Source organism: Shewanella canadensis, from assembly GCF_003966225.1.
GTDB classification, from domain to species: Bacteria; Pseudomonadota; Gammaproteobacteria; order Enterobacterales; family Shewanellaceae; genus Shewanella; species Shewanella canadensis.
Window position 1 is genome coordinate 115343 of sequence record NZ_RXNU01000004.1, and the last position, 230686, is coordinate 346028.

Annotated in this window: 172 protein-coding genes, 5 tRNA genes and 4 pseudogenes (2 of these 181 cut by a window edge); 96 read left to right on the forward strand and 85 right to left on the reverse strand. The window is 45.7% G+C overall.

Features of this window, described 5'->3' with window-relative positions; genetic code table 11:
• Positions 1-360 carry the 5' portion of a ribosome hibernation-promoting factor, HPF/YfiA family gene (hpf, locus tag EKG38_RS09000; protein ID WP_126519934.1) on the reverse strand. 3 nt of this gene lie to the left of the window's left edge, so the window shows 360 of its 363 coding nt (coding positions 1-360); its start codon is at positions 358-360; its stop codon lies off the left edge, out of view.
• Between the two features lie 290 nt (positions 361-650).
• On the opposite strand from hpf, the gene EKG38_RS09005 reads away from it, so the two are divergent.
• A complete protein-coding gene (locus EKG38_RS09005) occupies positions 651-1319 on the forward strand; it encodes a cytochrome b/b6 domain-containing protein (protein WP_126519935.1) in 669 nt (222 codons plus the stop codon).
• A 69-nt stretch (positions 1320-1388) separates the two neighbouring features.
• Here the strand turns inward: EKG38_RS09005 and EKG38_RS09010 are convergent, their stop codons facing one another.
• On the reverse strand, positions 1389-1850 hold the full coding sequence (locus EKG38_RS09010) for a c-type cytochrome (protein WP_126519936.1): 462 nt from the start codon (positions 1848-1850) through the stop codon (positions 1389-1391).
• Between the two features lie 239 nt (positions 1851-2089).
• Here EKG38_RS09010 and trpR point away from each other — a divergent pair, with 239 nt between their 5' ends.
• Entirely contained in the window at positions 2090-2368 is a 279-nt protein-coding gene (trpR, locus tag EKG38_RS09015) for a trp operon repressor (RefSeq protein WP_126519937.1), read from the forward strand.
• An 8-nt stretch (positions 2369-2376) separates the two neighbouring features.
• Here the strand turns inward: trpR and EKG38_RS09020 are convergent, their stop codons facing one another.
• On the reverse strand, positions 2377-2763 hold the full coding sequence (locus EKG38_RS09020; protein ID WP_126519938.1) for a hypothetical protein: 387 nt from the start codon (positions 2761-2763) through the stop codon (positions 2377-2379).
• Between the two features lie 183 nt (positions 2764-2946).
• Positions 2947-3576, reverse strand: a complete 630-nt coding sequence (gene slyD, locus EKG38_RS09025) for a peptidylprolyl isomerase (protein ID WP_126519939.1) — start codon at positions 3574-3576, stop codon at positions 2947-2949.
• A 724-nt stretch (positions 3577-4300) separates the two neighbouring features.
• Here slyD and thrA point away from each other — a divergent pair.
• The 4 genes from thrA to EKG38_RS09045 all read left to right on the forward strand — a co-directional run bounded on the left by thrA (position 4301) and on the right by EKG38_RS09045 (position 9907).
• Positions 4301-6766 (forward strand): bifunctional aspartate kinase/homoserine dehydrogenase I, encoded by a 2466-nt coding sequence (thrA, locus tag EKG38_RS09030; RefSeq protein ID WP_126519940.1) that lies wholly within the window; start codon positions 4301-4303, stop codon positions 6764-6766.
• Positions 6763-7701: a homoserine kinase gene (thrB, locus tag EKG38_RS09035; RefSeq protein WP_126519941.1), complete on the forward strand. Its 939-nt coding sequence runs from the start codon at positions 6763-6765 to the stop codon at positions 7699-7701. Before thrA ends, thrB begins: the two co-directional genes overlap by 4 nt.
• Positions 7702-7779: 78 nt before the next feature.
• Positions 7780-9060 carry a threonine synthase gene (gene thrC / locus EKG38_RS09040; protein WP_126519942.1) on the forward strand — a complete coding sequence of 427 codons (1281 nt, stop codon included), beginning with the start codon at positions 7780-7782 and terminating at the stop codon, positions 9058-9060.
• A 553-nt stretch (positions 9061-9613) separates the two neighbouring features.
• Positions 9614-9907, forward strand: a complete 294-nt coding sequence (locus tag EKG38_RS09045) for a hypothetical protein (RefSeq protein WP_126519943.1) — start codon at positions 9614-9616, stop codon at positions 9905-9907.
• Between the two features lie 83 nt (positions 9908-9990).
• Here EKG38_RS09045 and nfo read toward each other — a convergent pair whose 3' ends face one another.
• A complete protein-coding gene (gene nfo, locus EKG38_RS09050) occupies positions 9991-10848 on the reverse strand; it encodes a deoxyribonuclease IV (protein WP_126519944.1) in 858 nt (285 codons plus the stop codon).
• Between the two features lie 118 nt (positions 10849-10966).
• Between nfo and EKG38_RS09055 the strand changes: the two genes are divergently transcribed.
• The 3 genes from EKG38_RS09055 (at position 10967) to EKG38_RS09065 (ending at position 14903) form a co-directional block, all read left to right on the forward strand.
• Positions 10967-13045, forward strand: coding sequence for an ATP-binding protein (locus EKG38_RS09055; protein ID WP_126519945.1), 2079 nt, complete (start codon positions 10967-10969; stop codon positions 13043-13045).
• A gap of 81 nt (positions 13046-13126) precedes the next feature.
• Positions 13127-14221, forward strand: coding sequence for a response regulator transcription factor (locus EKG38_RS09060; protein WP_126519946.1), 1095 nt, complete (start codon positions 13127-13129; stop codon positions 14219-14221).
• Between the two features lie 136 nt (positions 14222-14357).
• Positions 14358-14903, forward strand: coding sequence for a hemerythrin domain-containing protein (locus EKG38_RS09065; protein ID WP_126519947.1), 546 nt, complete (start codon positions 14358-14360; stop codon positions 14901-14903).
• A gap of 331 nt (positions 14904-15234) precedes the next feature.
• Here the strand turns inward: EKG38_RS09065 and EKG38_RS09070 are convergent, their stop codons facing one another.
• The 4 genes from EKG38_RS09070 to EKG38_RS09085 form a co-directional block, all read right to left on the reverse strand.
• Entirely contained in the window at positions 15235-15420 is a 186-nt protein-coding gene (locus EKG38_RS09070; protein WP_126519948.1) for a DUF3545 family protein, read from the reverse strand.
• A gap of 226 nt (positions 15421-15646) precedes the next feature.
• Positions 15647-17284, reverse strand: a complete 1638-nt coding sequence (gene pgi / locus EKG38_RS09075) for a glucose-6-phosphate isomerase (RefSeq protein WP_126519949.1) — start codon at positions 17282-17284, stop codon at positions 15647-15649.
• A gap of 13 nt (positions 17285-17297) precedes the next feature.
• Positions 17298-18254, reverse strand: a complete 957-nt coding sequence (gene tal, locus EKG38_RS09080; RefSeq protein WP_126519950.1) for a transaldolase — start codon at positions 18252-18254, stop codon at positions 17298-17300.
• A gap of 563 nt (positions 18255-18817) precedes the next feature.
• Positions 18818-21184, reverse strand: coding sequence for a phosphoketolase family protein (locus EKG38_RS09085; protein ID WP_126519951.1), 2367 nt, complete (start codon positions 21182-21184; stop codon positions 18818-18820).
• Positions 21185-21614: 430 nt separating this feature from the next.
• On the opposite strand from EKG38_RS09085, the gene EKG38_RS09090 reads away from it, so the two are divergent.
• The gene (locus EKG38_RS09090) at positions 21615-23072 is read left to right on the forward strand and encodes an alanine/glycine:cation symporter family protein (protein ID WP_126519952.1); all 1458 of its coding nucleotides are present in this window, start codon (positions 21615-21617) and stop codon (positions 23070-23072) included.
• A 129-nt stretch (positions 23073-23201) separates the two neighbouring features.
• Complete coding sequence (yaaA, locus tag EKG38_RS09095; RefSeq protein WP_126519953.1) at positions 23202-23975, forward strand: peroxide stress protein YaaA; 774 nt, start codon at positions 23202-23204, stop codon at positions 23973-23975.
• Positions 23976-24081: 106 nt separating this feature from the next.
• Here yaaA and EKG38_RS09100 read toward each other — a convergent pair whose 3' ends face one another.
• On the reverse strand, positions 24082-25515 hold the full coding sequence (locus EKG38_RS09100; RefSeq protein ID WP_126519954.1) for a M20/M25/M40 family metallo-hydrolase: 1434 nt from the start codon (positions 25513-25515) through the stop codon (positions 24082-24084).
• A 135-nt stretch (positions 25516-25650) separates the two neighbouring features.
• On the opposite strand from EKG38_RS09100, the gene EKG38_RS09105 reads away from it, so the two are divergent.
• A complete protein-coding gene (locus EKG38_RS09105; RefSeq protein WP_012141537.1) occupies positions 25651-25947 on the forward strand; it encodes an ArsR/SmtB family transcription factor in 297 nt (98 codons plus the stop codon).
• 139 nt (positions 25948-26086) lie between these two features.
• Here the strand turns inward: EKG38_RS09105 and rpsT are convergent, their stop codons facing one another.
• The gene (gene rpsT, locus EKG38_RS09110) at positions 26087-26353 is read right to left on the reverse strand and encodes a 30S ribosomal protein S20 (RefSeq protein ID WP_012141538.1); all 267 of its coding nucleotides are present in this window, start codon (positions 26351-26353) and stop codon (positions 26087-26089) included.
• A gap of 247 nt (positions 26354-26600) precedes the next feature.
• Here rpsT and murJ point away from each other — a divergent pair, with 247 nt between their 5' ends.
• From murJ to EKG38_RS09170, 12 genes are all read left to right on the forward strand, one after another.
• The gene (gene murJ, locus EKG38_RS09115; protein ID WP_126519955.1) at positions 26601-28160 is read left to right on the forward strand and encodes a murein biosynthesis integral membrane protein MurJ; all 1560 of its coding nucleotides are present in this window, start codon (positions 26601-26603) and stop codon (positions 28158-28160) included.
• Between the two features lie 97 nt (positions 28161-28257).
• The gene (gene ribF, locus EKG38_RS09120; protein ID WP_126519956.1) at positions 28258-29193 is read left to right on the forward strand and encodes a bifunctional riboflavin kinase/FAD synthetase; all 936 of its coding nucleotides are present in this window, start codon (positions 28258-28260) and stop codon (positions 29191-29193) included.
• 31 nt (positions 29194-29224) lie between these two features.
• Entirely contained in the window at positions 29225-32047 is a 2823-nt protein-coding gene (ileS, locus tag EKG38_RS09125; RefSeq protein WP_126519957.1) for an isoleucine--tRNA ligase, read from the forward strand.
• A gap of 135 nt (positions 32048-32182) precedes the next feature.
• A complete protein-coding gene (gene lspA / locus EKG38_RS09130; RefSeq protein ID WP_126519958.1) occupies positions 32183-32713 on the forward strand; it encodes a signal peptidase II in 531 nt (176 codons plus the stop codon).
• 5 nt (positions 32714-32718) lie between these two features.
• Positions 32719-33141 carry an FKBP-type peptidyl-prolyl cis-trans isomerase gene (gene fkpB, locus EKG38_RS09135; protein ID WP_126519959.1) on the forward strand — a complete coding sequence of 141 codons (423 nt, stop codon included), beginning with the start codon at positions 32719-32721 and terminating at the stop codon, positions 33139-33141.
• Positions 33142-33144: 3 nt separating this feature from the next.
• Positions 33145-34092, forward strand: coding sequence for a 4-hydroxy-3-methylbut-2-enyl diphosphate reductase (ispH, locus tag EKG38_RS09140; RefSeq protein ID WP_126519960.1), 948 nt, complete (start codon positions 33145-33147; stop codon positions 34090-34092).
• Positions 34093-34332: 240 nt separating this feature from the next.
• Positions 34333-34854 carry a type IV pilus modification protein PilV gene (pilV, locus tag EKG38_RS09145; protein WP_126519961.1) on the forward strand — a complete coding sequence of 174 codons (522 nt, stop codon included), beginning with the start codon at positions 34333-34335 and terminating at the stop codon, positions 34852-34854.
• Positions 34855-34875: 21 nt separating this feature from the next.
• Entirely contained in the window at positions 34876-35838 is a 963-nt protein-coding gene (locus EKG38_RS09150; RefSeq protein ID WP_246033122.1) for a PilW family protein, read from the forward strand.
• A gap of 12 nt (positions 35839-35850) precedes the next feature.
• Positions 35851-36285 carry a pilus assembly PilX family protein gene (locus tag EKG38_RS09155; RefSeq protein ID WP_126519963.1) on the forward strand — a complete coding sequence of 145 codons (435 nt, stop codon included), beginning with the start codon at positions 35851-35853 and terminating at the stop codon, positions 36283-36285.
• 4 nt (positions 36286-36289) lie between these two features.
• The gene (locus tag EKG38_RS09160) at positions 36290-39865 is read left to right on the forward strand and encodes a pilus assembly protein (protein ID WP_126519964.1); all 3576 of its coding nucleotides are present in this window, start codon (positions 36290-36292) and stop codon (positions 39863-39865) included.
• Complete coding sequence (locus EKG38_RS09165) at positions 39865-40257, forward strand: type IV pilin protein (RefSeq protein WP_126519965.1); 393 nt, start codon at positions 39865-39867, stop codon at positions 40255-40257. Before EKG38_RS09160 ends, EKG38_RS09165 begins: the two co-directional genes overlap by 1 nt.
• Positions 40254-40556 carry a TapY2 family type IVa secretion system protein gene (locus tag EKG38_RS09170; RefSeq protein ID WP_126519966.1) on the forward strand — a complete coding sequence of 101 codons (303 nt, stop codon included), beginning with the start codon at positions 40254-40256 and terminating at the stop codon, positions 40554-40556. The genes EKG38_RS09165 and EKG38_RS09170 overlap by 4 nt, the downstream gene beginning before the upstream one ends.
• Before the next feature lie 74 nt (positions 40557-40630).
• Here EKG38_RS09170 and EKG38_RS09175 read toward each other — a convergent pair whose 3' ends face one another.
• Positions 40631-41116: a GspH/FimT family pseudopilin gene (locus tag EKG38_RS09175; RefSeq protein ID WP_126519967.1), complete on the reverse strand. Its 486-nt coding sequence runs from the start codon at positions 41114-41116 to the stop codon at positions 40631-40633.
• Positions 41117-41258: 142 nt separating this feature from the next.
• Positions 41259-41768, reverse strand: a complete 510-nt coding sequence (locus EKG38_RS09180) for a GspH/FimT family pseudopilin (RefSeq protein ID WP_126519968.1) — start codon at positions 41766-41768, stop codon at positions 41259-41261.
• 249 nt (positions 41769-42017) lie between these two features.
• Between EKG38_RS09180 and glnB the strand changes: the two genes are divergently transcribed.
• Positions 42018-42356, forward strand: a complete 339-nt coding sequence (glnB, locus tag EKG38_RS09185) for a nitrogen regulatory protein P-II (RefSeq protein WP_012141553.1) — start codon at positions 42018-42020, stop codon at positions 42354-42356.
• Between the two features lie 80 nt (positions 42357-42436).
• Here glnB and EKG38_RS09190 read toward each other — a convergent pair whose 3' ends face one another.
• Entirely contained in the window at positions 42437-43456 is a 1020-nt protein-coding gene (locus tag EKG38_RS09190; protein ID WP_126519969.1) for a LacI family DNA-binding transcriptional regulator, read from the reverse strand.
• Positions 43457-43893: 437 nt separating this feature from the next.
• Here EKG38_RS09190 and EKG38_RS09195 point away from each other — a divergent pair, with 437 nt between their 5' ends.
• From EKG38_RS09195 to nagP, 6 genes are all read left to right on the forward strand, one after another.
• Positions 43894-46575, forward strand: a complete 2682-nt coding sequence (locus EKG38_RS09195) for a TonB-dependent receptor (RefSeq protein WP_126519970.1) — start codon at positions 43894-43896, stop codon at positions 46573-46575.
• A 589-nt stretch (positions 46576-47164) separates the two neighbouring features.
• Positions 47165-49816: a beta-N-acetylhexosaminidase gene (locus tag EKG38_RS09200; RefSeq protein WP_126520232.1), complete on the forward strand. Its 2652-nt coding sequence runs from the start codon at positions 47165-47167 to the stop codon at positions 49814-49816.
• A gap of 272 nt (positions 49817-50088) precedes the next feature.
• The gene (gene nagK / locus EKG38_RS09205; protein ID WP_126519971.1) at positions 50089-50985 is read left to right on the forward strand and encodes an N-acetylglucosamine kinase; all 897 of its coding nucleotides are present in this window, start codon (positions 50089-50091) and stop codon (positions 50983-50985) included.
• A gap of 27 nt (positions 50986-51012) precedes the next feature.
• Entirely contained in the window at positions 51013-52140 is a 1128-nt protein-coding gene (gene nagA, locus EKG38_RS09210) for an N-acetylglucosamine-6-phosphate deacetylase (RefSeq protein WP_126519972.1), read from the forward strand.
• A 91-nt stretch (positions 52141-52231) separates the two neighbouring features.
• Positions 52232-53368, forward strand: a complete 1137-nt coding sequence (gene nagX, locus EKG38_RS09215) for a transmembrane glucosamine N-acetyltransferase NagX (protein WP_126519973.1) — start codon at positions 52232-52234, stop codon at positions 53366-53368.
• 244 nt (positions 53369-53612) lie between these two features.
• The gene (gene nagP, locus EKG38_RS09220) at positions 53613-54917 is read left to right on the forward strand and encodes an N-acetylglucosamine MFS transporter NagP (RefSeq protein ID WP_439332648.1); all 1305 of its coding nucleotides are present in this window, start codon (positions 53613-53615) and stop codon (positions 54915-54917) included.
• Between the two features lie 320 nt (positions 54918-55237).
• Here nagP and EKG38_RS24925 read toward each other — a convergent pair.
• From EKG38_RS24925 to EKG38_RS09240, 5 genes are all read right to left on the reverse strand, one after another.
• Positions 55238-55334, reverse strand: a tRNA-OTHER gene (locus tag EKG38_RS24925).
• A 64-nt stretch (positions 55335-55398) separates the two neighbouring features.
• A tRNA-Thr gene (locus EKG38_RS09225) sits at positions 55399-55474 on the reverse strand.
• 7 nt (positions 55475-55481) lie between these two features.
• Positions 55482-55557, reverse strand: a tRNA-Phe gene (locus tag EKG38_RS09230).
• Positions 55558-56292: 735 nt separating this feature from the next.
• Positions 56293-56368: transfer RNA gene (locus EKG38_RS09235), tRNA-Thr, on the reverse strand.
• Between the two features lie 85 nt (positions 56369-56453).
• Positions 56454-56529, reverse strand: a tRNA-Phe gene (locus EKG38_RS09240).
• Positions 56530-56923: 394 nt separating this feature from the next.
• Between EKG38_RS09240 and EKG38_RS09245 the strand changes: the two genes are divergently transcribed.
• Together EKG38_RS09245 and EKG38_RS09250 are read left to right on the forward strand one after the other, a co-directional pair.
• The gene (locus EKG38_RS09245) at positions 56924-57475 is read left to right on the forward strand and encodes a cytochrome b (RefSeq protein ID WP_126519974.1); all 552 of its coding nucleotides are present in this window, start codon (positions 56924-56926) and stop codon (positions 57473-57475) included.
• Between the two features lie 84 nt (positions 57476-57559).
• Positions 57560-58135: a YceI family protein gene (locus EKG38_RS09250; RefSeq protein WP_126519975.1), complete on the forward strand. Its 576-nt coding sequence runs from the start codon at positions 57560-57562 to the stop codon at positions 58133-58135.
• 141 nt (positions 58136-58276) lie between these two features.
• Here EKG38_RS09250 and EKG38_RS09255 read toward each other — a convergent pair whose 3' ends face one another.
• Both EKG38_RS09255 and mutY read right to left on the reverse strand, forming a co-directional pair.
• Positions 58277-58555, reverse strand: a complete 279-nt coding sequence (locus tag EKG38_RS09255) for an oxidative damage protection protein (RefSeq protein WP_126504003.1) — start codon at positions 58553-58555, stop codon at positions 58277-58279.
• A 2-nt stretch (positions 58556-58557) separates the two neighbouring features.
• Complete coding sequence (gene mutY / locus EKG38_RS09260) at positions 58558-59670, reverse strand: A/G-specific adenine glycosylase (protein WP_439332649.1); 1113 nt, start codon at positions 59668-59670, stop codon at positions 58558-58560.
• 216 nt (positions 59671-59886) lie between these two features.
• On the opposite strand from mutY, the gene trmB reads away from it, so the two are divergent.
• The 5 genes from trmB (at position 59887) to EKG38_RS09285 (ending at position 64434) form a co-directional block, all read left to right on the forward strand.
• Positions 59887-60603, forward strand: coding sequence for a tRNA (guanosine(46)-N7)-methyltransferase TrmB (trmB, locus tag EKG38_RS09265; RefSeq protein ID WP_126519976.1), 717 nt, complete (start codon positions 59887-59889; stop codon positions 60601-60603).
• A gap of 118 nt (positions 60604-60721) precedes the next feature.
• Positions 60722-61045 (forward strand): YggL family protein, encoded by a 324-nt coding sequence (locus EKG38_RS09270; RefSeq protein ID WP_126519977.1) that lies wholly within the window; start codon positions 60722-60724, stop codon positions 61043-61045.
• Positions 61045-61959 carry a glutaminase B gene (gene glsB, locus EKG38_RS09275; protein ID WP_126519978.1) on the forward strand — a complete coding sequence of 305 codons (915 nt, stop codon included), beginning with the start codon at positions 61045-61047 and terminating at the stop codon, positions 61957-61959. Before EKG38_RS09270 ends, glsB begins: the two co-directional genes overlap by 1 nt.
• Before the next feature lie 251 nt (positions 61960-62210).
• A complete protein-coding gene (locus tag EKG38_RS09280) occupies positions 62211-63044 on the forward strand; it encodes a YggN family protein (RefSeq protein WP_126519979.1) in 834 nt (277 codons plus the stop codon).
• A 448-nt stretch (positions 63045-63492) separates the two neighbouring features.
• Positions 63493-64434 (forward strand): LysR family transcriptional regulator, encoded by a 942-nt coding sequence (locus EKG38_RS09285; RefSeq protein ID WP_126519980.1) that lies wholly within the window; start codon positions 63493-63495, stop codon positions 64432-64434.
• Between the two features lie 726 nt (positions 64435-65160).
• Here EKG38_RS09285 and EKG38_RS09290 read toward each other — a convergent pair.
• The 8 genes from EKG38_RS09290 to EKG38_RS09325 form a co-directional block, all read right to left on the reverse strand.
• Positions 65161-67002: a DUF885 domain-containing protein gene (locus EKG38_RS09290; RefSeq protein ID WP_126519981.1), complete on the reverse strand. Its 1842-nt coding sequence runs from the start codon at positions 67000-67002 to the stop codon at positions 65161-65163.
• A gap of 144 nt (positions 67003-67146) precedes the next feature.
• A complete protein-coding gene (gene hemW, locus EKG38_RS09295; RefSeq protein WP_126519982.1) occupies positions 67147-68283 on the reverse strand; it encodes a radical SAM family heme chaperone HemW in 1137 nt (378 codons plus the stop codon).
• Positions 68284-68425: 142 nt separating this feature from the next.
• Positions 68426-69028 (reverse strand): RdgB/HAM1 family non-canonical purine NTP pyrophosphatase, encoded by a 603-nt coding sequence (gene rdgB / locus EKG38_RS09300; protein ID WP_126519983.1) that lies wholly within the window; start codon positions 69026-69028, stop codon positions 68426-68428.
• A 200-nt stretch (positions 69029-69228) separates the two neighbouring features.
• Positions 69229-69663: a DUF4426 domain-containing protein gene (locus tag EKG38_RS09305; RefSeq protein ID WP_126519984.1), complete on the reverse strand. Its 435-nt coding sequence runs from the start codon at positions 69661-69663 to the stop codon at positions 69229-69231.
• 101 nt (positions 69664-69764) lie between these two features.
• Positions 69765-70052: a DUF167 family protein YggU gene (gene yggU / locus EKG38_RS09310; protein ID WP_126519985.1), complete on the reverse strand. Its 288-nt coding sequence runs from the start codon at positions 70050-70052 to the stop codon at positions 69765-69767.
• Positions 70052-70600, reverse strand: coding sequence for a YggT family protein (locus tag EKG38_RS09315; protein WP_126519986.1), 549 nt, complete (start codon positions 70598-70600; stop codon positions 70052-70054). Before EKG38_RS09315 ends, yggU begins: the two co-directional genes overlap by 1 nt.
• Before the next feature lie 44 nt (positions 70601-70644).
• Positions 70645-71463 (reverse strand): pyrroline-5-carboxylate reductase, encoded by an 819-nt coding sequence (gene proC / locus EKG38_RS09320; protein WP_126519987.1) that lies wholly within the window; start codon positions 71461-71463, stop codon positions 70645-70647.
• A 110-nt stretch (positions 71464-71573) separates the two neighbouring features.
• Positions 71574-72278 carry a YggS family pyridoxal phosphate-dependent enzyme gene (locus tag EKG38_RS09325; protein WP_126519988.1) on the reverse strand — a complete coding sequence of 235 codons (705 nt, stop codon included), beginning with the start codon at positions 72276-72278 and terminating at the stop codon, positions 71574-71576.
• Between the two features lie 36 nt (positions 72279-72314).
• On the opposite strand from EKG38_RS09325, the gene EKG38_RS09330 reads away from it, so the two are divergent.
• Positions 72315-73349, forward strand: coding sequence for a type IV pilus twitching motility protein PilT (locus EKG38_RS09330; RefSeq protein WP_126519989.1), 1035 nt, complete (start codon positions 72315-72317; stop codon positions 73347-73349).
• A 26-nt stretch (positions 73350-73375) separates the two neighbouring features.
• A complete protein-coding gene (locus EKG38_RS09335; protein ID WP_126519990.1) occupies positions 73376-74488 on the forward strand; it encodes a PilT/PilU family type 4a pilus ATPase in 1113 nt (370 codons plus the stop codon).
• 81 nt (positions 74489-74569) lie between these two features.
• Here the strand turns inward: EKG38_RS09335 and ruvX are convergent, their stop codons facing one another.
• From ruvX to EKG38_RS09355, 4 genes are all read right to left on the reverse strand, one after another.
• Entirely contained in the window at positions 74570-74989 is a 420-nt protein-coding gene (gene ruvX / locus EKG38_RS09340; protein WP_126519991.1) for a Holliday junction resolvase RuvX, read from the reverse strand.
• A gap of 83 nt (positions 74990-75072) precedes the next feature.
• Positions 75073-75633, reverse strand: coding sequence for a YqgE/AlgH family protein (locus EKG38_RS09345; protein ID WP_126519992.1), 561 nt, complete (start codon positions 75631-75633; stop codon positions 75073-75075).
• A 46-nt stretch (positions 75634-75679) separates the two neighbouring features.
• The gene (gene yciH, locus EKG38_RS09350) at positions 75680-76009 is read right to left on the reverse strand and encodes a stress response translation initiation inhibitor YciH (RefSeq protein WP_126519993.1); all 330 of its coding nucleotides are present in this window, start codon (positions 76007-76009) and stop codon (positions 75680-75682) included.
• Between the two features lie 216 nt (positions 76010-76225).
• Positions 76226-76543 (reverse strand): hypothetical protein, encoded by a 318-nt coding sequence (locus EKG38_RS09355; protein WP_126519994.1) that lies wholly within the window; start codon positions 76541-76543, stop codon positions 76226-76228.
• A 171-nt stretch (positions 76544-76714) separates the two neighbouring features.
• On the opposite strand from EKG38_RS09355, the gene EKG38_RS09360 reads away from it, so the two are divergent.
• Complete coding sequence (locus tag EKG38_RS09360) at positions 76715-77275, forward strand: DUF4136 domain-containing protein (RefSeq protein WP_126519995.1); 561 nt, start codon at positions 76715-76717, stop codon at positions 77273-77275.
• 343 nt (positions 77276-77618) lie between these two features.
• On the opposite strand, the gene EKG38_RS09365 is transcribed toward EKG38_RS09360, so the two are convergent.
• Positions 77619-79040: an RsmB/NOP family class I SAM-dependent RNA methyltransferase gene (locus tag EKG38_RS09365; protein ID WP_126519996.1), complete on the reverse strand. Its 1422-nt coding sequence runs from the start codon at positions 79038-79040 to the stop codon at positions 77619-77621.
• A gap of 886 nt (positions 79041-79926) precedes the next feature.
• On the opposite strand from EKG38_RS09365, the gene EKG38_RS09370 reads away from it, so the two are divergent.
• Positions 79927-80133: a cold-shock protein gene (locus EKG38_RS09370; protein ID WP_126519997.1), complete on the forward strand. Its 207-nt coding sequence runs from the start codon at positions 79927-79929 to the stop codon at positions 80131-80133.
• Between the two features lie 444 nt (positions 80134-80577).
• Here EKG38_RS09370 and EKG38_RS09375 read toward each other — a convergent pair whose 3' ends face one another.
• From EKG38_RS09375 to EKG38_RS09385, 3 genes are all read right to left on the reverse strand, one after another.
• Complete coding sequence (locus EKG38_RS09375; RefSeq protein ID WP_126519998.1) at positions 80578-81369, reverse strand: substrate-binding periplasmic protein; 792 nt, start codon at positions 81367-81369, stop codon at positions 80578-80580.
• A gap of 339 nt (positions 81370-81708) precedes the next feature.
• Entirely contained in the window at positions 81709-82377 is a 669-nt protein-coding gene (locus EKG38_RS09380; protein ID WP_126519999.1) for a glutathione S-transferase family protein, read from the reverse strand.
• Positions 82378-82437: 60 nt separating this feature from the next.
• A complete protein-coding gene (locus EKG38_RS09385; protein ID WP_126520000.1) occupies positions 82438-83070 on the reverse strand; it encodes a glutathione S-transferase in 633 nt (210 codons plus the stop codon).
• A gap of 136 nt (positions 83071-83206) precedes the next feature.
• Here EKG38_RS09385 and EKG38_RS09390 point away from each other — a divergent pair, with 136 nt between their 5' ends.
• Positions 83207-83800, forward strand: a complete 594-nt coding sequence (locus EKG38_RS09390) for a TetR/AcrR family transcriptional regulator (RefSeq protein ID WP_126520001.1) — start codon at positions 83207-83209, stop codon at positions 83798-83800.
• 57 nt (positions 83801-83857) lie between these two features.
• Here the strand turns inward: EKG38_RS09390 and EKG38_RS09395 are convergent, their stop codons facing one another.
• Positions 83858-84529, reverse strand: a complete 672-nt coding sequence (locus tag EKG38_RS09395; RefSeq protein WP_126520002.1) for a DUF2461 domain-containing protein — start codon at positions 84527-84529, stop codon at positions 83858-83860.
• A gap of 302 nt (positions 84530-84831) precedes the next feature.
• Here EKG38_RS09395 and EKG38_RS09400 point away from each other — a divergent pair, with 302 nt between their 5' ends.
• Positions 84832-86658, forward strand: coding sequence for a S8 family serine peptidase (locus EKG38_RS09400; RefSeq protein WP_126520003.1), 1827 nt, complete (start codon positions 84832-84834; stop codon positions 86656-86658).
• A 153-nt stretch (positions 86659-86811) separates the two neighbouring features.
• Here the strand turns inward: EKG38_RS09400 and EKG38_RS09405 are convergent, their stop codons facing one another.
• The 4 genes from EKG38_RS09405 to EKG38_RS09420 form a co-directional block, all read right to left on the reverse strand.
• Positions 86812-89799 (reverse strand): PKD domain-containing protein, encoded by a 2988-nt coding sequence (locus tag EKG38_RS09405; RefSeq protein ID WP_126520004.1) that lies wholly within the window; start codon positions 89797-89799, stop codon positions 86812-86814.
• A 230-nt stretch (positions 89800-90029) separates the two neighbouring features.
• The gene (locus EKG38_RS09410; RefSeq protein ID WP_126520005.1) at positions 90030-90410 is read right to left on the reverse strand and encodes a hypothetical protein; all 381 of its coding nucleotides are present in this window, start codon (positions 90408-90410) and stop codon (positions 90030-90032) included.
• Between the two features lie 31 nt (positions 90411-90441).
• Positions 90442-91998: a S41 family peptidase gene (locus tag EKG38_RS09415; RefSeq protein ID WP_126520006.1), complete on the reverse strand. Its 1557-nt coding sequence runs from the start codon at positions 91996-91998 to the stop codon at positions 90442-90444.
• 247 nt (positions 91999-92245) lie between these two features.
• The gene (locus tag EKG38_RS09420) at positions 92246-94390 is read right to left on the reverse strand and encodes an OmcA/MtrC family decaheme c-type cytochrome (RefSeq protein ID WP_185826821.1); all 2145 of its coding nucleotides are present in this window, start codon (positions 94388-94390) and stop codon (positions 92246-92248) included.
• A gap of 751 nt (positions 94391-95141) precedes the next feature.
• On the opposite strand from EKG38_RS09420, the gene EKG38_RS09425 reads away from it, so the two are divergent.
• The gene (locus EKG38_RS09425) at positions 95142-95876 is read left to right on the forward strand and encodes a DUF599 domain-containing protein (protein ID WP_126520008.1); all 735 of its coding nucleotides are present in this window, start codon (positions 95142-95144) and stop codon (positions 95874-95876) included.
• Between the two features lie 140 nt (positions 95877-96016).
• Positions 96017-97090 (forward strand): DUF6765 family protein, encoded by a 1074-nt coding sequence (locus EKG38_RS09430; RefSeq protein WP_126520009.1) that lies wholly within the window; start codon positions 96017-96019, stop codon positions 97088-97090.
• Positions 97091-97168: 78 nt separating this feature from the next.
• On the opposite strand, the gene EKG38_RS09435 is transcribed toward EKG38_RS09430, so the two are convergent.
• A complete protein-coding gene (locus EKG38_RS09435; protein ID WP_126520010.1) occupies positions 97169-99124 on the reverse strand; it encodes a sensor domain-containing phosphodiesterase in 1956 nt (651 codons plus the stop codon).
• Between the two features lie 263 nt (positions 99125-99387).
• A complete protein-coding gene (locus tag EKG38_RS09440; protein ID WP_126520011.1) occupies positions 99388-100677 on the reverse strand; it encodes an O-acetylhomoserine aminocarboxypropyltransferase/cysteine synthase family protein in 1290 nt (429 codons plus the stop codon).
• Positions 100678-100891: 214 nt separating this feature from the next.
• Between EKG38_RS09440 and EKG38_RS09445 the strand changes: the two genes are divergently transcribed.
• Positions 100892-101359 carry a hypothetical protein gene (locus EKG38_RS09445; RefSeq protein ID WP_126520012.1) on the forward strand — a complete coding sequence of 156 codons (468 nt, stop codon included), beginning with the start codon at positions 100892-100894 and terminating at the stop codon, positions 101357-101359.
• A 302-nt stretch (positions 101360-101661) separates the two neighbouring features.
• Positions 101662-102519, forward strand: a complete 858-nt coding sequence (locus tag EKG38_RS09450; RefSeq protein ID WP_126520013.1) for a DUF3465 domain-containing protein — start codon at positions 101662-101664, stop codon at positions 102517-102519.
• Between the two features lie 58 nt (positions 102520-102577).
• Here EKG38_RS09450 and EKG38_RS09455 read toward each other — a convergent pair whose 3' ends face one another.
• Positions 102578-103735, reverse strand: coding sequence for an MFS transporter (locus EKG38_RS09455; RefSeq protein WP_126520014.1), 1158 nt, complete (start codon positions 103733-103735; stop codon positions 102578-102580).
• A gap of 101 nt (positions 103736-103836) precedes the next feature.
• On the opposite strand from EKG38_RS09455, the gene EKG38_RS09460 reads away from it, so the two are divergent.
• Complete coding sequence (locus EKG38_RS09460; RefSeq protein WP_126520015.1) at positions 103837-104619, forward strand: AraC family transcriptional regulator; 783 nt, start codon at positions 103837-103839, stop codon at positions 104617-104619.
• Between the two features lie 174 nt (positions 104620-104793).
• Here the strand turns inward: EKG38_RS09460 and EKG38_RS09465 are convergent, their stop codons facing one another.
• Positions 104794-105657 carry a nuclear transport factor 2 family protein gene (locus EKG38_RS09465; protein WP_126520016.1) on the reverse strand — a complete coding sequence of 288 codons (864 nt, stop codon included), beginning with the start codon at positions 105655-105657 and terminating at the stop codon, positions 104794-104796.
• 314 nt (positions 105658-105971) lie between these two features.
• On the opposite strand from EKG38_RS09465, the gene EKG38_RS09470 reads away from it, so the two are divergent.
• Positions 105972-106643: a Crp/Fnr family transcriptional regulator gene (locus tag EKG38_RS09470; protein WP_126520017.1), complete on the forward strand. Its 672-nt coding sequence runs from the start codon at positions 105972-105974 to the stop codon at positions 106641-106643.
• Between the two features lie 331 nt (positions 106644-106974).
• Here EKG38_RS09470 and tsgA read toward each other — a convergent pair whose 3' ends face one another.
• The gene (tsgA, locus tag EKG38_RS09475; protein WP_126520235.1) at positions 106975-108153 is read right to left on the reverse strand and encodes an MFS transporter TsgA; all 1179 of its coding nucleotides are present in this window, start codon (positions 108151-108153) and stop codon (positions 106975-106977) included.
• 128 nt (positions 108154-108281) lie between these two features.
• Positions 108282-108986, reverse strand: coding sequence for a purine-nucleoside phosphorylase (gene deoD, locus EKG38_RS09480; RefSeq protein ID WP_126520018.1), 705 nt, complete (start codon positions 108984-108986; stop codon positions 108282-108284).
• A 290-nt stretch (positions 108987-109276) separates the two neighbouring features.
• On the opposite strand from deoD, the gene EKG38_RS09485 reads away from it, so the two are divergent.
• The gene (locus EKG38_RS09485) at positions 109277-109819 is read left to right on the forward strand and encodes a hypothetical protein (RefSeq protein WP_126520019.1); all 543 of its coding nucleotides are present in this window, start codon (positions 109277-109279) and stop codon (positions 109817-109819) included.
• 98 nt (positions 109820-109917) lie between these two features.
• Here the strand turns inward: EKG38_RS09485 and EKG38_RS09490 are convergent, their stop codons facing one another.
• The 4 genes from EKG38_RS09490 to fdxA form a co-directional block, all read right to left on the reverse strand.
• Positions 109918-112020, reverse strand: coding sequence for a TonB-dependent siderophore receptor (locus EKG38_RS09490; RefSeq protein WP_126520020.1), 2103 nt, complete (start codon positions 112018-112020; stop codon positions 109918-109920).
• A gap of 338 nt (positions 112021-112358) precedes the next feature.
• Positions 112359-114146, reverse strand: coding sequence for an HD domain-containing phosphohydrolase (locus EKG38_RS09495; protein ID WP_126520021.1), 1788 nt, complete (start codon positions 114144-114146; stop codon positions 112359-112361).
• Positions 114147-114502: 356 nt separating this feature from the next.
• The gene (locus EKG38_RS09500) at positions 114503-114865 is read right to left on the reverse strand and encodes a putative quinol monooxygenase (protein ID WP_012143602.1); all 363 of its coding nucleotides are present in this window, start codon (positions 114863-114865) and stop codon (positions 114503-114505) included.
• Between the two features lie 523 nt (positions 114866-115388).
• On the reverse strand, positions 115389-115712 hold the full coding sequence (fdxA, locus tag EKG38_RS09510; RefSeq protein WP_012143601.1) for a ferredoxin FdxA: 324 nt from the start codon (positions 115710-115712) through the stop codon (positions 115389-115391).
• A gap of 268 nt (positions 115713-115980) precedes the next feature.
• On the opposite strand from fdxA, the gene EKG38_RS09515 reads away from it, so the two are divergent.
• Both EKG38_RS09515 and EKG38_RS09520 read left to right on the forward strand, forming a co-directional pair.
• The gene (locus EKG38_RS09515) at positions 115981-117600 is read left to right on the forward strand and encodes an NAD(P)/FAD-dependent oxidoreductase (RefSeq protein WP_126520022.1); all 1620 of its coding nucleotides are present in this window, start codon (positions 115981-115983) and stop codon (positions 117598-117600) included.
• Between the two features lie 114 nt (positions 117601-117714).
• Positions 117715-118401, forward strand: a complete 687-nt coding sequence (locus tag EKG38_RS09520; RefSeq protein ID WP_126520023.1) for a pseudouridine synthase — start codon at positions 117715-117717, stop codon at positions 118399-118401.
• An 18-nt stretch (positions 118402-118419) separates the two neighbouring features.
• On the opposite strand, the gene EKG38_RS09525 is transcribed toward EKG38_RS09520, so the two are convergent.
• Together EKG38_RS09525 and EKG38_RS09530 are read right to left on the reverse strand one after the other, a co-directional pair.
• Complete coding sequence (locus EKG38_RS09525; RefSeq protein WP_126520024.1) at positions 118420-119901, reverse strand: FMN-binding glutamate synthase family protein; 1482 nt, start codon at positions 119899-119901, stop codon at positions 118420-118422.
• 277 nt (positions 119902-120178) lie between these two features.
• Positions 120179-121849, reverse strand: coding sequence for a phosphoethanolamine transferase (locus EKG38_RS09530; RefSeq protein WP_126520025.1), 1671 nt, complete (start codon positions 121847-121849; stop codon positions 120179-120181).
• 214 nt (positions 121850-122063) lie between these two features.
• Between EKG38_RS09530 and EKG38_RS09535 the strand changes: the two genes are divergently transcribed.
• The 8 genes from EKG38_RS09535 to EKG38_RS09570 all read left to right on the forward strand — a co-directional run bounded on the left by EKG38_RS09535 (position 122064) and on the right by EKG38_RS09570 (position 134049).
• On the forward strand, positions 122064-122504 hold the full coding sequence (locus EKG38_RS09535; RefSeq protein ID WP_246033123.1) for a hypothetical protein: 441 nt from the start codon (positions 122064-122066) through the stop codon (positions 122502-122504).
• Positions 122505-122675: 171 nt separating this feature from the next.
• Complete coding sequence (locus tag EKG38_RS09540) at positions 122676-124037, forward strand: multiheme c-type cytochrome (RefSeq protein ID WP_126520026.1); 1362 nt, start codon at positions 122676-122678, stop codon at positions 124035-124037.
• On the forward strand, positions 124030-126120 hold the full coding sequence (locus tag EKG38_RS09545) for a putative bifunctional diguanylate cyclase/phosphodiesterase (RefSeq protein WP_185826822.1): 2091 nt from the start codon (positions 124030-124032) through the stop codon (positions 126118-126120). The genes EKG38_RS09540 and EKG38_RS09545 overlap by 8 nt, the downstream gene beginning before the upstream one ends.
• The gene (locus EKG38_RS09550; protein WP_126520028.1) at positions 126120-127004 is read left to right on the forward strand and encodes an AraC family transcriptional regulator; all 885 of its coding nucleotides are present in this window, start codon (positions 126120-126122) and stop codon (positions 127002-127004) included. The genes EKG38_RS09545 and EKG38_RS09550 overlap by 1 nt, the downstream gene beginning before the upstream one ends.
• A 561-nt stretch (positions 127005-127565) precedes the next feature.
• The gene (locus EKG38_RS09555; RefSeq protein ID WP_126520029.1) at positions 127566-129176 is read left to right on the forward strand and encodes an Ig-like domain-containing protein; all 1611 of its coding nucleotides are present in this window, start codon (positions 127566-127568) and stop codon (positions 129174-129176) included.
• A 326-nt stretch (positions 129177-129502) separates the two neighbouring features.
• A complete protein-coding gene (locus tag EKG38_RS09560) occupies positions 129503-131149 on the forward strand; it encodes an amidohydrolase (protein ID WP_126520030.1) in 1647 nt (548 codons plus the stop codon).
• A gap of 298 nt (positions 131150-131447) precedes the next feature.
• Positions 131448-132344 carry a type IV pili methyl-accepting chemotaxis transducer N-terminal domain-containing protein gene (locus tag EKG38_RS09565; RefSeq protein WP_126520031.1) on the forward strand — a complete coding sequence of 299 codons (897 nt, stop codon included), beginning with the start codon at positions 131448-131450 and terminating at the stop codon, positions 132342-132344.
• Between the two features lie 28 nt (positions 132345-132372).
• Positions 132373-134049, forward strand: coding sequence for a methyl-accepting chemotaxis protein (locus tag EKG38_RS09570; protein ID WP_126520032.1), 1677 nt, complete (start codon positions 132373-132375; stop codon positions 134047-134049).
• 114 nt (positions 134050-134163) lie between these two features.
• On the opposite strand, the gene EKG38_RS09575 is transcribed toward EKG38_RS09570, so the two are convergent.
• Positions 134164-134670, reverse strand: a complete 507-nt coding sequence (locus EKG38_RS09575) for a GNAT family N-acetyltransferase (RefSeq protein ID WP_126520033.1) — start codon at positions 134668-134670, stop codon at positions 134164-134166.
• Positions 134671-135191: 521 nt separating this feature from the next.
• Positions 135192-136445, reverse strand: a complete 1254-nt coding sequence (locus EKG38_RS09585) for a YeeE/YedE family protein (RefSeq protein WP_126520034.1) — start codon at positions 136443-136445, stop codon at positions 135192-135194.
• A gap of 430 nt (positions 136446-136875) precedes the next feature.
• Here EKG38_RS09585 and EKG38_RS09590 point away from each other — a divergent pair, with 430 nt between their 5' ends.
• The 3 genes from EKG38_RS09590 to EKG38_RS09600 all read left to right on the forward strand — a co-directional run bounded on the left by EKG38_RS09590 (position 136876) and on the right by EKG38_RS09600 (position 139068).
• Entirely contained in the window at positions 136876-137772 is an 897-nt protein-coding gene (locus EKG38_RS09590; protein WP_126520035.1) for a type 2 periplasmic-binding domain-containing protein, read from the forward strand.
• Between the two features lie 122 nt (positions 137773-137894).
• Positions 137895-138464: a Crp/Fnr family transcriptional regulator gene (locus EKG38_RS09595; RefSeq protein WP_126520036.1), complete on the forward strand. Its 570-nt coding sequence runs from the start codon at positions 137895-137897 to the stop codon at positions 138462-138464.
• Positions 138465-138555: 91 nt separating this feature from the next.
• Complete coding sequence (locus tag EKG38_RS09600) at positions 138556-139068, forward strand: YgjV family protein (RefSeq protein ID WP_126520037.1); 513 nt, start codon at positions 138556-138558, stop codon at positions 139066-139068.
• Positions 139069-139205: 137 nt separating this feature from the next.
• On the opposite strand, the gene EKG38_RS09605 is transcribed toward EKG38_RS09600, so the two are convergent.
• The 4 genes from EKG38_RS09605 to EKG38_RS09620 form a co-directional block, all read right to left on the reverse strand.
• Positions 139206-140597, reverse strand: coding sequence for a DUF3300 domain-containing protein (locus EKG38_RS09605; RefSeq protein WP_126520038.1), 1392 nt, complete (start codon positions 140595-140597; stop codon positions 139206-139208).
• Between the two features lie 168 nt (positions 140598-140765).
• Positions 140766-142184, reverse strand: coding sequence for an ATP-binding protein (locus EKG38_RS09610; RefSeq protein ID WP_126520039.1), 1419 nt, complete (start codon positions 142182-142184; stop codon positions 140766-140768).
• Entirely contained in the window at positions 142177-142872 is a 696-nt protein-coding gene (locus EKG38_RS09615; RefSeq protein WP_126520040.1) for a response regulator transcription factor, read from the reverse strand. Before EKG38_RS09615 ends, EKG38_RS09610 begins: the two co-directional genes overlap by 8 nt.
• A 53-nt stretch (positions 142873-142925) precedes the next feature.
• On the reverse strand, positions 142926-143252 hold the full coding sequence (locus EKG38_RS09620; RefSeq protein ID WP_126520041.1) for a PepSY domain-containing protein: 327 nt from the start codon (positions 143250-143252) through the stop codon (positions 142926-142928).
• A 291-nt stretch (positions 143253-143543) separates the two neighbouring features.
• Between EKG38_RS09620 and EKG38_RS09625 the strand changes: the two genes are divergently transcribed.
• Both EKG38_RS09625 and EKG38_RS09630 read left to right on the forward strand, forming a co-directional pair.
• Positions 143544-144530: a choice-of-anchor H family protein gene (locus EKG38_RS09625; protein ID WP_126520042.1), complete on the forward strand. Its 987-nt coding sequence runs from the start codon at positions 143544-143546 to the stop codon at positions 144528-144530.
• 357 nt (positions 144531-144887) lie between these two features.
• Positions 144888-147299 (forward strand): TonB-dependent receptor, encoded by a 2412-nt coding sequence (locus tag EKG38_RS09630; RefSeq protein WP_126520043.1) that lies wholly within the window; start codon positions 144888-144890, stop codon positions 147297-147299.
• 160 nt (positions 147300-147459) lie between these two features.
• Here EKG38_RS09630 and EKG38_RS09635 read toward each other — a convergent pair whose 3' ends face one another.
• Positions 147460-147894: a carboxymuconolactone decarboxylase family protein gene (locus EKG38_RS09635; protein WP_126520044.1), complete on the reverse strand. Its 435-nt coding sequence runs from the start codon at positions 147892-147894 to the stop codon at positions 147460-147462.
• 167 nt (positions 147895-148061) lie between these two features.
• On the opposite strand from EKG38_RS09635, the gene EKG38_RS09640 reads away from it, so the two are divergent.
• Positions 148062-148958, forward strand: a complete 897-nt coding sequence (locus EKG38_RS09640) for a LysR family transcriptional regulator (RefSeq protein WP_126520045.1) — start codon at positions 148062-148064, stop codon at positions 148956-148958.
• A gap of 81 nt (positions 148959-149039) precedes the next feature.
• On the opposite strand, the gene EKG38_RS09645 is transcribed toward EKG38_RS09640, so the two are convergent.
• Positions 149040-149291 carry a hypothetical protein gene (locus EKG38_RS09645; RefSeq protein ID WP_126520046.1) on the reverse strand — a complete coding sequence of 84 codons (252 nt, stop codon included), beginning with the start codon at positions 149289-149291 and terminating at the stop codon, positions 149040-149042.
• 186 nt (positions 149292-149477) lie between these two features.
• Between EKG38_RS09645 and EKG38_RS09650 the strand changes: the two genes are divergently transcribed.
• On the forward strand, positions 149478-149744 hold the full coding sequence (locus EKG38_RS09650; protein WP_185826823.1) for a hypothetical protein: 267 nt from the start codon (positions 149478-149480) through the stop codon (positions 149742-149744).
• 155 nt (positions 149745-149899) lie between these two features.
• Here the strand turns inward: EKG38_RS09650 and EKG38_RS09655 are convergent, their stop codons facing one another.
• From EKG38_RS09655 to EKG38_RS09685, 7 genes are all read right to left on the reverse strand, one after another.
• Positions 149900-151534, reverse strand: coding sequence for a methyl-accepting chemotaxis protein (locus tag EKG38_RS09655; protein WP_126520047.1), 1635 nt, complete (start codon positions 151532-151534; stop codon positions 149900-149902).
• Positions 151535-151704: 170 nt separating this feature from the next.
• Positions 151705-152841 (reverse strand): hypothetical protein, encoded by a 1137-nt coding sequence (locus tag EKG38_RS09660; protein ID WP_126520048.1) that lies wholly within the window; start codon positions 152839-152841, stop codon positions 151705-151707.
• Positions 152842-153208: 367 nt separating this feature from the next.
• Positions 153209-154546 carry an MFS transporter gene (locus EKG38_RS09665; RefSeq protein ID WP_126520049.1) on the reverse strand — a complete coding sequence of 446 codons (1338 nt, stop codon included), beginning with the start codon at positions 154544-154546 and terminating at the stop codon, positions 153209-153211.
• Between the two features lie 499 nt (positions 154547-155045).
• The gene (locus tag EKG38_RS09670) at positions 155046-155333 is read right to left on the reverse strand and encodes a ferredoxin family protein (protein ID WP_126520050.1); all 288 of its coding nucleotides are present in this window, start codon (positions 155331-155333) and stop codon (positions 155046-155048) included.
• Positions 155330-156622 (reverse strand): FAD-dependent oxidoreductase, encoded by a 1293-nt coding sequence (locus EKG38_RS09675; RefSeq protein WP_126520051.1) that lies wholly within the window; start codon positions 156620-156622, stop codon positions 155330-155332. Before EKG38_RS09675 ends, EKG38_RS09670 begins: the two co-directional genes overlap by 4 nt.
• 91 nt (positions 156623-156713) lie before the next feature.
• Positions 156714-157658, reverse strand: a complete 945-nt coding sequence (locus EKG38_RS09680) for an FAD-binding protein (RefSeq protein WP_246033124.1) — start codon at positions 157656-157658, stop codon at positions 156714-156716.
• Between the two features lie 8 nt (positions 157659-157666).
• On the reverse strand, positions 157667-158440 hold the full coding sequence (locus tag EKG38_RS09685) for an electron transfer flavoprotein (protein WP_126520052.1): 774 nt from the start codon (positions 158438-158440) through the stop codon (positions 157667-157669).
• Between the two features lie 1115 nt (positions 158441-159555).
• On the opposite strand from EKG38_RS09685, the gene caiT reads away from it, so the two are divergent.
• The 16 genes and pseudogenes from caiT to trpB all read left to right on the forward strand — a co-directional run bounded on the left by caiT (position 159556) and on the right by trpB (position 183715).
• Complete coding sequence (gene caiT, locus EKG38_RS09690) at positions 159556-161100, forward strand: L-carnitine/gamma-butyrobetaine antiporter (protein ID WP_126520053.1); 1545 nt, start codon at positions 159556-159558, stop codon at positions 161098-161100.
• Positions 161101-161156: 56 nt separating this feature from the next.
• The gene (caiA, locus tag EKG38_RS09695; protein WP_126520054.1) at positions 161157-162293 is read left to right on the forward strand and encodes a crotonobetainyl-CoA dehydrogenase; all 1137 of its coding nucleotides are present in this window, start codon (positions 161157-161159) and stop codon (positions 162291-162293) included.
• Between the two features lie 211 nt (positions 162294-162504).
• The gene (gene caiB, locus EKG38_RS09700) at positions 162505-163731 is read left to right on the forward strand and encodes an L-carnitine CoA-transferase (RefSeq protein WP_126520055.1); all 1227 of its coding nucleotides are present in this window, start codon (positions 162505-162507) and stop codon (positions 163729-163731) included.
• A 10-nt stretch (positions 163732-163741) separates the two neighbouring features.
• The gene (gene caiC, locus EKG38_RS09705; RefSeq protein ID WP_126520056.1) at positions 163742-165295 is read left to right on the forward strand and encodes a crotonobetaine/carnitine-CoA ligase; all 1554 of its coding nucleotides are present in this window, start codon (positions 163742-163744) and stop codon (positions 165293-165295) included.
• A gap of 71 nt (positions 165296-165366) precedes the next feature.
• Entirely contained in the window at positions 165367-166152 is a 786-nt protein-coding gene (gene caiD / locus EKG38_RS09710) for a crotonobetainyl-CoA hydratase (protein ID WP_126520057.1), read from the forward strand.
• 182 nt (positions 166153-166334) lie between these two features.
• Positions 166335-167186: a MaoC/PaaZ C-terminal domain-containing protein gene (locus tag EKG38_RS09715; RefSeq protein ID WP_126520058.1), complete on the forward strand. Its 852-nt coding sequence runs from the start codon at positions 166335-166337 to the stop codon at positions 167184-167186.
• A gap of 329 nt (positions 167187-167515) precedes the next feature.
• On the forward strand, positions 167516-168106 hold the full coding sequence (gene caiE / locus EKG38_RS09720; RefSeq protein ID WP_126520059.1) for a carnitine operon protein CaiE: 591 nt from the start codon (positions 167516-167518) through the stop codon (positions 168104-168106).
• Between the two features lie 336 nt (positions 168107-168442).
• Positions 168443-169393: a LipP1 family hormone-sensitive lipase gene (lipP1, locus tag EKG38_RS09725; protein ID WP_126520060.1), complete on the forward strand. Its 951-nt coding sequence runs from the start codon at positions 168443-168445 to the stop codon at positions 169391-169393.
• A gap of 464 nt (positions 169394-169857) precedes the next feature.
• On the forward strand, positions 169858-170754 hold the full coding sequence (locus tag EKG38_RS09730; protein WP_126520061.1) for a LysR substrate-binding domain-containing protein: 897 nt from the start codon (positions 169858-169860) through the stop codon (positions 170752-170754).
• A 413-nt stretch (positions 170755-171167) separates the two neighbouring features.
• A complete protein-coding gene (locus tag EKG38_RS09735) occupies positions 171168-173474 on the forward strand; it encodes a penicillin acylase family protein (RefSeq protein ID WP_126520062.1) in 2307 nt (768 codons plus the stop codon).
• 324 nt (positions 173475-173798) lie between these two features.
• Complete coding sequence (locus EKG38_RS09740) at positions 173799-174341, forward strand: hypothetical protein (protein WP_126520063.1); 543 nt, start codon at positions 173799-173801, stop codon at positions 174339-174341.
• A gap of 390 nt (positions 174342-174731) precedes the next feature.
• Positions 174732-177278, forward strand: a complete 2547-nt coding sequence (locus EKG38_RS09745; protein ID WP_439332650.1) for a TonB-dependent receptor plug domain-containing protein — start codon at positions 174732-174734, stop codon at positions 177276-177278.
• Between the two features lie 503 nt (positions 177279-177781).
• Positions 177782-180640, forward strand: coding sequence for a sensor domain-containing protein (locus EKG38_RS09750; protein ID WP_126520064.1), 2859 nt, complete (start codon positions 177782-177784; stop codon positions 180638-180640).
• A gap of 47 nt (positions 180641-180687) precedes the next feature.
• Positions 180688-181077, forward strand: a pseudogene (locus tag EKG38_RS09755) (TonB-dependent receptor plug domain-containing protein); the annotation flags it as partial.
• A 444-nt stretch (positions 181078-181521) separates the two neighbouring features.
• Positions 181522-182166 (forward strand): outer membrane beta-barrel protein, encoded by a 645-nt coding sequence (locus EKG38_RS09760; protein WP_126520065.1) that lies wholly within the window; start codon positions 181522-181524, stop codon positions 182164-182166.
• Between the two features lie 346 nt (positions 182167-182512).
• The gene (gene trpB / locus EKG38_RS09765; protein WP_126520066.1) at positions 182513-183715 is read left to right on the forward strand and encodes a tryptophan synthase subunit beta; all 1203 of its coding nucleotides are present in this window, start codon (positions 182513-182515) and stop codon (positions 183713-183715) included.
• 229 nt (positions 183716-183944) lie between these two features.
• On the opposite strand, the gene EKG38_RS09770 is transcribed toward trpB, so the two are convergent.
• Both EKG38_RS09770 and EKG38_RS09775 read right to left on the reverse strand, forming a co-directional pair.
• Positions 183945-184211, reverse strand: a complete 267-nt coding sequence (locus tag EKG38_RS09770; RefSeq protein WP_126520067.1) for a type 2 periplasmic-binding domain-containing protein — start codon at positions 184209-184211, stop codon at positions 183945-183947.
• Positions 184212-184939: 728 nt separating this feature from the next.
• Positions 184940-185761, reverse strand: a complete 822-nt coding sequence (locus EKG38_RS09775) for a hypothetical protein (RefSeq protein ID WP_126520068.1) — start codon at positions 185759-185761, stop codon at positions 184940-184942.
• 956 nt (positions 185762-186717) lie between these two features.
• Between EKG38_RS09775 and EKG38_RS09780 the strand changes: the two genes are divergently transcribed.
• The 3 genes from EKG38_RS09780 to EKG38_RS09790 all read left to right on the forward strand — a co-directional run bounded on the left by EKG38_RS09780 (position 186718) and on the right by EKG38_RS09790 (position 190477).
• Positions 186718-188904 (forward strand): OsmC domain/YcaO domain-containing protein, encoded by a 2187-nt coding sequence (locus EKG38_RS09780; protein WP_126520069.1) that lies wholly within the window; start codon positions 186718-186720, stop codon positions 188902-188904.
• 277 nt (positions 188905-189181) lie between these two features.
• Positions 189182-189451: a hypothetical protein gene (locus EKG38_RS09785; RefSeq protein WP_126520070.1), complete on the forward strand. Its 270-nt coding sequence runs from the start codon at positions 189182-189184 to the stop codon at positions 189449-189451.
• A gap of 216 nt (positions 189452-189667) precedes the next feature.
• Positions 189668-190477, forward strand: a complete 810-nt coding sequence (locus tag EKG38_RS09790) for a RecX family transcriptional regulator (RefSeq protein ID WP_126520071.1) — start codon at positions 189668-189670, stop codon at positions 190475-190477.
• 40 nt (positions 190478-190517) lie between these two features.
• Here EKG38_RS09790 and EKG38_RS09795 read toward each other — a convergent pair whose 3' ends face one another.
• From EKG38_RS09795 to EKG38_RS09825, 8 genes and pseudogenes are all read right to left on the reverse strand, one after another.
• Positions 190518-190991, reverse strand: coding sequence for a response regulator (locus EKG38_RS09795; protein ID WP_126520072.1), 474 nt, complete (start codon positions 190989-190991; stop codon positions 190518-190520).
• Positions 190978-192333, reverse strand: a complete 1356-nt coding sequence (locus EKG38_RS09800; protein WP_126520073.1) for an ATP-binding protein — start codon at positions 192331-192333, stop codon at positions 190978-190980. The genes EKG38_RS09795 and EKG38_RS09800 overlap by 14 nt, the downstream gene beginning before the upstream one ends.
• Before the next feature lie 98 nt (positions 192334-192431).
• Positions 192432-193856 carry an SLC13 family permease gene (locus tag EKG38_RS09805; RefSeq protein WP_126520074.1) on the reverse strand — a complete coding sequence of 475 codons (1425 nt, stop codon included), beginning with the start codon at positions 193854-193856 and terminating at the stop codon, positions 192432-192434.
• 362 nt (positions 193857-194218) lie between these two features.
• Positions 194219-194434, reverse strand: coding sequence for a hypothetical protein (locus tag EKG38_RS09810; protein ID WP_126520075.1), 216 nt, complete (start codon positions 194432-194434; stop codon positions 194219-194221).
• Positions 194435-194704: 270 nt separating this feature from the next.
• Positions 194705-194836: pseudogene (locus EKG38_RS25390) on the reverse strand (hypothetical protein); the annotation flags it as partial.
• 182 nt (positions 194837-195018) lie between these two features.
• Complete coding sequence (locus tag EKG38_RS09815) at positions 195019-195954, reverse strand: LysR family transcriptional regulator (protein WP_126520076.1); 936 nt, start codon at positions 195952-195954, stop codon at positions 195019-195021.
• Positions 195955-196350: 396 nt separating this feature from the next.
• Positions 196351-196632 carry a VcrB family reductive dehalogenase putative membrane anchor gene (locus tag EKG38_RS09820; protein ID WP_185826824.1) on the reverse strand — a complete coding sequence of 94 codons (282 nt, stop codon included), beginning with the start codon at positions 196630-196632 and terminating at the stop codon, positions 196351-196353.
• Between the two features lie 23 nt (positions 196633-196655).
• Complete coding sequence (locus EKG38_RS09825; RefSeq protein WP_246033125.1) at positions 196656-198152, reverse strand: reductive dehalogenase; 1497 nt, start codon at positions 198150-198152, stop codon at positions 196656-196658.
• 747 nt (positions 198153-198899) lie between these two features.
• Between EKG38_RS09825 and EKG38_RS09830 the strand changes: the two genes are divergently transcribed.
• From EKG38_RS09830 to EKG38_RS09845, 4 genes are all read left to right on the forward strand, one after another.
• Positions 198900-200477, forward strand: a complete 1578-nt coding sequence (locus EKG38_RS09830) for a reductive dehalogenase (protein ID WP_246033126.1) — start codon at positions 198900-198902, stop codon at positions 200475-200477.
• 14 nt (positions 200478-200491) lie between these two features.
• Positions 200492-200773, forward strand: a complete 282-nt coding sequence (locus EKG38_RS09835) for a VcrB family reductive dehalogenase putative membrane anchor (RefSeq protein WP_126520077.1) — start codon at positions 200492-200494, stop codon at positions 200771-200773.
• 86 nt (positions 200774-200859) lie between these two features.
• Positions 200860-201594 carry a hypothetical protein gene (locus tag EKG38_RS09840; RefSeq protein WP_126520078.1) on the forward strand — a complete coding sequence of 245 codons (735 nt, stop codon included), beginning with the start codon at positions 200860-200862 and terminating at the stop codon, positions 201592-201594.
• Positions 201584-203578 carry a methyl-accepting chemotaxis protein gene (locus EKG38_RS09845; RefSeq protein ID WP_126520079.1) on the forward strand — a complete coding sequence of 665 codons (1995 nt, stop codon included), beginning with the start codon at positions 201584-201586 and terminating at the stop codon, positions 203576-203578. The genes EKG38_RS09840 and EKG38_RS09845 overlap by 11 nt, the downstream gene beginning before the upstream one ends.
• Positions 203579-203777: 199 nt before the next feature.
• Here the strand turns inward: EKG38_RS09845 and EKG38_RS09850 are convergent, their stop codons facing one another.
• The 6 genes and pseudogenes from EKG38_RS09850 to EKG38_RS09875 form a co-directional block, all read right to left on the reverse strand.
• Positions 203778-204710 (reverse strand): LysR family transcriptional regulator, encoded by a 933-nt coding sequence (locus EKG38_RS09850; protein ID WP_126520080.1) that lies wholly within the window; start codon positions 204708-204710, stop codon positions 203778-203780.
• A gap of 545 nt (positions 204711-205255) precedes the next feature.
• Positions 205256-206896 (reverse strand): eicosapentaenoate synthase subunit PfaD, encoded by a 1641-nt coding sequence (gene pfaD, locus EKG38_RS09855; protein ID WP_126520081.1) that lies wholly within the window; start codon positions 206894-206896, stop codon positions 205256-205258.
• Between the two features lie 107 nt (positions 206897-207003).
• On the reverse strand, positions 207004-212886 hold the full coding sequence (locus EKG38_RS09860) for a hotdog fold thioesterase (RefSeq protein ID WP_126520082.1): 5883 nt from the start codon (positions 212884-212886) through the stop codon (positions 207004-207006).
• On the reverse strand, positions 212886-215222 hold the full coding sequence (locus EKG38_RS09865) for a PfaB family protein (protein ID WP_126520083.1): 2337 nt from the start codon (positions 215220-215222) through the stop codon (positions 212886-212888). Before EKG38_RS09865 ends, EKG38_RS09860 begins: the two co-directional genes overlap by 1 nt.
• Positions 215222-223377: pseudogene (locus EKG38_RS09870) on the reverse strand (phosphopantetheine-binding protein). Before EKG38_RS09870 ends, EKG38_RS09865 begins: the two are co-directional and overlap by 1 nt.
• Positions 223377-224218, reverse strand: a pseudogene (locus tag EKG38_RS09875) (transposase family protein). The pseudogenes EKG38_RS09870 and EKG38_RS09875 overlap by 1 nt, the downstream one beginning before the upstream one ends.
• Positions 224219-224641: 423 nt before the next feature.
• Here EKG38_RS09875 and fusA point away from each other — a divergent pair.
• The 5 genes from fusA to EKG38_RS09900 form a co-directional block, all read left to right on the forward strand.
• Positions 224642-226690 (forward strand): elongation factor G, encoded by a 2049-nt coding sequence (gene fusA, locus EKG38_RS09880; RefSeq protein ID WP_126520084.1) that lies wholly within the window; start codon positions 224642-224644, stop codon positions 226688-226690.
• Positions 226691-226880: 190 nt separating this feature from the next.
• The gene (locus EKG38_RS09885; RefSeq protein WP_126520085.1) at positions 226881-227270 is read left to right on the forward strand and encodes a hypothetical protein; all 390 of its coding nucleotides are present in this window, start codon (positions 226881-226883) and stop codon (positions 227268-227270) included.
• 317 nt (positions 227271-227587) lie between these two features.
• Positions 227588-228364 carry an outer membrane lipoprotein-sorting protein gene (locus tag EKG38_RS09890; RefSeq protein WP_221767752.1) on the forward strand — a complete coding sequence of 259 codons (777 nt, stop codon included), beginning with the start codon at positions 227588-227590 and terminating at the stop codon, positions 228362-228364.
• 57 nt (positions 228365-228421) lie between these two features.
• Complete coding sequence (locus EKG38_RS09895) at positions 228422-229705, forward strand: ABC transporter permease (protein WP_126520086.1); 1284 nt, start codon at positions 228422-228424, stop codon at positions 229703-229705.
• A protein-coding gene (locus EKG38_RS09900; protein ID WP_126520087.1) for an ABC transporter permease crosses the window boundary here: on the forward strand, positions 229695-230686 show its 5' portion. Its footprint extends 241 nt past the window's final position; the window shows 992 of its 1233 coding nt (coding positions 1-992); the start codon lies at positions 229695-229697; its stop codon lies off the right edge, out of view. The genes EKG38_RS09895 and EKG38_RS09900 overlap by 11 nt, the downstream gene beginning before the upstream one ends.

Consider the following 230686-nt stretch of genomic DNA (forward strand, 5'->3'; position numbering starts at 1 on the left):
AGCTGCATATTCCTCTTCTAAATCCAGTTCAGAATCCTTTTCTGGCGCTTCCTCTTGTCGTTTGAGAGAGGCATTTCGTTGCGCTTCTGGCTTATGGGTGAGTTTGTTCAACTGTTTCTCTAGCTTTTGCCCCATCGCGTTAATTGCGCTATAAAGATCTTCATTTTTTGCTTGAGCAAAAAGCGTGCTATTCGGGATGCCGACGGAAGCTTCAATTTTAAAGAGTTGTTTCTCTTGAGTTATGATTACATGAGGATTAATCAACTGCACATCATGTCTGGAAAGCTTCTCTAGACGGGCTTCTATGCGTTCGCGGATAAGGGCAGTGACTTCAAGGTGTTTGCTTGTAATCTTTGTCATATGTCGAACCTTTTGTTGTTTCCTTGAATTCAGACTACCAATATCCTCCATGAAAGTCGTGATCTAAATCACGTTTTATCGCCTGTTTTATGCCGTTCGTCTTTTATTTGATCACTTAAGCAAATTTCTAAAATAACTGCGATAAAACGCTTGAAAAGGAACTTAAACAGGCTCATATTCGAATAGATAAGTTTAGTTACTTTTTTTATTTGCCTCATAAAACTGCTTCAAATATCATCAGCCACATAATTCACAAACGTCGTTCATTGAGTTTCAATTCGGGTCAGCAAATGCAAACAAAGATAAAAGTCTGGGATCTTCCTGTCAGGATTTTTCACTGGGGAATGATAGCCCTGTTAGGTGGCCTTTGGTGGACAGCCGATGCCGGGGAGATGGAGTGGCATCAGGTGTTGGCCTATTGCCTTATGGTTTTCATTATTTTTCGTTTGGTGTGGGGCGTTGTTGGCAGCGATACTGCTAGATTTAGTCAATTTATAAAACACCCTAAAACCGTCATAGGTTATGTAAAGCATACTAAGCAGGAGGGGGTATCGGCTAGCATAGGACATAACCCATTGGGCGGATATATGGTACTGGCTTTGATTGCTTTAGTGACGTTGCAACTCTCAACCGGTCTATTTTCTACCGATGAGATTTTCACAGAAGGGCCTTTGTACTCTTTTGTTTCTAGTGAAATCGGCGCCTCGATGAGTTGGCTACATAAAAAAATATTTTATGTCATGCTTGGTTTTGCGGCAGTTCATCTCTTAGCGGTGATTTTCCATGGTGTGAAAGGGGATAAACTTGTACGCCCTATGCTTAGTGGTTATAAGCAGGTGTCTGGGGAGCCGAATGTAGAGTTAACGTTTAAACCATTATTTATGGCTTTGGTGTTGTTGCTAGCCGTAGGTGGCGTGGTAACGAACTATTTAATCTGGCCGATAATCGATATGCTTTAAGTTGGATATACTAGCAACGAGCTACTTACTCGTTGCTTCGCTCTATTTTGAGCAGACTTTAACTCGAGTTTAGTCCTTCTTATACACGTCGTGACAGCCTTTACAGTTTTTAGCTGTTTTCATAAAGGCTTGTTTCAGTGCTTTTCTGTCGTCCGACTTCGAGGCAATGGCGAGAGCGGCTGAATCTTCCTGAAGTTGCTTCATCTTGGCATCAAAGTCAGACTTTTCAGCCCAGATCTTAGGTAGAGCCCCCGTTTCCCCTTTATCGGAACCTGCAATGAATCCCTCTAAGGGAAGCTTAGACAATGCAGCTACATTTTCGGCGCGCAGGCTGAAGACTTGAGCATCGAATGGCTTCTTTCCTTTTAACATGGCCCCCATGTCACCAAAGTTATATGCCAACATACTAAATGCAGATTGACGATAGTGAATAGCGTCATCGGTTTCTTTGAAATTGTTTGCTTGTGCTGTAGTCGCTAAAACAGAGCCTGTAATACAGGCGAGAATGGCTATTTTTAGGTTCTTTTTCATTTTATCGTTCTCACGTTTTCTTATGGTTATGTGACATTGCTCCGCCATTGTATTCTTTTTCTATATCGATATACCACCCAAATTTTCAAGCGTTTACATGTAAAGATGCAACAAATTATGACAGTTCCTCAGTCAGGATTTTGCTTCAGTAATCGAGAAGAATATCGGTAAATGGTTTGGCTTTTCTTTGATACTTGGTAAACTACACGTACTGTTGTGCCAGTACGTCCGGAGGGTAAATGAGAGCTGAATGGGGACTTGTGTTAGAGAAAGTGGTGAATCACCATGATCACAACGCATTGTTGGAACTGTTTGAATTATTGCTGACAGAAGATGAACGCAGCGCTATAGCGGGTCGACTTAAGGTTTTTCAAGCATTACTTAAAGGAGAGATGAGCCAGCGTCAGATCGCTTGTGAATTTCAAATTAGTATTGCGACCATTACGCGCTGCTCAAATTATCTTAAACATATGTCAGTTGAGCAGCGAGAAAAAATTAAGCATTTGATATTAGAGTAGGTTAATCGTTAAATGTTGGGATAAGTTTGTGAGTCGCGAAGACTATGACGTCTGTTTGATGAGCGTTGAATTAAAATGTAGAGGGAGTAAACCATTAAGCCTGTTCCGATCACTACTCCAAGCTTAGTCGGATATAGTTTAAATATCACTGTCGCTGCGAATAGATAGATAAAGGGAACAAAATTATAGACCGAGGTGGGGAGTTTGCCTGATTTTCGTTTTCTAACGGGATCCGTACGCCTGTTTTGTGAACGCATATTATAGATTTTTGAACCTAGTGCAAATACGATCATGGCAAAAAAGATTGCCGCTTTCTGTTCCAGCATCAAGATACAGGCAGTGCCTATGGAAATATAGGCAAAGGGTAAAATTTCATAAACTGACTTGGCGATCATAAACATTCCTTTGTTTGAATCACAGCGATCCATCGCGAATAAACATGAGTGCGTTATATAAGCACTAGCGCATTATAGATGAAAAAAAGCCCATATCACTATTTTTAGTGTTATGGGCTTAGAATTATTTAATATGAGTTGGTGCTAAATAATAACCCTCTCATCTAAATCTTGTGCGACAAACTAGTGTCTGCAGCCGCAACCGCCATTACCGTCACAGCCTTCTTTAGCTGGCTCATCCTGCTTGTCGCTGCAACAACCACCTTCATGACTGTGTTCATGGTCAGAACCGCCACAACAACCGCCTTCATGGCCGTGTTCGTGACCACCTTCTGATCCGCAACCGCCTTGAGCATGGATATGACCATGGGCGATCTCTTCAGCCGTAGCTTCACGAACATCAAGAACTTCAACGTTAAAGGTTAGAGCTTGACCGGCTAACGGATGATTACCATCGACAATGACAATATCATCTTTCACTTCTTTAACTTGAACCGGGCGTTGGCCCATTTCAGTTTCTGCGATAAAGCGCATACCAGGAACGATATCCTCAATATCACCGAACGCACTCAATGGCACTTCTTGTTTTAAACCATCATGATATGGGCCATAGCCATTTTCAGCGCTAACAGATACCTCAAGTTTATCACCGGCAACCTTGCCTTCGAGTTGAGACTCAAGGCCTGGGATCATATTCTCCGCCCCATGCAGGTAGAGCATTGGCTCGCCTTCAAAAGAGTCTTCGACCAATTCGCCTTTGGCGTTTGATAAACGGTAATGAATGCTTACAGCACTGTGTTGAGTGATTTTCATGTCGCCTCCAATTCAGAATGTGCGCGCATTCTATCTTGCTTTTTAATTGTTGGCGATGATTTGCATCAGCTTATGCGGTCGAGTTCACCTTAGCGCACTCATTATATATTGCATTGGAAAGAAGAGGCTTTCCAATTCGCAGAACTTGCAAGTGAGCTAATTGATTTTTTAATCAATATTAACGCAATAAAATTCACTTGCTCTTGTTGTACAGTAATGGGATAAAACGTCTATTTTACTCTGTTGGCAAGTACATCGTTGTTAACTCAGGTTTGTATCACCTTATTACGATTTTTTTATTTCAGTTTCAGGGTAAGTGCTTACTTAACAGCTTGTTGCGCCTTGCGTTTACGTTTACGTAATGGGTTGAATCGTCAAGCTAACTTATTCAATATCAGTGATATTGCTTTCTAATAATTTCTCACCTGTAAATAAGGTGCTGTGATGATGCGAACTGAGTTTTTTTTAAAGAGTTGCTAATAAGGGGTTGACATCAGCCCAAGAAAAAAGCAATTCTGTATCCATCGAACTTTAAACTCTTTTGGATTAAGTGATTTTCAAATGCATTGCCTGAATACCGTTGTAACCACCATTATTACAACCACCACGATTATTTTCGTGGGGGCAGGCTGAACACACTCTGAAAGAATGTAAATAATAGCCCGCTCCCATAACAAGGAGCGGGCTTTTTTGTTTCTTAGGTAGCGTGGTACAAGGAGAAAGTATGAAAGTTATGAAATTTGGTGGTACCTCGCTGGCAAATTGGCAACGATTTAATGCGGCTGCAGATATTGTGGTCGATACCGCTAAGAGTGAACCGGTTGCCGTTGTTTTGTCGGCGCCGGCGACGGTAACCAATGGTCTGCTTGAGATGGTCGATGTTGCAGTTAGTGGTGATGACTTTAAAGCTGTGTTATCTGGGGTTGAGCAAGTCTTCAGTTCGCTGTATCAGAATGCTTCCTCAGTATTGCAACCTCAACAGCTGGCCCCTTTAATGGAGCGTTTATCTCAGCAACTGAGTCTCTGGGAAAACAAATTACTTGGTGTCAGTCTTTTAAAGGAGTGTCCTGATTTTGTCCGCGCCGAAATTCTGGTTGGCGGAGAAAAGCTTTCTGCAGCCCTTATGGTGCAATTAATGGTTGCTAAAGGCCTCAGCTCTAACGCTTTTGAGCCACAATATCTATTTCTTGCATCGGGCGACCCATTAGAATCTTTGGTCGATATCGAGTCGAGCAAAGCACGCTTCAATCGAGTATCACTAGATGAATATCGTGTATGGGTGATGCCGGGCTTTACCGCCGGAGATAAAGAAGGTCGCACTGTCACGCTGGGAAGGAATGGTTCCGATTACTCTGCTGCGGTTTTAGCTGCATGCTTAGATGCCAGTTGTTGTGAAATTTGGACCGATGTTGATGGCGTCTATAATACCGATCCCCGAGTCGTTACAGATGCGAAATTACTTTCTCAGTTAAGCTACCAAGAAGCGATGGAGCTTTCCTATTTTGGTGCCAAGGTATTGCATCCAAAAACAATCTCTCCTATCGCTCAATACCATATTCCATGCTATATCAGAAATACCTTTAATCCAAAGGCCCCCGGAACACTCGTTTCTAATGAAGCCGATGAAAGTGGCTTGAATGTAAAGGCTATCTCAAATTTAGATCAGCAGACCATGTTTGATATTTCGGGACCCGGAATGAAAGGCATGGTGGGCATGGCAAGTCGTACTCTCGGCGCTATCTCACGCTCGGGGATCTCCATCTCTCTAATTACTCAAAGCTCCTCTGAATATAGCATCAGCTTTTGTGTGGCGACTCAAGATGCCGCTAAGGCAAAAGAGTCTCTGGAGCTTGAGTTTGAACTGGAATTAAAGAGTGAAATACTGGAACCAATAGAGATGAGACATGAGTTAGCCATCGTCTCGTTAATTGGGGATGGGATGCGGACTCATAAAGGGGTGGCGGGTAAGTTTTTCCAGGCATTGGCTCAAGCGACAGTTAATATAATCGCTATCGCTCAGGGCTCCTCCGAGCGTTCAATATCAACGGTTATCGAACAACGCAAAACCAAGCATGCGATATCGGCCTGTCATCAAAGCTTTTTCGATGTTCAACATTACCTCGATGTGTTCTTAGTTGGCTGCGGTAATGTTGGTGCCGGTTTACTCGAGCAGATAAAGCAGCAGGCTGAAATGTTGAAACAGCAACACATCACTATTCGTGTGTGTGGTATTGCAAACTCCAGGCATATGTTACTCGATGCCAAAGGTGTAGACCTCAGTGGTTGGCAGAATCTGCTGTCTGATTGTCAAACTGAGTGCGATCTGGATCTGATGCTTAAGTGGGCCAAAGAGCAGCAACTACTTAATCCAGTGTTGGTCGATTGTACCTCCAGTGAGTATGTGTCAGATAAATATCTGGATGTGATGAATGCCGGCTTGCATGTGGTCACACCCAATAAAAAAGCGAATACCCGGGATATCGAGTATTACCGCGCATTACGCGCAACGGCATTGAAACAGCGTAGACAGTTCCTTTATGAAACAACTGTGGGTGCTGGCTTACCAGTGATAGATAACTTGAAAAAGTTATTGTTTGCCGGGGATAAATTGCTCAAGTTTAATGGCATCTTATCAGGCTCACTCTCCTATATATTCGGCATGCTCGATGAGGGAATGACACTTTCGGAGGCGACAGGTATTGCCAGAGACAAGTGTTTTACTGAGCCCGATCCGCGTGATGACTTAAGTGGGATGGATGTGGCGAGAAAGGTGCTTATTTTAGCCCGTGAAGTAGGCTTAGATTTAGAGCTAAAAGATATTAACATCGAATCTGTTTTACCTGACTCTTTTGATGCCGATGGCGATGTTGAGACTTTCATGAGTAACCTGCCAAAGCTTGATCAGCAGATTGCACTCTGGGTAGAGAAAGCCCGCAGTGAAGGTAAAGTTCTTAGGTATGTGGGGCAGATCGATGATGATGGTTGCCGGGTTAAAATAGCCGAAGTCGATGCAAGCGATCCTCTTTATAGTGTCAAAGGCGGAGAGAATGCACTGGCATTCTATAGCCGTTACTATCAGCCTATTCCTTTTGTGTTGCGAGGCTATGGTGCAGGGACTGACGTTACCGCAGCTGGGGCATTTGCCGATCTTCTGAGAACATTAAACTGGACAAGGGAGATGAGCTCATGAGTCTGACTGTATATGCACCGGCCTCTATGGGAAATGTTGGCGTTGGGTTCGATCTGCTTGGTGCTGCACTGGCTCCAATAGATGGCAGTCTGCTCGGAGATAGAGTCAGTATCTCATCAATCGATAAAGGCATTCATTTGTCTCTCGCCGGTCGTTGGGCTGATAAGCTACCACAAGATCCGAAAGAGAATATTGTTTATCAATGTGCGGAGTTCTTTCTCGAACAGCTGGGTAAAAAGGAGGGCCTTTTACTCACATTAGAAAAAAATCTTCCTGTAGGCAGTGGCTTGGGTTCGAGTGCGAGCTCCGTCGTAGCGGCTCTGTATGCGTTAAATGAATATTTCTCTCACCCTTATAATGAACAAGATTTATTGAGGTTGATGGGGAAGTTTGAGGGCAAGATTAGCGGCTCTGTTCATTATGATAATGTTGCGCCATGTTTCTTAGGTGGGATGCAATTGATGTTAGATACCCCTGAGAAAGTGTGTGATGATATTCCGACATTTGAGAACTGGTATTGGGTTGTTGCATACCCTGGGATCTCACTATCAACCGCCAAAATGCGTGAGTTATTACCGAGTCAATACGATAAGTCTGTGGCAATCGATTTTGGCCGTTATCTTAGCGCATTTGTTCATGCTTCATACCGTCAAGACCCCACTATGGCTATTTCGGTGTTGAAAGATGTATTGGCCGAACCCTACAGAGCATCGGCTATCCCCGGTTATGAAGAGTCAAGAGTGGCACTCGCGGAGATTGGCATGCTAACGACCGGAATTTCTGGTAGTGGACCGACTCTGTTTTCGGTCACGGATTGCTTAGACACGGCAAACAAAGCGCAAGCATGGCTTGAACAAAATTACCTAGAGCAAGGGGGATTTTCTCATATCTGCCGAATAGATGCTCAAGGTGCCCGTTCAACGGAAGATATCTAGCTAATAGAAGGTATCTATGTCGGCCAAATGTGTTGCTCGCTGAATTAACGATTAAAATTTTTAAAAGGTATTAGAATCATGGAACTGTATAACCTAAAGCACCCGCAGCAGGTGGTGAGTTTTACCCAGGCCCTGAAGTTAGGTCTGGGAAAAGACAGAGGACTGTTTTTTCCGAAGCAGATCCCGGTTTTGGATGACGTAGAAGCACTTTTAGCATTGCCTTTTGTTGAACGCTGCAAAAAAGTACTCGGTGCCTGGTTATCATCTGAGATTGGTCAGGACAGGGTGGATAGCTTAGTTGAGAAAGCCTTTAACTTTGAGCTCTCTCTCGCTAAAGCCGACGACAAACGATACTGCCTCGAGCTGTTTCATGGTCCAACATTAGCATTTAAAGACTTTGGCGCCCGATTTATGGCGCAGTGTCTGAACGAGCTGGCCTCAAATGAAAAAATTAATATTTTAACTGCAACCTCCGGTGATACCGGGGCGGCCGTTGCCGATGCATTTTTTGGTTTGGATAATATACAAGTTGTTGTTCTGTATCCAAAAGGCAAGATTAGTTTACTGCAGGAAAAGATGTTTACCACGCTGGGTGGCAACATACACACAGTATCGGTCGAGTCAGACTTTGATGCTTGTCAGGACTTAGTTAAGCGATCGTTCGAAGATAGCGATGTTCGGGACGGCCTGCATCTGAACTCGGCTAACTCCATCAATATTAGTCGTCTGCTTGCCCAGATCTGTTATTACTTTGAAGCCGTTGCTCAATTTAAACGTGAGCATAAGCAAGATCCTGTGATTGCTGTGCCCAGTGGTAACTTTGGTAACTTAACGGCGGGATTGTTTGCCAAGGCGATGGGATTGCCTGTTAAACGCTTTGTTGCCGCGACGAACAGCAATGACACAGTGCCACGTTATTTAGACCAAGGTGATTGGCTTCCTCATGCAACCGTTGCAACTATGTCTAATGCAATGGATGTCGCAGAGCCAAGTAACTGGCCAAGAGTGGAAGCGATAGTCGATGCCATGGGGTGGTCGCTATCGGATATATCTGGTGTTGCTTTATCTGAGTCAGATACCTCTGGGGCTCTCAAAGAGTTAAATCGTGCAGGCTATCTTTCTGAGCCTCATGCAGCCATTGCGGCCCAAGCCTTAACCTTAACGATGTCCGATGATGAGAAAGGCATATTCTTGGGTACGGCTCACCCCGCTAAATTTAAAGAGGTGGTTGAGAGTGAACTAGGCATTGAGGTGCCACTTCCTCCGGCTTTAGCCGCTGTCGCTGACAAAGACATTTTGTCAGCAACATTAGAGGCTAATTTTACATCGTTGAAATCTCATCTGTTTAAGGTGCTGTAGCTTTTCACGGGACGATGCTTTTACGGGGCGACATAAAGAGAATTAGCCTCTTTTTCGTCCCGTATACCCAAACGACCTGGAAATGCTCGTTTCAGAGGCCTTGCGCGAGTTCATTTCTAGGCGCATTGGCGTAGGAATGGTCATCCCATTTTAAGCTAATGCAACAACGAAGTGGGCTTGTGCAAAGCCTTCGTTGATGGGTTTTAATGCGATTTATTCTGCGTTATTGATTTTGCTAAGGGAACAACCATTACCTGCAATCAATGCCTTGCCTAAAACGCATTAAATTCCCACTGAATCCTGCATTTCCAAGTGGCTTGGGTATATAACAAGTTGTAAGCGCTGAAATAAGTGTTGATTAATGTGTTGGGTTTTGTCGAAGGTTTACGGTTGTTGTTAACAAAGCTGGTAAGCTGTCTCGCGTGCTAACCCCCTCTATAATCTCTGTATCTGAATGTAATTCGCAATTGGCCCTCGCTGTGATCTTTCTCACAATTTTGAATTGTTAATTTTTATATCTTTTCCCCCGGTTTTTCAGACAGGTTCCAAAAGGGTGTTAAGATTTTTAATTGCTTTACTTTGTTGCTGTACGCTAAGTGCTTGCGTATCGAGCGATGAGACTCAACTTTACCATCGAATAAATGAAGCCTATGATTTTGAAGTGACTCATTGTGACAGCTTTGCCATGGTGACAGGCATTGGCAGGGGGGAGTTTGCATTGCGAGATGCTAAGAACAATGCAAAGAAACATGGTGAAGAGCTTAACGGAACACATATCGTCTGGTCGCAAATCGATCATGGAGATCCGACTAAGGTCGTCGCCGTTATCTATAAATGTTTGCTATAGAGCGACTCAAAAATAATAAAGATACCGTCGCATATTCTTGGTTGTTTAAAGCACTGTAATGGCTACAGTGCTTTAGCTTATGTTTAGCGTTCTTCGCTCAAACTACGTAGCCAGTTTATCTCATCTTCCCAAATATCTGAGTTGATAGTCTCTAATACCATAGGGATATTTTTTGTTGCCTCAAGATTCATTAAGAAGCTAAATGCCTCTCTGCCTATATGGCCAAGCCCAAGAGATTCATGCCTGTCTACCCGGCTATTTAACGGGGTTTTACTGTCGTTTAAATGCATGGCTTTGAGGTATTGATTGCCCACTATGTTGTCAAATAAATCAAAGCTCTCCTGACAGGCAGCTTCTGTTGTTAAGTCATATCCAGCTGCAAACATGTGGCAGGTATCTATACATATACCAACACGAGACTTATCCTCTACGCCATCAATAATCTGGGCCAGTTGCTCGAAGCTATGACCTAAATTAGAACCTTGTCCCGCCGTATTTTCAATGACTGCAGTCACGCTTGTCGAACGCTCTAAAGCCATATTTATCGACTGGCTGATCCTTGATAAGCACTCATCTATCTCTATTTTTCTCAGATGACTACCGGGGTGAAAATTGAGTAACGTTAAGCCCAACTGTTCACAGCGTTCTATCTCATCGAAAAACGCCAGTCTTGATTTCTCCAGCTGAGTTTCATCCGGATGACCTAGGTTTATCAGATAGCTGTCGTGGGGCAATATTGCACTGCCGGGAATATTAGCCTGTCTACAGTTATCCTTAAATTGTTCAATATTTGCCTGTGCCAGTGGGGCGGCTTGCCAGCGGCGCTGATTTTTAGTGAAAAGTGCGAATGCATTCGCCCCTATCTTCTTTGCATTGATAGGGGCATTCTCGATTCCACCGGCGGCACTGACATGTGCACCTATCCATCTGCAAGAGTTCATCTTCTATATTCCTGTTTAAAAATTTAGTTACAAGCTTTATGTCGAATAATGTCGCGAAATAGCCAAGCTTAACTATGCTATTAACAACCACTTAATTTGGATGATTGGTGAATAATCAATGGACACAAGGACAACTGGAACGGACTCTACAGTGTTTAATGAATTCTCTCAAACTGATTTCAACACCTTTTGGCCCCGTCTACTCGCTGAGCTTGGTAAGTTGCAAGCCAGCTTTATCAACGGTGAAGATATTCTATTACCACTATGCAGAATATTGGCCGATGTCAGTCAATCTCAAGCGGTATTAATTGTACCTAAGGATTGTCTCGATTTTGACGATATGCCTGCTTCATCAACCTGTTGGTGTCGTGATCCTGTTCGATACCTCACATTATGGAAAGAGGCAAAAGATTGGCCATTTGCAAACCAGGATCCCATCGTTCATCGTTGGCAATCATTTATCGTGTGGCCAGCGAAGGATGTCAACATTCAGGTCTTCTTCCACTCGTCGAGTGAACTATGGTTGTCATTCCTTATCGATTCAAGTGATCTCTTGTCCGATATTATTATGGGCATGCTTGTTCAGCAAACTGTTGACTGGCAGGAGAGGGCCAAGAGTCGGGTCGTGCAATCGATAGACAGTGAAATGTTTCAATCCATAGTGAGTAATAGTGAAGACCTTATCCTTGTCGCCAGCCGCTCCCCATTCGGTGTCCCCAGCATTATGTACGCTAACGCTGCGGCCACAAGTATCAGCCATTACCCTCGAACTCAACTTATTGGCAAGCCCATAACCCTGCTTTTTCAAAATCAAGTTTTCAAGGATGGTATGTCGAGCGGATATGATGAGAGCGAACTGCTACAGGCGATCAACACGAGAACAGAGTTCGATGGAGAGCTGGTATGCACTAAGGCTGATAAAGAAACTGCCTTACTACACATGCACCTTGTTGCGCTTGAAGAGCGCAGTGAACATGGCAGTTTATTCGCACTCGTTGGACGAGACATCACAGAACAAAAGCAGTTGCAGCAGTTGATGGCGAGAACGCAGAAGATGCAGGCAATGGGGCAGCTGGTTGGTGGTATTGCTCATGATTTTAATAACATTCTGGGGGTATTGAAAGGCAACCTTGAATTGATGTCACTGAAGAGCAGCGATGAGAAGGTGGAACGTTATCTGGGAACAGCATTTAAAGCGTGTCAGAGGGGAACGGATCTTACCCGGCGTCTATTGCAGTTTTCAAGACAGGAGCAGTTTAGTGCGCAGCCTTGTGACGTAAATGATGTAATTGAAGGGCTGGAGGAGCTACTCGGGAAGTCGTTGACGACACAGATTGAACTGGTTACCGAGGTGAAATCCAATCTTGGTAATATCTATGTCGATAGGGGGGATCTGGAGGATGCTCTGATTAATTTGGTGCTTAATGCCAAGGACTCAATGTCAGGAGAGGGGCTGATCACCATCAGAACCGATAAGTCATACCTCAGCGGTCTCTTACCTGGCATTACCGGCAGGCCACTGGTGGAATCGGGAGAGTATATTACTATCTCTGTCATCGACCATGGCAGTGGTATCCAGGCAACATTGCTGGAGAAGGTCTTCGAGCCATTTTTCACGACTAAGGATAAGAGTAAAGGTACCGGGTTAGGCCTCTCTATGGTCTATGGGTTCGTGAAACGTTCTAAAGGTTATATGAGTGTCATTAAATCGGACTCGCAAGGGACAGAGTTCAGGCTTTGGTTTCCTGTGGCTAAGAAGCTGGCTCGTCAGGAAATACAGTCAGATGAAAGGGGGGGGATACCGAGAGTCGCAAATAAGTTAAAAGTGCTCATCGTTGATGATGAAGAGGAGTTATTAACCGTTCTGACTGATTATTGTGAGTTACTTGGAATGGATGTTGAAGCCTATTCAGATCCGGTTGCTGTGAGAGAAAAGTATAAAGAAGATTTAAATGGTATTGAGCTTCTTATTACCGATGTGTTGATGCCTGGTGGAATAAATGGCTATGAGCTAGCCAATGAATTGTCATCGAAGGAGCCTATTCCCGTATTATTAATCTCAGGTTTTATCGGCGATATCGGTATCACTAATAATGCACAGATGCCTTATAAAGTACTACATAAGCCATTTGAGTTAGACGGACTGGTTACTGCACTGCAACAGGTCGGGATTAGCTTCACGCCGAGAGATGTTTAGTTAGACTTTAACCATTTACAGCTGTTTAAACAGAGTGATTACACAGGGTATGGGCCGTATTTTTGCAAGGAGAAATCTAGCATGGAAGAGATATTAGTTTGGGTTGTAGATGATGACGAGGACTATTGCGATCTTATTAAAGAGGTGATCATTGATGATTACCGGGTTCAAGTATTTAATGACGCCTACTCATATCGCGAAGCTTTAGAATCGGCTACACCAGATCTTATATTGATGGATATTAACCTACCCGATATAAGCGGGATCGAACTCTGTAAGGAGCTGACCGCTTCGGGTAAAGATACGGCGGTAATATTTGTGTCTGGCATGAATACTCTCGAAGAGCGTCTCAGGGCCTACGATGTGAGTGCAGTGGATTTCATTGCTAAACCTTTTGAGCTAAAGGAACTGGTGGCTAAAGTTCAGGCTGTTGCATCATATCAGATAAAAAAGCGTTCTTTGATGCAGGCTGAAACAATGTCAAGAAATATGGCATTTCAATCGATGACAGAGTCGTCACAATATGGTGCGGTCTTGCAGTTTTTCAGACAGTGCTTCCTATGTCATGATTATCAGAGTCTGGCGGATGCCTTCTTTGATTTGATGCAGCAACTTAACTTAAATACCTGTTTGGAGATCAGAGACGCCGAAGTGCATTATTTTGCGCCATCACATGGGGAGATCAGCCCCATCGAGGCCAACATTCTTGAACTTCTGGATAAACACGGACGTTTGTATGATTTTGGTAGCAGGACTATCTGTAATGACAAGCATGTCTCTTTCTTGATAAAGAATATGCCATTGGATGATGAGGTCTTATATGGCAGGTTAAGGGACATTATTGCGGTTATTGTAGAAGGGCTGGAGGCACGGGTGTTGGATATTGGACGGCAGCAGACTTTGAAACATGTCTTTATGGAGATCCAAGGGCTACTGGGGAGTATTAGTGGCGCAATTTTAGAGCATGACGAAAAATTCAGTGCTGCCCTGACAGGGATGACTGCGGAGATCCGTACCAGTTTTCATGTTTTAGATATGACAGAGGAGCAGGAGGATTACTTTGCATCTATGGTTGAAAGAAACTTAAAAGAGGCTAATTCGGCCGGTGAGGCTTTTTATCGCCTCCAGGGTTCATTGAATACGGTCAAAAATGTTGTTGAGTCCAGCGTTTCTTAAGGGCTGTTTTATTGATTTAGTTTTATTTCAGTTGATCTTAGTCACATCCATTTAACAATAGTCTTTGATATATTGGGTATTATTTCATCTATTTACTAATATTGTATATAACGATGTTCTTGATATGGAGATAACTATGCTTGCAAGGCTGAACAGTGATCATAAGCACATTGCCATTTTGCTAAATGTTCTAAAGGTTAAATATAAGAAGTTAGCCGAAGGTGAGGCTGTCAACTTTAATCTCATCAGGGATGTCGTTGAGTATATGCAAAGCTATGCAGAGCATAGTCATCATCCTTTAGAAGATATTATTTATAACTACTATCTGAAAAAAGTTTCGCAAGAGGATAACCCTAACAAATTGGCCGAAGAACATCATCAATTGATCGATGCTTCGGCCTCTCTGATGGCGACGCTGAACTTAATTTTAAGTGATGTGGTCGTGTCCAGAGAGCAATTAGTGGTCGATCTTAAAGAGTATGTTGCATTGCAAGAGCAACATATGAATTATGAAGATACTATAATCTTTCCGCTGTTGGCTAAGGAGATGGATAAAAAAGATTGGGGAAATGTTCAGGATCTTTGTTCATTGAAGCTTATCGATGATCCTCTGTTTAGCGATAATGATAACGTACTGTTTGAAGAGCTTAGAGATTATATTAAGGATGATGAGATCTTCTAAAAGTCGCTGTTTTTAAAACATATAACTCTTTGTTACAAGAAGTCCAGACACAAAGTAAATTTCTATCCATGACCTCCAGGGTCTGACGCGTTCCATTCGCTTCGAAGACATTTCCCATATCCATATGGGTCAGATGGAGGAAATGTCAGGAAGATGTCTGGAGCATCTCTGACCCATGGACTCTTTGTATATAAAGAGAGACATAACTCTTTATTACTAGAAGTCCAGACACAACGAAAATTTTAATCCGTCCATGGAACATTTACATAAGTGTTCCCGACACAAAAAAGAGCGCATAAAGCGCTCTTTTTTTGTGTGAATTCTTACTTATTTACATCAGGAGGTTATCGAGCTCGCAATTGAAATTGGTATCTATGTCTTGAAGTTCCTTAAGTAAGCGATGCTTCTCCTTCAACGCTTCAATCTCACGCCATTTACGCTTCTTGTTAGAGCTTCTTGAGCGACTCGGTCTTTCTACGACGGTATCTAGCGCACTACCATAATCTAATCGATTCATGGCAACCTCCTGTTGTTTTATTTTTTGTTCAACAATTTAATACCACACTTTTAAAATAGTGTGCAAGAAGAATGTTTCGAAAATGTTAAACTGGAATGAAGGTTTTGTGGCGATAAATATATAATTTTAGAGCTAACTATAAAGAAAAGTTGAAAATTTGGAGTTATGGGCTAGCGAATAAAAAAAAGCCAGTGAAAACTGGCTTTATATACGGTAGAGATTAGGGCTAGATTTTTTTCTGTCTGAACATGTTGATCAAGCCATTGCTTGAACAGTCCAGTTCAGTTGCGTCATTTTCTGCACTGAGTCTATCCAGGACATCATTACCTAATGTCTTACCAAGCTCGACTCCCCACTGATCGAATGAGTTTATCTGCCAGATTGCACCCTGAACAAAAGTTCGGTGCTCATATAAGGCGATTAACGCACCGAGTGTCTGTGGAGTTAACTTATCCATTAAAATGGTGTTGCTGGGCTTATTACCCTGCATCACCTTATGCTTTGCTATTACGCTTTTTTCATCAGCGGCTAGTTTGCTATCGGCGAGCTCTTTGAGTGCTTCTTCATATGAGCGACCTTGCATCAGTGCCTGGGTTTGACCAAAACAATTTGAGGCAAGCTGCACATGATGCTCTCCAAGAGGGTTATGGCTCTGAAGTGGCATAATAAAGTCAGCAGGGATTAGAGCCGTTCCTTGATGCAATAACTGATGGTATGCATGCTGGCCGTTTGTACCTTCTCCGCCCCAGATAACCGGTCCAGTGCTGTGATCGACCTCTGTGCCATCTAAGGTCACAGATTTACCATTACTCTCCATGTCCAGCTGCTGGAAGTACGCAGGTAAGCCTCTCAAGTAATGATCATAAGTTAAGACCACATGAGACTGAGCGTCATGGAAATTGCCATATAACAATGAGAATAGGCCCATGATCACCGGCATATTCTCAGAAAGTGGCGTATTAGCAAAATGCTGATCCATCTCATTTGCGCCACTCAGTAAGGCTCTGAAGTTATCCATCCCGATCAATAAAGCTATCGGGAGACCGATGGCTGACCAAAGAGAGTAACGACCGCCAACCCAATCCCACATAGGGAAGATATTGTCTGCATCGATACCAAATTCAGTGGCTTTTGCTACATTGGATGTAACAGCGACAAAATGCTTAGCAACGTCAGCTTGAGAGCCACCTTGTTCGATAAACCAGTCTTTTGCACTTAAGGTATTAGTTAGTGTCTCTTGGGTTCCAAAAGATTTAGAGGACATGATGAATAGTGTGGTTTCAGCATTGAGAGGCTTTAATTTCTCAACAATAGAACTCGCATCAACATTAGCAACAAAATGGCAATTTAGCTGCTTGCTCCAATAGGGTCTGAGTGCCTGTGAAACTATCTTTGGTCCCAGGAAGGAGCCGCCAATTCCGATACTGACAATATCGGTGATCTTCTTGCCCGTGTAACCTTTCCAGTTACCTGAGCTTACAGCATCGACGAACAGTTCCATCTGCTGCTGTGTCTCTTGAACCTCTTGAACAATATTAACACCATTAAGCATTATTTCTTGCTCAGGCTTAGCACGAAGTGCCGTATGTAGCACGGCCCGTTTCTCTGTCGTGTTGATCATTTCGCCATTGAACATGGCTTTGATTTTCGACTCGAGCTGAGCATCTTCTGCAACACTGAACAGGAGAGACATCGTCTCCTTGTCTGCCCTGTTTTTGGAGTAATCTAAAAACAAGCCACAGGCTGAGGTAGACATATGGTCGAAACGTTGAGTATCACTTTCAAAAAGTGTTCTCATATGAGCTAAGCCTTCAGTATGAGCCTTTAATGTTTTCCAGGCTGTACCTTGAGTCAGTTCGGTCATCTTAATCATCTCCCTAGCAGGCCAATTTCTCTTTCAGCATGACTTCGAGTTTACCTTGGTCGATAGCGAAGTTTCTGATCCCTTCGGCTAGTTTCTCGACTGCCATTGGGTCTTCGTTGAACTCCCAACGGAATTGAGCTTCAGTCAGCGGTTCTGCTGCATCAACAACTGTGTCTGTTGGAATGAGCTTACGTACGACTTCTGTTTGCGAATTTGCTAACTCTTCGAGTAGTGCCGGGCCAATAGTCAGACGGTCACAACCTGCAAGTTCGATGATCTCACCTGTGTTACGGAAGCTTGCGCCCATAACGACGGTGTTGAAGCCGTGGCGCTTATAGTAGTTGTAGATCTCTGTTACCGAAACGACCCCAGGATCTTCTACAGAAGAATACTCAAGGCCTGTGTCTTTCTTGTACCAATCGAGAATACGGCCAACGAAAGGAGAGATAAGGTAAACCCCAGCTTCTGCACATGCGCGAGCTTGAGCGAAACTGAATAGCAAGGTTAGATTACAGTTAATGCCTTCTTGCTCTAACTCTTTGGCGGCGCAAATACCTTCCCAGGTAGAGGCAAGCTTGATGAGGATACGAGATTTATCAATACCAGCTTCTTTGTAAAGCTTGATGAGTTTGTGAGCTTTAGTGATTGAACCTGCTTTATCGAAAGAGAGCCTTGCATCGACTTCTGTTGAGATCCTGCCAGGAACAATTTTTAAGATTTCTACACCAATATTGACCGCAAGCTTATCACCTGCATCTTCAACCTGTTGCTCGATGGAGTCACTTTGCGATTTCGCCCACTCGTTAGCATTGTCGATAAGGTGAGCATAATCTGGGATCTGAGCTGCTTTTAATATTAAAGATGGGTTGGTCGTTGCATCTTCCGGTTGGTAACGCTTGATGGCTTCAATGTCGCCGGTATCGGCAACAATAGTCGTAATTGATTTGAATTGTTCGAGTGTATTAGGCATAAAAATAACATCCTTCTTAAGAAGCAGCTTAAGGTTTGTGATTTGCAACAGGTATTAGAAGCGATCTTGATGATATTTCCAACCATAAATGAAAAAAAATTACAGGAAAGTTGTAAAATATCAGTAAAAAGGGTTTTTAAACGTAAGATTGCTAAATAATACTAGCCATAAATGAGTATTTGAAAGTATAGCGCTTAGGTTGCAATGGATACAGATAAAAAAACGCCACACAGAAGTAGCGATTTCTTATATAAATGTGAGCTCCGTTATTTTATCTGCGCTTCTTTTTTTACGCCTGTCACGTAATACGTCGATTGGCTTTGTTGGCATCGGCGCTGCGACCCTGAATAACGGGCTTGGTTATACCAAAACTTGAGTCGATGGAGTCTCGGGACACTGATCAAGCGAATCCATTACGCCATCATGATCAGGGGCGATAACGGCTCCGGGTACAGATGCAATCACGGTTGGAGCTGGTTTGCCGCAGAGTTTTTCAGGCAAAAAAAAGTGCACTCTAAAAGAGTGCACTGACTGTTATCAACTTATGACTTCTGGTTGGTTCTCTATCGAGTCCATACCCAGTTATCAAGGCTGATTGGGTCGACGCCGTTGGCCTTGATGTAGTTTCTATGGTCAACTAAGCGCTGTAGCATATCGGTTGTAATTGCAACATGCTGAGTTTCATCGATCACACCTTGTTGGAATAGCTTGTAAGCCATATCAATAACTAAGTGGTAACGAGAAGTACCGTTACGAACGCCCATATCGAATGGAGTGGTCGTTGAACCTTCCTCTTCATAGCCCTTGATTCTGAAGCGATCACTACCCTTATAATCGAATACCAGTTTCTTGATGGTGTTCGGGTAACCGTGGTAGTTGAATACAACGCCCTTATCGGCGGTAAATACTTCGTCCATTAACCATGGCTTGCTTTGGAAGTCGAGGCTACCTAGACCGCTGCTGGTTAATTCAGTCACACTGACGAAACGGATACGAACGCGTGGTAGTATCTCTCTGATTAATACCAGAGCTGCCATCGCTTCTTGAGTGACATAATCACCACAACCAACAAGAACAACATCAGGGTTTTCATCGGAAGCGAAGTCCCAAACCATGACACCATCTTTAGTCTGTTGACGGGCTTCATCAAGTGATAACCATTGTGGCAAGTCTTTCTTACCGGCAACGATGATGTTTAGCTTATCGCGATCGGCATAGGCACGCTCAGTGTAAACCAGTGTGCTGTTACCATCTGCAGGTAGGTAAGCAGAGATAATCTTAGGATGTTTCTCAAGCATAGCGCCCAGGAATGATGGGTTCTGATGTGAGTAACCGTTATGATCCTGACGCTCTAACAGTGACGAGAGAACCACGTTGCATGATGGTACCGGCTTACGGAAGTGTACGCCTTGGCTCGCATAGACATACTTACAGTATTGGTCAGCCATAGAGGAGACAACTTGTGAGAAAGCCTCATAAGTTGGGAACATGGCGTGACGACCTGTCACTGTATAACCGTGCATCATACCGAAAAGCAAGTTTTCAGATAGCAGCTCGATGACGCGACCATCGCGGGCCATGTCTTCATCCCACTCTTCAATAGGCCACTGCCACGCACGGTCTGTCTCTTCAAATACGGCTTGAAGCTGGTTCGAATAAGTTTCATCCGGGCTGAAGATACGAAGGTTACGTTGGTCACGGTTGAGTTTCATTGCATCACGCATCCACTCACCCATCTTGTACATAGATACGCCACGGGTACCACGAGGCGTTTCCGCACCGTAAGCAAGTTTAGACAGGTCTGGGTTGGCAAGTGCACGAACCACTTCACCACCGTAGCTTAGGTGTTGCTGACCACAAGTTAGCTGCTTAGGTGGAAGTAGGCTCTGGATCTCTTTATCGAAGATTAGCTCGCCTTTATCGTTAATTGTATAAAGTTCATCGAACTTATAGCTTGATAACCAAGTGTTTAGCGCTTCTAGATGACCTTTATCGGTAGCACACTTGTTGACGATAACCTGGTGAGATTCACAGTTACCTTCAAGCTTCTTGCCATTGTACTCAGAAGTACCCGTCCAACCTTTAGCGGTACGCATTAAGATGACAGGCCAGCGTGGCTTAACAATATCTTCACCGCTGCGTGCGCGTTTCTGGATATCGTTGATCATCTCATATGACGTGTCCATGGCATTTGCCATTTGAACGTAGACGTCTTCTTCGAGCTCATCGTCAACGATAATTGGGTGGTAACCTAGACCACGGAATTCAAGATCCAGTTCTTCGTGGCTCATACGACCCATACGAGTTGGACCAGAGATCTTATAACCGTTGATATGAACGATTGGCAGTACCGCACCGTTAGTGGCAGGGTCTACTAAACGGTTTGCATACCAAGAAGCGGCAAGAGGACCCGTTTCTGACTCACCATCACCAATCAGACAAGCTGCAATCAGGTCAGGGTTATCTAATACTGCACCCCAGGCAACTGAAAGTGAATAACCGAGTTCGCCACCTTCTAAAATTTGTCCAGGTGCTTCCGGGTTAGCGTGTGAAGGGTAACCATAAGCTGCAGAGAACTTCTGACAGATATCTGTGATACCTTCTTCATTGTATGGAATGATATCTGGGTAATAATGGCTAAGAGAGCCTTCCATGAAAAGGTTAGCTTGTACTGCAGGGAAACCGTGACCGGGGCCTACAAGGTAGACGAATGAGCGGTTGTTTTTAACAATTAGACGGTTGATGTTAGCGTAGACAAAGTTGATACCAGGGCAAGTACCCCAGTGACCTAATAGTCTAGGCTTGATATCTGTGTGTGCAAGTGCACGCTTATGCAGTACGTTCTTCTTTAGATAAATTTGAGATGTCGCTAGAAAGTTTGTAGCTCTTACAAATTTCTTTAACGCGCTGATCTCTTGCTGTTGTGACATAAATAACCCCATTTATAGTAAGCAAAAAGTTAACCAAAGCTCATGTTCAGTACTATATTTGTAATTTTATTACAAAAATGTGTTCTACATCTTATTTCGATAAAGTTATTAAATTTCTTAAATGTTGCCAGAAAGCGAGTAAATCCTTTGTTGAATCAGTTACAACAGTAACTTAGTATTGTTTATTCATGTGATTCTAGTGTTATTCAAATGCTTAACTGTGATCTGTGTCACATGGTATATTTTTTGTGGTGTGCTATTTTGCTGCATCGAATTCGGTGAGCATGATTTTGCAAAATCATGAAAGGACAATTCTAAAAGATAAATTCACCGACATTCTTTGATCAAAATGGGAAGGAAATTTTATAGTCAAACCCGGTCTAGGTAATCATTACCAGTCCGCTTTTGTCATGGGGATAAGAAATTAATTATGTTTGAGACTCTGATTAACGCTATTGAGACTGCAGTAAATGCCATTAACGGCTTACTGTGGGGTAGCGTACTTATATATGTACTGGTTGCTGCCGGTATACTCTTTACAGTTCGCCTTGGGTTTATTCAGTTCCGCATGTTTGGTCACGGTGCCAAATTAGTGATTCAAGGGCGCAATAAAACAGATGGGATCTCCTCTTTTCAGGTATTTTGTACCTCGATGGCTGCACGCGTCGGTACAGGAAATATGGCGGGTGTTGCCGTTGCTATTACTGTTGGTGGTGCGGGGGCGATTTTCTGGATGTGGTTGATTGCACTTTTAGGTATGGCGACGGCATTTATCGAGTCGACCTTAGCTCAGGTGTATAAAGTTAAAGATAGTGAAGGTCAATATCGCGGTGGCCCAGCTTACTACATGGAGCGTGGTCTTGGTAAACGTTGGATGGGAAGTATCTTCTCCATTCTACTTATCATAGCTTTTGGTTTTGCATTTAATGCGGCGCAGGCCAATACCATGACCGATGCGCTTAATAATGCTTTTGGTTTTGATAAAACTATAGTTGGCATAGTTATTATGCTTGCCTCTGCATACATCATTTGCGGTGGTTTAAAGAAAGTCGCCAGAGCATCAGAGCTGATTGTTCCCGTTATGGCCGTGGCTTATCTTGCCATCGCCCTTGTGGTGCTTGTCATCAATATCGATCAGGTTCCGGCGGCAATCTCACTAATCGTTAAGAGTGCGTTCGGGTGGGAAGAGGCTGCCGGTGGTGCAATGGGAGCAATGATGGCCGGTATTGCTCGCGGTCTGTTTTCAAACGAAGCGGGTATGGGCAGCGCGGCCAATATTGCAGCCTCAGCTACACCTAACCCAAATCATCCTGCATCCCAGGGTTTTGTTCAGATGATTGGTGTATTTGTCGATACTTTGGTGATCTGTACAGCTTCTGCCGCAATTATCTTGTTATCCGGAGTATTAAATAATCCAGATGGTCAGCAAGGAATTGGCCTTTTACAATTGGCCTTAACCAATGAGTTGGGTAGTTGGTCGGCTTACTTCATTGCCTTCGCGATTATCCTGTTTTGCTTCTCTTCGATTATTGCTAACTATAGTTATGCCGAAAGCAATGTTATGTTCTTGACTCAAAGTAAGAAGGTACTGTTTGTTTTCCGTGGCTTGGTGCTTGCGATGGTGATGGCGGGTTCTGTTGCTTCATTAAGTCTGGTTTGGAATTTTGCCGACGTGTCTATGGGGCTTATGGCCCTAGTTAATATTGTCGCGATTGTCATGTTATCTAAAGTCGCTTTTGCGGTGATTAAAGATTACGAGCGTCAGGTTAAAGCGGGCTTAACTCCGACTTTTGACAGCAGTCAGTTCCCTGAAATTGATGAGCTGGAGGAGGGGATATGGGTAATGAAGGAAAACAGCTCCGCTGAATCTTCTACCGAGAGAAACTGAGTATAATATTATTGAGCTGATGTTCGGCTGAATGGATTAGCACAATCTAAAAAACCACGCGAATTAGCGTGGTTTTTTTATGTTTGCATCAGTATGATAGCAAGCATTAAAGGCTTGTAAGGATTAGCGATGTTAGTTTTAGTTTCACCAGCGAAAACATTAGATTATGAAAATGAAGCAGGCACAAGCGAGCATACTTTACCTAAACTGGTTCAATATAGTGAACAGCTTATCGAAGAGTGCCGTAAGCTCGCGCCATCTGATATAGCATCACTAATGAAGGTAAGCGATAAAATTGCCGGTTTAAATGCGGCTAGATTTACAAGCTGGAGCCGGGATTTTTCTACTGAAAATGCCAAACAAGCACTTTATGCATTTCGTGGTGATGTCTATACCGGCCTGGATGCCGACACGCTATCTCAGCAGAGTATTGAGCGTGCACAGAAACACCTCAGAATTCTCTCCGGTTTATATGGCTTGCTAAGGCCATTAGATTTGATGCAGCCATACCGCCTCGAGATGGGGACCCGGCTAGCCAATACCAAAGGGACTAATCTGTATCAGTTCTGGGGCGATGTGATAACCGACGAAGTTAATCTGGCTTTATCGGAGCAGGGTGACCAGATTGTGGTGAACTTGGCGTCTAACGAGTATTTTAAGGCTGTTAAACCTAAACAGTTAAAAGGTTCTCTGATCACTCCGGTATTTAAAGATAAGAAAAATGGTCAATATAAGGTGATCAGTTTCTTTGCTAAACGTGCCAGAGGCATGATGGTGAGATACATACTGGATAATAATATTAAAACTTTCTCAGGGCTAACAGAGTTTGATTCCGCAGGTTATTATTACTGTGAAGCCGATTCGACTTCTCTGGCGCCTGTTTTCAAGCGTGAGGAGCAGTAAGTAAAGGGGGCTGTAGGGACTGGTTAGCAAATATATAGCCGGTTATTATTAGTCGGGAATAAAAAAGCAGCCAAAGGCTGCTTTTTTATGAGAGAAATTCCCCGGTTTATTTTGCTTCAATAATAACTGGCTTGAGGTTAGCACCGGTTGTAATTGGCCTGAGTTCAACTTCAGATTGTGCCATCAGGTAGGCAAATTGTGCGTAGGCTGCGACGTTTTGCTGCAGTGCCATCGGATCTATTTTGTCTAAAGTATCGTTTGGCGTATGGTGGTAATCAAAATAATCATGGCCATCTTGTCTGAGTGAGGCTACAGGGACTCCTTGTTTTGGTAGCATGGAGACATCAGGCCCTCCTGAAGCTGTATTACTACCTAACTTAACCCCATTACCAACCATAGGACTACTGACCGCGTGTATCGCTTCCAAAGCACTCTCGTTTACCCTGTAATCTATCTGATATATCCGCCCCGCACCAAAGTCTGACTCAGCAGCAATGTAATGTTTCTCCAGCTCATTTTTGTGGGCTTTGGCATAAGCTTTACCGCCTACAAGGCCGACCTCTTCGGCAGCAAAAAGTACCACTCGAACGGTGCGAGCTGGCTTTTGAGGGAGGTCTTGAATTAACTTGCCCGCCGCCGTTACTATGGCAACACCGGCTCCGTCATCGATTGCGCCTGTTCCTTCATCCCATGAGTCTAAGTGGGCACCGATTAACACTATCTCATCAGGCTTGCTGTTGCCGGTAACCTCTGCAATAACATTGTAAGAGGTCGCAAAACCATGGCTTTGTGATGACATGAAGAGATCGAGTACCACATTAGGATCTCGCTTTAGTATCAGATTAATAAGATCGGCATCCGGATTCGACATCGCCGCTGCAGGAATCTTTGCAACGCCATCCTTATACCTCATCATTCCTGTATGCGCCATTCTGTCATGGTCGGTTCCAATGGAGCGGATGACGATGGCTTTGGCCCCTTTCTGTGATGCGCTAATGGCTCCTCGGGAGCGTCCGCCAACCGTTTTACCGTAACCTTTACCGGTTTTGTGGCGCTCGGTGATATGGTCGATAAAGACAATTTTTCCTTCAACATCGCTTCTGTTAGCCCGCTTTAATGACTCTAATGTGTCAAATCTTATGATAGGGGCCCTTAAACCCTCTTTAGGTGTCGCTATGCTTCCCCCTAGTGCGGTTATTACTAATGGCTGAGAGAAGGGGGAGATCACTTCGGCTCGAGCCTCTCCTCGGGACCATACGGGAACTTGAACGGCTTCTTTGTATACCTTATCGAAACCCAGTTTAATTAATTTGTTCTCAGCCCACCGAACGGCGAGAAGGTCTTTATTGCTGCCCGCAAGCCTTGGGCCAACTTCAACTGTGAGAGATTCAACCAGATCATAAGCGAGAGGAGAGGCTAATGCGCTTTGCTGTAACTGTTTAGTTATTTTTATATTTGGTTCTTCTAATTGGATGCTTTGGCAACCCACTAACCCAGTGAAAAATAGGCTGATGAGCAGAGTACGACGATAGATTTTCATAAGTTTCCTTTGTTTTTATTACTTATGTCCCACTTTTGAAAACAATCTAGCAAAAAGTGTGCTTTATGTCCCGACTATATCTGTAAGGCAACGCTATATTAGTTCCGGGGATTGTTTTAGGAGAATTTGCGAGTAATGAATATTGAATTAATGCAGCAACGGGCAGATCATGCCGTTGTGATGTTGAAAGCTTTGGCGAATGAACGCCGTCTCTTTATCCTATGTTACCTTCTTAGTGAAGGAGAGATGTGTGTAGGTGAAATGAACAAGAAATTGGGATTAAGCCAGTCAGCTTTATCTCAACATTTAGCCTGGTTGCGTAAAGATAATTTGGTCGAGACCCGTAAGGAAGCTCAAACCGTATTTTACTCTTTGAAGAGTAAAGAGGTGTCGGAAATTATTAAGCTGCTGAATAATATCTATTGCCATTAGGCATGTTATTCATCTTCAACTGACAAAGTTTACTGATTTTGTCAGTTTTTTTATGCCTGAATTTTGATAATTAAGCTAATGGCAAAAAAAAGATATAAAAAAACCGGCCTAAGCCGGTTTTTTAAACGCTAATCTAAAATTAAGCAGCAAGTGCTTTGATCTTAGTGTTTAGACGAGACTTCTGACGAGCAGCTTTATTCTTGTGAATAAGGCCTTTAGTCGCCATACGGTCAACAATTGGTTGTGCAGCATTAAATGCTTCAGTAGCCGCTTTGTGATCGCCAGCATTAATTGCAGCGATAACTTTCTTTACGTATGAACGTAACATTGAACGACGGCTAGCGTTATGCTGACGACGTTTTTCAGATTGAAGCGCGCGCTTCTTTGCAGACTTGCTATTAGCCAAGGTGCAACTCCTAAATAGGGTTAGAGATTTTAAAGGTCGGGAATATGCCCTATTTTTGTCATTTTGTCAATGACAACGATTGAATCTTTATCTTAAAGATAAATTAATCCAATCAACTTGGCTATCTTCAACCTTACTCGTGTAATATGATGCGCAATTCTAACAGCTATTGTTGGAAGGTGACAGGGGGAAAATCAACTTTTTGAGACTACTCGCCTGAAGTTTTCAGCTCTATTCAGGGGGTTTTTTGAGTAAAAAATTGATTAAGTCGGGCATTATTGTCAGTGCAATGACCTTAGTTTCTCGTGTCTTAGGTTTAGTCAGAGATGTTGTGATTGCGAACCTAATGGGAGCGGGCAGCGGTGCCGATGTGTTTATCCTGGCGAATAAAATTCCGAATTTTTTAAGACGTCTGTTTGCCGAAGGTGCATTTGCACAGGCATTTGTACCAGTATTCACCGAGTATCAGCAGAAACAATCCGATGAAGAGGTGCGTCTGCTCATTGCTAAAGTTACCGGGACATTAGGGGTACTGGTCAGTATTGTCACTTTAGTCGGTGTTCTTGCTTCACCAGTGTTAATTGCACTGTTTGGTAATGGTTGGTTTGTCGCCTGGATTAATGATGAACCCAGCGGTGCTAAGTTTGAACTTGCCTCTTTATTGTTAAAAATCACCTTCCCCTACCTGTGGTTTATCACCTTCACGGCGCTGGCTGGCTCTATCCTCAATACTCGAGGCCGATTTGCCGTTTCAGCGTTTACACCCGTCTTCTTAAACATTGCGATCATCTGCGCGGCGCTGTTTGTTGCACCTGAACTTGAACAGCCTGAAATCGGTCTGGCATTGGGGGTATTTTTTGGTGGGTTAATACAGTTTCTGTTTCAATTGCCTTTTTTACTTAAAGAGAAGGCCCTTGTTAAACCATCTTGGGGATGGGATCATCCTGGAGTCACCAAAATAAGAACCTTGATGCTTCCCGCTATTTTTGGGGTGTCGGTTTCTCAAATCAATCTATTGTTTGATACCTTTATTGCCAGTTACCTGATGACCGGATCTATCAGTTGGCTATATTACTCAGATCGCCTACTCGAATTCCCCTTAGGCTTGTTTGGTATCGCTATTGCTACTGTGATCTTACCCGCATTATCTAAAAAGCATGTCAATGATGAAGGTAAAGGCTTTGAAACGACCATGAACTGGGGAGTGAAAGCGATACTATTACTTGGCATGCCTGCCATGTGTGGCTTGATAATCCTGGCCAAGCCAATGTTAATGGTTCTGTTTATGCGTGGAGCATTCACTTTCGATGATGTAGAGATGGCATCCTATAGCTTAATGGCTTACGGCAGTGGTTTGTTGAGTTTCATGCTGATCAAAGTGCTGGCCCCCGGTTATTATTCACGGCAAGACACTAAAACGCCGGTTCGGTATGGCATCATTGCTATGGTGAGCAATATGGTGTTTAACGTCATTTTTGCTATTCCATATGGGTATGTCGGCTTAGCTATTGCGACCTCTCTGTCGGCATTGCTGAACGCAGGTTTACTCTATCGCGGCCTGCATAAAGCTAACGTTTACCGGGTAAACAGGCAAACCGGGCTGTTCTTCTTTAAAACTTTATTGTCTTGTTTAGTGATGACGCTTGTCTTAATACAGTTTTTACCCGGTCAGGATATCTGGCTACAACAGGTGTTTTCACAAAGAGCAATATCACTCTTAGGCCTGATTGGCTTAGGGGCTGCAAGCTATTTATTGAGCATGATTTTGCTGGGAATTCGTCCCTGGAAGATAAAAACGGGACTATAAATAGCGGTTCAATGTAAGAGCGAGCAAGATCATTGCTGATTATCCATGTCAGCTGGTATATAATCCGCCCACTTAAGCTAGCTAGTTATTTAATGTAATGGAACTAATTCGCGGTATACATAATATTTTACCAGCACATCATGGTTGCGTTCTCACTATTGGCAATTTTGATGGGGTCCATCGTGGACATGCTGAAGTTATTTCGAAGCTAGTAAAGAAGGCTCGCCAATTGAAAGTTCCGGCGACATTGATGACCTTTGAGCCTCAACCACAAGAGATGTTTAGGGGCGAAAGTGCACCTGCCAGACTGAGTATTCTCAGAGATAAGATCTTCTTACTCGAAGAACTGGGTATTGACAGGTTAGTGTGCATTAACTTTAATGCAAAGTTCGCTAACTTACCTGCTGAAGACTTTATCGATAAACTATTGGTCGAATCTCTTGGGGTGAAGTATCTGGTTGTCGGTGACGATTTCTGTTTTGGTAAGCAGCGCAAGGGCAATTTTAATATGCTCAAGTCTGCCGGTGAACAGCACAGCTTTGCTGTGGTTAGTACCCAGAGTTTTCTTCTTGGTGATAAAAGAGTTAGCTCGACAGAGATCAGAGACTTGCTTGCCAAAGGCAAGATGGAGCAAGCCAGACGCTTACTCGGTCACCCATTTACCCTTTGTGGCAAAGTAGCGCACGGTGAGAAAATTGGACGAACATTAGGTTTTCCAACTGCCAATATTGCTTTGAAACGTCAAGTTTCTCCCGTTCGAGGAGTGTTTGCCGTTAAGTTGTATTGGGATAACAGCGATACTTATGAAGGCGTTGCGAATATAGGTTTTAGACCTACAGTCAATGGCCAAGTATGCCAATTAGAAGTACACATTTTTGATTTCGACGGTGACCTGTACGGGCGAACTGTCGAAGTCGAATTGGTAGCAAAGATTCGAGATGAGCAGCCATTCCAATCACTGGAAGCGCTGAAGAGACAAATTAACAATGACGCTGACAAAGCCAAAGCTCTGCTTGGCTGCGATGCAGGCTAAGCCCCTTGGCTAAATTAACGGTATAGGATCAATGAGCGACTATAAATCTACTTTGAATTTGCCGGAAACTGAGTTTCCGATGCGTGGTAATCTGGCTAATCGTGAGCCAGTGATGTTGAAGTCCTGGACAGAAGATGGGCTGTATCAACAGATCCGTGATAGCCGTATTGGCCGTAAGCCTTTTATCTTACATGATGGCCCTCCATATGCGAACGGCAGTATTCATATAGGCCATTCCGTCAATAAGATCCTAAAAGACATTATTGTAAAATCTAAGACACTATCTGGTTTCGATGCACCTTACATCCCTGGTTGGGATTGTCATGGTTTGCCTATCGAGCTAAAGGTCGAGCAGAAAGTCGGCAAGCCGGGACATAAAGTTACTGCTGCACAGTTTCGTGAAAAGTGTCGTGAGTATGCGGCTAAGCAGGTCGATGGTCAGCGTGAAGACTTCATCCGCTTAGGTGTCTTTGCTGATTGGTATAACCCCTATTTGACCATGGACTTCGGTACTGAAGCGAATATCGTTCGTTCATTGGCTAAAGTGATCGATAGTGGTCACTTGCATAAAGGTGTTAAGCCTGTTCATTGGTGTACCGATTGTGGTTCAGCTCTGGCTGAGGCCGAAGTTGAATACGAAGATAAGAAGTCTCCGGCTATCGATGTCGCTTTTGCTGCTACGGATAAAGCTGCGTTATTGGCTAAATTTGATGTGCAGGACTGTACCGGTCCAGCATCTATGGTTATCTGGACGACGACACCGTGGACATTGCCGGCAAACAGAGCCCTATCTGTTTCGCCTGAGCTTGATTATGTTCTCGTTGAGTTTGTAAAAGATGGCGCTACCTCGACAGTTATCCTTGCCGATGAGCTGGCCGAGTCTTGCATGGAGCGTTATGGCGTCGAGTCTCATAAGGTACTAGGAAAAGCTAAAGGGCAAGAGCTTGAGCTGTTGCGTTTTAACCACCCTTTCTATGATTTTGATGTGCCTGTGATCTTAGGCGATCACGTTACTGTTGATTCGGGTACCGGTGTAGTACACACAGCCCCAGGTCACGGTCAGGATGACTTTGTTGTCGGACAGAAGTACGGTCTGGAAGTGGCCAACCCTGTCGGTGATAATGGTGTTTATAAGGCAGATACAGAGATATTTGCAGGTCAGCACGTATTTAAGGCAAACGACAATGTCGTTGCGCTTCTTGAAGAGAAAGGCGCCTTAATCAAGCATGAAAAAATCCTTCATAGTTACCCACATTGCTGGCGTCATAAGACTCCAATCATCTTTAGAGCTACACCACAATGGTTTATCTCTATGGATCAAAAAGGGCTAAGAAAGCAAGCGCTTGGTGAGATTGAGAAGACTCAGTGGATCCCGGATTGGGGCCAGAGCCGAATTGAAAAGATGGTTGAGAACCGCCCGGATTGGTGTATCTCTCGCCAACGTACCTGGGGCGTGCCAATTACCCTATTTGTTCACCGTGAAACTGAAGAGTTACACCCGGATAGCACCTCTTTGATGGAGCGTGTTGCCAACAAGATCGAACGGGAAGGTATTCAAGCCTGGTGGGATCTAGATGCATCAGAGCTTCTTGGTGATGAAGCCGATCAGTACCGTAAAGTGACCGACACATTGGATGTCTGGTACGACTCAGGGTCTTCTTTCTCGTCGGTTGTTGCCTCTCGTCCTGAGTTTCAGGGTCATGAGATCGATCTTTATCTGGAAGGTAGCGATCAGCATCGTGGCTGGTTTATGTCCTCATTGATGATTTCGACTGCTATGAATGGCAAAGCGCCATATAAGCAAGTGCTTACTCACGGGTTTACCGTGGATGGTAACGGTCGTAAGATGTCAAAATCTATCGGTAATGTTATTGCGCCACAAACTGTGACGAATAAGTTAGGTGCCGATATCCTGCGTCTATGGGTCGCTGCGACCGATTACAGCGGTGAGATGACGGTATCTGATGAGATCTTAAAGCGTAGCGCCGATGCCTATCGTCGTATACGTAATACTGCACGATTCCTGCTTGCCAACATCAATGGCTTCGATCCTGTTAAAGATCTCGTGGCCGTCGAAGATATGGTTGCTCTGGATCGCTGGGTAGTGCGCCGCGCAGCTGCACTGCAAGATGAGCTGATGGAAGCTTACGAGCAGTATAACTTCCACGTGGTAACACAGAAGTTAATGCAGTTCTGTTCAGTTGAGCTCGGTAGCTTCTATCTCGATATTATTAAAGACAGACAGTACACCGCTAAAGGCGACAGCGTCGCTCGTCGCAGTTGTCAGAGTGCGCTTTACTTGATCTCTGAAGCTATGGTGCGCTGGATAGCGCCAATCTTAAGTTTCACCGCCGATGAAATTTGGCAGCTACTACCGGGTGAGCGTGATAAATATGTCTTCACTCAAGAGTGGTACCAAGGGCTTGAGTCGGTGACACTTGAGTCAGACTTGAGTGATGAGTATTGGGAGCAGTTGCTATCTGTCCGTGGTGAAGTCAACAGAGTGATTGAACAAGCTCGACGTGAGAAGCAGATTGGTGGTTCTCTGGAAGCTGAAATTACTTTATATGCGGACGATGCTTTGTCACAAGCATTAGCGACATTAGGAGATGAGCTCAGATTCGTTCTATTGACCTCAAAAACTGAGATTGTTGCACTATCATCTGCTCCTGCCGATGCTATCGAAACCGAAATGGTATCGTTAAAGCTAGGATTGCATAAAACAGAATATGAGAAGTGTGAACGTTGCTGGCATCACAGAGAAGACGTTGGTCAAGTGGAAGCGCATTCAACGCTCTGTACTCGTTGTGTGACCAATATTGAAGGTGACGGTGAAGTTCGTCAGTTTGCTTAAAGAGAAGTGTTAATACAAACGAAGTCGGAAGCGAAAGCTTCCGACTTTCGTTAGTAAACTCGCTATTTTTTCACTATTATCAGAGCCTATTTGATATGGCGAGGTGCCAAAGTATGCATAGAAGGAAACATTTTAATGCCAACTAACTGGAAAGAAAGTGGTTTGCGTTGGTATTGGATAGTTGTATTGGTGTTTATCGCCGATCAGGTATCGAAGCAATGGGTCTTAACCAACTTTGAACTGCATGAATCGGTGAACTTATTACCTTTCTTCAACTTTACCTATGTACGTAATTATGGCGCTGCATTTAGCTTTTTAAGTGATGCCGGTGGGTGGCAAAAATGGTTATTTACCTTTATTGCTGTCGCATTTAGCACCATATTAACTATCTGGCTCAGAAAGCAACCGACTAAGATGTGGAGACTAAATTTAGCCTATACCTTAGTGATTGGCGGGGCCTTAGGAAATCTGATTGATCGCCTGCAGCATGGCTATGTTGTAGACTTCTTAGACTTTTTCTGGAATACAAGCCATTTTGCAGCTTTTAATATTGCCGACTCGGCTATCTGTGTTGGTGCTGGTCTGATCATTCTTGACTCATTTATCGGTGATGATAAAGAGAAGAGTCAGAATGGGCAAAATGATAATAAAGCAGCGAAGGAGTAATACACTTGTCTGATCTACGTTCTATTTTATGTCATATGAATATAGTGCTTGAAGATGGCTCTACAGCCGACAGCACTAAGGCTTCTGGTAAGCCCGCTAGATTGAATATCGGTGACGATACCCTGAGTCCGGCTTTTGAGTCTCAGATAGCAAAATTGGTTGAAGGTGATAAGCACACCTTTACCCTCGAGGCAGGTGATGCTTTTGGTGAATCTAACCCAGATGCGATTCATCATATGGACAGAAATAAGTTTCCGGCAGATATGTCGCTCGAGCCTGGTGTTATCGTCAGTTTTGGCGGACCTGGTGGAAGTGAGATCCCCGGTATCGTTCGCGAACTGGCTGGAGATTCGGTTACCGTCGATCTGAACCATCCTTTAGCGGGTCGAACAGTAACATTTGAACTTGAAGTCGTACAGGTGCTTTAGAGTATGCAAGAAGCTAAGAGTCTGCAGATAAAACTGGCAAACCCCCGTGGTTTTTGTGCCGGTGTCGATAGAGCGATCAGCATTGTTGAACGTGCGTTAGAACTTTTCTCACCCCCTATTTATGTTCGACATGAAGTCGTTCATAACCGTTATGTGGTGCAGAACCTTAAAGATCGAGGCGCAGTGTTTGTTGAAGAGCTTAATCAGGTTCCCGATGACAGTATCGTGATTTTTAGTGCTCATGGTGTATCACAAGCCGTGAGAGCCGAAGCAAAACACCGTGGATTAAAGGTATTTGATGCGACTTGTCCTTTGGTGACTAAGGTTCATCTGCAGGTGACTCGTGCCAGTCGTAAAGGCATCGAGTGTATTCTGATTGGCCATGCTGGCCATCCGGAGGTTGAGGGCACTATGGGGCAGTATAATAACCCCAATGGTGGTGTGCTCCTGGTTGAGTCTCCGGCTGATGTAGAGTCCTTAGTGGTCAAAGATAAGGAAAACTTATGCTTTGTGACTCAAACGACTCTATCGATGGATGATACTAAGGATGTCATTGAGGCTTTACAGAAACGTTTCCCGGCGATTCAAGGGCCTCGAAAGGATGACATCTGCTATGCTACTCAAAACAGGCAAGATGCCGTGCGTAATGTCGCGGATGATGTTGACCTGTTTCTTGTGGTGGGTTCGAAGAACAGTTCTAATTCAAATCGACTGCGCGAGTTAGCCCAGAAGAGAGGCACGCAAGCTTATCTGGTTGATAGTTCAGATGATATTGATGCCGCTTGGTTCGATGGAGTCACCAAAGTTGCTGTGACAGCCGGAGCCTCGGCTCCAGAAGTGCTTGTTAAACAAGTCATAGACGCTGTCGCCAAACTTGCACCCAGCGTTATCACTGAGGTGGAAGGGCGTAAAGAGGATACCGTTTTTGCCGTGCCGGCAGAACTGAGATAATTTTTACTTAAGTAAATAGTATTGTTAACAAAAAGGAGGCTTAGGCCTCCTTTTTTGTTGCCTGAATTTCATACTGGATCTAATGGAGAGGATTTTTAGACACTAATATTACTAGCGCCTAACATTCGACTCATCTATGATTAACTAATGTTCTGGTTTTTTGCCTAACTTTAGGATTTTAAAAGGGTAAATTGATTATTTTTCGTCAAAAATATGACGAAATCGGGAGGTTTGACGATAATGCAGAATGAAGAGAGAGGCTTTTCTTTAATTGAGGTCATGGTTGCACTTGTGATCTTAGTTGTTGGGCTGGTTGGTGTATTCAATCTTCATATTGTCGCTAAGCGAGGTAGTTTCGAGTCCTTTCAGCAGACTCAAGCCTCATATTATGCCAGTGATATTATCAACCGAATGAAACTTAATCGAGACCAACTTGCCAACTATGCAGGGAACTATACAGGCGTTCCTGCTACCCCCTCAAAAGCTTGTACAGGAGCTGCTATATGTAGCACAAGCCAAACAGTAACGTGGGACCTCTATGAATGGAGAGCTTCCTTTGTAGGGCAAGCCGAGAAGGTCGGAACGACTAACGTTGGTGGATTGGACACTCCGACTGGTTGTGTCACTATCAATGGCAATACCGTCACTGTGGTTATGGCTTGGAAAGGAATTCGTTCTATTTCGGATGCTGGTGAAGCGGGTAGTTGTGGAAGCTCAAGTGATAGACGTCGACTCTTTACATTGCAAACAGTGATCATTTAAATGAAGAGATTAGCAACTAGTATGACAAGATTTCATAAAGGGATGTCACTCGTAGAGTTGATGGTTGCCATGGTCATCAGTCTTTTTTTATCGGCTGGCATCTTTACCATGTTTCTTATGTCTTCATCTAATGTGACGACAACAGGCCAATTTAATCAGATTCAGGAAAGTGGCCGTATCGCATTTGCTATTATGGAGCGAGATATAAGCCAGTTGGGGTTTATGGGAGACCTTACCGGTACGGACTTTATCGTGGGCGTGAATACCACCGTCGATGCCCCTATAGCTGCTACAGACTGTATTGGAGCAGGCTTAAATAATGCCAGTTTACCGAATAATCAACCCGCTCATTTTAGGCGTCTCTGGGGATATGAAAACGGTGTAAGCACTCAAAGTTTGGCATGTTTACTTAATGGCGTAAGAGATAAAACCGACGTTTTACAGATTAAACGCTTTATTGGACCGAGTGTTGCTGCTGGTGATTCAAATGGATACTACGTATCAGCGACTTCCAGTCAGGCTATATTTTTTAATAATGGTACACCTTCAGCTAATTTAACAAATGCCCGAATTTGGGAGTATCAACACCATGTGTACTTCATCGATAATGATGCTAATGGTATCCCGGTTCTAAGCCGTAAAACCCTTACCGAAAATGGTATGGGAAATGATGAGCAGCTCGTTGAGGGTATCGAAAACATGAGAATTCTCTATGGTTTTGATAACGACGGTGATAGCACTCCCGATAGCTATATGCCTGCAGATAGTGTGACCTCTTTGATGTGGGACAATGAAGGTTTTCAGCGTCTAGTCGCATTAAAAATGTATTTATTGATACGTTCGGTTCAACCGGATAATAGCTATACCAATGATGTTCAATATCAACTTGGGGACAAGGTTATCAATGCCCCTAACGATAATTTTAGGCGCAAAGTGATGTCGACGACAATTGTCTTAGAAAACCCAGTACTGATAAGAAGCTAATAGAGGTTGTGGATGAATAAACAGAAAGGTATTGCTCTATTTTTTTCTTTGATTGTACTTGTCATCATGACCGTGATTGGTGTTGCTTTAGCCGTAAACTCTAATCAATCGATGAGAATGGCTGGCGCAGGTTCAGAAAGGCTTGAAGCGAAGGCGGTTGCCGATGGTGGGCTCACTCAGGTAATTTTTGATAATACGGGAGCTTCTTTCGCCAGCCTTGCAGTTGAAACTACCGCGACTGCTTTTGGCAGCAATCAAGTGATCACTCCATTGCCGGAGACTGGCGTAAGAGATGTGGGTTGTCAGAGAACATCGAATGCAACAGGGGCTAATTTGGTTAGCTGTAGGCGAGTGCAAATAACGAGTACAGTGGCATTTGGTCGAGATGATTTGGGTTCGCTTACCGTTGCTTCTGGTGTAGAGCAGCAAGTGCTGACAGGGAATTAATGATATGTTTTATAAGAACTGTTTATGTGGTGTATTTACCGTTTTACTGATTTTGTCGGCAGGCACTTTTGCCGACGATACTGAACTCTATCTGATTGACTCTTCTCCTAAAACAGGTAAACGTCCACAGGTGTTATTTGTTTTTGATAACTCCGGGAGTATGTCGACGGAGGATCAAAATGCAGTGAGTTCTTATTGTTCGGCAGCTGAGAAAGCAAGTGAGACATGTGATTATGCCGATGGATTTGGTGATTATTTAGAGGGCTACTCTGGATATATCAATAATAAGGGAATTTATTGGAATGCTGGCGGAATTGATAATACCACTAGTATGCCTGTACCGGAGGACCCCAACGAAAGTCGTCGTTTTGAGGTGTCGAATAACAATTGTAATAGTGCAGTTATAGCACTGAATGAGCGTGGCAGATACACAGGTTATATTAGAGAGTTTAAGTCCAGCGGTAATACAGGGGCGTGGTTCTCATTAGCTGAGAACAACGGTCTGAATAAGGCGGCTTTGGTTGACTGCCATGAAGACATTCTTAAACCTGATCCTAAAAACCCTGGGAGTATCGTTAAGGGGAAGAATGTAACGAAGTTCGACGATGGTTATCCGATAGATCACAAAGATATGTATACCTCAAGTGCCACGGAAGCTGATCGTTTATTTAGTGAGGCTAATACAGATTTTGGTAAAGGCTCACCAGTTACTTTATATACACCGCATTATTTAGTTTGGTATCAGTGGGTAACAAAAACTGAAGAGGGGCAAAGTAGTGGTGGCACTGGGACAAGGTTGGAAGTTGCAAAGGATGCGTTGAAGACAGCTTTGACCGGTTTATCTATCCCTATCGATGCGGGGTTAGCAGTGTTTAATCTGAACTACCCACAAGAGTATGAGATTGATGGCGGAAGGATCGTTTCAGGTATTAAAGAGATGACGCCGACCAATGAAAGTACTCTTATCTCCTTGATAAATGGTATGCCTGCACAAACCAATACACCGTTATGTGAAACGTTATATGAAGCCCACCAATACTTTAGTGGTGGGGCTGTGACCTTCGGTAATAAAGACCGCAATGGACAAGGCTGGTATAAGATAGATGGTTATGTGCCAAATACCCCGCCAAGTATTATCAGTTCGGGTAGCTATACCACACCTTTTAAAAAGTGCCCTGATACCGCTTATATCATCTACATTACCGACGGTGCCCCAACGTTAGATAGGGCTGCAGACAGTGCTATCGCCGGATTAACAGCCTCAGCGACCAATGCTGGCAACTATGAGCCTTTTACCTTCACGAATTCAAGAGGTGATGAAGAGACAAGTTATATGCCCGCTCTAGCGGCTTATATGTATAACAATGATTTGGTGAAAGGTGTGAAAGATGCAACAGGAGTCGACAATCAGCAAAACGTACAATTATTCACCATCGGCTTTTCCGATGGTGCTGAAGATGCGGCGGCTTTACTTGAGGAGGCGGCATTTCGAGGTGGAAACCCCAGAGAGAATGATATATCGAAAGGCTATTACGTTGCTAAAAATGGTCTGGATTTACTCGAAGCTGTGGATGATGCCTTAAAGTCAATTTTGTCTATTGACTCATCTTTTACATCGCCCAGCATCGCCAGTAATAACTTTGATAAAACGCAAACCTACAACTCAGCCTATTTTGCTATGTTCCTGCCCGGACAAGGCCCTCGCTGGAGTGGAAATCTTAAAAAGCTAAAGGTGAATGGTTCGGGTGATATTGTCGGTCCCGGCGGTACGGCTAATGCGATCGATTCTAATGGTAATATTGCTTCCACCACGTGCACGTTTTGGAATACCTGTTCGGGGGCAAATAAAGATGGTAATAAAGTCACTGCCGGTGGTGTATTACCCGCATTGAGAACGGCGCTTAAAAATAGAAAAATATTAACTAATAGAGGTACCAGTTTAGTCGATATTGATAATGTATCGACCTCGACTATGTATTCACTACTGGGTAGCCCGATTACGGACTCTCAATCGACCGTCGTTCGAGAGCATCTCGACTGGCTCTATGGTGTGGATGTCGATGATGATGATAATAATGGCAGCTTCTCCGATGCCAGAGAAGATGTGATGGGAGACCCTCTGCACTCTAAGCCTCTGGCAATCAACTTTGGCCCCTCAACTTCAAGCTTAGATGTTCGGATCCTTGTTGGTACCAACCAGGGATTAGTGCATATGTTTAAAGACTCTGACAAAGGAAGTGGAGATTACTCAGTTGGAACCGTTACAGAGTCTTGGGCATTTGCGCCTGCTGAGCTGCTTAATCATATTCCAGCCCTAAGAGAAAACTTACCAACTGGCACTCATAGTGAGTACGGGATGGACTTATCACCTGTTGCCTATACTGAAACGGATTCTAGTGGCAAAGTTAATAAGGCGTGGGTTTACTTGGGAATGCGCCGAGGTGGTGTTTCCTATTATTCGTTAAATATTACTAACCCTGATAGTCCCACGTTCAAGTGGAAGATAGACTCAAATACGAGTGGTTTAGAGGACCTAGGGCAAACTTGGTCAGAGCCAGTAGTTACATTTATTCCGGGGGTAGAGGGACCGGTGCTCATATTTGGTGGCGGTATGGCTTCATCAGATGGGAGCGGTGAAACTGTGTATGTTGTTAATGCTGATACTGGTGAGTTTATCCATAAGTTTGCAGCTGCCGGAATGTATAGTGTCCCGAACAAGGTGGCGGTGTTAGACAGTAACAATGATGGTATAACTGACAGAGTATATGCAACAGACATCGGCGGTAATGTGTGGCGTATGGATCTACCTTCAGCGGATAAAACTAGTTGGTCAATATTTAAATTTGCAGAAATTGGTTCGGGAACTGCACCCAATGATAGGATGTTTTTTGCAGAGCCCACGGTGGCTCAGACACAAATCAATAATATTCATAGTGAGAATGGAGTCTTGTCTTACCAAAACCTTCCATATGATGCTGTTACGGTTGGTACGGGGAATCGTACTCATCCGTTAGATACTGTTACTAACGACATGTTTTATGTATTTCAAGATAGAGATGTTGTGAGCAAGACATTTTCTAGTGCCGATACCCCAGCAGCTTTGACACTTACAGATTTATATAATGTGACCTTATCGGCTCCATCATCTGAAAGTGATAATCTTGCCTTCGGTACAAGGAAGGGCTGGTATTATAATTTTGCAGGTTCGGGTGAAAAGAGCCTTTCTGCATCATTAATTTTCGATGGGAAAGTTTATTTTACCTCCTTCCTGCCACCAGTTGATAAAGAGGTTGACTTGGATGCGGGAGTTTGTGGCTTCTCTGGTCAAGGTAGGCTTTACGTATTTGACTTACATAAAGGAACGAGGACATCCAGTGAGCTTTACTATGAAATTGGTGAGCGGGTTCCTGATACTCCACAGATTGTCATCCCAGAGCCTGAAGAGGGTGAAGACTCTATAGCTTACATTATTGGGGTTGGTAAGGGGGAGTGTGAAAATGGTGAATGTAAAGGAACTGTAGAGTTAGGAAGTGGACTAACGACTAACCGAATCTATTATCATCTAGATGAGAGTAAGTAATGGAAAATATAAAAGGATTTACCTTAATTGAAGTTATGATCACCGTGGCGATTGTTGGGATTTTAGCGGCTATTGCCTATCCCTCTTATATTGATTATGTCATTAAAAGTGGTCGTTCAGAAGGGGTTGCTGCCGTGCTTCGTGTTGCAAACCTACAAGAGCAGTACTATATGGACAATAGAGCCTATGCGACGGATATGACAAAACTGGGGTTAGGTGCAACAGCTTATAAATCTGAACATGGATACTATGAAGTGACATCTAGTGGTACGAGTTCTTTCACCATCACCGCGAAGGCAATAGGAACACAAGCTAGTCGTGACTCAACATGCAAAACAATTACCTTAACCGATACTGGAGTTAAGGGCCCCAATACGGAGTGCTGGAAATGATGAGAAATATTGGATATCTCGGTAGTTTATTAGTAGTGGCACTTTCTATTGCTCCCGCCGAAGCTGCTTACCAAGAATATAAATGCCATGTGTCCAGTACAAAGAAAGGAGAACAAATAGTGTTCTACCGTTGGAAAGTTAAGGATCAGCAACTAAAAGTGGCTAGTTTACCTGGTAAGCAGTTAACAGATCATCAAGGTAAAAAATATTTTATAAGAGAAGTATTTGAGTGTGTCTCATTGGCAGAGGACTTTTCTAGTGAGAAAGCTAAGCGCCTTGATGAGAGAACATTAAGGTAGTGTGCGCTAAGTTGTTCTAATTGATATGTATATTCGTTAACCTGCTAAGTTAATAGCGTAAACTGCTCACGAGCTTAGCAGCTTTTTCCATCTTCACCGTATGATACTAGCCCACTAACGCTTACCGAAACACTTTTTGATAGGCTACTTTTCCCACCTGGACAGTAAATTAGAGTTGCACTGCTTGATAGACCATCAGGGGAAAATGAAAAGGTAGAACTTGATCCTTTTAGTCTATCATTGGGGTTAAAGTTATCGATTACGCGTAACTCTTTTTCACTGCTATCGGCTCTCGTTATATATACCCTTATTCCATTTCCCCAGTCGGTACCACATGAGGTAGCAGAGGCGAATGCACAAACATTTACCGTTGTACCATAGCTTATAGCTTGGTTTCTTGCGAATAGGAAAATATTGTTGATTTTTTCTATATTATTATTTACTCGTACACCTTCATACACTGAAATCAAAGATGGTACACCTATACCAAGTAAAATAGCCGCTACAGCTATTGTCACCATTACTTCAATGAGTGTGAAACCTTTTGATAATCGCAGCATGAGCTCTTCCTTTCAATTCTCTGTTAAGTATATGTGAGAACCAAGTAGTTTTCAGCATCAAATAGCAATTAATTACAGCCAAAATATTGGCTGTAAAGGAAATTTTGACAGAGGATAGAGGATAGAGGATTTTAAGGCTAGTTTAATTACATCGGATATTACTGTCTTTAGAAAAGCGTATTTTACCGGCTTGATTAATTATTACCGCCTTTGAATGCTCGCTAGATACTGAGCCTGGACAATAGCGAAGTGTCCCGTTGGTACCGGAAGCTAATCCATCGGGTTGAAATCGAACTGCTGAGCGATTGTAAGTGACATTATCACCTTGATGGAAGCGGTCTGTTGTCAGTAAAACTTGATCTGAGCCATCTATAGTATTGGGATCTCCTCTATCGATAAATATCGTGATCCCTATTCTCCAGTCTTGTGTACAGGCTCCCTCCAGCAGTGGGCAAGCTGTAACTCTAGATCCATAACTAATAGCGCTGTTTCTGGCTAGTTGTAATGTGCTTCGTATTGTTCGTATGGCACTATCTGCGCGGTAGGCCTGATATAGAGATGATAGTGATGGTATTGCTATGCTGATAAGTGTCGTTGATACAACGAGTGTTGTCATTAGCTCTATTAATGTAAATCCGGCATGAGTTTTCATGGTTTCCTCCCTGGAAAATTAAGGTGTATGCATCCGGCAATCACCGTTGAGCTACTTTAGAATCGGTAACTCAATACCTGAGTATAGCCGCTGATATGGGCCATGTTAGGAGTTATTTATATTGTTCTGAACTAAGAAAAATGCTTCTTTATTGTAAATAATATAATCGACTACAGTGTCCATGCCAGTCATGCTAAGCTTAAGGATTGAGAGATAAAACCCATTGAAGCAAGTATAAAGGAGTGTTTGATGAAGAAGGTCGAAGCCATTATTAAGCCATTTAAGTTAGATGATGTGCGAGAGGCGCTTGCTGAGATAGGGATCACCGGAATGACGGTCTCGGAAGTCAAAGGCTTTGGACGGCAGAAAGGTCACACTGAGCTTTACCGTGGTGCTGAGTATATGGTGGATTTTTTACCTAAAGTAAAAATTGAACTGGTTATTCAAGATGAGTTATTAGATCAGTCCATTGAGGTTATCGTAGATACAGCTCGAACAGGAAAAATCGGCGATGGTAAGATCTTTGTCACCGAAGTCGAACGTGTGATACGTATCCGTACCGGTGAAGAAAACGAAGAAGCTGTTTAGTCGACTCTTTTTCTGTTTTAGAAATACTAAGTACCGCAGAAACTTCTCTGCGGTATTATTATTTCTAATCCTTGAATCGTTTATTTTACAGCCGGATGGGACGAGGAGTCTCTTATCACTGGTTCCGGTATAAATATTTTTGCATCTTCAGAAGTTTGGGCACGTCTATTGGCGATTAGCAGCTCGGTTGCCATCTGAGCAATCTTCTGGTTTGGCTGATGTACGGTTGTCAGTTTTGGCCATGTCTGCCTCGAGAAAGGGCTGTCTTCGAAGCCAACAATAGATATGTCGTTAGGAATATCCATTCCTTCAAGTCTGGCCGCAAATAGCGCTCCGGCTGCAATTTCATCGTTACAGGCGACTATGGCAGTAGGTCTATCATCTCTTTTCAACAGCTCTTTAGCGCCTTTTACACCGGACTCGAATGAATATTCACCTTCAATAATATTATCTTTTTTGATGGCAATATTATTCACCTCCATCGCTTGAGTAAAGCCGGCCAGTCGCTCTTTGGTTGATTCATGGTGCTGATCGCCACTCAGAAAAGCGATATTTTTATGACCGAGTTCAATCAAATGTTGAGTGATAGAAACGGCACCATGCTTATCGTTCACCAGCACTGCCAGACCAGTCTTTGCATCGATTTTAGCGCCAGCTATAATACGTACATAATTTGCATCTATCTTATCTAATGCTTCTAATATTTTAGGGTCTTCAGATAGTGGTGGCGTCAACACTAAACCAGCTAGCCTTGCATGCTTTACCATCTTAGTTAACTCTTCACAGATGTTATCTGCTTTAGCGTTACATGGATGGATCAATAACTCATAGCCCAGCTCTTTGCACGAAGATAGAATTCCATTTTGCATATCAATGACATAATAAGCATTTGGGTTATCGTAGATAAAGCCGATGACATATGACTTTGTGCCCGCCAAATTTCTTGCTGCTAAATTTGGTTGGTAATTTAGTGCTTCGATGGCTTCATTGACCTTATCAATGGTAGCCTGCTTTACAGATGGTTCATTATTGGTGACTCGGGAAACCGTCTTTATTGAGACGCCTGCATATTTTGCTACATCGTTTATTGTGACTTTCATTCAGCTAAACACTCTTTATATCAGTGTATTACGCATTTCAAACTTAGGTGCTACAAGGTTCATAATTGAATGTAGACCTCAGCTTTACGAAAAACTAACTCTCAACTTGTTACTGGCTATAGTGCGAACTTTTACTCTGATTAGCAAACAAGAAATTTAAATCGTATATCCCTTATATAAAAATTTCTCTTTTGAAATGAATGCCAGACAGCTCTGAACCCCTTTGTAACACTCAGTTCTCAACTCGGGAGCAAACCTTCACGAGTGTAAAAAAAAATGTGCGGATCAATAGCTGCTTCTCGCTTTAAGTTATTTTGTTGTGGCGCAGTGGTTAATTTTTGTGTAATGTTTGTACCGAACATGACAGCGTTGTCATTCCATTAGGGAATGGTTATGGAAATTAAAAAAATAAAATAAAGTTATGGAAGGGAAATGAGATGCGACCATCTAATTTTAAGAAAACTGTACTAGCTACAAATATCGCCCTACTGCTTGGTACTGCAATGTCTATGTCAGCTGTTGCGGCTGACGCAGAAACAGCCGGTTCTGCAGCAGACGATGAAAATATTGAGAAGATCGAAGTGCGTGGTATCCGCGCTTCACGTAAAGCCGATATAAATAATAAACGATTTGCTAACGCTGTTGTTGATACCATCACCGCTGAAGATATTGGTAAATTTCCGGATAAGAACGTTGCAGAATCACTCTCTCGTATCACCGGCGTTGGTGTGAGTCGTGAATTCGGTGAAGGTGAGAAGATCACTATTCGTGGTTCAGGTCCAACGAAGAACCGCACCTTACTTAACGGTCAGAATGTCGCTACAGCTGATTGGTTTATTCTGGATAACCCTTCCCGTGGTTTTAACTTTACTCTGTTACCCTCTTCATTAGTGAAAACTCTAGAAGTTTATAAGTCATCTACTGCTGATATGGATGAAGGTTCTATCGGTGGTTCGGTCGTTATGCGTACCCGTAAACCACTAGAGCTGGATGCAAACTCAATTAATTTGAACTTGCAAGGACAGTATTCAGATACGTCTGGCGAAACAGACCCTCAGATCGATGCACTGTATTCATGGAAAAATGAATCTGAAACTTTCGGTGTGTTAGTTTCTGCGACTAAGCAAGATAGAAGTGTTCAGCGAGAGGGTCTTGAAGTATTAGGTTGGACGCCAGCTGATGAAAATGGCATGAGCGCGCCTAAAGATATTGGTAACCCGATATTTAAGCAAGACAGAGAGCGTCAAACACTGTTTGCTAGTCTTCAGTATGCTCCAACTGATTCACTCGATTTTACATTAAATGTCCTTGATTCGCAGATGGATGCGAACAACATCAATAGTAACTTGCTTATTCGTCCGCAAAATAACCTGGACTCACTGACAGATACTGCTGCAAACGGCTCTAATATTTATAAAGGTACGGTAGCCAGTGGTGGTTCATACGAATGGGATTTCATTAACAGGGAATCGAGCACTGAAACCTCTTCAATAGATTTAGAAATTAACTATGCTGCAGATTCATTTAGTGTGCATGCACAGCTAGGTAAGACAGAAGCTGAAGGTGGAACCTACAACGAAACATCTTGGAGTTTTGTTCCTAACGTAGACCCAGCGAACTCGGGATACTCTTTTGACCTTTCAGGTAAGCCATCGGTAAACATTGGTGTAGATCCTACTGATGGTTCTAAGTGGAGTCAAAATTGGACTTGGGGTGGTAATAAACCTACTACCGATGAAGAGACATATGGCCAGATTGATTTTGAAATCCCTGTAGAATTCGGCGCGTTTAGCTCTATTGAGACAGGTTTAAAGTATCGAGATCATGATAGAACACAGGGGCGTCAGGCATATAGTTGGCACTGGCAAAAAGCCGATGGTTCAACGCCTTATATGTGGGATATCTTTGAGCAATGCCCGACCTTGGATACTTGTGGTCAAACGAATGGTACACAGTCTGTTGCTGGTAATGTTGTCGATGGCAATGTCGTTGAACAGCTAGAGGGGGATCGTGACGCATTCATGAACCTTGGATTCGGTGAAGGAGCTGAATATGCAGTGCATAACAATTTAGCGGAGATCTGGGAGCTTAATGAGAAAATACTCGGTGGTTATATTAAGGGGAATTTTGATGGTGAAGGGTTCCGCGGTAACTTAGGTGTTCGAATTGTCCAAACGAAGCAGACAGCTTCCAGCTATAACTTTAGTGGCGATTCCTGGGGATTAGAAACCGTCGGTAGTGGTGAGTGGGAGACATATTTAACCCCTGCTTATAAAGAGTGGGTAACAGAAAAGCGTGATTATACTGAGATCCTCCCAAGCTTTAACATTGCATTCGATGTTGCCGATGAGCAAATTGTTCGATTTGCCGCGGCGCGCGTGATGGCTCGTCCTAACTACTCTGATTTAGCGCCAATCGTGTCAATTGGTGACCTAAATGGAGAGTTTCCGGTAGGTACAGCGGGTAATCCAAACTTAGATCCAGAAATTGCGGACCAGTTTGATATATCCTGGGAGTGGTACTTCGGTGATGCATCTATACTGTCGGCAACATACTTCTTTAAAGACATTAAGAGTTATCGTACTACCGGAACCTATGTAGACCAGTTTTATCATGAACAAGAAGATGAGATGGTAGATGTGACAATCAGTCGTCCGGAGAATGGTCTTGGCGGAACAACCGATGGTATCGAGCTTGGTTACCAACAGGAATTTGGTGATTTCGGTATTGCTGCAAACTATACCTATACCAATGCAGAGAGTGATCAAGACCGCGTTGATGGGCAGTTAGGCTCGGGCTTGGTCGAAGGTGTGTCTGAGCATATGGCTAATACACAGGTATATTATGAGAATGATACATTCGGTGCTCGCTTCATGTATAACTACAGGACTGATTGGTACAAGGGCGTTAGCTGGACTGGTGCCGAACTGTACAATGACGATTATGGTCAGCTCGACTTCAGCTCTAGTTACAACATAACCGAAAACTTCAAACTAACATTTGAGGCGGTTAACTTAACTGATGAGCAAGTGATGGAATATGATCAGACGGAGAACAGACTTATGTCTGTATACCAAAATGGTCGCCGTTATGTTCTCGGTTTAAATATGAATTTTTAAACTGTTTGTTATAGGTTGATTTCCCCTTCTAAAAACCAGTCTTCTGACTGGTTTTTTTATGGAAACTAAAACCTAACGCTCTTATTAAAACAAGTGACTACCTATTATTTTTGGAGACCTCTTAGGTTAGTGAGAAAAAGTTTACGATGAATGTAAGGTAAATGTAGATATTCTGTGTCACTTTGTGTACATTAACAAATGACAGCGTTGTCATCTGCTTGTGTGATAACGTGTCTGTAAGGTCTGCATGAGAAGGAAGAGGTCTCCTGATTCATGTTTTGGCAGATGTTTTAGGGCTTAATTTTCTATACATCTGTGTTTGTACTTTTAGTCTCTCCCCAGAAACTAGCATTAGCTAGGTGTTACACTCATTTGAGAATGTGCACCTAGCTTTTTTTCTGAGTCATGGTGATAGGGGATGTAATTGACCTTGCTTTACTACCGATGTTACTAGCGAAATAAATATAAAACCGAACACTCTTATCCTGACTCATATTTGAATATGGGAGGAATAAAAAAGGACTGCGATAATTAAGTTAGCTCATTCTGTTAATGAGAATGAGGGAATATTGACATTAAGAGGAAGATGATGAAATTTAAACTTATCGCGACGGCAATAACTTTACTGCTCACCACCGGTGCATGTAGCCAGAAGGTAACCCAGCCCACTGATGCCGAGACACTGATTAATGACAGTATGACTCAGCGAGCACTCAACCGACTCGGTGACGTTTTAGATATTAAGTATCGTTTAATCACTAATTATCCCGATGGCTGCTTAACTTCCGGGGTCGATGGACGCTGTTTTAGCGCCCAGATCGATCTCACTTCCCCCCTTGATATCCAGAGTAAAGACTGGGCGATATACTTTAGCCAGATGAGACCCGTTAAGTCGGTGAACAGTGAAGAGTTTACCATTACCAGGGTTAAGGGTGACCTTCACAAAATTGAGCCGACAGATGCCTTCAAAGGGCTGAGTAAAGGGGTCACTAAAACCATCGACTTTCGTGGTGAGCTTTGGCAGCTATCGGAAACGGATGCGATGCCAAATTACTACCTAGTATCGGGTGAGCTAACGCCTGCAGTGATTAAAAGCACTCAAGTCACTACCGATGCTGAGACTGGCATGGAGATCAGGCCATATAATCTGGCGTTCACCGATGCAGACACACAATATAAGCGAAGCGATACAGATAAGGTGAAGTGGGCGACACCTGAGGTGTTGTTTCTGGCAAACCAAGGGGTAGAGTCGCAGCCAGAATCGGCCGTGAACACTATTATTCCTACACCATTAAACATTGAGGTTACATCGACTGATAGACCTGTTTCTCTCGCTCTAGGCATACAGTTAAAGCTAAATTCAGTTGATGTTAGCGTAATTACAGCTGCACTGGAGCGATTAGCGCGTATCGGTGTGGGTCAGAGTGAGGAGGGGGTAGAGGTAAACTTTGAAAAAGTAACTGATGGGCTGGTAAGTGGAAGCTACCGGTTAAATATCGCAAAAGATAACATCAAGATCTCCGCCTCAGATGATGCTGGTTTCTCCTATGCGCTCGCGTCTTTGACAAGTCTTATCGACACAGACAAGCTATCTGTTAATACCATGAACATTCGAGATGAGCCCAGATATGACTTTCGTGGTATGCATATCGATGTGTCCAGAAACTTTCATAGTAAGCAGTTGATCTTAGATATGTTAGATCAGATGGCGGCATATAAATTAAATAAGTTACACCTTCATATGGCTGACGATGAGGGTTGGCGATTAGAGATAGATGGGTTGCCGGAGTTGACCGATATAGGCAGTAAACGTTGCCATGATCTGACCGAGACGAGCTGTCTATTGCCTCAACTCGGCAGTGGCCCCTCTGCGGACACCGCAGTCAACGGTTACTACTCAAAATCGGATTATATAGAGATCTTAAAGTATGCCTCAGCCAGGCAAATTCAGGTCATTCCATCTATGGATATGCCGGGGCACTCCCGGGCAGCCATTAAGTCTATGGAGGCACGCTATAAGAAGTTAATGACACTGGGTAAGGAGCAAGCCGCGAAGGAGTATCTATTGGTCGACTTCGATGACAAGACGGTTTACTCATCGATTCAATATTATGACGACAATACCCTAAACGTGTGTATGGAATCGACGTTCCACTTTGTTTCTAAGGTTATCGATGAAATAGCTAAATTGCACCTGCAAGCGGGTCAGCCACTCTCAATTTATCATATCGGTGCCGATGAAACGGCTGGCGCCTGGCTCGAGTCTCCAGTCTGTGAGGCATTTCTTGCAGACAATAATCAGGGGGTTAAATCGAGTGACGAGTTTGGCGCATATTTTGTCGAGCGAGTCTCAAATATACTGAGTAAGAAAGGCATCGAACCTGCAGGCTGGAGTGATGGTATGAGTCATACTCGCCACGAAAATATGCCTAAGCAGTCACAGAGTAACGTTTGGGATGTGATCTCCCATGGTGGCTATAAGCGGGCACATCAGCAGGTTAACCTAGGTTGGGATGCCATTTTGGGTATGCCTGAAATGCTCTATTTCGATTTCCCATACGAAGCGGATCCGAAAGAGCATGGTTATTACTGGGCCAGCCGAAATACCAATGAACGAAAGTTGTATGGCTTTATGCCTGATAATCTTCCTGCAAACGCCGAGCAATGGACTGATATCCAGGGGCAGGCTTTTGAAGCGGATGATACTGAGAAATTAGATGAAAATGGTAAGCGTGTCAGTGGACCAATCAAAGAAGGCATGGGCTTTGGTGGTATACAGGGACAGATCTGGAGTGAGACCTTAAGAAGTGATGCCGTCGTCGAGTATATGACCTTCCCAAGGTTATTAATCTTAGCCGAGAAGGCATGGCATAAGGCCGATTGGGAAGTGCCATATCAATATGAGGGGGCGGTTTATAATCAAGATTCTGCTTTCTTTACCCAAGAGATGCGTACCCGCCAATTGGCTCAATGGTCAATAATCGCAAATACACTCGGCCATAAAGAGTTATCAAAACTTGATAGGGCGGGTATCGAATACCGTGTTCCTACCGTCGGCGCTCATATTCATGAGGGTAAGCTTTTCACTAATCTGATCTACCCAGGGCTCGTTATAGAATATCGACTCGCTGGTGGGCAGTGGCAAGAATATCACTCTCCTGTAGCGGTCGAGGGGCAAGTTGAAGTGAGGGCCGTTGGCGCTGACGGGAAACGAAGAGGCCGCTCCCTAGTCGTAATGTAATATTAGTCGTCTTGTAACATTAGCCGTCATGTAATACCAGTAGCCACACAACAAAGAGTTAACAGGTGTGGCTTTGATAAAATAACAATCCTAGCCACGCTTAACTCCCTATCAGTAAGGTGTTCAGAGGAAAGTCGTATACAGATGCAATTAGGTTAAAAAAGTAAATGACAACGCTGTCATTTGTGTTGTAACATGAAGTTAACTTAATCGGTGACGGAACGTGATGAGAGTCTTTTACGTTCCGGATGAAAACTGTGAATGAGGTCTGTATGAGTGTGAACCAGACGACGGGGAAACCCTTGTTTATCGGTATTGATGGTGGTGGCAGTAAATGCCGGGCAACGATCTACTCTAGTGAAGATGCTGTAGTTGGTACCGGTGTCGCGGGGCGCGCAAATCCACTTCATGGTTTATCTAAAACATTTGAGTCGATTCAGGCATCTACTGAGCTCGCATTGAGAGATGCTGGGATGAACTTGATTGACAGCAAAACCTTAGTCGCAGGTATTGGTCTTGCGGGCGTTAATGTTCCCAGACTTTATAATGATATTGTTAACTGGGAGCATCCATTTGCCCATATGTATGTGACCACAGATCTGCACACTGCGTGTATCGGAGCGCACAAAGGTGGAGATGGTGCTGTTATCATTACCGGCACAGGTTCATGTGGCTACGCCAATGTTAACGGTAAAGAGTTATGCCTGGGCGGACATGGTTTTGCCTTAGGTGATAAAGGAAGTGGCGCCTGGCTAGGTTTACAAGTTGCAGAGCAGGTTTTACTTTATCTCGATGGTTTCGCTAAAGAGACGGCGTTGACCGAGCGAGTTTTGAGTTATTTTAACACTAAAGATGCGATGGGAATTGTTGAGCAGCTGGCAGGGCAGTCATCCGGCACCTACGCAAAGCTTGCTCGTATCGTTCTTGAGTGTGCCCATGCTAATGATGAGGTCGCGCTTGGCATAGTCAAAGAGGGCGCGGCTTATATCAGCGAGTTGGCGCGCAAGTTATTTGAAATTGAACCTCCTCGTTTTTCTATGATTGGCGGTCTTGCGGAGCCCTTAGCTCCATGGCTGGGTAAAGATGTGATTGCTAAGCTTTCACCCACACTGGCGCCACCGGAATTCGGAGCCGCCTATTATGCCCGTCAGCAGTTTCAGAAAAAATGATTTAAGTAGACTCAGGATCTAAATGAGATGAAGCAGACTTTTATTGCACAGCAAGTATTCGATGGTGAGACTTTTCATAGTGAATGCCCAGTTACTATTGAAGATGGGCATATTTTGGCATTTGATACCGTTTCCGGTGCAAAGGAAGTTAAATTAGATGGGACGCTCGCTCCCGGATTCATCGATGTTCAGGTTAATGGCGGTGGCGGGGCATTACTAAATGCAGACACCTCGGTCGAGTGCATCGAGACGATAGGCTCTGCACACGCTAAGTTTGGTACCACAGCTTTCCTGCCGACACTTATTACCGATGATATCGATGTGATGTGCAGAGCAGCCGATGCCGTCGCAGCTTCATTAATTAAAGGTAGTGCCGGTGTGTTAGGTGTGCACTTTGAGGGGCCACACCTCTCTATTCCCAAAAAAGGGGTGCACCCTCAATCTCATATACGGCGTATATCAGACGCTGAACTCGAACTCTTTTACCGGGATGACTTAGGCATAAAGCTGGTGACTTTGGCGCCTGAAAATGTCTCCGTTGAGGTGATTAAGGCGCTCGTTGACGCCGATGTCAAGGTCTGCCTCGGTCATTCAAATGCCGATTATGAAACGGTTGTTGCCGCCCTTGAAGCTGGCGCAACCGGGTTTACTCATCTGTTTAATGCTATGTCACCATTGGGTTCGAGAGAGCCGGGTATGGTGGGGGCCGCTATCGAAAGCCGCGATGCATGGTGCGGCTTAATTGTCGATGGACACCATGTTCATTCGGCGGCGGCTAAGGTGGCTATCTACGCAAAGCCCAGAGGCAAGGTGATGCTGGTTACCGATGCTATGCCTCCCGTTGGGCTGGACAGTGAAGCGAGTTTCGAGCTCTTTGGTACTCAGGTTATACGTCAAGGCGATCGATTAAATGCGCTCACTGGTGAGCTAGCCGGTTGTGTACTCGACATGGCTGGTGCGGTGCGCAATACCGTCAATATGTTGGGAATTGATTTAGACGAAGCCATAAGAATGGGATCTCTCTATCCATCGCAATTTTTAAATATTGATAAGCGCCAAGGCCAGCTATCTGTAGGCAGTCGAGCAGACTTGACCTTACTCAACCGTAACATCAAAGTTGAACAAACCTATATTGGTGGCGAACGTGTGTTTTAGTTCTAGCCATTCGTTGTTGAATTAGTTTAAGCCCCGGCAGCTATGCTGTCGGGGCTTTTTGTTATACAAAGCTAAAGAATAGGAAGAAGTAATGGAAGTTGCTCAAGCTAAGGTCTCCAAACGTCGATTAATGTCTCTCGATGCGCTTAGGGGCTTCGACATGTTTTGGATTTTGGGTGGTGAAGCCCTATTTGCAGGCTTGTTGGCCTGGACCGGTTGGCAAGGCTGGCAATGGTTTGACGCCCAGATGCATCACAGTGAGTGGCACGGATTTACCTTTTACGATCTCATCTTTCCACTATTCATTTTTCTATCGGGAGTGGCATTAGGATTATCGCCAAAGCGATTAGATAAGTTACCTATCGCCCAGAGAATGCCGCTGTATAAACACGCTGTTAAGCGTTTATTACTGCTACTTTTCTTCGGTATTCTTTACAACCATGGTTGGGGGACGGGAGTCCCGGTTGTACTCGATGAAGTTAGATATGCCAGTGTGCTAGGTCGAATCGCTTTTGCCTGGTTTTTTGCCGCTATCTTGGTATGGCATACCTGTTTGCGTACGCAAATAATCACCATGGTTGGGATTGTGATTGGCTATGCACTCCTGCAGTTATTTTTCCCGGTGCCTGGATATGGAGCAGGGAGTTTCACACCTGAAGGCTCTATTAATGCGTTTATCGACACTCATCTTCTTCCTGGGATCACATACCAGAACCGACCATTAGATCCTGAGGGGATATTATCAACTATCCCCGCCGTAGCGAATGCTTTAGCTGGCGTGTTTGTCGGACATTTTATCATTAAGCCTCATCCTAAAGGTGAATGGTTTAAAGTGGTTTATATGTTAGTCGCGGGTGCTGCCTTCTTGGGACTCGGTTGGCTGCTTGATTTCATTGTGCCGGTAAATAAGGAGCTATGGACCAGCTCATTTACCTTGGTAACCATAGGCTGGAGTTTAATTCTGCTCACTGTCTTCTATGCTATTGTCGATCTACTTAAGTGGCAGACACTGGCTTTCCCCTTTGTTGTTATCGGGTGCAACGCCATTATCATCTATCTTGCCTCTAGCCTTATTAATTGGAAATACATCGCACAAGGTCTCTTTGGCGGGGTCATCAATGTCACCCCCGCAGCGGGCCAACAACTGGTCGCCGTTATTTCACTGCTGTTAGTACAGTGGTGGTTGCTGTTTTGGATGTTTAGGCGAAATATTTTCATTAAGGTTTAAGTCTGTAGGGTTAGAGTTTGTTACTGATTTGACGCATTAAAATGAATGGGTATCCGTTATGATGTTAAAAGAATGAAATGACAGCGTTGTCTTTTTTGTGTTTCTGTTTTAACATCAGTGAAACAAAGCTGTTTGAATTAACCCGTGAATAGCGTTATTTGGTAGAGTTTAGCCACAGGTTTATATGAGTAAGTGAGATTAACCGTACCGTATTCCACAATTAAATATTATAAGAAGCAGGCTTATGGAAATGACATTAAATAGTGATAAGAAGCGCAGTAGCGTTATCCCGATGACGATAGTCGCAGTGCTCTTTTTTGTGCTGGGGTTTGCAACCTGGCTCAATGGCTCATTGATGCCGTATCTGAAACAGATCCTTCAATTAACTCCGCTACAAGCCTCATTAATTTTATTTTCATTTTATATTGCAGTGACCTTTACCGCGCTACCTTCAGCCTGGTTAATACGAAAAGTGGGTTATAAAAACGGTATGGCGCTGGGGATGGGCGTCATGATGATAGCGGGTTTACTGTTTATTCCCGCTGCTAAGACTCAGATTTTCGGCTTGTTCCTTTTTGCACAGTTAGTAATGGGAGCGGGTCAGACTCTACTTCAAACCGCTGTGAACCCCTATGTCGTTCGTATTGGTCCTGAAGAGTCTGCTGCTGCACGTGTAAGCGTGATGGGAATATTGAATAAGGGTGCCGGAGTTATAGCACCAATGGTATTTACGGCTCTTATCTTAGACAGTTTTAAAGATAGAGTGGGGACAGAGCTTACTCAGCTTCAAATAGATGAGATGGCCAATGGCTTAGTGATTCCATATCTGGGAATGGCCCTGTTTATCGGTTTATTAGCATTAGTCGTCAAGAAGTCACCTCTGCCTGAATTGTCTAAAGAAGATGACGACAGCGATGCCAACAGCAAAGGCCATATAAGAGAAGCACTGTCTCATCCTAACCTGGCACTTGGTGTGGCGGCGCTGTTTTTCTACGTTGCCGTCGAGGTGATAGCGGGTGATACCATAGGTACATTTGCCCTCTCTTTAGGTGTTGAAAGTTATGGTGTGATGACCTCATATACTATGATCTGTATGGTGCTTGGTTATACATTAGGGATATTGACCATTCCCCGTTTTATCTCTCAACCAAAAGCCCTGATGATCTCAGCCATACTGGGGTTACTGCTAACCTTAGGTATCGTACTTGGTGACAACGAATCTTACGCCATTGCAAACATCCTCTTAGTGCCATTTGGTGGCGCACAGCTACCTGATACCTTGCTCATGATTGCTTTTCTTGGCTTGGCTAACGCGATAGTCTGGCCGGCAGTCTGGCCATTGGCGCTATCGGGCATGGGGAAGTTAACCAGTACAGGTTCTGCATTACTGGTAATGGGTATTGCAGGTGGAGCATTTGGCCCACTATTTTGGGGGCTGACAAGTTCTGTCTCATCTCTGGGGCAGCAGGGCGGTTATATGGTGATGTTACCCTGTTACCTGTTTATCCTATTTTATGCCGTCAAAGGCTATAAGATGAAAAGTTGGTAGTTATTAGCGTTAGTGACTAACGTTAGTTTAGCAACAGTTATTAGCGATAGCCGTTAGTAAACAGTGAGTAGTAAACCGTGATTAGTAAACACAGTTAAACTGAGGAGCCTTTAGGGCTCCTTTTTTATGCCTTTGAATTACCCCGTCCTGAAATCTGTTGTATTAAGTGAGATGAGGCTGACGTGAGGAAGCATCTGGGATCTTTTTTGAAGCTGGCTGAATATAGCGGTAATGCTTGTGGAAGGAGGGCTGGCAATGAGCTCTCATCAGCCTTGGAAAGTGTAGATGAAACTGAGCAGTGTTGGTTGTTACGATTCAGGTGCCGGCACCAAGAGTCGGTTCTTTATAACAAAAGGGGACCTACTGCTGCTCTTAGAATGAGTAAGTCAATTGCTCTACCAACTGAGCTATGCCGGCTTGATCTTAAATAGAAAAGTATCCGATACAAAAAAGCCACTCAAAAGAGTGGCTTTATCGTATATGGTGCCGGCACCAAGAGTCGAACTCGGGACCTACTGATTACAAGTCAGTTGCTCTACCAACTGAGCTATGCCGGCTAAATATTGGTGCCCGAACCCGGAATCGAACCAGGGACACGAGGATTTTCAATCCTCTGCTCTACCGACTGAGCTATTCGGGCAACTAAACTAAGTGTTAGTCATCTACTCTAAGCGAGAGTATTAATCAGGTTGTTTATGACCCGTCTCGTTTGGAGTGCGCGTATAATATAGCGATGCTCTGGAGCGTGCAAGTAGTTTTTTATCAAAGATGTTCAACTTGTCAAAATCTGAACGATCACGCGATATTTGTACTAATAGCGAGCTAATGCTGGTGTATAACTGACCTATGAGTCGGTCTTATCTGTCTGGTTGTGCATATACGTCGTGGACAACGGGTAAAGCTGGTGATAAAACAACCTGCTTTACCCTTCGTTTGATCGGGCACAGCTTGAGTTACTCTGAAGGGAGAGGTTGGTTGAGCGATAATGTAATCGATTGAGGATGAAAAATGAATATGATCTCTTTCATTTTAATTTTGCTCAGCTCACTAGTCGAGCAATGACAAGTCCATTTTGCTTTAGCTTCTCAACTAATACTTATCAGATAAAGGTCATATGAATCACCTGTCTTATCTCATACCTCATACAAGGAGAATGAATTTCTGGGTGCTAGCGATTTCATATTTAAGATACAAGTAAGCTGATAAAGAGTGTGGCTTATTGCACTTCGCTCTTCACTTTTAACAAAGAGAACGAATATGGTGCCGGCACCAAGAGTCGAAGCTCTTGTGGGGGAGACCTACTGATAGTTAGTATTGAACATCTGAATTTTAGACATAGAAAAGCCCCGAACAATGTCGAGGCTTTTCTATTGTATGGTGCCGGCACCAAGAGTCGAACTCGGGACCTACTGATTACAAGTCAGTTGCTCTACCAACTGAGCTATGCCGGCATATTACTTTTAAACAGATTAACTCGGGAGTAATCTGTTTGATTACCAGTCGCAACTCAAAACAACTAAGTGTACCAGTGAATATTGGTGCCCGAACCCGGAATCGAACCAGGGACACGAGGATTTTCAATCCTCTGCTCTACCGACTGAGCTATTCGGGCAACTAAACTAAGTGTTAGTCATCTACTCTAAACGAAAGTATTAATCAGGTTGTTTATGACCCGTCTTGTTTGGAGTGCGCGTATCTTATAGCGATGTAATTTTTCCTGCAAGTGCTTTTTTGTAATCCAGCAACTGTTCGGTTAGTTAGTGTTCAAACTCGAGTCGATACCCAGATAATGGCTGCTTTATTCGTCTGCGAAGCCCCTGTTTGGGCTGAAAATGACTCACCTTACTGTAATAACACTTCATTGATTAATCGATATAAATAATGCCTGTAGTGTTACAAAATCATCAACGTTCTAAAAAATAGAACTTACAAGCCAATTTTTCGACATTTTAGAGTTTAAAAATAGAACGTATGATGAAGTGAATGATTTATCAATGAGGTTGGTTATGTTTCGCAACACAGCAAATTCCTATGGAAAGATCGCAATATTAATCCATTGGGTTTCAGCATTGGCAGTGATAGGGCTTTTTGTGGTGGGCTTTTGGATGGTCGATCTGACCTATTACAGCACCTGGTATAAAACCGCACCTCATCTACATAAGAGTTTTGGTGTGTTGCTGTTTATGCTTACGCTCTTCAGGTTAGTTTGGCGTCAGCTTAACCCTACACCCGCCAGTGACCTGGACCATAAAGCGTGGGAGAAGAGGGCGGGGAAGTTGGCACACTCAGCTATTTACCTGCTGTTATTGCTCATCATGTTTAGCGGTTACCTTATTTCGACGGCCGATAGCCGTGGCATTTGGGTATTTGAATGGTTTGAACTGCCCGGATTTGGTGCATTTATCGATGATCAGGCCGATATCGCCGGCTTAGTTCATCAGTACGCTGCCTATAGTCTGGTGGGTTTGGCACTGATACACGCTCTTGGGGCGTTAAAGCACCACTTTATCGATAAAGATTCAACGCTACTTAGAATGGTGAAAGTCGAGAGAGGTTAGAGACTCAATGGTTTCGACCTTAGCTTAGTTAGATAAAAGTTAAAGATAGTGAAAATTAAATATATTAATTGAAGGATAGATACAATGAAAAAAGGTTTATTAGCAACAGCATTAACAGCTTCTCTGTTACTGAGTGGCTCGGCAGCGGCAGCGGATTATGCGATTGATACTGAAGGTGCCCACGCTTCAATTCAGTTTAAGGTAAGTCATTTAGGCTACAGCTTTGTCGCAGGTCGCTTTAATGATTTTAAGGGTGACTTCAGTTTTGATGCCGATAAGATATCAGACGCTAAGGTCAATGTTACTATTAATACCAGCAGCGTTGATTCCAACCATGCTGAGCGTGATAAGCATCTTCGTAGTCCTGACTTTTTAAATACAGGAAAATTTCCTCAAGCGACATTTACCTCTACTTCGGTTGTTGACCAGGGTAATGGTGCATTCGTGCTTAATGGAGACTTCACTCTTAATGGAGTCACTAAGGCGATAGCGATAAAGGCAAATTCTATTGGTGAGGGTCAAGACCCTTGGGGGGGATATCGTGCCGGTTTCACCGGAAGCACTGAATTTGCGTTAAAAGATTATGATATCAAGATGGATCTAGGGCCTGCTTCTTCTCATGTTACCTTAGACTTGGTAGTTGAAGGAATTAAGAAATAAGTTTCCATACTTTGTCACCAGTCTTATCTCCAGTTTCCCCTAATAAAAAAGCGCCATTCGGCGCTTTTTTGTGTCAGGAACACTTATGTGAATTTCCCATGGATGGGTAGAAATTAACTCTGTGTCTGGACTTTCTATTAGTTACTCATCATCTTTTTGAGGGACGTAGCCTTCGATCTCTACCTCTTTTCCTTCAAAGAGGAAGTTGATCATCTGCTCTTCAAGAAACTTTCTATCATCCACATTCATCATGTTGAGTTTCTTCTCATTGATAAGCATGGTCTGCTTCGATTGCCAAAGAGCCCAGGCTTCTTTGCTGACGTTATCGAAAATGCGCTTACCCAGCTCACCCGGATAAAGTTGAAACCCGAGGCCTTCAGATTCTTTTTTCAGATAGACGCAGTTAACAGTGCGAGCCATGATTACTCCTTAATTAATACAGAACCTAAGCTGGCTAAAATTCGCTCTGTTGCAGCGGCTAAACCAACTTTAGGGGGATTGGGTAAGTTATACCAGAGTGACGGCTTATCTTCCATGATCTGGTTATCTCTCCAGCCGTCGACATGAATATAAATTGGAGTGATATCCAGATGAAAATGGCTGAAAGTATGCCTAAAGCCTGGTAAGTTTTCCATTTCAGCGGAGTCTAACCCATTTTCGACCAGATAAAGCTCTAATTCCTGGCGGCTTGGAAACTCAGGGAAGCACCATAAACCTCCCCATATCCCCGCAGGGGGACGTTTCTCTAGCAGAGTGTCACTACCTTTTGATAAGACCAACATGAAGGCAGTTCTTTCAGGCGAAATTTTCTTAGGTTTTTTACCCGGATATTCGGTTTGTCTTCCAGATAATTGAGCCTGACAATCTATTGCTACCGGGCACTGGGAACAAGCGGGTTTAGAACGAGAGCAGATCGAGGCGCCAATATCCATCATGGCCTGGTTATATTTCTGAACATTTCGTTGTGGAGTTAATCTGTCGGTTAACTCCCAAAGCCTGTTTTCGACTGTTTTCTTTCCAGGCCAACCTTCGATAGCGCCGTGACGGGCTAGTACGCGTTTTACGTTGCCATCGAGTATCGGATGATGCTGCGCCAATGAGAGTGAGAGTACCGCTCCGGCAGTCGAGCGACCTATGCCGGGAAGCGCCAGCACCTGTTCAAAGTCGGTTGGGAAGCTACCGGCGTGTTCATCGCGGATCGTCTGAGCCGACTTATGCAGATTTCGGGCGCGAGCGTAATAGCCAAGCCCGGTCCAGTGGTGCAGTACTTCATCTTGTGGTGCATCTGCAAGTGATTGAATGTCCGGAAAACGTTCCATAAACTTCAGATAGTAAGGGATCACCGTGCTAACTTGGGTTTGTTGCAGCATGATCTCCGATACCCATACTTTGTAAGGTGTCTTGTCTATCTGCCAAGGCAGGTGTTTGCGGCCAAATTTATCGTACCAGTCGACGATGCGGCTAGAGAAAGATCTGTTGCTGGAAGAGTTGGAGTTGTTTGACGGCATATTAGGAACATTTAAACTTGTCATCATTATATGACGCGAAGTCTATCTATCATGGCTAATAGAGACAAGCTATGTTTTTAACTGTAACGGCGAAATAGGGGCGTGCCGTTCGCACTGTTTGTGAAACTTGGTATACTTTGGTCACTTATTTACGAACAGTTAAGTATATTGGGCTTGCACTGATTGATGATCTTTGGATAATGCCCTAGTTTTCTATTAACCATGCCAAGATCGAGGGCGATAATGAGCGACGTGACAACTGCGGAGTTTAATGAAGAAGGTAAGTACCTTCGCAAAGTAAGAAGCTTTGTATTAAGAGAAGGCCGATTAACTAAAGGTCAAGCCGCCGCTATGGAGCAACATTGGCCAGCGATGGGTCTTGATTACTCTCCTGAACCATTAGATTTGAAAGAAATTTTTGGTAGAGATGCCGATACAGTGCTAGAGATTGGCTTTGGTATGGGAGCTTCTCTTGTTGAAATGGCGAAAGCCTCTCCTGAACTGAACTTTATCGGTATTGAAGTTCATAAACCTGGTGTGGGAGCTTGTCTGAGCGTTGCCGGAGAAGCTGGAGTGACTAACTTACGTGTCTTCCATCATGATGCTATCGAAGTACTGGAAAATAGTATTGTGAAGGGATCGCTTGCTCGAGTGCAGCTTTTCTTCCCAGATCCTTGGCACAAGAAGCGCCACCATAAGCGTCGTATTGTTCAACCAGAATTTGCGCAATTAATTCGCAGTACCTTAAAGCTCGGTGGTGTTTTCCATCTTGCTACGGACTGGGAAAATTATAGCGAGCACATGCTGGAAGTCATGGACGCTGCAGAAGGCTATAAGAATCAGTCGCTGACAGGGGATGTTGTAGAACGTCCGGGCCATAGACCACTAACTAAGTTTGAGGCCAGAGGTCACAGACTCGGCCATGGTGTATGGGACATAATGTTTGAGCGTATCGACTGAGTTCGTCGTTGACTCTATTTTTACGAATATTTATTAGTTATACCCAAACGAGCATTTTGAAGTGGCTTGGGTATAGTACTCTTTTTAAAAAATCATGTTAATTAAGGTGGGAATTACAATGGCAACACGTAGCCGTCGTTTGCGTAAAAAATTGCGAGTAGATGAGTTTCAAGAGTTTGGTTTCGATATCAACTGGACATTTGATGAGTCAGTTTCTGAAGAGCAGATCGATTCAGTGGTCGATCAATTTATTGATGAAGTGATTGAGCCGCGTGATTTAGGTTTCCATGGAGGCGGTCATAAGCAGTGGGAAGGTATTATCGCTACTCAGGATATTGGTAAATGTACCGAAGATGACCGTGCTACTGCGATTGCATTTTGGGAAGGACAGAAAGTTTCTGATGTCGTCGTTAGTGACCTATACGATATCTGGTGGAGCTAATGCCTGAACAGGCCTTGTTAGAGCAGGTGGTCGATAAGGTTCGGCCTCTGCTTGGACAGGGAAAAGTTGCAGACTATATTCCGGCCCTTGCGAGTGTCGATCCAAACAAGATAGGAATAGCAGTTACAACTATAGATGGAACTACGATAGGGGCTGGAGATTATCTCGAGCCCTTCTCGATTCAGAGTATTTCAAAAGTATTTAGCCTTACAATGGCTTTAACTTTATATGAAGAGAATGAAATTTGGTCTCGGGTAGGTAAAGAACCATCGGGTCAGTCGTTTAACTCTCTGGTTCAGGTGGAGTTAGAGCGTGGGCTGCCGAGAAACCCTTTTATTAATGCCGGTGCCTTAGTCATTTCTGATCTCATACAATCCAGACTAGGGGCCCCGAAGCACCGAATGCTTGAGAGTATTCGTCACCTCAGTGGTAACCAGAAGCTTATCTCAGATAAGGTTGTGGCTAATTCCGAATATGAACACAGCGCAAGAAATGCGGCAATTGCTTATCTGATGAAGTCATTCGGTAATTTTAACAATGATGTTGATACCGTATTACGAAGTTATTTTCATTCATGCGCTATTCGCATGAGCTGTGCGGATCTATCTAAGGCTATGTTATATCTAGCTAACCGTGGCAAAAATCTGACCGGTAAGCAGCTAATCTCTCCTGTACAAACACGTCAAATGAACGCTTTATTAGCCACTTCCGGTTTGTATGATGGTGCCGGCGAATTTGCCTATCGAGTCGGTATGCCAGGTAAAAGTGGCGTCGGTGGCGGAATTATTGCCGTGATCCCGGGTGACATGTCTGTATGTGTTTGGTCTCCGGAGTTAGATTTAAATGGTAACTCACTAGCCGGAACTGCTGCACTCGAAGAGTTCTGTCAACGCCTCGGACGTTCAATCTTCTAGTTTATCTTTCATTTTTCGGATTGTTTGGGGAGCTTTCGAGCTTAGTAAATTGGCCAAAAATTGGTTTTATTTACTAATATCTAACAGGCTGTCTTCTTAAAATTATAAGTAAATCCCTTTGTAATCAGCTTATTACCAATTTGGCACGCCTTGTGCTATATCCTTATATATATGAGATTTTGAGTTGGTGAGTGAATGTTTACCTCACTCATCAAAACTCTTCTGGAATAATAAATTTAAGGAAAAATTCGATGAGAAAATTAGCGACTTCTATGGGGATCTCTGCAGTTCTTTTTGCGGCTAGTACCATGACCTCTGTATCGGCTCATGAGGAGCATTCGTCAAACTCATATCAAAACCATAATAAGCAATGTGAGGTTGCACTAAATTATGACGTCGCCGTTGAACCTCAAATGGTCACGGTAAGTGAAGGTAGCTCAGAGGTATATCGAATTGAGTTAGATAAACTTTATGTCGATGGCAAAGAGGTTTCGCTAAATAGTAAGCAGAAGGCATTATTGACTCAATATTCAGATGAGGTCTCAACTCAGCTTCCAGAGGTTATCGCACTGGTGCACGATGCCGTCGGCATTGCCTCATCGGCAGCGAGTATGGCGTTAACACCATTACTTGGAGATTCCGCAGGCGCTAAACTGGATGAGATGATGGACGGTTTAGAGGAGCGAGTCGAGCAGGTTGCCTACCAACATGGTGATAAATTTTATCTTGGATCGACGCAATCCTCACTGGAAGATACCTTTGGTGAAGAGTTTGAAAAGGAGATGGAAGAGCTGGTTAGAAGCTCAGTGGGAACTATGATGGTTAGCTTAGGCAGTGAGATGCTTTCGGGAGATGGAGATTCTTTCGAGCAGAAAATGGAGTCTTTTTCTAAGAAAATGGAAAATGTAGGCCAAGATATTGAGATGCAGATGGAAGCGCAGACCAAAGATCTCGAAAAAAGAGCCGATAAAATGTGTGATAACTTTCAATACCTGATCGCCCTGGAGCAAAACTTAAGAGCAGAAGTCCCGGAGCTGAGCCAATATCGTTTAATTGACGCTCCTGCCAGAAAATTGCTTGAGTAACATCTTGATAAAAACCTGGACTATTTGTTGCCTCCCACCAATTATTGCAACAGGCCCGTATTCTCGAATACGGGTTTTTTTCGTTTTGTTTTTGATGGTATATGGTGCTATTTATCAGATTGATATTTGAGCTGAGCCTGCATAATCCTGCCTTCACACCTTGGTTGTTTTGACTAAGTTTGGACTGATCGCCTAGCATTGTCTGATGTAAAACTTAAGACAAAAAAAATAGGTATTAGAATCAAAGCACAAATCTTTGGTATACTTAGAAAAAATAAGAAAACTGACCTTTTTGCTAGTGAACTCGGTCAGGCGTCTGACTCTACTCTAGTGTGCTTTTATGAAATAAGTGACTGTTTTAAAAGGATTGTGTTTGATTCTTTTTGATTCGGTTTCCCTTACTTAATGTAAGTATTGTTAGTGTCGTAAACACCTTAAGGCGATTTACATGTTAGAACTATTGGAACCTATCGCAATTTTTACTCATGTTGCCCGTGCCGGCAGCTTTAGTTCCGCAGCAAGAAAATTGGGGATTTCTAAGTCCAAGGTGAGTACTCAAGTTGCCGATCTGGAACATAAATTGGGTGTTCAGCTTATACAGCGTACTACGCGAAGCTTGAGCTTGACCGAAGCCGGACAGCTATTATATACCCAAGGTGAAGAGTTACTCCGAGATGCCGAACAGGCCATTGCCAGTGTTCATAATCTTAATGATGCAACTCGTGGGGTACTCAAGGTGGGGATCTCTCAGTCCTTTGGTACTATGCATATAATTCCTGCTTTACCTGAGTTCATGACGACGCACCCAGAGTTGGAACTACAGGTGAGTCTGCTGGATCATAAAGTCGATGTTGTCAGTGAAGGCTTGGACCTACTACTCACCATGTCGGAGCAATTACCATTAGGTATGGTTGCCAGACCTTTGATGAAGTGTCAGTTTTTACTCGCTGCATCTCCTGAATATATCAAGTTGCATGGTCAACCGGATCGTCCCGAGCAGTTAGTCGATCATAACTGTCTTGTTTATCAAGGTGAATGGCATGAGCATAGTGTCTGGCAGTTTAAACAGGGTGACGATTATTGCGAAATTGGTGTATCCGGTAACTTCAGAGTCGATAATGCACCCGCATTAAAGTCTGCTGCAGTCAGTGGCTTAGGCGTGGTTTATCTGGCAAGTTATCTGCTTGAAGATGAAGTCGCAAAAGGGACCTTAGTTCCCTTGCTGCAAGATTGCCAGTTAACTCATCACCTGCCTCTACAGGCGGTGTACCCAAGAAGAAAGCATTTAGCTCCTAAAGTCAGCGCTTTCATTGACTTTATTAAAGGACATATCGGTTCTCCTCCTTATTGGGATGAGCCCTATGCCGAATTATATGCAAAACGAAAGTAGCCTCCTATTTAAATGAAAAGAGCTAAATGAAAGGTGTTAAATGTAAGCCGCTGATTGGGTAATAACTTATCCATCAATAGAATCAGTTTACAGCATTTATAGGAAACATTGTTTCCTATAAAGGATGATAAGCCTTACCCGCTAATTGGGTGAGGCTTTTTTACAGCTAAAACATAGGCTTGTGACTGGCCTGGATTGGTTATATATCACCAGCTTATTAAGGTGTTGCTAATGATTTGCGGGGATTTGTCTTGCGCTTTGTTCTTAAACTCATACAATTGTAACTAGTTGATTTGGGAAGATCTGACCCCCGTAAGTTTGTTAAGAATGACCCCTCTTGATTCATTTATGCAGATTAGCGATTAACGCAGCCCAAATCGATGCTGGCAGAGGTTTAAGAACTAAAACAGTGTCAGCCTTGAAACCATCATCCTAGTTTTGGTTTTACCCCGGTTTATACCGGGGTATTTTTCTTTAAGTGAAAAATTTGTCTTTCTGTATCCTACATTAGAGTTATTTACTAAGAATAAGTAAGATCACTAAATACGTTAAGATAGATCATTTGAAGAGTCAGCTTGATTTTGTACTTTTTAACGTCTTATTAAGTTTCAAAATTTATTAACTGTTTTTATTTAGCCAGTTGGAATTTCCAACTGGCTTTTTTATTTTCAGTTTCAGCCCTGAATTCTGATTCGGTTATCCTGGATTAACAGATACAGGTCGCTATTAACCCTCTCGGGAAACCCACTGATCTATCTGCTCTTCGAGTACGTCTAATGGCAGAGGCCCGTTTTGCAACACGAGAGTATGGAAATCTCTGATATCAAACTTGTTACCTAGGGCGTGTTTAGCCTTTTCCCTCAATTCGAGTATTTTTAGCATGCCGATTTTATAGGCCGTGGCTTGTGATGGCATGACTACATGGCGTTCAACCATCTTAATCGCATCAGACTCTGCGTTAGGTGTATTTTCAACATAATAATTGATCGACTCTTCACGGGTCCATCTCTTGGTATGCATACCCGTATCGACAACTAATCGGCAAGAGCGCCATAGCTCCATCGCGAGTCGGCCGAAATCAGAGTAGGGATCGGAATAGAGTCCCATCTCCTTAGGGAAAAACTCACTGTATAGCCCCCAACCTTCAATATAGGCCGTATAACCCCCAAATTTTCTGAATTTGGGTACTCCCTCAAGCTCTTGTGCAATGGCTATCTGCATATGATGCCCAGGTGTGCCCTCATGATAGGCTAATGCTTCCATTTGATACTTAGGCATGGCATCCATATCATAGAGGTTCGCATAGTAAGTGCCGGGTCTGCTGCCATCTGGAGTGGGTTGATTATAAAAAGCCTTACCCGCCGACTTTTCTCTGAATGCTTCAACGCGTTTGACAATCATAGGTGCTTGAGGTTTAACGTTAAAAACCTCGTCTAATCGCGAAGAGATGGTATCTATAAGCGTGATCGCCTGGTTTAAATAGGCATCACGTCCTTCATCCGTTGCGGGGTAATAGAACTGTTTATCTTCTCGCATGAATTCAAAGAAGGCGGGCAGATCGCCTTCGAAATTCACTTTCTTCATGATCTCGCGCATCTCGTTATGAATACGAGCGACCTCCTTCAGACCCAGTTCGTGGATCTGCTCGGCTGTCATATCGGTTGTCGTGGTACGTGCCAATGCGTTGTTATAGTACTGTTCACCTTGGGGAAATTTCCAAACTCCGTCACGGCTATCGGCCTTGGTTGCAAGTTCAGCGATATAGGAAATTAACTTCTCATAAGCAGGCTCAACTTGAGTTAACAGGGCTTGCTTGGCTTCAGTTAATAGCCGCTTCTTATCACTACTTTCTATATTCAACTTCTCAACTTTACGCTTGAAATCGGCCCAGATAGCGCTGTCTTCGCCGGAGTCGAATGGTGCACCTTCGATGATATTCTTGCTGCCGGATAGGACATGGGGAAATACGAATCGTGGGGCAATAATGCCTTTCTCCGCCCGGATCACCAGTGCTCTTTCCAGTTGGTTAAGGTATTCGGGTACTCCCTGGAGTCGGCTAATGTAGGCTTGGGCATCTGAGATATTGTCGATCTGGTGCTGATTAATTAAAAAAGAGGCGATCATCGTGTGGCCACCATACATCTGGTTGACCGGATAATTATGAAAGCGCCATTGATAGTCTTTAACTTCTTGCTTCAGTTTTTGATTGAGGAGATTAAAGCTGAGGCGCGTTTGCTCATCCAGCTTGGTGACATCAATCTGCTCAAGCTGTGTGAGATGACGTTTGGTGCGCGCCAATGATTTAGAGTCGGCTTCCTCACCTCTATCATCCCACTTGTCGTAGTCATTCTTGATACCTAAGCGAGTCTGATATATCGGACTCTGCATCACATTTTCCATGAAGATGGTTTCAAACAGTGCGTTGGCCTTCTCTGACTCATTTTCAGCTTTTTGAGTTATGGGTTCACCGGGGCTTAAAGGAGGTTGCGAAGGGGCGGCAATGGCAGGGCCGCCGATAATGGTGGTTAAAGCTAGGGCGAGTATGCTGTTTTTTGTTCTTATAGGCATAATTAGGATCTGTCTTAGTCTTATTGTTATTAAAAACTGAAGGCTAATCCTAATGAAGCTTTTCGTTAAAGTTTTGATCTAAGTGTTAGCAGATGTTTCTTAAGGAGCTAAATGTGCTTTTAGTTCCCTCAAAATGGTGGGACGTTAGCAAAATTGTGACAGCAGCTCGTTGACAAATAACTGACCCTTTGATGTTAATTCCCAATATTCTTCATTCTCAACTAGCAAGGATTTTGCCTTTGCTTTCGCAATGCCCTCTTTGATAACGGTACGAGATAGGCCGGTTCTTTGTTCAAACTCACTCTTAGGGATTGGAGAGATGAGGCGAAAACGGTTCATCAGGTACTCGAGCGCTCTCTCATCTTCGGGGACCTCAGTGGCATCGAAGGTATAGTTTTGTGCAGCCAAATATCCTTTTGGGTGTTTAATTTTGACTGTCCGGATTATTTTATTGGAATCCAAAAGCGTCACCTTTCCATGAGCGCCACATCCTATGCCGAGGTAGTCACCAAATTGCCAATAGTTGATGTTGTGTTGGCACTGGTAGCCGGGTTTGGCATAGGCGGAGATCTCATACTGCTCATAACCTAAGCTTGCCAGTTTTTTCTGGCCTTGTTCATAGATCTTCCATAGCGCTTCATCATCCGGCAATTGAGGCGGCTTAGAGTGAAACAGGGTATTTTGTTCTATGGTCAACTGGTACCAGGATAGGTGTGGTGGATTAAGTGCGGCTGCAGTCTCAATATCGGCCATAGCCTCATCAAAGCTCTGATTGGGGAGTCCATGCATAAGATCCAGATTAAAGCTGTTATAGCCAGCCTCAGAAGCTTTACGAGCGGCGACCCTAGCTTCATCTTTATCATGTATTCGTCCCAGTAAATTTAACTTGTCACTGGAGAAGCTCTGTACACCGATCGATAATCGTGTCACACCGGCCTGATAGTAGGCTTTAAAATCATCATGCTCTAATGTACCCGGGTTGGCTTCCATGCTTATCTCTATCTGCTCGCTGAAGGGGATAAGTAGAGATATCTGAGTCAGTAATCTTGCTATTTGAGCTGCATCAAAAAGTGAAGGAGTGCCACCACCGATGAAAATCGAGTGTAATTTTCGTCCCTGAACATATTGAATATCGTTTTTCAAATCAGCGATAAGAGCATCGATGTACGCTTGTTGTGGTAACTCTCCATGCTGACCATGGGAGTTAAAGTCGCAATAAGGGCACTTCTGCACACACCAGGGAATGTGAACGTATAGGCTGAGTGGAGGGAGAGTTAACATATAAGTGTGCCTTGCTGTTGCGTCGATATATTCATGTTTCGAAAACCCATAGAACAGGCTGGAGCCGTCGGAAGCCAATTAGGGAGGTGTTCAATTTCATGCTCCCTAAGAAGATCAAGGTTTAGTGGTGGCTTGGCTTGCATTAAATGAGTATGCCTTGCTTTTGCATTGCATCAATTAACTTTGACATCGCCTTTCCGCGATGGCTGAGGCGGTTTTTCTCATCACTGGAAAGCTCAGCTGCTGTGCACTGCTGCTCATTGGGAATGAATATCGGATCGTAGCCATGGCCATTTGCACCTTTGACTTCGAAGCCTATCCTACCTTCCCAGGAGGCTTGGCAGATGATGGGAGTCGGGTCTTTTGCATGGCGCATGTAGACAAGGATGCATTGAAATCTCGCCGTTCTGCCTTCTTGATTCTCTTTCAGGGCTTCCAACAATTTTTCATAGTTATCGGTTGCACTGGCTTCTTCTCCGGCATATCGGGCCGAATATATCCCAGGTTGCCCATCTAGCAGGTCAACTTCGAGTCCTGAGTCATCGGCAATCGCCGCAAGCCCGGTTACTTCTGCTGCATGACGGGCCTTAATAATGGCATTTTCGACGAAAGTAGTGCCTGTCTCCGGAACCTCTTCGACATTAAACTGGCTTTGAGGAAGGACCTCTACACCATACTGAGCAAATATTTCTGAAAATTCTTTAAGCTTGCCTTTGTTACCACTGGCGAGGACAAATTTATCCATGAGATACCTTTAAAAGACTGGAGTTCAATAGTTGGGCGCAATGATAACTAAGCAGAGAGGGAAACGGTAGTCATGATCACGTGAAATCGCTGAAACGACAGTCCGTGAAGGGGGGGAGATAAAGAATAACCTCCCGAAGGAGGTTATTGAAAACAGTAATCGGTCAAATCTAAAGTGGCAGAGCTAGCCAGAAACAAGATTTATTCTACGTAGAACTTCTGTTTGAACTTCAACTGTGTATTGAGTTTATTCTGATATTTGATTGCGATTTTAAAGTTGATCACCTGATCATCACGGTAGGGGACTTCTGCGACATAGTAGATAGCATCAGCTTCACGGATCTCCCTGAACTCTAGATTGATACGCGCATCCAGAAGGTTATTAGCAATGCCTGAAATTTCAACCGCAACAGGAGGATTCCCCTCTTGGCTGGTGTCGAGCACAGATACATTGATGATCCCCGTATAACTACTGCGTTTAATGCCGTACGACTTAGCAATAGTGGGAGTGAGAAATGTGCTGCCAAAGGCGACGTAGTGAATATCGAAGTTACCTACCTTCTGCTTCTGTTCTGCTGAAACGTTGCCGACGAAGGCGAGAGTGAGAATTAGTGCTGATAAAATAGCTCTGAACATGACTGGCTCCTGTGTTATCCGTTCTATCTACGTGGATGACTAAAGTATAGGTGTTTACATCATTAAACGCTGTTATACCACTCATTGTGTTACAAAAACATCTATAACAGGGCGTTGATAATCTGAGGGATAAGCCTGGGTGAAAGTATTTTTATCTGTTTATGCCTGCCTAATTGCCCTTTGAGGATCATGATATCCCCCTTAGGCACCTTAAAGGCTTTCGACAGGTATTTGATGAGGTGAGCGTTCGCCTTACCATCGACCGGAGGGGCTGTGATGGCTATTTTAAGCTCCTCTCCATGAACCCCTACAATCTGGTCCCGACTGGCTTTGGGTTGAATATAGAGATTAAGCAGCAGGTCATCCTGCTGCTTAGAGACGGGAAGCACTATACGTTTGCCCAGAAAGGTACATATTGCGCTAGCAAGATATTGACGAAGTTAAGGATGATCATCATTACGAGTAATGACAGGTCTAACCCGCCCATAGAAGGGAGCATGCGACGTATTGGCGACAGGAAAGGTTCGGTTAACTGTCCCATGACCATCTCAATAGGGTTATGACCTTGGCTGACCCAGCTTAATATGGCTCGAATGATCAGCATCCAGAAGAGCAATACTCCAGCCTCTTTAAAGACAGATACGACGGCAACTAACAAAATTGTTAGAATATCGATGGCTGCGCCGACGATGAGACTAAGGATAACAAATTTAGCCACGACGACCATAAGGGCAAGTAATACCGATGCCGTATCAAACCCACCTATGGAGGGGAGAACACGGCGCATAGGCGCGACAATCGGATGGGTAGCTTTTACAATAAACTGACTGAATGGATTGTAAAAATCGGCCTTAGCGAGTTGAAGCCAAATTCGGAGAATCACAACCATCAGGTAAAGATCAAAAACGGTACTGATTAAAAAACTTAATGCATTCATAAGTATGCTCTATTCTATAATGTTGAAAGTTAGTACTATCGAAATTAATATTGCTCAGCCATCTCTTGAGCGCGGGCGACACAGTCATCCATCGCTTTGCTCACCAGTCCTCTGATATTACCAGATTCAAAGGCGGCAATCGCCTGAGCCGTTGTCCCGCCTTTAGAGGTGACATTTTCCCTGAGTTGCGCGGCGGAAAGCTCCGGGTTTTGAATCACCATTTCGGCAGCACCAAGCGCGGCTTGCTGAACTAAGGCTCTGGCCTTGAGCTCATCCATTCCAGAGTTGGTTGCGTTAGCTATCATGGCTTCCATAAACAGAAAGAAATATGCAGGAGAGCTGCCTGCCAGGGCAATAACCTGATTTAGCTCCTCCTCCTTCTCTACCCAGACGATTTTGCCACCACTTAACATCAGTTGTTCACAGAACCGTTTTTGCTGTTCTGAAATATTGTCGCCAGCATATAACCCCGTCATACCGACACCAATTTGAGTTGGGGTATTGGGCATTGTACGGATAAGTTTGATCTCTTGTCCGAAATAATCGTTATAACGATTAGCGGTAATACCTGCGGCTATTGTAATAACGAGCTTTTTTGATAGGTCGAGCGTACTGAGCTGCTCGCAGACGGCCTGCATAAAATGGGGCTTTACACTCAAGACGATGACATCGGCCTCTTTGGCCGCTGCAAGGTTATCATGGGAAACCTGAATATTGAGGTCCCGCTTGAGATCGTTTAATTTACCGACGCTTGGGTTAGTCGCGTGAATGAGTGACGGAGTATAGCCGCTTTTTACTAGCCCGCTGGTAATGCTGCGGGTCATGTTTCCTGCCCCGATAAAACACAACTTCTTCTCAACCATGTGACATCTCTTATTATCTCTTCGAATTTCTTTAATAAATATTTGGGCTCGAACTCAATAAAACAAGCCCGGTAGGCTAATGAAAGCTAAAAGCCCGCAGGGATTGCGGCTCAAGCATTCAAGCTCTTCTCTCTTTCACCAAATATCGCACTGCCAATTCTAACCATCGTTGAGCCATGCTCTACGGCTTGTTCCAAATCGTTACTCATCCCCATAGAGAGAGTATCAAGGTCTGGGTAGATGGCTTTTAACTCCAGGAATAAACTCTGCAGTTGTTGGAACTCATCTTTTTGCTTGCGTTTATCATCTGTTGCCGTTGGAATCGCCATCAATCCACGCAGCATCAACTTTGGAAGGGCATCGATAGTGTTGGCCAGTACCATAAGCTCAGAAGGGACGATTCCTGACTTACTCGCCTCACCACTAATGTTAACCTGAATACAGATATTGAGTGGTTTTAGCGCATCGGGACGTTGGTCATTCAGACGCACAGCAATTTTATCCCGACAAAGGGTATGCATCCAATCGAAAAGGCCCGCAACGACCTTTGTCTTATTGGATTGCAGGGGACCGATGAAGTGCCATTGGATTTCAGGACAGATAGATTTCAGCTCGTTTACCTTAGACTCTCCCTCCTGGACATAGTTTTCTCCGAAAAGTCTCTGACCAGCAGCATAGGCCGCTATAATATCTGTAATAGGTTTAGTTTTACTCACCGCGAGTAACTGAATTTCATCGGCATTTCTTGATGAAAACTTTGCTGCGTGGGTAATTCGTTGCTGGGCGTTAGCCAGCCTGTCTGCTATTGTTGTCATGATGTAAGTTTTTTGATTGAATGGATATCCCATACTATGGAAATCACAGAGTTACTTGCCTTTAGTGTAAAGCACAAAGCGTCAGATCTACACCTTTCAGCGGGCGTATCTCCTATGATACGTGTTGATGGCGAAGTCAGAAAGATCAATCTTCCGGCTTTAGATCATCAAGGTGTTCATGGACTCGTCTATGACATCATGAATGATAAGCAGCGTAAAGATTATGAAGAACATTTAGAGATAGATTTTTCGTTCGAAGTGCCAAACTTAGCGCGTTTCCGTGTCAATGCCTTCAATCAGGCACGAGGCGCCGCCGCCGTATTTCGTACTATCCCCAGTGACATCTTAAGCCTAGAGCAACTCGGCGCGCCGGAGATCTTTAAGAAGATCTCCAGTTTTCCCCGTGGGCTGGTGTTGGTAACCGGACCAACAGGTTCGGGTAAGAGTACCACCTTAGCAGCCATGATCGATTATATAAATGATGCTCGTCACGAGCATATTCTGACCATCGAAGACCCGATAGAATTCGTTCACCAAAATAAGCAATGTCTGATTAACCAGCGTGAGGTTCACCGCCATACTCACAGCTTTAATGCAGCCTTGCGTAGTGCACTTCGTGAAGATCCCGATGTGATCCTGGTGGGTGAGATGCGAGATCTCGAAACCATTCGACTTGCGATGACTGCGGCCGAAACGGGTCACTTGGTTTTCGGCACTCTGCACACCACATCGGCGGCAAAAACCATTGACCGTATAGTCGATGTATTCCCCGAAGGAGAAAAGGGCATGGTTAGAACCATGTTGTCCGAGTCTCTACAGGCGGTAATCTCTCAGACCCTGATTAAGAAGGTGGGTGGCGGCCGTGTCGCAGCACATGAAATTATGATGGGAACCCCGGCGATTCGTAACCTTATTCGAGAAGACAAAGTCGCTCAAATGTATTCAGCGATTCAAACGGGTATGTCTCACGGTATGCAGACCTTAGATCAATGTCTGCAGAATCTGGTTAATCGTGGTCAAATTACTCGTGAAGATGCACAGCATAAGAGTGCAACCAAGCAAACTTTTTAATATCACCTGGATTTTAAGGCTTTATTATGGATGTTCGTCCCTTCTTAAAAATAATGGTGGAGCGTAAAGCATCTGATCTATTTATCACTGCAGGCTTTCCACCCAGTGCAAAAATTGATGGTGAGTTGAGACCCTTAAGTGAGAGCTCATTTAACCCCGCACAGGCACTGGATTTTGTTGAGTCTCTGATGACTGATGTACAGAAAACTGAGTTTCATGAGAGTCGGGAGTGTAACTTTGCTTTTGCCGCAAAAGAGCTGGGACGTTTTCGTGTCAGTGCCTTCTGGCAAAGAGAGGCGCCGGGCTGTGTCATGCGCAGGATTGAAACTAAAATCCCGGAAGTGGACGATCTGAAGCTTCCACCCATTTTAAAAGATCTCGTGATGAGTAAGCGCGGGCTTATCATTATGGTTGGTGGTACGGGAACGGGTAAATCGACCTCGTTGGCGGCGCTGGTGGGTTATCGTAATGCAAACTCTCGGGGTCATATCCTGACGATTGAGGATCCCGTCGAGTTTGTTCACGATCACCGCAAGAGTATCGTTACTCAGCGAGAAGTTGGTATCGATACCGAGTCATTCGATGCCGCCCTTAAAAGTTCGCTTCGTCAGGCTCCGGATGTGATCCTAATCGGTGAGATCCGAAGCCAGGAGACGATGGAGTTTGCGCTCTCATTTGCTGAAACCGGTCACCTGTGTATGGCCACTTTGCACGCAAACAATGCAAACCAAGCACTGGACCGAATCATGCACTTAGTGCCTGAGAGTAAGCATCAACAGCTGTTATTCGACCTTTCTTTAAACTTACGAGGCATTGTCGCACAGCAGTTGGTTCCCAAAGCGGACGGCACCGGTCGACGTGCAGCCATTGAAATTTTGATTAACACGCCAAGGATCTCAAGTTTAATTGCCAAAAATGAGCTGCACTCACTTAAAGAGACAATGGCAAAGTCAAACGAGCAGGGGATGCAGACTTTCGACCAAGCGTTATTGAATCTCTATACCGAAGGAGAGATAAGTTACGCCGATGCGCTCCATCACGCCGATTCACCTAACGATCTTCGCTTGATGATTAAACTTCAAGGCTCAGACCCCTCCAGTTCAGGTTTTATGGAAGGTGTCACACTGGATATGGATTAATCCTTTCAGTGTGAGTCATGATTTCGGATATAACAAAGGGAGCCTAGGCTCCCTTTTATTTAGGTGGGTGTTACTCGCCGCTTAATATAAACTCTCGAAATAGCTTTCGATAATCAATACCGCCGACATCGCATCGACTTGTCCCTTAGTTAGCGCTTTATAGCCGCCCATCTCAAAGAGTCTGGCTTTAGCATCGGCGGTAGTGAGACGTTCATCTTGAGTGGCAATTTTCACCCCAAATCGGCCATTAATACGATTGGCAAACTTTTTGGCTCTCTGCGTCATCTCCTGCTCTGAGCCATCCATGTTTAGTGGCAAGCCTACAACGACCAAGTCGGGTTTCCACTCCTCTATCAGCATCCCAATCTCTTCCCACTTTGGGATCCCATCGACTGCCTTAATCGACAACAAGGGGTTAGCGCTACCGGTGAGCGATTGTCCTATGGCGACGCCAATACTCTTAGTACCGTAATCGAAGCCTAATACCGTTATTGAACTCATAAATAACTTCTTAATAAATTGTTGGAATATGACTTTTAGCGCATCTAATCCAAGTGAGACTAATTGCTCAAAGCCTTACTTGATTAAGCATGGCCGGTTTGGTTAGACAACTGCCATATATCGAAGCCCAAGGATTCGGTGGCACATTGCCAACGATCTTCATATTCGGTAGAAAATAGCAGTTCAGCAGTGGCAGGAATAGATAGCCAGGTATTCTCTGCCAGCTCCTGTTCGAGCTGATCTCGGCTCCAACCTGCATAACCCAGTGCGACAATGAACTGCTCCGGGGCGGTATCGCTTCCTAGTGCCGACAATACATCTCTCGATGTGGTCAGCATAAGTTCGTCAGTGAGTGACTGACTGTTGTTCCAGATTGATTGAGGTGTATGAAGTACAAATCCTCTTTCTGGGGTTACCGGGCCCCCTATGAGTACTTTTGAGCCTAAAGAGGTGATAAGTTCCGGCTCCTCTTTGAGTTGCATCTGAAGCAGGAGTTCATTGACTTCGATACCGATAGGGCGGTTTATCATTATTCCCATCGCACCTTTTTCGTCGTGTTCGCAGATATAGATCACCGAACGTTCAAAGAAGGTGTCTTTAAGTGAGGGCATAGCGATTAAAAAGTGATTTTGTAAACTTTCCATTTGAGCTCCACTAAAGGGATTAGGCTAACTATGTTGAATATGGGACTTAACCGCCCGCTAATTTAACCTTGTAATTGAGCTTCTCTAACAGCGTTTTTAACAGTTCCCTATTATCAGTTTGAACCTCAATATTGAACTCTTTTACAGTACCGCCACAACCGCACTGTTTTTTTAATTTTTGCGCTAAAGCTTTTAGTTCTTTCTCATTTAATCCAAGTCCCTTAATGATAGATACCCCTTTTCCTTTTCGGCCTTTACTGTCTTTGTGGATCCTAATGATTCCATCACCAACAGGCGCTTGAGGCGTTTCAATTTCAGGTGAGATCCTGCCGATATCTGTACTATAAACAAGAGATACATTTGAGTCTTTTTTCATGAGAGCGTCATTAATTAGCGATGGTAAGGTGAGTTTAACAAATTGAAGAATCTTGTGGGAACTTAAAATAAAACGTGGAAATAAAAATGACCACACATGGTGGTCAATGGACAATTATCTATTCATTTGCAGGGATATAGATAAGTTGGAGCTTCCTAGGTTGCCTCAAACTGACACAAGAGGAAGTGCAGTTGGCAATAAAAATGATAAAACGACTTAAATTGCCTGTGCGACTCCTATTAAGAGTGAGATCGCGGTAATGGCCGCACAGGGAAGGATAAACTTATGAAGTTTTGGCAGCGCTATCGAGCAGGCTGTCAACACAAAGCCTATTGATGCTGCGCCATAACTGTTGGTGTCACCGCTGAGTAGAGAAAACATCAGCCAAGCCAATACGCCGGCCGGTAATATCAATAAACTGAGGTGGCCAAAGTCGACCTTATCAGAGTCACTCTCTGTTTGGGCTGTGGCTTTAACGGGGGCGAACATGTAAACAGCGGCCGAAATAAGAAAGGCGGTTGCAAACCAAAACATAGATAACTCCAATGGTGCGTGACTGATAATCATTATCATTAAGGCTTGCGCTGAAGTCAAGCTGAACGATACAAGTTTTAATATAAAATTGAGTTGTAGATCATAAGATTGCTATGTAAGCTGATATTTAATTATGGATTGTGTGAATTTAGGATTTGACGGGGTTTTAATATGAAGAAAGTTATAGTTGTTTTGGCTGCAATGGCGTTGAGCGCCTGCAGTTCGATGAAGACAAGTTCAGATTATGATCCTGCGGCTAACTTTAGTGATGTGAAAACCTATGCCTGGGTTGAACAGAAAAGCCAGGATACCAGTTACCATTTAGATGGATTGATGGATCAACGTGTGCGAGCTGCCGTCGATAGCCAGCTTTCACTCAAGGGGGTAACACTCAGCGATCCTCAAACTGCAGATATTTTGGTGAATTACCTCACCAAGGTAGATAAGAAGATTAACGTAGATACCTTCAATACAAACTTTGGATATAACCCCTATTATGGTTCACGATGGGGCATGAGCGGCTCTATGCATACTCAAACCACGGTTCGTGAGTATGAGGTTGGAACCTTGATCTTAGATATGATTGATAGAGAAACCGGAAAGTTGATCTGGCGTGGCTCGGTGGCCGATACCATCAGAGATAAGAATACGCCGGAAGAGAGGGTTGAGGTTGTTAACAAGGCTATTTCCGAAATGCTGTTGAATTATCCCCCTAAGCCAGAAGCGAAATAGCCTAGAGTTAATCTGTAATACCAATCGGTATAATATAAAGGCGAGCATAGTTATTATGCTCGCCTTTTTTCTACTCTCTGACTCGTCTTCTTTCTTGATGAGTTTTAGCTACTACATCGTGGTCTATTGTGAGACCGATTAAAAGTGGATGGGTCAATCTCCTATCCGTAGGGGGAATAATAAAAACAACGTATGACAAGCGTATGATAAATTCAATGGCAAATCGATGACAGGCGGGTTCATCGGGCCAAGGGGGAATGGGAATGGGGAGAGGCAAGGGCGATTCTCAAGCAAAAGACGACCCGAGGTCGCCTTTTGCTTGATGCTTTACTAAGGATGGAGTTTAGCTTCGTCTCATTCGTGCCACAAACATACCGTCTGTATCGGCTTCGAACGGGAATACGGTTAGCATCTCTGTTTCGTTGCCGGTGAACGGGTGGGTACTCGACTCTATGGTGAATTCACTCTGCTCTGCTAAAAAGGCATTAACCACCTCTTCATTTTCAAGAGGAGAGAGTGAGCAGGTGGCATAGACTAAGGTGCCGCCACGTTTTACTGCCTGACTGCATCTGCGCAGAATATCGAGTTGCAACTCAGGTTTGTCCTGAACCGCTTCCACGGCATCTATCCAGCGCATATCTGGGTTTCGACGCCAGGTGCCGGTGCAGCTACAAGGCGCATCGACGAGTACGCCATCGAAATGGGCGTGGGGTACAGGCAGCTCATCGGATTTCCAAGGGGAAACGGATATCCCCTTGAAGCCGGCGCGCTTAGCTCGCTTGGCCAACTCCTCTAAGGGTTTGCGACGTATATCGGAAGCTATGATACTGCCAGTGGATTGAACGTTTTGCTTAAGCATCAGAGATCTGAGTTGTAAGCTTTTACCTCCGGCGCCGCTACAGGTGTCCCACCAAAGGTCACTCTCTTTGGGCGCACAGATATGGCCAATCACCTGAGAGCCAAGATCCTGGATCTCCAGCTTGCCCTCTTTATACAGAGGTAAGCCATTAAGATTAATGCTCTTATGGCCTAAGTTAATGGTGTCACTGAAATAGTCACTGGATTTCGCCGGAACATCGACCCGGTTCAGCTGCTCAATAGCGGTGTCGGTATCGATATTTTGCGCCCGGCTCCAGATAGGAGGACGCGATGACAGAGACTGGACCATGGCCAATCGCTGCGCCGCATCTTCGATAGGGCAAACTTGCCAGAACCACTCTGGCACCAGCTCATCGGTATCAAATTTCAGTGGTGAAAATTGCGCATTCATCCATTCACACTTGCTGCTCACGCAAGGGAATGCAGTCGATGGCGCATCCGGACCTGAGCCATCGCTTGAGCTAGATTTAGAACCAGAGCCAGACTTAGACAAGTCGAGACCTGAAAACTCGCCCCAGGCTTGAATAATGTCATGCCAAGCGTGTGACTCAATGGTAGCAGTCGCGGTGAGCATGGAGAACCAGGCTTGACTCGACTGTGCTTCGCTCAATTTGCTTAACCAGCCCCACCAACGGAACATGGCAAACAAACTCTCACGGATCACGCGTCGGTCTTTAGAACCATGCTTCTTATTGATCCTGAAATACTCTCCCACAACACGATCGGCAGGTTGCTGCTTATCCATAACCTGATGAAACAGCAGATATATGGTATTGGCGTAGCTCAGCGCCCGCTTCTGAGACGTGGTCTCAGCCTGTACGTCTGTGATTGAGAGTAGATCTTTTGGGGTGGAGTTACTTTGGCTTGAGTTTAAGGAGTCGCCCATGGGTAGTTGCCTAGCGCTGGTATTTATCTGGGTGCAAGTGTAACAGAAGTTGGGCTGCCTTAGAATGAAGGCTGGTGGCATTTTTGTTTGGGGTTTTGGGATTGGGTAGTGTGTTTAAAGGTTGTTCTTTCATTGCTATTTATCGCCTCCAGGGAGGGGATGTGCAGATACTTATATGAGTCGCCGCAAGCACTTCTGACCTCCAGGGGAGGAGGAAATGCCGAAAAATGTAGGGAACATTTTCGGTCTTGTGGGCTCTGCGATTTCAAATAACCTCCATGTTTAACGGCCAGCTCGACATCCAGTGTCTCGTTAGAAAGAGTATCACTTCGTGATACCTCACCCTGTCATCGAAGCTCACAGTCGCATCTACACTTGGTGATTTGAAAAGAAAGTACTCTCCTCGACTCTACTTTATATAACGTTATCTACCCATATTTTATTTGGTTATTTAGCCTGACAATTTTTAATTGTGAAGGTTTGGCTATTGAGATAATAGAAAAAGGAGAGTAAATTCAGATAACTAAATAAGTTTATGTCGACAGTGCAAGATGTAGTGCGCCAGATAAGAATAGCCATTCTTATGATTGCTTGCAGGTCTAAGGCTTGTAAAGCGAAGCTTCCCTCACGCCGCTGTGTGGGGGGGGGAGGCTTCAAGGGCATGACAAGGATATGGAAAGTAAACTCACGGATAGAGTAGCGACAACCTCCTCTCTCCGACATTAAATAGTAAAGAGTAAGAGCAAACTGTTCCATGAGACCTTTGGGTCATGAACAATGATCGTTATGTGCAAGGCACTAATATTCGTGTATTTCATGTTTGGCAGTTATAATGTAAATGCAAAATATTGCGATGAATTAATACAATTAAACTAAAGAGAATATTATGAGTAAAGGTACAGTAAAGTGGTTCAATGCAGATAAAGGTTTCGGATTCATTACACCAGAAGATGGTGGTAAAGATCTTTTTGTTCATCATTCAGAAATTCAAAGTGGCGGTGATTACGCAACGCTAAATGACGGTCAAGCTGTTGAATTTGAAGTTGGTCAAGGTCAAAAAGGACCTTGCGCTAATAAGGTTGTTCCTCTTTAGTAGTAAGCAGGTAACAATCCAATAAAGTAAGACGAAAAACAGTTGGCTGTTTCGCTTCACTGCACAATATAGCCAACTATTTTTAGCCCCTTCATTGGGGCATTATCACATCTCCGATTGCCATACTTTTTCCAATCAAAATCTCATGAGTTAGAGTCTAAGCCCTAACTTAATTTAGTCAAAAATGTCCTAGTGATTACTTTTAAACTCAAATTGAAGAGATGGCTGTCAGATATGCTTCACAGCGACTCACTGGAGTATCTTCACATCAAGTCGTTCTCACATCTGAGTCATAGGAATATGGGATAGCTATTCTAAAAACACGATAAAGACTCATGTTTTACTTGATTTTTGCCTTGCTAAACGAGGTTTAGTGGTCATACTGCCTCCCACCTCGTTCAGTTTTCAACTGACCTACGGAATATTTGTATTTTTGCAAACCTGTTACTGATTATTGCCGAACCATTTTTGTCTGATTTTGTCGAGTTCTCCACTTTCTATGAGCTGTTTTTTGCCTTGTTCAAAAGCTTTAAATAATGTGTCACGCCTGGGGTTACTCTTGAGGGATGCTAAGTACTCGTGAGTAGAGTCGAGGATGGCGAGCTTTCGATATTTATGTTTCCAACCTGTTTGTTTTAAAAAATAGTCCCAGCTGTATTCGTAACCAAGGAGGGCATCAATCCGGTTTGACGCTAACATTTTAAATCCTTGTTGACTGCCGTTGACGTCATACTTGACTATATCTGTGGTTGAGTTCCATTTATCCCCATAGTTGAAAGCTCTTTTAACACCAACTGTTAATCCTTCTAGCGAGCTTAAATCTCGCCACAGTATTGTGCTGCCTGCATTTACATAAAGCGCAAAATTAATCTCGCTGATGGGTTCCTCTGAGTAATCAAATACCTTTAGCCTCTCTACGCTCTTTCCTGCAGGGAATAGAATGTCAACTTTACCGCTCTGCAAGGAATGCAATGCTCTGGCCCATGGCGTAATGGATAAATGAATTGAGTACCCCATCCTATGGAAACTGGCTCTGAACACATCCCAGCTATATCCGCTAAAGCCCACCGCATCTTGACCAACAGGAATGAACTGATTACTTTTGCTATCTTCAGTCGCGATACAGAAGGGAGCGTAATCACTTAATGTTGCAACACGAATTAGTTTTTCATCGGCGGAGGTTGAGTGGCTGATTAAAACTAAAATCAGGGAGATTAAGAGATGTCTGTAGTGCATATTATCTCCAAATAACGTCTTTGTTAGCATAGTGACGAATATTTTTAAATATAGCATTTGTGTACTACATGATACTTTTTTCGCGTACAAAGCTAAGGTATTGGGTAATAGAGGTGCCCACGGAAAGTAACTCTGGATACTGATAGATGAAAAATCAGTACCCACTATATAGCCAGATGCAAAAGGCCAACTTGCATTGTACAGAAGCACTCCGTAGGCGTACTTACCTAGGGCGCATGTGATGTGCCAGGTAGAGCAGAACATTTCAACAAACACCAAGCTGAAGTAACAATAAACGAGAGTAGCGGTAACATTCACTCGCCACTCGCCACTCAAAGCCTACTCGGTCACCATCTTTCGGATCTCCTTTGCTCGCTCTTCATCGTTAAGATCCGATGAGGGTGGGGTGACGATACCTTTCAGAGAAGCGGGTCGCTGTGCTAGCTCCTCAATCCAGCGCTGCAGGTGGATTAGCCCTGTGATATCTACACCGCTCCATTCAAAGGTTCTCACCCAAGGCCAGGTGGCCATGTCGGCGATGGTGTATTCCTCGCCCGCTAAATAACGGTTGTCGGCGAGTTGGTTATTCATCACCTCGAACAGGCGACGGCTCTCATGTTGGTAGCGATCGATGGCCGCGGGTATTTTTTCCGGGAAGTAGCGGTAAAAGACATTGGCCTGTCCCATCATGGGGCCGACGCCACCCATCTGAAACATCAACCATTGAATGGCTTGTGAGCGCTTCTTAGGATTAGCGGGCAGGAATTTCCCTGTCTTCTCGGCGAGATAAAGCAAGATGGCACCAGACTCGAAGACGGCAAAATCATCGTTATCTCTGTCTATGATGGCTGGAATACGGCCATTGGGGTTGATGGCGAGAAACTCGGGCTTTTTCTGTTCCGCTGCCATCAAGTCGATATGGTTAACCCGATATTCCAACCCCATCTCCTCTAATGCGATTGAGATCTTATGTCCGTTCGGTGTTGCTGCTGTGTAGAGGTCTATCATAATGGCTCCCAAATTTATTCGCTGACTAACTTGATTAATAGGTTTGATGAACTGGCCCGATTAACTAATCGTTGCGGCATTGACCTTTTGAACCGACGGGCGTTGCGCTATCTGTTGCTGCCATCGCATCAGATGAACTTGCTCGGCACTGGGCGTGATATCCAGATGCTTGATAAAACTGAGCATGACATAGGCGGTGATGTCTGCGATGGAAAAAGTGTCACCGGCGATGTAATGGTGTTGGCTTAACTGAGCCTCCAACGTGGGCAGGAAGTCGATCACTCTCTGGCGTGACTCATGCCCCCAAGCTTCAACACAGTTCTCTCTATCTTCATAGATCTTAGTGATGTTTCTGAAAGCCTGAAAACCGACGAACAAGCCCTGGAGTTCACAGATACGTTGCCACATTTCTATCTGAGCCTTCTCGATAGGCGTATTTCCAAACAGAGAGTGCTCTGGTGTGTGCAGCTCATCGAAGTAGCGGCAGATGGCGATGGATTCGCATAGGTGCTCACCACTATCCAGAGCAAGGCAGGGAATTCGACCATTGACGCTTTTGGCTCTGAACTCCTCGGTCAGGTTCTCGCCGCCGCGAACATCGACGCTTACCCTTTCGATCTCTATCCCTAATTCGGCAAGGAATATATTCACTCGCCTGGCGCTGGGAGTCGGGGCTAGTTCATACAGTTTCATTATTGGCTCTTCTCATTAGTGTTGCTTATTAGTGAAAGTAAACACTTTAACGGAACGATTGGTTAGGTTAGAATCTAAACCATACCAGAACGTTCGGTCAAGAATAAATTTAAACTAAAGCAGAGTAAAAAGATCTATGGCAAGAAGTTGTAATTTTGATAGAGAAGAGAAATTGGTTATGGCCATGGAGCTGTTCTGGCAGCAGGGCTATGATGCGACTTCGGTGGCAGACTTGGTATCACACTTAGGTATCAATCGCTTTAGCCTCTATAACACCTATGGGGACAAGCTGAGTCTGTATCGTGAGTCGCTTAAATACTATTTAGATCAATACTCCCAGCCAAAATTGGCACCTTTAGCAGAAAATGAGGGGATCGATGGGCTGTTAATCTATATTGACCGCTTCGTGGCGATTCAAAGGGAGCAAAAATATGGCTGCTTCCTACAAAATGCGATACTCGAAAAGATCGTCTCGGATGAGGTGGTTAAAGAGCAATGTGATCGTTTGTTCGATGGGATGCAGGCGGCTTTCTGTCAGTCATTAGCGTATTCAAAGGCTCATGATGAGTTAATAGAGGGAGTCGAGCCCCTTAAGGTAAGCCGGTTTATAATAACGCAGCTTCAAGGGATAAGAGTATTAGGTAAAGCGTGTCAGTTTGAAGTGATACGCGATGCGGTGGAACTCTTAGTCGATTACCTTAATGGACTCAAGGTGGTTGACAGTGAATGATGCGCTGCAAAACAGCGCAGTTTTTACTTGTAACGCCTGGTCGTTAGCGAGTTCAGATCAGTAATCCAGATCCAATGCGAAGCAGAGATAGCCCATCAACTTCTGAGTCAGCTTAAATTCATTGGCGCACCAATTCACAAAATCTTTGTCATATACCTGTTCATTATCTATGTTCTTGATAGCGATGAAATCTTTTCGTTTAAGCTCATCGATCATGGGATGGTCTTTATCATAGCCCCGTGGTGGCCGCACTAAGCTATCTCCCTCCATCTCAAACCCTCCGGCTCTCAATTGCGCCAGCGCCTTCTTATAGGCATTAGGATTTTCATCGAGACAGGTGCGGATCCGATTCAGCGCCTTCGAATCAGGGTGCCAAATTCCGGCACCGAGAAAGCAGCCCTCGTTGGCGATATGTAGGTATAACCCCGGAGCGTGAACATCTTTGCCCTGAAAATGCCTGAACTGAATGCCGACATTGGTCTTGTAGGGGGTCTTATCTTTACTGAACCTGGCATCACGTTGTGGCCGCATCAAGCTGCCACCCACTTTTTTCGGTACGGCGGTCAGTCTGGGAGACAGAGACAGAATATGCGGCTGCATGGCTTCGATGAATTTTAGCGCCGGTGTGCGCACCTCATCTTCATATTGCGTCTGATGGGACTTGAACCATTCGCGCTCATTGTTACTGGCGAGCAGAGATAAAAATGAAAAACTTTCCTGACTAAACATAGGGATACGCTACCCGATAACGGACTGGAATTGATAATGCAAAAAATAACACAGGAAGGGGGTGATTGGGAAAAATTTGCTGCTTGCGATTTGATGAACCTAAATGTGACAAAAGATATTAGATTATACTTACATTTGTTAAATTCGTGTTGCTCTATTGTTATGCTTTGTGATGTCTGTTAGTTTCTAAATCGTAAAGCCAACGATAATGTCGAAAAAGGCACGCTTAACAGTGAAAAGTGTTGCGGCATTATTCAGTTGCAATAGTAACTCTATACTAAAAAATAAATCGGAGAGACTTTATGAAATTATCTAAAATTGCGGGTGCGATCATTGCCCTGACAGTGAGCGTATCGACTACCGCAAAAGCAGATGACGATCGTTATATTATTCAAGTGGACAATAACAATAAAGGCATCGTTAAGGCGTTAGCAAACAAGCTTGGTGCTCAAATACATGTAGATGGAAATGGTTTTATTTCGGCAACTTTTGCCGGTAAAGATCTTTCACAGGTTAAAGGGTTACTCAATAACCCACACATTAAACTGGTCGAAGCGGATCAACGTCGACACCTGATGTCTGTCTTCAGTGATGACGCGGGTAATCCAATGACTGAGCAGGTAACCCCTTATGCGGTTTATCAGTCTCAGGCCGATCAGCTTACCTTCAATGCCAATGCCGGCATGAAGGTATGTATTATCGACTCGGGTCTGGATAGCACCAATGGTGATTTCGAGTGGAACAATATTACCGGTGACAATGACTCGGGTACTGGGAATTGGAATGACCATGGTGGCCCACATGGCACACACGTTGCGGGTACCGTAGCTGCTGCAGATAATGGTTTTGGTGTTGTAGGTATGGCACCGGGCGCCGATCTGCATATCATCAAGGTATTTAATGAAGACGGATGGGGTTACTCATCAGATCTGGCAAAAGCAGCGGATCTCTGTAGTGCTGCTGGTGCTAACATCATCAGCATGAGTCTTGGTGGTGGTGGTTCAAACTCTACCGAATCCAATGCCTTTCAGGCATTTACCGATGCGGGTGGCTTGGTCGTAGCCGCTGCCGGTAACGACGGTAACAACGTACGCTCATATCCGGCGGGTTACCCCTCAGTGATGATGATTGGCGCGAACGATGCCGATAATAACATCGCCGATTTCTCTCAGTTCCCAAGCTGCCTGTCTGGTCGCGGCAAGCGTGCGAAGGATGATGAGACTATCTGTGTAGAAGTTACGGCAGGTGGTGTCGATACACTTTCGACCTATCCGGCGGGTATGGCGACGTCGGCAAACATGACTGCCGATGACGTGGCTTACGCCAGCTCTGCGATGGAAAACTCTGGCGCTGTCAACGGTGGCACTTACTACATGGGGACAGCCGAGGCGACCGACAGCGGTGCTAACGGCAATATCTGTGTGATCGACCGCGGAACTATCTCTTTCCACGATAAAGTGGCTAACTGTGAGGGCTCTGGCGGTGTTGGTGCAATCATCATCAACAATGAAGCGGGTATGCTTTATGCCACTTTGGGTGATACCAATACCACAACTATTCCGGCGGTTGGCGCAGCCTTCGAAGACCGAGCTGCGCTGCTCGCTGCCGGCAGTGCGAATATCGATATCGGTACCTCAGATTTTGGTTTTATGAGCGGAACCTCGATGGCGACGCCTGCAGTGTCTGGTCTTGCTGCACTGGTTTGGTCAAATCATAACGAGTGTACGGGTACCGAGATCCGTGAAGCTCTGAAAGCGACAGCCATGGACAGCGGCGCTCCGGGTAACGATGTTTACTTCGGTTATGGTATCGTCAAGGCGGCTGGGGCCGATGCTTACCTGACGGCTAATGGTTGTGCCGGTAACGGCGGTGGTACAGAGCCTGGTGGTGACTTCACTCTTTCTGCCAGCGGCTATAAGAGCAAAGGCGTGAAGAATGTCGACTTGAGCTTTAGCGGCGCGGCAGGCAGCAATGTCGATGTGTATCGTGATGGCAGCATGATTGCTACTACTTCTGCAAGTTCGACTTATACCGATTCAATCACATCTAAGGGTGGTGGTTCATACACCTATAAAGCCTGTGATGAAGGAACGTCGACCTGTACTGCTGAGCAGACGGTTAACTTTTAAGTGATTAGTCGCCTCGACAGTGTGTTAAACCGTGCTCGAAGCTACTGAGCTTAATTAAAGTAAAATAAAAACCGCAGCCTTCGCTGCGGTTTTTTATTGTGAAAAGCGTGCGTGGTGCAACTCTCTGCTGCTGGTTCCAAGAGAACCGTGATTTTAAAAGATCACAGTCACCACCTCCGAGCAGTCTCCGCCGCCGGCGTTACACACCTGAATCGTATGAGTGGCACCGCCTTTTAGTCCGGTATCAAAATCGTAACTATAGGGTTCATCACTTCCTCCGCTGGCAAAGATAGCATCATCGTTATCGAAGTAGATATCGACATCCTGATATTGATACCATTGCAGGTCGATATGTTTAACGCCCTTAACCTTCCTGCCTGTGGCAGTGAGATTAATGGGGCTTGCAGCTTCGGTGGTGGCCGAAACGGTATTGGACTCGACAGAGCTGCCATAACCATTAAATGCAGTGACGCGATAGTAATAGGTCGTATCGGCCGATAATCCGCTATCGCTGAAATCGGTAACATTTGCACCTACCGAACCTGCGGAACTCCAGCTGCTTTCATCGATTGATCGCTCGATATTAAAGCCCGATTCATCATTCGAGGCATCTGTCCAATTGATATCTATCTGACTCGATGATATCGGCGTCGCACTTTGCAGAGTTGGTGTTGCCGGTACATCACCACCGAGCAGTGTCTCACTACTGATATAGAGTTGCTGGATAGTGACGGTATCTAAGCTTCTGCGCCCAGGGGTGTGATCCGTGTCTTCGACGCGAATACGAACTTCACCACTGGTGCCCTGAGGCATCAAGAAAGATGCGAGTCCCACATCGACACTATTCTGAATCGATGTAAACTCGGTATAGGCTCCGCCATTTACTGAGTAGGAGAAGCGCATCTCATCGCTGTCTGAAGAGTTTGTCATCCAGGCATTCAGATGTAGGGTCACTGTGTTACCCGGTGTCACATTAAATAACCAGGTATGTTGCAGATAGCTATAGCGGCTGCTTTTTCTGCCGCCGGACTCCCGCTCCCTAATTGTCTGAGCCGAGCTGTTATCGAAGGTGTCTGTGTAATTCCCTCCTACCGTACCCGAACCTAATATCTCGCCTTGTGCATATTGGTCCAGATAAGCCGGTGGTGAGATACTGACATCAGATAGTGTGATGCTATCCTGATCGCCTAAGTTATCGGTGACGGTCAGACTCGGAGTATATGTACCTTGAGCCGCATAGAGATGGCTCGGATTGGCGGAAGTTGAACCGTTGCCGTCGCCGAATAGCCAGGCATAGGTAATGGTGCCCAAATCATCCTGATCTTTTGAGCCCGTACTATAGAATTGAATGCTATGGGGGGCGGTTCCCGAATAACTGTCGGCATTGGCGACCGCGATGGGGGGGTTATTAACCACAAAGATGGCTAGCGTGTCCGAGTCTGTGAGGTTGTCGGAATCGGTAACTGTCAGGGTCACCGTATATTCGCCCGGCGCTTGATATTCGTGAGATGGACTGACTCCGCTAGCTAAATTACCGTCACCGAAATCCCAGCTGTAGCCTGTGATCCCGATATCATCGGTGGAGGCTGAACCTTCGAAGAACGCGGTGATTGGTGCATATCCGGGCACATACCCCACCGATGCGGCGACGGCCGTCGGGGCTTGTAAGTTGCTATCATTTTGCACGCTGCCATTTATGGAATACCAGCCTAAGCTGCCGTAATCACTGTAACCGGTAGAGAGATCGCCTTTACCGATGCCATCCACCTTCAGGTAATATTCACCGCCATTGGCGAAACTGCCGCTGATCGCCGCGGGTAGTGAAGAGCTGGGGTTATTGCTGGCTATCAGAGTGCCTGAACTGTTATAGAGCTGAGCCAGAATATCCAGGTTTGGGCTTACAGCGGATGGCGAGATATTCAGAGTGAAACTTCCCGCGCCGGCAGTGAAGCTAAACATGTCCATATCATCACGGCGTCGTATCAGACCACTGCCTTCGAGTATGGTCGTGTCGCCGTTGGGAGATTCAATTAACGCAGTTGCATTAGCGATACTGTCGCCATGGTCATCTAGCATCAAAGGCGCGCCGTAATTCTGAATGACTTGAATATCATCTTGAAACTGATTGGCCTGAGGATACTCGCCCTTACTCCACTGCACCAAAGAGCGGTAGTAGCCCACTCCCATGATGGGTGCCCAGCCGGTGGCGCCGGAGCCGTGGCCTTGGTAGTAGCTGGACCCACCATTCTGTCCATCGTGGCTAAGCCCAAGGTTATGGCCGGCTTCATGGGAAATAGCTTCTCCTGCGCCGACAACACTGGTATTAAAGACGAAAGCGGGTTTATAGCGATCTCCGTAATAATCGAAGACCCCGACATAGGCGAAACCGCCACAACCACAATTAGCAAAATTATCCTGAGTCATTACTACTCGGGTTCCATAGTATGGATCGTTTGAATCGCTACGGGTGATGGTGCTCTGTGGAGGCTCTTGTGTGGTGATATCAACATCGAAGGGGGCATAATCTTCGGCAACCTGTTTCCACATCAGGTAGATATAATCGAGCTCATTTTGAGTAAAGCTATCGGAGCTTCCCTCGCGGTTGTAGGGTGGGGAGACTATCGTACCTGTGTTATAGGAGGTGTTCCATTGTCTGCCTTCGGTGATATGCCCGTCAAAATCCAGATGGATTACCCGACTGGCCCCCGGGCGACTATGTAACATAAAGGTCTGTGACTCACTTAACACCGTTTCGGGATCGGATCCCGGATCGGGTTCTGCAAGATCCGCCGGTGCTTCCACTTCAACGTAGAAAATACGCCCCTGATGATCCAGCCACACACTGCGGTCTTCTCGTATCATCTTGGCAAAATCTGCGGTGCTCATTTCGTATGCTGCTGCCATGGCAGGCAGTTTATCGCCCAATAGCCCTATGGCGTGTTCGCCATTGGCGGGTTCGGGTAGGTTGACGTCAGGGAAGGCTCGGTGTTGAGCTCCGGGATTAGAAGGTGTTTCAGAAATCGCTTTTGTATTGGTGTTAGTCGTTGGGTTGGCTGCAGCGGCATCTGATCCTGATAAACCTGCTGCAGATAAGGACAGGCTTAGTAGCGCGACCCTCATGATGTTAGCTTTGTAATCCATTACCGTTCCCCTTATTTAAGCGGCCGATAGTTATCTTAAGTCTAGCAGAGGCGCGGGTTTGAAGCGTTTTGTTACATGTTTTCAATTCAAGTTGCGAATATCTTTAAGAATATTTTTTAGGAAAAGGTGATTTTTACTGAAAATTAGCGGTGAATTGATAGGTGCTATCAGTCTTGGAAGAGATAAAAACAGGCCGCAATCTTTTACGGCCTGTATGGATCATTGATGAACTATTCAGCTATGCACTTCGATAGAGGTAAGGGGCGATGTTGGTCACTCTCTTCGTGATAGACGAAGCACTGCTCGCCCTGAATAAAAAGTTGAACCACATCGGGCATCTCAAAGTTTCGACCCATAATAAGTTGACCACTGGGATCGGTATGAGGGGCACGACTGAGTGATAAGCGGCTACTTTGCATAAATGCATCGTCTGCAATCAGTACCTCTTCGGCCTTCAGGAGGCTGGCGATGGCATGCTGGAGTTCGGCTTTGCTGTCAGTCGAACTATCACTCAATAGTGCCGGGCTAGCCTCGCTAACCCTTAGGTCTTGGGCTTGCAGGGAGCAACCCGCGAGCAGAAGTAGTATTCCAGGTAAGTAGTGAATTTTCATCTGAACCTCTATTTTTGGCTAGTACTCTGGCTTAGTACTGTGAGCTTTGGGTTAATATACGGTTATTTAGCAGCACATTCTGCGTTCGAGTATCTTCCAAAGTGAAACCGGGATCGATAAACTGAGTTCGAGGCTTGGCTTTAGCCACTCTGCTACCTATTGCCGGGCATCGGCCATTAGCGCGATAGTAAAGGGCGGCACTGAGCAAACGCTCACTGGTATCGCCTAAGGCATGGCTGAAGTCATCGCTCAGACTACATCCGGGAATTTCACTGTCCAGAGTCGGGCTGGTGCTCGGGACAAAACCATCGGAATAGTCACCGAAGCCTTTATCGTTCTCGCCCTTAAACTGCACCGTAAAAAATGTCGTGCCGCAGTTTGGCGTCGGGTAGAAGCCATAGGGCTTACCGCAAGTCGTATCCCCAATCTGGATAACCTCCACATCGATGCCGCGCAGGCTGTTCATCAGTGCTTCACTGGCTGAGCAGGTATTGGCTGTCGTGAGCACAAACAGACGTGACAGGTTAAGGCTTGGCAGAGACTGGCCGGCTCCGAGCAGTCCGGTATTAAAGCCCAGACTCTCACTAAAAAATGGCATAGGTGTTAAGGCCTGGCCCGTGACGGGATCGGTATCGGGGTGTTTGTCATTGAAGGTGCTGCGTTCAAATATTTTACCTTGGGTTGCCTGATTGCCGGCAATCATATAGCCCAGTTGACCAGCCATCGCTAGCAGGCCTCCACCGTTATATCTGAGATCCAGCACTAAGTCATCAACCCCCGCGTCGCTAAGGGTATTGACGGCATCAAACAGGCCGCGCTCGGCGGTAGCGATATGGGAGTTAAACTGTAGGTACCCCACTTTTCCTGTAGTGGTTACTATTGTCGTAGTGTTCTGAACCGGGGTCGAGACAATTGTCTGCGCCGTCAGGGTCATATCACTGAAGGTCGTTTTATCTAAGTGTTGGAATGTGAACTGGGTCTGTTGGCCGGCAGTTTCGGGAAACAGGCCTCGGCTGAGTATCGCTAAGCTGGCGCTATCGGCCGCATCTTTTACATTTACGCCATCGATCTCAATGACCACATAGCCGCGGGTAATTTCCACGTCCGATGCCGGCGAGTCAGGCTCGACATAGGTCACGGTTATTTTTCGATCCAGAGCACCTTCGGCCTGCTGAATGTAGAAATGAGCGCCATAGCCCACGGAGGCACCGGACTGGTTTAGCTGATCCCACTCGCTCGTCGGCATTGAGAAGTGGAACTTATCTTTGGTATTGCCGGTCGCCGACAGCTCTTGGGTCTTTAATTGTTCGAAATAGGGGAGCACACCGAAAGGGGCCGGGTCTATATCGGCAATTTCGTTATACCAGAGGTAAGTGTCGTTACTCCATGAGCGTAACCAGAGTTTTTCCGTTAGCTCTGAGCCAGTCTGATTGGCGGCGCATTGTCCGGCAAGTTCACTGTCGGGAGCAAATACCCCCGCTACCCACTGCGGCGTCCCAGAGTTATTATCGCCACCACCGCAACCCGTTAAGATTAGCAGGGTTGAAGAGAGGAGCAGTGTCAGTGTTTTGCCAGAGAAAAACGTCATAAATAATCCCTTATTAAACTCATGTTTCATTTGGATACGAAATGATAAGTCTGTTAATTGCTTGTGGTGTCTGTATTTTATACCACAACTTCCTTTTTGCGTATGCCGCACTTACACTTCTTTTTGATGGGAAAATAAAAAGGCCTGAATACTCAGGCCTTTTACTATTTTGCTACCGGTTAATCTAGCCGTAAAGTGCTCGACTAATTAATTAGGTTTCATCTAGGTTGCTACACCTCTTCGAATATCAGAAACGGTGCGACTCTGCTAACTTGTCACTGGAGTGACACACAGAGCAAGCCTCGCCCGATAGTGTTACATCGACCACGACATTACCGTCGAAAGTGGCATTCACACCGTCTTCAAGCTTCACTTCAAAATCAGCCCCATTTTGGATCATATGGTTCTTAAGTGAATCACCGCCATATGGACCATGGCAAGACCAACATGTTGCGGCTCCCGGGCTGGTGGCAAAGAAATCGGCGTCGACTTCATGGGTATTGCGTGTGATTAGTGCATTCGACTTCTCAATCTCTTTAAGGTTGGCACTACCATCGACATGACACTGAACACAATCGTTTAAGCGTGCAGGGTACTTAAATACACGGTTTGATGCTTCACCCATATTTTGTTCTTCTCGGTTTTGTGCATGTAAGGCATGAACAAAGGTGTTCCATGAGATATGGTCGAGTACCGGGTCGGCTGGTGCCTGCTCCAGTGCCATATGACCTTTATCCCACTCGGCATTGCCTAAGTTATGACAAGCGACACACTGCTGCTCTAAGTCATTACGACGTCCGTGGTAACCGTACGCTTGATCGCCATGGCAGGATGCACAAAGTGCATTATCAACAACTTGGCGACGGCTATTATCGGTGAGTCCATCTAAGGTAAAGAAGACTGATTTAGAGCGAATACGCTCGACTAAGGTGCCATCAGGAGTTGGAGCACCGGTTTTTTCATCGGCCTTAACTTGTCCCTCAATCGCTAAGATCCCCGTCTTGAGATCGGTACCGATAGGGATGATCACACCGGTTGAGTTCTTCGATTTATCATCATCAAGCTGACCGGAAATGATGTAGCTGTATTCACCGGTTGCAGGGTTAGATGAAACAGGGTCAATAGATTCAAACTTGAAGTTCACCGAGTGGTTGGCTAAGCGACCTAATTCACCCGAGTCTTTAGTTTCAGTGGTTAACATGCGGTAGCCCGCTTCCATATCCCATGAAACAGAGGCGCGAAGGGCATTGAATACCTTGGCTTCTTTTGGACTGCTGGCTAATGGCGTGCCTTCACTGTCCAGAATTTTTACGGTAAAGGTAATTTCAGCCGTGTTGTAGGTGTTGCCATCACGAACAGAGGTGCCTTGTAGGGTTGAAACTTGGGTTACATCGACACTATAAGCATCACGTGCCGCTTTTTTCGCGTCGACCTTAGTCAGGTGATATTGGGCTACATCATGACAAGTGGCACATGAGAATTGCATCTCTGGACCATGCTTAAGTTCTTCAGACGCGTGGCAGCTTAAACAGGCTTTATCATTCGTGGTGCTTGCCAACCATTCAGCGCCATTTGGAAGGGCGTCGGTGGCTTCGGTGACATGGCAACTCGTACAATCATATGAGCTAACGACAAGATCGCCATCGAGGCCGTTATGCCAGCGGTGTGCTCGCTCAACCATGCTGCCTTTAGAGTCTTTTTCACCTGTTGTATGACAGGTCGCACAGGCTTGTACATTATTTGCATAATGTGGAGAGCGATCGTAGCTGTCATAACGGGCGTAGGCGATATCTGTATGACAAGCATTACAACTTGCTGTGTCGACCATTGAGCGGGTGGTTGTCACCGCCGAACCGTCTACCATAAAGTCCACTTCAGGCATGATGTCTTGTACACTGCCAATGACCGGAATACCGCCATAGGTTTGTAGGCGAACCATGAAGCGGTGTGGAAGATCTGGGTTAAATGTATAGTCTTTTCCACTCAAATCAAGCTCGTTTACGGAGGTGGTGTTGATTACGGTATAAGATCCATCTTGATGATCCGTTAAGCAGTCTTCAGCTTCGCTGGTACAGGTGACATATCCTAGGCCCTGGCGCTCGGTATAGCCTTGTTCCGATGTGGCCAGTTGTGAGCTCAGGAAGCGAACCGAACCGATACCGACCACAGGCTGATTGAGTTCATTTGTGATCTTAAAGGTCGCAGAACGCATGCCGGCATCATCGATACCATACTCAAGATACTCCAGGTGTAAGCTTTCGGCTGATTTTGCGATAATGATGCCACTTCCACCGTCGGAACCATCGGTACCATCTTTACCATCGCTACAACCCGCTATCATTCCAGTCATGATAAGACTCAGAACGAAGCTCTTGTTTATTTGATTTTTCATCATTGCTCCAAATAGAACGTGTTTTTATTATGTTGTTATTTTTTGTGACTATTATTAATTTGCAGGGTTTAATAATATTTTTAAGTCATACCTTTTAGTTTCTTTTATACCTATTTCTTGGTACTTCTGTATAAAGCGCTTCAAATATTAAACAAACATTAATATGTTTGTTTTTTCCAGAATGATTTATGTAATGTGAAATAGATCTTTACTTTGTAAAGGGGTAAGTTATTTGTCACTTATAGTAATGAGTGTGTTTATCATTTCTGAAGTGGATATAGCGTCGATAGAGCGTTGCGCTTGCGCACTCTAAGCTAACATGCTGTTTACTAGTTGTTTTGTTGCCGTGACCAATGCGCGTCGAAGCTTTCTTGTTTACAATTATTTTACGTATGCTTTTAATTGCTCATTATTAAAGGCATCTTGTTATGTAGTGGTAGCTTAATTTATGTTTTTTATGAAAACAAACTTCGTTTACCGGGCGTCGTACGTTAACTTCTATAAGTTTAAGTTTGGTTTGTTTATTAATATCTGTTCGAGAGTGAGGTCTGGTATATGAAGGCATTAGTCGTTTTATCTCTTTAGTCATCTGTTTTTAGCTGAACTATTTACAGGTCATTCGAGAGCATTAAGCCTGCATGAATTATCCCCTATAGAATCACTACTACTTAGTGCGTTTATAACGGATCATGGCCAGCTAAGAATAAAACTGCTTTAATAGTGACTAGTGTTGAATTTTCTCAGGATTGTTATGGCTGTTACCGTTTTGGATCTTATCTCATTTGTCTGTTTTATCTGTTGCTGGGTCGGTTACACCTCCTTTGCACGTCGTAAAGCCAAGACCACCAATTGCATCGCGCGTTGTCTGCACCAACATCGAATTCATTGGATGAATGAGTTGATGACCCGTGAGGTGAGAGTCGGTGAAGCGGCACTACTGGCCAATCTTGAACGCAATATTACCTTCTTTGCCTCGACAACCATGCTGATCCTTGCCGGTGTGCTGACGCTCTTTGCTCAGGTTGAGCGGCTAGAGGCTGTTATCGCTTCAATCCCCTATACGGCGACTCCGAATGATGCCCTTATTCAACTGAAATTAAGTTTATTGACCTTTATCTTCGTGATGGCCTTTTTCCAGTTTACCTGGTCGATGCGGCAATATGGTTTTCTCAATGTCATGGTCGGCGCCGCACCGATCGACCCAACGGGCGGCGCGGATGACAGACTTCGCTGTTATGCAAAACAGATGGCGATAGTGCAAGATCAAGCGGCGCATTCATACAACTATGGACTCCGAGCCTATTATTTTGCTATGGCGGTCTTGAGCTGGTTTTTCCATCCGGCCCTGTTTATCGTAACCAGTCTGTTTGTGGTCTATACCTTGTATGCTCGGGAATTTAACTCTAAGGCGGTGGTGGCCATCACATCGGGGATGCTGGTGTTGGATGAGCAGGAAGAGAAGAAAAAAGCTTCCCGAGTCAAATGAATAGCGATTTAGACTAGCGATTAAGCCTAGCTGTTAAGACTGGCCGAAAGACGTTGAGAGTAGCACGGACACTGGCATGGAGTTATCGAGGTTTAACTGTTAGGTTATGAAGCTTGATCTAGGCTGATAAGGATATTGTTATGCAGATAGATGGACATCATGGATTAACTTACATAGCGGCAAGGTTGGCAGGTTTTACGGCAGCGGATGCACAGATCATCGCCTATAGTGCCCAGTATGTTGATGATGCGACAAACTCAGGCGTTATCCGGTTCGATAACGGAGCCATGTATTCGAGGATCTCGTCGGCCCATAAGATGCTGGATTATCGCAACTCCGAGAAGTTAGCGAATCACAGGGTGTGGGCATCGTTTCACTTCTTGCCGGGTAATGGCGGCCAGCCTGCCGGGCTCAACCCTGACGGGAGCTTTATCAATAAGCTGGTCTGTAAGCCTGACAGTTATGTGGCAAGAGACATGTTGCGTCTCGCGATACAGGACAGAGAAAAGCCCTATGGGCTTCACCGTCTCGGTGTCACTATGCATGTCTATGCCGATACATTTGCCCATCAGGGATTTTCAGGCAATATCCACGAAATCAACAAGGTCGAAGATCTCCAGAGCAGCGATCCCTCTCTCGACCAAAGCTTCTTCTCGAAAATTGCGAACTTTTTCGTCAGTAGCGCCTTTCCTCTCGGGCACGGGGCGGCGTTAAGTCATCCGGACAGGCCCTATATTTCATGGAAGTATGTCAACGGGCTAGGGCAAACTGTCGAACGTAATAATCAAACCATTTTTTTCGATGCTGTAGATATGATGTGCCGGGCGATGCGATGTTACCGCATGGGCGACACCGACGTCGATCTCGACAGTGTTGAAGGTATTCCTGAGCCCGATGCGCTGCGGATAAAGTCTATGGTCAATTCGATTCGTGATGAAGACGGCGAGGAGCGTCATAGCAAGTGGCTCGAAGCGATTGCACTGGGTGAGTTTTCCTTCGGGCCCGAACAGGTCAGTTACATCGCTAAGGGGGAGGGCTCCTGGAAGCATCAATCCATAGGGCAGCTGGAGGCGGTCGATGAAGAGGAGGATGAGTTTGTCTATTCTGCATCATTTTTAACGTCAGATTGGAAGATGTTCCATGATGCGCTTCAGGCTCATAGGTTCGATATCTTGCATGACGTGTTACCTAAATATGGTATCTGCGCCGCCTGATCCTGACAGGCTGATATGGCATGATTCCTCTCCCGGGTAAGAGACTGTAGTATGGTTACCCGGCTTATCCGTAATCAATTACTGGAATGAATATAGGTCCGCCAGATAGTTGGTTTCAAACTCATCGGCGCTGGTCGGTTTGCCGTAGAGGTAGCCCTGACCATAATCACAGTCTTCACTCTGGATGAATCTATCTTGCTCCTGTGTCTCTACCCCTTCGGCGATAACATGAAGGTTAAGCTTCTTACCCATGGCGATAATGGCCCGGGTGAGCTCTCTATCCTGCTCATTCTTCTCCAGATTGGTAATAAAGCAGCGGTCAATCTTCAGGGTATTAAATGAGTATTTCTGCAGATAGCTTAATGAGGAATACCCGGTACCGAAATCATCGAGAGAGATACGTATTCCCTGTGCTTGTAGCTTTTTGATTGAGTCATGGGCTAAGTGTTCATCCTGTAACAAGATACCCTCTGTGATCTCGAGCTCTAATGAGGTGGTGGGTAATTGGTACAGCGTGAGCAGATCGGCGATATGCTCTGCAAAGTTGGGCGCTCTGAACTGCAGTGGTGATATGTTGATGGCAATTCTAAAGTCACTTTGCTGTAAGGCTTGCCAGTGAGCGGCCTGTGCAAGCGCACTATGGAGTACGAAGTTACCTATCTCGATGATCTGACCATTATGCTCGGCTAAGTTAATAAACTTGTCGGGTGGCACCTGTCCCAAGACCGGATTATGCCATCTCAGCAGAGCCTCTGCGCCGAGTATTCTATGGGTCTTTAAGCAGACTAACGGTTGATAGTTCAGGTATAGCTCTTGATTATTGAGAGCATCGACCAGATGGCTCTCCAGTTGATAGCGCTGTTCTATACTGGACTGAGTATCTTGATTGAAAAAGCTATAACGGGCTCCTTCGGTTTTACTTATGCTCATCGCAGCGCTGGATTTTTGTAGCAACTCCTCTGCCGTTGTTGCGTCGGTGGGGAACTGGGCAACCCCCATACAGGAGGGAACGGTAATGGTGAACCCTGCAAGAGAGAAAGGGGCGTTACAGCAATCTAATATTTTTGTTATCAGCTCCAGATCATTACTCACGGTTTTCTTATGGGAGCGGGCGATGACAAATTCAGAACCGGCAATGCGGGCGATTAAGGTATCTTTATCTAAGTACTGTTTTAATCTTTGACTAAATTGAGAAAGAACCTGATCGCCGATGAGGTAACCATAACTGTCGTTAATCGATTTGAATTTACGCAGACCGAAATAGAGTACCGTGACTGTTTCGGTCGCTTTGCTCTGTTTTAGCATCTGAGTGAGAGAGTCTATCAAGCCGGAACGCATAGGAAGTCCCGTGAGTTCATCATAGTTTTTTGAGTATTCGAGGCTAAATTCTGCCGAGGTTCGACTCTCTATCTCCCGGATAAGTTTTGTGCTGAGTTCGGCCAGTTCATGGGTTCTGAGTTGCACCCTAGTTTCCAGGAGTTGATTCAGGTGTCGCAGCTTTTCTTGCTGGTATAGGGTAGCAAGGTTGGTGACTACCGCCTCTTGAAACCGGGCTAACAGGTGCCTGAATTTTTGGCTGTAACTGTGCTCCTTATTGTCGAGCATACATATGGTGCCGAAGGGGATGTTATCGGGCCAGAGTAGGGGTAAGCCACAGTAGGCTATCATGCCGAGTTTTAGATCCGGGTTATGATCCCAGTCGCTGTCTTTTAAGGCGTTGGGAATATGCAACTCACAATTTTGCGCGATAACCGTTTCGCAGTAGAGACCGTTGCCTAAGTTATCGTTGTCGTGGCGACGACGGTAGGGGTTTCCGGTGCTCTTGCTCGATGCAAACACCTCCATCTTGTTGTCATTTTTGTGTATTCGCATGATGAGCACGGCTGGGGTGTCTACAATCTCAGAGATCAGATCCAGTGTCTGTTGCCAGCTATTGAAGATATCTTCGGGCACGCATATCTCGGTGGTATTGACCGATATATCATCAAGCAGATGTTCGTCTTGTAAATGCCGTTCCGCGGCCTTATTCATCATCTTGCAACTGTCCTTTGCAATCGATTCCCATTAGTAAACTATAGCTGTTATATTGAATACTGATAAGGCCTTAGCTTATGCTTTTAAAGGCTATTTTTGACTATTCATCCAGTAGGTTATGCGTTATTCATCTAAATCTGAGATAAGCTTATCGGAGGCTGGTCGACCTGGCTGCTTGATAGCCTATTAAAGGGGGGACAAGCAGCTAATATGTAGGATCGTAATGGTATGGTTATAAATGGGCATACCATTACGGATTGGTGTTAACCCGCCTGTTCCAGTGCCTGCGAGACATCGGCGATGATGTCATCGATATGTTCGATACCGACAGAGATACGTATCAAATCCTCACTTACGCCAGCCTTAGCCAGCTCAGTTGCATCTAACTGTCTGTGGGTGGTTGAAGCCGGATGGCAGGCTAGAGACTTAGCATCACCGATATTAACCAGACGCAGTATCATCTTCAGGGCATCGATAAAGCGACCACCCGCCTCTTTACCACCACCGGTCTGGTTCGATTTTATGCCGAAGCTGATGATCCCGGAGGCTCTGCCGCCCGTGATCTTGTGGCAGTTATCCTGAAAGGGGCTATTGGGCAATGCTGCGTAATTGACCCAACTCACCTTTGGATGTTGCTGAAGATATTCGGCTAAGGCCAAAGCGTTGCTGCAGTGGCGCTCCATTCTAAGTGATAGGGTTTCAAGTCCCTGAAGTAATAAAAAGGCGCTTTGGGGAGCGAGTGCGGCACCGGTATTACGTAGTGGTACGACGCGACAACGTCCGATAAAGGCGGCGGGTCCGAAGGCCTGAGTATAGACAACACCGTGATAAGAGGGGTCGGGCTCATTCAGTAGTGCGAAACGCTGAGGGTGCGCGGCCCAGTCAAACTTGCCCGAGTCGATAATCACACCGCCGATGGTCGTGCCGTGGCCGCCGATATACTTAGTCAGTGAGTGAACAACGATATCGGCGCCATATTCAAATGGCTTACACAGCACTGGGGTCGCCACGGTATTATCGACAATCAGAGGTACGCCATGCTTATGGGCGATGTCGGCCAGACGTTCCAGATCGACAATATTACCCGCCGGGTTACCGATAGACTCACAAAACAGTGCCTTAGTATTATCATCAATTAAAGCTTCTAAACCATCGAAGTCATCGAAGCCTGCCATGCGTACTTCCACTCCCTGACGCGGCAAGGTGTGGGCAAACAGGTTGTAGGTGCCCCCGTAGAGTTGACTGGTACTGACAATATTGTCGCCTACCTGAGTCAATGCCTGAATGGCGTAGGTTATCGCCGCCATGCCCGATGCCAGCGCTAATGCACCAATTCCTCCTTCGATGGCGGCCAGTCGCTGCTCTAACACATCAGTGGTTGGGTTCATTATGCGGGTGTAGATATTACCCGGCACTTTGAGATCGAAGAGATCGGCGCCATGTTGGGTATCATCGAAGGTATAGGAGGTCGTCTGATAGATGGGCACGGCCGCCGCTTTAGTCGTCGCTTCAGATTCATATCCATGGTGAAGTGCCAATGATTCGAGTTTCATATTGTCTCTTCCTATTCCTTTGAGTGAAAGTTGAACATAACAAATGGACGTCTGGAAGTCTAAATATTTATTTTGTAACTCAATAAAACAGTATAAGCCGTGAAAAATGAGCAATTTCACAATTATTTACATTACTTACATAAGCTTACTTACCAAGTGGCCGATAACAATGATACAAATACGCATCTTGTGTTGCAGTCATTAAGGGAGCGCTATGAACGTGTCAGGAATGAATTTGAATAATCCATCTTCCAGCGGGGGGATTAGCCAAGCTAAGGTCGAGTCTTCCACAAAACCGCTTGCTGAATCGGGAAGTGAACTCTCGCCTGTAGCGGCTTCTGCACAAGGCGATACCCGCGTCTCTATCTCCAAGGAGGGAAGGGATGCACTGGCCTCAGACTCGGGCGGAAAGCTACATGCCCAAGCTTCTCAGATACAGGCTCAATCGGCGGAGTCTTCAGAGAAGCCTAAGAAAAAAATTGATGAGTTGATAGAAGCAGTGAAGGAGAAGCTCGAGAAGCTTAAAGAGGAGCTAAAACAGCTGGGAAATGATAAGAGCGAGGCTGGCGAGAAGAAACGTAAGGCACTGCAGTCAGAAATTTCCGTCCTCACGGCTCAACTCATGGATCTGACCAATCAGAAGCTTGAGCAGGAGAAAAAAGAGCAAGCGGGAACCGCTTAACCCATACTGGAACATTTCTTCATAGCGAGCTGAACTGGGTTTAACCGACAACTGAATCTGGCTCCGCCCAACTCGCTGCGACTCACGGTTAAGTGGCCATGCATTCGCCTCGTTACCGATACCAATATCATGCTCTGAACCCGATATAGATAAGGGAGACGCATCTAAGCGGCTTTACAGAGCGGCTTTTCTTGTTTGGTCCATCGAAGAGCCCTTATTTCAATTTTTCTATTTTGTTCGTGCATTTAGGAGTACATTTGACGGAATTATCCGTCACCTTGTGTATGAGAAAGAAGAACTAAATGCATAACCCAATTATAAAAGGCACCCTGGTTCGTTGGAAAGACGACAAAGGCTTCGGTTTCATTGAGCCTGAAACAGCTTCAGGTACTGACAGTCATACCGATGTCTTTATTCATGTATCTCAGCTCAGGCACATGAGCAGGCGGCCACTGGAAGGGGATACCATCTTCTTTCAAATTGAGCATAAACCCGGCGGCAAACTCAATGCTATTGAGGCGCGCATCGAAGGTGTCGAAGTCAAAGCCGATGCGAATGTTGAGGGTCAAACAAGGGGAAAAGCTAAGTCCAGGTCTAAATCGACCTCTAAACTTAAGCCTAAACATGGCACGCCAATCGGCCCCATTCTCTATCGCATAGGGATCATGATGGTGGTGCTGGCCATCGCAAGCTTTGCTTATAATCGTGTCATCGCCCCCTTCCTTGCCAGCTCTTCAGCATCGTTTTTTGAGCAGCGAGAGGCCGTTGCAGCTAATGACTCATTGCAACTGGCCCAAGGCTCTATACAAAGTGGCTCTGTGCAGAAAGGTACTTCACAGATAGCTGAGGCATTTAAAAATCGGCAAAGTGGCCTGCAGGTTAGCAGCAGCGGGACTATCAGTAAGATATTGAGCGATGATAACGAGGGCAGTCGTCATCAGCGATTTATTCTACGTTTATCCAATGGGCAAACCCTGTTGATTGCCCATAATATCGACTTAGCACCGCGGATAGCGGGCATAGGCGTCGGTGATAATGTGGCGTTTTATGGTCAGTATGAGTTCAATAACAAGGGGGGCGTTGTGCACTGGACCCATCGTGACCCTCAAGGAAGACACCCCGGTGGCTGGTTAAAACATAAAGGACAAACCTATCAATAATGGCGCTCTGTTTATCCGACCTGTTTTGATTTAGCGGCTATTTCCTTATCAGGACTATTTATGCTCCCTTCGTCGATAGAACCGGGGTTGTGCTCCTGATATTGAGCAGGCAAAGCACAGAACTCAGCCCCGCCGCGAGCACTAACACCAGCCCCAGATTCTGCAGCCATCCCGCCAGTGCCAACCCGGCACCCAGCATCAGGTAGTAGGCCAGACCGAACAGGCCGCCGGCGCTTCCCGCCACCTGCTTATAATCGACCAGTGCCTGACTGAGGATGTTGGGGATGGCGATGCCGAACGCCAGTACCACACACACCATGGGCAGCAGGAAAACCAGGCTAGATTGCAGTAGGTAGACACCAGCTGCCCCAAGCAGAGCGAGTATCGATGCCAGATTGATGAGTGTCACAGCTTGCCAACCTCTCGACAGCAGTCGTTTGTTAACCAGGCTGCCTATCAATGAACCGAGCCCCAGAGCGATGCCGCTATAGCCAAACGCTATCGAGCTCATGTTAAGGTCTGCGAAGATAAAGGGGGCCAACGCGTAGTAGCCGAAGAGCATCAGGTTAAACAGGGCAACTAAGGTTGCACTACGCATCACTTGTCCATTGCATATCATCTGCTTAGCCAGCGGCAATAATGGTACCGGCGTTAAGTGTTGCGGGCGTGTCTCCGACAAGAAGCACTGGCCTAGCAGTAATAAGGCCAGGCTCAGGCTTAGCAGAAAACTAAATACGCCTAAGTGTCCCAGGTTGTGTGCGATAGCACCGCCTAACATCAAGCCCAGCACGGGGCTGATTGAGATCCCCATTCCCATCACAGAAAATACCTTGCCAAGCTCAGGGCCTTCGAAGCTGTCGCGTAACATGGTTTGAGTGGCGATGGAACCTACGGCCGCGCCAAATGCCGAGATGATTCTGGCCAACAACAAGGTTTCGAAGTTTCCGGCCAATAGGGCGATTAACGCGCCTATACCATAGGTGATTAATCCATAAATCATCGCTTTTTTACGGCCTAAGGTGTCACATAATCGCCCCCAGACCACCACTCCTATAGCAAAGGCAATAAAGTAGACCGAAAGCGTTTGGGATGCGGTTTCAAAGCTAACCCCAAATGCCTGTGAAATATGGGGAAGTGATGGACTATAGATGGTTTCAACGACCTGAGGAAACATCAACAGGGTTACCATTAGCCAAATTGGGGGGGGATTTTTCATCGGTTTATACTCATTAATACGGCTTCAATGGCGGTGAGTATAGAGATGAGACGGGTGTCCGGTTACAATAATAGGAACAGAAAACATCAAAAGTTAGACAGATGGCGTTTATCAAGCAGGAGAATCGCTTCGATGTCGATACCCTGGATCTGCAGGTGCTCGGTATCGCCGCCGATGTGGGCCGGCATGACTCGGGGATGCACAGGCATGAAAAGGGTCAACTACTCTATGCGTCACTCGGCTGCATGAATTTCACCCTGGATAACACTCAGTGTATATTGCCCCCGACTAAGGCGGCATGGATCCCGGCGGGGGTCGAGCATTGTGTTCAAATGCGCAATGTCGTGGCCTATCGCTCCGTCTATTTCGATACCAGTGCATTCCCAAATTTACCACTAGGGGTGAAGATCATCTCGGTAAATGCCTTGCTGCAGGCATTAATCGAAAGGATGGCGATGTGGGAGTGGGATAAGCCGAACCGGGAGCAAGTCGCGGTCACGACTCTGTTTATCGAAGAGCTGGAGTCTGCCCCCCAGGAGTCTCTGTTATTAGCTCTGCCCAGTGATTCACGATTGAAGTCGTGGTTATCTGCACTGCAATCCGGGGATGAATTACCTTTATCCCTGAAAACGATGGCGAAGGGAATTGGCGCGAGTGAGAAGACGATATCCCGAATTTTCAGCAGGCAGACCGGTATGCCTTATCAGGCGTGGCGGCAGCAATGGCGATTACATGGTGCCATCGAGCGATTAGCTCTGGGGAGCTCGGTGTCAGAGGTGGCCTTCTCGTTAGGCTTCTCCAGCGATAGCGCTTTTATCAGCTTCTTTAAACAGCATCTGGGTAATACACCTAGCCAGTATATAAAAGCAAAAAATGCCGATTAAGCCCTTGGATTATCCAAACTGTAGACCAAGGATACTAATCCGCATTGGTATTAAGAAAGAGCCCGATATTCAATGTGAATATCGGGGATTCTTTTTAAATGCTAGTTTTAAAAGCTCATTTTAACAGCTTATTTTAGAAGCTTAGTTCAGAGGTTTAGCTTAGCGCGTTGGCGATTACAGGCCGCCAAACTTGCCGTTGTTGTTCTTCCACTCTGAAATAGGCGCGATAGTTTCAATGACATCCCAGTGTTCGGCAACTTTGCCATTTTCGATACGAAACAGGTCGTAAAATGAGGTCTCTGCACCGCCCAGTGTTCCCTCGCTGATACTCAACACGAAGTTACCTTGGCCGAGGACTTTATAGTTCTTGGTATAGATCATCTCTATCCCTTGTTGGGCCATGGCTTCGAGCGCCGCGCCCAGGCCCGACACACCATCACCGATTTGAGGGTTATGTTGCAGGTAGTTGTCGCCATCGAAGAAGTTGGCCAGTTTATCGAACTCACCTTTTACCAGTATGGTATCGACAAAATCGGTTACCAGAGCTTTGTTCTCTGCCGTTTTATCTAGGTCGGTTACCGTCGTTGAGCCATCTATCTGGCTATGGCCGCTCGGGTTGGGGAGCTCTGATGTAGCGATGAGATTATCCCAGTGCTCGACAATGACGCCATCTTCGAAGCGGAACAGGTCGAACCCTATCTTGGGGCCGAAGAAGTTATAATCGGTATGAGTAAAAACGAACTCCTCATCTTCGAATGCGCGGATCACATCGACCCTGGCGCTGCCTTCGGGTAACGCCTGTAGTACGGCGCCAAATCCTGCCAGGCCATCTCCGACAGCGAGGTTATGTTGGGTGTATTCCAGAGGGTTGATATAGGAGATCGCCTGCTCATCGCCGGTTTCTATGCTGTTGAGTACCGCAACGGCCTTGTCTTTATTAGATAGCGTCATACTTTCCTCATTTGAGTTCGAATCATCGTTACACGCTGTCAGTGAAACTAACGCCACTACCAGTGCGCTCGCTATGGTCTTTTTCATTGTTTTCCCTCATCTCGATGTTTGTTTTTCTTGATGGGATAAGCTTAAACTTCTGCTTAAAATTACTGCAGGTTAATCGCGGCGAATAAATGGTGAATATCGAACCTTTGCGCTCAGATGTGATTCACAGCCTATATCATCCCCGAATTGCTGCTGAGTTTGTCTGCCTAACTTTTGGTGTTTTAACGCCTTTAGCCGTTAATCGAACCGGGTGGTAAGGGGAGTTGTCTATCCAGCTTAATCTCGCATTCGTAATATGCTCGGGTATAATGAGCCCACAGGCCAATTCAGTTTTATTTACCAATGTATTTACTATGCAGTTAAAACCACTATCGAAAGGTCGTTTTCATACGCTATGGCAGCAGGAACATGGCGAGGTCGAGCGGATCATGCTCGATTGCATCAGTGAAACTAAAGTGGTGCCGGCTCATCAAAAACTGATGCAGCAGGGACAGAAGGTGAGCTCACTTATCTTAGTGAAACAGGGTCGTGTCTCTTTAGGGTACAGTGCCCGCAATGGTCGCAGCTTTCAGCTCGGCACCATGGATTGCGACTCACAGCTCTTTGGCGAGATGGAGTTTTTTAGTGACTACCTGTGTCAGCTCGACATTATTGCCGAAGAGGATGTCGAAGTTGAGGTGATTTGTGGCGAGAAACTGCAGCTGGCGTTAACGAACAAACCTATGTTTGCGCTTTTCTTTGCCAGTGCAATTGCTATCGATTATCAAGACACCATAGATATCCTGACTCGTCGTATGTTATATCCTATTGCCTATAACATCGCTTATGATCTGTATCATCAACATCTTAATGACCAACCCGTCGATGGCTTTACTAAGTGTTACCTGGAAGCTGAGCGTTTTGCGACAACCGATCGCGTGTATCGTCGCTCGGTAAAGAAATTAGAAGAGTTGGGGCTGATCCAAAGGGATAAGGAGGGCATCGTTATCTGCGATTTCGAGGGACTCAAAGCCTATATCGAATAGCCTGCGTATCTGCTTATTCTCTATTTCTATCAATATTAATGTAAAAATGAAAAGCCCTGCAAATTTTTGGTAAAACTTGCAGGGCTCAGATCGTTTTCAGTTTAAGCAATCTTAGATAAGGATAAGCTACGCTGTTTATCACTCTGTTGACTGGCGTTCATCATCAACAAACTCAGCCGCTTGGCACGTCTCATCCTTATTTTTCGCATTCTTGCCTTAACTCGAATCGTTCTCTTGTTTCGCATGTCAGTACTTTACTCAACCAGTCATTGTTTAAGATTGCAGTTGCAGCAATTATACCTATTTAAATCGGTATTTCATCATTAACAAGTTAAGCAGTCGCTAATCTGTTTTCTGCTGTTTTACGGCGAGAGATGATCAGCATACTTAAAATCATGGCGTAAATAACCGGGATAGCATACATCACGGTCTGCAGGCCAATAATGGTTTCAAACATGGAGCTTATCGCCGGGCTGAACATGGCGCCCGCACTGCCGCTGATTAAAATAAAGGAGACATTTTTACTGCTGGCCTGTTTCACAAATGAGACGCCGTAGGCGATAAAGGAGTTATAGAGCGCCGCACAGACAAAACCGTAGCCATAAGTGAGATATGACATCCACTCAAGTTTATCTGTGGTGACGATCACACTGGTGATGATTAAGGCCAGAGCCATCATCCCCATCAGGAAGTTTTGAATTTTTACACGAGATACAATTACAGTGGAGATCAGGGCGCCAACCAAGGCCGCCGACCAGTATTGTGTGATGATGTTGCCCGCTTCTTCAAAAGGAATATCGAACTTCTCTTTGACAAACATCGGAGCCCAGGTCAGGAAGGTATAGAGTGCCAACATGCCGAGGAACAGACCGAGACCGGCACTGATTATTGAGAAATTCCATTCAGATTTTTCCACCTGATTCTTGCCGGACTCCTTATCTCCTTGATTTTCGCACAGGTCGAAATTCGTCATCAAGGCCATGATTGCCGTACCTAAAGCCACTAAACCTACGGCCAAATAACTGTAGCTCCATGACAGTGCATTGCTCAGGGCGTACGTGGTGATGAGCGGAAATACCACTCCGGCGACATTAAAGGTAGCATCCTGTACCACTAACATGGTGCTTTGGATCTTCTCTTTCCATACCGATACCACTATGGTGCCTGCGATACACAGACCCACACCGCCACACAGCCCGATAAGTGTCATGGCCATCATGACAACACTCAAAGATGAGGCGAAGTGAAGCGCCGCGGCGCTCAGGGCGATAGTCAGGTAACTCATCAGGGTGATGCGCTTAACGCCTATCTTCTCAATCAAGAAGAAGGCCGCAACGGTACCCGCCAAGGCGCCGCCGTTGAGAAGGGAGAAAATTGAGGCGACTTCATTAACGTTAGCCGAAAATTTCTCGGCGATAGGTTCAATCAACATTCCGAACTGGGTGGCAAAGCCTGCCATGATAAAGTTGGCGAGAAAGCTCAACAGAGTGAGAGATATTTTGTTTTTCATCATCGTTCCTTAGTGTCTTTTATAAGGCTCGCAGTTGATCCATTATTTGTTTTTTTATTGGCGAGTCTTAAACTGCCATTAATGGTATCGATATACTGCGAGCGTGAACTGATAAGGCGTGCCTTGTATTAGCTACATGCTGTCTCTAAAGCCAACTCAATCATTTGGTTAAATGACAGCTGACGCTCTTCGGCTGACGTCTCCTCCCCGGTTAGGCAGTGATCGGACACGGTTAGAATTGCTAAGGATTCGATACCCTGCTGGTGGGCTAAACCATAGAGACCCGCTACTTCCATATCGATGCCGAGTACCCCGAAACGCTCCAGTGCCGGGATCATATCCTCATCGGGATCGTAATACATATCGCCACTGAAGATGTTACCCACCTTGACGCTGATATGTTTTTCAACCGCTGAGCTATAGGCTTTATGCAGTAGGTCGAAGGTGGCCGAGGTGGCCATCTGGTAGCCGCTGCTGCGCTTTGCATTGGTGGGAGAGTCAGTGCCTGCTGCTTGAGCTAAGATCACATCATGTAGTTTTACATCTTGTTGCGTCGCGCCCAAGCTGCCGACACGTATGATACGTTTCACACCGAAATCATTGATCAGCTCGTGAGCGTAAAGCACCATCGAGGGGATCCCCATACCGTGGCCCATGACGGAGATACGCTGGCTCTTGTAGAAACCGGTATAACCTAACATGTTACGTATGTTGGTGATCTCTACGGCATCATCGAGGAACGTCTCGGCGATGTACTTGGCCCTTAATGGGTCGCCTGGCATGATGATGGTTTCGGCAAAGTCGCCCATCTGGCCGTTAATGTGTGCAGTCATCGAAATTCTCTCTCTTAGGTAATCAGGCATAAGTCATAAATTGACTCGATACTACGACCGACAGTGATAAGGCTATTAGGACAAAAGTCCGCAAGCAGAAATTAAATTGAGAATTTTGAACCGATACTAAACAGCAAACCGTGAACAGGACGCTTGGGAAATGACTTCTGAGAGACGCAGTTTCATTGAGTGAAAGCTGGAATTCTCCTACGGGAACAATTGACTCACATCTAGGTATTTTATCCCCGCGGTGTAAAATGGTACGAAGGGTTTCAGTGTAATGGTAAAAGATGAAAAAGTTATATGATGGCAAGAGGGTTAAGAAACAGGCTCTTATAGGCTGGTTGATCGCCATGACGGGTATTCTTCTGCAGTTTGTACTGGAAAGCTTAGTGTGGGGAGAGAGTCGACCAGATATGGCGGCCTACATCGTTGGTGTCCCCTTTGCCATGGGCGGACTTATCTTTAGCCATGCACTTTTCACCATTCTCACGGGGGAGGAGCGTCATCCGTTGGATCGCCAGGATGAAAACTTCGTCGATATCTATCAAGCCAATATGATCCGAATACGAAAGCATTTTAAGGTTTGTGCCGTCATTGCGGTGGTTGGTGTCGGCTTGCTGGTCCTGTTTTTTACCACTCACGTCCCTATTTTTGGGGCGGGATTTCCGGTGGTTATGCTCGGTATCTTCTATTACGTTTTTGGATTATATCGTTGGGGGCGGTGTCCGGCATGTCATCATGTGGCAATCGATAGCAGTGGTCGCTCCGTACAGTTGAATTTGTGCCAATGTCCCCATTGTGGCGCCAAGCTTGGCAGTGCAAAGAGATAAGCTTTTTGATCTGAATAATTAATAAAATGGCCTGCAGTTGCAGGCCATTTTTAGTTTATTAATCGAGATTATAGCGACTGTTTTACCTAGGCGTTAGGCTAGATCTTGTAGCTAAGACCGAACTTGAGTGTTCTCGGCTTGCCGACATTCACCTCACCATTCTCACCACCACCCAGATAGTCGGTATCGAAGAGGTTCTCGACCTTGAGTCTTAACTGCAGATCGTTCCCTGCAACGGGTAGCACGTAGCTGATCCCCGTATCGACGCTAGTGTAGCCCGATTTTTCGAAGCTGTTATCGGCATCACCGAAGCGCGCACCCTCGTAGAAGGCACCTAAGTTAAGTGCGGCGCGATCGGTGAGTGAGTACTTAGCCCAGATAGAGGCGGTCCACTCGGGGACATCTTCGGGGCGGTTGCCTTCAAACTCGTCATGAACTTCATACTCGGCATCGAGATACATGAGCGAAGTGATGAGTGACAGATCGTCGTTGAACTGGCCGATTGCGCCCAGCTCAAGGCCTCTGTGACGCTGCACGCCGCCTTGAGTGGTAATAGGGTTATCGGAAGTGCCTTGATTCACTATGATGTTGCTTCGTTTGATATCGAACAGCGCAGCGTTGAGACGCAGCTTACCCGACAGCAGCTCCCACTTGGTGCCCAGCTCATACATCTCGCCCATGATGGGATCCAGCTCTTTACCAAAGTTAGCATCTTCATCGTCCAGTACACTCCCCTGTGGCTCGAAGCTCTCGCTGTAGTTGGCATAGATAGAGGCGTTGGCGACCGGATGGTAGATGATGCCCAGCTTAGGCAATACCGAGTTGTTGTCGGCATCGGTCTTTTCCTGCTTATCGTAACGCATACCGAGGAGCAGCTGCCACCGGTCGTTGAGGGTGACTAAGTCTTGGGCGAATACACCGTAATATTTGTAATCTTCGGTCTCAGATTTGCCATCGGCATAGTCGAGATCCGGTTGCGGCACTATGACGCCGGTGCCGATATTGCCCGAGTCCATCTTACCTTTGACTTTCAATGAACTGTATTCGTGTTTGAGATAGTTACCGCCGAACAGTAGATCGTGTTGCATGCCACCGAGTTCGACACTGCCGACGATGTCGAAGTAGAATGCGTGCTGCTGCCAATCTTCGAGTTTGTTGTAAGGCTTGTTCTTGTAGCTGCCATCTTCGGGATCGTAGCTGCCTGTCTGGGGCTTGCTCTCCCAACGTTCGCGCTCGTTATGCTGCTTGTTATAGCCAGCATCTATGTTCCAGTCGTCAGTTAACTGATAGCTGATGTCGGCGCCGTAGTTTTCGCTCTGGGCATCAATTTTAGTCCAGGGCATGTCCCAAATCATCTCATCACCGCCGATGACATCACCTTGGTCATCGATCAGAGAGCCGCTGTCCTGGCCTGCGACTTCATCGGATCTGTCATAGTGCAGCGACAGGGTAAGATCATCGCCGATGTCGAAGTCGGTCATCAGGCTGCCGACGAAGAAGTCACTCTCCTGCGCGCTGCCGTCTTGATATTCGCGCCAGTTCTTGTTGTCTTGCTTCTCTAAGATGGCGCGGTAACGGACAGTTTGCGCCTCGTTTAAGCTACCGCCGGTATCGATAGTGCCACGTACTGAACCATTATCATCGCCCTTAAGGCCGAGTTCTAAAAATGAATCGTAAGTGGGTTTCTTGGTGACTAAATTAACTAATCCGCCCGGAGTCGATTGTCCGTAAAGCAGACTCGATGGACCTTTTAACACCTCGATACTATCGACCAGCGCCATAGGCAAACGGTACTTGGAGAAATGCTGGTGGCCATTCTTGAGTAGGTTAGTGCTCTCATCCAGGCTAAAGCCACGCAGGCTAAACCTCTCTCTGTCCGTGGTCACGCGGCCAATCGATACACTGGCATCGTTTTTCAGTGCATCACCTAAGGTCAGAATTAACTGGTCGTCCATCACTTCTGTCGGGATAACCGTCACCGATTGAGGCGTGTCTAACAGGGAGACATCGGAGCGCATCGCCGCATGGGCCTGATCGGTTTTATAGTGCTGTTGATAGCCTGTCACAGTAATGACTTCGATATCGGATTGAGCTGCAACTTGAGATGAGGCACCGTTTGTTCCGGCATCGACTGCAAATGCAGGGTTAGCACTTAGAATACCTGCGATAGCGGTCGCAATTAATTTGACATTGGTTTTCATTGTTTAAACCTAAATGGCTCAATGCGTGCTCTGCTTTTACCTAAGCTTGAGAGATATTCCGTATCATCTGTAACGCGCAGTAATGAGGTGTTGTGAGAAAGAGAATGTGGCGGGGATGGTAATAGGAATCAATCCTATTTGCAATTATCTGGGTGGCATAATTGTGTAAAGATCGATAGGAAATGCTTTTTTTACGCAAACAGTGACTCTGTTCACGGTTGAACTTTGTTCATAAAAAGCACTAAGTTAGTGTTTTTTATGGACAAGTTAAATGAGTATTTGTTCCGTGGCCCTTCTTGAACACTCCATAAAACAGTCCACAAAGCTATCCATAAAAGCTATGCGGTCAGGTTGATCTCTATTTCCTTGTCGGCTGCTGAAACCAGCCAGTTATCCAGTTTATCCACCGAGCCGATACCGTCCTCTTTTATATTGACATGCAGGGTATCGAGCGAAATTTCTGTGCCTTCCAGCAGGGCATCAATCGGGCCTAACTCCCCCTCGATTGGATAGTGTTGCTTATGCAACACGATAAAATCATCACCGTGTATCCTGAATATCAATGCCTCAGGAAATGAAAATATCAAGGATTGTGTCACATCGATAAGTATCTTATTGCCTTTTTCCCAACCTTTTTCTTTATTGTACTGGGTGAAATTGGTCAGTAAAATCAAGTTGATGCAGTTGTATGGGGCCTCGCTATGCTTGTCACTGTTGATCAGAAGCATATTGTTCAGGTAGTCACGATTATAGGCGCCGGTTAACTGATCTTTATAAAAGTAGACAAACCGCTCTTTCTCTATCTCATTTACCGGTAGCTGGTTTGATTTCGGGCTGGCGACACCTTTCAAGGCTATCTGAGCGGCCTTAACGACTTCAGCGTTAAACTGTTTACCCGCCAGCAGTTGAAGCTCTTCGAGTGCTGATTGAATCGTTTTTCTGCCCTTGTAGACACGATCGGTAGTCATGGCATCGAACGCATCGGCAACACTCATAATTTGTGACAGCATAGGGATCAGCTTCCCCTTCAGACCCTGGGGGTAGCCAGAGCCATCATAGTGTTCATGGTGATGACGCACTATCTCTGCAATCCCCTGGAAGATATCCACCCGCTTTAACATCTGGTAGCTGGTTACTACATGTTGCTGAATAATTTTACGCTCTAAGGGCGATAGTCTTCCCGGTTTCAGCAGGATTGAGTCGGGTGTGGATATTTTGCCAACATCGTGAACCATAGATGCGCGGTAGAGTTTATCTATGGCTCTGTCGCTGTAGCCCATCTGCTTTGCGATAAGAGATGCATATTTTCCAACACGTTTAGTATGGCCGGCGGTATAGCTGTCGCGGTTCTCTATCATGTCGACGATGGAAAAAATATGTTGCTCATAACTGGCGATTTTTTCTGAAATATAGCGCCTGGTGCGCCAGTATCCGAGTAAGATTGTCGCCACGCCGATTAACCACACCACGGCAACATAGGGGAGGCTGGCTTTCAGGCGTGAAACAGCACTGTCGTAATAGGGAGAGAGTGCAATCGACGCCGATATTCCACCACGCACATCACCAACTTTATAGCCTTGATGACCGTGACATTTTAAGCATCCCTCCTCGGTAAATAGCGGGATAATAAGCCTCATATGCTCCTGGCCATCGATGGGGTGGATTTCGTGATGGGGAGTTCTTGTATCTTCGATAATATTCAGAGAGTCAGATTCCCACTTATCGGCTTTATTGTCGGGGTTGAGTGGCGTATTACTGACTATGCGTCCTTTCGTTCCGTAAAGCTCAGAGTAGTTTTTCATCGTCTGCTTGATTGCGTAAGCAGGGTTCATGAGTGTTAACCATTTACCACTCTCTGTCTTTATATCTCGACTGGGGATATGAGCCAGATATGAGTTGGGTTGGGTATGTTCGGTTATCGGTACATAGACCCCACCGTGGGAAGTGACCCAAGAGCGGTAGGCCAGATCTTTTTTTATGCTTACAGTGGCTTCTTTGAGTGCCAGCCTTTCGGCATGACGATTTTCCTGACTAAACCAATTTATCAGGATGGAAACGATTAAGATCGTCCAGACTAAAAACAGCGTTACTACAATGAATTTGAGATACGTGACTTTAGTATTCACTCAACACTCCGTTCTTCCATGAAGCTATGCAACACTTGATTATCGTAAGATTATCATGACCTTTCTCTGAAAAATGCTTCGACTCTCTGTTTTTTAGGCATCAATCAATCGATTTTCCCCCACAATTTCACCTCCCTGATGGTGAGTGTAGAAAGGTTAAACGTCGTATTAGATTTAAGCAAGTAGAAAAAGGTCGAATAATTAGTATATCTATTTGATTTATTTGGTGCTGTTCGATTTCTTTAACTTGTTAGGTTAGGGGGCTGCATGGCATTAGCTAAGTCTGTTGGGCATGGTACGGACGCTCTTACCTGCAGTTTATCACTGACAGGTAAGAGTTGAGGTGTTTCGGTATGTTATTTGGCGCCTAATCCAAAGATGGGGGCGTCGTAGTCGTATCCTTCGTCTGTGTAGGCGGTGACGATGGCATCATCGACCAGGCCATCTTTTGCAATGACCTGTGTATTGAAGAAGTGGTGTATTTGTTTACGGCGGCCATGTGCCGCCCAACTCTCACCATCGGCCCATATTTCATTAAACACGATGGGGTAGTTAGTCCGGGTGGCGCTGGGATGGTCAATCTGACGTGTGAGCATATATTGAATGCAGCCTTGTTCACGCAGAGCATCTGGCTCGAGTGCCTTTAATACTTCAAACAATTCAGATTCTTTACCGGCTTTTGGGCGAAATTGTGCGATAACATAAACGCGAGTAGACATTGAATTGGCCTCTTTCCATAGTTAAGAGAAGGGTTTACTTAGAAAAAATGGGGTAATCCTGTTACTACAGTATTCAGGAATTTTAGCCCATAGTGACTCGTGATGGCTAATAGTTAAACTTAACATATGAATCAGGGTGATAGTGCCCTTGTTTCTATTCATGATGATATGTTTATTGTCGTTAGCCACTCGCTGAGTTTTATCTATTCTCACTTGTCAGTCGGCTTCGCTGTACTTCTAATACCAATCGGTATAAGAAAGTGGTCAACTCAGAGTTATTTTTGGCTGCATAATTCAAGGCGAAAGAGTGAGGGAATGGTGATCCCTTTTGAACTCATTCAACACAGAAGTAGGCTGCCAAAAACACTCCTGAAAGGCGAGTTTTAGCACTTCTGATACGGCGTTAACGAGCTTAAACGTAGAATAACTATGTTCCTCACTCGTTGCCTTGCCTCACAAGCGCTAAACTCTCGCTGAGTGACCACACCTTTATACCGATTGGTATTAATGTGGCTGGAGCAGACTAAATGATTAAGTGCTCTCTTTTATTTTTAACGCCATCCCATTCCTCTGCATCAGCCGGAGCCTCTTTTACCTCAGTGATCACGGGCCAAATTTGAGCAAGTTCGGCATTGAGTTCGAGATATTGCTCCATCCCTTCGGGTAGGTCATCTTCTTGAAAGATAGCTTGAGCCGCGCATTCGGGGACACAAAGGTCGCAATCGATACACACTTCAGGATTGATGGCTAAAAAATTAGGCCCTTCATGGAATGCATCGACGGGACAAACTGCTACGCAGTCGGTGTATTTACATCTTATGCAGTTATCTGTGACAACGAAAGCCATATTATTCTTCGCAACTTTGATTTGATTTCTGTTAAACTTCCGCTAGAAAGTCTAACTCGCAGTGCCGGGATCATACGGATCCAAACACGAATTTCAATGTTTTTCGATATCATCAAGTATGGCAAATTGACGTGATAAACATATGAAAATCGTCTGCTCAGTATACCGCACCACTTTGACGTTTATTTTTGACTATACCCAAGCCACTACGGAATGCATGTTGAAGTGGTTTGGGTATACAACCAAGTAACATAAATCTGGAAAAACCATGATACGCCTCTCTAATATTAAACTCGACCTCGATCACTCTCCAGAAGAGCTGACTCAAGCTATCTTAACCATGCTTAACATTGCGGCCGATGAGCTGGTTGAAACTGTGGTGTTTCGTCGTGGCATCGATGCCCGAGCTAAAAACCGTATCTTCCTGCTTTATACACTCGATGTCACCACATCGAAAGATGAAGCCCTGCTTGAGCTGTTTGCTGATAATCAGTCGATTAAACCAACGCCTGATATGAGCTATAAGTTTGTCGCTCAGGCGCCAGAAGATCTTGGTGAGCGCCCAGTGGTGGTTGGCTTCGGTCCATGTGGTATTTTTGCCGGTTTAGTGTTGGCGCAGATGGGTTACAAGCCGATTATTCTTGAACGTGGTAAAGAGGTGCGTGAGCGCACCAAAGATACCTTTGGGTTTTGGCGCACCAAGAAGTTAAACACAGAATCGAATGTGCAATTTGGTGAAGGCGGCGCGGGGACCTTCTCTGACGGTAAGCTCTGGACCCAGATCAAAGATAAGAAACATTATGGACGTAAGGTACTCAATGAGTTTGTTGCCGCGGGCGCTCCCGAAGAGATCTTATTTGTCAGTAAGCCACATATTGGTACCTTTAAGCTGGTGAGCATGGTCGAGAAGATGCGCGCTAAGATTATCGAGTTAGGTGGCGAAATTCGTTTCAGCGCTCGGGTAGACAATTTTCATATCGAAGATGGACAGGTACTCGGTCTTACTTTAGCCGACGGGTCTCAAATCAAGTCGAAGCATATCGCTTTGGCCATAGGTCACAGTGCCCGTGATACTTTCAAGATGATCTACGACAGAGGCATTTACATCGAAGCTAAGCCGTTCTCGGTTGGGTTCAGGATCGAGCATAAACAATCTGTTATCGATGAAGCTCTGTTTGGTAAATTTGCCGGTCACCCTATTTTAGGTGCGGCAGATTACAAGCTCGTTCACCATTGTAAGTCTGGCCGCTCAGTGTATAGCTTCTGTATGTGCCCTGGTGGCACTGTGGTCGCAGCAACCTCTGAGGAACATGCGGTAGTCACTAATGGTATGAGTCAGTATTCACGTAATGAACGCAACGCCAACAGCGCCATTGTGGTCGGTATCGATCCAGACGATTACCCAGAACATCCATTGGCAGGCATCGAGTTACAACGTCAACTTGAGAAAGCGGCTTATGTGCTTGGTGGTGAGAATTATGATGCGCCGGCTCAGTTAGTCGGAGACTTCTTAACCGGGACTTCCTCTGCCGCAATTGGTGGTGTAGAACCCTCTTATAAGCCGGGTATTAAGCTGACGGATATGACGGGCCTGTTACCGCAATACTGCGTCGATGCGATTCGTGAAGCTATTCCTGCCTTTAATAAGAAGATCCGTGGATTCGCCATGGAAGATGCAACCTTGACCGGCGTTGAGACCCGTACCTCTTCACCTATCTGCATCAAGCGTAGCGATGATTTCCAGAGTATCAACACCAAGGGGTTCTACCCATCTGGTGAGGGGGCCGGATACGCGGGCGGCATTATGTCATCTGCCATCGATGGTATTAAAGTGGCTGAGGCCATGGCCTTAAGTATCAATGAGCAAGCTGGCAGTAAATCAGCGTAGGAGATGTTGACTGGTTACAGTTAACCAAATCCAACTCAACTCAATAAGGGGCTTACATAGTGAGTCCTTTTTTATTGGCCTGTTATGGGCTAAATAATTTATTTTTGGACAGATATGCGGCTCGATAAATTTTTGTGTAAGAGTACCGATCTGACTCGCATTGAGGCGACGGCACGAATTGTTGCAGGTGAGGTGCTCGTCAATGGGCAAGCTGTCACATCGGCGTCGACTCAGGTGCATGAAAATAATCGGATCACCCTCGATGGGCAAGTGCTCACCCCACGAGCCTCGCGTTACATCATGATGCACAAGCCCCTCGATACTCTCAGCTCAAATGTCGATGGCGATTATCCCTCTGTGATGAACTGCCTCGATATCGATAAGGTGTGTGACCTTCATATTGCCGGGCGTTTAGATGCCGATACTACCGGTTTAGTCTTGGTCACCGATGATGGGCGTTGGTCGTTTAATATTATTAACCCTAAGTATCATTGTGAAAAAGTTTATCGGGTTAGTTTGCGCGATCCTATCAATGATGATGTTGCCGGGAAATTTGCCCGTGGGGTTCAGCTTCAGGGGGAAGCGTCACTGACTCTGCCGGCAAAGCTTGAGGTGGTGAGCCCCAAAGAGGTGCTATTAACCATCACGGAAGGCAGATACCATCAGGTAAAGCGCATGTTTGCCGCCGTGGGAAATCGGGTTAACGGCCTGCATCGACAGCAAGTTGGCGATATCAAACTGGATATTGGGCTCGGACAGTGGCGGTATCTGACAACTGAAGAGATTAACTCATTTTCTTAAAAATGGTTTCTTAGCGTATTATCTATAATTCTCGTAGAGTTTATCCAGCGCGATAGATAGACCATTTTCGGTCACAATCCTTATATGTTTTTTGTCTATCTCTCTGGCATTACTCACACCGCATGAGTGAGCGATTAACCCCAATCCGTAATGCATATATTTATTGTAGTTAGCCACTCTCTTGGTCTTATGTTGTACATTTAAACCTTGCTGTAAACGCTTGTTATGGGTGGTGATGCCTGTAGGGCAGGTGTCTTTATTGCATTGCAAAGCTTGAATACATCCAAGCGCAAACATATATCCGCGGGCGGATACAATAAAGTCGGCACCCAGAGCCAGCGCCCACGCGACTTTGGAAGGGGTGATCAGTTTACCCGATGCGATCACCCTGATGCGGCCTTTAAGCTGATGGCGCTCCAAGCGCTTAACCACCAAAGGCAAACTCTCTTTCAGTGGCAAGCCGACGTAGTCCATCAGGGATTGTGGCGCCGCGCCCGTTCCTCCATCGGCACTGTCGATGGTCACAAAGTCAGGGGCTGATTGAGCGCCGCGCAGATTAATCTCTGCCAGTAGTTCATCAAACCACTCAATCGAACCGAACACCGCTTTAAATCCAACGGGTTTACCAGTCAGGTCTCTTATCTGGCTTACCATATCGAGGAGATCACCCACACTTTGGATCTCTCTATGGCCATTAAGGCTGATTGAGTCCTCTCCCTGAGGAATGTCGCGGATACGCGCGATGTCGGCGGTGACTTTTCGGCCTGGTAACATGCCACCTTTCCCCGGTTTGGCTCCCTGACTTATTTTTATTTCGAACATTCTAACTTCCGGGTGAGCGGAAATTTGACTGAGTTTTTCTTTGCTTAACCTACCCTGTCCATCGTTGACGCCGTATTTAGCGGTACCGATTTGAAAGACGAGATCGGCTTTACCTTCCAGGTGGTAGGGGCTCAGTCCTCCTTCTCCCGTATTTAACCAGCAACCGCACAGGTGGGCGCCGTGGGATAGAGCCAGAACGGCAGGTTTAGATATGGCTCCATAACTCATACCAGATATATGAAAAATTGAACTAGAGGTGTATGGAAAGCGGCACCCTTCACCTATGGTTATCGGGCCGGGCGTCACGGCATCTTCCTCCAGAGTCGGAAAGGCACAGTTCATAAACATGATGGTGCCAGAGGGATCTAGACTGAGTGTTGAGCCGAAGGGAACGGTGCGATCGACATTTTTTGCCGCCTTATAAACCCAACTTCGTTCGGCGCGGTTGAAGGGCATCTCTTCGCGATCCATCGCCAAAAAGTATTGCCTGAAAAATGCACCTTGTTTTTCAAGTATGTATCTAAATCTTCCTATGACAGGATAGTTGTGACGAATGGCTTGTTTGTGTTGTCTGATATCGGCGATATATAGGCAGATAACGACTAATGCGCCGGTACCTATGACAAAAATGAACAGACTCGCGAGGAAATTTAAACTAAGAAGAATGAAGTCGCTCATCAATGACTCTCCTTTATCTGTATAGAGATATCGAGTACTTGTCTGGGAGCTTTCGCAGTTAGCTCTGATATCGCCTATAACCAAGTATTGAGTATAGCCTTACAATGAATAGAGACCGTTATTCTTCGAACTTAGTTGCAGGGCTCGGTGACATTTGATACTGCATCATATCTGTCACTGAGCCTTGTTATATCCACTCTTGCCGGAGAGAGTCATTCAACCGAGTTTTAATTATTGAGTGAAACGACTATCGAGGTCAGCTTTATACCGGTTGGTATTAGTTCTGTACTTGAGTGAGCCTCATCCCCTTTTTAGGTGGGGTCTGCATACACCTTGCAAACATATCTAAGTTTTTATCATATTGCGTCGAGTGAACATTCAAAATACCCAACATGCTATGGAAGATATTGTCGTGACTGAAGGTATCCCTCTTTGCATGGTCTTTAAGGCAAGTGGTATCAATATACTGACTGCGTTGCTCGGGAAACCAGGCTAACAAGGGGATATGTTTCTGCTCTTCTGGGGCGAATGCATAGGGAAAACCGTGTAGGTAGGCGCCGGATTCACCGAGCGATTCACCATGATCGGAAACATATAGCATTGAGGGTTGTACATCCTGCGGCAGAGCATTGAGGCTTGCGATGACCTTAGATAACACCAAATCGGTATAGGCAATCGTGTTGTCGTAGGTATTGAGCAGAGACTCAGGAGAACAATTTTGAATATCACTTCTTTGGCAGTCGTCCTTGAAGGGGCGAGTTTCGCTGGGGTAACGTCTGAAATAGGTTGGTCCATGAGACCCTATCATGTGCAGCACAATTAGGGTGGTAGGAGCGCTTAAGTGTGCAAGTTTCTCTTGGAGCGGTTCGAGTAGCACTTCATCTAAGCAGTATTCACCATCACATAGAGGGTTATTGGATTTTACATCGATATTGATGGTGGGCACGCGTTCACACACACCTTTGCAGCCATTGTTATCGACCCAAAGCACATCGACTCCGGCCAGCGATACGAGATCCACTAAATTTTGTTCATACTCAGCATCAAGATTATCGAAGTTACTTCGGGTTAATGAGGAAAACATGCAGGGGACGGACACTGCCGTTGCCGTTCCGCATGAAAACATCTTCTCAAACGATATCAGCTTGTATTTTGCGGTGGCACGATTTGTCGGCTTACCATAGCCGTTGTATGCGAAATTTTGGGCTCTGGCCGTTTCACCCAGCACCATGACGATCACTTTTTTATGTTCATCATCAGCGCTGTCCAGACTGGGATGGCTGTCCAGAGTCTTAAAGCTTCTAGGCTCGGTAAAATATTGGTCTCTTGTGTATTTAATACTGTCGACCAGGTATTGAAAGGGGATGGAAGATTTTTGTAGCTGTCTGTTATTACGCCCAACGGAGGCGTAGTTAGGGTAAAAAAGAGCGGCGATGATGAGTATTGACAGTATAGAGGTCGCGATTAATTTTATTCTCGATACTAAAGACTTTAGTCTCGGATAATGCTTAATTTTTACCAGCAGAATAAAGGCCGCCGGTAACACACCGGTAAACAGAAAGAATGCCGCAACATGCCAGTTCAGGTAAGACAATGCCTCGGCCGTATGGGTTTCAGCCGAGTTTTGGATCATACCGTAATCGAATACGACGCCATAACTCACCTTGGCATAGAAAACTAAAGAGGAGATAAGAGTCAAACCGATCAGGACGGGCTTTAGCATGGGTCTTGCTGAAAAAAGTGAAAACAGAATCGTACACAAGTTGAATGCCATAACCGGGACCGTGGCGAGAAATAGCAGATTAAAGTCATCTAAGGCCAGTACCCTGGTGGTCACCTCTTTCAGGAAAGGAAAGTTAAAGACCAGAGTAAAGTAGAGTGCAACTAATAGGATCAGTTGATTCGTGCTCAATTGGCATTTTGAGAAACGGTTAAGCAAAGATGACATGATTTAAAGCCCTAGGATAGCGATGAGTTGCGGCGTAATGTTGGTGCTCATCCTTAAGCGCAGGAAGCATATCATCGGCAGCAGGTCTGGAATGTAAGCGGTTGTCCGCCTCAGGTAAGCGTATGTAAGCGCCCTGTAAGGAGGCATTTATCGGAAAGCCAAATTGGAGAGGGTGAGCTAGGCTGTAATTAGCGATTAGACTAATGGAGCTGCGATGAATAGAGACCTTGTGATCTTCAGCAAGCGAGTAAGAGCGGTTTTTCAGAACGATAGAGATAAGATCGATCTGCCTTTCTTCTCTGGTTTTCCGAAGAACTCCTGCCGCGGAGCTTCCATCTTCCTTGGCTACTTACTCAATGCACGTTTTCCTGACTCAATGGTTGAGCTTATCCATGGTTCGAATCGATATAAAAATGAGCATCACTACTGGCTCGAGGTCGACGGCTATATATTCGATATCACCGCTGATCAGTTTGATCAATTTTCATCCCCCATCTATGCATCGCTAGCCAATCCGCTGCAAGCGTATTTCTCAGTTATCGAACGAAGCTGCGTGACTAAATCATATATGGGTTATGCTCTGGAGGAGACGCTAAAGAGTGATATTCTGAGGAACTTAAATGTATTGCTAAGTAGTTGCAAAATGCCCTTCTGAAATAGCTGGATTATTAGTTGATTTGGTGGTCAAAACGGGGAGTAGATCAAAAGAGCTTCACTAATATAAACAGCAATATTGCCTTACTCTTTATAATCGCTATATTAAATGTAACAAAAAATAACAATTAGCTAAAAGCTAGTGAGCTACCCGGCTGGATTAAGGGTCTTGATGAAGAGTAAAAGAAGAGTATTAATCACTGTTTACCTTTTCTTAGCGGTAGTGTTCTGTCTGCTGAGCGGGTCCGTTTATTTTCATTATGACGTAAACGATAAGGCACATTATGTCACCTCTGAGGCGTGCCAGCAGTGCCACAGTGTCAGATATGACTCCTGGAAAAATCAAACATTGCATCCCGTCATGTTTCATCCCATTAATAATCTGGATGAGATACAAGGTGATTTTGACATTGATAGTCCTGTCGTCACCTTCAAAAAAGAGGAGGTTGAATTTGTCATAGGTAATAAGTGGGAGCAGGTCTATGCCAGAATGATCGATGGAGAATATTATCTATTTCCTGCTAAGTGGCTGATAACGACTCAACAATGGGTCCCATATAAAGTTGATAGTTGGAGAGATACTCCTCTGTCGACTAATTGTAATGGTTGCCATACCACAGGGTTTAATTCCGACACCTATGAATTTTCTGAGTATGGGATAGGTTGTGAAGCCTGTCACGGGCAAGCGAGTAAACATGTAAAGCTGCAGCAGCGACTCGCCCCGGATACCATGTGTAGCCTTTGTCATGCTAATGATCTCCCGCCTGAAGATAAAGAGATCATAGTGTCGATTAAAAACTCCGTCTGCGGACAGTGTCATAGCCGAGGTCAGCAGAGTCGAGGGAACGAGCACATGCAAACCAGCTTTAATTTTCCGTTGAACTATAAACCCGGAGAAGCGCTGCCAGCCGATTATCAGCAATCAACGAAGCAAAACGACAGTAAAGGCAAAAATTGGTGGGCTACGGGCTTATCAAAAAACAGGCATCAGGAATTTGCGGACTTTTCGGTATCGGCGCACAGCAAGTCTCTTCGAAACTTGAAAGAGAAAATGACACCAGACAGAGGTGAACTCACCGATGAGTGTCTCGAGTGCCACTCGGCAGATTATCGGTTTGCAGAAGAGGGCAGTAAACCAACACTCGAAACGGCTCAGGAGGGAATAACTTGTGTGGTTTGCCACGATCCCCATGGATTAGACCGTGAATTTAAATCATTACATGTGAGTGCCGAGCGTTGTGGCTCCTGTCATCTCGATAGTTTTTCAAATAAGGCTGCCGATACAGGCAGGGCGCATAGCCCCTGTCCACCGAGTGCGGCGGTCTGTGCCGATTGTCATATGCCCTACATTATTAAATCCGGCGGAGCATTTCCTATTCGTAGTCATGCTTTTAAAATTGTACCACCTGCTGCTACTGAGGCACTGAATATGCCTAACTCCTGTCAGAATGGGGGGTGTCACGAGGATAAAACATTAGAGTGGGCTAAGCAGGCCTTCGATGAACATTATCCGGAATATACCGGAAATGAATAGGTTACCAACAAAGAGTAAGTTAACTAAATACTTTCCCTTCACGAAGAAGATAGGTTACAAGCTCACGGGGAGTTTCCTTGTGGCTATTCTGTTTGTACTTGCGGTTGGCCTGTTTTTCAATTTGAAAATGGTTCAGAGTAATTATTCACACCTGATGAATTCAGAGTTTCAAGGCATTTTAGATGCTCATGAGTTTGCAATGAAACAGTATGTCACCGCGTCCGAGACCTGGTCCAAGCATTTAGCGGATGAAAATGAGCTTAGAGGAATTTTAAGCCGTTCCGAACTGTCTGCAGCGAATACAGAACATTTCTTTATGGAACATGAGGTTGTTTTCTTCGAGAGCACATTTGTTAATCTTCTCGACAACAAGGGAAAGGTGATCTATTGCTCCCATCAATGTGAATATCTCGGGAACTCGTTTTTAGGCGTTGAACTTATCCGGCAGGTGAGAAGAGCATTAACGACTAAGAGTGCGATTGTCGGAGATAGCGACAAGTTTGCATTTTATGCTGCCAGCCCGGTATTTAAAAAGGGCTCGACGACCGAGAGTATAGGCTTTGTCATTGTTGGGAAAATTATTGATGATAATTACCTGTCGAATATTCAATTGGGTGATGATGACATTGAGATGGCTATCGTTCGAGACAGGGCGGTAATGGCCTCGACAATAAAAATCGATGGTGAACCGCTTATCGATATTCCTCTGCCTTATTTGGAATATCTGCAGCTATTAAAGAAAACTGATGCAATCATTGAGATCACGTTTTCAAAACAGAAGTATTTTGTAACCGCTAAAAATCTTGTTCAAATGAGTGGGGGTATGCCGGGTTCTATTTTACTGTTGAAGCCTCGTAAAGAGCTTGAAAGTATCGAGTCTGCACTGTTTTCTCAATATATGTACCTGACGCTCTTGTCTTTAGTGATCATAATTGTATTAGGTACAGTCATCACCAGACGTCTCCTATCTCCGGTGCTCAATCTAACAAAGGCCTCTATCGAGGTTGCCAGTGGAAAACAGGGGATAAGGGCCGAAATCCAGAGCAATGACGAGTTTGCCGTATTGGCCAGAAATTTCAATACCATGCTGGTAACCATAGAGGAGCAGCACAGCTTTATCCAAAAGCAAAATGAATCATTGGAGGAGCGGGTCGAGGAGAGAACACAAGATCTGCACCTTGTGATGAATGATTTGAAAAAGCTGACCGTTGCCGTTGAGAAAAGCCCTGTTGGCATGGTCATCACTGACTCAATGGGAATTATAGAGTACGTCAACCCAATGTTTACAGAGCTGTCTGGTTATTCTAGAGAACAGGCTGTTGGAGAAACTCCAAGGATATTACAGTCAGCGCACACCAGTGAAGACAAGATTAAACAGCTCTGTCAGCAGGTATCTCAGGGACATTCCTGGCGGGGAGAATTTTTTAATAAGACGAGTCATGGACAGCTGCTGTGGCATAGGGTGTTGATCACTCCCATTACGAATGAAGATGGCAAGATATCTTACTATTTAGGTTCGATAGAAGATATTACCGAGAAAAAAGAGAGCGAGGAGAAGCTAATTCAGCAGGCGACATTTGATACCTTAACTAAGCTACCGAATCGCTTCCTAGCCGAATACCGTCTGAATCAAACACTCTCGGCCGCCCAAAGAGATGGTAAGAAAGGTGCCCTGCTGTTTCTCGATTTAGATAACTTTAAAGAGGTGAACGACACTCTCGGGCATCACGCCGGGGACGAGCTTTTGAAAAGAGTGGCGGCCTTGTTGAATAATGCGGTCAGAAAAGAGGATACCGTTGCTCGCCTCGGTGGCGATGAGTTTCTTGTGATATTAAATCATATACAAAAACGTGAGGATGCAGAGTCTGTAGCCGGTAAAATTATCAAATTGGTCGCACAAGAACCTCTGATTGAAAATTGTTCCATAAAGGTGTCTGCCAGTATTGGTATTGCCGTTTTTCCTGATGATGCGACTAAAACTAAAAAGTTAATGCAAAAAGCGGATACGGCCATGTATGTGGCCAAGAAACAGGGAAAGAATCGTTTCAGTTTTTTTAAAGATGAAGATGAGTCAACCGTTTAATGAAAAGTATAAAAAACGTACCTAATGTTGAATTTCGAGCACCTAATATTCAAAAGTCGGGAGTCGAAATTTTAGATCTCGATACATTTTATAAGAAGCTATCTCAGTGTAAGTTCGACCCTTCAAAACCTCACCGTATAAACTATTTTTGCTTCATCTATATTACTGAAGGCGAAGGTGGGCACTTCATTGACTTCCAATATCACACCTTTCAGAAGGGAAGTTTTATATTCGTCAATAAAAATCAAGTGCATGCGTTTGATTTAGACAGCCGTCCTCAGGGAAAGATGATCAATGTAACCGAAGCGTTTTTCGACTCGATCCTGACCAATATCCGTCTTCCCCTCTTTACGCCTACCCATCTGGTGAGTTCGTATCAGCCTGTTTTCACCTTGAGTGACTCTTTGACCGAGACTTGTGATGCCTTGTTACTGGAGATAGGTAGGGCTCAAACCCCGGCTAACAGCGACCCCTTATTGATACAGTTGCTGTTTTCATCACTGCTGGTCGCGTTAGCTCGCGAACGGAAAAGCAACACGGAGCACCTGAGTGAGATCCAGACGATGCGCTTCAATCAATTTCTGTTATCCATTGAGGAGAAGTTCACTCAGACAAGAGATGCCTCGGCTTATGCGGAGATGCTTCATATCTCCTATAAGTCCTTGAACCAACTTTGTAAGCTGGCTTGTGAGCAAACCGCTAAACAGCTGATTGATGCTCACACAATTTTGGAGATTAAGAGAAGACTCATCATAGACAGCTCTCAGGTGCAGGAGATCGCTTATGAACTGGGATTCGATGATGTACCTTACTTCGTTAAGTTTTTTAAGAGACACACTTTACTCACCCCCTCTCAGTTCAAAGAGTACTCCAAAGCGAAATAACCCAGTTCTGGCTCCGTCTTGGATGCAACCTTTTATGAGGATGTGACCGGCTTGTGTGAGCCATTGCCCAACTTCAACCGCCCTGAATCTAATGGGGCCTCCTCACTCCGTTAGCCTGATACCTCTTTGAGTTCACATAATGACTACAAGGTTCGAAAAGCACCATTTTTAAGCCAATAAGTCTATGCCGAAAAGCGAACCTTTCTACTACTTTTAGGGTATTAAAATATGAGTTGGTGAAGAGTTAAATACGCTTCTCGCAAACAAATAAAACACCCAAACCTGACGGTTGTTTTCATATCGTCGGTGACAGCATTTTATAATGACTCGGTTGCTTTAAAATTGTCTGCGAACAGAGTGATAAAATTTATCATCCTTAATACATATTTTAATCTTAGATATATATCTTGGAGTTAACAACTGTTTTTCGAGGGTATATATCTCACACAATAATTAGCTCTAATCAAAAAGCGATACATGTTTTTTGAAAGAGAGTACTAACGATTCTACTATAAAAATAACATCCAATATATTAAGTAATAAATATATTAAGGGCATGTCATGATGAATATAAAAGATAAACACACACCATATAAGAAGCTAATACTTGCAGGTATGATCTCTATGTTGGTGGCTTGTGGTAGCGATAACGACGATCCAGCTCCACCACCAGAAGAAAATAATCCGCCGGTTGCTAATCCAAGCAGTGCTGAAACCACTATTGGTACCAGTATCCTGATCGATGCTTTGGCCAACGATACCGATCTCGATGGTGACCCATTGACTATCGAAACCGTGACAGTGACATCAGGCGCTGGAACGGCATTGATTCAAGATAATAAAATCTTGTTCGTGTCAGATAAAGTCGGTGCCACAATAATCAATTACACCATCTCAGATGGTAACGGCGGCGAGGCAGAGTCGACAGTCACTGTCGTGGTGCTATCAGATGAAGTAGCCCTGGCCTATGTCGGTTCCAATACCTGTATCTCTTGTCATACGGATAAGAAAACCTATTTCGAGACCGGCCATAACTTCAAGCTGACTAAGGTTAATGGAGAGAAGCCTATCTACCCGTTTTCCTCTATTCCTGACGGGATCCTGGAGTTTTTTGATACAAACAACACCTTGGGTAACCCTTCCAGCTGGGCCGATATAAGTTACGTTATCGGTGGTTACAAAAGCAGTACCATGTTCATCGACCAGAATGGCTACATCATGACCGGGAATGCGGTTGGTACATTCCCTGTTCCAGAGGGGACTGAAGCTAATGCCCACATGACGTGGCCCTGGAACCCGAATGATGCACCGGATTCACATGGCTATGATTACTGTGGTAGATGTCACACTACAGGTTGGAAGGATTACACAGAGGGCGCAGGCGATAATCGAAACCAGAACAGGCAGGATGACATGCCGGGAATGGGCGGCACGTTTGCTATGACCGGGGTTCAGTGTGAAAGTTGTCATGGCGCCGGTAGTGAACACGTTAAGGGCCCGTCAAAACATAATATTGTTAAACTCGCCGAGGCACGTGTTACTGGAGATTACCTTTCAGATGGTATGGGATATGGTGAGGCGGCTACCTGTCAGGAGTGTCATACCACCGATGATGCCGTCAGACGCTACCCGGACTATCAGTCTCCCTTTGAGCAGACCTTTGGTGGCGTAACCCTGAATGCACGCTTGCTGCGGACCTCTGGCTTTGGCCCCGAAGGGCGCCGAGATGGCCGTGGTGGAAGACATGCTGCGACAACCTTGATAGGTGCCGATCCGGATACAGGCGAGGCGATGGGCAAGAAGAAGGACTTCACCTGCTCAACTTGTCATAATCCTCACCGCTCTGAACTCAATCAGGACCAACCTGGTCATGAAGACGCGATGGTAAGACAGTGTACCGATTGTCATACCAAGGAGTTTGCCGACGTCCCTGGTAGCGAAATCGCTTCTGCCGCTCACGAGTTCATCGCCAAGTGCACCGATTGCCACATGCCAAGTTCATCTCACCTGCTCAAGATCGATCTCGAGGGGGCAAAGGACGACCCAAGACACTTCTCTGCAGATGGCGAGTACATGAAACCTTGGCTTCGTGCCTACGACAGCTGTTCAGGTTGTCATGCGGATGACTATGATGCTCGTGCCGCGAAGATAGGACAAATTCATAAGTATTAGTATAAGTATTAGTATTAGTTTTCCTGCAATTTCCTGAGGCAAACCCTCTGAAGTCAGTCCCTTGAGGTAAATCCCCTGAGGTAATTCCTTTGAGGTATTAGTCCAGGGCAATGCCAGTCAATCATATTGACTGGCATTTTTTGTTCTCTCACCTGCTGTTGTTTTTTCAATCGACTAAGGTCTAATCCAAACTTATCCATTAGATAGCCAAGATAGAAGTTCAGAGAGTCATGAAATAAGTTGGTGTGGTATGTTTACGATAATTTGCGCAATTTTTACCCCGTGATAATATCAAATAGATATATACGGGAGCAGACTATAATAAGATGAAAAAAATAATAAAATCACTTCTCGCCAGCAGCATCATTCTCAGCTTTAGCTCGTTCGCCGAAACGAGTTTAATCACCAATATCAAAGGTTACAGTGTCAATGATGGCAAGCTGACTCAGTTTAAGGCTATTGCGTTTAAAGGGGACAAGATCGATAGGATTTTCGGCCAAGATGAGCCGTTACCCGATGATGCGGATATTAAGCTTATCGATGGTCAGGGACAAACCATGCTGCCGGGACTGATAGATGCCCATGGGCATGTATTGGGCTACGGCCTCAGTCTGATGCGAGTACAGCTCAGGGGGGCTAAATCTGAGCAAGATGTGGTGGAGCGTGTACAGTTATTTCGCGCCGAAAACCCCGAGCTTAACTGGATCCAGGGACGAGGTTGGAACCAGGTACTCTGGCCTGAAAAGTCATTTCCAACGGCAGCCACCCTGGACAAACACTTTCCCAATACGCCGGTTTGGCTCAGGCGTATCGATGGTCATGCGGGCTGGGCGAACAGCGCTGCCATTAAGTTGGCCAATATCGGCGCTCAAACTCAGTCCCCACAAGGTGGAGAGATAGTCCGTGATGCTAACGGAGAACCTACCGGGGTGTTTATCGATAATGCCATGGATCTGATCACCGAAAACATTCCCTCTCTGACACGCTCTGAACAAAAGAGTGTGCTGCTAACCTCGATGAATGCACTGGCAAAGCTTGGACTCACCAGCGTTCATGATGCCGGCGTGGGGAGCATGACCCTCGAGGTTTATCGGTCGTTAGCCCAGTCAGAACAGATGCCGATACGCGTCTATGCCATGGTCTCGGCAGCTGATGAGGAGTTTGAGAGCTTGATGGAGAAGGGACCTTATCAGGATCCCAGAGACAAGCTGGTCATCAGCAGCGTGAAAATATCCTCCGATGGCGCCTTAGGTAGCCGCGGGGCTGCACTCATCGAAGATTACAGCGATCTCCCCGGTCACAAAGGTCTACTTCTGTACTCAGATGCCAAGCTGACAAATACCATGAAGATGGCAATGGAGGCGGGTTTTCAGGTTAATACTCATGCCATCGGCGATAATGCCAATAAACTCGTGTTAGATAATTATGAGCGCCTGATTAAACAGACCGGCACCCGGAATTTAAGACACCGAGTCGAGCATGCTCAGGTATTAAGACTCGTTGATATCCCTCGTTTTGCAAAGCTTAACGTCATCGCCTCGATGCAGGCGACACATGCCACCAGTGATAAGAATATGGCTGAAGAGAGACTCGGTAGTGAGCGTATTAAGGGAGCTTATGCCTGGCGGAAGTTGCTCGAATCAGGTGCGATTATCGCAGCCGGTTCCGATTTCCCGATAGAGTCGGCTAACCCTTTCTTTGGTCTGCATGCCTCCGCAACAAGGCAAGACCAGCAAAATTTGCCCGAGGGGGGCTGGTATAGTCAGGAGAAGATGACGCTTAGTGAAGCATTGAATAGTTTTACCCGTGATGCCGCTTTCTCAGCCCATCAAGAAAACCAAATTGGTCAACTCAAACCCGGTATGAAGGCCGACTTCATCTTAATCGATAGCGATATCTTTAACATTGAACCTGAGAGTCTATGGCAGACAAAGGTCAATCAAACCTGGGTAGACGGAGTGAGAATTTACTGAACGGGGAAGTCGTTTATTGGGCAAATAGCCAAGGGTCTAATAGTCTTCAACTCTGTTTCAGAACATAATTCTAACGAAGAGTTTGAGCTCTTAATTTGTTTATAGAGTTTGACCATCTATTTTGCTAAATGGTCTCAAAAATCTGTAAAGAAAACTTAACGATTTGATAGGGAGATTTATATCTTAAGTTATTGGTAAATCAGCTTAACTTTGTAAGGATAGCGAGAGCTATTGCCTTGTTATTGGACTATAGTTTTATTTAGCTAAACATTTGGCTTTAATAGAAAGGATCTCGAAAATGAAACTCTATAACCTGTTTATCAGCTCGTGCGTTTTATGTGGTTTGATGTTTGGCTTTACCTTTTCAGCTTACGCTGAACCCACCTCGGCCGAATATGGCGTGATCTTAAACCTCTCCGGTAAGCAACGTATGTTATCTCAGAAGATGTCTAAAGAGGTCACTCTGATAGGACTTAGTGTCGATGCCGAAAAAAACCTCTCCAATTTATCTGCCACCTCATCACTGTTTGATAAGACACTTAAAGGCTTGAAAGAGGGGGATGCCTCTCTTGGACTGCCGGCCACCGAGAGTAAACGTATCGTCCGCCAGCTCGATAAGGTTGCAGGTATTTGGGCCGATTTCTATCCTGTCATTCAATCTATCATCACCTCCAAGGCGGTGTCAGATGAGCAGCTATCAGTGATTGCCAGTCAGAATTTACCCTTGTTGAAACAGATGAATAAAGCGGTAGGTTTATATGAAAAAGAGGCGAAGAAGAGTGGACTGAAAGCGGCGCCAGGACTCGCTGCGACACTTAACCTTTCGGGTAAGCAGCGCATGCTGACTCAGAAGATGAGCAAAGAATTTTTCTTGATAGCTCTGGGCCATGACATTGAGCAGAATAAATTGAATTTGCTGGAAACCTACTCTCTGTTCGATCGAACCCTTAAAGGGTTAAAAGATGGCGACGAGGTGTTAGGTTTGCCAGGCACAAAACCTCAGCACATTCGCGAACAGCTGGATGTGGTTGGCGGCTTATGGGTGAAGTTTAAGCCATTAGTCGAGCAGGGCGCCGATTATAAAACGACAGCAATATCCTCGGCGCAAGTTGACGCCGTTGCTAAGTCTAATCTCCCACTACTCAAGCAGATGAATGCCGCAGTAAAGCTATATGAGAAAGAGGCGGCAAAATAGTAGAACTTAACTCAGCGGGGATAACTTTATGCTAATTAAAACAAAGTTATATGCAAGCGGCGCTCTACTTTGTGTTTTGCTTATCGGGATTAGTCTAGGCGCTTGGATCTCCTTTAATGGTCTGGCTCAACGTTTTGAGCAGGTCGTCGATGCGTCATCGAGTAGTGCAAAGAGCGCCGAGAAGGCGACGCAAGGCTCTGCCAGTGGAAGCCAGCAACTTGGCGTCGTCAATGCTGACATGATGTCGATTGTCGATGGAATCAAGCGTGCAAACCAAAGAACAAAACTTATCAGTAAGAAAGTCGATGATATCAACGTGACACTGACTGAGCTGATGGACACAATCGAAGAGCTATCGGAAGATGTGACCGACGATGATGCGCTGTCTATTCTGGAAGAGGTTAGCGATGAGATTGGTGATATCAGTGAGCGACTCAGACGTGAGGCATTAATTAATATTGTCGATTCGTCTAAAAATATGGATAACTTCAGCGTTCAAATTTCACAGCAAGCGTCTAAGGTCTCCGAGCTCGACGTTTTCTTGCGTCAGCAGGTTGAGGTGAGTCAGTCGACCATGGATACCAGCGCCGAAATTAAACAGCTGGCGACTGAAGCTTCTGGCGAAGTGCAGTGGCAGCAAAAACTATTTGTGTCTGCGTTAGTTATTTTGGCCTTGTTGTCTATGGCCGCCGCGTTCCTTATCGTGCGGGCCGTTATTCACCCTATCAACAAGACTGTGCACCTTATGCAGGATATTGCCGATGGTGATGGTGACCTGACACAACGGCTCGAGTCGGAGGGTGACGATGAGATGGCATTGATTGCCGGGGCCTTCAATCGTTTCGTTGAAAAAATGCAGGTGTTGCTAACCGATGTTACCCACTCAATGGAGGAGTTGCGTCAAGCCTCGAATCAAACCCTGCAAGCGATGACGGATGGCAATGAGGCGATGCACAAACAGCAGCAGGAAGTGGAACAGATCGCTACTGCGATTAATGAGATGAGTGTGACCTCTCAGGAAGTTGCCCAGAATGCTATTGGCGCAGAAAAGGCAGCGGTCGAAGTCAATGGGCATGCAGACTCGGGGAAGTTGGTCGTTAACAGTGCATTGAGTTCGGTTTCAAGTCTTGCCGATGAGGTACAAAGTGCAGTCGATGTTATTAATTCATTGGATCAAAAGTCTTCATCTATCTACTCTGTGGTGAATGTGATTCAGTCGGTATCGGAGCAGACAAACTTGCTGGCACTTAACGCTGCAATAGAGGCCGCCAGAGCCGGTGAGCAGGGGAGAGGGTTTGCCGTCGTGGCAGATGAAGTCAGAGCCCTTGCTGCGAAGGCGGAAAGCAGTACCAAGGATATTCGGGAGATCATCGATGAAATTCAAACTCTGACCAAGCAAGCGGTGACGGCAATGGAGTCGAGCAAAACGGTAAGCTCAGACACCTTGCTAGGTGCACAGTCAGCGAGTGAGGCGCTGGATGCGATAACCGGCTCCATGCATACCGTGACAGAGATGAATACTCAAATTGCTCATGCGGCTACAGAGCAAACCGGGGTCACCGATGAGTTGAATCAACGGGTGATTCAGATCAGCGAGTTGTCTAACCTGACATCAATCCAGGTGTCGAATACGGTTGAGACCTGTGAGTCGTTAAATCGAATAAGCGAGACGCTGTCTAATCAGCTGACTCAATTTAAAGTGTAGGTTAGATTCAAAAAGGAAAGCGTAAACGAAAACCGGGAGCCAAACGGCTCCCGGTTTTTATTTTAACGAGCTGTTTATTCGGGAATGCTGCAGTGGGCTCACTCTTAATCAGTCTTAAGTGGTTAAGTGCTTATGAAATACCGTGACCTTATGCCCCATATAGCTATCTCTTCCACGTTCAATCATGCCCACTTTTCTGGCTAATGCTTCGGAGCCTCTATTACCTAACAGGATTAAGGCAATGGCTTCATTGATACCAAATTGCGGGAAGGCTTCCAGTGCCTTACTTCCGGCTTCGAAGCCTATTCCTTTGCCCCAATATTCCGGAAGGTAGCGATATCCTAGCTCAACCTCGTTAAATTCGGTGACAAACTTTGGCCCACAAAAACCAATCACCTTTTTATCGGCTTTATGTTCGACAGCCCAGCGGCAATAACCTAACTCTTCATAGCTTGGCAGTATGACCTCATTCAGTATCTGCTCGGCTTGAGATATTGATGACATAGGTTCGCCCGGAATATAGGTCAATATCTCGGGAATGCTGTTAAGCAGGTATATGGCATGAGTATCCTGGTCGTTGAAGCGCCGTAACACCAGCCTGTCCGTTTCAGCAATAATCAAATCTAGCTCCCTCTCTATCCTTGATGATGGTTAAATTTAACCTATTTATAACATGTGCGCGGCTAAGAGTGATAGATATCTGCTCTTTCAGGGTTTAGAAATTTTGTAAGCGGGAGTGTTGACGGGGGGGGCTAATACCAGTCGGTATAAGAAAGTGATCTACTCAGAGTGATTTTTGGCAAACTAATTCAAGGCGAATGGATGAGGGAATGGTCCTCCCTTTTGAAGTCATTCAACGCAGAAGTAGGCAGCCCAAAACACTCCTGAAAGGCGAGTTTTAGCGCATCCGATGCTGTGTTAACGAGCTTAAACGTAGAATAACTATGTTCTTCACTCGTTGCGAACAACACGGATGTTGTAAATGCCCTTTATGCAGGAGCAATAAAGGGCCTTGCCTCAGAAGCGTTAAATTCTCGCTGAGCGATCACATCTTTATACTGATTGGTATAAGGATGAACTTGAGAGTTAAGACAAAGTTAAGACAGAGCGAAGTGAACCATTATTCCACTCTGTCTTTAGCCTTATTTTACAACCGCTTGATGAAATCGGTTACCGATCACGCCGCCGACAAGCAAAAAGATCAGGTAAATCCAGCCAGATAGCGACAAGTTAGCGATAGGGGTAAATAGGGCGCCAACATTACAGCCATTGGCGAAGCGAGTACCCAATCCCATCAGCAGGCCGCCTAAGGCGAAAAGTGCGAACTGTTTCGGTGAATGATTAAGCTTAAATGAGAAGGCAAATTTTCCCATGAAGAGCACGGCCACTAAGGTGCCTAACATGATGGCAAAATTTTGCACTGAAATCCCATGGCTGAAGAATGAGGTGGTAAACATAGCCGTAGGGCGATGAGTAAAGTTGGCAATATCATCGACACTGACCCCAAAGGCCATTAAGCCTTTAGCGAACCAGATCCCGAATGGCGTCGAAGCGCCCCATCCAGCGCCCGTGGACATCATCATCACACCAAAGATTAAGGCGATAACGAGCGCCGTGGTCTTCATCTCCCACAGGTTACCCAGCCACTGTCGATAGCTGCTGGTACTCAATAGGGTGAAGCCTTGCTCAGTGTCTCTTGCTGTCATGTTTTGACGCGCGGTCTCTCCATCGACACCTAAGAATGTCCCATTGGCGCGACGGTAGTTTTCATACTTCTTGGCACAAAACACCACTATTCCGGCGAGTATCATCGTCATTAGTACAGCCATAAAGTAGCCGTTTAATGGGCCCCAGCTAAATAGATCCGGCAGGTAGACGCCCTTACCGACGAAGCTAGCCGAAGAAAATGCCGTGGTGGTGATCCAGCTCTGGGTCGCCTGTAGTGGAAAACCTAAGAAAACACCGCCGCCAAAAAAGAGCAGTGTCGTTAACGCGCGGGGAACATCACTCACCAATTCGACCATTACACCTGTCGCGCAGCAACTCGACAGACTCATGCCTGCACCAAACATCACGCCCCCCAGGAGTAAGCCTAAGTTGATTGGATTAACCCAGAGATCATAATTATTGATATCAGAATTGAGCAATAACCCGGCATTGATAACAGCGGTCACCACGAACATCAGCATCAAGGTTTGTAAGAGTTGAGTCGAGCCGCGCCTGTAGGCACGATTAACACTCCCGGCAAAACCAATCGAGCCCTTGGCTAAGGCGAAACCAAGACTCAAACCGAACAGTAAACGTAAAAAAAGAGATGAGTCCTCAAGTAGTGTGCCACCTAAGACTAGGGTGACAATAAGGATTGAGACGGCAGATAGCGCTTGTTTTTTATTCATTAAGACAACAATTTTAAAGTAAATGAAGTAGATAACAGAGAAGTGACATTGGCTAAGTCGCCATGTTTCAACTGATAAAAACACAGGAGTTAAATGATGGGCGAATTGTCGTGATAACTAAGCCCCATGTCCAGTGTTTGATATGACCATTTAGTATATCTTGGTCGCTCTGGCTATATTGATTTAGAGTCGCTTAAGCCATTTTGAGACTCATTATTACAGGTTTCCTCTCTGGAATGGATTACTTGAGGGAGCAGGCAAGAGAGTTACCTCTTATCACCGAGGAGTTAGCAATGGCAGTTGCTCTATAGTGGAGTTCTTGTTGGTGAGGTGACAACTAGGCTATCTTTATTACTTCGATGGACAAAGGCGATTTCATCAACTAAAAGATCTTAAGGTGTATCGGAAAATTTAGCCGATGGAGAGCATCTTGAGTAATTGCATTTTGTCACAGAGTATTAAATCCTGGCATAGCGCTGCCATTCGTTTATTGGGCCGGAGCCTCTGCCTTGTGGGATTCCTGCTGTCTATGGGGCTAGTTATTGAGGGCGTTATTGGGAAATCTATGGCTTCAGAGTCACCAGGCAGGCCATTTAGAGTCTGTTTTGAGATGCAAGATAACATGCCTTTTATTCAGGGGGTACCCGAGGATGGTGTGGTAGTACTCGGTGAGCATGGGGTCTTAGCGGATCTGTTAATCCTTGCGGCAGAGCAGCACAGTATAGAGTTAAGCTTCTCCTTTATGCCTTGGAAGCGTTGCATTCAGCAGCTGGGTCAAGGCAAGGTCGATGGGATCATTGCCGCCATCTGGTCTTCTGAGCGTGACTCATGGGGCGTATTTCCTAAGATGGGGGAAGCGGTAGATAATGAGAGGGCGATCTGGTTTGTCGATTACCTCATCTATATTAAGTCAGGCTCTGGGCTCAATTGGGACGGTAGCAATTTTTCAGGTGTCCACTACGGTATTGCGGCACCACTGGGTTATATTGCGCATCAAAAATTGAGTGAGCTTGGGGTGCTGCACAATCAAAATCTCTCCCTTACCGATGGCTTTGCGCTATTGGCGTTGGAGCGTCTGGATGGTTATGTGGTTGAGGAGAGTATTGGCCGCCGGGTTATTAATGATCTGCAACTGACCGATAAGCTAGTGTCGTTAGCAACTCCTTTTATGCGTGTGCATTGGTTTATACCTGTTTCTCATCAATGGTATAAGGCTTACCCTGAGTTCTCATTGGAGTTTTGGCTTACCCTGAAGGGTATCCGGGAAACTCAGGGAGAGGCATTGTTGCAACATTATCTTGAGCTACCTCCTGAGCGAAATAAGTAGGGGTAAACTACTAAAGAGTAAAGGGCTTCAGAAACTATTAACCCTCATAAACTAAGCACTCTCTCAAATAGTAATATGTTAGTCTTGGCTGATGTCACTTGAATACGCAGGCTAGTCTCACCGTGGACACATTTACCGAGGTTGTTAATTTTTTCTCCGGTTTTGGCATCCCAAGTCAGGTGGTTAAATCACAACTGTCTCAATTCAGGTCGATCTCATTGAGCGCTGCAGGAGTGTTACTCGTTCAGGGAGCCGAACAGGACTATGGCTATTTTATCGTGTCCGGCACGCTTAGAGCCTGTCATTACGGTGAGAGTGGCCTTGAGCGATGCAAGGAATTTTATTTTGAGGGTGAGCTATGTTTCCTCTATTCAAGCTGGTTGCAGGGAGTGACGGCGCAATATCAAATCGAAGCTATCGCTGAGGCTGAAGTGGTAAGGATCCCTTTGAGTTTACTGGCATTACCCCAACTATTACCCGCTAAAGTCGCACTACTGCAGCAACAGCTGATATTCAAGGAGCAGAAAGAAGCACTGTTATTACTCAATACCCCGGAACAACGATATCGACACCTGCAGCAGTATTGGCCACATTGGGTGACTAAACTTAACAACATTCAAATTGCCAGCTATATAGGCATCAACCCTGTCAGTCTTTCTCGATTAAAAGCGAGAATTAAAAGCGAAAAATAAAGAGGTCACTTAACTTAAGTTAATTCCTCCTTTGCGGTTTCTCTCCATAATCCCTGCATTATTTTTATTATAAAATCCGTAGGAGGAAACTGTGTCGGCATTTCTTTGGTCTCAAGTTTTGATAGCCATCGCTATCATATTCGATCTGGTATCATTTCAATTTAAGCAGAGGCAACAAATTGTCTGTTGCTTATGTGTTTCGGGCCTCTTGATTAGTGCCCATTTTGTTTTACTCGAACAGTGGACCGCGGCAGGCTTGATGTTGCTGGCGAGCATTCGTTATTTCACCAGTATTTTTACCACCTCTAAGAGGTTGATGTTCCTCTTTCTAACCTGTGCCTTGATGATCACCGCTATGACGTTTACCGGCTTAATCAGCTTGTTGAGTTTTAGCGGAACGCTATTTCAAACCACGGCTGCATTTTGTCAAAGCGATCAACGTCTGCGGCAGCTAATGATTGTGGGGACTTCTCTGTGGTTGATTCATAACTATCTGGCTGGTTCGCCGACCGCCGTGGTCATGGAGGTGTTGTTTATTGGCAGCAACATCATCGGCTATTACCGATATTATGGGATGAGTCTGCGGCTGCAGGCTAGGTGCTGACTTTGTTCCTATAGATAAAATGACTAAAGAGAGAGTTTAAACTAAAGAGAAATACCGCCAATTGCGGTATTTCTTGATTGACTACATTGATGGGGGGCCGTTGAGGAACCATGGGATTTAGCCCCCGAGTCGACTCGTTAATCGCGGATCTTTGTTCGGGACCCGCTCTGTTGATGCCCCCCGCTTTTATGAGAGCTGCTCTTATTGGCCGAGGAGTGAGTCGGCCTGCTGGAGTTATGGCTCTTCACCTGCTGACGGCTCTGCTTTGGCTGTATAGAGCGTTGGGGTTGATGACTCTTTACCTGCTGATGGCTCTTCGCTGGCTGATGATTCTTTAGATCTCGTTGATGACTTTTCACATCTCGCTGATGGCTCTTCTTTGGCTGCACAGAATGTTGGGGTTGATAGCTTTTCACCTGCTGACGACTTTTCGCTGGCTGATGGCTCTTCACCTGCTTGTGGCTGGGTGTGTTGTGAAGCTTATTGGTAAACCGCTGTTCACGACTCTTACTTAACTGTTTATTTAGCTCACGGCTCTTACTTAGCTCACGGCTGTTTGCTTTACCGCTATGGAGTCGGTTGTTGCTCACGTTTGCGTGACTCGACTGATGACGTTCGGCTTTTCTTACCTGTTTGGTATGCGCCATGCTTGGGCGATGGCTATTATATCTTTGTTTCACATGGTTACTGCGGTAAGCAACGCCACGTCTATGTTGTGGCTTATGTTGCCAGCGCTGAGCCCCGTGACTGGTGACGATTCTGCCTCTGTGACGATAATGGTGTGAATTATGATGGTGCGTCACCACAATATGATGATTGCTCCAATGGAATGCACTGAAATAGAAGTTAAACCTGATATGTACGCCTGTGTTCCAGTAAAAATGTCCATAGGGGCGGCGAACATAATAGGGGTATGGTGCCCAATATACCGGAGGATAACGGTACCAGCGCCAATGACCATAGACGACTCTGGGATCGTAGTAGGGCACATAGATCACCTCGGGTTGTGCTGGCTCGATGACAATCTGATTATTAACCCGTGTGACCGAGACATTTTCCATCTCAGACAAGCTATCGGCTTCATCGGCTTGCTGTCTCAATGATTGAATGCTGGCGAGTAATTTAGCCTCATCTTGAAGGAACGCATCACCCAACTTTTGAGTCCAGGTTAAGTCGTTACTGAGTTTTTCCAGTACGTTCGGGAAGGCAAGCAGGGCGATGACACTGGGATCCCACTCTTTGCCTTCTGCCTTCGCCATTAATTGTTCGGCAGGCAGAAGCGTATTTTTACTCTGCAATCGACTGGCTTCCACCACTTCCAGCGGATAGGTTGCCGCGATGAGTATATGAGTTAGTAGACTGTCCGGATACAGGGCGATTGGGGCAAGCATCTGCTCTAGCTCAGCTTCACTGAACATCGATTGTGCACTGTCATTGGTTAATTCTTGGGCGCTGACATCTTGCATCAGTACTACCGGAGTGAACACTATCAATAAGGATAGGTAACACCATTGTATGAATGTTTTCATGTCGTCTCCAAACTCATTCTTATGACTTTAGAGACATAATAAAGAGTCGAAGATGAACACAAGCTGAAAGGCTTCCCTTGTAAGAGCGGCTTCAGCCGCGAAGCTTTCTCTAACAATATTCCCGGCTAAAGCCAGTCCTACATATAACATTCCCAGCTAAATGAAATTTTAATCGTTATTTTTTTGCCCCCAGCGGAAGCTTATCTCAAACTTAGCACCGCCCAGCTTCTCTGAGCTGGACACTGAAAGCTTGCCGTTATAACTGTCGATAAGATCACGCACGATGGCAAGGCCTATACCGTGACCTTGGCTGTATGAGTCGGCGCGAATGCCCCTCTCAAATATCTGGCTCTGTTGCTCGGGGCTTACCCCTTGGCCGTCATCCTCTATCGCTATATTTAACTGAATGTCACTCGAGGTGACGCTTAATAACACCTTTGATTTCGCGGCTTTGCAGGCATTATCTAGCAGGTTGCCCAGTATCTCGGTCAGGTCAGACTCATCGCCCTTAAATATGGCCTCACTATCGACTGATTCGGTGATCTCGATTTCGGGGACTCGGTAGATTTTCCCTAAGGTTCTGACGAGTTTTTCGCTGACAGAACTGACCTTAACCCCTAAGTGCCACGAAGAGCCCGCCGCGCTTTGGGCACGTTTGAGTTGATGGCCTATGATTTTATTGATCACACTTATCTGCTCAAAGGAGCCTAGGCTGAGATCTTTTTGACTCTGGATTACGGCTAAGGGGGTTTTCAGGCTATGGGCAAGATCTGACAGGGCATTTCGGTATCTTTTGCGTTGGTTCTGCTCGGTATTAAGTAAGGTATTGAGTTGGCGCGCGACGGCTTGCAACTCCGTCGGGTAGTCTGCCCCCAGCTGCATGGCCCGGCCCTGTTCGACATCATTGAGTTCCTGTTTAAATTTAGCCAAGGGCTTCAAGGTCCAGAGCAGCCAAGCCAGCTGCACGATACCCAGCAGTGCCATTAAGATCAGTAACCAGGTCCAGAGTTGGCGGGTAAATTTATCTATCTGCAGCTGAAAGTCGGCCTGATCTTTAATTATATGAATAGTGATGGGGAACTGCTGATTTTGCCTCTGCTCGAAACTGGCGCTGAAGCTGTAGATAATATGGGGTTTCCCCTCGAGGAGTATTTCGCCGAACTCACTCTGACCCGTTGCCGGATGGGGCAAGTGTTGAGGCGTTTCAGACGCGAGAAAGGAGTTTGATTGCCACAGCAGATGTTTAGCCGGTATTCCCTGAGTTTTATCTGGTGTCGATATCAGTGCATATAAGCCGGATTGAATGACATTAAATTGATTTTCAACCAATAGCTCTGGCATGAGTAAACGATTATTGTCTACTTCGGTGACGGCTAACACTGAATAGAGGTAAGCACTGAGTTCATTTTTAGCGGCGCTTTTCACCTGTTGCTTGAAGGCGTCGTTAAGAGTGAAACCAATCAAGGGCAGCAGGACCAAGATCAACAGCAGGGCACTGACAACCAGTCTGGCCTTGAGTGAGTTGAGCAGGCCATTTTTTGAGGGCGTTGCTGTCTCTGATTGAGCTTGAGAGGACGATTTATTCATCAATTTTTTCTGTTTTTTGCATATGAGTCAGGCGGTATCCCTGTCCCCTCAGGGTTTCGATAAGGCCAAATGTGTTATCCGGATCCAGTTTCTTTCTCAATCTTCTGATAAAGACTTCGATAACGTTAGAATCCAGATCGAAGTCTTGATCGTATATATGCTCCGTGAGTACGGTTTTAGATATGACTTCGCCAGGGTGCAGCATAAAGTATTCAAATAACTTATATTCTGTGCCGCTTAGGGTGATCACCACATCACCTTTTTTGACTTCTAAACTGCTGGTATTGATGCTGAAGGGGCCATTACTCACTACTGGGCTGGCCTTACCTGCCGAGCGACGGATAAGCGCCTTGAGTCTGGCAACTAACTCCTCGGGATGAAACGGCTTAGTGAGATAATCATCGGCGCCGGCATCGAGCCCCTCAACCTTATCTTGCCAGCTGTCACGGGCCGTTAAGATCAATATTGGGAAGTCTATCTCCTGCTCGCGAAGTGTTTTTATTAGTGTGATGCCGTCGAGCTTAGGTAAACCAACATCGATAATCGCCGCATCGTAACGGTATTCGGTGCCTTGAAACAGGCCAATTTCACCATCATCGGCCACATCTATGTTGTAATTTGCGTCCACTAAGTGCTGTTTTAAATTGGTCTGCAGCTCAATGTCATCTTCTACCAGAAGTACTCTCATGGTTTCATTCCTTAGTCATAAAGTGCTTTCATCTTTGATAAAAAGATATGAAGCTAATTTCTGCGAACGCTGCCGGTTTTGGCATCGACAGAGACGTAAAACACCAGCCCCTCGTTCGATATCAACTTAACTCTGTAACCCGGGTGACCATTGACTCGACTCGATTGTGCCTTGAGTACTTTTCCCTGATATTGACGTTTAACTAACTGAATAGCCTGTTCACGACTTCTGACTTTGAGTTGTTGGGAGGATTTTTTCGATGTCTGGGTGGCGATGCTCATCGAACCGGCGCCAATCCCTGGTAGTTGGGCACTCGAGGCCTGTCCGAAAAACGGAATCAGAATACAAGTTGTGAGTACCAACATGGAACCAAATTTCATTAAATGCCCCGCTCAGTGCCAGGATAGTTGTTATAGGCTAGTGTAAAAGATCCCGTCATATTAAGAAACCAGCAATGGCCTTATCCTGAATGCCTGTTATCTCTTTCCTTTATCCATCTTCATATATCAATAACCGATCCCAGATGAACGTTAGCTGAATTTGTCTGCTGGCTCGAAAAGGGGGCTTTATGTAGTGGGATTAACTGTTCAATTTTTAGCGTTCAGCTTGTGTTCACTTTGATCCGGCTCTAATGACCTCAACAACCGAAAAAAATTAATGAGGCTTTGGATATGAACAGTTACTCGAATATGAGCCAAAACAAGCAAAACATTCTGAACGCAGATGAGTATAGGTCGGGGGCTAACCGTCTTGGCTCCCGATTGCTAAAGTCAGGTGTGTTTGGTGCCGCAGTGTTAAGTGTTATTGCGCTGAATTTATCTATATTAGCCCCCGCCAATGCCGACACCTTGAATCAAACCCTGCTGTTAGACGGCACAGGCTTGGTTCAACAAACCTTCTCAGTTGGACGCGAGATGAACCCTGCTCAATCAGCTCTGGGGGAAGGTGTGAACCTTGATGCTAGTGTTCAAACTGATAATGAGTTGCTGCAGATGCTAACTCAGAAAAAACTGCAACTGCTGACAAGCAGTGAAGGTGTTAAATCAGACGGTATGAGAACCAGAGAGGAGGTGATATTAGCCCATAAAAACGGTCAAACCTCCTCTAAGTATGCCAAGCAAAAAATGGCTGGTGAAGTCGCTCAATTTGCTAATCCTATATTCCACGAATTTTCTATTTATGAGGCCAGTAGTCGATTGTTTACAGACAATGATCTAGACGGTTTCTACCAGACGTTCAGTGTGACCTTCGATGCTGACTTAATCGGGTTTGGCAGTTATGAACGTGCCGATGTCTATGCCGAGCTATATCTGAGCCGCGATGGGGGCCCTTGGGTACACTACTATTCCACCGACATCTTCACGATTATTGGGGATTCGAGTGATGATGACTTTGAGGTGTTAACGACGCTACATACCGGCTATCCGGCAGATTATTATGATGTGCTGATCGATCTTTATGAAGTGGGGTTTGATGATATTGTTGCGACTCTCAGCTCGGACGATACCGATAACCTCTATGCCCTGCCGCTGGAAAGTAGTGACCGTGATGATATCTATATCGGCGATAGCAGTAGTGAGGGGCATGGTGGTGGATCACTCTCCTTGTTTGGCTTATTTATTCTGGGCTGTCTATCGCTCAAACGCCGCTTATTCTGAATTCAGGCGGAGCAAACGCTATCTGCGGGAGCTCCCCCGTTGAGGTCGTGACTCTTGGTTTGATTGCACTTTATTCGTTATGAGCTTGGCATTAAAATGTCAGGCTCATCTGTTTTAAGCTGTTAGAACATCTAAATCGCGAATTTATGTGAATAGGATTAAAGAGTTGGATAACTTCTTAAACCTGTTGATTAACACTTAAGCAGTTGGTTTGCCTTTACATTGTAAAAGTTCACGATAAATCCCGCTAAAACCGCCATACAACGCACACATTTGTATCATTGTCAGAAACAGGTGTTGCGATCTAAATGCTAATCGTTATCATTCGCCTTAATTATTTAAAGGGAATGATAACAGATGAATCAATTTCGTTTTTCACTACTTGCAGTGGCCTGTGCTTCAACATTTTTACCTATGACACTTCACGCTGCACAGGCACAAGGGCTGGAAAACACGGATGTTGAGCGTATTACTGTCTATGGAAGACAAAACCAGGTGGTCATGAATTCAGGGCTTGCAACAAAGTCTGATATGTCTTTGATGGAAACACCTGCGGCGGTTGTTATTGTCGATGAGGAGCTGATTAACGCTCAGGGCGTTAATAGCCTGCAAGACTTAGTGCGTAACATCAGTGGCGTGACTCAGGCGGGTAACAACTATGGTATCGGAGATAACCTGGTTATCCGTGGTTTAGGCGCAAACTATACCTACGATGGTATGTATGGCGGTGCGGGTCTGGGCAACACCTTTAACCCAACGCGTTCACTGACTAATGTCGAGTCGGTCGAGGTGCTTAAGGGACCCGCGACCGGGCTTTATGGCATGGGCAGCGCCGGCGGTGTGATCAACCTGATTGAGAAGAAACCTCAGTTTGAATCTAAAAACGAGATTGGTGTCGAAGTCGGTCAATGGGATACTTATTCGTTAAGCTTAGATAGTACAGGCGGTTTGAGTGATAAGCTGGCATATCGCGTCGTGGCTAAAACGGCACGTAGCGACGGCTACCGTGATATCGGCACCGACAGAGATGAGGTGTACAACTCTCTTAAGTATGTGTTTGACGATTCTCAGGATCTGATGTTGTCGGCATCCTATATCAAAGACTCCATTGCCGTTGACTCTATCGGTCATCCAATCCGAATTTACAATGCCGACTCAGTCGGTGGAAAAACCGCAGGCGAAGCAAACTGGGAAGATCTGATTAATGACCCTGAGGGTAAAGGTATTCAGCTGACCGATGAGCAGCGCCAACAGTTGGCGAACTCGTTAGCCGCCAGCGATGGGTTAACCCCTTATGAGTTTGGTCATGCGGGCCTTATCTCACCGATGGCGAAAGATAACGAAGGTGAAGAGTTAAGGTTTAAGCTGACCCATAATATCTTCTTCAACGACAACCTGTTCCTGAATCAGCAGCTGCAATACCGTGATTACACTTCAGGCTTCTCTCGCCAGACGGGCGCCTACAACTATGTGTACTGGAACCGTCGCGGCACCATCAACGCCGATCCCCGTGCCCCTCTGGTCGAAGACGGTGTCTTGTACCCGTTTGCCGCACGTCGTCAGGAGTACCGTCAGGTATCTGCCGATGAGACCTCATGGCAGTATTTCGCCGATCTCAGATATGACTTCGAGCTCGCAGGTATCGATAACGAGCTGTTAGTCAATGCTAACTTCGAAGACCGGAATATTCGCTTCAAGCAGTACTCTATCTATGACGCCGATAAGGTGATTAAGAACAAGGCGGGTGAGGTTATCTACCGGGGAGCACTGCCTTATATCTACGATATCCGCAAACCAAACTGGGCCGAAGGGAGCTTTGAGGATCACGATCCCCTGATGACCAGCAACTACAATAAGAAGGTCAATGCTTGGGGTGTCGGCCTGCAGCATGTCGGCTATTTCGACTATGGTTTCACGACTCGCATCGGTGTTGCTTTTAATGAAATTAAGCAAAGCTATGAGCACTTCGGTGTCGATGAGCGTTATCGCGCCAGCGCAGCCGAACCGACGCCGGAGCAAGACACGACAGATAATGGTATCACCTATAACTTAGGCGTCACCTATATGCCGACGGACGATCTCTCCTTCTTCGTTAACCATTCTAAGGGCCGCACGGCTTACAGTATGTTAGGTGGTATCAAAGGAGATGACTCAGACAGACAGGATTCAGAATCTGTTAGTGATGATCTGGGTATGCGTGTTAAAGCGTTTGACGATCAGATGTTGACCTCACTGGTGCTATTTAAAAGTGCAAGAACTAATCTACGTTACACCAATCCAGATTACGATGCTGGGGTAACCGGACCCGAAGTTCCGCAATACTTTTACGATGGCAAAGAAGAAACGACAGGTGTTGAGCTGGATATGAATGCGCACCTCAATGATCAGTGGGCGATAAACGTCAACGGTGTCTATCAAGACACAGGAACGGGAGGGCCGGTAAAAAAAGGTGTGCCTTATGTTACAGCCAGTGCCTGGGTCACCTATGGCGCCGAGTGGTTCTCGCTGAGCAGCCCGCTTGAGATCAGCCTTGGCGCGAAGTATGTCGATGAGCGTAGCACTAACTCAAGCTCATTCGGTATCCCGACCGGATATGTACCTAGCTACACTGTGGTGGATACCGCTGTCAGTTATCAGGCCGACAGCTGGAAGTTACAGCTTAACGTGAATAACCTGTTCAACGAGACCTACTACAATAAGGCGATGTTCTTAGGTGGTATGCCGGGTGAGGAGCGCAATGCTAAGGTGACATTTAGTTATCAGTTGTAGGCTCCTAGTTTCTAGTTTCTAGTTTCTAGTTTCTAGTTTCTAGTTTCTAGTTTCTAGTTTCTAGTTTCTAGTTCCTTGCTATAGGCCTCTATCTGTAGAGGCCTGATGTTTATTCACTCACTAATTCCTAATTAATTAAGCCGCCCACTATTGTCGTGACTTAGTGTTTCATCTGTGTCGCTAAGGCAAAACGATTCCAGGCGTTGATCATAATCACCTGCATCATAGCTTCTGCGAGCAGCTCCTCTCCTAATTTATCCAGACACGCCTGATAACTCGCATCGGATACCCCCGAGTCGGCGATTAATGTCATGTCATCTGTTAATGCTAATACCGCACGCTCTTTGTTATCGAATAACGGAGACTCTCTCCAGGCCGATATGGCAAATAGCTTTTGCTGTTCAATTCCGGCCTCGAGTGCTTCGGCCGTATGCATCTCGATGCAGTAAGCGCACTGGTTAATCATAGATGCACGTATCTTAATCAGCTCTTTCAGCTTAGCGGGAAGCGCCGTTTGTGAAAGGTAATTTTCAACACTAAGCATGGCGGTAAGTGCGGCAGGTTGTGTTTTAGCCAGATCGATACGTTCAGTCATGTCATCTTCTCTATCTTGATAAAGTGAGTCGCTCTATTGCGATGACCAAATTGTGCATTATTCGATATTAGGGTGGAATAGCTGCTGAAGCTGAAATAGTTTTGCGTAAAACGCAAAGGTGAGCGATATTACTAGGTATTAAAATTGACAGATGTCGGGATAAACAGATGTTAGATTTGATTAAGGTGTTCCATCAGGTTGTCGAGTCGGGAAGCTTCTCACAGGCAGCACAAGCATTAAACATGGCTCCCTCTTCCGTTGCCCGCAATATCGATAATCTGGAAGCCCTGATACAAACCACGCTCTTTAAAAGAAGTACTCGTCAGCTGATTTTGACCGAAGAGGGGAGTTACTTTTACAAACAGTCGGGCAAGTTAGTGGAAGATGCCGATATCTTGCTGGCAGAGATGCGAGGGGCTCGGGATACTCCACAAGGAATGTTGAGGATCTCTGTCTTCGAAAGTTTCGGTAACCTATGTCTGGCACCGATTATTCCTGAGTTTTTGCAGATGTATCCGGATGTGCAAGTTGATCTAGACCTCGACAATAAGCTGGTGGATCTTCATAGCGACAATGTCGACCTTGCCATTCGTATCGGTGTTCCACAAGATAGTGGTTTAAAAGCTAGAAAACTACTGGAAAATCGTACCCTATTGACAGCATCCCCTTGTTATTTAAATCAACATGCAGTTATCACACAGCCCGATGATCTACATGGGCATAATTGTTTACTCATCAGTCAGGAGAGGCAGAGGAATCATTGGTATTTTAACAAAGGGAAAAGCAATCGAAAGGTCTCAGTTAAGGGGAATTTTATTTCTAAAGGAGGCTCTCCCTTGTTAACTGCAGCTTTAAAGGATTGCGGGGTACTCTTGTTATCTGAGTGGATGGTTAAACCTTATCTTGAGAGTAAAGCGCTAGTGGGAATTCTACCTGACTGGACAGTGAATCATTGGGAAGATGGCAGTGGTGAAATTTTTGCTATCTATAAAAGTGCTCAATATCCTAAGCCTCATATCAGAGCTTTTTTAGATTTTCTGGTGAAAAAGTTAGGGCAAATATAGTGTCACGAAATAACGAGTAATTGGCTGATTATTTTTCATTAAGAAGAAACGGAATATGGAAATTGAATGGGAAACAATAGATTATTTAAATGTCACCTTGCCACCTATCATTTTAAATGCCGGTGTGCCTCGAACTAAGGTATCTCTGCCGAACTCTTGTCCGCAATTGGGACAGGTGCAAGGCGTTTGAGTGTAGTCCTCGACAATGCGCTCCTTGAAGCATTTCACTAAGGCGCCTTTGCCTCCCTTTCGATACTTAAACAGTTGGATTTTACACTTAGCGCAGAAGATGTCGACGGTGCGGGAGGGGCCTTTCTTATTGGGTTTTGCCATCTTTGAGTTTAATTTAAGGTCGGTAAAATTATTATGTCCATTGTAATAAAAACAGGGGGATTACGCTAAAGTTAGCTATCATTTTCTAATGAGAAGATCTGTGATCTACTGAATAGGATCTCAGCTTTAAATAAATCGTACCGATCCCCCATTAACAAAGTACCCAATCAAGTTTAAGGAAGCAGTATGCCCCCTATTTTAAATATCAGGAAACCGACGTCTTCAATTGTACTTACACTTGCTGCCTCCGCAATCCTGCTCAGTGCCTGCAGTAACTACGATCCCGTTCCCGTTGAGAAGTGTAATGAGGTGGTTAAACACGCAAGAAAAGTGCTGGGGAGTATGGCGCCGGATAGCAGGACCATGATGGCTGACTGCAAAGCGGCATCGGATAGTGAGCGAGGTTGTGTGATGGCGGCAAGTAAGAAGGGGGCGCTTGCTCAATGTATGTAGGAGAATAATTCCCTGTATAGGTTTTATGCTTGATTGAATCGAAAGCGAGGTAATTAAGCGCTTTCTCGATGCCTATTGGTTAACCGAATCGTGCACTCATTCTGGCTCCCAAGTCGAGAGTTTGGGATCCAGAATAAGTGAGAAGTCGCCTTTACTTAGGCGGTCTTAAATTGATCGACCATACTCTTGAGACCTAAGGAGAGCTGGCTTAGTTCGATACAGGCTTGAGCGGTTTGGCCAGCTCCGGTTGCCGCTTCCGATGAGGAGACGTTGATGGTTTCGACGCTACGGCTGAGATCTTCGGTCACCGAATTTTGTTCGCTGCAGGCACTGGCTATCTGAATATTCATCGCCGCGATCTGTGTGACAGCTTGTTCAATCTCGGAGATCTTCTCACCCGTTGAGTGGGTTTGTGCCACGCAGCCACGGATCATTTCACAGCTCTGCTTAGTCGCAGCTCCAGCCTCGACGGCGCGCAGTTGCAGCTTCTCGATGATCTCGACTATTTGACGGGTCGAATCTTGGGTTCTTCCTGCCAGTGTACGGACTTCATCGGCGACGACGGCGAAGCCGCGTCCCTGCTCACCGGCGCGCGCCGCTTCGATGGCCGCGTTAAGGGCCAGCAGGTTGGTTTGCTCGGCAATGCCACCGATAACATCGACCACCATGGAGATGCTCGCAGAGTCTTTCTCCAGCTGAGCCACCATCAGTCCCGCATTTTCGATAACTTCAGAAACCTGCTGGATCTCGATGATGTTCTGTTGAACCTCTTGATTGCCCTGATCGGCACGCTCGGTTGCCGAATTTGCCGAACTCGAGGCATCTTCGGTATTCATGGCGACTTCATTGACGGTCGCCTGCATCTGCTGCATAGCAGTGGCAACCATAGTGATCTCATTTTGCTGCTGTGACATGCCCTGAGATGACTGCTCAGAGATGGCGCTCACCTCTTCGATTGAGGAGCTGAGTTGCACCACGGCGCCGCCTATCTCATCGACCAGCTCACGCAAGTTTTTCTGCATGCTGATACAGGAATCGGCCAGTTGTCCAAGCTCATCATTACCCATCTGGTTCCGGTCTATCTGATAGGCTAGATTTCCGTTAGCGATCTCTTCGGCCATGGTCATCACGGCGCGCAATGGATTGCGAATTTGTCGTCCGAGGAAGAGGGTCATCAAGGCCATCAGGGCAAAAAGCGCCACTACGCCGACATAGGTTTTTATCGTGGCGGTGCTGACACCTTCCAGCGTACTGGTGCGGTCGTCATCGGTACGCGCTACATTAATATTAGTGAGCTCGGTTAAGGCGTCTTGCATCCTATTAAACTGTTTATATGAACTCAATAGGTATGTGTTTGCGCCTGCCAGATCATTTTGCAGAACGATGTCGTTGAAACCACTCTGAGCACTGAGGTAATCTTGCCAGTTGCGTCTCGCTAATGTGAGTGCTTGGCGCTCATCCTCTGTCTGAATACTCCTTTCATAGGTGTCAATCATGTCAGTGACATCATCAATCATGTTGTCGGTCGTCTGCATCCAGCTCTTCATCTCCGGATCGCCAATACTGGGCAGGAAAGAGAACTGATCCCGGCGAATGAAGATGGTGACAAATTTTATTTTCTCAACTAACAAGACATTAGGTAGCACTTCGTCAGTCAGCGTCAGGATATTATCGCGTGTGTTATTCAGTCCCGATATAAACAGCATGCTAAGGGCTATTACTGCCACGGCGATGCAGCTAAAGGCCTGTGCGATTTTGTTATTAACCGATAAGTTTTTAATATTCATCATAACCGGAGATCCTCATTCCTTTGGTGATAAAAAAAAGCCTTCGATAGGGCGAAGGCTGGGTCATAAGATGTCCATGTAATGTGTCGAGATGAGAACGTGTTGACCCTTAAACTGGAAGAGGAGCAATCAACCTGGGTGTAGTTGATTGCCTGCCTCCTCCGTGCTTGTGCTTAGAAGTAGTAAGCCATGGAGATGTTGAAGCGCTTGTCCCAATCATCACCGACTTCTGGCAGACCGATATGGTCGTTGTTTGCCGTTGAGAAGGTCATGTTCTTACCCATGATGAAGTCGATTTGGGTGTAAGTAGGACCTGCTGCGATCGCGGCGCCTAACACGTTTTGCATACTGTCATCGTAGGTTTCGTCGGCAACATCCGGTGTCATTAGGCCGAAGTCATTGTAGAACTTTACGCTACCCCAATCGGTCGGAATCGTTTTTGCCAGGTTGATACTGTATACCTGTGCCTTAGAGGCAATTTCATACTGCCAGCTGACCACTGCGATGGCGATCTTGTTGTCATCCGCGCTATCTGCCGCATCATATTCATACTGCATGGCTTGAAGTTGCAGGTTCCAGCCATGGAACTTGCTGTCAAGGCTAGCGGCAACGGCATATCTGTCGCCATTGTTACCTGTATTAGCGTTATAGATCTGACCAACTTCAACCGAGCCACCAAAAGTGGTTGAGCCGCCCTGGTGTTCCATGGTGTAGGTTTGGCGCAGGTTAAGCTGGTTTGTCTCTTCGTTGTTATACTCGGTACCGTTGATAGTGCCGGTATACAGGTCGGCTGCGTACTGTTTGTTTTCGCTTGGTCCATATTCGGCGCTCTTATAGAAGGCCATATCTGTGTGCCAACCGTTTTTCTCAAAGGTGGCTTTTACACCAATATCATAGTCGTCTTCGAAACCAAGGTAGTAGGGGAGGCCAAACCAATAGCTGTTAGAGATATATCCCAGGTTGCCAAATGGCACTTGGTTAATACCGAACTGAAGTTCCCACTCAGGATTGAAATCGTAGAAGCCGTAGCCATATTTGATATAGTTAGTGTCGGCAGTGAAACGGTAATCCGACTTTAATCCCCAGTTACCATGCTTACCGTCAAATCTTAGTGACGCCATGTTAAATGTCAGATCACCACCTTTATCTTTTGAACTCTCGCTGTAATCTTTATATGAGTAGTTAATACGCACGCCACCGTGGATATTAATACCATCTTCTTCAGCCGCAGCGACAGTGTTGAAGCTACTTAATGCAATCGCGCTTGCAATAAGAGAGATATAAAACGTTTTGTTAGTTTTCATCATCATTATATTCCAATTGTATTTAAAGTTGTTAGTACTTAGTGTGTACTTATATTTAAAATGGTTTGTACTTATATATAAAACAGTGTGGGTAATTAAATACAGGCAAGTAATCCCCCCCGGTCTAATCACAGGTTATATTTAATTCATGGGTTCCGTACACGTTCGACATCCTTTTCGGCTTGCGCGGACATCCTCCTCTTATTAATTGGTTTTGCCTTAATATATATATCAATATTTCGGCTGGTAAATATTTAGAACTACAGACTTAAAGTTTAAGAGTATATTTCAATTCGATAATTTCTTGAGTCCCGTACCTTATCTGTACATATTTTTAGATGTACGGGACTCTTTTAATATCTTAGATAATAATTTATCTACTTACTTCAACTGAAGCTGTGAAATCAACTGAACTGGTTGTTTCTAATGTTAATCCTTTTGTTTCTGGTGCCATGAACACTGAAACAACTAATCCGATCAGTGATATGGCTGCACCGACAAGCAATGTCGATGATATGCCATAGGTGGCCATATAAACGGGCAGAGCATAAGTCGAGACTATGGTACCGATTCGGCTAAAGGACATCACAGCGCCAACGGCTGACGCCCGTATCTCTGTAGGAAACAGCTCATTTGGATAGAGCCACTGCAAGATCCCTGGACCACCTGAGAAGAAGGCATAAATGGCAAAAGCGCCTACAATCAGCCAGATGCTTGGATTTGGCACGATACCAAGTAGTGCCAGAGAGGCGGTCATAATACCAAAACTGCCGATCAAAAGTGGTCTGCGACCGATAGAGTTCAGCCAGTACATCGCAGGAATACACCCGGCCATAAAGAATATACTGATAACGATATTGCCCAGGGCTGCATCTTGCCCCTCAGTAAATCCCAGTAGTTCGATTATTTGAGGTCCAAATGTATATATGGCGAACATGGGAATAACCTGACAGCTCCATATTGTGCCGATGAATATAATTCTTTTTAAATAAACAGGTTCAAAAAGTTTACTATATTTGGTCTCTTCTGCCTCTTCGAAATTAATATCGACATCGTTGCCAAAAAACTTATGCATTATTTCCTGGCACTCTTCCACACGGCCTTTCTTAAGTAACCATCTTGGTGATTCAGGTAGATGAAAACGTCCGAGTAGAATAACGAGACAGGGGATAATTGCGCTACCAAACATATATCTCCAGCCGTCTTGTACATCGTAGAGAAGATAGCCAACCATGTTGGCAGCAGTAGCACCGACGTACCACATGGCAGCGATGAAACCCATTGTGAATGCGCGTTTCTTAGTCGGTGAGAACTCGGCAACCATAGAGGTCGCGATGGGGTAATCGGCTCCGATAACGATACCGATTAAGAATCGTAAAATGACTAGCTCTATGGGTGATGAGATAAACATGGTTGCAAATGAAAGTACTGCAATTGCAATAATGTCTATCATAAACATCTTCTTACGACCAACTATATCTGCCACATAGCCAAATAGCGCGGTTCCGATAAATAGGCCGACCAGCGTCGCCGCACCAACTAAACCTATCCATTGTGCATCTAGTCCTAATTCAGGTGTAAGTTGTTGAAGTGCAAGTCCAATAATAACTAATACATAGCCATCTAAAAATGGACCGCCGCTTCCCCAAAGCATTATTTTTCTATGAAGTGGAGTAAACTCCATATCATCGAAGTTTTTCTTTGATTTCATACTACTAACCACCAACTTTATTTGTTCTATTAAGAATGTTCGCGACTACCATAGTAGCGAATGGTTATAAAGACGCGTCAAAATCATTATCTAACTAATTTTAACATTGCGAATGTTCACCGAATCAGATAACCCAATACCAAAAGTTTACAACATGTACATTTAAATAACGGTGATATAACCAATAGTTTTGATTATATTTTTCAATTTATTTGAAATTTATATTGATACACTTTAAATTTAAAGGTAATGCTTTGTTGGGTTAAGCTTTGTTTTCAGCTCTTACCGCGCATTGAACAAATAAGCCTATGGGCTTTATATTTTAATATTAAGTTGTTCGTTTTTATAAAACAAACTTATGCGCTTATCAATCAAGCTAAATGCAAATATTTTAAAGTTACTGTTTGTTATATTTGTAAATCAATAACTTTATCAAGGTGACTCTATACTGTAGGGAGCAGAAATAGGGGGGTTCTATAAACACCCATGTTCAAAATGGTTACCCATAACGGTATTCGATGCCAAATGTTCCTCTTGGATATTCCCATTTTTCTAAAATGGTATCACCACAAAGAAATTTACAGGTACCGCATTCCAGACAACCAGCAGAATCGAAACGGATAGACCCGTCATCTTCAAGTTTGTATAAACCGGCGGGGCAAGCATTGACCAACTTGCGATACTCACCCATATCCGGATTATTTTTCAAGATAATATGAGGATGACCTTCATCTACGTGAAATTTATTGACGCCAAGTTTAACGTCTACATTGACTGTTTTGGTCATATTGCAGTGACTCCTTTTATGCCATCTTTAATCAGGTTCATATAACCCACCTCTTTACAGTGCTTCATGATGGTCTTTCGTAGTGGTTGCGATTCGCTGCCATCTACTGTGAACATGCTTTCCATTATGTCGGCAACCATCTTCGGATACTGGTTGAAGATCCGAGGTGTTTCCATGAAAGCAGGCAGGTTCTTATAGAGTTTCAGATCTTTCATCAGGAAGCTGTCTTCCAAAAGGGTCTGATATGAAGCTAAACCTGCTGCACTGAAGTCCTTGCTTTCACGAGCCGCTAATACGGCTTTCGCTGCCGCTTCACCGGAAGCGATGGCAAGATCCATTCCGCGAACGGTGTAGCCGATGTTTAAACAGAAACCCGCTGCATCGCCAGTGATCAATACGCCATCATCGACCAGTTTAGGGACCATATTTAATCCAGCTTCAGGTACCACATGACCCGAGTACTCGAGTAATTTACCGCCTTCAATTAATGGCTTAATGATTGAGTGATTTTTGAAGTCTTCCAGCATTTGTGGAATGGTTTTATCAGAGCTGCCTATGCCGTGTAATCCGCATACGATGCCCAATGATACTGTGGTTTTATTGGTGTAGATAAAACCACCTCCCATCAGTCCATTTGATGGCGAGCCGGCGAATAACCAGGCCGCACCTTCATCATCTGAGAGATTAAATCTGTCCTGAATCACCTCTTTTGGAAGTTCAATCAGCTCTTTTGCACCCACAGCCATGGCGTCCGCGTTGACTTTAGGTTTTACCATGCCTAGCTTTTCACCCAGCACAGGGTTAACACCTTCGGCCAGAATGACGGTATTAGCCATCAACTCATCACCGTCGGCTTGAACGCCTACGACTTTTCCATCTTTAGTAATCAGCTCATCGACACGAATACCGGTAATAAACTGGGCACCCACCTCTTCGGCTTTGGCCATTAACCATTGGTCAAAGTCACCTCTTAATACGGTATAAGATTCTTGAGCCGGTGTTTGCGCCCGGCCATTATGATAATCCAGGGTGACGCCGGTATCATCGGTCAGGAAGGTGACTTTTTCTTTAGTGACTTTTCTTTCAACGGGTGCTTCTTTAGCAAAGCCGGGAATAATTTTCTCCAGACTATGCGCATAGAGTCGGCCACCGGTCATGTTTTTGCTACCGGCAAAGTTTCCGCGCTCAATAACGAGAACATCCGCTCCCTCTTTTGCTAAAACATAAGCGGCAACGCATCCAGCAAGCCCTGCTCCTACGATAATCGCGTCAAATGCATCTTCTGACATACAAATTTACTCTTCACATAATTTGGTTTTTAACACCGGACATCTCTTTGTCCGGTGTTAAGTGGGGAGATAAATACAACCCGATCTTCAATTAACCTTTAAAAGCGTTGATCAGTGCCGGGACAACCTTATTAAGGTCACCGACAATTCCGTAGTCTGCATACTGGAAAATTGGGGCATTCTTATCTTTGTTTACCGCAAGAATCGTCTGTGAACCCAATGCGCCGACCATATGCTGGATTTGACCAGAGATGCCCAGAGCTAGATAGAGTTCTGGTTTTAGCATGACGCCTGAAACACCGATATAACGCTCGCGTTCCATCCATTTCTCTGTTTCTGCAATCGGGCGAGAACAACCCAGCTCTGCACCAAGTGCAGCACCGAGTTCGGCAACCATTTGAAGGTTTTCTTGTTTGCCGATACCGCTACCGATAGCAATGACGCGTTTTGCTTTACCTAAGTCGACACTTTCGCCTTGCTTAGCACGACGTTCGATACACTTGATAGAAGATTTAGGCTCGATGAATGAAACCGAAACCGCTTCACCTGTTTTCGAGTTGTCGGCTTCGGCAGCTTCAAAAATGCCGTTTCCGATAGTGATAAGCGCAATAGGTGATACGATTTTTTCTTCACCGATAGCCAGACCGCCGTAGACCATGTGCTTGGCCGTGACGCCATCAGCCACAGAGACTTCAGAGGCATCGTTGATGACACCGGCTTTAAGTTGCACACCTAATTTTGCAGCCAGTGCTTTGCCGCGCTTGGTTGCACCTAACAGCATTAAGGTGTTGGTGTCGCCATTAGAGATGGCATGAGCCATAGTCTCGGCATAATCTTCAACGATCTTGCTGGTGTCTTTTTCACCCAGGTAATACACATGGGTTGCACCCAGTGAGTATGCCTTGGCGATCTCATCTTCTGAGCCAATCACGAAAGCTGACACTTTTTCGCCTAGCTGAACACCGCCGGCGATAACTTCAGGTAAACGGGAAGCGACATCACTAAATACCCATACATTAGACAGTTTGCTCATCATTTTTCCCCTTACTTAAGTGCTTTGCGCAGGTGTTCTGCAAATTCTGCGACTTGATCTTCATCATCGCCGTCAATAATGATCTGCTTACGTTCGGCCTGTTTTGGTGCCAGTACTGAAACAGATTCAACAAGAGCCGGAATTTCAGCAAGCTCGAGATCTTCGGCACTTAACTTAGTTACCGGCTTTCTGCCTGCGGCTAAAATGGTCTTCATCGATGGGATTGATGGGTCATTGATGTCGGCTGAAACAGAGATAACAGCTGGTAAGGCGATCTCAAGAACTTCAACTTCATTATCCAAGGCTCTTTCAACGGTAATTTTACCGTCTTGGGCCGAAACGATTTTGCTGACGGCGTTGATGGTAGCGACTTCCAGTAACTCACCAAGTTGTATACCCACTTGTTGTGCGTAGAGGTCACCAGAACCATCACCACAGATAATCAGGTCGAAACCATTTTTCTGCGCAGCCGCAGCCAGTACACGGGCTGTTTGATGGGGTAGAGCCTGTTCAAATTTCTCGTCAACGACCACAGTCAGATCATCGGGTCCGCGAGAGAGGATGTCTTTGCGTGCTTTAGGGTTATCCAAAGCCTTACCGCCTATGCTTAAAGCGGTGATCTTGCATTCACCGACTAGAGCTTTGATCTCTACCGCTGCTTCTACCGCATTGAGATCGAATTGATTGATCTTTGGGGCAGCTTTGCTTGTGTCCAGAACACCGTCAGCTTTCACTGCGATATCTTGCTCTTCAGGAACTAATTTGTAACACGTAATAATTTTCATTATTTCTCCAGTTTAGATATTACATACTTCTAAATTTGATATATGGCTATATTCGCTATGAATTCACCTATACAACCTCAGATAATGTTTTGACGGTCAAACCGCTGCATACTTATTGTTTGTTGCCAATCCGGCGTATCAAGAACGTTAATCTCTCGGTGTTATAAATAAATCATTTATAGCGACTGCAATGTCTCTGTAGCCTGTAGTTTAAAAGTATATTGTTTTATTGCCGCATGTTGACTTAGTAAGTTGTGCAATTATATGACTAGAATTATTAACGCTAATGTTAGACGGGTCACACTTATTAATAGTGTCCTGTTAGTGTTTCTAACGTTAATATTAGTAGTTCTAATGCCCTTCACTTAACAGGTGTTTTAGCTCTTTAAATACAAGGGTTTTTAGTTGGCGTAATAATAATATTAGCCCAGCTAATGATGTCATTTGTTAATGCTTTCGTTGTGTTTTTTAGTGTTTCTAATAGTGATATTAGTACTGCTAAAACCATTCATTAGTAGAGCTAACATCACTATTAGAAATACTATTTAGGAGGGGCGGGATTGAGGTGTTTCCTGTTAGTTTATGGTCTATGATTCTCATCTTTCAATAAAACCTCTTGTGGGTAAATCATCTTTAAAACAGTGTGTTAGTTGGTGGTTGTTGTCGTTGCTACCTCCTGCCAGCTAGTAATGTTCTTACGTCTTATGGCTTTGTTATACCTCCTTTCAATCTCCTCTTTACCCCCTATTTTGTGATGGGAATAACACTATTTTTTAAGTGGTTTTTTTCGTTTTTTTTCTATTTCAAATGATCGTGATAACGATCACTGAATAAGAAGTTAAGGGCATGCATTATTCTGCCGTCAACTAAAGAATATTAATTAATAAATTATCATTGTTTAATTATTGGTTATTGTCTGTTGGTAAGAAAATGAAAAAGGTGTGTTAGGTTATTTTGATTTGCGTTTTTAACCATTCTTAATAGTTAGTCTTAATAGTCAGAGCTTTAATCTGACTGGCTATAAGTTAATACTAAGTGTTGATAAATACACAGATTGAAAGAACTTCGAAACCTTAACTATTATCCTCCTAAAAAAAAGAGGGAGATGTATTAAGATGAATGAAAAAACTTTGGATGTAGGTATCACTGAAGGAACAAAGAAGAAGGTCACCATTGACCCGAAAATCTTCTTCCCGTCATTGATTATTGTCATGTTGCTCTCTTACTTGACAGTAAGAGATCTGGATGCGGCTAATATTGTTATTAAGGATGTATTTCACTATTTAACCCACTCATGGGGCTGGGCATTTGAGTGGTACATGATCGCAATGGCAGTAGGTTGGGCCTGGCTGGTCTGGGGACCTTATGCAAATAACCGTTTAGGTCAAGAAACACCAGAATTCAGTACCGGAAGTTGGGTCTTCTTGATGTTCGCGTCTTGTACCTCGGCAGCCGTACTGTACTGGGGATCGTTAGAGGTCTATTACTATGTGACTTATCCTCCTTTCGAACTTGAGTCCCTCTCGGTTCAGGCGAAAGAACTTGGTGTCGCTTATAGTCTCTTCCATTGGGGACCTCTGCCTTGGATGGGTTACGGCTTCTTTACCGTTGCTTTGGGTTACTTCCTTTATGTTAAGAAGATGGATGTGGTTCGCCCCAGTGGCACATTAGAGCCAGTTTTGGGTAAACATCATAAAGGTATTCTCGGTACGATTATCGATAATATTTATGTGGTCGCACTGATTTTGGCTATGGGTACGAGTTTAGGCTTGGCGACACCTTTGGTAACTGAGTGTATCCAATGGTTATTCGGTATTCCACGTACCATTGAAGTCGATACTATTGTTATCTCAGCATGGATTATCTTTAATGCTGTATGTGTGGCTTTCGGTTTGACCAAGGGCATTAAGATTGCCAGTGATCTGCGTAGCTACCTGAGTATCATCATGCTTGTTTGGGTGTTCCTTATTGGCGCAACCAGCTTCACCGTTAACTACTTCACCGAGTCAGTGGGTGTGATGCTTGATTACTTGCCTCGCATGCTCTTCTATACAAGTTCTATCAGTGAAGGCAGCTGGCCGCAAGATTGGACCGTGTTCTACTGGGCGTGGTGGGTCGTATACGGTATCCAGATGTGTATCTTCCTAGCTAAGATCTCTCGTGGTCGTACCGTGCGTCAACTTTGTCTGACAATGGTAGGTGGTTTGACTGCTTCTACTTGGTTCCTTTGGACCATTCTGGGCAGTAACACCATGAATCTGATGAATGAAAATATCATTAACATGCCTCAACTTATTGCTGACCATGGAGCCCCAAGAGCGATCATCGAAACCTGGGCAGCGCTACCGTTCAGCACTATCACGATGTGGGGCTTCTTCATCTTATGTTTCCTCGCAACAGTCACTCTGATTAATGCCTGTTCTTACACTTTGGCAATGTCTACCTGTAAGGGAGCCGATGCCGACAACGAGCCACCAGTCTGGGTTCGTGTAGGTTGGTCTGTACTCGTAGGTGTCATTGGTATCGTGTTGTTGTCACTGGGCGGACTTAAGCCTCTACAGACGGCGATTATTGCCGGTGGTGCGCCACTGATTATCGTCAATGTCATGATTATCATCTCCTTCTTGAAAGATGCGCGTAAAAACAAGTGGGCCTCATAGTGTTGGCTAATGAGCCAGCACTTGAGCCAAGTAATAGTAATTTATAGGAATATACGATGGATTTTAAATTAAGCGACGAGCAAGAGTTATTCGTTTCTGGTATTCGCGATTTGATGGCGAAGGAGAACTGGGAAAACTATTTTGCAGAGTGTGATGAAAATAGTCAGTACCCGGAGAGATTCGTCAAAGAGTTAGCCGAGATGGGAATCGATAGCCTGCTGCTTCCAGAAGAGCACGGTGGATTCGACGCCGGCATGGTTACCCTTGCCGTTATCTGGGAAGAGCTGGGCCGTTTAGGTGCACCGACTTATGTCTTGTATCAGTTACCAGGCATCACCACGATTCTGAAACACGGTAACCAAGATCAGATAGATAAGATCATGGCGCTACGTGGTACCGGTAAGCAGATGTGGAACTCGGCCATTACTGAGCCTAGTGCTGGTTCTGACGTGGGTAGCTTGCTAACCACTTATAAAAGAAAGAATGGCAAAATTTATCTTACTGGTAGTAAGTGTTTCATCACCAGTGCGGCGGGTACGCCTTACATCGTGGTTATGGCCAAAGATGCAGATTCAGAGAAGCCAATCTTTACCGAATGGTTTGTGGATATGTCAAAGCCGGGCATCAAGTTAGGCAAATTACCTAAGCTTGGTTTGAAGATGGATAGCTGCTGTGAACTTCAGTTCGATGAACTTGAGCTGGAAGAGTCAGACATGTTTGGTGAAGAGGGCAATGGCTTCTTGCGTGTTAAGGAGGAGTTTGACTCTGAGCGTTTCCTCGTAGCACTGACCAACTATGGCGCTGCTTACTGTGCATTTGAAGATGCGGCTAAGTATGCCAACCAAAGGGTTCAGTTCGGTGAGGCTATCGGTCGCTACCAGTTGATTCAGGATAAGTTTGCTCATATGGCTATCAAGCTTAACAGCATGAAAAATATGGTTTATGAAGCCGCCTGGAAGTGTGACCAAGGCACGATGACATCTGGTGACTCTGCAATGTGCAAATACTTTTGTGCCAATGCTGGTTTCGAAGTTATCGATTCTGCGATGCAGGTTCTTGGTGGTTATGCTATCGCCGGCGAGCATCGTATCAGCCGTATGTGGCGTGACATCCGTGTCGACAGAGTGTCTGGCGGTTCAGATGAGATGCAAATCCTGACCTTAGGTCGTTCTGTGCTTAAGCAATACAGATAATTAATGCTGGGTTAATCCGTACGGCAAGGCCTCCACATATCTTGTGGAGGCAAATCAAATTCTTGCTCTGTTCCTGAAAACGCGCATTTGTCTTCATCACGTTTTCAAGATCCCGTACGCCTTATCTTCAAATCCGTTTGAGTCTTTATTAGAGATTGCCGACGCTATCGTCGTGCAGAGTCTTAGTTTGAATATAAAAGAGAAGGGTATTATGTCAAAGAAATTAACCACTCCTACGTTCGGCCCGCTAGCTGGGGTTCGGGTTGTATTTTCCGGTATTGAGATCGCAGGGCCATTTGCAGGCCAGATGCTTGCCGAGTGGGGCGCTGAAGTCATTTGGATTGAGAACGTGGCTTATGCAGATACCATACGAGTACAGCCTAACTATCCAGAGCTGTCTCGTCGTAACCTACATGCCTTGTCTCTGAACATCTTTAAAGATGAAGGTCGTGATGCTTTCCTTAAACTGATGGAAACCACCGATATCTTCATCGAAGCGAGTAAAGGACCTGCCTTCGCTCGTCGCGGTATCACAGACGAAGTCTTGTGGGAACGTAACAAGAAACTGGTTGTTGCCCACCTGTCAGGTTTCGGACAGTTCGGCACCGATGAGTATACCAATCTACCAGCTTACAACACGATTGCGCAGGCATTCAGTGGTTACCTGATCCAGAACGGGGACAAGGACCAGCCTATGCCGGCTTTCCCTTATACCGCTGACTACTTCTCAGGCATGACTGCGACCACTTCAGCTTTAGCGGCCCTTTACCGCGTTCGTGAAACGGGTGTCGGCGAAAGTATCGATATCGCCATGTATGAAGTGATGTTACGCATGGGTCAGTACTTCATGATGGATCATTTCAACGGTGGCGAGATGTGTCCGCGTATGACCAAAGGTAAAGATCCATACTACGCAGGTTGTGGTCTGTACACCTGTGAAGACGGCTACATCGTTATGGAGCTGGTCGGTGCGATGCAGATTGAGGAGATGTTCAAGGATATGAATATTTCTCATCTCTATGGTACTGAGGAGATCCCTGAAGGAACTCAGTTGATCCATCGCGTCGAGTGTCCTTTCGGTGAGCAGGTGGAAGATAGCCTGGATGCCTATCTCGCAACTCGCACCATCGAAGAGGTGTTAGCCAGATTCGCTGAGCTTAAAGTGGCCTGCGCTAAAGTGCTGACGGTTCCTGAGCTTGAGTCTAACCCACAATATGTGGCTCGTGAGTCTATTACCGAGTGGCAAAATATCGATGGCAAGACCTGCAAGGGTCCAAACGTGATGCCTAAGTTCAAGAATAATCCAGGTCAGATATGGCGTGGTATGCCGAAACACGGCATGGATACCGCGGATATCCTAAGTGACATTGGTTATTCACAAGAAGAGATCCAAAGTTTAAGTGAAAAAGGCTTGGCCAAAGTATCTGGTAGTAAGTGAGGCATTGATAATGGATATCGTTGGTAGCAAAACAATAAGATGCATGTGGGAAGAGCGTGCGCGTAAATATAGTGATAACACAGCGTTAGTTTTTGAGGATGCTGCTGGCGATGTCCGAGAGTTAACTTATAGTGCACTGAATAATGAAATTAACAAGGCTGCAAATCTATTCCTTCAATTAGGTATCAATAAGGGGGATAAAGTAGCCGTACAGTTATATAACAGCCCTCAATTTATATTCTGTTGGTTTGGATTAGCAAAAATTGGCGCCGTTATCGTTCCTATTAATACACAATATGTCTATGGGGAATGTAAATACATCATCAATAAATGTGATGTGAAAGCGGTGGTTATTGAAGAGGAGTTTCTGCCTACCTTTAAAAGAATAGAGCAGGATGACGATAATTCAATAAATAATATCTTAGTGACAAGGGCGGCAAGTACAGAAGTATCGGGTGCCATTAATTTCGATCTGCTTTTGAGCCAACAGTCTACTCAGCTAGAGAAGATGGTGCCATTAAGCAGTGACGATGTGGTCGAAATTTTATGTACTTCAGGTACGACTTCCAGACCTAAGGGCGTGGAGATCACTCACTGTAATTTACTGTTTGCGGGCTATTACACGGCCTGGCAAACAAACTTGAGAGCCGACGACACCTATCTGACTATGATGCCCAGCTTTCATATCGATTTTCAGTGTAATGCGGCTATGGCAGCGTTTACTGTTGGTGCGCGTCTGGTCATGCTTGAGAAGTACAGTGCGCGTAAGTTCTGGAAGCAGGTTTGCGATTACAGGGCCACTATCACCCACAGCATGCCGATGATAGTTCGGACCCTGATGTTGCAGCCCGTTATGCCCAATGAACGTGAGCATTGTCTGCGTGATATGTTGTTTTTTATGCATATTTCAGATCAAGAAAAGGTAGATTTCGAAACGCGATTCAAGGTTGAACTGTTTAATTCATATGGTATGACAGAGACCTTAGTCGGCCTGATTGGCGACACGCCAGGTGAAGAGCGTCACTGGCCGTCTATCGGCAGGCCCGGACTATCCTATGAGGCCAAAATTACGGACGAAAATGGCGATGAAGTTTTGCCTAATGTCGTCGGTGATCTGCGAGTCAAAGGTGTTCCCGGGAGAACCATACTCAAGGGTTACTATAAGGACCCCGAAGCGACGGCGAAGGTTCTGACAGCCGACGGTTGGCTCTGTACCGGCGATAAAGGTTATGTCGATGAGAGAGGGTTATTTTATTTTGTCGATAGAAAGACAAATATGATTAAACGCTCCGGAGAGAATATTTCAAGCAGTGAAATTGAAAAAGCTCTTATGTCGCATCCCGATATTTTGGATGCAGCAGTTATCGGCGTACCCGATCATATTCGTGATGAAGCGGTTAAAGCCTTCGTTATTTTTAATGAGGGAGTGTCTTTGAGTATCGATGAAATTCTAAATTATTGTTCTGAAAATATGGCGAAGTTTAAAGTTCCATCTTTCGTTGAAATAAGAGAGTCATTCCCAAGAACCTGTACTTGTAAAATAGACAAGAAACTTCTTGCGTGACTTTAAGTTGAATTGAGTGAATTAATCTTTTAATGAGAGTCATCTTTGATGGCTCCGAATGGAGTATTAGCATGAGCGAATCATTACACGTCACCCGAAATGGCAGCATTTTAGAAATTACCTTGGACAGACCCAAGGCGAATGCCATCGATGCAAAAACAAGTTTTGAGATGGGTGAAGTCTTCCTGGCATTTCGTGAAGATCCTGAAATGCGCGTCGCCATTATTACCGGTGCCGGTGCACGTTTCTTCTCTGCAGGTTGGGATCTGAAAGCTGCGGCAGAAGGTGAAGCACCGGATGCAGATTTTGGTCCTGGCGGTTTTGCAGGATTGACCGAGATCTTCGATCTGGACAAGCCAGTTATCGCCGCGGTGAACGGTTATGCGTTCGGTGGCGGTTTTGAACTTGCACTAGCTGCAGACATGATTGTTTGTTCTGAAAACGCCAGCTTTGCTCTACCTGAAGCCAAGTTAGGCATTGTACCGGACAGCGGCGGAATGTTACGTCTGCCAAAATTGTTGCCACCTGCCATTGTCAATGAATTGATGATGACTGGCCGCGGTATGGACGCCGAAGAAGCATTGCGTTGGGGCGTCGTTAACCGTGTGGTTGAAAGCGATAAATTGATGGAGACGGCACGTGAATTGGCTCAGCAAATAGCTCAAGGTGCACCTTTGGCCATTGCCGCAATTAAAGAGATCTATCGTGAAACCAGTGAGCTATCGGTAGAAGAGGGTTATCGCCATATCCGCACCGCAAGCTTGAAAAACTATCCGTCAGTATTGCGTTCAGAAGATGCTTCAGAGGGACCTCTGGCCTTTTCTGAGAAGCGCGATCCTGTTTGGAAAGGCCGATAATCTAACGATTAATTGCCTTAGTACAAATCTGTGGGATCTGGTGCTCCCGGTCCCACAGTTATCCGTTCAAATCTTAGTTTCATCTTGTTGTATCCATATCCTATGTGCTTTTTAGAGAGTCTCTGAAGGGACCACTCTTCAAAATATCAGATGTTAGTCTTGGTAGGTAAAAGGAGTTTCAAATGGCGTTAAAGTTAGAGATGCAGGGACAGACTTATGGTCCGTTTATTAATGAATATACCGAAAGGGATGTCATGCTGTTTGCACTGGGTTGCGGTGCGGCTTGCGACGGAAAAACAGATTTAGACTATGTGTATGAAAAGAATTTAAAAGTATTACCTATGTTTGCGGCAATCCAAATTGTCGACGCCGAAGTGACCAAGACCATAGATTACGGTTTCGAGTGGGGCGGCTCACTGCACTGGGGATTCGATCTGCATATTCATCAGCCATTACCAAGGCATCCCGGTAAGTTGAGTACCAAAGTATTGCTAAAAGGCCTGTTCGACCGTGGTGAAGGCCGCGGCTGCCTGGCTCAGCATATAGGCGAAACCTTCGATGAAGCCGGCACTAAACTCTTTACTAATGAGAGCTGGGATTGCGCCCTCTATGACGGTGGTTTCGGTGGTCCCAAGGCGCCCAGAGACATCGTAGAGATGCCGGAGCGGGCGCCGGACTTTGAAATTGAACAAGCTATCCCGCTGAATCAGGCGCTTATCTATCGACTATCCGGCGACGACCATCCCCAACATGTCGATTGGGAGTATGCCCGGGAATTTGGTCACCCTAAGCCGAACCTACATGGCGTGAGCACGGCCGGTGTTGCCTGTCGCCACATTATTCAGGCGATGTTTCCCGGCGAACCTGAACGCTTAACCCGTTTTAAGACCCGTCTCACAAAATCATTATATCCGGGTAGCACAGTGAAGACCCAAATATGGAAGTGGGACGATAACTGCATTCATTTCAGAATGGTGGATGCAAACGACCCGGAGATGGTCTATCTGAACTTTGGCTTGGTCGAGTGGAATTAGTCGAGTGGAATTAGTCGAATAGAAATAACCTGATATACGTTTTTATGGTGAGCTCAATGATCCCGATCAATATCGAAGACCCCTCGATATTCCGAGCTCACCAAATTTTTAACTCATTGGTATAAGAGAAAGTATCCGTTAATTCTTTGCGCTTTAAGTCAGAGAGTTAACCGCTAATTTCTTGGATAACGAAACAAAGTAATTTAAATACCCTGTTATAAATTGAGTGATTTTAATGCCCTGTTATGGTTTTGAAAGAGTGAAGGCTTAAGCCGATGGCAAAATTGACGAGCCCGGCTAAATGTATAATAGAAAAATGAGAAATTTTAATGGCTTGTTATGAATTTGAAGGCTTAGTGCCTGTGGTGGATCCCAGTGCGTATGTTCATCCGACTGCGGTATTAATCGGTGATGTGATCGTTGGCGCCGATGTCTATATCGGACCAAATGCGTCGCTGCGTGGTGATTATGGCCGGTTGATTTTAGAGAAAGGCTCCAATCTGCAAGATGGCTGCATCATGCATGGTTACGCCGGTATGGATACCGTGGTTGAGCAAGACGGTCATATCGGTCACGGCGCCATCTTGCATGGTTGTGTGATTAAGCGAAATGCCCTCGTCGGCATGAACGCGGTGGTGATGGATGGCGCAGTGATTGAGCGTGATAGCATCGTCGGTGCAATGAGCTTTGTAAAAGGAGGCTTTAAAGGGGCGCCACGGCAGCTCCTACTTGGCTCGCCCGCTAAGGTAGTTCGCCAGGTATCGGACCAGGATTTGCATTGGAAAGGATTAAATACCCTGGAGTATCAGCTATTAGCGGGTCGCTCGTCGAGATCAATGCAAGAGGTCGAGCCGCTGACTCAGATTGAGGCAAATCGTCCACGCTTAACTGGGTCAACCGAAGTACAGCCGAAAAGTTAGTGTAAAGCAGGCCGGTTGATCTTTGGTTGGTTTGGGCTTTGGCTGGTTTGAACTCTGGCTAGTTTTAACTCTGGCCAGTTTGAATAAGGTTATACGCTTATCGAAGCGTCATAGTTTCCATGCCGCCTGACGAGTTTGATTACTCATCTGCTCTATTTCAACAGGTTCAATTGATGATTATCAATCCCCACATCATTTGATTCTGTTGCTGTTAGTGATTGTCAGGCGGCATACCCTTTTATTGTTCAAGTAAGAATCGCAGAGAATCGACACGACAGGCAAATTTTGCCAATGCGTATAATTTGAATAGCATACATTTTAGATAAGGAGAGGAGCATGCCGCTCGATCCAAAAGTTGAACAGTTTTTGCAAGAGGTGCGTGACTCGGGTGCCCCAGCTTATGAAGATGTGACGCCGGCACAGTCCAGACGTGAAGATCTAGCCGCATTAGCCACAGCAACACCAAGCCGTAAACCGGAAAGTGTTTCTGCCGTTGAGCATAGATTTATCCCGGGGCCGACGGCGGATCTGCCTATTCGTATCTATCGTCCCGAAGGCGTTGAAGACTCGGCGGAGTTGCAGCCCGGGCTTGTCTTTATTCATGGCAGCGGCTGGGTAGTATCTAACATTGAAACCAATGATTCGTTCAGCCGTGCGCTGGCTAATCGCACCGGAACCGTGGTCATTGCAATTAATTACCAGAAGGCACCGGAGCACAAGTTTCCTATCCCTATGGATGATTGTTATGCCTCGACGCAATGGGTGTTCGAGTACGCATCTCAACTTGGTTTGGATGTGAATAGAATTGGTATTTTAGGTGACAGTGCCGGTGGTAATCTTGCCGCCGCAGTGTGTTTGCGCCTGCGCGATGAAAATGGTCCTAAGTTGGCTTATCAGGTTTTAGTCTATCCGGCTGTACAATACGGGTGGCATACTCCTTCGGCTGTCGCCAACGCCGAAGGTTATCTACTGCAGCAAGCCAGTATGAAATATTACTGGAATCATTATATACGTAGCGAAGCCGATGGAAAAAATCCCTACTGCTCGCCCCTCGATGCTGCCGACCATAGTGGGTTGCCACCGACTTTCATCTATACCGCCGAATATGATCCCTTGTGTGACGATGGCTGTCATTATGCACAAAAACTTCAGGCATGTGGCGTACCGGTAAAACATAAGATGTATGACGGCGTCATTCACGGTTTCATTAAGATGTTGGGTGTGTTCGATCAAGCCGATGAGTTTCTCTATGAGGTTAGCGAAGACCTGAGTGCAATAATCGGTTAGTTCAATATCGTGTATATCAAGTGAACCTTGATTGCTTAATTAAGCATCTATGTATTAACGGTCAACTGAATTCAGTTGGCCGTTTTTGTAACTAACTGGTAATAACGTTCAAGTTATCAGTGTGTGAACAATATTTTTATTAGAGTGATAGTCTGTAAACTGTCGATATTGTTTTAACAATCTAATTGAGTTAGCTTATGTGTTGAACTTATGGTTATAATTTTATTCACATTTTTATTTATAATTATATTTCTTTTCACAATTAAATCGCTATGTTCATTTGCAATAACATTTATCTTTATATTGGTGTTCACGTTATTGCAAACGTTTGTGAGCCCGGTCTTATAATTAAAAAATCCCACCCTATTTAACTAAGATGTAACACTTTATTGTGCGCCTCATTACATATTTTAAGTAAAAGCTTATGGTAACCTTCTGTAAGGTATTTCGATATGTAGCTAATTATGAATAATAACATTCCGTTAAGAGCGCTTCAGATTTTTGAGTCTTGTGCAAGATTAGAAAGTTGCTCTCTTGCTGCTAATGAATTGAGTATTACTCAAAGTGCAGTGTCTCAACAGATTAAACAGCTGGAAGATTACTTCTTAGAGAAGCTATTTTATCGAAATGCAGGAAAAATCAACCTGACCGAGGCAGGCCTTGAGCTTCGGCAGAGACTGTCCCCCGTTTTTTATGATTTAAATAGTGTCTGTGCCAGTCTGGTCCCGACTATGTCTGGTGAGGTCAGGGTGCACTCTTATACTTCTCTCGCGGCCAGATGGTTGGTTCCGAATATGGAGAAGTTAAGAAGGCAATATCCTGAGCTCAATATTAACGTCGGCATGTTTCAAAATGACATTGAAATGAGCGATATGATTGCCGATATATTTATCGTGACTCGGGAGTCTCAAGATGGTTATGTTTTTAAACCGCTAATTAAAGAGACGCTTATTGCATTTTGTAGTCCTGAATATCTTGAAAAGTCGAAAGAAATTACCACGCAAAATTTACACGAGCACTGTTTGCTATTTTCCAAACATAAAGATTATGGCCTGGATTGGGATAGCTGGTTCAGGGATAACGGTGTCGAAATGAGTTCGACTCAGAAGAAGTTAGTGTTCAATCATAATATGCTTGCCGTTCAAGCCGCTATATATGGAGAAGGTATTGTACTGGGAGTTGAACAAACCTTAAGAGTCGAAATTGAATCCGGTAATCTGGTGAAATTAGATCTCCCTTCATGTTATTCAGGTTTTAATTATTCGATAGCTTATAAGGCATCGAAGCAGCGCGATGCCAGGATCATGAAAATCGTTGATTGGATCTGTGATAAATACCCCAGAGTGACCGGTGCTAACTAAAAGAGGGTCATGATTGAGCATTCAGCGCATGCGTCGTGTGTGAATATCATACCAATCTCACTAAATAGGTGATGAGTTCAGAGCCATTCAGGCTTTTCAACTCAAGGCGCATTGATGAGGAAATGGTTATTCCCTTTTAAGTCAATGCAACGCTGAAGTGGAATGCCTGAGAGGCTCACATAGTGCGGGTTTCAAAGCCCTTTATGCTGCGTTAGATGCTTTCGATATAGAATAACTATTAGCTTCAAGCATCCGCCTTGCCTACAGCGCTTTGAACTCCCGCTGAAAGATCACATATTTAGTAGGATTGGTATTAAGTCATTTACTGCTGATTTTTTGCTCTTTTTGTATTTAACATCTAAGTAACTTTCGCTATGATAGACAAAAGCATCTGTTAATCATGGCGTTAGTTAATGTTTAGAATAATAAGAATATTCCTGCTCGGAGCCTTAACACTCACTTTTCTCGCCGCAACGGGCATCTACCTTGGGCTTCACCTGAGTTTACCTAAGTTGTCGGGTCAATGGGAGAGCGGGGGCATTGCGTCTGATGTTAAGATTGAACGAGACCGATTAGGTACTGCGATTGTGAGCGGCGATAATCGCCGTGATGTGGCATTTGCATTAGGTTATGCCCATGGTCAGGACCGTTTTTTTCAGATGGACCTGCTTAGACGAAACTCCGCGGGCGAGCTCTCGGAAATATTTGGTGAAAAGGCGTTAAAGCTGGATGAATCTCGCCGTTTTCATCAGTTCAGAAAACATGCAGAAAACACAGTTGCCAAGATGCCGGTAACCGAAAAGTTATTGTTGCAATCCTATGCTTATGGCGTCAATGAAGCCTTAAAATCCATGCCCGTGTATTCATTTGAATACCTTCTCACTGGTGCGACTCCCTCTCCATGGAAACCTGCCGATAGTCTGTTGGTCATCTATAGTATGTATCTGGACCTGCAGGCTAATACGGTTAAGCGTGACCTGGTGTTAGAGCAGATTAAACGAGTTTATGGTGAGGAGATGTTGGCGTTTATTACTCAGCCAAGCTCCTTTCAAGCGGCGCTCGATGCCAGTATTCTCCCCATGGAAGATGTCAGTATTCCGAATATCTCTCCCGAATTGATGGCGAGTGCAGTCAATCAAACGATTGAAGAACCCCTGGATATCGGCAGCAATAACTGGGCGGTAACCGGGGCGCTAACCGAGTCGGGACGCGCCATGTTATCGGATGATATGCACCTCTCATTTGCTGTACCTATCATCTGGTACCGTGCTCAGCTTAATTACCCTAACCCGATAATCAAAGAGAGTGTGCAGGTCACTGGGGTCTCCCTGCCCGGTGCGCCGGTCATTGTGATCGGCAGTAATAATAAACTTGCCTGGGGATTTACTAACGCCTATATCGACACGGCCGACTGGATAACGTTAGCCGCCGATGAACCCACTGTATTTGAGACTGAACAGATCCCACTCCCCGATGGCAAGCACCATGAATATCGTATCGAGATGTCTCAATATGGACCGGTTCGCACTGTTGGCGGACAGAGATATGCGCTGAGCTGGGTGGCCCATAAAGACTATGCGGTCGATATGGACTTGATGGGACTGGAGACGGCAACAGATGTGGCCGATGGTCTGGAGGTGGCGACAACAGTTGGGATCCCGGTACAAAACATGATGATCGTGGACGGGCAGGGCAACGCCGCATGGAAACCTACCGGGGCGATCCCATCACGTACTAATCCATCAGATGTCGCTCAAGATGCCTCAGAGTTCCAAGCCAAAGGGTGGAACCTTGACGAAACGTCGCTTCCCTGTGTGCTCAACCCTGAAAATGACCGTCTTTGGAGTGCCAATGCACGGGTGATGTCGTCGAGCGAACAAGCCAGATTTGGTGATGGCGGATATGCGCTCGGTGCGCGTGCGATGCAAATTCGCGATAATTTACAGGCGAACTCTCATTTCGATGAAGCCGCATTTTATCGGTTACAGCTGGATAATCGTGCGGAGTTTTTAAAGCCTTGGCACGGCTATCTGCTTGAGCTGCTCTCGACCCAACCTAAGCGTTTTGCAAAAGATATTCAGTATCTTCGAGACTGGCAAGCATGCGCCTGCTCAGGCTCGGTAGGCTACACCTTAGTCCGGCATTTCAGGGCGAGGCTAATCGATGCCAGCTTTGCACCAATCGAGACAGGTTTAGGCAAACATCATCTATCTCTTTCGGTGGTTAAACGTTATCTGGAACCTGGAATGTGGCAGTTAATCGAGGAGAGACCTGAAACCTGGTTAGCCGATGGTTATGAAAGTTGGGATGACTTTGCTATCGATAGTTATCAATACGCAACGGCTGAGCTCTTGAGTCTTCATAGTGACTATGATGATCTGGCTGACCTGAGCTGGGGCAAGGTTAATGCCCTGAAGATCCAGCACCCATTCAGTAAGCAGTTGCCAATACTCAGTTCATGGTTAGATATGCCTGAAATAGAGGCCTTCGGTGACACCTTTATGCCAGCCGTGCAGCGCAGCTCTTTTGGCGCCTCACAGCGTTTTATCGTACAACCCGGAGCCGAGGAAAATGCCATAATGACTATCCCCGGTGGTCAGTCGGGCCATCCGTTATCTGATTATTACCGAGCTGGATTCGATGAGTATGCAAAGCAGGAATCCACGCCTTTGCTACCGGATGAGGTATTACAAAGGATTGTTATCACACCGGTTCGATAACGCCCTATAGCCTGACGGTTTGTTGGGCAAAGAGATTGCTAATAAACCACTTTTAACCGCTTTACATTGTCAGTTTCTGTCGATCTGTTGAGGTTTTGCGTCTGCTTGAAAATTATTTGTGTCAGACAAAACATCTTCGTTTGAACACTTGTGGTGAATAGATATTCGTATTTAGTATTCTTTTCAAATTTATCGGCTAAGAAAGGGATGTTTAAAGGTGCTTTCTCTTGCCCGCTACTTTGTAAGTAAGTGCAATGATTTAAAATATGAAATCAGACTCTGTTAAGCTTGGATACAAATAATTACATTAGAGTCGGCAGCGCGATGAAGAACACCTGGATTACTGCACTCATCTTGAGTGCTGTTGCATTATCAGGTTGTGACAAAGATGTCTCATTTCAACTGGATGCGGTTTCAGAGTCTGAGTTTAGCTCTCAAGACAGTGATGACGTTTTATTTACCTGTTATCTGCGAGTATACGCCACTAACCATCTGGAATACGGCGTTAAGGTTGGACCTCAAATCACGGTGTTTACCGATTCCGGCGCCCATCGATTTCGTATTGATTCCTGGGGTGACGACTGGGAGTACCTGATCGCCAATGACGAGGGGGAAGGTGAGGGGAACAGGCAACGCTTGTACTTTCGCGAGGAAAATGAACATCCTATGAGCTGCGCTAAGCTTGCCCAAGCTATCGACAAGAAAGCCTTTACACTCGAACTCAACCGTTGTGAGAAGGTAGACCAATCACCTGCCAGCTGTAACGTCGCCCTCGAAGTGGCCAGTGATGGGGTCGAACTCCACAATGCCCAAGAGAGATCACAGCAGGCGCATCAGGGGAGTACGAACTCACCAGTTCGATCATAAACACGACTTTCTTCCTGAGCGAACTGAAGCCAAAGTCGTAATCCTCAAAACCAATATTCAGTCTGTTTCACACGCTTACTTACGGTCTTCCCCCTTGCTTTCGTCTGTTGCTCGTTAATGCGAGCGGTAAATAACTATTCATCTTCCTAAGTGCAAGGTTCTCCCTTTTAAAGAGATGCGGCAAGGTATAGATGTTAATTTTGTCGATAATATTTGTCATCTCATTAACAAATCCATTGACATTGTATCCATTAAAAGTGCATAAATATTGTCTGGTGTAGTCGAGTTTCGTGAAATTGCAACACGGAAACTATTTATCTAAAGCAGTCTTCAGAACTGATGGGATAAAGAGCGCGATGCCAGAGACCTTATAATAAAAATGGAAGCAGTATGATGAACACAAGATTTCAACCAGATGGATTAGCGCTGGCCATCGCCTTAGCTTTAACAAGCTCAAACCTTTACGCGGAAACATCCGAAGTAACACAAATCGATGCGAACGTAGAAAAAATGTCCGTACTTGGAAGCCGGGTATCGAGCCGTACGGCGACTGAGTCAGCTGTTCCCGTCGATATTATCAGTGCCGAAAGCCTAAGCCGTGGTGGCTTTACCGAATTGGGTCAGAGCCTGCAGGCGAGTGTTCCCTCATTTAACTTCAGCCGAACTCAAGTCTCAGACGGCTCCGATCTGTTTCGCCCGGCAACGCTGCGCGGACTCCAGCCCGACCAAACTTTAGTGCTGATTAACGGTAAGCGTCGTCATAACCAAGCTATTTTCGGCCTCAATGGCACCGTTGGCGCAGGCGCTGCGGGTACTGACATGAATGCTATCCCGCTTATTGCCCTGAAAGATGTGCAAGTACTGCGTGATGGCGCCGCGGCGCAATATGGCTCAGACGCCATCGCCGGAGTGATTAACTTATCACTCAAAGACATCACAGGTGAGACTTCCGGTTACCTGCAAGGTGGCACGACGGGTGAAGGGGATGGTGACAACTATTCTATAGGACTCAATACCGGATTCGATCTCGGTGATGATGGCGGCTTTATCAATTTGTCATTCGAGTATCGCGATGCCGACGGGACTAACCGTGCCCAGCCCGATATTGGCGGTTCATCCACCATAGCACCGGGGACCCTGTCCGATGATGTTCGTTGGGGACAAGGTAACGCCGCTTCCGAGTTTGAATCGGTTTTTTATAATGCCATGATGCCGGTGGGCGATGTCGAACTCTACTCTTTTGGCGGCTACTCTAACCGTACGGCGCTGGGTAATGGCTTCTGGCGTAACTTCGATGAAGCGGCTAAAAACATAGCTCAGGTGTATCCGGATGGCTTCCTGCCGCGTATCTATAATGAAGCACAGGATATCTCAGTCGCCGCGGGCGTACGCGGCGATATCAACGATGATTGGCAGTTCGATGTCTCGGGTGTTTATGGTCAAAATCGTTATGACTTCGATTCCAGAGATAGCATCAACGCTTCTTATGCGGCCGAGTATCTATACAACAACTCTGGCGCTACTGATGAAGATATCGCGGCCAACTCCGGGCCTACATCGGGTTATTCCGGTGGTTTTCGTTTCGACCAGACCACATTTAATGCCGATGTCTCAGGCTTTGTCGAGATAGGTCGCGATGCCCCGCTCTATGTTGCGTTTGGCACCGAATACCGCACCGAAAACTATGAAATTGTTGCCGGTGAATTGGCATCATATTCCTGCGGTATCTCTAATGCCGATAGCGCCTTTCCGTCGGTCATGGATCCGGATGTCTATGCAGGGTGTGGATTTCAGGCATACCCAGGCTTGAGGCCCGATGCCGCAGGTCAGGCCGACCGTAACAGTTATGCCTTCTATCTGGATCTCGAAACCCAGTTAACTGATACCTGGTCTCTGGGCACGGCGGCTCGATTCGAGGAGTTCTCCGATGCGGGCAGCGATCTGGTGTGGAAAGTCTCATCCCGCTATGAAGTGACCGATGACTTTGCCCTTCGCGGCGCGGTGTCTACCGGCTTCAGGGCGCCATCCTTGCAGCAAAGTGCCTACACGGCCTACACCACCAACTTAGGTCCGGGTGGTGTGTTGTCTGACTCATTTACAGCCACCGCAGGCTCAGATTTCCCGTCGGCCTTAGGGGTCGACAACTTAGAGCTTGAAACCTCCGAAAACCTAAGTCTGGGCTTCGTCTTCAATGCGACCGAGGAGATCTCGGTGACCTTAGATGCGTACAAGGTCAAGATTAAAGACAGGATCACCTTGGGCAGCCTGCTCTCGGCCGATGACGTGGCCTTTAGCCCTGACGCGGTGGCGGCACTGAATGCGACAGGCGCCGATCAAGCTAACTACTTCTCAAACTCGGTCAACTCGACGACGCAAGGGCTCGATCTGATTGTGACCTATCAAGCCTCCCTGTTTGAGGGCGATTTCAATGCCACGCTGGCAGGGAACCTTAATGAAACAGAGATCGATAGTGTGAATACGGCAGACGGGATCCCGGAGGATGTGGCGCTGGACGATCTTCAGCGTAGCTTCTTAACCGATGGACAGCCGAAACAGCGTGCGACCTTAACCTTCGATTACAGCAAAAATGATTGGCGCGGTATGCTTAGAGCCAACTACTTCGGTGAAACCAACGTCACTTACTTCGGTAACGACCATATCGGTCTGCCCGATGAGTTATCGCCAACGGGCTCGTTCCTGCCAACCAGCGTAGTGGAAGCCGCCGTGCTGGTGGATATAAATCTGGAATACCAGTTCACCGAATCCTTGAGCGTCTCAGCGGGCATCAATAACATCTTCGATGTCACCCCAGATGAGCTGGGGGCGAATGAATCGCTCGATTTCATTACCAATCAGGCCTTTCAGTACCCGGTGCGCGCACTGCCTTACGGTTTCGATGGCACGACCTACACGGCAAAAGTTAACTTTAGCTTCTAGGTTACTTACTGGAGGTTAACTTAAGGGGGGGAACCCCCGTCGTGATAAAAGCCATCGAGGAGACTCGATGGCTTTTTGCTTTGAATTGTTTCGAACAGAGATTGGGCGTTACAAGCTAATACCTTTGTTGCTCAATGTTGTGTTTATCGTTCTTTCCTTAGTGGTTTTCTGAAGGAGCATACAGTTAGCCTAGTTATTTCAGGTTAATGATTATTTTAATTGTTTTCTTATCAGCGCGTTAGCTAGTCTGCATAACCGCCCGCTTTAGGGGGTGAATCACAGCTTGGAAATGGTTCCAAAATGACAATTCGTTAACATATTTGCATTAAGGATTATTTGAAATACCAGTTTAGTGATTGAAAACACGAAACATACCGTACGGTTAATTTACTATGTGGGCCGTTATTTGCTGGTCACTTAGGGTCGCATATCTTAAATCCAGCTTATTATTTTCCTGACGGCGATTAACCTCGTTGGGCAGCCAGAGAGTCTATTAGAGAAAAATGGATATTTTCAAACTCATTACACCTATATCGTACTGGGTATTAGCTACTTTATGGGTGGTTATTATCGGTATTTATCTGCTAAAACTCAGACAGTTAAAAGCTGTTGATGGGGCTGTAAGCAGAACGGTTACGGTTCTCCTTATCATCCTTGCCATTGATGCCTTCAGGACCATCGTTGAAAGTGTCTATTTCGGATTGTATTTCAACTCGCTGTACGGACTGATACCTAAGAGTATTGCCGATCTGCTATCACAACCCGCTTTGCTCATTATTCCGAAGCTAATCAACATTTTTGCTGGCGTTCTAGTCATCTTGCTTCTCATCAAGCGCTGGGTACCAAGAGATATTCATGAGCGTAAAGAAGCATTGCTCGCTCTTCATGTAGCAAAAAGCGCATCAGTCAATAACGAAAATTTGTTTAATTCTATTTTTAATGGCGTTACCGATAGTTGTATCTTTGCCGATTCAGAACGGAAAATTATATCAATAAATCAAGGTTTTGAATCAATGCTTGGCTATGGTGTTGATGAGCTGGCGGGGAAAACAGCATCAATAATTTATGAGAGTGATGAAGAGTATGAGCGACAAGGTCGTATTCATTTCAATCTGGCAGCGAAAGAGAAAGTCACGCCTTATGAAGCGAACTATCGGCACAAGGACGGCAGTATCATTGTAGGTGAAACCAGTAGGATTGTTATTAGAACTCTTGATGACCAAATTTTGGGCTACGTTGGGTTTATCCGGGATGTCACAGAGCGCAACAAAGCTGCGACGGCATTACAGGAAAGTACGGCGATGCTCTCCCATCATGTTCAGAATACCCCGCTTGGGTGCATCTCATGGGATAGCAATTTAAATTGTATCGAGTGGAACAAATCAGCCGAGAAGATATTCGGATACTCCCCTGACGAAGTTATTGGTCATTCTCTATTAGATATATTGGTGCCTGAAGAAATTAGAGATGATATCAATAAGATCGATAAGGCATTGTTTAAAGAGATGAAATGCACCAGAAGTTCAAATGAAAACATTACAAAAGATGGCAGGACCATCATTTGTGAATGGTATAGCACCCCGATCGTGGGTGTGAACGGTGAAGTCATCGGTGTGACATCACTGATTCTAGATATTACCGAGAGCAAGCAAGCAGAACTAAAGCTAAAACATGCCGCCAGCGTATTTACCCACACAAACCAAGGCATCACCATCACGGACACCTCAGGAGTCATCATCGAAGTTAATGATGCTTTTAGCGCTATTACAGGCTACGCGCGCGATGAGGTGATAGGGCTGAATCCGCGGGTCCTTCAATCCGGACGGCATTCGCCTGAGTTCTATAAAGAGATGTGGGACACTCTTCAAGCGGATGGACATTGGACTGGTGAGATTTGGAACAAGCGTAAGAATGACGAGATCTATCCAGAGATGCTTACTATCAGCGCGGTACTCGATGCTACCGGCAAGGTGCAAAACTACGTCGCCCTATTCAACGACATCACAGCGATTAAAGATCATCAGGAACAGCTGGAACGCATTGCTCATTATGATACGTTAACCAACTTGCCAAACCGCACACTATTGGCTGATCGTCTAACGCAATCCATGGTGCAAGTCCGGCGACGGAAGTCATCCTTAGCGGTCGTTTTTCTTGATTTAGATAAATTCAAAGATGTGAATGACGCTTACGGTCACGACGTCGGTGATAAATTGTTAATTGTTATCTCACGTCGCCTGAAGGAGGCTTTACGCGATATCGATACGCTGGCACGAATAGGTGGTGATGAGTTTGTCGCCGTGCTGATGGATATCGAAAAGGGTGAGGATTGTGAACCTGTATTGGAAAGGCTGTTAGAGGCTGCCTCTGGCTCAGTGACTGTGGAGGGAATTATGCTGAAAGTCTCTGCCAGTATGGGGGTCGCCATTTACCCACAAGATGGCATAGATGCAGACCAACTCCTGCGTCATGCAGACCAAGCCATGTATGTAGCAAAGCATGAGGGTAAGAACTGCTATCACTTGTTTGACACTGCACAAAATATTGCGATGCAGATTCGGCATGATGATTTGCAGAGTATGCGCAAGGCTTTGGATCAAAGTGAATTTGTGCTGTATTACCAGCCCAAGGTCAATATGAGGACGGGAGCAATTATTGGTGCTGAAGCCTTAATTCGATGGCTCTCCCCTGAGCGTGGTTTAGTTGGACCTAACGAGTTTTTACCTGCAATTGAGAATCATGTTATTAGCATTGAGGTCGGCGAGTGGGTCATTGACACCGCACTGGGTCAAATCGCGGCATGGCAAGCGCTGGGGTTGGATATTCCTGTCAGTGTTAACGTTAGCGCACTTCAACTACAACATGATGGCTTTGTCACTCGCTTGGCAGCACTACTGGCAGCACACCCGGAGGTTGCTCCGAGCTCTTTGGAAATAGAAGTACTTGAAACGAGTTTGATAGACGATGTAATGCAGGTCTCGGCAACCATGCTCGCCTGTATTGAACTGGGGGTGACCTTTGCTTTAGATGACTTTGGTACGGGCTACTCTTCACTGACTTATCTAAGACGATTGCCGGCGAGTTTGATTAAGATAGACCAAACCTTTGTGCTCGATATGCTGACGACACCAGATGATCTGGCGATTGTTGAGGGGGTTGTGAACTTGGCTAAGTCATTCAAACATAAAGTGTGTGCGGAGGGGGTCGAGACCATCGCGCATGGCACTGCACTATTACAAACGGGCTGTGAATTAGCGCAAGGCTATGGCATTGCGAGACCCATGATGGCTAAGGACATTCCAGAGTGGTCGGTTAACTGGAAGCCAGATGATGCATGGCGAGAGTTTAGTCCTCATGTGTGATGAAAGAAGCTGAAAATTAGCCACCCATGTTAGTTGGCTGTGACTAACCGCAAGAGCGTGCGACCTTAACCTTCGATTACAGCAAGAATGATTGGCGCAGTATGCTAAGGGCCAACTACTTCGGTGAAACCAACGTGACTTACTTCGGTAACGACCATATCGGCCTTCCCGATGAGTTATCGCCAACGGGCTCGTTCCTGCCGACCAGCGTAGTGGAAGCCGCCGTGCTGGTGGATATCAATCTGGAATACCAGTTTACCGAATCCTTGAGCGTCTCTGCGGGCATCAATAACATCTTCGATGTCACCCCAGATGAGCTGGGGGCGAATGAATCGCTCGATTTCATCACCAATCAGGTCTTTCAGTACCCGGTACGTGCACTGCCTTACGGCTTCGACGGCACGACATACACGGCAAAAGTTAACTTTAGTTTCTAGATTCAGCTAAGGGGGTGACCCCTGTCTAGATAAAAGCCATCGAGGAGACTCGATGGCTTTTTTTGAATGGTTCAATGCTGATTAAGTGAGTTGTAATTAATCGCTTCCGTTATGTTCCTACTACCGTCACTCCCCAATGCTTTTTATCTTTGTTATTCCCGCGGTGTTTTGGGCGGGAATCCAGTGAAGACCACCCCAAGTTTCAATAATTTTCGGTCCAAAAATGCTGTAGAAATTATCATCTATGTTGAAGAAAGTGATCTTGTTGGCAAATTGTTAAAATGGTCGGTGATTAAAGTTGTTGTTGCTTGAAATATAACCATTTTTAGGTAGTGTAACTTGTTGCTGGGAAAGTAAACAGGTCTGAATGACGGAACCTATGACTCGAACTGGTTTCTGTGGCTACTTATCAAGTCGTATCATAATAATTAAAAAGGAATTTTAATGAAAAAGCTCTATTCAATTCTGTTCTGTATCTTGTTGTCCAATACATGCTTTGCAGATGATGGCAATATCAACAATAATACTAAAGAAGATATCAAAAACAGCACCAAAACCAGCTTCAATAAAACCCATACCTTAGGGATAGGATTCGGTATGCTTTCAGGAACGATGGAGGTTGATTACGTTCCAGGAGATCCCGATAGTGATAGTATTAGCTTTTCAGAAGAGTATTTTTATCAATTTCACATCGATAACAACTGGGCTGTAGCCGTTGGATATCAGGAAACATCTTCAGGATTTTGCATTATCTGTACTCCGTTAAACGGAGGCTCTGAAGCACGTTATGTCGATATAACCAGAGTAGATAATATTTACATCACAGCACAATATACCTACCCGATATCTCAGCGCTGGGCCATATATACCAAGGTTGGATTCAACCGTTATGATCTGGATTATGAGGATGGCAGGTATACAGACATTATTCCGCCATCCAGAGACGATATTGGTGTAGATTTAGCCGCTGGATTAGGCATTAAATTCCAAGCATTTAATGGTTTTGGGATTGGGTTGGATTATAAGTACTTAGGTGCAGATAAAGTGCAGACTAAAGTAGGTGTTCTAACCATTAGTTATTCGTTTTAACAAGGCGTTTTTGTAGGCCTTCATTACCAAGAGGTTTATGGCACAGACAATAGATCTGTGTTTTTGTGTGGCAGCCTAACTATGTTCACTGCACAACAATAGCTAATACACTTAAGCCCCCCAACACTGTTTATTGGCACTTAACCAGGCCAGATACTGCACAGAATGTCACTGCAGAGCTTTATCTGGCCTAAATTCATTTTAGCCGCGTAGACCCCCTCTACTTCATAGTTATACTAATTGCTATTGGCCTCTCCTTGACTCTGTTATATATTGATCGGGTGTATCAAAAACGAACCCAATTAATGTCAAAGTAGCAATAAATACAGAAGTATAGAGAGGTCCTATGAGCAAGTTCGAATTCGCCCCCATGCCCGACAATCAAGGCTTTTTTGGTGAGTATGGCGGGCAGATTATTCCGCCTGAGCTAAAGAGTGCGATGGATGCGATTAATCAAGCCTACGAAGAGATTCGACAGACTCAAGGCTTCCAGGATGAGCTGATGCAGCTGTTCCAGGACTATGTGGGCCGTCCAAGCCCCATCTATCATGCCAAACGCTTAAGCGATAAACTCGGCGGCGCGCAGATCTATCTCAAGCGTGAAGACCTTAATCACACCGGCGCCCACAAGATCAATCACTGCCTGGGTGAAGCACTGCTCGCCAAATACATGAACAAGAAGAAGGTGATTGCCGAAACCGGCGCCGGCCAACATGGTGTCGCCCTCGCCACAGCCTGCGCCCTTGTGGGGATCCCCTGTGAAATTCATATGGGTCAGGTCGATATAGAAAAAGAGCACCCTAATGTCACTAAGATGAAAATCTTAGGCTGTAAGCTGGTACCAGTCACTCAAGGTACAGCCACCTTAAAAGATGCTGTCGACAGCGCCTTTGTGGAATACCTGAAGAATCCGAAAGATTATCTCTATGCCATCGGCTCTGTGGTGGGTCCTCATCCTTTCCCTAAGATGGTACGCGACTTCCAAAGCATTATCGGTCGTGAGGCCAGAGAGCAGTTCCAACAAAAATTCAATAAACTTCCCGATATCATCACCGCCTGTGTGGGGGGCGGCTCGAACGCCATCGGCCTGTTCACCGCATTTTTGGATGACAGCGAGGTGAAAATTGTCGGCGTCGAACCTGCCGGCAAAGGGCTGGATACCACAGAGCATTCGGCTACCCTCACTTTGGGCACGCCGGGCGCCATTCATGGCTTTAAATGCTACGTATTGCAAGATGAAGCGGGTGAGCCACTGCCGGTTCACTCGATTGCCTCTGGCTTAGATTACCCGGGAGTCGGCCCCCAGCACTGTTATCTCAAAGATATTGAGCGTGCAGAGTATGATTCAGTCACCGATGAAGAGTGCTTAGATGCCTTTATGACACTGTCGCGGGTCGAGGGGATTATTCCGGCTCTGGAGAGTGCCCACGCCGTGGCTTGGGCGATGCGAGAAGCCGCCAAGCTACCAAAAGAGACGCAAATCTTAGTCAACCTGTCTGGCCGGGGTGATAAAGACGCCGACTATGTAGCCGACAAGCTTGGTCTTTAACTGCAGGCTTTTTCAATAAGATCTGACTACTGGATTTGTAACATTAGCTAAAGGGATGAAGTGTTCACTTCGTCCCTTTCTGTTTTCTACTCATCTCATAGTAATAACAGCCCGAAGACACCGAAAATGTTTCCTCTTAAACATGTTGCATAGCCTGTGTTTTATACTCTATAGGGGCTAGCCAAGATGTCGAGTAATAAAATCGACACAGAGCTTAATTTTGGGGATTTTATACTTTGCTTGTTGATACAAGAGGAAAAAATTTAAGTTTGGGTTTTGGCGTAGCAACCAACTTAAACTCCCCGTTGGAAAGTTGCTTAGCTACCACACGTTCCTGTGGAGCATTTCCTGCCCGAATCGCGATATCTATGGATTCTTTACCTAAGTTGATTAGATCATCGGAGAAATCCATATCTAAAATCATAGAGGGGCATTCTTGCCGGAATTTTGGTTTGCTGATGAATACAGATAGGCTGGTTTGGGATACTTTCTTCATGATAGATAGCCTCCCGCGTTGAGTCGATGGCCCGACAAGGACTGCTCAAAAGTCAGCTAAGAGATATTCAGCGGTTCGATTCAAATAAAGTCGATTCAAATACAGTCGGTTCAAATAAAGTCGATTCAAATACAGTCGGTTCAAATAAAAAAGCCGTCGGCATTTTTGATGTTCGATGGCTTTCTGTTTTTAGTTAAAATCCAGAAGTTAACAACTCGTTCTCTTTCACATAAATCATGATGAGTCGACGAGTCGTCACGCCGGAATCGAGGAACGAGATATCCGTGATCCAGCAGGTCAAAAGAGCCTTAGATTCCGTATAAGTTCGTCCCTCACTTTACGAAAACCGAGCAGATGTTTACCGCCATTATGTCAAAACACTATCTCATAAAAGGCATACTCGTTTGCGCTTAAGGAGTGAAGAAGCAAACAACACTCAAGTGTGCCACGGGTTAAAGGCGCAAAGTGCCGAGCCTGCCCAGATCTGCTAATCCATCTCTGGGCTCGCTCTAGCAAAACACCTGCCGAGATCAACATCCAAGTGCACTATTACTGCTAACTCATATTGCTAGCTTATTTCTAATCCTCATACTTGATTTGTTGATGCGGTGTTGAGTCTGGGGGAAATTAGTGGGCGAAGAACAAGTAATCGGAACAGGGAGCGGATCAAGGAGCAGATCAAGCAGTAGGTGAAGTAGTTAGTTTGAAACATCAGCTAAAAAACTTAGTTAGAATCTATGGCTAAAGTAAATCCCAAACTGGTCTAGCTGGGTTTCATTCAGCTCAAAATGGGTCCATTTTAGCTGCACTTCCGAAGTTCTAGTGACTTGATAATTGAGCTCTATCCCACCATAGGGGGATATACCGCTTTGTTGTCCCGAATCTACAGAGCCTAGTGTAGAGCGTGACTGTTCCCAGTTAAACGCACCGGCATGAATAAGCGTCGTAAAATTAGGTGACAGTACTATTCTCTTGCCGACCTTAGTGCCCCACCCAAGATATTGATAGGATTCATCGATTAAGCGATTGATGTAGCTGGCCTCCTCACCAAAGAAAGCGTTAGCCATCAATGACGATTGCGCTCCCCCAAGCTCAACCCCTTCAAATGCCACTTTCCAGTTTGAACCTTGTTCACTGCCTGTAAACGCGGAGTTATTAAATAAAAAGCTACTGGCTAAAGAGTTGCGAAGCGCTGATTCACTAAAGAAAGAGTCATTAATCAATGAATTCACATAGCGGCTAATGTCTATTTCTGTGTGACGAGTAAAGAGTGCCGGCTCGCTGTGAGTGGTAGAGGAAGCATAAGCCTCGGAATAATCGCTCACTGCATAAGCCTGAGAATCTATGGCCGCCAAATGAAGCATCGAATCATCTGCCTCGGCTTGATTGCTCAGAGTAAATAGCGCGCAGAATAAGGTTAACCATAGGGGGTAAAGCTTACAGGTTTGCAACTTGACTCTAACAGGCGCGTATTTCTGCTCTTGCGCTATCTCATTGGGCAACACTGGGATAGTTGAACTAAAAGAATCATTAGTGTGGATAAGACTCATATACTTCCTCTCATAAAACTTGACGTGTTCAGCCAAAATATTAGGTATGAAGCGCAAGTCAGAACTACACTTTCAACACTTAAATTCAGGCATAAATGCGCCATAACACCAGGCAGCTTTGTGTTTCAAACCCTTATGAAACGATTGTTTTTAGCGGTCGAAAAAGCGTCGGTATGTTTTGAAGTATTTAGGTCTGGGAGAAAAAATATTCAAATTAGTATTATAGGTATTTGAATTGACGACTCGACTAAATTTGACAAGATTATACCAGTTGTACGTTTTTTGTACAGTTCGGGGAGTAATTAAATTTAAGGACTGTTGCGCACTGAGGGTTCGTCAACGAGTTTATCGGGGAGTTTTTCCCCATTTATGCGGTGCTAGGAGCCTAGATATTTCATCGTGATGCTGTGTCGTTATTTCTGGCTGCTTAACGAAACCCCTGTGTTTTTGATACCTTAAACCGTAACTAAAATGCCCCTCTTTTGCTTCCTGTCATGAGATTTTTATGGGAGCCTGCTTTCGAGGTATGCTTTATTGTTAGCCATAGACCTGAACCTAGATTGAATAAAAATCGAGCGCAAATTGTTTTTGGAGGGGCAGTGAAAGGTGTTCGCTATATGTATAGGTAATACAATGTTGCCAGTGAAAATCTAACTGGAGTCAATGAGCCACTCATTGTTAGTGGGCAAGTTTTTGAATTGGAGATTGTAGGTGAAAGGTTCGAATTGGATGTTTCAGAAAGCGGGAGTGCTTACACCATCAATTCGGGGAGAGGGATATTTTGAATTAATAGCTTATTGAAGCCTGATAACCAAGCCCACATTGTTAACGCGCTAAAGGCCCTTAATTAACCATTTACGTAATTAACCCAAGACTATTGCCTAAAAAACACCGATAATCCCCCCATTAGTAGGCATGCCCGCCGATTTACAGTGCACGACTCTGGACAATATTCAATGGAAATCAAAGTTAATTTTCTCGACAATCTTAGACTGGAAGCGAAGTTTGATGATTTTACCGTCACCGCAGATCAGCCTATTCGCTACAAAGGCGATGGCTCTGCTCCCAGCCCTTTTGATTATTTCTTAGCATCATCAGCGCTTTGTGCGGCCTACTTTATCAAGGTGTACTGCAAGGCGCGTGATATTCCTACGGAAAACATCAGACTGTCACAAAACAACATTGTTGACCCGGAAGATCGTTACAACCAAATTTTCCAAATTCAGGTAGAGCTGCCTGATGATATTTCAGAGAAAGATAGAGTCGGCATTTTACGTTCGATAGAACGCTGCACCGTTAAGAAGGTGGTACAGACAGGCCCTGAATTTAAGATTGAAACGGTTGAAAACCTCGAATCAGATGCCAATGCCATGTTGATGGGACAACCCGATGGCGATGTCAGTACCTACATCTTGGGTAAAGATCTGCCGCTTGAGCAAACCATCTCCAACATGACGGGTATGTTAGCCGATCTCGGTATGAAGATAGAGATATCTTCGTGGCGCAACATTGTCCCTAATGTGTGGTCGTTACATATTCGCGATGCGGCATCACCTTCGTGTTTTACCAATGGTAAAGGTGCCACTAAAGAAAGTGCGCTTTGCTCGGCACTCGGTGAGTTTATCGAACGCTTAAACTGCAACTTTTTCTATAACGATCAATTTTTCGGTGAAGAGATTGCCAACAGTGAATTTGTTCATTACCCCAATGAAAAGTGGTTTGAGTTAGAAGACGACGATGCATTGCCGGCGGGGATCTTAGATGAGCATTGTTTAGACATTTACAACCCAGATGGTGAGTTGGCGGGTTCTAATCTTATCGATACCAACTCAGGCATGGTTGAACGTGGTATCTGTACTATTCCGTATGTTCGCCATAGTGATGGTGAAACGGTGCATTTTCCGTCTAACTTAATCGAAAACCTGTTCCTGAGTAATGGTATGAGCGCGGGTAACAACCTGCAAGAAGCCAAGGTGCAGTGTTTATCAGAAATTTTTGAGCGCGCCGTTAAAAGACAAATTATTGAACAAGAAATTGTCTTGCCTGATGTACCTATGCAAGTGTTAGAAAAGTATCCGAGTATCCTGGCTGGTATTCAAGGCTTGGAAGTACAAGGCTTCCCAGTTGTCGTTAAAGACGCGTCCCTTGGTGGTCAATTCCCGGTTATGTGTGTCACGCTGATGAACCCAAGAACGGGTGGGGTATTTGCCTCTTTTGGTGCGCATCCAAGCTTTGAAGTGGCGCTAGAGCGCAGCTTAACCGAGCTATTACAGGGTCGAAGCTTCGAAGGTTTAAACGACGTACCTAAACCTACTTTCGACAGCATGACGGTGACTGAGCCTGAAAACTTTGTCGAGCACTTTATCGATTCTACCGGTGTTATCTCTTGGCGTTTCTTCAGTAGCAATCATGACTATGATTTTTGCGAATGGGATTTCTCCGGCACTAACGCAGAAGAATCTGAAAGCTTATTTGGCATATTAGCCGATATTGGCAAAGAGGCTTACATTGCCGAGTTTGATCAGCTCGGTGCCTCGGTGTGCCGTATTTTGGTACCTGATTACTCAGAAGTGTACCCGGTTGAAGATCTGATTTGGGATAACACCAATAAATCGCTCGATTATCGTGAAGATATCCTGAATCTTCATTCACTTAATGATGACGAGTTAGCAGGTTTGGTAGAGCGTTTAGAAGAGAGCCAATTAGATAACCAAACTGATATTCCAACATTGATTGGTATCGTATTTGATGAAAATACCCCATGGGGTCAGTTGACGATTATTGAGCTTAAGATACTTATCTATCTTGCATCGGGCGAGCTTGAAAATGCCATTGAGCTTGTGGGTGAGTTCCTGCAGTACAATGACAATACAGTTGAACGTGGCTTGTTCTATCAGGCAGTCAATGCGGTGTTAGAAGTCACCTTAGATGAAGAGTTAGAACTTGAGCACTTTATTCATAATTTCGAAAGAATGTTTGGTAAAGAGACCATGGATAACGTGGTTGGCTCAGTGACCGGTGAGGTGAAGTTCTTCGGGCTGACTCAAACCAGCATGAAGCTTGAGGGCATAGAGCCACACCTGAGACTTATTGAAAGTTACAAGAAATTGCATCAAGCTCGTAAAGCCAAAGCGGTGAGTTAATCTCAGCAATTTGCATTCAATTTGTATTCAATTTGTATTAGTTTGATACAGATAACAAGCCCGTCAATTGATGGGCTTTTTATTAGCCCCATTTTATACCCCTTAACGACCAAAGTCTGGATATGCAGTAAAGTAGCCCAGTGTTTGTGACGATAATTTGAGCATTGAACGCCAGTAATAAACAGGATATGTTGTTAATTGATAACGAGGGCTATAGTTATCACTAGACCTACAGCTCGTGAAGCATGGTAGTTAGGTGCCATAGCAAGGAGGCTACATGCCAAAGAAAACTGTCGTTGGTGAATTCGAAGGTAATAAATTTGTACTGGAAAATACTTGGCTAAGCGGTGCTAAGCTCTTTCATGGAGGTGAGTTAGTGGCATCAAACAGTGAGCAGTTTGCTTTAGATAAGAACAAGGCAATTATGAGTGCAAAGGTTATGATTGGCGAGGTTGAGAGGTTAGTTGAGGTTTTTGCATATGCAATATTTACAGTGAAGCTACAAATTAGAATCGACGGTAAAAAAATTGCCGGTGACAAACTCTAAATACTCAACTTCTACAGCAAGCGTTAAGAGGTTATTCGGTTTTAAACTGAAGATGCTTCAAATAAAAAGCCATCGGCATTTTTGATGCTCGATGGCTTGTTCTCAAATCGTATTCAAGCACAACTGTCCTGACACAGAGGAGTCTGGCGCGTACTCAACAACGCGGGGATCTGCTACACTGGTTTTGATTATTTTTTAACTTAAGATCAATTTGTTATGCAGCGCCCACCACTACGCCAAGCCAAAACTATCGATAACGTTTTTAATAGTGCCTATTGGCACCTTGGCCAGCAAGATTTTACCATTAATGAAATTCGCACCAAGCTTGAGCGTAAAACCGAAAACCAAGAATGGATTGATATCGTACTCGCCAAACTAATAGAGAACGGTTATTTAAAAAATAACTATGACTTTGCTATACGCTATTGCGAGTTGGCCTTTAGTAATGAACTCGGTACTGGCGCGATAAGACGTAAGTTACAACTGCGCGGCGTACCCGCTACAGAGATTGATACCGCTATAGAGCAAGTGATGGATGAGCAAAAAGTCGATGCCTTTGAGATGGCCACATCCAGGCTGCTAAGCAAATATGATAACTTTTATGGCACCAACAGAGAAAAAGTCTATGCCCAGATGGCCACAAAAGGGTTTTCCCGATTAGAAATCGACCACGCATTATCACAACATCCAGAACGTGAAACATTGCGCAGTAAATTAGCCGTAAAAGCAGACAAAGCCGACTTAACAACTGAAATAATCAAACTATTTAATAAAGGTAAAGGCGAAACCCTCATCCTGCAGGAATTAAAGCAGCGACTGATTGATGTGAGCGATTTCGAAGATACCTTGTATCAATTAATGCTAACAGGCGATATCGATTTTTATCAAAGCTGTAAAAATGAGCTGGCTAAAAAGCGCTATGACTTATCGGACTATAAAGAAAAGTCGAAAGCGTATGCGTATTTATCCCGTAAAGGGTTCGGCAGTGATGAAATAAAAGAGGCAATGAATCCGGATGATAACTAACTAAAAAAACATCTCAGACCTCTTTATCTATTTCTACTGTTTATCTTAACCGTTGCAGTACCACGGTTTGATCGAGAATTGCTTGAAACGGTTCGTATTCAATTCCACTGTCAAAGATATATTCAGTGACTAATGTGGTGGCCATGCTTAGTAACTCTTCTGACTTCCAAGGTTTCTCAAAATAGCTCTCGACTCTGGCTCGATTGATGGCGGCAATGGTGTCCTGATGGGTTGCTTGGCCGGTTAATAAGATCTTTTTAGTCTGATGATAACGGCGCTCTTGAGAGATCTCGGTGAGAAACTCCACCCCTGTTTTTTCAGGCATGACATGATCAGAAATAACCAAGGCAATATACTCACCCTCAGCATCAAGATCGTCCATAACCTCCAGCGCTTCAATCGCCGATTCACAATCTTCGATATTGAAAAAAGCGGCTAACGGAGAGAGATCTTGTAGCACTGCACTCAATACTTCACGTTGGTCATCAACACAGATTATATTAATTTTTTCCATCAGTTCCCTCGATTTCCTGTGCAGGTACAGGCAGTTTTATCCTGAATATGGTTTTTTCATCATTGCTCATTACCGCAATACTGCCGCCGTAACTGTTTACAATTCGCTGAACGATTGAGAGCCCAAGCCCCAGCCCGAAAGATAACCCACCTTTTTTGGTGGTAAAGTTCGGTTGAAATATTTTTCTTCGTGTTACTTCATCAATCTCAGGGCCATTGTTAGCAACCGTTATTTGTACCATATTGCGTACGTGACGAGTGGATATCTCAATAGCTGGCTCAGAGGTATGACTTAACACATCACTGGCATTTTTAATAATGTTGACCCAGATTTGCACCAGCTCGGTTGAACTGGCTTTCAGCTTCGGCAACACCGCGGGGCTTATTTTTACATTAATGCCACGTAAACTATTGTGCAGCAACGCCAGCGCTTTATTGATGCTATCGTTAACATCCAACCACTCTTCCGTATCCGTATCGGTTCGGCCTAATTGTTTCACCGACTTAACAATACCCACCGAGTGCTTAGAAGCGAGTCGCATATCATGCAGATCCCTACCGATCTCCCAATAGCGCAGAGCTTGTTCAATATCGGTTAACCACGATCTGTCGATTTCACCATGAGGCACTGCGCGAGCAAGCTTTCGGGCGCTATCACGGTCAATTCGATACTCTTTCATCAGCTCTTTTGCTCTGGCTCTAACCTCTGATGAACTCGCCTTCTGACCATAAAGTAAACCATGATCGAGAAATTGCCTAGTATCCGGGTGACACTCTTCGATCAGATCAAATACGACTGTCTGTAATCGCTCCGTTTTGCTGTTAATAACACCGACCGCATTATTTAACTCATGAGCAATGCCCGCGGCCAGCTGCCCTAACGTGGTCATCTGCTCGGCGGTATTTAGCTTGTTCTGTACCGCTTCGCGCTCAACCGCTTCCATGCTGGCTCGGCGCTGTCTGCGCGCTAACTCTTTAACTATCACGGGTGTAAATTGAGCCGTTAGCGGGCCATATTTTTCTGGCGATACCACAGGTGTCGAAGTATCAATCCAAGCAAGCTCGCTGTTCTCTTTTGCGATCACAGTCGTTGACGCTTCGAGAGTTTCTGCAAAAAAACTGTGCACGCCAATAAAGGTTCCAGCGGGTGCGGTAAACACCTTGGTCTTTCTGTCTTTGGCTGTGGAAGAGAAAAAACCTTCTAACTCTCCAGATTTTACCCAATAGAGGCGATCGTTATAACCCGCCTGTTTTAAGACTACCTCGCCTGCAGGAATCGTTATTTGACGAAATGGATTCTCGAAATAATCTTCTATGAGTCGTTGTAGCGTCACTTTTTCCATTGTTACTCTCTAAAGGATATAGCGCTAGGCTACTATCCGTTTCGCTCAGGGTTGTTTATTAAAACAGACGCTCAGGGCTGTTTATTTAAAACAGATGCTCAGGGCTGTCCAATAAAACCCGTGATGTTCAAGATCCACACCATCACAAAGCTCAGTGAGACACCTAATACGCCAAGAATTATCCCAATTTTTGCCATCTGGTTAGTCTGAACGTGGCCTGTTGCATGTGCCAATGCATTCGGTGGCGTACTAATTGGCAACGACATACCGAGCGAAGCGGCGAAGGTAACAACTAAAATCAATGTTATCTCACCTCCGAGCGGCGTTAATGATGTCATCGACGTGCCTAAAGCCGCCATAATTGGCATTAATAAGTTCGCGGTTGCCGTATGTGACATAAAGTTAGCCATAATCAAACATAGCATCGCCGCCCCTAGCAATACCACATATGGTGAGAAGGCATCAAATGGGATACTGTGAACCATCAAGCGTGCCAGTCCTGTTTTATCGAGCGCGAGCCCTAATGCTATACCACCCGAAACCAGCCATAAAACATCCCAAGAGATCTTCTTAAGATCCTCTTTATTGATAATGCCGGTTAAAGAGAAAATGGCCACAGGGATCAAAGCAACGGTGTAAGAATTCATGCCATGACGAGATCCCATCAACCATAATCCGATGGTCATAATGAAGGTGATGTAAACGGTAATCGCTTTTGGCGTTTTTAAAAATTTCCCCTTTATTTTAAGCTCTATCTTCTCTTGCTTAGCGGGAAACAGATGGTTAATCAGGAACCAGGAAGCGGTCATCATCACCACCACAAATGGCACACCAAACATCATCCATTCACCAAAGGTAATGAGGTTATCGTCCACTAAATATTTAAGGGCAATAGCATTAGGAGGGGTTCCGATTGGGGTGCCGATACCACCAATATTGGCCGCAACAGGAATGCATAATGCGAACGCAATTTTACCGGGATCTTTCGGACCAAACAGCGCGATAACCGGGGTTAAAATCGACAACATCATCGCTGTGGTGGCGGTGTTCGACATGAACATCGAAAAGATGCCGGTGATCAGCATTAAACCTAGCATCACAAAACGAGGTTCACTGCCAAACGGCTTTAATAACACCCTGGCCAAGTTGATATCCAAACGATATTTGGTTGCCGCCATCGCTAAGAAAAAGCCACCAAGAAACAGCATAATGATTGGACTTGAAAAGGTCGCCATTATCTCGTTGTATTTTAACAATTCACCAAAGTTGCTTTGATCTTCGCCTAAGCGGAAAAGGATGAAACCTTTATCGGACAGCAGCAATAACTCTAATACGATAATAACTACGGATGTAGCATAAATTGGAATAGGCTCCATCACCCAACACAGAGCCGCCAATAGAAATATCGCAATCACTCGTTGTTGTATGATCGTTAAACCATCAAGAGGGAAAAAGCTGGTGGGAAGGGATAAAACAATCAGAGGGATAAGAATGGGGATTATGTACTTCAAGTATTGGCGCATACAATGCAAATTCCTTCTTAAACAAACGAGGTCTTTTACTATATAAACAAGTTGTTTACATAATAAAAGAATTATCCATTAAACATAGATCTGCTACTTGGCGTCAGATCACCATTTAGACAAACCGCAAGAAAATGTGGGGATTCGTCAGACTCTGCCCCCACTTTCTATAGCGATACCATTAACCTGGCGGTATTTTGCTATTTAGTTTGTTTGCATTTCGGCTAAATAGCCGACACTTTACAGGTAGTTGGAGTGATGGTTTGATTGGTAGGTGGACATTTAGTTGAGAAGACTATTTTTTATTGAATCGTTTATATCAAGGCGTTTCTATGAAAGAGAGGCAAAAGGTCAATCACTGCTTAACTTTCATCCTCTTTTGCCAGTTTTCCAGCTTTTACGTTATCTTTAATTTCCTTATTGACTAACTTTCGGCATTCAGATTTTTCAGAATTACTTTGAGAGCCGGTTTGAGAGTGGCACAAACCTCTAGCGACCAATTCAGATGCCAAGTTTGAGCAACCTGAACCCATTAACACCATGAAACCTATTGCGATAAATCCATTAACTTTTACCATTTTTCATCCCTAAAATTTCAATAAGTCTGCGTATTCCAGCGGTTGCGATCTTTTTGATTTAAACCAATCACTTAAATCATCCTTGTTCTGTCCCCCCATTTTACCCCAAGTGAACGAATTGTGGCAGTTTCCCCAGCAAATGAACGTAGATATCCATTGTTAATTAATAAGTTCACAATAATAGCAGTTAACTTATAAGCCATTTTCAGTTACTAACTGGAATTATACAGCCTAAGTTCTTAAGCCCTTTATAACTATTTAACTGTGGGTGGCACCGTTAATTCTCAGGTTAAATGCTTCCAGCGCCGGACCTGCCCAGATCTGGTAATCCATCTCACGGCCAACTTCACCAGAATTAGCCCCGCGGCTGGAAAACCCAAGATACCAGCGGAAGATAAGCGCCTATATTGGCTAATTTTGACACAGAAATGCTCAATCTCTATTCTCTCAGGCCATAAAGACCATATGGCCTCGCACTGGCTGAAGCTGCTTGACTTTATAAACACCAAACCTGATTAATTGATTCGGTGCCAATAAGCCGCACCCTAGAGCAGATGTTGGGTGGCCGGCTCAGCTGCCTGTTATCAGGAAGTGGCATTATATTGCGACGGCAACGGCTCCCCAAACAATTTGTTGTAACGCATGAAGTGAATGAAGGCTTGGGTTATTGACGGATAATACTGGCTTCTGGGATAAATAGCGTAAATCTGCACCGGATCGGCATATTTGCCGTCAAACAGGGCAACTAAGCGTCCTTCTGCGACATATTGCCGGCCCAGGAAATCGGGTAACCAGGCAATACCACAATTGTTGAGGGCCATATGCATGGCCACTTCCAGCTCGTCACATTGCATGCGGCTTTCAATCTTCACCTTATGACTGAGTTCATCTTCATACCATCTCCAGGTTCCGCTCTCAGATTCATGTTCAGGATCGTAACACTCGATGGTGTGGTAAGCACCCAGCTCGCTCGGGTGCTGAGGTACGCCGTTTTTTGCGAGGTAGGCAGGACTGGCAAAGAACGGCCAGTGACACTCTATCAGGGGGTCGCTGATAAATGACTGTTCCTTTATCGGGGAAATATGCAGAATGAGATCCGCGTCGAATTTATTGGCTTCGGGTCGGCCATAGGAGGTTAGCAGCTTGAGATCGATCTGCGGATACTGGGTGATAAAATCCGTCAAACAATATTGCGCCAGACGTCGGTGGATCAGATCCAAACTGCATACCGTCAGCTTGCCCTTTAGCTCGGCTTTCTGATTATGTATCTCACCTATTGCTTGGATCCAAAGCTGTTCCATTGCCATGGTATGCTCAACAAAACGTCTGCCTTCATCGGTTAACTCGAGTTGTCGGGTTGTGCGTTTAAACAGCGAAATCTGTAAGATTTCTTCGATAGACTTTATCCGTCGGCTCACACCAGGGCGAGTCAGGTTCAGCATATCTGCCGCTTTGGCGAAACTGCCTTGACAGGCAATCATGTTGATGAGCTTAAGATCGTCGACTGAGATGCTGGTCATAGTTGTTTAAGAGTTCCGGGAGCTTCAGGCACGGGTATGTCGATCACCCTCTGAGGGTAGAAAATTACATACAATAGCGGTCATCATAAACAAAATCTCTTATCTTTTTTTATTGTAGGATTTGTCTCATCCAGATAATAAATATATTTGATCTTACAATCAATGTGGTAGCACTATCTCTGGATGCCTTTAGACGAAGGGATCTTATTTAGTCTATTTCGTACCTATTTCGTACCTATCGGTGTTGGGTTCCCTCCCATAGCCGGCTATGGGTTGTGAAATGCACAAAATGAGAAAACGGTGCCTGATTAAGATGGTGTCATATCATAAATACTTTAAAACAGAATGATATGTTAACACCACCTCTTGTTCAGACTTATTATATGCGCGTAACCCTTACGGCATTTTTTTAGCCGGCTTAATAAACTTGCGCCAGGTGTAGGCCCCCAGGAACAGTGCTAGTAAGCCAAAATTAAGCAGGCCCATAGCGCCTGACTGAGGCTCACTTTCTACAAAAGATGCCCACGACCAACCGATACAGATCCACGCGAATCCGAATGCGCCGATTATGCCTAAGTTGGCCTTCCAGTCGAGATGATAGTATTGCCGCAGATGCAGGTAGCCCCATAACGCCGCTGTTGTTAACATTCCCATCAGGTACCACATTAATCCCATCATAATTTTGCCTCTCGCTGTCAAAGTTAAATTTCGATATCTTTACCGGTTTTCCAGAAGCTCTGCACCGCTTTCTCATCGAAAGTGTTGCCGTAACCGTAAAGGTTATCCATGATCTTCATAAAGGTGTGGAGCGGACCACCGGTGAAGCTATTGGAGGCTTCGACCATTCTGTGATGCCAAAAATCCGGTTTATTCCACGGGCAGGCTGTAATGCAGGCACCACAATCGGTGTTACTTTCTAGCCAAAATTTGAAGCACTTCTTGGCATCGCTATAGTACTTCTTGACCCCTAGTTGGTGATGCCATGAATAATCCGGGTTCTCGCCGTGTTCATAGGTCGGATTCCAGCCGGGTTCGTCATCGGTGCTAATGGCATCTGCCGGGCAGGCATCGGCACACAACTTACATTTGCTGCAGAATTCCATGATGCCGAAACTTCTCGGCTTATCATAGCCCTCATCCGGTAACTCAAGATCGGTGAAAATTTTGGCAATCCTGACTCTGGGGCCGAGGCGTGGGGCGATTAACTGACCATTTCGCGCCCCTTCACCTAAACCGGCAGAAACGGCGTAAGCCACGCTGTTAGCTAAGTCATTGCCGGCGACCACAGCCTGATAACCCAAGCCATGCAGGAAGCTTTTCATGCTAGAGCCGATAAATGACATCATAGAATAGCCGTTGCCTACAGTGGCCTCTGATATTTTCGAAGGGGCTGTCGCCATGGCCGCATAATCCATGTCAATCAAAAGCACGATGACCGATTTGGGCTTAAACGGGAACTCGTCCCAGGAGATATCCTTGCCTTTTTGAATATCAAAGATTGGATCCCAGTTCCACATCGGATCGTTGCGTGTAATACCGCATCGCACGGCACCATAAAGTCGGGCGGCCGATTTGATCGCTGCGGAGGCGGCTTCCCCCGATTCAAACTCCCAGCGTTCAGGCGCAACCTGTTCAACCCGTCCGATAGGGGGCGGCAGATCAATCGGCCCCTGATACCAGCTGTTGACGCCATTATCCGGCAACATCATATGTTGGAACGGTGCCATCACTCTCATCGGTGCCCAACCGCCCCAGGAGAGTGCGTTTTCCAGCTGCGACATGCCGGGCTTATCTCCCATCTCTTTAGACTTCTTCAGGGCATAACTGATATCTAACATGCTATGTCCAAATTCCTGGGCGTGTTCCTGGAAGCCCCAGTTATTTTCGAAGGTATGGTTTCTGGCAGGATACTTCAGGGCTAGTTCCGGGCTGAGAGCATAGGTAAAGATTGAGTTGCGCTGAGGAAAGGGTTTGAGCACGTCAAGATCTAAAGGAACCGGAAAGCCATCATGTTCAATGCCTGAGATACGATCGGCGACGAAGGCTGCCGATGTGCCGGTAACTGCCGTTGCCGCGATACCGGCACCAATTTTAAACAGATTACGACGTGATTGATTGACACTTGCGTCGTCAGTGACATCGGTAATTTCAATTCGCTGCTGATTTTCCGGTTGTGCCGGTTTTTTTGAAGTCATCATTTATTTCCTTATTACAGATAAAACCCTGTTATGGATAAGGGAATGGTAGCGATGATAATTCACCCGATAAATGCAGCCGAAGATAATAGACTATTACCAAAAATGCACTAATAGCCGAGGGGGAGGCTGCTGGGTTGTTTCAAGTGTGACGATCCGGTTAACACAAATGGGCAGAATAGAGAGATGGAAGCGGTCTTATTAAACTAAAAATGACCACTGACCACCGAAGAAGATTAACTGAGTTTTGTTCAAAAGTGTGATGAAGACCTAGATATTACATTTTCCGAGCCACTCGTTATGCTGGCGAGTACAGTGTCGGACTGTTTTCCACGCTTCCCTTATCAATTGAGCTGGGACCGCCACCGAGGGAACTCAGGACTGGGAGCGATTCGATTCCCTCGGATAGGCGATTTTATTACCAAAAAGGTTAACTTCATCACAAAGAATTGAGATAAATCTTGCTTACTCGCTCTGGTGTGTCGCCTTGTTTTAATTTTTGTTTTTGCAAATAACCAACTTGCCACCCGATTAATGCGCTACTTAGTGATTTGGATCATTTTAATGGCAATCGCCTGCGTGCTCAGAACCCAATTTCAAACATTGTTCCATTTAATGGAAATTTAAATCTCAGCTCGGACGGCTATTACTTGAACGTTTTCAGGCCTAAAATTCTCACACAATCTAACGGCCTGTCCGATAACGCGCGGCGAGTCTTTTTAAATTTTGATTGCTAAATGTGGAAGAATCATGACGACAAAAAATATCTCTCAGAATGAAACAGCCAATGAACAGCTAGAAGCTGACTTAGACAATCCCGAACGTCGTACGCTTTTAAAACGTGCGGCTATTGGTGGTGGGGCAGTATTAGCGGCGGGCATGGGCAGCTATGCTGCCGGCAAATCGTCCGTTCAAGGAGTTCCCGATCTTAGCTGGCCTGTAGTTACCGATGATTTTAAATCGTTTCCGCAGCGCAACACCGTTTTGTCTTATGCGATCAGCCCGCAACAGATGATGAGGCATCCCGAACGCAATGAGCAGTTTGGTCGCTTAAACAAAAACAATCCTAACTATAACTTCCAGGTGCAGGTGCCTGGCTATGAATTCAAACCCTGGGATAACAGTCGTCCGGGCTTTACTCAGCTGGATCATGCCCTGCAACATTCGTCTTGGTTCCCACCCTTCTCGACAGAACTGCGTCTGGCTGGCCTTGGTACACCCAATTCCCGTTTTTACTCGTGGGATCAGTCCGATGTAGAGCTGGAACAGTATCAGTTCGGCTCAGAAAAAGAGGCCTCGGATGCGATCCGCGCCGCCGCCAAGCTGTATGGTGCGGTGCGCTGTGGTATCGCTCGTCGTGACAAACGCTTCGATTACGATCCTATCTATGATGCTGGTATAACCACTGAAATGATGAATTCGCTGGAGAGTCAAGGGGTACACAAGCTCCGCGATTACAAGCAAGTGGCCGGTGCCATGCAGGAGGCGATGAAGGAATTCAAGGTTCAGGACAGAGAGTTGACCTGGGAGCATGATTTCCCGTTTGTGCCCAAGAGCGTCATCGTCCTGGCTGTGCCGATGGATTACGACAACCTGGCAACGGCGCCAAGCAGAACCTCAGGTGCTACCGTCGGTGATGGCTATACCAAGATGGCAACGTTGGCCTCAAGTATCGCTAAATTCATCAAAAATCTTGGATTTCAAGCGGTGGCCTGTGGCAATGATCTAGGCAGTTCCGTAGCTTATGGCATCGCGGCCGGTCTGGGCGAGGGGGGGCGTAATAACCAGCTGCTGGTACCTGGGTATGGCCCACGTGTGCGTATCTGCAAGGTGTACACAGATTTTGAGTTCGTCGAGTATGATCAGGCTCACACCTGGGGAATGACCGAATTTTGTAAGAGCTGTAAAAAGTGTGGCGAGGCTTGCCCTAGCCAAGCTATTGATATGAGCGACGACACCCACTTCTACTACGATGGTGAGCACTCTGACCAGCCCGGTTATGCATGGGGCAACCATGAGGGGATTAAAAAGTTCCATACCGATGCCAAAAAATGTTTCGACTACTGGCTGGAAAGTGATAACGACTGTGGTGCCTGCGCCGCCGCCTGTACTTTCAACGAACCAGATTACTGGCATCACTGGTTTATCATGGCGATCAATCCATACACACCGAAATTTATTCACAGCCTTATGGCAGAACTGCATCCGGCCTTTGGTTACGGTTCGACTGAGGACCCGGCGAAGGTGAAGAAATTTTGGAAAACAGGTGAAGGTATGCGAGTAAACGAAACTAACCGCCACGCGTTTGGTGCGGTCGGCAAAGCGTAAAGGGGAGTACAGATATGCAATTATTACAGTGGTTTTTAATGGGGATCATGTTCACTCTAGGATCGATAGGGGTGGCATATCTTTCAACTAAAGTGAAGATGCCTTGGTACGGTTGGTCAACAGTGATCATAGGTAGCATCCTTGTTCTGTTCGGCATAGGTTGGTCCGGCGCTTCTTTCCTGGAAGGCGTCGCCCAGTCTGGCGCGATGGCGCTGATGCTAATGAGTATGCCTGGCGTGCTGATGGTTGTTCTGGCTTATCGTTACTTTGCTACGCAAATTGTAAGTAAGTCTTAAGCAAGCTGTGAGTCATAACAATGTTATCGGTGTTGGTGGTCATAATCCCAACGCCGATTTTTTTACACAATATTCAGGAGTCGATAATGATAAACCAATGGCAAGTTAATAGTGAGCAAGCCTACGCCGAACTGGAGTTTGGTCCGCCTGTTTATAAGGCCTGTGTACACTGTCAAAGTGCAATCGAAATTATCCCATTGCTGTCAGGGAACCCTCTGGGGGGAACACTTTGGAGTGATGGTTTTCAGGAAACCGAACAGATGCCGGTTCAGGATTTACTGGGTAGATGCCGGCACTGTAACGAAATCGTTAGTCTGGTTGATCTGGAGCCATACCCAACGCCAAAAGTCCCCTCGGACAACGACGATTGTTCTTATGTGTCACTGACCCTGGGGGACTACGAAATGCTGTTGCAGCAACTCGGCGATATTGCCGAAGAGTATCACGCCTATCTAAGGATCAAGTTTTGGCATCAGCGCAATGACCAACGCCGCCATTCAGACACCAGCATGCCATTAACGGCGCAGGAGCAACAAAACCTGCAGCAGCTGTTACCCCTGCTCGATAATGTCGATGCTGAGCGCTTACTTAAAGTGGAAATTTATCGGCAATTCGGAGATTTTGAGCAGGCTAAACGCGTGTTATCAGACCCATTCGATCATCGTGTCAGTGACGTGGTGCAGCGTTTAAGGCAATTGGTTCGTGATAAAAACTCTCGCCTTGAAATGATTTACTCCGGCGAGGCTGCACGTCATTCGGCAGCTCCTTGTAACGCCACATCGACTAAACCAGCTTTCAGTGGGGGGGGCAATGATTTTTAATTTAAACATCCGTAAAAAACTGATGATATCGGTTTTTATTCCGATTATCGGTTTGTCCGTGATGGCGATTAAGGAGATAGCGACTAAAAAACGCGAATATGATGAGGCTGTCTCCGTTCAGCATATCGTGGAACTGTCAGTGAAAGCCAGCGAGCTGCTGCACGAAATCCAGCAAGAGCGAGGCATGACGGCTGCTTTCTTGGGGACGCAGGGGCATGAATTTGATGCTTTACTGCAAGCACAGCACCAACAGACAGACAGTGTGAGCCTTGAATTTCAGCAATTCGTCGGTAGGTTTGACTTTACCCCTTTTGGTACCGGATTGCAGGTTCAGGAGCGCAAGATTGACGATGAGCTGGGCCGTGTTGCCAGGTTAAGGGCTCGGGTTACTGATTTGAGCATCAACGTCGATGAAGCCTTGGACAAGTATGGCAGGTTAAACACTCAGTTGTTAAATATGATCTCCTCGGCTGCGGCACAAAGTGCGAATGATGGCCTGAATAAACAGATACTTGCCTATTACAATCTGCTGCAAGGCAAGGAGCTGGCCGGCGTCGAACTGGCTGTATTAAGCCATACCTTTGCCCGTGACCGCTTCGACGGGGGGATGCTGAACCGCGAGATCACACTGCTCAGCCAACAGAATACTTATTTTAAGTATTTTTATCTGCTTGCCTCGGAAGATATAGCTGCATTGGCTAAAAACATGGAAAATCAATCAGCTATGAGGAAGGTCAAGCTGATGCGTCAGTTGGTCCTGCAAAAAAGTACCCAAGGCGATTTTGGTGTGTCGGTTAGGCATTGGTTTAAGGTTGCAACGCAAGGTATAGGCGAGCTCAAAGAGGTTGGAGATGGTGTTGCTTCTGCTATCAGAACTCAGGCGCAAGAGGCGGCATCAACGGCATTAGTCCAAGCGATACGCCAGGGTATATTCCATTTTATCCTGGTGACTCTGGTGGTTAGTGTCAGCTTTATGATAGTGCAAAAGCTGTTGCTTCAGATCGCAAGTTTAACAACGACAATCAAGCAGGTTGCAGAAGCGGGGGATTTATCCCTACTGGTGCAGGTGGTTACGGACGATGAACTGGGACAAACTGGCAGAGTTTTTAATCTAATGATTAGAAAATTTGCTGAGACCATGGCTCAAGTGAAGTTGTCCAGTGAACAACTGGCGGCCGTGGCGGAGGAGGCATCAGTGGTTTCGGTTAAGGAAAACCGGGTGCAGACCAGCCAGCAAACGAAAACGGAGTTGCTGGTCTCTGCGGTAGACCAGGTGTCGACTTCGGTGCTGGAAGTGGCGCACAGCGTAAATGTGGCGGCGGAGACGGCGCAGAAGGCGACAGAGGCCTCATCCGAAGGGAAAGCAGTCGTAGCTAAAACGGTTCAGGCTATCGACATAATGTCGAGTATGATGAACGAGATACAGGATGACGTTAGCGATTTGGCCGAACAATGCAATCAGGTTGGTGATATCCTGGATGTGATCCGGGAGGTGACCAAACAGACCAACCTACTGGCCCTGAACGCCGCCATCGAAGCGGCCCACGCCGGAGAGCAGGGACGGGGGGTCGCCGTGGTAGCCGATCAGGTACGTTTATTGGCGCAGCGTACTCACGACTCAACAGAAGAGATCCAGCAGATGGTCCAAAACCTGCAGCAGGGGGCGCTTAAGACGCAGGCATCTATGGCTAAAGGGTATGTTCAGTCTGATTTCGCCGCCAATCAGGCACGGCAAGCTGGCGACGCCCTCGAAGACATATTTACGGCGGTGATCCACATTACCGATATGAGTCACCAGATCGCGTCGGTAACCAAAGAGCAAAGCGTCGCTGCCGGGCTGGTGTCACAAAACCTGACGATTATCTCGGATACGGGTAGAGAAAACGTTCGCGGGGCCAACCAGCTGATGACGTCCAGTGAAGAGTTGGCGCAATTGGCGGCGTCGTTAAAAAAACTGGTCGAACATTTTCACATAGGCGTATAAAACATTGGCAATAAAGCCTGTCTCTTATACACAAGTCCCCCAGCTCTTTAGTTGGGTTTTTTTTAACTATTGTTATCATAATAGAACCGAACATTATACTCAGTAACAAGATGATTTTTATGTTAATTTCCAATACAGAGATGGTGCCCGCTAGAGTCCAAACGGGAGCGGTTGAGCGATACGCGGTCGCGTTAAACAACTAGCGGTTTTCATCGGAAGCAGACTCCAGCGCGTCTATGTTCTGCTGCATAGTTTGCTCTAGGTATGACAACATCAGGCGAATTTTTTGCGACGGGAATCGTCGGTCGTGATAGACCGCATAGAGGGGCGTGCTGCTTTGGAAGCGGTTATTGAACAAGGGTTGTAAGGCGCCTTGCTCAACCAAGGGGTTAGCCAACATTTTTGGCAACTGAGTGATGCCTAATCCAGCTTCGGTCAGGCGAAGCACCAATTCCGGCGAATCCACAATAAACTTAGGTGATAGCTCAAGCCATTGCTGACTCTCGCCGTCGTCAAACTTCCAGCGCGGGGAATCGCTCTGCTGGAAGCTAAGAAAAATCTGATCATGTGCCGCTATCTGTTCCGGCGTTTCGGGGGTTCCTGCGCGCTTGAGATAAGCGGGACTGGCATAATAGCTGCTTTGGAACTGGGCAATCCGCTTGCCAATCAAGGTAGAATCCTGGAGTTCCCCCGGGTTGAGTAATAGATCGAAGCGCCGCTCCGATATGTCATTCGGGCTGGACTCCGGAGTACGCAGCTCCAGTACCAATTGCGGATACTTAAGACAAAGCGCGGTGATCTCCCGGGTGAAAAAAGAGTTGAACATCACAGGCGCAAAGACACGCAGTCTACCTGATGCATGCTCTTTTTGCTGGTCCAGCATTAACTGGGTATCTTTCACTTCATGCAAGATGCTCAACGCTCGTTCATAGAATTTTTCGCCCAGCTCGGTCAGTGTAAAGTGGCGTGTCGTACGGTGAAGTAAACGCACGTTCAGGTTTTTTTCGAGTTCACTGATCCGTCGGCTCAAGGTGGACTTGGGAATACCGCAATAGTCGGCTGCCCTGGTAAAACTGCCGTGCTCCACGACCCGGACAAACAGTTGCATGTCGTCGAAGTTCATTGAACGCATTTGGTTAAGTCCTTGAATAAAAATAAAACTCTAATGTTTACCTATGGGGTCCGTGATATATAACGCGACGGCGTGAAATCAGGACGGTGAACCTATGTCTCATGTATAAAAAATGCCGACATGTTCGGCTAGATTATACCCTTTTTCATTTAAATTTTGTACAGATAATAATGAGTTACCATTAATGAAGGGCAATAAGCCAATACCATCGCATGGCGCCGAGAGCCTAAAGAGTGCTTGACTATCTGAGGCAGAACACAGAATAAGAGTATGACTGTAATACAGATCGTAGACTCTTTTGAATAGCCTACTTTAAGGTTAGCTTAGGGGAGGCGGATCATCTAATTAAGCCATCGGCACTATTCATATCTAAACTAGAAGTGCTCGATGGCTTTTGCTTTTGCTTTTTCTATTTCTATTTCTTAAACTTAAAACTTACAGCTTCTCTTTTTTCTAAAAGCCGCTCAAGGCTGACTTTCTTCAAAAGCCGCTCAGGGCTGACGCTTTTCCTCGCAACTCGAAACTCGTAGCTGCTTTTAACTTCTTTAAGCCATTCTCTGTGTCGGCTTCCAACGCAGTAACTGAGACGGTAACTTAACCCCTTGAGCGGTCAACGAGTTAACGCGGTTGAGGTAAGCGGCGCCATACATCAAGTGCTTAGCCAGGTCGACCGCATTACGGTCTTGGTAGTTATCTAAGTAGCTGCCCTTGGCCCACTGGTTGAATGCACCCAGTGCCGGACCTGCCCAGATCTGATAATCCATCTCACGACCCACTTCACCTGAATTAGACCAGCGGCTTGAAAGTCCGAGGTACCAGCGGAAGATAAGCGCCATCTTACGCTTAGGGTTACCCTCGGCGCGTTCAATTTGCTTAGGGTCACGTTCGTTGAAGTGAGCAACAGTGCCGGCCCAGATATCATCGAGACTCGAGCGGAATACCTGCTTCTCAAGTTTCTCACGCTCGTCAGTCGGAATAGCTTCGATAGAGTCATAGCGGGTGTAAAGTTCATACAGCTTGTTCGCGCGCATCGGGAACAAGGTTCCGCGCTTCACGACCTGCAGTTTAACGCCCATCTCGAACATATCGGCGGCGGGGGCCATGGTCACATCGGCCATTTCGGTAGTGGCAAGCAGCTTACGGGTATGCTCGCTGGCACCGGCTTCGACACAGGCCTGGTTGATTGAACCGGTAACGATATAGGCTGCGCCCATATTGAAAGTGGCCAGTGCCGCATCGGGAGTACCGACGCCGCCACCACAACCTACACGAATTGGCGTGTCGTATTGGTATTTGGCTTGGATCTCCTCTTTGAGCGCCAAGATTGTAGGCAATAATGTGACTAAAGGACGGTTATCGGTGTGACCACCAGAATCGGCTTCGGCGGTGATGTCATCGGCCATGGGAACGAGCTGTGCCAGTTCCATCTGCTCAGGGGTAATAGAGCCGTCATCGACCAGCTTTTGCAGCATCTTAGCCGGTGCAGGCATCATGAACTTCTCAGCCACTTCGGTGCGGCTCACTTTAGCGATAACCTTGTTAGCAACTTGGATATTGCCATGGGAATCACGGCTCAAACCCGCGGCGCGGTAATAGACAATCTGTGGCGTAAGACCAAGAAATGCCGAGGCCTCGACGGTGCGAACCTTATGCTTTAGAAATAGCTCGACACTGCCACGTTCGAGTGCCGGTTCGCTTGGGCTATGAATAAGATTGAACATGTATGGGCCGTTTGGTAGCGCGGCCTGAATGCGGTTAATCGCGGCCTCAACGCGGCTAGGAATAAGACCCGCTGCACCAAATGAACATAAAATGCCAGCTTGACCCAGTGCAATCACCAGCTCTTCAGATGAGATGCCGTTGGCCATTGCGCCGGCATAATAGGCGTATTTTACGCCGTGTACGCGGCGAAAGTTACTGTCGCCCAGGCTTTCTGTGCCTAGGGCCGGCGCGAATGCGCTGACGGGCAGTGAACTGCTGTTTGCGGCTTGCTCGCCAGCGTCATCTGAAACAACTTTAGCGGTTTGTGCAAGACCAAAGCCTTTCTCACTGTGGTTGACGACATAGCAGCCACGGCTGAAGTCTTTGAGCTGCTGTTCGATCGCGTTAACATCGAAACTGATGTTGGCATCGATAACCTGCCACGGCCATGGAGATAGCATTTCACTTGTTGTAGTAGGATTCATTATATTTAAGACCCTTAATAATTCTATTTTTTAGTTGAGTCACCTTGGTCACTCAACTGTATATATGTGTGATAAATGGAGGGCTCAACGAGTCCTCCATTTATCAATTAAGATGCTTCTTCGATACAGATGGCTATATCTGCGACTTCATATATGCGCAGGCCATCTTTACTCAAGCTGGCGTTACCCGTGATCACTTTCTTACCATCGACATCTTTAACCGATGTGATGCTGACATCCATCGACATCTGCTTGTTCAGCGGGTTGATTTGACCGCGGTACTTCCACTTGATATCAGACAAGATCTGACCAAACTTTGGATTCTTAAATCTGGCGCCTAAATCTTTGGTAATGGCGTAAGTCTGCATGGTTTCGATAATCGCTTCAACACCCAGAGAGCCAGGCATAACCGGATCTTGGTGGAAGTGGAACTGGAAGAACCAATCGCTTGGGTCGATAGTACGTTCGGCGTACAGGTAACCAAGACCTTCGGTGCCACCATTTTCAACAATTTCGACGCTATCGATAAAGTTCAACTGCCCGCCGGCTAAGCGGTAGTGTGGCTGACTGGCTGGTGCGTTAAAGTGACGGCTGCTCTTGTCGAGTAGGTTCACCTTATGATCCGCAGCTACGCCATTAGTCACATGCCAGGGCTGGGTGACCTTACCGTTATCCAGACCTAGCTGGTCTTTGAGCGCATCACCCTTAAAGTAACCAAATACGGCCTTACCTTCATAGAAAGGCACGCCATCTGTGCTCAGCTCGAAACTGAAGCTTTGGATGATGTTCGTGCCAGCCATTACGGTCGATAGCAGACGCGAGTCGTTACGGATCGTCTTACCGCGTAGGTCGACATTGCGTAGCATCTTGCCGTTACCATCTAAGTTACGGAAGAAGAGCTCAAGCCCGGGGAAGCCAAGCGTGGTGCCCATGTAGCCGGAGATGAAGCCATTTGGCTGCAATGATATTTCCATCAGGATGGAGTACGGCATGGTGGCTTCATGGTTATTTTTGTCAAAATACCAGGCATCGGTTGGCACTTCATATTCGGCGATACACGATGAAGGCTTCTTGAAGTCGCCACGCTTACCGTTTACTTCGATAACACGAGTCGTCACCTGCAGATCGCCACAAGGTGTACGTGGTGGGATCATGCCGCGGTAGATTGAGAACTCAGGGCCGAAACAGTTTTCGATGTTACCGGTCGCAAACTCAAACATGTGATACGGCGTAAACGGCACGGTATCGGGTACACGGTTCGGATAATCCGGCGTAATGGGTGCCTCGACATGGGAGATGGGAACCACGCCCTTGTTCGGCACTTTGGTCAAATCCGGAATTTGTGCCATCAACGGCGCATTCTTAGATGCTGGTTTGTACTCTTTATTTAGGGAAGCCGCAGGCGCTTTGTGAAGAGACGCTGCAGGCGCTACCGTCGTGTTTGAGGTTAGACGTGGGTAGCGGGTACACTCATCTTCCTCTTTAATCATCACACCTAAGTTCTGGAAGTCGACAACGGCTTTACCGTTAAGCAGGATATCGATATTCGCTTTTGCGTAAGGCCGCGGGCTGAAACCAATTTCGGTCACTTCCATGCGATATGTCAGTACGCCTGATTGTGGCAGTACTTGTCCGCGACAACGAACCTGCTGTGATGCATTTTCCAGTGGCTGGAAACGACCATTCTTAGTCTGGGTGTGCATACCAAGGTGCAACATATAGAACTGTAGCAGCTGACCACAACCTTCGGCCATAAGAGAACCTGCCATTACCTCGTCGCCCTGGAAATGACATGGGAAGTACCAGTGATCTGCTTCGAGCTGTTTTTGACCTTCGATAAGGCCAAGACCCCAAGTGCCGCCGTTGCGTTCAACTTTGCTCACCTGCTCGATCATCAGGAATTTCTCCGATGCGAAACACAGTGAAGGTTGAGCCGGGCCTGCGTGATTTGGGCCGAAACAGCCTTCGATATCGGCAGTCAGTAGCTTATGGATATCGCCATAGCTGAAGCTGGTCTTAGGGCAGTCAAGTAACGGGTTGAAGGTCTTCTTAACGACAAGTGCACGTGCCTTAATCTCATCTTCGGTGCGAATAACGCCTTTACCGTCGGCAAGCTCCTCATCGGTGAAGAAGCCGGCGCAGCCACCATCCATCTTGAGGATCATGGTGTCGCCAACGAAACACTCGTAAGAGAAGAAGAACAACAGGGTTTCGCCGTTACGGGCGTAGTTGTTGATCTTGATATCATAACGTAGGGTATCGCCGCCGCGTGGCAGGTCGGCCAGGAAGGTGAGGGTACAATCGAGTAGTCGATAGACGCGCTCACCCTTGTTTTCGAAATCGATGCCTAAGTAACTAATTAACATCAAGTCGCACTGACCGGATTCTACCGCTACGGCCCATGGGATCTGACCATCGACTAGGTAAGGCGCATCTAGTGGAATATCATATTCAGTGGTCATCGAACAAGGTTTGAACTCATTCATGGTCGCATCAAGCTTAGTGACACGAGAGACCAGTAGATAATCTGTGGTTGGTAGACGTACGCGACGTGAATAGCTGTCGATGATGGCGTAATCACTACCAAATACATTGGCGATATCACCTTCGGCATACTCGACGAGATCTGCATAGTTCCAGATACATGGCTTAAGCTCAGGCGTCGGCGCTATGTATGGTGGTACGTTGGCGTGATCAGGCGACAGTTGTTTAAGAGCCGCCGCAGGCGCTTCTTTAGCAAGTGTATTTGCATATGAAACAGGCGCAGGGATTGACGTTACACTCTGCTGAACTTGTGGTGCAGCACTGCCAGTTACTTGAGCTAACTGCTGCTTAAGCAGAGCGTCAGCGACTTTCATACCCGCTGAGCGACTCTTTAAAAATGCCTGATGAGCTTCTTGAGTGAGCAGCTGATTTTGCTGGAATGCCGCTAAATCGCCTGCTGAAACGTCTATTGTCTTACTAGGCGTTGTAATTACTTTATTTGTCATAAGGGTACCTAAAACTGGAGTAGGGCTTACAGGTGCTGCTAATTGGGGTTCTGTAGTTGCAGGTGCAGCCAATACAGGTGCTACTTTAGGAGCTGTGCGCGAGACGATAGGCTTTTGCTGCTTCACAACGGTAGAAGCGCAACCTTGAGCTAGCTTGCCTTGAATTGAGGCTAGAGCTGCAAGTGGTGTATCGACGATATGTTGGTAGATATCACGACCACCTAAGGTGACCTGCTTGAGTAGCTGGTGCTTAGCGTCTGATTTAAGCTCACTGCTTAAACGAGTAGTAAGTGCGCTGTTTTCGCTCGCGGTTTGGCTGATTAATAGCTGCGAGATTTGATTCTCACTGCTACAGGCAACGATTGCTCGGCCTGCATTGTGCTGAGACTGATTCTGCTGGGACAGGTTAAGCAGGCCATGAAGTAGACCCGCCATTCCTGCAGCAGCAAAGCTGTGACCAATACGGCTATCGGCGCTGGTGCTAACAGCTGTTGGGAATAGATTGCTCACTGGTGCAGAAGAGATACTGCCAGGGGCGATATTTGTCTCAACTACCCTGATGGTGTTGATATCAACGCCCGCTTGAGTCAATAGGTTATCGGCAACAAGGTTAGGCTTAGCTGCTTGTCCAAAGGCAAGTGCACTTATCTGTCCATAAGAGTTTTGTCCGTAAGAGTTCTCTCTGTCAGAGCTTGTGGTATCACTTGGAACCAGTACAACTGCTCCCGCTCCTTCACCGACATTCCAGCTACCACTGTTTTGGGCTGCGCTTGCATCGATAGATACGGGCTCGACACTGTTTTTCAGTATCACCTGCTCAAAACTTCCAGAGAGATCAACAGCAGCGATAACCACAGCATCTAGTGCTTCGCTGGTCATCATATTCTGCGCAACATCGATACAGCGGCTCACCGACTGCTCGGCGGCAGAGATAGTAAATGCTGGACCATTGAAATCCCATAGTGAGGCGATTCGAGAGGCCATGATGTTGCCGATAAAGCTGGTGTACTGGTTGAGCTTCGCCGCATCGAGAACACTATCCATTGTGATAGCTTCTAATGCTTGGTACTCATCACCGGTTAAGGTGACGCCTAGCGCTGACAGGCTCTGCTCAAGTTGAGTGTGCAGGTTAACGCGGCCGCGGAACTGGTGAAGTTCAAGCTCAGTTTCCATAGCAACCAGTACTGCAACTTTTTGCCCTGGCTTTAACTTGGCATCACGAATTGCTTCGTCGGTGACTTTCATCAGCATTAGCTGCTGTGAGATCAGGCGATCATCTTCATTAGGCGGCAGCTTGAAGCGCAGGAAGTCCAGGTCGAAACTGTCGACATAGGCCCCCTTGGGCGCAGCGGCAAGGCCAAATTCAGCTAGCAACTCTTGATGTTTCTCTAATCCTTTCCAGCGTTTCTTAGGTAGCGAGATAAAGCCGTTGCTGTTTGATGCAACAGCATCATTGAGCTGGTTTATGCTGCTAAGAGGACCAAAGTGAGAGGCAAGACCGCTTATCTTCATCGCCTGTGGCTTAGGTGCAATAGCCAGCTGATGTCTAGCGCCTGCTGTTTGAGCTACCGCAGCTTGATTATGTGAGTAGGACTCTAATAGTAGGTGAGCGTTACAACCGCCGAAGCCAAATACCGATACACCGGCATGGCGCTTATCGTTACCCGCTTTTGCTGGCCATGGCTGTACCTGACTCGGCAGAGTGCCAGCATCAAATAGGTTGTTGGGTGAAGATATCGCATCGCTAATATTAATACTTGGCGGCAGTGCTCCCTCTTTCATGGCGAAGATCATCTTCATGATCCCCGGCATGCCAGCGGCAGTTAGCAGATGGCCTAAGTTAGACTTAGCTGAGCCAATTAGCGGCGCTTTGGTGCCAGCTAACTTGTCTTCGAAGAAAGTCTCCATCGAGGTAAGCTCAATCTTGTCACCCAATGGCGTACCCGTAGCGTGACACTCAATCACTTCGACATCTTTTGGCTCGATATCACTAGCAGCGTAAGCACGTTCGAACGCTTTTACCTGACCTTTAGGATTTGGGCTAAGTACAAACTGTCCCTTACCATCGTTAGATAGGCCAACACCACTGACAACTGCGTAGATCTTATCATTGTCGCGCTCGGCATCTTCAAGACGCTTTAGTACGAGAACGCCAGCACCTTCGCCGGCGAACAGACCTTTACTGTCGCTATCAAATGGTACCGATACACCGTGATCGGGGTAAGCGTGGAAGATGGAGAAACCCATGTTGATAAAGAAGGGATCCGCACCCGATACTGCGCCTGCTAGCATCACATCGGCTTTACCTGCACTTAAGTAATCACAGGCAAGTTTTAGCGAGTAGACTGAGCTTGCACAGGCTGCATCTAAACTCAGTTGTGCACCGCCGAGGCCTAAAGCATCAGCAACGACCTTTGAGGCGTTGTGGGCAATAGCACCGTTGGCGTTATCTAAAGCAGTTTCGCTTTGACTGCGCGCGGTATGGGCATTAGTTGGGTTTAGCTTGAAAGCACTTGTGCCTAACTTATCTTGCAGGGCCTTTTCAACGGCGTTGTGGTAGATAGGCAGAAACAGATCGTTGGAACGAGTTGTTGGGAACGATAGGGTGCCCATGATGATACCCGTACGAGCAAGCGAGTCGCTCTGTAGGGTAATACCCGCATCAATCAGTGCTTTTCGGCTGGTGTCTAGCGCCCAAAGGAAGCTGGTATCTAATCCGGTCAAGCTTTCACTTGGCAGCTGATAACCGCTAGCATCGAAGCTGAAGTTCTCAATGTAGCCACCTTTATCACAGTAAAAGCGGTCTGATTGCCCCTGAACACCTTGGTAATCGCCGCTGTTTGCACCGAGTTTTTCATTGGTTAAGGTGCTGCGTGAATCTCGTTTATCGAGCACGTTCTGCCAAAACTCTTTTGGGCTTTTGGCATCAGGGTAGAGCGTAGCAAGACCGACTATAGCTATCTTGCTCTGCTTAGCGGCCTGTTTGTCTGAAGAAGACATTAAACTTCCCCTTGTAATGTTAGATTCGACATCGGTTCACTCTTGAGCTGCTTGGTGGTCGCTGTTTTCTGCAGTTGAGAAAGCGCGATTTCACGATTTAATCCATCAATAAGTGGCTGAGTTGTGAGTGGAACTCGATGACTAATAAGTTGGCCTAATGCTTTAAGCAGGGTAGTGATATCATCACCGCCCTTTGCATTGACGGGCACAGTGCAGTATGAAGAGCCATTAGCGGCAGTTGTATTAGCTTCTGTCGACTCGCCGCCGCATTGGCGATCTTGTTTAGCGATCTTGTCGATAAGCGTACAGTTTTGTCTATCTGCGCCTAGCTCGACAAATAGCTTAACGCCTTGCTTCTGAGCACTGTGAACAAGCGCTGTGAAGTCTAAGGTGTTGCAGAATGTATCGGCGATTGAGCGGGCAACAACTTGACTGTCGAGACCACCATTAGCATTTGATACTGTGCTATCACCTGAAGCTGCACTGATAAACTTGATTTGATTTGGCAGCACCTCTTCAAGCGGTTGGTTGTAGAACTGCTCTACATTGCCGCGCTCTTCCATCGCTGGAGTGGTATGCATGGCTGTGACTCGGTTCGCTGCAATACCGCGCTTTTTCATCTGTGCTAATAGCGCTCGGCACTGAGTCTCACAGCCTGCAATAACACAGGTATCACCCTGAACTATGGCAAGGTAAGCGTGGGGGAAATCAGGAAGAAACGCCTTAATGGGCTCAGCGGGTGAGCGCACGACAAAGCTATTCCAGACAATATCGGCATCACTATTGGTTAACTGCCACGCTTTGCGCACTGCAGTGAGCTTACCGGAAATCGCACTGGTAAATAGGGGATCGGTTTTAGTCTTCTCAATCAAGGCGTGGGGAGCGTTCCACACACCAAGGCTTGCCCACATCGATGCTTCACCCATAGAGTAACCTAAGGCAAAGTTCGGCGTGATATTAAACTGTTTCACTAGCAACTGAGTCAGTAGGTAGCTGCTACCCACACCTGCAATAGCCAGATCGCCAAGCTGCATCGCTGGGGTCACTTTAGGATCTAAGTGATAGATAGCATCGGCTTGAAACATCGACTTTAGATCACCTTCACGTTCGAGCTGTGAATAGAGTGATGGAAAGTATCTGTGTAGCTGACTAAACATATCGCTATAGACAGTCCCGACGCCAGGGTAGACAAAGGCAAGACCACTTTGGTCTGCTCCGCCTAAAGGCTCAGCAGTAAAATAGCTGCCTGCTGGCGTCTTGTATTGTGAAGCGTACTGACCATTTTCGCTCATTACATTTGGCAGTGTTTCACCCATGGCCGTGATCTCCTGAAGCATTGCTTCAATTGAACTAGCCTGGAGTGTAATGGCATACCTGCTGATGCTAGCGGTATCACTGTTACTCTTCTCATATGAGACGAGGTTATCGCGCATTTGTGTTAGCAGTGAACCGGGCTCTGTAGTGAGCGCTGACTTTATCTTTGTAAGCTCGCTGAGCAGTTCAGCTTGGGTGTCAGCGCAAACAACAAACTGTAATCGCTTAGTATCGATAATCGATTTTGGTGCGATAAAGCCTGTGCCTTGGGAAACCACGAAGCTGATGCAACTAGCCGAACTGCTCTTTGATGAACTGTTTTGTAAAGAGCTGGTCAGGTTAATGGCTACCACACGTGCTTGATGGTGATCGGTAAACCAGTAGTGACTCGTGGCCTGTTTAGGGCCAATTGACTCTGTATCTCTATGGTGTGTACGAGAAGCAAGATCTTTGATTAGCGTACACACGGCATCGAACTGCTCGGTGCTATTTAGCTCAGGCAGGTCGAAGCGCTTGCTGACGCTGTCAGACTTACGCTTTGCTTGGCTTAACGCCTTAGCCATAGAACTATCTGCAAGGGAGTAGGCAGCAAGGGTCGTGTCAGTAAGCGCAGGGTCAGCTGAATCAGACTCAGCTTGTATCTGCATTGCAGCAAGTTGCGCATGGGGGTGAATTCTATTTTGCGCCGCTTTTAGTGCATGCATCATCAACAATGAGCTTGATGGCGTTGAGATTTGCACTATCTTACCTTGCTCTATCGACTCGATAGTGGCTGTTAAATTAGCTTCGAAATCATCGACCTTGATAGAGACAAGCTCAGTTGTCTCTAGCAATTTCGAGCTATGCAGATCAGGCATTAGCACTGACAGCTGTTTAGCCATCTCAGGCGTATCAAGAGACACTGCATTTAAATCTAGTGATGCTGGAAGCACCAAGAGTGCGATGCGCAGTGGCATCTCACTCTTGATAACTTGATCACTGACGCTCGCTGCTGAATTAACAGGGGGTGTCGGCTTGATCATTAGGCTTGCTCTCCTTTAGCGCTTTCGTTTAAGAAAGCGCTATTGAGGTTCTTGCTGATAGTGACTTTCGCCCCTTTCATCATCGCGCTAAGCTCACCATTTTCATGGTAAAGCGCGACATTAGCCTCAAGTGAACGAGCGCTGGTCTTAACGACCTCTAGCTCTAGCACTGCCTTATCACCAAATGCCAGCGGCTTGTTTGAGATAAATTCACCGATAGTGGATGGCAAGCTAGCTGCACCGTATTTAAGTCTTGCCCATACAAGCATCGCTTGAAGAAGCAGATCTTCTGCAAATGGCTGGCTGCCACCAATATGCTGCGTCGCAACAAACTGGCCGCAATCAGAATCACTCACCTGTGGTAGCTGGCAACTGGCTAATAGGCCCGCGTCATCAAACTTAAACACCTGCTGTATGCCCTGCAAACGTGGCCCGTGGAATAGGGTTCCGTTGCTATAGAGCTCAGCAGCAGTTGTGACGGCATCACCAAGTTCGGTAAACGATTTTGATGCTGCATCAACGTCACCCTTTGCACTGGCTAGGGTTGCCTTGTACTGCGGACGACCCTGACTGCTGATTAAAGCATTCATTTGGTCATTACCACTAGGCTTAAGCTCTAAGGTCATCTCTTGAACATCACAGCTGTCAAAGATGATCCCCTTGAGCAGCTTGTAGTCGAGCACTTTAACTTGAGTGCCAAGCATCTCGCTCGCCGCCTCGCGCATCCACTGAATTGCACAGACAGTGGGGAGCACTGGATTACCGCTAATGCGGTGGTCTTGGATAAAGACCATCACATTAGGGTTTAAGGCTCTTGTTAGAGAGACAGGTGCTAGCGGGCGCGATGCAGTTAGCACCTCACCCGCATTAAGCTTTTTTACAGTAGAGCCTTCAGCGTTATTTGAGTCCTGTTCGTCGCCGCCACCTTGCATAGAGGTACCGATAAGCAGTTGAACACCAGTTGTACTCAGTAGCTGAGTAGCAAATAGTTCTGCACCTGCCTTTAACGGGATAACGTACACGCCGCGGTCGGTAAACATCTTCTTAAGTGCATCGGTAACCATACCGCCATCCCAAGGACCCCAGTTAAAGCTCATCACTTTAGCTTGTGGGTTGCGGGCAGTGAACTGCAGCGCTGTCTTGTTAAGGATGTCGTTTGACATTGCGTAGTCGCTTTGACCTGTATTGCCGTAGAAACCTGCGGCAGAAGAGAACATCGCCAGCAGTTTCACCTTGCTTGAATCGAGTGCTGCAAGCAGGGCTTTAAGGCCATTGACCTTAGTACCGTACACGCGACCTAACTCTTCAACTGTCTTATCTTGAATATGCTTATCGGCAAGTACACCGGCACCATGGATAAGACCTGTGATCTCATTCGAGCGACCTTTAAGCGCTGCTGTAATAGCGGCTGTGTCGGTCACATCCATGCTGACATACTCAGCACTTGCGCCAACTTGGGCAAAAGCTTTAAGGGCTGTATTGATCTCGATAGAGCTCTTAACAGTCCAGACTAATGATTCAACCTGCTTAGGGGTCGGCTTATTACCTGTAGAGAGAATATGCGCAATCGCAGCGGGTTTTAGCTCGCTTACCTGCTTGTTTTCAGCCCATGTTGGGATAGCAAGAAGCTCGCTACGCCCAGCAAGGATAAAGTGAGACTTTGCGCGCGTGGCTAAGGCAAGGGCACATTCGAAGGTCACACCTTTTGCTCCCCCGGTCACCAGTATTTTATCAGCGCTGGTTAGCGATGATGCTGCATGTTTACTGCTCGCATCGCCTGCTATTAAGGTTGTACGTGAAACGTTACCTTTAGCGTCGAGTGAGATACCCACTTCTGGCAGTTGAGCCTTGCTATCGAATAGCTCAGCTGTGATTGCATCAGCAAGGTTGGTTGCATCTAAGCTGGTAGCAATATCCAGAGCGCGGCAGAAGACTGTTGGCCACTCATGGCTCAGTGTCTTAGTTAAACCTGCTAGTGCGGCTTGGTTTAGCTCAGCATCTTGTAGCTGCTTAGTGTCTAAGTAACCAAAACCACCATCGATGCGGCTTACTGTGATAAAGCACTGACGCTTATCAGTCGATACCGTCAGCTTAGGTTGCAACAATTTAGCCCAAAGGAACGCTTGGCTAACGTGAGTGAAGCTTTCACTGTTTAGGTTAACTGCATCGCTTACGTTGCTGGTATTAGCTTCTGGCTGCAGGTGAATAAATCCACTAATTTGGCCAAGTTGTTGCTCTATTTGAGCAATAACACCATTGATTCCAGACTCATCAAGACTCTTTGCCTGGAAGCTTGCGACATCACTACTTAGTGGTGATTGAGCTGCGCCCTTAGGTAGACGTACAACGGCTACTTTAAGACCTTGCTTTGTTAGTTTCTCAGCTAATACGCCTGCGTTGTGACCATCATCGGTGATCACTAGGGTTGCGTCTGCGGCGAAACAGTCGTTAAGTATGTCCGCCGCATTAAGCTTTTTTAGCGCTACCTCGCTGTGAGGAGGAAGCTGTACATTTGAAGCAATTGAGTCAGCTACTGACTTTACCGCGTCGGTTGCTGCTGCAATAGTTGAACCTAAAGTTGCAGCGCCTGCGGCGGCACTTGTAGATAGCTTTGAGTTCATATAACTAACGATTTCGCCCAGTGTACGACACTCGGCAAGATCTTCAGGGTTTAGCTCTGGAAGCCCTGGAAGCTCATCTTGAACGGTACCTAGAATTTCTACACGCTTGATAGAGTCGATACCCAAGTCTGCTTCCATATCCATGCTTAGTTCAAGCATCTCAGTGGGGTAGCCAGTCTTATCGGCAACCACTGACATCATAGTGCCCTGCACTTTTCAGCAGAGAGGTGCTCTGCTGAGAGCGAGCCTTCAGCGGCACTTGTATTAGTTCCTGAAGGAAGTTTGCTATTCATGTACGAAACGATTTCACCCAATGTACGACACTCGGCAAGATCTTCAGGGTTTAGTTCAGGAAGGCCCGGAAGCTCATCTTGAACGGTACCTAGAATTTCGACGCGCTTGATAGAGTCGATACCCAGATCGGCTTCCATATCCATGCTCAGCTCAAGCATCTCTGTCGGGTAACCGGTTTTCTCGGCAACCACTGACATCATAGTGCCTTGAACCTGATCCGCAGAGAGACCATTTGCTACAGGAGCTGTACTTACTTGAGGAGCAGGCGCCGCGGCGGCACTTGTATTAGTCCCTTCAGCTGGCAACTTGCTATTCATATAAGCAACGATTTCACCCAATGTACGACACTCGGCAAGATCTTCAGGGTTAAGCTCAGGCAGACCTGGAAGCTCATCTTGAACTGTTCCTAGAATTTCGACGCGTTTGATAGAGTCGATACCCAAGTCTGCTTCCATATCCATGCTAAGTTCTAGCATCTCAGTTGGGTAGCCCGTCTTATCGGCAACCACTGACATCATAGTCGCTTGTACTTTCTCTGCTGAGAGTGAGCCTTCAGCGGCTTGTGAAGGTAAAGAGTCTGTGAGGCTTGTGCTTGTTGCTGTAGAATTTCCTGCAGGAAGCTTAGAGTTCATGTACGCTACGATTTCACCCAGTGTACGACACTCAGCTAGATCTTCAGGATTTAGCTCAGGTAGTCCTGGTAGCTCATCTTGAACGGTACCCAGAATTTCGACGCGTTTGATAGAGTCGATACCAAGGTCCGCCTCCATATCCATCTCAAGCTCTAACATCTCAGTTGGGTAGCCAGTTTTCTCAGCTACAACAGACATCATGGTTGCTTGGACTTTCTCTGCTGAGAGGCCACTCAGTTGAGGAGCTGCGCCTTCAGCTGGAAGCTTAGAGTTCATGTACGCTACGATTTCACCCAGTGTGCGACACTCGGCTAAGTCTTCAGGGCTAAGTTCAGGCAGACCCGGAAGCTCATCCTGTACTGTACCCAGAATTTCAACACGCTTGATAGAGTCGATACCTAGGTCCGCCTCCATATCCATCTCAAGCTCTAACATCTCAGTTGGGTAACCAGTCTTCTCGGCAACTACTGACATCATGGTTGCTTGGACTTGTGTTGCAGAGAGTGAGCCCTCAGCGGCTTGTGAAAGGGCTGCAGCTGCACTTGTATTAGCAGAGCCTGCGGCGCTTGTTGCTGTTGCTTGAGAATCAACTGAAGGCAACTTACTATTCATATAGCTAACGATTTCACCCAGTGTTCTACACTCTGCCAAATCTTCTGGGCTAAGCTCTGGAAGGCCTGGAAGCTCATCTTGAACAGTACCTAAAATTTCAACGCGCTTGATAGAGTCGATACCAAGGTCCGCCTCCATATCCATCTCAAGCTCTAGCATCTCTGTTGGGTAGCCCGTCTTCTCGGCAACCACTTCAAGCATGGTAGCTTGAACCTTCTCAGCTGAGATAGTTGCGCTTAAACCAGCTAGTGCAGTTGGCGCCGAGACGGCAACAGGAGCGACAGGTGCTACTGTTACTGTTTGTACCGGTGCTGCTTGAACCACTGCGGGTGCTGTAACTACAGGACGTTGGACTTGAGCTACTGGTGCCGCTTGAACTGCAGGTGCTTGCACTGGAGTCGCTTGTACCTGAGCCACTGGTGCTGCTTGGATGATGGCTGGTTGAGCGGCAGGAGTGACGTTCTGGGTAGAGATAACAGTCGACGTGCCGTTAAGCATACTTAGCGCTGCGTTGTTGCTACCGGCTTGCATCTCAAGGAACTGAGTGTGGCTTTGCACTGTTTGAGCTTGAAGCTGGTGGAATTGCTCCATTGAGCGCTGTAGGCTCTCAGGGATAGCAACGCCAGAACCTGCAAGTTTAGTTTGCTCAGTCATCAAGGTTGTGAAGGTCTCACCGTACTGCTGTGGGATCTCCAGGAACTGTTGATGAAGCTGGGCAGCTTGCTGCTGTGCAGCGAAGAAGTTAGTTAGTGCATCACCGCTTACGTTAAGAGCTGCTGATGGCTCTCTAGTTACAGCTGTTGGTGTCACTTGATGAGAGTGAGCGTTAGACTCTTGGTTACTAGACACTTGCGTATTCGACATTGGTACTGCAATCTCCACAATCTTTTCTACTTCTACTATTTTTTCTACAAGCTTTTCGACTTCAACCACTTTCTCAACTTCAACAACTTTTTCAACAAGCTTCTCTTCGACAATCGTTGAGCTAGTGACTGTGCCGGTCTCTAGTGACTTGGCCATCTTAGCGCGGGTTGACTTGCTGATATGGTTGACAGCGTTAAGCGAGATGCTCATTGGAGACTTCTTCTCTGGCGCAGCGATATCGGCTTGGTAAGGATCGATATTATCGAGCTTGATACCTGCAACAGCCAACTGCATCGCAGCTTGCTTAAGTTGTAGGTCGCTATCGCCTTTAGGGCTAGGGTTGATAGAGATGGCGCTAACGCCAGCCTTATCTGCAAGAGTGCCCTGAACCAGCTTTTGCAAAATGTTCTTAGGACCAAACTCAACGAAAACACGTGCGCCGGCGTCATACATGGCTTCAAGCTCAGCTGTAAAGCGTACCGATTGAAGCATATGCTTCTTGAACGAGGCCTTAATCTTCGCGCCAGTCGTGTCGTAAAGCTCACCTGTAGCGTTTGAGTAAAGTGCGCGAGTAGGCTTGGTGAACTTAGCGGCATCAATCGCTTTAGCAAATGGCGCTTGGGCGTGTCCTACTAATTCGGTGTGGAAGGCGCCAGATACAGGCAAGTTGATCGCTTTGTAGCCAAGTGAGCTAAGTGCTTTAGCCGCTTCGCCAGTTGATGCCGTTGGGCCTGCAATGACCGATTGTGTCGGTGCATTGTAGTTAGCTACTTTTACACCATCGAACTTGGCGATAGTGGCTTCAACGGTCTCAAGATCGGCAGCAGACTTAGTGATGATGGCAAACATCGCGCCAGTGTCAGCTTCTACGCCATCTTTGGCTGGCGCTTTTGTTGCCATGGCATCGCCACGGGCAAATGCCAGCTTGTAGTAGTCATCAGTTGAGATAGCGCCAGATGCGCAAAGAGCAGTAAGCTCACCAAAGCTGTGACCGGCAACCATATCGGCATTGAAACCAGCAGCGGTGAATAGCTCGTACTGACCCATAGAGATGGCGCCGATAGCACTTTGTGCATTGGCAGTGTTAGTCAGTACCGCTTCTTGTGCTTTAACATCATCTCTGTTGAAAACAGGCTTTGGATAAAGAGTCTGTGAAAGCGGGGTCTTGTCATTTGCAGCAAAGACTTTATCAGCGGCTACAAACTGCTGACGCATCTCTGGGTAGTAACAGGCAAGATCGCGACCCATGTTGAGGTACTGTGAACCTTGGCCAGCAAATAGTGCGGCAACCTTTCCTTCGATAGCAGATGCGCGGTAGCTGGTGCCACCGGGTAGCTGCCAGCCTTCTTGGGTAGCAAGAGTGTCACTAGCAAGCTTAGCGACAGCTTGCTTGATCTGTGTTGCGAGCTCTTCGCCTGTATTAGCCACTAAACCAATACGAGGTGCTTTAGCATCGATCTCACGAAGAGCATAGTCAGCTGCGGCATCTTTCAAGTTGAACCCAGCTTGAGCCACAGACGTTTCTAGTGTGTTTAGTTCGGCTATCAGTGCATCTTTGCTTGCGGCGCTAACAAGGAAGCTTTGTGCAACTTGGCGCTGACGATATTTCGCTTTCTCGCTGTCATCGCGACTATGTTCTTTAGTGTACTCTTCCAATACGAAGTGGAAGTTCGTGCCACCGAAACCAAATGAGCTGATACCAGCGCGGCGCGGCGTACCGTCAGTGCGTGGAAGCCAAGGACGAGTCTCGGTATTGAGATAAAAGGGTGATTTTTCAATCTCAAGCTTAGGGCTTGGCTGGCTGATGTTAATCGTTGCCGGCAACACTTTATGATGCAGAGCCAGTGATGCCTTAATTAGACCCGCAGTACCCGCGGTAGATTTAGTGTGACCAATTTGAGATTTAACAGAACCAAGTGCAATATGTTGCTTAGTGTCGTTGCCATCGGCAAATACTGAGCAAAGGCCTGCAAATTCAGCCGCATCACCGGCAGCTGTGCCTGTACCGTGTGCTTCGATAAGACCCAGTGTATGAGGCTCAAAACCAGCGTCATCATAGGCACGTCTCAGGGCTTTAGCCTGACCTTCGGGGCGCGGCGCATAGATAGACTTGAACTTACCATCTGAAGATGAACCCACACCTTTAATGACAGAGTAGATACGGTCACCATCGCGCTCGGCATCTTCGAGACGCTTTAGCGCTATCATGCCGATACCTTCACCGATCATCATACCTTTCGAGTCGATATCGAATGGCTGAATAGTTTCGTTGGTGGTGAAAGCTGGAGTCTTTGAGAAGCTCATGTACATCGAAGGTGAGTTATCGGTACATACACCACCAGTGATCATCATCTCTGAGCGACCTTCAACAAGCTCACTCAGTGCCATACGCATTGCGGCGAGTGAACCTGCACACGCTGCATCGACCACACAGTTCATGCCACCAAAATCGAAACGGTTGGCGATACGACCTGAGATAACGTTACCTAAAGAACCTGGGAACGAGTTCTCTTCCCAGTGAACGTACTGGTCCTGAAACTTCTTGATCAGCATTTCGCTATCTTCGTCGCTGATGCCACTGTTAGCGAAGACTTTCTTAAGTACAGGGTACTGCAGACGCGCCGTTAAGCTGTGACTGATCTTCTGCCCGCCGCCCACACCGAGCGTGATACCAATTTTGTCTCTGTCGTAACCTTCAGGCAGATGTGCGTCGGCCAAGACCTCTTTAGCAACAATCAAAGAGAGTAGCTGCGATGTATCGGTTAGCTCAAGGATGTTTGGCGGCAGGCCAAACTCCATTGGGTTGAAATCAACAGCTGGCAGGAAACCACCACGCTTACAATAACTCTTATCCGGCGTGCTCTTGTTGGCGTCGTAATACTCTTCTGGTTGCCAGTGAGTCGATGGCAGTTCGGTGATGGCATCGATTTTTTCACTAATCAGATCCCAGAACTTGTTCAAGTAGCGAGAGTTAGCAAAAATGCTGGCCATACCTACGATCGCGATAGGCATATCTTTAAGACGCTTATTGAGTCTTGAATCAGCTTGTGAGTCTTGTACTTGCTCAGTCGCTTTAGCTGACTGTTTATCACTCGCTAAAGGCTTCTTTGAAGGTTTAGAGGTTTGGCTCATTATGAGTCTCCGCTGGGTGCCTGATTTTCAGGCGTCTTGTTGTTAGTTTCAACGTGTTCCGTGACAGAGGTATGACTGAGTCTGGCTCCGGGGAAACGCTGTAAAAAGGTGTGGTAGTTGCGAACGAGCAACTTACGCAGATGAAACGGCCCATGTTTTAGCACATAGGCGATGTATCGATTCGTGGCTTGGGTATTGCCATCTTGGTATATGTCTAAATAGATCCAGTCGCTGCTTGGGTCGATGCCAAGCAGTATTGAACTCGGTTGCGCTTCGGTTAACTGAGGTGGGATAGTGAGAGACACTACCTGAACCACGTTATCGCCATCGGGACTCGGCATTGCCAATGTCTCGGCGAGTGTTTCGAAGTGAAGTGTATAAGTTTGAACATCACTGCCTTGAATGATGGGCAGTTGATTGAAGTATCGCTGGGTACGTGAGGGCTCTCTATATCACTCACCCGTGATACGCCGTAGCGTTTAAGACATCTTGCTAACCCGGAGCGAGAAACATTGGGGTTAATAAAATTTTGAGTTACCCGAAGGAGTTTATCGAGTGGCATCTTAAGCTGATACCTCAAGCCTACAACCACGTACTCCTGAAGCGGTGTCAGTGTTGTATTGAGGTGGTGGGGCGTATTTGGCGTATTTTCGACAGAGTCACGTTTGCGCCACTTACGTACCGTTGCTTCACCTATGTTCAACACCTTGGAAAGTTGCGTGATTGAAAGGTCAGATTCTTGGATGAACCGACGCATTTCGGGTGTTGTGGTGGCATTGCGGTGCCGAGTCTCGGTCGCGCTTTGCGTACGTTTATCCGGATTTGAATTTTCCGGACTCATATTTTTTCGAGCTTGCTCTGCCATCGGTTCAGCGCTACTCCGCTAATAATCTACTGGGACTAAATACGACTTTATGACCGGGGGATCCTGCAGGAGTTCCCTGTTTATCGTTATTTATAGGGTGTTTTTTGACTAATGGTTGAGCAGACTACCTGACCTTAGGGTACAACACAATCACCTGGGACTTAATATTTCCTCTTTAGAATGTTTTGAGCTTACACTTGTACGCTATGTGTGTGATTTTTGTTTAAAAACAGGTAGGGAAAATAAAGCGTGATCTAGGTCAAATAACAGTCACTGGTACAAGTCTATACTCTATGGTAACAACTTAATTTTCTTCACTAGTAGCTTGCTACTTTCTATTAGCAGCAATGCAAAGGTTTAATCCATTTGACTTAATTTAATGACATGAAGGAGGCCACTATGGCTGAGTTTATAACCGAGCAGATCAGAAATCTGGCGGTGCTCGGACACACAGGATCGGGTAAATCCTCTCTACTGGAGGCATTACTCTTCCGCGCTAAGGCAATAACCCAAAAAGGCAGGGTGGATAAGGGCACAAATCATGCTGATTTCACTGCCCAAGAAAAATCCCATCGCCACAGTTTAGAACCCTCCTTCTTAAATCTAGATTTCGACAACCATCATATCAACCTCATCGACACCCCCGGCATGCCAGACTTCTTTGGCCGAGCACTATTACCCCTACCCGGCGTTGAGTCAGTCCTGTTGGTGATTAATGCATCTACCGGCATTGAGACGCTGACCCAAAGGGCATTCGAAGCGGCTCGTACCATGGGTAAGGTGGTTTTGATTGCGGTTAACCATATTGATGGCAATGAAGAGAGGTTACCGGGCTTGCTCGAAGATATTCAGCGGCGATTCGGACCTCGTTGTCTGCCGGTCAATTTACCGACAGCATCATTAGATGATGTGGTTGATTGTTATCTTCATTGTGAAGGTGGCGCCGGTGATTCCTTGTTCCATTCTGCGATGTCGGCAAAAGATGATCTTATCGATACGGTACTCGAGGAGGACGAGGAGTTGATGGAGGTCTATCTCGAGCAGGGAGAGTCTCTATCCCCTGAGCAGTTGCATGCGCCACTGGAAGCCGCGTTGCGCATGGGACATCTGGTGCCAGTGTGTTTCACCAGTGCAGAGCAAGAGGTCGGTATTGGATCACTGCTGGAGATCATCACTAAGTTGATGCCAAGTCCGTTAGAGGCTAACCCGCCTCAGTTTGTGAAAGGTATTGGGAGCGAGCTTACACCTGTAGATGTGACTCAAAATGCCAGTGACCATGTACTCGCCCATGTATTTAGGATCTCCATCGATCCCTTCTTCGGTCGAATGGGCGTGTTCCGCCTCTATCAGGGTACGGTCACCGTTGGTATGAAGCTGTTTATTGGTGAGGGACGTAAACCGTTCAAAGTGACTCATATATTTAAGTTACAAGGTGATAAGCAGATTGGGGTACCACAAGCCGTTCCCGGTGATATCTGTGCGGTGGCAAAAGTGGATGAACTTGAAGTCGGCGCCGTGTTGCATGACAGTCATGATGAAGATCAATTTCATCTCCCTGAGCTCAACCTTCCTCAACCTATCTTCGGTTTAGCCGTGATGCCCAAGCGCCGAGGCGATGAACAGAAGATTGCCGAAGTCTTGCATAAGTTGGTTGCCGAAGATCCAAGCTTAAGTCTGGCGAAGAACGATGCGGAAGGCCAAATGATACTTCAGGGGCAGGGGGACCTGCATCTTCAGATCGCTATAGAAAAAGCCCATGACGTGTTTAATGTCGATATGGATACAGATAAACCCGCTGTCGCTTATCGTGAGACGATTACCGACAGTGCTACAGCACGATACCGCCACAAGAAACAATCGGGTGGCTCTGGTCAGTTTGGTGAAGTCGAGCTGACGGTAGAGCCTTTGGAAAGGGGCGCCGGTTTTGAATTTGTCTCTAAGGTCGTGGGGGGCTCGGTTCCCGGGCAGTATATTCCCGCCGTTGAAAAAGGGATAAAAGAGGCCATGATTTCAGGCGCCTTAGCAGGGTTCCCTATGCAGGATATCAAAGTCTGCTTACTCGATGGTAAGCATCATAGTGTCGACTCGAAAGAGATAGCCTTTGTGATGGCGGGTAAGAAGGCGTTTCTCGATGCGGTTGCCCAGGCAACGCCGGTGATATTAGAGCCGGTCGTCGAGATGGAAGTGGTTGTCGCGCAGGAACACGTGGGCGATATCACAGGCGATATCAGTTCCTGTCGAGGCATGGTGTGTGGTACCCAGGCTCAGGGGAATAGTAAAGTCGTTGTTAGCGTAGAGGCGCCGCTTGCGACCGTCGATGACTATTCGACCCGACTTAAATCTATGACCGGAGGGGATGGTCAGTTCAGCATGACCTTTGCAAGATACGATATTACCCCGGAAAATGTGCAGAAATCCTTAATCAAATCGATAAGAGAGGTCGCTTAGCGTTGAGTTCATTTATTAGCTTTGGTGATTAGGATAAACCGCAGAGGTTAATCTTCTGAGCTTGTGTTGAAGCTGGTTTTTAAGCTAGTGTTTTAGTAAGTCTTTATATTAGGGCCGCATAAAAGTGTGGCCCTATTTTTTACAACTCAGCCTAGCTTATCAACTTTGTATTAATTTTTATGGGGTAAACATGTTTAGAGTCCTTGCATTACTTTTTATCAGTTTTAACTGTGCTTCTGCCGATGATGTTTTCAATATTGATAGAGTTGTAAGTGAGAACATTGAGATTGAATTCACGAATGACTACGAAATCCAGCCAGATATAAGCGATTTTGATGTCGTCAATTACGTGGTTATGAGTAACGAAAATGGTGTTCGAAAGGCTGTAGTCACGCTTAAAAATGTCTCTTCTGGCAGTCGGATTTTTCAAAGTGAACAGATGTTGGCATTATTTGCCGACGGCGAAAGACGTGCGCCGGAAGCCTATAAACAAAAATTTAAACGTGAAGAGACCATTTCGATGACGCTCTCCTTCGGCCAGCGCTTATTTCCTATTCTACAAATCTATACTCGACAGTAAAACCAGTCGGTGTTGTTCCATCGTCAGGCTAACGAAGATAGGTGAGCCTGACGATGATGTTGTTCCCCCTGAAACATTAATTAAATCCTGGAGGAGGATTAGACTGAAAGAATGAATACCAATAGTCATCAAATTAGCCGTAAAATCAGTCACAAAAATTTGTCTTCAACAAAACTTCATCCCGATCAATAAATAATCATTTATTCTCTTATCCCATAGCTATAGCTGTTTAGATTTTCACCTGATGCGCTATAGTACTAATGCAGTATGAACTTTATTGATTTTTTTAATTAAAACTGACTATTGGGATAATCAAGATGGATACTTGGCGGAGTAAAAAGGGGCTGTTTTCTTTGGTCGTGGCGGTGCTTCTCACTACGCTTATCTCTGGTGTGGCATTAGCCGAAACTGCATCGGGTATCGTAGACAAGTCAGATGAACAGATGCGCGGCGATTCGAGCTATTCGGTGGCGACCATGAAGATCATTCGCCCCGACTGGACCCGCACCATGAGCATGAAAAGCTGGACCAAAGGTCAGGATCTGTCATTGGTCCTGGTTACCGCTCCGGCGAAAGACAAAGGTAGTGCATCTTTAAAGCGTCAAAAAGAGATGTGGAGCTGGATCCCGAGCATCGAACGAGTAATTAAAATCGCGCCTTCTATGTTGAGTCAATCCTGGATGGGATCAGATTTTACCAATGACGACCTCATCAATCAGTCCTCTATTGTGGTGGATTATGAGCATAAATTAATCAAAGAGGAGCTGTTCGATAACGATAATACCTGGGTTATCGACGCCATCGCCAAGCCCGACGCGCCTGTGGTTTGGAGTAAGGTGAGATTGTGGATATCGAAACAGACCTACCTGCAGCGTAAAGTTGAATTTATCGATGAGTTTGATGAGCTGGTTAATACCATGGAAACCTATGATGTTAAGGAGCTGGGCGGTCGCAATATTGCGACCCGTATGACGATGGTTCCAGCTGACAAACCCGATCAAAGAACCGAGTTAATCACCCATGAAGCTCAGTTTAACTTCGATATTGGCGATGACTTTTTCTCGCAGCAGCAGATGAAGGCGTTAAGGGATTAGTCTAATGCGGTCCTAGTGCCTAGGTTCTAGGAACTCGTTCCTTTTAAAGGACATCTTATGTTAATCAAACTGGCTTGGCGAAATCTGTGGCGGCAGAAGCGGCGTACTATTTTAACGGCTATGGCGTTGGCGTTGGCACTGCTTCTTTCTCTGTTTATGCGCAGTATGCAGGAGGGGAGTTATGCCAATAACATCGAGAACAGCGCTAAGTTTTCAACCGGATTGATTCAGCTACAGCATGTTGAGTTTGAGGAGAGTCAGAGTATTGAAGATCTCCTTCCTGCAACCGATGAGTTTATTGCCGCCGCCCGAAAACTGGATGATGTGGAGCGAATACTACCCAGACTGGAGTCATATGCTTTAGCGGCTGCCGGTGATAAGTCAAAAGGGGCCATGGTGCTGGGCGTTATGCCAGCCCTCGAAGATGAATACTCAAGTATCTCCGATAAAGTAGTCGAGGGTGAGTTTATCAAGGCCGATGATAAGTCGGTGCTAATCGGTCAGGGATTGGCCGATTATCTCTCTTTGACTGTGGATGATGAGCTGGTGCTGTATGGACAGGGCTATCGGGGCCAGACCGCCGCGGGGCTTTACAAGATTAAGGGAATAGTACATTTCCCCCTACCTCAGCTGGATAACCTGCTTATCTATATGCCGCTGCCACTGTCGCAAACACTGTTTAGTACGGGTGATCAGGTTTCTGCATGGGTTATCGATACCCGGGACCTTACCCGGCTCGAACAGACGATGGCCGATCTGAAGCGTGAATATTCAGCCACTTTGCTAAAGAACACCTCGCAGCACTCTTTACTGGATAGAAATGGGAAGAGTCAGGTAAATGTACGTGACTGGGAAGATCTCGCTCCCGAGATGGCGCAGCAGATCGCCATGGATAAGGCGGGAGGCATTTTTATGATGTATCTGCTTTATGGTGTGGTGGGGTTTGGACTCTTTGCCACTATTTTAATGATGACACTTGAGCGCTATCGGGAGTTCGGCGTGATGATGGCCACCGGGTTAGTAAGGACCAAGTTGCTTGGTCTGGTGATACTTGAATCGAGTTTTATCTCGCTACTTGGGGTCACGATAGGGCTGGCGCTCGGGACCCCTCTGGTGGTGTGGTTTCATTATCACCCGATTCAGTTAACCGGCGAAACAGCCCAGATGATGTTGGAGTTGGGCTGGGAACCGATCCTTCCTATGCTGTTATCACCTTGGCTGTTTATCGATCAGATCCTTATTGTGCTTGGCTTAATGTTGCTGTGCTTACCTTATCCCCTGTGGCGGATCTATCGGCTCGATCTGGTTACCGCGTTAAAGGGAGGTGGCCATGTTAATTAAACTGGCTTGGCGTAACCTATGGCGCAATAAATTACGTACCTCGATTATGTTGTCTGCGATGGCTTTTGGCTTAATTGGTGTCGTCACCATGATAGGTTTTATGAACGGCATGTATGGCAATATGATCGATAATGCCATCTCCTGGCAGACCAGCCATGTGCAGGTTCATCATCAAGGTTTTGTCGATAACCCGGAAATTAATCTGACCATTGTTGAGCCTGAGCGGATCACGGCCGATCTGGCTAAGATGAGCGAAGTCATCGCCTGGTCTGAGCGATTTATTGTTGATGGCATGGTGGCCTCGGCGCGCTCATCCCGTGGTGTGCGAATTAATGGTGTCGATATCGATGCCGAAGCCAGGGTCACGCCGATAGCTACCAGCGTTAAAGCGGGTAGTTGGTTACCCAGTGAAGGGCGGCACCCGGTTGTGGTGTCATCAAAAACGGCACAACGCCTGCGGTTAAAGTTAGGCTCTAAGGTCGTGATCACCTTCAGTGATGCAGACAAAGATGTCACAGGTGCAGCCTTTAGAGTTTCAGGTATTTTTAGCACTCCTTCCACTAGTTTTGACGATGGCAATATCTATGTGAGGCGGTCCGATCTGATGGCGATGGCAGGTATTGAAGGCAGTCATGAGATAGCTGTGTTACTCGATGACAGCAACAGCATGTCAAATGCCTTAGCCATCATGGTGAGGGACAAAATCCGGTTAATCACCTCTAATGAGAACAGTGTAAGAGACTGGCAGCAGATACAACCTATGTTGGCGTCAATTATCGCTCAGATGGGACCGAGCAATGCCATCTTACTGGGCATATTTGTGTCAGCTATGGGGTTTGGTGTGGTCAACATCATGTTGATGTCTGTGTTTGAGAGAACCCGAGAGTTTGGTGTGTTGATGGCCGTGGGTATGCAGAAGCATAAGGTGTTTGCACTGATTATATTTGAGACCAGTTTGCTTGGTGTAACAGGGGCAACCCT

What these genes read in the sequence shown, in the direction of transcription:
- EKG38_RS09005 (WP_126519935.1), top strand. Translation starts at nt 651, where the DNA reads ATGCAAACAAAGATAAAAGTCTGGGATCTTCCTGTCAGGATTTTTCAC.
- EKG38_RS09010 (WP_126519936.1), bottom strand. Translation starts at nt 1,850, where the DNA reads ATGAAAAAGAACCTAAAAATAGCCATTCTCGCCTGTATTACAGGCTCT.
- trpR (WP_126519937.1), top strand. Translation starts at nt 2,090, where the DNA reads ATGAGAGCTGAATGGGGACTTGTGTTAGAGAAAGTGGTGAATCACCAT.
- EKG38_RS09020 (WP_126519938.1), bottom strand. Translation starts at nt 2,763, where the DNA reads ATGATCGCCAAGTCAGTTTATGAAATTTTACCCTTTGCCTATATTTCC.
- slyD (WP_126519939.1), bottom strand. Translation starts at nt 3,576, where the DNA reads ATGAAAATCACTCAACACAGTGCTGTAAGCATTCATTACCGTTTATCA.
- thrA (WP_126519940.1), top strand. Translation starts at nt 4,301, where the DNA reads ATGAAAGTTATGAAATTTGGTGGTACCTCGCTGGCAAATTGGCAACGA.
- thrB (WP_126519941.1), top strand. Translation starts at nt 6,763, where the DNA reads ATGAGTCTGACTGTATATGCACCGGCCTCTATGGGAAATGTTGGCGTT.
- thrC (WP_126519942.1), top strand. Translation starts at nt 7,780, where the DNA reads ATGGAACTGTATAACCTAAAGCACCCGCAGCAGGTGGTGAGTTTTACC.
- nfo (WP_126519944.1), bottom strand. Translation starts at nt 10,848, where the DNA reads ATGAACTCTTGCAGATGGATAGGTGCACATGTCAGTGCCGCCGGTGGA.
- EKG38_RS09055 (WP_126519945.1), top strand. Translation starts at nt 10,967, where the DNA reads ATGGACACAAGGACAACTGGAACGGACTCTACAGTGTTTAATGAATTC.
- EKG38_RS09060 (WP_126519946.1), top strand. Translation starts at nt 13,127, where the DNA reads ATGGAAGAGATATTAGTTTGGGTTGTAGATGATGACGAGGACTATTGC.
- EKG38_RS09065 (WP_126519947.1), top strand. Translation starts at nt 14,358, where the DNA reads ATGCTTGCAAGGCTGAACAGTGATCATAAGCACATTGCCATTTTGCTA.
- EKG38_RS09070 (WP_126519948.1), bottom strand. Translation starts at nt 15,420, where the DNA reads ATGAATCGATTAGATTATGGTAGTGCGCTAGATACCGTCGTAGAAAGA.
- pgi (WP_126519949.1), bottom strand. Translation starts at nt 17,284, where the DNA reads ATGACCGAACTGACTCAAGGTACAGCCTGGAAAACATTAAAGGCTCAT.
- tal (WP_126519950.1), bottom strand. Translation starts at nt 18,254, where the DNA reads ATGCCTAATACACTCGAACAATTCAAATCAATTACGACTATTGTTGCC.
- EKG38_RS09085 (WP_126519951.1), bottom strand. Translation starts at nt 21,184, where the DNA reads ATGTCACAACAGCAAGAGATCAGCGCGTTAAAGAAATTTGTAAGAGCT.
- EKG38_RS09090 (WP_126519952.1), top strand. Translation starts at nt 21,615, where the DNA reads ATGTTTGAGACTCTGATTAACGCTATTGAGACTGCAGTAAATGCCATT.
- yaaA (WP_126519953.1), top strand. Translation starts at nt 23,202, where the DNA reads ATGTTAGTTTTAGTTTCACCAGCGAAAACATTAGATTATGAAAATGAA.
- EKG38_RS09100 (WP_126519954.1), bottom strand. Translation starts at nt 25,515, where the DNA reads ATGAAAATCTATCGTCGTACTCTGCTCATCAGCCTATTTTTCACTGGG.
- EKG38_RS09105 (WP_012141537.1), top strand. Translation starts at nt 25,651, where the DNA reads ATGAATATTGAATTAATGCAGCAACGGGCAGATCATGCCGTTGTGATG.
- ribF (WP_126519956.1), top strand. Translation starts at nt 28,258, where the DNA reads ATGGAACTAATTCGCGGTATACATAATATTTTACCAGCACATCATGGT.
- ileS (WP_126519957.1), top strand. Translation starts at nt 29,225, where the DNA reads ATGAGCGACTATAAATCTACTTTGAATTTGCCGGAAACTGAGTTTCCG.
- lspA (WP_126519958.1), top strand. Translation starts at nt 32,183, where the DNA reads ATGCCAACTAACTGGAAAGAAAGTGGTTTGCGTTGGTATTGGATAGTT.
- ispH (WP_126519960.1), top strand. Translation starts at nt 33,145, where the DNA reads ATGCAAGAAGCTAAGAGTCTGCAGATAAAACTGGCAAACCCCCGTGGT.
- pilV (WP_126519961.1), top strand. Translation starts at nt 34,333, where the DNA reads ATGCAGAATGAAGAGAGAGGCTTTTCTTTAATTGAGGTCATGGTTGCA.
- EKG38_RS09150 (WP_246033122.1), top strand. Translation starts at nt 34,876, where the DNA reads ATGACAAGATTTCATAAAGGGATGTCACTCGTAGAGTTGATGGTTGCC.
- EKG38_RS09155 (WP_126519963.1), top strand. Translation starts at nt 35,851, where the DNA reads ATGAATAAACAGAAAGGTATTGCTCTATTTTTTTCTTTGATTGTACTT.
- EKG38_RS09160 (WP_126519964.1), top strand. Translation starts at nt 36,290, where the DNA reads ATGTTTTATAAGAACTGTTTATGTGGTGTATTTACCGTTTTACTGATT.
- EKG38_RS09165 (WP_126519965.1), top strand. Translation starts at nt 39,865, where the DNA reads ATGGAAAATATAAAAGGATTTACCTTAATTGAAGTTATGATCACCGTG.
- EKG38_RS09170 (WP_126519966.1), top strand. Translation starts at nt 40,254, where the DNA reads ATGATGAGAAATATTGGATATCTCGGTAGTTTATTAGTAGTGGCACTT.
- EKG38_RS09175 (WP_126519967.1), bottom strand. Translation starts at nt 41,116, where the DNA reads ATGCTGCGATTATCAAAAGGTTTCACACTCATTGAAGTAATGGTGACA.
- EKG38_RS09180 (WP_126519968.1), bottom strand. Translation starts at nt 41,768, where the DNA reads ATGAAAACTCATGCCGGATTTACATTAATAGAGCTAATGACAACACTC.
- glnB (WP_012141553.1), top strand. Translation starts at nt 42,018, where the DNA reads ATGAAGAAGGTCGAAGCCATTATTAAGCCATTTAAGTTAGATGATGTG.
- EKG38_RS09190 (WP_126519969.1), bottom strand. Translation starts at nt 43,456, where the DNA reads ATGAAAGTCACAATAAACGATGTAGCAAAATATGCAGGCGTCTCAATA.
- EKG38_RS09195 (WP_126519970.1), top strand. Translation starts at nt 43,894, where the DNA reads ATGCGACCATCTAATTTTAAGAAAACTGTACTAGCTACAAATATCGCC.
- EKG38_RS09200 (WP_126520232.1), top strand. Translation starts at nt 47,165, where the DNA reads ATGAAATTTAAACTTATCGCGACGGCAATAACTTTACTGCTCACCACC.
- nagK (WP_126519971.1), top strand. Translation starts at nt 50,089, where the DNA reads ATGAGTGTGAACCAGACGACGGGGAAACCCTTGTTTATCGGTATTGAT.
- nagA (WP_126519972.1), top strand. Translation starts at nt 51,013, where the DNA reads ATGAAGCAGACTTTTATTGCACAGCAAGTATTCGATGGTGAGACTTTT.
- nagX (WP_126519973.1), top strand. Translation starts at nt 52,232, where the DNA reads ATGGAAGTTGCTCAAGCTAAGGTCTCCAAACGTCGATTAATGTCTCTC.
- nagP (WP_439332648.1), top strand. Translation starts at nt 53,613, where the DNA reads ATGGAAATGACATTAAATAGTGATAAGAAGCGCAGTAGCGTTATCCCG.
- EKG38_RS09245 (WP_126519974.1), top strand. Translation starts at nt 56,924, where the DNA reads ATGTTTCGCAACACAGCAAATTCCTATGGAAAGATCGCAATATTAATC.
- EKG38_RS09250 (WP_126519975.1), top strand. Translation starts at nt 57,560, where the DNA reads ATGAAAAAAGGTTTATTAGCAACAGCATTAACAGCTTCTCTGTTACTG.
- EKG38_RS09255 (WP_126504003.1), bottom strand. Translation starts at nt 58,555, where the DNA reads ATGGCTCGCACTGTTAACTGCGTCTATCTGAAAAAAGAATCTGAAGGC.
- mutY (WP_439332649.1), bottom strand. Translation starts at nt 59,670, where the DNA reads ATGATGACAAGTTTAAATGTTCCTAATATGCCGTCAAACAACTCCAAC.
- trmB (WP_126519976.1), top strand. Translation starts at nt 59,887, where the DNA reads ATGAGCGACGTGACAACTGCGGAGTTTAATGAAGAAGGTAAGTACCTT.
- EKG38_RS09270 (WP_126519977.1), top strand. Translation starts at nt 60,722, where the DNA reads ATGGCAACACGTAGCCGTCGTTTGCGTAAAAAATTGCGAGTAGATGAG.
- glsB (WP_126519978.1), top strand. Translation starts at nt 61,045, where the DNA reads ATGCCTGAACAGGCCTTGTTAGAGCAGGTGGTCGATAAGGTTCGGCCT.
- EKG38_RS09280 (WP_126519979.1), top strand. Translation starts at nt 62,211, where the DNA reads ATGAGAAAATTAGCGACTTCTATGGGGATCTCTGCAGTTCTTTTTGCG.
- EKG38_RS09285 (WP_126519980.1), top strand. Translation starts at nt 63,493, where the DNA reads ATGTTAGAACTATTGGAACCTATCGCAATTTTTACTCATGTTGCCCGT.
- EKG38_RS09290 (WP_126519981.1), bottom strand. Translation starts at nt 67,002, where the DNA reads ATGCCTATAAGAACAAAAAACAGCATACTCGCCCTAGCTTTAACCACC.
- hemW (WP_126519982.1), bottom strand. Translation starts at nt 68,283, where the DNA reads ATGTTAACTCTCCCTCCACTCAGCCTATACGTTCACATTCCCTGGTGT.
- rdgB (WP_126519983.1), bottom strand. Translation starts at nt 69,028, where the DNA reads ATGGATAAATTTGTCCTCGCCAGTGGTAACAAAGGCAAGCTTAAAGAA.
- EKG38_RS09305 (WP_126519984.1), bottom strand. Translation starts at nt 69,663, where the DNA reads ATGTTCAGAGCTATTTTATCAGCACTAATTCTCACTCTCGCCTTCGTC.
- EKG38_RS09315 (WP_126519986.1), bottom strand. Translation starts at nt 70,600, where the DNA reads ATGAATGCATTAAGTTTTTTAATCAGTACCGTTTTTGATCTTTACCTG.
- proC (WP_126519987.1), bottom strand. Translation starts at nt 71,463, where the DNA reads ATGGTTGAGAAGAAGTTGTGTTTTATCGGGGCAGGAAACATGACCCGC.
- EKG38_RS09325 (WP_126519988.1), bottom strand. Translation starts at nt 72,278, where the DNA reads ATGACAACAATAGCAGACAGGCTGGCTAACGCCCAGCAACGAATTACC.
- EKG38_RS09330 (WP_126519989.1), top strand. Translation starts at nt 72,315, where the DNA reads ATGGAAATCACAGAGTTACTTGCCTTTAGTGTAAAGCACAAAGCGTCA.
- EKG38_RS09335 (WP_126519990.1), top strand. Translation starts at nt 73,376, where the DNA reads ATGGATGTTCGTCCCTTCTTAAAAATAATGGTGGAGCGTAAAGCATCT.
- ruvX (WP_126519991.1), bottom strand. Translation starts at nt 74,989, where the DNA reads ATGAGTTCAATAACGGTATTAGGCTTCGATTACGGTACTAAGAGTATT.
- EKG38_RS09345 (WP_126519992.1), bottom strand. Translation starts at nt 75,633, where the DNA reads ATGGAAAGTTTACAAAATCACTTTTTAATCGCTATGCCCTCACTTAAA.
- yciH (WP_126519993.1), bottom strand. Translation starts at nt 76,009, where the DNA reads ATGAAAAAAGACTCAAATGTATCTCTTGTTTATAGTACAGATATCGGC.
- EKG38_RS09355 (WP_126519994.1), bottom strand. Translation starts at nt 76,543, where the DNA reads ATGTTTTGGTTTGCAACCGCCTTTCTTATTTCGGCCGCTGTTTACATG.
- EKG38_RS09360 (WP_126519995.1), top strand. Translation starts at nt 76,715, where the DNA reads ATGAAGAAAGTTATAGTTGTTTTGGCTGCAATGGCGTTGAGCGCCTGC.
- EKG38_RS09365 (WP_126519996.1), bottom strand. Translation starts at nt 79,040, where the DNA reads ATGGGCGACTCCTTAAACTCAAGCCAAAGTAACTCCACCCCAAAAGAT.
- EKG38_RS09370 (WP_126519997.1), top strand. Translation starts at nt 79,927, where the DNA reads ATGAGTAAAGGTACAGTAAAGTGGTTCAATGCAGATAAAGGTTTCGGA.
- EKG38_RS09375 (WP_126519998.1), bottom strand. Translation starts at nt 81,369, where the DNA reads ATGCACTACAGACATCTCTTAATCTCCCTGATTTTAGTTTTAATCAGC.
- EKG38_RS09380 (WP_126519999.1), bottom strand. Translation starts at nt 82,377, where the DNA reads ATGATAGACCTCTACACAGCAGCAACACCGAACGGACATAAGATCTCA.
- EKG38_RS09385 (WP_126520000.1), bottom strand. Translation starts at nt 83,070, where the DNA reads ATGAAACTGTATGAACTAGCCCCGACTCCCAGCGCCAGGCGAGTGAAT.
- EKG38_RS09390 (WP_126520001.1), top strand. Translation starts at nt 83,207, where the DNA reads ATGGCAAGAAGTTGTAATTTTGATAGAGAAGAGAAATTGGTTATGGCC.
- EKG38_RS09395 (WP_126520002.1), bottom strand. Translation starts at nt 84,529, where the DNA reads ATGTTTAGTCAGGAAAGTTTTTCATTTTTATCTCTGCTCGCCAGTAAC.
- EKG38_RS09400 (WP_126520003.1), top strand. Translation starts at nt 84,832, where the DNA reads ATGAAATTATCTAAAATTGCGGGTGCGATCATTGCCCTGACAGTGAGC.
- EKG38_RS09405 (WP_126520004.1), bottom strand. Translation starts at nt 89,799, where the DNA reads ATGGATTACAAAGCTAACATCATGAGGGTCGCGCTACTAAGCCTGTCC.
- EKG38_RS09410 (WP_126520005.1), bottom strand. Translation starts at nt 90,410, where the DNA reads ATGAAAATTCACTACTTACCTGGAATACTACTTCTGCTCGCGGGTTGC.
- EKG38_RS09415 (WP_126520006.1), bottom strand. Translation starts at nt 91,998, where the DNA reads ATGACGTTTTTCTCTGGCAAAACACTGACACTGCTCCTCTCTTCAACC.
- EKG38_RS09420 (WP_185826821.1), bottom strand. Translation starts at nt 94,390, where the DNA reads ATGAAAAATCAAATAAACAAGAGCTTCGTTCTGAGTCTTATCATGACT.
- EKG38_RS09425 (WP_126520008.1), top strand. Translation starts at nt 95,142, where the DNA reads ATGGCTGTTACCGTTTTGGATCTTATCTCATTTGTCTGTTTTATCTGT.
- EKG38_RS09430 (WP_126520009.1), top strand. Translation starts at nt 96,017, where the DNA reads ATGCAGATAGATGGACATCATGGATTAACTTACATAGCGGCAAGGTTG.
- EKG38_RS09435 (WP_126520010.1), bottom strand. Translation starts at nt 99,124, where the DNA reads ATGATGAATAAGGCCGCGGAACGGCATTTACAAGACGAACATCTGCTT.
- EKG38_RS09440 (WP_126520011.1), bottom strand. Translation starts at nt 100,677, where the DNA reads ATGAAACTCGAATCATTGGCACTTCACCATGGATATGAATCTGAAGCG.
- EKG38_RS09445 (WP_126520012.1), top strand. Translation starts at nt 100,892, where the DNA reads ATGAACGTGTCAGGAATGAATTTGAATAATCCATCTTCCAGCGGGGGG.
- EKG38_RS09450 (WP_126520013.1), top strand. Translation starts at nt 101,662, where the DNA reads ATGCATAACCCAATTATAAAAGGCACCCTGGTTCGTTGGAAAGACGAC.
- EKG38_RS09455 (WP_126520014.1), bottom strand. Translation starts at nt 103,735, where the DNA reads ATGAAAAATCCCCCCCCAATTTGGCTAATGGTAACCCTGTTGATGTTT.
- EKG38_RS09460 (WP_126520015.1), top strand. Translation starts at nt 103,837, where the DNA reads ATGGCGTTTATCAAGCAGGAGAATCGCTTCGATGTCGATACCCTGGAT.
- EKG38_RS09465 (WP_126520016.1), bottom strand. Translation starts at nt 105,657, where the DNA reads ATGAAAAAGACCATAGCGAGCGCACTGGTAGTGGCGTTAGTTTCACTG.
- EKG38_RS09470 (WP_126520017.1), top strand. Translation starts at nt 105,972, where the DNA reads ATGCAGTTAAAACCACTATCGAAAGGTCGTTTTCATACGCTATGGCAG.
- tsgA (WP_126520235.1), bottom strand. Translation starts at nt 108,153, where the DNA reads ATGAAAAACAAAATATCTCTCACTCTGTTGAGCTTTCTCGCCAACTTT.
- deoD (WP_126520018.1), bottom strand. Translation starts at nt 108,986, where the DNA reads ATGACTGCACACATTAACGGCCAGATGGGCGACTTTGCCGAAACCATC.
- EKG38_RS09485 (WP_126520019.1), top strand. Translation starts at nt 109,277, where the DNA reads ATGAAAAAGTTATATGATGGCAAGAGGGTTAAGAAACAGGCTCTTATA.
- EKG38_RS09490 (WP_126520020.1), bottom strand. Translation starts at nt 112,020, where the DNA reads ATGAAAACCAATGTCAAATTAATTGCGACCGCTATCGCAGGTATTCTA.
- EKG38_RS09500 (WP_012143602.1), bottom strand. Translation starts at nt 114,865, where the DNA reads ATGTCTACTCGCGTTTATGTTATCGCACAATTTCGCCCAAAAGCCGGT.
- fdxA (WP_012143601.1), bottom strand. Translation starts at nt 115,712, where the DNA reads ATGGCTTTCGTTGTCACAGATAACTGCATAAGATGTAAATACACCGAC.
- EKG38_RS09515 (WP_126520022.1), top strand. Translation starts at nt 115,981, where the DNA reads ATGATACGCCTCTCTAATATTAAACTCGACCTCGATCACTCTCCAGAA.
- EKG38_RS09520 (WP_126520023.1), top strand. Translation starts at nt 117,715, where the DNA reads ATGCGGCTCGATAAATTTTTGTGTAAGAGTACCGATCTGACTCGCATT.
- EKG38_RS09525 (WP_126520024.1), bottom strand. Translation starts at nt 119,901, where the DNA reads ATGAGCGACTTCATTCTTCTTAGTTTAAATTTCCTCGCGAGTCTGTTC.
- EKG38_RS09530 (WP_126520025.1), bottom strand. Translation starts at nt 121,849, where the DNA reads ATGTCATCTTTGCTTAACCGTTTCTCAAAATGCCAATTGAGCACGAAT.
- EKG38_RS09535 (WP_246033123.1), top strand. Translation starts at nt 122,064, where the DNA reads ATGAATAGAGACCTTGTGATCTTCAGCAAGCGAGTAAGAGCGGTTTTT.
- EKG38_RS09540 (WP_126520026.1), top strand. Translation starts at nt 122,676, where the DNA reads ATGAAGAGTAAAAGAAGAGTATTAATCACTGTTTACCTTTTCTTAGCG.
- EKG38_RS09545 (WP_185826822.1), top strand. Translation starts at nt 124,030, where the DNA reads ATGAATAGGTTACCAACAAAGAGTAAGTTAACTAAATACTTTCCCTTC.
- EKG38_RS09550 (WP_126520028.1), top strand. Translation starts at nt 126,120, where the DNA reads ATGAAAAGTATAAAAAACGTACCTAATGTTGAATTTCGAGCACCTAAT.
- EKG38_RS09555 (WP_126520029.1), top strand. Translation starts at nt 127,566, where the DNA reads ATGATGAATATAAAAGATAAACACACACCATATAAGAAGCTAATACTT.
- EKG38_RS09560 (WP_126520030.1), top strand. Translation starts at nt 129,503, where the DNA reads ATGAAAAAAATAATAAAATCACTTCTCGCCAGCAGCATCATTCTCAGC.
- EKG38_RS09565 (WP_126520031.1), top strand. Translation starts at nt 131,448, where the DNA reads ATGAAACTCTATAACCTGTTTATCAGCTCGTGCGTTTTATGTGGTTTG.
- EKG38_RS09570 (WP_126520032.1), top strand. Translation starts at nt 132,373, where the DNA reads ATGCTAATTAAAACAAAGTTATATGCAAGCGGCGCTCTACTTTGTGTT.
- EKG38_RS09585 (WP_126520034.1), bottom strand. Translation starts at nt 136,445, where the DNA reads ATGAATAAAAAACAAGCGCTATCTGCCGTCTCAATCCTTATTGTCACC.
- EKG38_RS09605 (WP_126520038.1), bottom strand. Translation starts at nt 140,597, where the DNA reads ATGAAAACATTCATACAATGGTGTTACCTATCCTTATTGATAGTGTTC.
- EKG38_RS09610 (WP_126520039.1), bottom strand. Translation starts at nt 142,184, where the DNA reads ATGAATAAATCGTCCTCTCAAGCTCAATCAGAGACAGCAACGCCCTCA.
- EKG38_RS09615 (WP_126520040.1), bottom strand. Translation starts at nt 142,872, where the DNA reads ATGAGAGTACTTCTGGTAGAAGATGACATTGAGCTGCAGACCAATTTA.
- EKG38_RS09620 (WP_126520041.1), bottom strand. Translation starts at nt 143,252, where the DNA reads ATGAAATTTGGTTCCATGTTGGTACTCACAACTTGTATTCTGATTCCG.
- EKG38_RS09625 (WP_126520042.1), top strand. Translation starts at nt 143,544, where the DNA reads ATGAACAGTTACTCGAATATGAGCCAAAACAAGCAAAACATTCTGAAC.
- EKG38_RS09630 (WP_126520043.1), top strand. Translation starts at nt 144,888, where the DNA reads ATGAATCAATTTCGTTTTTCACTACTTGCAGTGGCCTGTGCTTCAACA.
- EKG38_RS09635 (WP_126520044.1), bottom strand. Translation starts at nt 147,894, where the DNA reads ATGACTGAACGTATCGATCTGGCTAAAACACAACCTGCCGCACTTACC.
- EKG38_RS09640 (WP_126520045.1), top strand. Translation starts at nt 148,062, where the DNA reads ATGTTAGATTTGATTAAGGTGTTCCATCAGGTTGTCGAGTCGGGAAGC.
- EKG38_RS09645 (WP_126520046.1), bottom strand. Translation starts at nt 149,291, where the DNA reads ATGGCAAAACCCAATAAGAAAGGCCCCTCCCGCACCGTCGACATCTTC.
- EKG38_RS09650 (WP_185826823.1), top strand. Translation starts at nt 149,478, where the DNA reads ATGCCCCCTATTTTAAATATCAGGAAACCGACGTCTTCAATTGTACTT.
- EKG38_RS09655 (WP_126520047.1), bottom strand. Translation starts at nt 151,534, where the DNA reads ATGATGAATATTAAAAACTTATCGGTTAATAACAAAATCGCACAGGCC.
- EKG38_RS09660 (WP_126520048.1), bottom strand. Translation starts at nt 152,841, where the DNA reads ATGATGATGAAAACTAACAAAACGTTTTATATCTCTCTTATTGCAAGC.
- EKG38_RS09665 (WP_126520049.1), bottom strand. Translation starts at nt 154,546, where the DNA reads ATGAAATCAAAGAAAAACTTCGATGATATGGAGTTTACTCCACTTCAT.
- EKG38_RS09670 (WP_126520050.1), bottom strand. Translation starts at nt 155,333, where the DNA reads ATGACCAAAACAGTCAATGTAGACGTTAAACTTGGCGTCAATAAATTT.
- EKG38_RS09675 (WP_126520051.1), bottom strand. Translation starts at nt 156,622, where the DNA reads ATGTCAGAAGATGCATTTGACGCGATTATCGTAGGAGCAGGGCTTGCT.
- EKG38_RS09680 (WP_246033124.1), bottom strand. Translation starts at nt 157,658, where the DNA reads ATGATGAGCAAACTGTCTAATGTATGGGTATTTAGTGATGTCGCTTCC.
- EKG38_RS09685 (WP_126520052.1), bottom strand. Translation starts at nt 158,440, where the DNA reads ATGAAAATTATTACGTGTTACAAATTAGTTCCTGAAGAGCAAGATATC.
- caiT (WP_126520053.1), top strand. Translation starts at nt 159,556, where the DNA reads ATGAATGAAAAAACTTTGGATGTAGGTATCACTGAAGGAACAAAGAAG.
- caiA (WP_126520054.1), top strand. Translation starts at nt 161,157, where the DNA reads ATGGATTTTAAATTAAGCGACGAGCAAGAGTTATTCGTTTCTGGTATT.
- caiB (WP_126520055.1), top strand. Translation starts at nt 162,505, where the DNA reads ATGTCAAAGAAATTAACCACTCCTACGTTCGGCCCGCTAGCTGGGGTT.
- caiC (WP_126520056.1), top strand. Translation starts at nt 163,742, where the DNA reads ATGGATATCGTTGGTAGCAAAACAATAAGATGCATGTGGGAAGAGCGT.
- caiD (WP_126520057.1), top strand. Translation starts at nt 165,367, where the DNA reads ATGAGCGAATCATTACACGTCACCCGAAATGGCAGCATTTTAGAAATT.
- EKG38_RS09715 (WP_126520058.1), top strand. Translation starts at nt 166,335, where the DNA reads ATGGCGTTAAAGTTAGAGATGCAGGGACAGACTTATGGTCCGTTTATT.
- caiE (WP_126520059.1), top strand. Translation starts at nt 167,516, where the DNA reads ATGGCTTGTTATGAATTTGAAGGCTTAGTGCCTGTGGTGGATCCCAGT.
- lipP1 (WP_126520060.1), top strand. Translation starts at nt 168,443, where the DNA reads ATGCCGCTCGATCCAAAAGTTGAACAGTTTTTGCAAGAGGTGCGTGAC.
- EKG38_RS09730 (WP_126520061.1), top strand. Translation starts at nt 169,858, where the DNA reads ATGAATAATAACATTCCGTTAAGAGCGCTTCAGATTTTTGAGTCTTGT.
- EKG38_RS09735 (WP_126520062.1), top strand. Translation starts at nt 171,168, where the DNA reads ATGTTTAGAATAATAAGAATATTCCTGCTCGGAGCCTTAACACTCACT.
- EKG38_RS09740 (WP_126520063.1), top strand. Translation starts at nt 173,799, where the DNA reads ATGAAGAACACCTGGATTACTGCACTCATCTTGAGTGCTGTTGCATTA.
- EKG38_RS09745 (WP_439332650.1), top strand. Translation starts at nt 174,732, where the DNA reads ATGATGAACACAAGATTTCAACCAGATGGATTAGCGCTGGCCATCGCC.
- EKG38_RS09750 (WP_126520064.1), top strand. Translation starts at nt 177,782, where the DNA reads ATGGATATTTTCAAACTCATTACACCTATATCGTACTGGGTATTAGCT.
- EKG38_RS09760 (WP_126520065.1), top strand. Translation starts at nt 181,522, where the DNA reads ATGAAAAAGCTCTATTCAATTCTGTTCTGTATCTTGTTGTCCAATACA.
- trpB (WP_126520066.1), top strand. Translation starts at nt 182,513, where the DNA reads ATGAGCAAGTTCGAATTCGCCCCCATGCCCGACAATCAAGGCTTTTTT.
- EKG38_RS09770 (WP_126520067.1), bottom strand. Translation starts at nt 184,211, where the DNA reads ATGAAGAAAGTATCCCAAACCAGCCTATCTGTATTCATCAGCAAACCA.
- EKG38_RS09775 (WP_126520068.1), bottom strand. Translation starts at nt 185,761, where the DNA reads ATGAGTCTTATCCACACTAATGATTCTTTTAGTTCAACTATCCCAGTG.
- EKG38_RS09780 (WP_126520069.1), top strand. Translation starts at nt 186,718, where the DNA reads ATGGAAATCAAAGTTAATTTTCTCGACAATCTTAGACTGGAAGCGAAG.
- EKG38_RS09785 (WP_126520070.1), top strand. Translation starts at nt 189,182, where the DNA reads ATGCCAAAGAAAACTGTCGTTGGTGAATTCGAAGGTAATAAATTTGTA.
- EKG38_RS09790 (WP_126520071.1), top strand. Translation starts at nt 189,668, where the DNA reads ATGCAGCGCCCACCACTACGCCAAGCCAAAACTATCGATAACGTTTTT.
- EKG38_RS09795 (WP_126520072.1), bottom strand. Translation starts at nt 190,991, where the DNA reads ATGGAAAAAATTAATATAATCTGTGTTGATGACCAACGTGAAGTATTG.
- EKG38_RS09800 (WP_126520073.1), bottom strand. Translation starts at nt 192,333, where the DNA reads ATGGAAAAAGTGACGCTACAACGACTCATAGAAGATTATTTCGAGAAT.
- EKG38_RS09805 (WP_126520074.1), bottom strand. Translation starts at nt 193,856, where the DNA reads ATGCGCCAATACTTGAAGTACATAATCCCCATTCTTATCCCTCTGATT.
- EKG38_RS09810 (WP_126520075.1), bottom strand. Translation starts at nt 194,434, where the DNA reads ATGGTAAAAGTTAATGGATTTATCGCAATAGGTTTCATGGTGTTAATG.
- EKG38_RS09815 (WP_126520076.1), bottom strand. Translation starts at nt 195,954, where the DNA reads ATGACCAGCATCTCAGTCGACGATCTTAAGCTCATCAACATGATTGCC.
- EKG38_RS09820 (WP_185826824.1), bottom strand. Translation starts at nt 196,632, where the DNA reads ATGATGGGATTAATGTGGTACCTGATGGGAATGTTAACAACAGCGGCG.
- EKG38_RS09825 (WP_246033125.1), bottom strand. Translation starts at nt 198,152, where the DNA reads ATGATGACTTCAAAAAAACCGGCACAACCGGAAAATCAGCAGCGAATT.
- EKG38_RS09830 (WP_246033126.1), top strand. Translation starts at nt 198,900, where the DNA reads ATGACGACAAAAAATATCTCTCAGAATGAAACAGCCAATGAACAGCTA.
- EKG38_RS09835 (WP_126520077.1), top strand. Translation starts at nt 200,492, where the DNA reads ATGCAATTATTACAGTGGTTTTTAATGGGGATCATGTTCACTCTAGGA.
- EKG38_RS09840 (WP_126520078.1), top strand. Translation starts at nt 200,860, where the DNA reads ATGATAAACCAATGGCAAGTTAATAGTGAGCAAGCCTACGCCGAACTG.
- EKG38_RS09845 (WP_126520079.1), top strand. Translation starts at nt 201,584, where the DNA reads ATGATTTTTAATTTAAACATCCGTAAAAAACTGATGATATCGGTTTTT.
- EKG38_RS09850 (WP_126520080.1), bottom strand. Translation starts at nt 204,710, where the DNA reads ATGCGTTCAATGAACTTCGACGACATGCAACTGTTTGTCCGGGTCGTG.
- pfaD (WP_126520081.1), bottom strand. Translation starts at nt 206,896, where the DNA reads ATGAATCCTACTACAACAAGTGAAATGCTATCTCCATGGCCGTGGCAG.
- EKG38_RS09860 (WP_126520082.1), bottom strand. Translation starts at nt 212,886, where the DNA reads ATGTCTTCTTCAGACAAACAGGCCGCTAAGCAGAGCAAGATAGCTATA.
- EKG38_RS09865 (WP_126520083.1), bottom strand. Translation starts at nt 215,222, where the DNA reads ATGATCAAGCCGACACCCCCTGTTAATTCAGCAGCGAGCGTCAGTGAT.
- fusA (WP_126520084.1), top strand. Translation starts at nt 224,642, where the DNA reads ATGGCTGAGTTTATAACCGAGCAGATCAGAAATCTGGCGGTGCTCGGA.
- EKG38_RS09885 (WP_126520085.1), top strand. Translation starts at nt 226,881, where the DNA reads ATGTTTAGAGTCCTTGCATTACTTTTTATCAGTTTTAACTGTGCTTCT.
- EKG38_RS09890 (WP_221767752.1), top strand. Translation starts at nt 227,588, where the DNA reads ATGGATACTTGGCGGAGTAAAAAGGGGCTGTTTTCTTTGGTCGTGGCG.
- EKG38_RS09895 (WP_126520086.1), top strand. Translation starts at nt 228,422, where the DNA reads ATGTTAATCAAACTGGCTTGGCGAAATCTGTGGCGGCAGAAGCGGCGT.